Here is a 230,686-nt window from a genome sequence, read left to right on the forward strand (position 1 = left end):
GGATTTATAATGAATATATAATCGTAAGGGGGATAATGGATGATGGAAAACCAAGTACAAGAAGTTTTGAATAAATTGCGTCCATTCTTGCTGCGTGATGGCGGCGACGTCGAGCTAGTCGATGTTGATGAAGGTATCGTACGTCTGCGTCTTATGGGAGCATGCGGTAACTGCCCAAGCTCTACGATCACATTGAAAGCCGGAATCGAACGTGCTTTAATGGCAGAAGTTCCTGGTGTGCGTGAGATCGAGCAAGTATTCTAATACAATGATAGAACCACGGAAAAGTGAAAGCTTTCCCGTGGTTCTTTATTTATACGTAAGCTAGTAAAGACCCACAGAAATCATCCCGATTCTGTGGGTTTTGTCATGCTTCGACAGCTAACTCTTCTGCGAAGCTTCCTTTTGCAGCACATGAAAGCAAAAGCCATTCAAAGTCAGGATACATATTCCGATAGTGTGCATGGACAGCATCTGCTCGGGCTTCATCGATTAAAGCTATCATCGTCGGGCCAGCGCCGCTTAAATAGACACCATATGCTGCTTCCTGCAGGGAGTCGGTGATTTCCTTATAATGCGGAATCATTGACTCTCTGTAGGGCTGATGGAAAAGGTCCTTCGTCATCATCTCTCCAAGCAGCTTCCAATTTTGCTGCAGCAAGGCAGCAACGGCTACATTTGCAATACCACTCGCCTTTACAGCGTCTTTATACAGAAGTTGATCTGGAAGAACAGCTCTGGCATCTGACGTTGCAAGTTTGAATGATGGAATAACTGCTAGAAAGCGTACATCCTTAATTGGTGTCTGTATATAATGAACTTTGTCATCATAATAGCCAATCACACATCCCCCTAAAATGGATGGTGCTGCGTTATCAGGATGTCCTTCCAAACTTACAGCGATATCGAGCTTTTCTTCATCACTCAACTGAAGCGACAAAAGGCAATCCGCCAGCTCAATACCGGCAACAAGGGCTGTAGCACTGCTGCCGAGCCCTCTGGCTAGTGGAATAACACTATTCATACGAACCGTACATGCTGGCAGATTACTATATCCATAGCGATCTGCCACATAAAGGGCTGTTTCATAAATCATATTGTCTTTGCCAGCCGGAAGACCTTGCACAGCATCTGACATCGGAATGAATTCCCACTCCAGTCCAGGCTGAACTTCCAGCTCCAAATACAGATCCAAAGCGATACCAACCGAATCAAAGCCTGGTCCAATATTGGCAGTGCTTGCCGGTACGCTTATTTGCCAGCGTTTCATTTACATCCGCTCCCTGATGGCGTCTGCAATCACTTGTTCTTCGTTCGGGAGGACGACCGGCTTGATTGTACTGTATTCAATCGCTGTGTTCGGATCCTTCAATCCGTTTCCAGTTAGTACACTAACAACGGTTGCGCCTTTAGGTACTTCCCCTTGCTCCAAAGCTTTCAGCAGTCCCGCGAAAGATGCACAAGATCCTGGTTCAGCGAAAATGCCTTCTTCGCGAGCTATTTTCTGATATGCAGCGATAATCTGCTCATCTGTCACTTCGTCGATTGTTCCGCCTGATTCATCTCTTGCAGCGGTTGCTTTCTGCCAGCTTGCAGGATTCCCGATACGTATTGCAGTGCCTACAGTTTCCGGATTCTCAAACACCCGGTCATGCACGATCGGAGCTGCTCCGCTTGCTTGATAGCCCTTCATAACTGGAAGACTGTACCCTTTTTCTTGCTCATATTCCTTGAAGCCTTTCCAATATGCACTGATATTACCTGCATTACCGACAGGAATGAATAAGTAATCCGGTGCTTGTCCTAATTGTTCGCACAGCTCGAAGGCTGCAGTCTTCTGTCCTTCGAGACGATATGGGTTCACAGAATTGACGAGCGCCACCGGCTCAGTTTCGCTCAAGTTCCGTACAACACGCAGTGCATCATCGAAATTGCCTTCGATTGAAAAGATCTCCGCGCCGTACATGACTGCCTGGGCAAGCTTTCCTTGTGCAATTTTACCTTCCGGAATGACAACGAAACAGCGCATACCCGCACGGGCAGCATACGCAGCAGCTGAAGCAGAAGTATTGCCTGTCGATGCGCAAATGACTGCTTTAGCCCCTGCTTCTTTTGCCTTGGCAATGGCCATGACCATACCGCGGTCCTTGAAGCTTCCCGTTGGGTTTGCTCCTTCGATTTTTGCGTAGGCCTCGATACCATAAGCTGCTGACAGCTTTTCTAGCTTAACTAAAGGTGTGTTACCTTCTCCTAAACTTACGGCTGGTGTTTCCTCTGCAATCGGCAAATATTCTTTATATGCTTCTAAAAGTCCTTTCCATCCCATGCTTCTCAATCCTCTCCGTCTACACGATAACAGCTGATTACGCGTTTCACGACGCTCAATTGCTCCAGCTGCTGTATGCTGTTTTCGATTTGCTGCTTGCTATGTTTATGTGTCACCATGACGACTTCTGCTGTTTTCGATTTGCTATGAGGCAGCTGAAGGATTTTAGCAAACGAGACATCCTGACCTGCAAACACATTCGTGACGGCGTGGAACGCACCTGTCTGATCCTCTGCTTCGACACGAATGAAATACTTGGCATGCTTTTCAGTATTATCCTTTAAAGCAGTTTTATATTGAGGTTGCACATAAGCCTTACCGCTGACACCTAAGCGGATATTCTTGATGACCTCCATCAGATCGGAAACGACGGCTGTCGCTGTTGGCAGCCCGCCAGCACCCGGACCATAAAACATCGTCTCGCCGACTGCGTGTCCATACACATAAACAGCATTGAACTCATTTTTCACCTGTGCCAGTGGATGTGCTTCCGGCAGCAAAGTAGGCTCGACGCTCACTTCTACTTTTCCATCATCTATTGCTGCAATACCGATCAGTTTCACAATATAGCCTAGCTTTCCGGCAAACTCGATATCTTCCTGGGATACGGAAGTGATACCTGCAACTTGGACATCACTATATGCCACAGGCATCTTAAATGCCAAATTTGCCAGTAATGTCATCTTACGGGCTGCATCCAAACCTTCAACATCTGAAGTTGGATCAGCTTCAGCAAATCCAAGAGCCTGCGCTTCCTTTAGCACTGTTTCAAAAGATAGGTTTTCATCTGTCATTTTCGTGAGGATGAAATTCGTCGTTCCGTTGACGATACCCATCACTTTCTCAATCTTATCTGAAGCAAGGCCGTCACTGAGCGAACGAAGGATTGGAATTCCGCCGGCCACACTAGCTTCATAGTAAATATCCGTATCATATTCCTGGGACAGTGCAAACAGCTTGTCACCATGCTCTGCCATCAAGTCTTTATTGGCAGTCACGATATGCTTGCGATTTCGGATACTGCGTTCCATCAGCTGATACGTATCCTCCATGCCGCCCATCACTTCGACAACGATGTCAATGTCCGGGTTATCCGTAATATCAGAAGCCTCCATCGTAAGGATGGAAGCATCCTTGATATATTCGCGTTTCTTTTCCTTGTTTTTGACGAGTACTTTCGCTACTTCCACTTCACAGCCTAGTTTGTAACGAATCTGCTCTTGGTGATCCTGTAAAATCCGAACCACACCGCTTCCGACTGTACCAAGGCCGCATAAGCCGATTTGTATCTTTTGTTTCATCTCATCCAGCCTCCTGTCCACCTGAAATAAACAAATGTTTTTGTATAAAGGACATTATAACTCTATCAATCTACTATCGCAACCAACTTTACAAATAATTTTCCAACATAGGTATCTCAAGGGTGCGAGTATCAACCTGCATGTGATCGAATAATCCGGCTAGACGCTGCTCGTATTTGCTTTGCTGCATGATAAGTGTTTCATACGCTTTTCCAGTTAAACCTTTCTCGATTTGATCGAAAAGATGAAGTGGCATGATCAACCTGGCATACAGCACTCTCATTCCAAATACAGAGAGCGGGCGCTGCTGCATATAAGATTGGAGAAATTCACCCGTTTCCATCTCTTCCTCCGCACAAAAAGCAGTCCTCATATATTCTGCCAAGTCACGAGCTGGATGGTCATAAATGATGCTATGAGGCAGCACATATGTATCTGCCAGTTCAGATTGGTATTTCGTGAATACCGTGGTCGGCTGATCATAGTCTGTAAAACGGAACTCATTGCTTGTTTCATTCAAGTATTGAATGGCAAGCTCCGTCCTGCCTATTACATAGTGAAAGGTGTCCAGAAATACACGTTCTTCATGAACCAGTGGTCGTTTTTGATAGATGTTTGAATAAAGTCTTTCTGCCTGCGACAGCCGCACAGTCCATAGATCACTCCATTTCCCGTAGCTGGATAGTGTATCTGGTGCAAACGGACAGCCGGCACCTAGCTGATGGAAGGCAGCAAGCTCTGCACCATGCGCATCAAGACTTCTTGAATAAGGCGGCGGCATCTCTACCACGAGATAAGCTGTATTTTCATAAACAGTCAATATCTGACCTTCTGTTGTCAGCATCGGCTGAGCGAGACGCGGAAAACCTGCTTCCTGCATATAAACGGTGATAGCAGCCAGTTCATAATAACTGTCTTGATCCGTTCTTGCTGGTATAATGACATATAACCGTTCTGTTGTCTGATAAGCGTGATAATTCCGATAGGAAACCGGCTTCCCGGTGAACCCTGGTATATATTGCTGCATCAACTGCAACACGAGCAAACACCTCCTGATACATTTTATGAAGCATCGGTAAAAAACATGTTCCAGAGCTGACGGTTGGCGCATAGGTTAGAAGGGTATACTGCTAACAGAATGATACATAGAAAGGCGAAGTGATCTTATGACTGCTGAATTAGAGAAAAAAGCACGGGAATGGCTTATCGAACGAGGTGTACAAGTAGAAGACATCGCGGAGCTGGTACATTTTCTGCAAGAGAAATATTACCCTGGCCTAACGATGGACCGGTGCATTTATAATGTGGAACGCGTATTGTCAAAAAGAGAGGTACAAAACGCCATCCTGACAGGAATCCAGCTTGACGTACTAACCGAACAAGGAAAACTGGAACAGCCGCTGCAGGATAATCTGGCGAGAGACGAGAGCTTGTATGGAATAGACGAAGTGATTGCACTCTCCATTATTAACTTATATGGATCAATCGGATTTACGAACTATGGCTATATCGACAAACAGAAACCCGGCATTTTGGCCAAGCTGAATGATAAAAGCAGCGGGGAATGCCACACTTTCCTGGATGACATTGTAGGTGCTATCGCAGCGGCGGCAGCCAGTAGGCTTGCGCACAGTCAGAACGACGAAGAAAATATTGACGGATAAACAAAAAGAGCGGCCTTATGAAAGGCTGCTCTTATTTGAATTCCCATTCGGTTAACGTATCGATCGTATATGTTGGCTTCGGATCAAGGAAAGGGAGTTCCTCTCTTCTTGTAAAACCGGTACAAACCATCAGTGTATCCATACCCGCTCGGATACCTGCAGTTATATCGGTCAGGTAGTTATCCCCTACCATAAGAACTTGTTCCTTGTTCAAATCTAATAGCTTCCTTGCTTGCTCCATCATGATATTCTCTGGTTTGCCGATGAAGGTCGGTTCAATACCAGTGCTGACAGAAATGACAGCTGTGATCGCTCCATTGCCCGGCATCAAGCCGGCATCAGTAGGAAGTGCTCTGTCACTGTTCGTGGAGAGAAACTTTGCTCCTGCTCGAACAAGCAGACAAGCCTTTGCCAGCTTCTCATACGTAATCGATGTATCAAGACCGATCACAACATAATCACAGTTTTCTTCAGCTAAGGTAAGCTCCTCTTTCTCCAAGGCATCGAACAACCCTTCTTCACCAATAGCAAATACCCGGGAAGCTGGATTGTGCTCACGGATGAATGCTGCCGTAGCCATGCTCGTCGTAAACACATCCTCCGGTTCAGCTGCAATATCCATTTGGCGAAGCTTAGCAGCTACTTGCTCCTGTGTGCGCGTGGAATTATTCGTCACGAAAAGATGCTTTTTACCAGCATCCTTTAGTCTCTGAATGAATCCTGGTGCAGCTTCAATCCGCTCCTTACCTAGATACATCGTTCCGTCTAAATCGATCAGATACCCATCATATGCTTTCATCTTGGCTGCTCCTTGCAAAAGCGGAAGCTGTCCGCGTCTCGTCCACCAGATATGCTCTAACCCACTCTACATATTGTTTAAGCAAGCCGTGATGTTTCTCCATCGTATCTGCAAGTCTTTGGTAATCCACATGCTGATATTCTGCAGTCAGCATTTTACGCAGCCCTATCACTTCTTTAAAGGCTGGTGCAGTATCTTCCGCTATTACCTTTTCATCAGCAAGGATATCGATAATATCATCATAGCTGCCTGGATCACGCATGATAAATCCGTCAATTACACTGTTGCCAGTATCCAGTATACCTTCAATTAAAAGCTGTGCCCGCCGTTCTGCAGCAAGCTTGCCTGTTAGCCCCTCAGACTGAGGCATCTCTACTGCCAGCAGCTCTTCCATATATGTAAGGATTGCTTCTATCTTTCTTTTATCTACAAAGTACATCGTATTTGCCCCTCTCTCACGCATTCACTTTGCCGAAACTTTTTTCACGACAAAATATGCGCAGCCAAAATTGCAATACTCATACAAATAATCTTCCAATGTGCTGATTTTCGTATCGAAGGTGGATTTTGGGTTATCGTCATCAAAGAATCCTTTTAGACGAAGCTGCTCATACCCCCAGTCACCGACAATGTAATCATATTTAGTCAGGATTTCGCTATAGCGGTTTTGGAATGCCTGTTCCTGAAAGGCTTCCTTCACATCCTGCACCACTTCATAGTGCTTGCCTTGTACTGTTGTTTTCACCATCTATCGACTCCCCTATCTTGCTTCTAGTGTAGCATATTTCTTTTATATTTTCGCATTCCTTCTTCTCATCTAATGATCATTACTCATGAAATTCTGATCTCTGTACAAACTAACAGCAAACGTGTAAGGAAAGGTGAGCAGCACATGAAAAAGATACACATTGCCATGCTGCTAATTCTCCTGCTAAGCAGTTTCCCGTTCTCTGCCTCTGCAAAAGGTGAAGAAAACGTAAATAAAGCAAAGCAGGATCGCATGGCGCTTTATAAGAAAACAGCAGCTGCCGCAGGACTTCCTTGGTATTATTTAGCTGCAATTGATCAGTACGAGCATAATCTCCCGACACAATCCAAAGAAGAGAAACTGATTGCGATCGAAATCCCAGAAGAAAAATGGTTTGGGGCTGCTTCACACGGACAGCTGGCAGACGAATCCTCTATTCTATGGTTTCAAGGATTAGGGCGTGATGGGGATGGAGACAAACAGGCTGATCCAGATAATCCAGAAGATGTACTCTACACGATGGCCTCTTTTATCCAGCGAATTGGAACGACGAAAAACGATATCAAGATAGCCCTATGGCATTATTATGAGCGTGATCTTACTGTACAGACGATCATGAATACTGCCAAGCTGTATGAGAAGTTCGGTACAATAGAGCTGGATAAACGCTCTTTCCCGCTTCCGCTTCATCATAATTACAGCTATCGCAATACATGGGGAGATGCACGCGGATTTGGCGGCAGAAGGATTCATGAAGGTACGGACATCTTCGCTAACTACGGAGTACCCGTATATGCGACGACATACGGCGTTATCGAACTGAAAGGCTGGAATTTGTATGGCGGCTGGCGTATCGGTCTTCGGGATAGCAATAATATCTATCACTACTATGCCCATTTGAACGGTTTCGAAAAAGGTGTATCCGTCGGGAATGTCGTCAAACCTGGAGATGTAATAGGGTATGTAGGCGCAAGCGGCTATGGACCGCCAGGAACATCAGGTAAATTCCCGCCTCACTTGCATTACGGCATGTATAAGGACAATGGACGCTCAGAGTTTTCCTTTGATCCATATCCATACCTTCGAATTTGGGAACAAAAATCCAAACAGCAAAAAAGGGAAGGCTGAATTTATTCGCCTTCCTTTTGCATTGGAATGGAGAAAGATGGAGATGATCCGGACTCTCCTCCATTGTTATAGAATTCCGGCACTTGCCCTTGGATGACCGTACTTCCCAACAAAACATCCTGCGTTACAGTTGTCGTCTTCGTAGAAAATGGAATGATGATTCGGACATTCGCTTTAATTTCGACCATAAATACAAACATCGCATTATTTATGCCGTACTCTTCCACCTTTACATCAACACCTGACTCTACATAGCCAATCATTTCGAATTTTACCGGAATCCGCGGACCAAGATTAGCAAGCAAAGCATTATTGGTTGCTTGACCAAGTGGTATATCGACAAGTGTCGGATCCTCCTCCAACTTCTCCTGAATAACGTCAGCTGCTGCTTCTTCAGCCAGCTGTTCCTCACTGACAGCCGGCATCTCGCCATCCTCCATCAGCCGCAGATAGTTTTGTACACGGAAGGTCACTTTCCGCAGCACCTCATTTACAGTTGCTGCATCCCAGCTGGCATGTGTAACATTTCCATTCGTATCTTTCTCAACTTGCACAAATGCATTCAAGTCCAAATCCGCTTCCTTTTCTGCCTGTACAGCCTGGTTTATCGCCTGTTTAGCAAATTGCTCTGTCTTTGTTTCTGCAATTGCCATAAGTGTCGGCTCCAAGCCCCTATTCACAAGCCAAAGGCTTAAACTAGTGAATAGCATGAAAAGCAGCAGGGTCATCAGAAACACATGACGAAAGGAAGGTGATGCTTTAGAAGCTCTGCGCTGCCATGGACGCATGAAAAAACCCCCTCGAATCAAGCATATGCTTGACCAAGGGGGCTTAGAATTAGCTAGTTCATCTCAGCAGATGTCGAACAAGCTACAACCGTTATATTCAAATGCACATACAAGTCCACTTCATACGGCACAGGTTCTGTACCATCCGCTTCCTGAAGAATCCGGATAATCGGCCTTGTATTGATGTCTTCATTTTGACGTATCACGATTCCCATCCGTCCATCACTCAGGCGAACAGTAAGTCCAGTCGGGTAGATTGCAACACTTCGCTTGAAAGCCTCAACCATCTCCATATCGAACTGATCCCCTGCACCTGCAAACAGTATTTCCAAACCTTCATGCGGCAGCATCGCATCCCGGTAAACACGGTTGCTCGTCACAGCATCAAAGACATCTGCTATACCTATGATTTTCGCATACAAGTGAATATCCGACCCGCTGATACCTCGTGGATAACCGGAGCCATTTATCCGTTCATGATGCTGGTATGCACAATGCGCGACTACCAGAGGGATATTGTTCATCTTGCGCAAATAATGGAAACCCTTTGTTGTGTGTTCCTTGATTTGCTCGAATTCCGAGTCAGTTAGTTTGCCGGTCTTTTGCAATACTTCCTGCGGAACGAACATCTTGCCTACATCATGCAGGATCGCACCAAAACCGATTTCCTCTACAACAGAAACAGGAAGTTTCATTTCATTGGCGATGGCCATCGCATATAATGCCACATTTACTGAATGAGAGAAAATATAATCATCATATATGAGCATATCGGAAAGAATCGTCAATGTTTGGCGTTTTGGCCGCAAATTGCTGACCATCTCTTGGATGGAGCTCGTAATTTTATCTGTCATCTTTTCGGTCAGATATCGGCCATTATCATTCTTCTTGATTTCCTGAAAGCTCTTATGGATAACCTGCATCGCTTTTAGCCGTTTTTCATTGGAAGTGGAGAAGTAAAGCTCGATGTCCTGCAGCCTGTCATCTCTGATATAGACATAGGTATATCGCAGCTCTCTTAAGCGATCGATAATATTTACTGTCAACTCCACATCTCGCTGGATGAGAACACTGCCTTTATCATTATATACGGGTTGAGCGAGCTTACTGCCGGGCTTTACCGATTTTGTCGAAACTAGTCTCATTGACGTACCCCTTATCTTCTCCGACATTCCATTCTGATAAAATAGTACCAGAAAAACGGAAAACAATCTAGATTGAGGGGACGCACTTCGACAATTTTTTTAAGGTAGGAGAAGTAATGCTTCTTTTCCTATGATTCCAGGTTTCCAGCCATACGCAGCTGATGCTTCTGTTACCTTTTCAAGCGGTGCTGCAAGCAGTTGCTCGATTGTCTTAACTCCGACTGCCCTGCCAGATATAATATTGCGATCTGCCAGCTTTTCATTCAGCAAATCTACGTCCAGTGCTCCGCACATAATATAACCGACATCATTCGACACAACGAGCAAGGTTGTTTTCGGCAATTTTACAGTCACAGCGGTAAAAGGCTTACCTTCTAGAAATAAAGGTTCTACAGTCATCAATTTAAATACACCTCCGTTATATCCTATGTAGGAGAAACGGAGGTGTTTGCTATTTTTCTATTTCTTTAAATGCTTCCAGAAGTAAATCCCGCAGCATTTCAGGCATGAAATATTTCTTACCTTCTGCCTGCTTTATATTTGGCAGCAAGCTGCCGAAAGTGAAGGTATCCGCCATTGCCGTTAGATAAAGCTTGTTAGGATCCAACGGCATACCGTGTATCTTCAAGTTTACAGCCACGGGTTTTGCTTCTGTTCCCGTAATGTCGAACGTCAGTCCGCTGTAGATCATCTTACCGATCACCTTTCCGCGGAAACCAAAGCCCTTAAGAGGGAATGAAACGAAATCAGGCTGTAATGCAGCATTTACGATTTGCTCCAGTGCTTCTCCAGTTAACGGAACTGTAGCCGGATTTATCGGATGCGGACAAATCCGATGAATATCCATATAAGATACGGCTCCTGCAGGAAAGCTATCCAGTAGCACCCCTGCGTTTAGAAAAGCAAGATCTGCCTTCGTCCATCTGCGCAGATAATCGGTCAGGAGATCCATTACACGGGAATCTTCATAAGGAACACAAGGCATCGGATCTGGCAGAACGACGGCAGGACGATGCATTGCTTTTGCTGCATTTTCCGAATAAATAGCAACATGCTCCGCTGTGTCTGTATCATCTTCCAAATCTGCCACAGGAATTGCCCTGGCTCGCTTATCGATAATGCATCCCTGTTCTGTGTCCCAGATGATTTCCACTTCTCCGAAATGGAAGCCCTGCTTGCCAGCAGTCGTAATCAGACATTGATTCACAAATTCCCCTTCATGGAGTAAGTGATGGGTATGCCCGCCAACGATTACATCAATCTCAGGAAAAGCAGCAGCTATGTCCCTGTCTGCATAAATTCCGAGGTGGGAAAGCAAAACAACCACATCGCAAGAAGATCGAAGCGAACTAATTTCCCGCTTCAGGACTTCCATCGGATCTTGTACATTCCAGCCGATCAGATTATAGAAATCCGGAAACGGCGCTGTTAATCCGATCATGCCGACTTTTACACCGCCAGCAGTTTCGACCACCCAGGACGACTCCATCCAGCTCGGATCTTCCTCGGTCTGTGAATGAAGGTTTGCAACTGCAACACGGAATTCTGCTTCATCGTACAAATGATAAAGGTCATCATAATCAAGTGTGATGCCTTCATTATTGCCAATTGTTGCGAAATCGTAGCCAGCTTCGTTCAGCAGGCTGATATTGGCCTTGCCTCGGAATGCTTCCGCAATCGAACGTGATCGATCGACATGATCACCGATATCAACAAGCCAGCATGTCTCACCTGCATCTTTAAGCCTTTGTTTATTTTCCTTCAGATAGCCGACAATCTTTGGCCAGTTCTCGAAATAGCTATGCAAATCATTTGTGTAGTTGATAGTCAGCTTTTCCTGCATCCTTCTCTACTCCTTTATGACGACAAACCGTCCCAAATCAAACGGACAGCAACTAATACGAGCATGATACGCAATATCCAAACGACAGTATTACCTTTCAGCATCTGGTTAATCCTCGCACCGAGGAACCCGCCAATAATCGCACCTGGAATAAAGGCCCATACAACGTTCCATTCCACATGCCCCAGGGATATATGCATAACGGTACTAACGATACTGAGGAAGAATACCATAAGCATGCTTGTGGCAACAGCAACATGCGCTGGAAATCCGAATAAGAGAATCATGGCAGGCACCATAAAACTGCCTCCGCCAATTCCGAACATACCAGAAAGCAGTCCGACAAACAAGGACAGTACAAATGCTGCCATGAATCGGAAGCTATATGTATACGTGGTTCCGTTAATCTCTTTTGTAACGATGATGCCTTTTGGATTAATCACTTCACGTTCCTTACGTTTTACGAAGAACATAAAGAAAACAAGCAGCACAAGTATACCAAAGTATAACGAGAAACCATCACCCGAAATAAAACGATTCAGGAATGACCCAAGAATAGCTCCTGGCATTCCTCCAGCTAGGAAAATGAGTCCGCTTTTGTAATCAACCCGTCCGCTTTTCATATATGTCAGCGTAGAAGTCAGGCCAGTAAAAATCATAAAGATGACAGACACACCAACGATTGCTTGTGGTGTAGCCCAGCTGAATTCATCCCAGAAGTTGCTCAAAATCAGCAGCGACGGTACAAGGATGATTCCTCCTCCCAAACCTACCAGACTGCCAAGCGCTGCTGCAAGAAGTCCTATTAGTAAACTTACGGCAAATACCATGTGTATCCCTTCCATCTTTTCAACTGTAATAAAAAAAGTATGACTGCATACCGCCGTCATACCATTATAACAGAAATTATTTGTATTTGACCGACCCGCCGTTCACTGGGAATTCTGCTCCAGTGACATACGTCGCTTTATCAGAAGCTAAGAAGACAATCACATTGGCAATCTCTTCAGGTTTCCCAATCTCACCGCGCGGAATTTGACGGACTTCCTTCGCGAAGTAGCTGACCGCTTCCTCTCCTTCTTTATCGAACATATCACTAAGCATATCGACCATACCGCCTGGCTTATTCCACATCGTTGTACGAGTCGGACCTGGTGACACGACATTCACACGGATATCTCCGCCAAACTCATCTGATAAGGCTTGTGTCAGATTAAGAATAGCTGCTTTGCTGCCGCTGTAATCAATCGCAAACGAATCCGGTACGTGTCCGCTCTCAGATGCTACATTGACGATACTCGCCCCAGGCTGTTTCTTCAGTTCCGGAATAGCCGCTTTCGTTAATGCTACGACAGCAAATAAATTCGTCTCGAAAGTCTCTTTCCATATATCCAACGTTACATCCATGAAACTATCTTTATAGATGGCAATCCCCGCAACATTCGCTAGGATGTCAAGCTTTCCGAAATGAGAAACAGCCGCTTCGACCACTTTGTCAGCAACACCTTCATCAGTCAGATCCAGCTCCAGTGGCAGGAAAGAAGAATGATCTGCAATATCTTTCACATTATCCAACGTCAAGCTGACACCGACAACTTTCGCTCCCTCTTTCAAAAATGCCTTCACTGTCTCCAAGCCGATACCATCATTGGCACCAGTCACGATTGCTACTTTGCCTTCTAAATTATAACTCATGGACTTCATCTCCTTTGATTCTTCACATAAGGAAATATTCCCAGTCGAAGTTATAACCAAACATTTATCTCTCGCTTTGCTAAATGCAGTTTGCTAAATAAATTTATGTGGTTCTTCCCTTAAACTTCTTCAGCGTAGCTACAATAAGGAAGCTGACAATTACTAATAATAGCCATGAGCTCACCTTCCCTAAATGAACAAGGCTCCATGCTTCCGTTTGGTTCGGATATTCCCAAGCTCCGAAGAATGTTGCAATATTCTCAGCTACCCAGATAAAAAAGCCGATAAGTACAAAGGAAAGTACGAGCGGCATTTTATAACGAATTCCACCAACCTCGTAAGTAACCCATGCTCGCCAAAAGACGATAAGTACCAGCCCAGATAGAATCCACCGAATATCAATCCAGAAATGATGAAGGAAGAAATTCAAGTAAATAGCAGCTGCAAGTGGAACCACAACGAGATACGGGGGCCACTGAATAAGATCTACTTTAAGTCTTCTCCAAGCCTGGCAGAGATAACTCGCAACACTTGCGTACATGAAGCCGCTATACAAAGGAACGCCGAAGATTTTGAAGTGGCCTTCTTCGGGATAAGACCAGGAACCCATATGTACCTTGAACAATTCGAGCGCAAGACCAATAATGTGGAACACTGTAATCACTTTTAGTTCATCCCGTGTTTCTAGTCCGGAACGCAGCATCAGCCATTGCATCAGGAGACAGATAACTAGCAGCCAGTCATAACGCGGAAGAAAGGGCAGCGGAATAACTTGAGTCAGAGCCAAAGAAGCAAAAATCACGACCGGAAACAAACATGATAATGCCTGATCCCAGCCAAAACGAACGAGCTGCGTTAATGCTCCCAACATTCTCGAAGCTAATGTTCTCTTTTGGAATGCCGGTAATTCCTGTCCTGCATAGTAAGTCAGATTGCGATTTCTATACATAGCTTTATCCCTCCAGTACTTTCTTCCTCTTACCACATTTGCGCTACTTCATTACACTTCATCATTTTGGTATTCCAGTATATCTCCTGGCTGACAATCCAAAGCCTTACAAATAGCATCTAACGTTGATACTCGTAACGCCTTTGCTTTTCCGTTTTTTAAAATAGATAGATTGGCCATCGTGATTCCAACCTTCTCGGACAGTTCGGTTACACTCATTTTTCTTTTTGCCAGCATTACATCTATATTTATAATTATCGCCATATTTCTCACCTCAGACCGTTAAGTCATTTTCTGATTTAATATCAATGGCATTTTTCAGCAGCTTTTGCAGGACAGCAGCAAAGATTGCTACTACTAACGGTGCGAAGATAAGTGCCATTCCTACTAGAATAAGTCCCGGAGCATCATCTCTTTCTGCAACGACATAAATTAACGGGAGAAGTATTACGTAAACAATACTGATAGTTATGGAGCAGTGTTTAATATTCTTTAATGCCTTAACAGACAAATCGGAAAAAGCCACATTTTTGTCAATATAACCAAGCAGACGGAAAGACTGATATAGAGCTAGAAAATATGCCAATGCCGTTACATACAACCCAACCAAAACAGGATATTTTAAAAATTCTACTTCCGGATAATAATCTGCCGAACCAAAAGCTATATTCGGAATTGCAAAAATACATAATGCAAGAACCGGCAATGCCATTAGAAAGACAGCCAGCTTTAAAAAGAGTGTTTCACGTTTCATAAGAGCACCTCACTTGTTTTTCTTATTTATGATATTAATACATTATTTATCGTTTTACAATAAATAATTACTGCATAATAACGTTTTTTTATTGATATAGACAAATAAAAAAAGCATTCTCGGCAAGAAAGAATGCTTTATATGTTAAATTTGTAAGATGGACGTTTACGATATTTATAGTAAATGAACAGTTCGGCCTATGCACCTTATTCCTTCTTATTACTGCCTCAGATATCAATCATCATTTTCTTGTTCAATTTTTAGTATTCTGCCGTTTTTGGCTAGTATCTCTACTTCATATATCATTCCTTCTGCTGTCATAATGAATACCTCATAAACTAAAACACCATTTTCTAGGTCCATATCTACATGCATTACTCTTCCAGGTACTCTTTGAAGAGCTATTTCTTGTGCTTGTTGCATTGTGATTCTTTGTCTCTGCATTGGTAATTGGTTGCTGTTATAAGAATAATCTTGATCCATAGGAATCTTCCTCCTCACGAAAGTTGAACTCATTTATCTTTATACAACTAACAAGTTTAATGTTCCTAAACTAAAGTCTACGTAAGAAAAAGCAGTAGATTCCTATTTCCCTTGTCTTTCTTTATTTTTTCATAAAAAAAGAAGACGAACTTCAAAAGTTCGTCTTCTTGATATAAATATTACGTTTATTAACCGATAGAACCTTCCATCTCGAATTTAATCAGACGGTTCATTTCAACGGCATATTCCATTGGAAGTTCTTTCGTGAATGGCTCGATGAAGCCCATTACGATCATTTCTGTCGCTTCTTCTTGAGAGATACCACGACTCATCAAGTAGAACAATTGCTCTTCGGATACTTTGGAAACTTTCGCTTCGTGTTCCAAAGAGATGTTCTCATTGAAGATCTCGTTGTAAGGAATCGTATCGGAAGTGGATTTATTATCCAGGATCAGCGTATCACACTCGATGTTAGAGCGAGCGCCGTCTGCTTTCTTACCGAAGTGAACGATTCCGCGATAAGTTACTTTACCACCTTGTTTAGAGATGGATTTAGAAACGATCGTAGAAGAAGTGTTTGGTGCCAAATGATGCATTTTCGCACCAGCATCCTGATGCTGCCCTTTACCTGCAAGTGCGATAGACAATGTCATACCGCGTGCGCCTTCACCTTTTAAGATGATTGCAGGGTATTTCATTGTAAGTTTGGAACCGATGTTGCCATCAACCCATTCCATCGTACCATTTGCATCAACAGTCGCACGTTTTGTAACTAGGTTATAAACGTTATTTGCCCAGTTCTGGATTGTTGTATAACGGCAGTAAGCATCTTTTGCTACATAGATCTCAACAACCGCACTATGCAAGGAGTTCGTTGTATACACTGGAGCAGTACATCCCTCAACATAGTGTATAGATGCATCTTCATCAACGATAATAAGCGTACGCTCGAATTGACCCATATTCTCAGAGTTGATCCGGAAGTATGCTTGCAATGGAATATCTGTCTTTACGCCCTTCGGTACATAGATGAAGGAACCTCCGGACCAGACTGCTGAGTTTAAAGCTGAGAATTTGTTATCGGAAGGCGGAATAAGCTTACCGAAATATTCTCGGAACAAATCTTCATTTTCTTTAAGCGCAGTATCTGTATCTTTAAAGATGATACCCATATCCGCTAAGTCTTCCTTCAGGTTATGGTAGACAACTTCTGATTCGTACTGTGCGGAAACACCAGCAAGGTATTTCTGTTCAGCTTCCGGAATACCTAGTTTATCAAATGTGTTCTTGATTTCTTCCGGTACCTCGTCCCAGGAACGCTCGGAACGCTCGGATGGTTTCACGTAATATGTGATTTCATCAAAATCAAGCTCAGCAAGGTCTCCACCCCACTGCGGCATTGGTTTCTTATAGAACTGCTCCAAGGATTTAAGACGGAAGTCAAGCATCCATTGTGGTTCTTCTTTCATCTTAGAGATTTCTTCAACGATTCTAGGTGTAAGGCCTTTTTCCGTACGGAAAATGGAAACATCACGATCACTGAATCCATACTGGTAATCTCCAATTTCAGGCGCTTTTTTAGCCATAGTAAAACCTCCTTATAGGATTACATCTATTTCACACGACAGTGTTCAAGTCTTAGTTCTTTTCGACGCCTTGCTCCATCGCCTTCCAGGCGAGTGTCGCACATTTGATGCGTGCCGGGAATTTCGCAACTCCCTGCAGTGCTTCCACATCACCCATCTCCAGGTTACCAGGATCGATTTCCTTCCCTAGCATCATGTCAGAGAACAGCTGTGACATACGAAGTGCATCTTCGATGGATTTGCCTTTGATGGCTTGTGTCATCATAGAGGCAGAAGACATGCTGATAGAGCAGCCCTCTCCTTCGAATTTTGCATCCTTCACCTTGCCATCCTCCACCTGGATCTGCAGCTGGATACGGTCTCCGCACGTCGGGTTATTCATATCGACCACAAGTGCGTCTTCTTCCAGCTTACCACGATTCCGCGGATGTTTATAGTGATCCATGATCACTTGACGGTAGAGTGTATCAAGGTTATTAAAAGACATTTCCGAAAAACTCCTTCGTTTTTGCCAGTCCGCTGACAAGTTTGTCGATATCGTCTTCGGTATTGTAAACGTACATGCTTGCACGGGCAGTAGCTGTGACATCCAGCCAGCGCATAAGCGGCTGCGCACAGTGATGTCCGGCACGGACAGCGATACCTTCTGTATCGAGTGCAGTCGCTGTATCATGCGGATGGACACCATCAATATTGAAAGTGACCACTGCAGAGCGTTTATTCTTCGAAGGACCATAAATGGTCAGTCCCTCGATTTCGCTCATCCGTTCCATTGCATATGCAGTCAGCTTCTGATCATGCGCTTCTATTTTATCCAGACCGATTTCAGTCAGGAAGTCAATCGCAGCGCCAAGTCCGATTGCTCCTGCAATGATTGGAGTACCACCCTCAAACTTCCAAGGAAGCTCCTTCCATGTTGAATCATACAGATGTACGAAATCGATCATTTCACCGCCGAATTCGACCGGCTCCATGTTCTCAAGCAGTTCCTGCTTTCCATAAAGAACACCGATTCCAGTCGGTCCGCACATCTTATGACCGCTGAAGCAATAGAAATCACAATCGATGTCCTGCACATCCACTTTCACGTGCGGAGCACCTTGCGCACCATCAACGAGAACGACAGCATTCTGACGATGCGCAAGCTCAACGATTTCTTTTATAGGATTAATGGTTCCCAATACATTGGAGACATGAGTCAAAGCAACGATCTTCGTTTGAGGACCGATTGATTTTTTCACATCTTCCATGTTCAAGGTTCCATCTTCATTTAGCTCAAAATATTTAAGTGTTGCTCCGGTCGCTTTGACCGCCTGCTGCCACGGGATGATATTACTGTGGTGCTCCATTGGTGTAATGATCACTTCATCACCAGGTTCCAAGTTCGCACGGGCGTAACTGTGAGCAACCGTATTGATTGCTGTCGTTGTACCTCGTGTGAAAATTACTTCCTTGGTGCTTCTGGCATTGATGAATTGCTGCACCTTTTCTCTGGCACCTTCATATTTATCCGTAGCCCGGGTTCCTAGCGTATGCACACCACGGTGTACATTGCTGTTGTCATTCCGGTAATAGGCATCCACAGCTTCCAATACCTTTATTGGCTTATGGGAAGTTGCGGAGGAATCCAAGTAGACCAGCGGATGTCCGTTGACTTCCTGATGCAGGATCGGGAACTGTTCACGGATAGAGCGGGCATCCATTAGTTTACTTTCCCTTCAATTACCTGAGTCAGCTGATTTTTTACAGTTTCAATCGGCAGCTGATTAACAACAGGTGCAAGGAATCCATGGATGATTAGACGTTCAGCTTCATGCTTCGTGATTCCGCGGCTCATCAAGTAATAAAGCTGAAGCGGATCGACACGGCCTACAGAAGCAGCGTGTCCAGCAACTACATCATCTTCATCAATCAAAAGAATCGGGTTAGCATCTCCACGAGCACCTTGGCTAAGCATCAAGACGCGTGTTTCTTGGGTAGCATCAGATTTACTGGCGCCATGTTCGATTTTACCGATACCGTTGAATACAGAGCTCGCCTGGTCTTTCATAACACCATGGGACAAGATGCTTCCAACAGAATTCTGACCGAAGTGGACAATGTTCGTCGTGAAGTTCTGGATTTGTTTTCCGCGTCCCACAACTACACTTTTCGCTTCAGAACCGGAGTTGTCACCGATCAAGTGAGTAATATGCTCACTGATTGTGTTACCATCGTTCATTTGGCCGATAGCCCAGTCGATGCGAGCATCACGGTAAGCTACACCGCGGCGTTTTGCATAGACAGTCGTACCTGCAGCATAGTTATCAACCGCACCATAAGAAACGTTAGCATTGTCCGCCGCGATAACTTCTGTTACAACATTTGCGAATGTTGCTTGCTCTGCATTATGCGAAATGCTGTTTTCAACATATGTTACAGCGCTGTTTGCTTCGGCAACGATCAAAATATGATTAAAGGAAGCTACTTTATCATCTTCCTGCCAGAAGATAGTTTGAAGCGGCTCGTCCACTACAACATTTTTCGGAACATAGACGAACACTCCGCCGTTCATCAATGCTGCATGCAGAGCTGTCAAACGATCTTCATCAATGTTTACAGCATCCTTCATGTAGAATCGCTTCACTAAATCACCATGCTGCTGCAAGGCAGTGAAGATATCCGTGAAGATAACACCTTGCTCGCTCCATTTTTCGTTTAGGGCAAGGTATGCCGCGCTATTATTGCGCTGAATGTAAAGGTTTGGAGCATTATCCGCATCGATAAGTGCTGCCACACTTGCTGGCAGGCTGCCCAATGCACTGATTTCCTCCCCTTTTACTTCATGCACGTACGTATCAAAATCCCAGTTCTTAATCCCAGTCTTATCGGGTTTTGGCATGTCCAAAGATTCCGATTGAGAAAGAGCTTGGTGGCGAAGTTCCTTCATCCATTCAGGCTCATTGCGAGAACTGGAAAAACGGCTGATATATTCATCATTATATTGTTGCTTCGTTTCAACAGTCATAAGATCCCTCCTCCAGTTTACGCGTTAATTGTTTCGTCTTGGATGTTCAGCTCTTGTTTGATCCAATCGTAGCCTTCTGCTTCCAAACGCTTAGAAAGCTCAGATCCGCCGGATTTAACAACACGGCCTTGCATCATAACGTGTACGAAGTCAGGCTCGATGTAGTTTAACAAACGCTGGTAGTGGGTAATGATTAGGCAACCGAAGTTTTCGTCGCGCAGTTTGTTGATTCCTTTTGCAACAACTTTCAGTGCATCGATATCAAGACCAGAGTCAATCTCGTCAAGGATACCGATTTCAGCTTTCATCATTAGAAGCTGAAGGATTTCATTACGCTTTTTCTCCCCGCCGGAGAAACCTTCGTTCAAGTAACGCTGTGCCATGTTCTTATCCATTTCAAGGAAGTCCATAGCTTCATCCATCTCTTTAATAAATTTCATCAATGGAATCTCATCGCCTTCCGCGCGTCGAGCGTTGATGGAAGAGCGAAGGAAGTCAGAGTTTGTTACACCGCTGATTTCACTTGGATACTGCATTGCAAGGAACAGACCAGCACGAGCACGCTCGTCCACTTCCATTTCCAAAACATCTTCTCCGTCCAAAGTGATGCTTCCGCTTGTCACTTCGTATTTAGGATGTCCCATGATTGCGGATGCCAACGTAGATTTACCAGTACCGTTTGGTCCCATTACTGCGTGGAATTCACCGCTCTTTATCGTAAGGTTTACACCTTTTAGAATTTCCTTATCTTCAATCGAAACATGTAGGTCTTTAATTTCTAAAACTGAACCTGCCATTTATAAACCCTCCGATAGCTGCTATTTTATAAGTTTCGATAATACGTTATTTAAACACATTATCAATTTATTCTCATTACAATCTTAAAGCATTATTCGACCATTATCAACTTTTTTACTGGATAAATACACAGTTTTAACATGATCTTTTTCTATTGTATCACACATCCAATTCAAGCCAAAAATAAAGCCTCTGCTGAGAATTCCAGCAAAGGCATGAGAATAGTGATACTTATTTATCGACAGGAAGAATTGCTCCGTCGTAATTGTCTTCGATAAACTGTTTGATTTCATCAGAATGAAGGACATCCATCAATTTCTGCAATGCTTCATTGTCTTTGTCTTCGGCACGTGCCGCTACGATGTTCCCATAAGGAGAATCAGTACCTTCAAGGATCAATGCGTCCTCAGAAGGCGTAAGACCTGCTTGCAATGCATAGTTCGTATTGATGACCACTAATGCATCTTCTTCGGATTCATACGTATCCGGAAGGAAAGCTGGATCAACATCCATGCTGAATTTCAGGTTTTTCGGGTTATCTGCAATATCATCCAAAGTAGCATCTACAGGCTCGACACCATCTTTAATTTTGATAAGGCCTTCCTCTTGGAAGATGGATAGGATACGTCCTTGCTCAGAAACGTTACGACCCATAATTACTTCAGTACCATCTTTAATATCATCTACGCTTTCGATATTCTTAGAATACACACCCATTGGCTCCAAGTGAACTGCTCCAAGGCTGATCAAGTCATAGCCAGTATCTGCGTTAGAAGTTTCTAGATAAGGAATGTGCTGGAAGTAGTTAGCATCCAAGTCTCCGCTTTCTAAATCATCGTTCGGAAGTACATAATCCTGATACTCTTCAATCTCAAGATTGACTCCTTCTTTTTCAAGGATAGGCTGTGCTTCTTTAAGAATTTCAGCGTGCGGTGTGCTGGAAGCACCCACTTTGATTGTTGTTGTTTCTTCATCGCCTGAGCCGCTGTCAGATGAACCACAGGCTGCCAGGAAGATCATGAAAGCTGCTGATAAAATAACTAATAATGCCTTTTTCAAATGAATCTCTCCTTTATCGTTTATCTAATTTATTTGAAATCAAGTCTCCAATAAATTGGAAGACAAATACCACAATAACAATTAAAAGCGTACAGATGAATACAACATCAAACTGACGTCGCTGGAAGCCGTAGAAGTAAGCGAAATCGCCTAAACCGCCTGCTCCGATAACACCTGCAACTGCTGTAGAACCAATTAACGCAATTGCTGTTACTGTAAGACCAGAAACAAGTGCTGGCATGGATTCTTTCAGCAGTACTTTGAACATGATCGTACTATTCTTTGCACCCATTGCCTTAGCAGCTTCCACTACTCCGTTGTCTACTTCTTTCAATGCAATTTCAACTAACCGCGCATAGAAAGGCGCTGACCCAATGATAAGTGCGGGCAATGCTGCCTCCGGACCGCGGATTGTACCGACGATAAAATCAGTAAATGGGAATAGAAGCAGGATAAGGATGATGAACGGAATCGCCCGGAATATGTTGACGACCGCTGCTACGATTCCGTAGACAATTTTATTTTCCCAAAGCTTGCCTCTGCTAGTCAGATAAAGTAAAAGACCAAGGATGATACCAATGATGAATGTACCGATCAAGGAAAGAATCGTCATATAGAATGTCTCATAGATGGCTGTGTTCAAGTCTGCAATATCTACATTCGGAAACCACTTCTCAAACAAGTTCCTGCACCTCCGCTTTTACATTTGCTCCGCGGATGAAGTCCAGTGCCTTCTCCACTTCCGATTCATTGCCCACTAGCTGTAAGAAAAGATTGCCGACTGCGCCGGTTTGCGTCTGCAAAACATTCCCCTGCAGGATATTGATATCCACATCGAATTGTTTCGCAGTCTGGCTGACGACCGTCTGATTCACGTTTTCCCCAGAGAAAGAAAGCTTTACGATCGTGCCAGTTCCTTCTTTGACTACTGCTGCGGATAAAGAAGCATACTGTTCACTTCCATCCAATTGTCGAACGAAGCGCTTCGTAATATCCTGCTGCGGATTCTGGAATACATGCGTTGCATCTCCTTGTTCCACAACTTTTCCGGTATCCATAACAGCTACACGGTGGCAGATTTTACGGATTACATTCATTTCATGTGTAATCAATACGATAGTCAACCCGAGACGTTTATTGATGTCCACAAGCAAATCAAGGATTGAGTCTGTTGTTTCCGGATCCAGTGCGGATGTTGCTTCATCACATAGAAGCACTTTCGGATCGTTAGCCAACGCCCTTGCAATGCCGACTCGCTGCTTCTGTCCACCGCTCAGTTGAGAGGGGTAGGCGTTTTCGCGTCCTTGCAATCCTACTAGCTCAATCAGACGATCCACTTTTGCCTTTCTTTCTTTTTTCGGCACACCTGCGATTTCCAATGGAAAAGCAATGTTTTGGTGTACAGTACGAGACCATAGCAGATTGAAATGCTGGAAGATCATCCCGATTTCTTGTCTGGCAAGGCGAAGTTCATTTTTGCGCTGTTTGACGATATCCTTGCCATTGATTATTATTTCACCAGCTGTCGGTTCTTCGAGACGGTTCAGCAGGCGAACGAAAGTACTTTTCCCAGCACCGCTGTAGCCAATTACGCCGAAAATCTCACCTGACTCAATTTTCAGATTAAGCTCATCGACCGCTGTAATATTCTGTTTTTTCGTACGATATATCTTGGAGAGGTTTTTGATAGTGATCAATATCCGCTCCTCCTTCCTCGTGTTGCTTTATAAGCATAAAAAAGCGTCTTTTTGTTCAGAGAACAAAAAGACGCAGCTGCGTTCGATAATTGTTCTCTCATCTGTACAGGTTCCCCTGCAGGAATTGGCACCATACAGGATAACCTGTGGTTGCCGGGCTTCATCGGGCCAGTCCCTCCGCCACTCTTGATAAGAGTATAGTTATATGATTGCTAAAAGGAGTTTAGCATCTAGTCAATATTCTTGTCAACATATTTCACAGACTTCCTTGACCTCCCAGAAATAGAAGTGCCTCTACAAGCAGGATATGCTGATAATCGCCGTCCACTACTTGCTTGTTACGGATACTGCGAAGCTGTACCTCACCAGCAAGAAGCTCCTGCAGTGTCTGCTCATCAGTACGTATATGTAAAATACCATAAGGCTTAGAAGCTGGTGTCGTGAGGCTGCTTCTGTCTATATGTAAATCAAAATGTGCATCTCCCCATTCAATGAAGACCTTCAGCCGCTTGTCATTACATAAAGGCAGCAGATCCTCCCTTACCTCGATCTGATGCTTAAGCTTTGTCAGTTTTTCGATGATCACTGCCATTCCCTCCCTACACTGTATTTGGCTCTTCTTGTTCTGATTTCCTGCAAGAAAAAACAGCTTTCCAAATCGGAAAGCTGTTTTATTCGCTCAGCGTCTTCGCCAGCATATGCTGAACGGAATGAAACGCATATATTTTTTCCTGAACTTCCCCTTGTTTGAATGTAATAAGACAAGGTACACTTTCAATCTGATTTTCCTGCATAAAATCAGGAAAAAGAGAGGCGTTCAATTTATGGTAATGTTCCTGGCCTGTCACGGCCTCCACTGTAAGGAGCATTTTTTCTGCAAGCTGACAAGTACCGCAAAAAGGTGTGTGCACAAATATTCTTGCTTGCTCCTGGTGTGTGACTTTCTGAACCTCTGTTTTGATAACCTCGATAATTCATCCCTTCTTTCTTCAGACGAGGAAGAATGGATGCACCATGATACTTCTGCTAAGCAGGGCTGTGGCCAATTCAGGGGCCGGGGTCGCCGCTACCTCTCGATAGGTTCTGTCTACGTAAATATGCTGGGCATGCGGCAGCTCTCGGGCTAACTGTTTTCGCAGCTTATGACCGGCGCTATCCTCATCCACCATAATATATACTTGCTTGTGATCCAAGTCATAGTCATACAACAGCTGTTCCAGCCGCTCGATGCCCAATGTACCATTGGTGCAGATGATCGTCACTTCCTCATCGATGATCTTCCTTATCTGCTCTTTATCCGAGCGTCCTTCTACAATAATGACCTTTTCTTCATCACCCATACTGGCATCACCTATTCTGATCGATATTTGATTGCTTCCTTGCCCGTGCCCTGATAAAGGCTTAGCAATGAACGCTTGCCATATTATATGATAAGAGACCGCTGCCCTTGCTAACAGATATCAACAAGGATCCAAAAAATTAATCCTCTTTAATCCGTCCTTCGTAATCTTCTACAGATAGCAAGCTCTCAAACGCTGCTTCGTCGTCTGCTTCCACTACGATCATCCATGCTTTCTCGTATGGGGATTCATTTACGAATTCAGGGCTGTCGTCTAAATCTTCGTTCACAGCTACGACTTTTCCGCTGATCGGAGCATATAGCTCGGACACTGTTTTGACAGATTCAACGCTTCCGAATGGCTCGTCTGCTTTCAGTTCGTCACCGACGGATGGAAGTTCCACGAATACGATGTCTCCGAGTTCGTCCTGGGCGAAGTCGGTAATACCGATTCGGTACTGATTGCCATCTTCTTTTTTAATCCATTCATGTTCCTCTGTATAACGTAGATCTTTCGGTAAGTTGCTCATTTTTATTCCTCCACCTATTTTCTACAAGAATAGCTAACATATTTACTATAAAAGGTAATAGATAAAATTACCACTGTTTCAGCTCAATTCTAAGCAGTTACAGCCTCGTATGCTTCCGGCTTGAAACCGACTGCCGCTGACTTCTCTCCAATTAAAAGAGGACGCTTAATCAGCATACCGTTTTCGGATAGCCATGACTTGAGCTGGGCATCATCTGCCTCTTTGATTTTCTCCTTATAGCCGCCCTCTCGGTATACTTTTCCGCTCGTATTGAACAGTTTGGTAAGCGGCAACCCGCTTTTATCCGCTGCTTCCTGCAGGATCTCCGGACTCGGAGGGTTCTCGACGATATGTATCGCTTCATAAGATACTTCATTCGCATCCAGCCATTTCTTTGCATTCTTGCATGTACTGCAATTTGGGTACCAATAAAATCGGAACATACAGATCTCCTTTCTTTTCATACTGCTATTTTAGCATAATCGTTTACATCTTTCGCACAGAATAATCGACAGGATCCCGGGTACGATAGAAAGGAAAAAGGAGGGATCCCATGCCAGCAGAAAATCAACAAAATGTTATGCTCCAGCCGCCGGAGATGGTTTCAGAAAAAGACTTGCTGTACTTGAGTGATATGCTGAACTGGAACTTGAATGCAGCAAAAAAAGCACAGCATGCTGCCGGTGAAGTGCAGCTGACAGATGCCCAGGAAGCGCTGCACACTATCGGCCAGATGCATCAGCGCCATTATGATATGTTACTGGAGCATTTGAAGACAAAACCGCTCAATTAAGGAGGGAACGCTATGCCAGAGAATCAAAAGATACAAAATCCCCAGACACCCGTCCCGACAACGCAGGAAATGAATGACCGGGATCATGTAACTGATTTGCTTGCCACGGAAAAGTATATGACAGCTTCGTACAGTACGGCGCTGAATGAAATGAGCAATCAGTCGTTATATGAAACAGTAGCGCGTATATTCAAGGAAACACAGGATTCCCAGCGTAATTTATATAATCTAATGTTCCAACATGGATGGTACAGCTTGGAACAAGCGCCACAGCAAAAAGTGGAACAGGCTTATCAGCAATTCAGCAAAACACGACAAGAACTTCCATACTCATGAGACAGACGGACAATCAGCTACTGGTTGTCCTTTTTTCTGACTCAATCCAAAAAAATTATTGACGTATTGAATACAAACCCGTAATATACTTGCATGTGCAACTATTTGAGCTATCTGAAAGGAGCGGACCATGAGCAGGACACAAGACGAGTTAGGACTGCTTTTATCGCGGACCTATCTATCCTTGAAACGGGAAACGTCCCGCATGCTTCAGCAGTTTGAACTAACACCAGAACAACTCTCCCTTATTGCCGAATTGGATAAGCAGGATAACATCACCCAAAAGGAGCTTGCCGATCTAACGGAGAGAGAGCAGACAACCGTTACGAAGATTGTCGATAAGCTTGTCAAAAAGGGATTGGTCACCCGCGGACATGATCCGCATGACCGGCGGGCTATCCGCTTGCAAATTACAGCAGAAGGCCGAAATCTGGTCAAAGACATCAAACCGAAGATAGAAGAAATCGAAAATCATGCTTATCTTGGTTTCCATCAGAAGGATATAGAATTGCTGCATACTCTGATTCGAAAGCTGCATCAGAATTTGCAGTGATTTTTTTCGCTAAATACATGCATGTGCAACTAAAATAGATAGGAGTTTTTATTTTGCGTCTACAACCTTTACGGGAAATGCTTAAAATCCCAAATACGAAAGTGGGCATGGCTTTTGCCATTCTTGTCCCATTACTCTTTTCCATCATTTGGCTGACAGGCTATCATGATGCAACGAATCATCTGGACCGTTTGCAAGTTGCTGTCGTCAATGAAGATGGGGAACAAGCCAATGCATTGGCAGAACAAATGATGGATAATATGCCATTTGATGCGGATCTTGCTTCTTATGAAGAAGCAAAAGAAAAGCTTGATCAAAATGATATTACGATGCTCGTTGTCATTCCGGAGGCATTCACCGAAAATTTGGCCAAACAGAGCGACACGTCATTACAATTCTACTTGAACAGCTCCAACTCACAGGTTGCTTTATCGGCAGCCGAAAGTACAGCAAGACAAATGACTGACTCTATAGCTGGTTCCAATGTACAAGCAGAAATCATAAAAGAAAATCACATCGGCAACTTCGCAACCAGCATGGTACCGATGATTCTTGGATTCATCATTTTCATCGCTGTCATGACAATGAATATTCAAATGAACATTGTCACGCAAATTCTGAGCCGCAAATTCGGCAAATGGCAGCTCTTTTGGAATAAACAGCTGCTTTTACTAGTTATCGGACTTGTCGTAACAACGATTATCGTAACGATTCATGCACTTGCAAATGATACAGCTGCTTCCTACATGCAGCTATGGGGATTCGAGCTGCTAGTTGTCTTTGCCTGCATTAGTTTCACACAGATGAGCTTTGCTATTTTCGGCAATGCTGGTGCTTTATTCAACGTTGCCATGATTCCGTTCCAATTGATGGCTGCTGGGAATATCATTCCGACTGACCTGTTGTCTCCTGTATTCCGTGTAATAGGCGCTGCACTACCAGCTTCTAATGGGGTACAAGGCTTCAGTCAGCTGATCTATGCTGGAGAAAGTGTTTCATCAGTTATCCTCCACCTTGGCTTGATTTTGGTTATTACCTTCCTGATTACTTGTATAGTGTTGAAACTTAAGAAACAGCAACCCGTTCAATTCGTTAAAAAAGACGAAAACGCTGCTGCAGTATAAAAAGAAGACCTCCGCAAATTATTGCGGAGGTCTTTCTTATGCTACTACATCATAACCTTGTTCTTCGATTGCTTCTTTCATTTCATTCTTCGTCACAAGCGTGTCATCATACACAACATCGACTTTACCGCTGGCCAAATCCACGTCTACTCCTTGGATTCCTTCTAATTCCCCTAATGCTCCTTTAACTGCTTTCTCACAATGTCCGCAAGTCATACCATTTACTTGTAATGTCATTTCCATATCTTATCTCTCCTTTAATTGTCTTTTCAATCGTAATGCGTTTGCTACCACACTAACAGAACTGAAGGCCATTGCTGCTCCCGCAAGCCATGGCGCCAGCAGTCCAATAGCAGCAACTGGTATACCGGCACTGTTATAAGCAAGTGCCCAGAATAGATTCTGTTTGATGTTCCGAATCGTTTTAGCACTATAACCCAATGCCTTTGGTACGAGCCTTAGGTCTCCGCCAAGGATAGTGACACCTGCTGCCTCGATTGCCACATCTGTACCAGTGCCGATGGCAATTCCGATATCCGCTGCCGCCAAAGCAGGTGCATCATTGATTCCATCCCCGACCATCGCCACTGTAAAACCTTCCTGCTGCAGTGCAGCAATTCTATCTGCTTTACCAGCGGGCAGCACCCCAGCAAAAACGGTGTCGATGCCAACTTTGGCTGCTATGCTGTCAGCTGTCCGTTGATTGTCTCCGGTTAGCATGACTGTTCGGATACCTTGCGATTTCAAAAGTTTAATTGCTTCGGCAGCATCTGGTTTGAGTGCATCACTTACGGCGATGATTGCCTCTATCTTCTTGTCTGCAGCGAGATACATGACAGTCTTTCCGTCTTTTTCTAGCATATCAGCCTGCTTCTTAAAGTCTTCAAAAGGCAACTTCTGTTCCGACATGAGCAAACTATTTCCAATCAGAATAGCAGTGCCTCCCACTATCCCTTTAATACCCCTGCCAGGTATATTCTCAAACGTTTCCACTTCCTGGACTGGCAGGCTGTGCTCTTCTCCATATTGAACAAAAGATTGGGCGAGCGGATGCTCTGATTGCTTTTCAAGCGCAATTGCTTCAGACAAGTGCAGTGCCTCTCCATTAATATCTGTCACCTGTGGTCTTCCTTGGGTGATGGTGCCAGTTTTATCGAAGACGACAGCATCTACTTTATATGCAGTCTCCAGCTGTTCGCCGCCTTTGAACAAAATACCCGCTTCCGCTGCTTTTCCGGTACCGACCATGATGCTTGTCGGAGTAGCAAGTCCAAGCGCGCAAGGACAAGCGATTACCAGTACGGCGATAGCAGCCGTCAAGGCCGGAGCCACCTCCCCTGGATTCACTAGTAAAATCCATACAGCAAAAGTGATTATGCTAATCACGATAACTGCAGGGACGAAAAACGAAGAGACACGGTCAGCAAAGCGCTGGATAGGTGCTTTAGAACCTTGCGCACGCTCTACTGCTTGAATGATTTCCGCCAGAACTGACTCATCATTTGAATGCGTCACTTTCACTTGGATATTTCCATTCGCATTGACAGTAGCACCTGCTACATTATCTCCAACTGCTTTGCTAACCGATATACTTTCTCCCGTGAGCATTGATTCGTCAACATGGGTGCTTCCTTTCACGATGATACCATCTGCCGGAATCTTCTCTCCTGGTCGTACAATAATGATATCACCCTGAACCAGCTCTGCTGCTGCAATCTTCTCTTCCTGCGCTCCACGCAATACTGTCGCTTCTTTCGCCTGTAAGCCGACTAGAGAAGTAATGGCAGTAGTTGTCCGTCCTTTTGCTACTTTCTCCATATATTTACCGAGAAGAATCAAAGTTATCAAAATGGCACTCGTCTCGAAATATAGGGCGGGCATATGTCCGCTGCCTTGAAAACGGATCACTTCATATAAACTGTAGAAATATGCAGCACTTGTGCCGAGCGCAACAAGCACATCCATATTGGCTGATTTGCTGCGCAAGCTGTGATAAGCTCCCCGGTAAAACTGCCATCCGATCAAAAATTGAACGGGTGTTGCGAGCAATAGCTGCACCCATGGATTCATTAGGAAATGCGGTACTTCATATAAATCCAAGTGCCCGCCCATTGTTGCGAGCAATGGTAAAGATAACAGGGCGGATAGCAATAGTTTCAATTGCATCAGCCTGATACCTTTGTTTCTGCTTTTAGCATTTTCTTCCCTGGATTTCCGCGGGCTTGCGTCGTAGCCTAATTTCCGAATACGTTCGATAAATTCATCTGTACCTGTTAGCAGCGGATTATAGCGAATGCTAGCCGTCTCTCCAGCCAGGTTGACAACAGCCTGCTGGATGCCCTCCTGCTTGTTCAGCACCTTCTCGATTCTTGCTGAGCAAGCAGCACAAGTCATTCCTTTTATATCAAGAGAAACTTCCTCCGGTTCCACCCCATAGCCAAGCTTTTCGATCTTACCAGTTAAATCTGTTTCATCCACCTGGTACGGATCAAAAGAGATTGCTGCCTTTTCTGTTGCCAGATTGACATTGGCCTCTACCGTATCCATCTTGTTCAGAACTTTTTCAATACGGGTGGCACATGCAGCACAAGTCATACCAGTAATGGGTACTGTTACTTGCTTCTTCTCCATATGGACCGCCTCCTATTTGCCGAATTGCTGCAGTACTTTCATCAATTCATCAATGGCCTCTTCCCCATCTCCATGCTGGATTGCATGAGAAACACAATGCTTCATATGTCTTTCCGTTACTGCGGCTCCTGTTTTCTTCAGTGCCGCCTGAATGGCAGATATCTGAACGAGGATGTCCACACAATATCTGTCTTCCTCAACCATATTCTGAAGACCCCTGACCTGTCCCTCAATTCGTTTAAGCCGATTGACAAGTGCTTGCTTTTCCGTCGTTGTCCTTGGTTTGACTGGCTTTTTATCTGAATGTTCCATAGTATGCCTCCCTTTATACCCCCTGCAGGTATATATCCATATTATACCCCCACCAGGTATATGTCAACAGTTTGATTTATAAATCGAAACGATTATGATTTACAAATCGAAATGATTACGATAGAATAGTTCCTTGTGAAGAAGTACGTGATTAGAAAGGTGATAGAAAATGACATCTATCCTTCAAATAGATACTATTAATTTCTCATATGAACAGAAGGCTGCCTTGCGCGAGGTATCCCTTCAAGTAAAAAAAGGGGACTTCCTTGGTCTGATTGGTCCAAACGGCGGAGGTAAAACAACATTAATCAAGCTGGCACTCGGAATGCTGCAGCCGAATAATGGCTCCATTAGGCTTTTCGGACATACTGTTTCCTCCTTTAAGGATTGGGACAAAGTGAGCTTTGTATCCCAAAAGGCGAATGCCTTCAACAAAGGTTTTCCAGCTACCGTTTTCGAAGTAGTCGCAATGGGGCTTACCCCGAAGATTGGTTATTTCCGGAGATTCTCAGCTAAGCACAGGACTGCTGTGAAGCAAGCTGTGGCTCAAGTTGATATGAGTGATTATCTGCATGAAAATATCAGCAGTCTTTCAGGTGGTCAGCAGCAGCGTGTCTTCATCGCTAGAGCGCTTGTAAGCCAGCCAGAATTGATCATTCTTGATGAGCCGACTGTTGGGATCGACCACGCCAATGTAAAAGGCTTCTATGAATTATTGCAGCGGCTGAACGAGGAAAAAGGACTTACCTTAGTGATGATCACGCATGATCTAGCAGGGATTGCACAGTACGCGTCCAAGCTGGTTTATTTGGATCAGCAAATCAAATACGAAGGCAGCCCAGAGCAATTCAGCCTGCCTGAAACCGATTTACATGTATTGCGAGGTATTCATGCATGATTGCCGATTTTCTTCAATTTGAATTTTTACGAAATACACTATATACCGGACTGCTGATCGGCTTGATCGCCCCGCTGCTCGGCTGTTTCATCGTCGTACGCAGACTATCCTTAATTGCAGATGCACTATCGCATGTGACCTTAGCTGGTATTGCATTCGGGCTCTTGTTGGAAAAAAAGCTGGCAACACCTGTGATTTCCCCGTTTTATGCAGGTCTTGGGTTCTCTGTTCTCGCTTCCCTGCTAATTGAGAAGCTTCGGAATATGTTCCGCAATTTCCAAGAAATCGCAATTCCGATCATCCTTTCCGGCGGAGTCGGCTTGAGTGTTATCTTCATATCTTTGGCTAATGGTTTTACGACGGATCTGTTTTCTTATCTATTCGGTTCTGTATCTGCTGTCAGCAGTGAAGACCTGCGTGTTATTGTGATCATCTCGATCATTGTCCTGCTTGTCATCGGATTTTTGTACAAGCAGCTGCTCGTGCTTTCCTTCGATGAAGAGCATGCACGTGTCAGCGGCTTGCACTCTAAAGCGATTCATTTCATCTTCATGCTCCTGATTGCTCTTGTAATTGCAGCTAGCATCCGGATTGTAGGTGTGCTGCTTGTCTCTGCCCTAATGACAATACCAGTAGCAGCAGCCATTCGATTAGCAAAAGGGTTCAAACAGGCAATGATATTGGCTATTGTCTTCGGAGAGACTTCCGTTATTGTCGGCTTGTTCTCTGGTTATTATTTCGAGATACCACCAGGGGGTACTATTGTTGTCGTATCCATCCTGATTCTTCTGTTGAGTTTTATTGTTCAAAAGCTACTGCTTGCGAATAAACGAAAAACTGCATTCGAGAAAGGAGTTTCCTAATATGCAAGTGGACGAAGGCATTGCGATTCTGAAAGAAAACGGTCATAAATATACCGATAAACGAGCGGATATCCTTACTTATTTCATTCATGCCAAAGGCTATCGAAGTGCAAAAGCACTGCTTGCATATATGGAAACCAGCTATACTGGCATCAGCTTGGACACAATCTATCGTAATCTTCGTCTTTTCGAACAACTGGAGCTGTTGGAATCCCGTGAGAAAAATGGAGAGAAGCTGTTTAAAATCGCTTGTAAAAGCGGTACGCATCATCATCATTTCATCTGTGAAAGTTGCGGGCTGACCAAACCGCTGCAGAAATGTCCACTGCCAGTTTACACAGAAGAACTTGCGGATTATCATGTAAATACACACGCTTTCGAGCTTTATGGTCTTTGCCCGACGTGTCACAATCGTTAAGGAGTCGATATATATGCCAATCATTACTGTTAAAATGCTGGAAGGCCGCACGGATGAACAGAAAGAACAAATGATCAAAAAAATGACTGACGTGATGGTTGAGACAACAGGCGCTCGCGCCGAAGCAGTTTCCATCATCATCGAGGAAATGAACAAAGCAAATTATGGTGTCGCTGGAAAGCGTCTATCCTAATGAAAAAGCAGCATACCCCATGGGCATGCTGCTTTTCTTATAAAATCACTTCTTCCAGCACTTTCCGTTCCTCTTGCTCGAAAAGATTCTTACCTTCCGTGTGCTGGACCTGCTTCTGCATATAGCTTTCGATCAATTTGGCTTCATCTTTATTTCCGACGAGGTGGATGCTTTTCCATTCATTATCTTTTGCAAGTTTATCAAGATCTGGTGCAAGTGACTTGTACCAACGCTTCTGGTTAGCTTCCAAACGGTTCTCAATCGTGTCCTTCTTCGATCCTTTTCCGCCTTTTCCTTTAATAGATAACGCCCGCTGCGGACTTGCCTGCACCTTCCATTTCTCTGTATCTAAATCCATCTCATATAGCTTCGTATCATTTATTTTTCCTAAAACAGCATCGATTACTTTGACTTGATTTCTCTGTACCAGAATGACACCTGATTCTGGGAATTTTTTATACAATGCCTGAAACTGCTGAAGCTTTGGCTCATCTTCCCAGTGAAATTCAGTCGTCACTGGCATCTGGAGACATTCGGCAAACCAAATATCATCCGCAGATGCAAACACAACGCAGCTTTTCTTCATGCTTTTCCCGTTATCCTCCAAGAACAGTTTCACTTTTTCTTTCACTTTCAAGAACTGCTCCAGCTCCTCAGGGTCGTTCTTGAGATATGTTTCGAAGTTCTTCAAACCATTTTTCACGTGAATCTTCCATTCGCCACCGGTCTGATCACGGTTGGCTGGATCCGTATTCACATACATGCTAAGTACTTTCTGAGGATGGCGCTTGGCTTTTTGTGCGAGTTTCTCCATGTCCTTTGCGTAACACAAACTGCAATCACTCCTCTTACAAATTTGCTTAGTAAAGTAAAACTAGCATATAGCTCTACATACCACATATATGCTGGTTGAAACGTTAAAAAGGAATGTAATAAGGGAATGATCTTAAGATCTAACTATGTTACTTGAAGGCTGTGATAAATCATGTTAAAAAGGACCCGCACACAAATCCTGCAATTTACGTCCATTGGTGTATTAAATGCAGCAGTAGACCTAGTCGTACTTAATATATTACTACTTATCTGGCCAACGAAGAATAATCTCCTGCTGCTGCTCTTCAATACGATCAGTTATTTAGTATGTATCTGGAACAGTTATTATTGGAATACGAGATTTACGTTCCGCAAGCAGAAAAGATCTAGTAACACCGAGAAAGGTCTGTTCTTTGCCCAAGCCTTGGTTGCATTAGTAATCAGCAATCTTGTTTTCATTGCTGGTTTAGCTGTTCTGCGCGCAATTACGTTCGTATCCTTCCCGGCATACATTGATAATAATATAGCCAAAGGAGCAGCGATGTTCCTCTCTTCGGCCAGCAGTTTTCTATTTATGAAGTATCTTGTATTTAAAAGAAAAAAATAAGGCTGAGACAAAAACTTTTAGTATCACAAAACCCAAACAATACCTTAAAGCATAATTGGTATTGTTTGGGTTTTGTGTGCTTCATCAAAGTATATAGTTAGGCTGCCGCTCCGGAAATACACTCCGCTTTCCTGCGGGCGGCTGGTGAGTCTCCTCGTGCATTCGCACTGCGGGGTCTCACCTAGGCCTTCCTCCCGCGGGAGTCTCCGTGTATTTCCTACGCTATGTTGCGTTACATTCTCACCTGGCGTAGGTAGAACAAGGAAACTCCCCGAAGATACAAACCAATTTTTTTAGTGCGATGTGATTCTGTCGAAGTAACCCCTGTCCAACGGGAACAGTGCGAGATGAAGAACCTCGCAGAGGCGATCTTTCCTCAAGGAGGCTGAGGCCGTGCCCGTGGAAAGCGGAGTGTTCTGCCGAGGCGGTGACAAGAACAATATTCGGTTCTTAGCACTGACGCTTTAGTTATGTCCCAGGCTTATTTTCATGCTTGGATATAAGTTGCACGTCGATCGACGAGTGCCTGGCTTGCATGGTCGAGATTACGAACACCTACTTGAATGCCGTATTCTCGGTATTTGAGCACTATCTTGTCTAGTGCTCCTACGGCTGAATCGTCCCATAATCTTGCTTCTTGGAAGTCCAGGACGATATGCTTGGTATTTTCCTGCTTCGGATCAAAGGAAGTAAGGAAGTCGGTCACTGAAACGAAGAACAGCTGTCCTCTAACCATATAGACCTTTTGTTCTCCTTGTACCGTTTCTTTGACAACCACTTTTGATATTTTGGCTGCAAAGAACACAGCGCTCATCAATACTCCGATAATAACACCAACGGAGAGGTTATGCGTCCAAAGCACAGCTGCTACTGTCACAATCATGACAGCGGCATCTGTAAGTGGCATCCGATGCAGATTACGCACCGATGACCAGTCAAACGTTCCGATACTGACCATGAACATGACCGCAACAAGTGCGCCCATAGGAATTTGAACCAAGACATCCTGGAAGACAATTATAAGCAGCATAAGAAAAGCACCAGCAATAAAAGTGGACAAACGTGTTCGCCCGCCTGCTTTTACATTGATGACAGATTGTCCGATCATGGCACAGCCCGCCATCCCGCCGAAAAAGCCTGAGGCAATATTGGCAATACCCTGACCACGCGCTTCACGATTTTTATTGCTGCCTGTATCTGTATATTCATCCAACAGCTGAGCAGTCAGAAACGTTTCCATTAGCCCTACGATTGCTAAGGCAATAGCATACGGAAAGATGATCTGCAATGTTTCCATGTTAAACGGAACGTCCGGAATCAGGAAAGAAGGCAGTGCTTGCTTTAGCTCTCCCATATCCCCTACTGTTTTGGTTGAACTATGTGTGAGTGCCGCGATTATAGTCATAATAATAATTGCAACCAGCGGCGATGGAATAGTCTTCACAAAACGCGGCAGCACATAGATAATGACTAGTGCACCTGCCACGAAAGCATAGATTTGCCATGACTCACCTTCGAAATGGACAAGTTGAGCAATAAAAATCAAAATTGCTAAACTATTAACAAAGCCAATCATGACTGGCCGCGGAATAAAAATCATCAATCTTGATACTTTGAAGACACCAAAGAAAATTTGGATGATTCCGGTCAATATTGTCGTTGCGAAAAGATATTGCAATCCATGATCAGCAACAAGACTTCCCATCACAAGTGCCATTGCTCCAGTGGCTGCTGATATCATCGCTGGACGTCCGCCTGCAAATGCGATAACGACCGCAATACAGAAGGAGGCATATAATCCGACCATCGGATCGACACCGGCAATAATGGAAAAAGCAATTGCTTCTGGAATAAGTGCTAAAGCAACTAAGACACCTGATAAAACATCCTTCGGTACATTAGAGAACCATGCTTCTTTTATATTTGTAATCATGTACGACATAAACTCCTATCTCTTAACTTACAGCAGGTTATTATACCATATTCTTTAGAACTGTTGCAGCTGTGTATACCAGTTACCGAAACTGGACATATTGTATAAAAAAAGCAGCAGGTGAACAATGATGAAACATGTCAAAGCCATACTTTTGAAAGGAATATTCGCCTTCGCGATCCTTTATCTCTTCGCAGGTTTAATCTATCAATTATCCTTTACCAAGGTAGTTCAGCTGACAGCGGTCCTGACTGTTATCAGCTACTTGATCGACATGCTATTGCTGCCAGGTAAAACAAACAAGGCGACAGGATGGCTTGATTGTATATTCTTTACTATTGTCAGCTGGATGCTCATCGTTTTAGCGGCTGATGGAAGCGTGCATCCATTGATAGGAGCAATTCCAGCAAGCTTGATCCTCGCTTGGATGGATGGGACTTTTTTGCATGCTTACGTACGTAAATATGTGATTCGAAATGGCAAAGACCAATATTATAATGTCATCTTCCTGGATCAGTTTCGTGCGAAGATCGCTGGGGATCTGCCGATACGCGGACCACATAAGGATTCATGAAGCCAATGCATGAAGAAAGCCCGTGGAGATTACTCCACGGGCTCTTTTTTATGCTTTTGGATCCCATTTGATGATGATACCACATTCGGTTAGACCGCCGCCGAATCCGTATAGTAACATTGTATCGCCATCTTTGACTTTTTCTTCCTGTAAAGCGAAATCAAATGCCAATGGAATTGTCGCTGAAGACGTATTACCTGCGTATGCCATACTTGTCAGTGTTTTCTCGACTGGATAGTCCAGACGATCACAGATAGATTCTACCATCCGCATATTGGCACTGTGCGGGATGAACCAATCAATATCATCCAGTGTCATATTTGCTTCTTCAACTAGTTTCTTTACACCCTTTGGCACACCAGAAACAGCCCATTTATACACTTCGCGTCCGTTTTGAACCAATTTCCCTGGGTTAGTTAGCTCTTCGCCGTTTAATTTAGTGGACAATCCTGTTTGATAGAGATGACGGCCGCCCTCTCCTTTCGTTCCCATATGGAAACCAAAGAAGCCCGGATTTTCAGCATCGTACTCTACTAATGCAGCTCCTGCACCGTCACCAAATAGAATACAGCTTGTACGATCCGTATAGTCCGTGATTTTGGACAATGTTTCTCCGCCCAATACAAGCACTTTCTTATGCAAACCAGATGAAACCAACCCGTTTGCCATATGCAGACCGTAAACAAAGCCAGCACATGCACCGCCCAAATCGATAGCACCTGTGTTTTTCAATCCTAGTCTTGCTTGAATCTGACTGGATACACTAGGGAATTTGTATTCACCTGTCACCGTAGCAACAAGAATCAAGTCCACATCATCCAGTGACTTGTTGAAATTCTTCGCAAGATTTCTTGCAGCATTTTCACACAGATCTGTTACGTATTCATCTTCAGCAGCAATTCTTCTTTCTTTAATACCTGTACGCTGCACAATCCATTCATCGGAAGTATCGACCATTTTTTCAAAATCTGCATTGGTCAACACCTTTTCCGGGATATATGTTCCAATTGCTGTTATACGTGCTTTGGATTCCATATTATCTGCCTCCTTCACATCTGCCTCCATTATACCATCTAGTTTTAATACCTGGTACTAAAAAGAGAAATTTAATTATCTTTTTTCTCGGCATGAGAAGCCAGAAGCTCTAAAACTGCATCATCCATTGGGGGGTTATGCAAGCCAGCACGTACGTCGCGATAATGCTGTTCAAAGGGTTGAGTCTTGGAAAGTCCTCTGCCGCCAGCAATCCGCATTGCCAAGTCGACAACCTTAACAGCAGCTTTTGTTGCATTTACTTTTACTGCTGCAAGCTCCGGCCCCATCATATGCCGCTTCTCAGGATAGCTATCCCACAAGCTGGCAACATGATACATAAAATGTCGAGCTTGCATCAGCTCCAAGTCCATTTCACCGATTTTCTCGCGGATGTGTGGCACACTGATAATTGGTTTATCCAATGTGTTTGGCTGAAACTCTTTAGCAAATCGGACAGCTTCATCACGAGCGCTTTTGGCAATACCTAAATAACAAGCAGGTATATGCAGTAATGATCCCTTTGGACCAGGTTTCTTTCTACCTTTTTCCACGTAGCAATCTGCCGGTACTCTTACTTGCTCTAAAATTAAATCGTCACTACCGGTTGCACGCATCCCCATTGGATTCCAAGTTTTTTCGACACGTACACCATTTATTTCCCTGGCAATTAAAAAGCTTCCGACAGCATCCTCTTCTTCTACATATGCTGTAACTAGATAATAGTCCAGATCAGCTGCCATAGATGTAAAAGTCTTACGTCCAGAAAGTATATAATCATTTCCGTCCCGCATAGCTTTTGTTTCAGGCAGACCGCCTCTTGTAGGACTTCCCGTTTTCGGCTCGGAGGCTGCGCGATTGACAATTTTATGCTCTTGAATAACTTCTTTCAGGAACTTTTCAAACATACCCTCTGGCCAATTCGCACTTTCGCATAAGTCCTGCATCGTACTCAAGTGCCACCCTATGGAGAGTGCTGCAGCTCCATCACCTGCGGCAACTGCCTCCTGAGCCAATAGGAAATCATGAAGATTCGCTCCGTCTCCTCCTTGTGCTTTCGGGACAGTCAACAGTGTATAAGCTGTTGTTCGGAAAGCCTCCACTACTTGTGGCGCTAGCTGCGCCTGTTCATCACCAATCTGTTTATATTTTTTTGCCACCTCTGCTACTTGTTTTGCTTTAGTAAGTATATGTTCTTCATTAGCAATAATCACGCCGAACCTCCTCATCTATCTCCTCTATTTTAGTGAAAAGAAGAAAAGAATACAAAAAAACCCGCTCAAAGAGCGGGTTTTATGTGTTACATACTCATACCCATGTGCATGTGACCAGAAGTCATCAGCCAGTATGTGCCGACAATGATGACGATAGCGATGAAGAATCCGAAAAGTGTGTTCCCGGAAATTAAACCGCCGTCTTCTCCTTCAGTCATGTGCATGAACATCACGAGCTGCAAGGCAGCCTGAATCACAGCGAAAATCAAAATAATGATGAAAATCGTTGTTGATGACCAGTCTGTCCACAGCGCTGTTGCAAAGGCTACAAGTGTCAACGCGATTGAGATCAAGAATCCGATGATATGCTTCCAAGGGAAATGTCCTTTTTTCGTTTGTTGACTCATATTAATTCACCATCCCCATCAAGTAAACGCATGTGAAGATAAAGATCCACACAACATCTAAGAAGTGCCAATAGAGACTAGAGATAAAGACTTTTGAAGCCGTTTTTGGTGTAAGTCCTCTTCTTGCAAGTTGGATCAAAAGAAGAATGATCCAGCCTATACCGATTGATACGTGTAAACCGTGCGTACCAAGCAAGATAAAGAACATAGACCAGTGTGCACTAGTTCCTAGTGTAACACCTTCATGTACATAATGTACGAATTCATATAGCTCATATCCGATGAATCCTGCACCTAGGATGAGTGTAATGATCATCCAGCCAATAACGCCTTTTACATTGTTCGCACGCATTTCGTGAATCGCGAGTCCGCAAGTGAAGCTACTTGTAAGAAGCAGCATTGTCATAATCATGACTAGGCCAGCTTCGAACATCTCGATCGATGTTGGTCCGTCGCCTACACGTGATTGTAACGCGAAATAAGACGCGAATAGTGTCGAGAACAAAGCGATCTCTGCACCAAGGAAGGTCCAGAAACCGGTGATGTTCAATCGGCCGGCTTCTGATTGGTATTCCAATGGAGCGTTGGGGTTCACATTGTGATCATGTGCCATTTCTTCACAACCTCCTTTATTTATTCGCTTTCGCTTCTGTTTCTTTTATTTCTTCCACGCTGACATAGTAACCATCATTGTAATCGAATGAACGTACAATCATTGTGATGAAGATACCGACAGCACCTACGATTCCAACCCAGTACCATTGGAATACAAGCCCGAATGCAGCCATACCCATCAATGCAGACATGATTGCCGGTGTAGAAGAGTTGCTAGGCATGTGAATCGGTTTATAATCCGTGTTCTTCTGTTGATCAAGACCTTTTTCCTTCATATCCCAGTAAGGATCAAGACCTGTCACTTCAGGAAGGACAGCGAAGTTGTAATGCGGTGGGATAGACGATGTTGTCGCCCATTCCAAGTTACGTCCAAGACCCCATGCGTCACCAGTTTTCTCTCTTGGTGAATATCTCCAGCTATAGTAAATGTTATATACGAAGATAAGGAATGCAAGACCCATCATGAACGCACCGATTGTGGAGATCATGTTCAATCCTGTCCAACCATCTTCTGGCAAATAAGTGGAAATACGTCTTGGCATACCGTCCAACCCTAGGAAATACTGCGGGAAGAAACATACGTTGAAGCCGATAACGAAAATCCAGAATGCCCATTTACCGATTTTTTCGTTCAATTTATGTCCGAACATTTTCGGATACCAGTAAATCAAACCTGCGAAACAAGCAAATACAGTACCCGAGATCAGCACATAGTGGAAGTGAGATACTAGGAAGTACGTATTATGATACTGATAGTCAGCTGCTGCCATCGCAAGCATTACCCCTGTTACCCCACCAATTACGAAGTTCGGGATGAAAGCAAGGGACCAAAGCATCGGAGTCGTAAAGGTAATACGTCCTCGATACATCGTGAATAACCAGTTGAATATCTTAACCCCGGTCGGGATCGAGATAGCCATTGTTGTAATAGAGAAGAAACTGTTCGCTTCAGCACTATTACCCATTGTGAAGAAGTGGTGAACCCATACAAGGAAGCTCAATACAGAAATCGTCACAATGGACACAACCATCGCTTTGTAAGCGAATAGCTGTTTTCTTGCAAATGTCGAGATGATCTCAGAGAAGATCCCGAACGCAGGAAGAATAACGATATATACTTCAGGGTGACCCCATACCCAGAATAGGTTGACCCAAAGCATCGGGTTACCATCACCTTGCAAGGTGAAGAGTACGGAACCGAATAAACGGTCAAATGTCTGCATAGCAAGTGCAACTGTAAGCACTGGGAATGCAAAGATGATGATCAGCATTGTGATCAATGATGTCCATGTGAACATGGACATTTTCATTAGTGTCATACCTTTCGTACGCATCTTAAGGATGGTAACGAAGAAGTTGATACCTGTCATCAAAGTACCGATACCAGCAATCTGAATTGCTAGCAAGTAGTAGTTCTGTCCAGGACCTGGGCTGAATTCATTCGTCGCAAGCGGCGTATAACCAGTCCAACCGGCATCAGGTGAACCACCGATGATGAAGGAAATATTGAATAGAGCCATACCGACAAAGAATGTCCAGAAGCTCAAGTTGTTCAAGTACGGGAATGCAACGTCACGTGCACCGATTTGCAACGGTACAATGTAGTTGATCAAACCGATCAAGAATGGCATCGCCATGAAAAGAATCATGATAACACCGTGTGTCGAGAATACCTCGTTATAGTGCTGCGGATCCAGGAATTCCATCCCTGGCTTCGCAAGCTGCGTACGGATCATCAAACCATCGATACCGCCGCGGAAAAGCATTAATAGGGCACTAAGGATATACATGATACCCAGTTTCTTATGGTCAACGGAAGTCAGCCATTCTTTCCATAGCCAGCTCCATTTTTTAAAGTAAGTAAGGGCAGCTACAACGGCGATTCCACCGAGCAAGATGCTGATTTGTGCGCCCAGAATCAATGGATCGCCGGTAATGATAAACTCATTCCATTTTAAGTCCAAAACTCTTCCCCCTCTCTCTGTTACTCATGACCCGCATGTGCATGTTCTTCAGAGTCCATGTCTTCATCCGAGTTGTCTACAGTATTGTCTTGCTGATAGTACGGAATTTCGTCTTCACGCAAGAGATTTTGAGATTTGTCTTTCGCATGCGGATTCTTCGGCTCATAGCCTAAGCGGTCCCATGCTTCCAATGTGTAGTCCGCATTTTTTGAATGGTCGATCCATTGCAAGTGCGTACCATTGAATTCAGCTGTTCCGTCCTCATAAACACCAGGAATCAGAAGATTGTCATACTTGTATTGTGTCAGTTCTGGAGCGGAGTTTTGTACGTCTTCCACCCACTGTTGGTAATCAGCTTCTTCATCAGCGTAGACTTTGAATCGTTGTTCGTTGAAGCCTTCACCTGTGAAGTTAGCGTTTCGTCCATCGTACGTGCCAACGTGGTCTGCTTGCAGATAAAGAGTTGTCTGCATGCCCGCCATGTTATATTTCTGACCGCCTAGGCTTGGTATCCATAGAGCAGCCATGGAATCAGCAGATGTCAATTTGAATTCCACCGGACGGTGAATCGGAATGTGCAGATAGTTCACTGTTTCGATGTCTTCATCTGGATAAGTAAATACCCATTTCCAGTTGATGGATGTTGCATGTACTACTAGAGGATCTTCATTCGCTGCTTCTGCCGTTTTCGGCTGAGGCGCTTCCTCCAATGAATAGATCGTTCTGACAGTTGGAACAGCCAAAATGACTACGATGATAATCGGGATGATCGTCCAGATTGTCTCAAGCAGCATGCTGCCGTGTAGTTCAGGGCTGTACTTGTCGTGATCCTTTCTTTCTCTGTACTTGACAAGGATAATCGTCAAAAGTACGAATACAACCGCAACGATTGTAAGCATAAAGATGATTGATAGAATAATAAGGTCACTCTGCTGACTTGCCACTGGTCCTTTCGGATCAAGCACTTCCGGTGTAGAACAGCCGGCGAGCATTAGCGGCAGGGCAAGGAACAATAGAAGACTTAAGGGTTTCAATTTTTTAAGCATGCGCCTGCTTCCCTTCCTTTCTTTACCTGAATTCACGAAAACGCTTGTTATCCCTCTGCATAGGAAAACAACCATATCCGCTATAATAGGGTTTTGATAAGTATTTCACAATGAGGCTTCACATTTCCCGCAGGAGTGAAAAATCTCAGCTAGAAACACACTATCCCACTGTCTAATAGACAGTGTCTGACAACAATCCAGAAACTAGTGTAATACAAAGCAGCCAAAAAGACCAGACTTGCCTGGTAAGTAAACAGTTCATTTTTCATTCTAACACCGTCAAAAAGAGAGAATAAGAATAAGTAGTGAACAAAATTTGAACGTTTTATGTAAAACTACAATATCTTATGGTTTACCACCCATTATCTGGTCTTACTGTAATACACCGTATTACGAACGGTCTTTCCATCTACATGAAGGCTGTCAGAATAATGAATTCCTTCCAGCTTGTAGCCGAGCCGTTCGGGAACAGCCCGGCTTGCACTGTTTTCCTCGTCGCAAAGTATCTGAACCCGCCTGACACCAAGCTCAGTAAAAGCATACTCCGTCTGTGCCTCGACAGCTTCCGTCATGAATCCCTGGCCAGTATGGCGAGTATCCATCCAATATCCAATTTCGACTTTCGGAACATCCCAATCTATTGCGTGGAAACCGCTGGATCCAATGAACTCTCCAGTATCCCTACGGAAAATCAGCATGCGCAGGTTGGTCCGATTGATCCAATTCGCAACCGACTGCCGGATATTTTCTTCTGACTCTTCCGGAGTGGGCAATTCCTGTGCAAATGGCATCCAGCGCTTCAATTCTGTCATGGAAGCTTTGATTGCATCATTTACTGCTTTTCCATCGCCAATTTTGGGCTGCCTGATAATAAGGTGCTCCGTTTCGATAGTAGTCTTGAAATCTCTCAATATTGGATTCATCTCTTCCCCTCCTAGAATTTTATTCTAGTATGAAGGAAGATATTGGGGCTTGCAATACAAATCAAGCCACTTCTGGGTGCTTCTTCTCTTCTCTATAAGATATAGCAGATAATAGAATTCCAATGATGGAAATACCGGCTCCGATAACAGAAAGCCATGTATAGCCCAGATTTGCATCCAGTACAAGTCCGCCTATATAAGCACCGCCAGCATTCGCCAGATTAAACGCTGAAACACTCGCTGCTGCCGCGATTGTCGGGCCTTCTTTTGCTGCCATAACTATTTTCGACTGCAATAGTGGTGTTGTACCGAATGCACCTGCACCGAACAGTCCTATAATGAAGACAGCAGTAATAGCATATGGTGTTGCCAACGGGAACAATAAAAGAATTACAGTCAGCGTTGCAAATACATAGATGAGTGTTTTAGTCACATTGCCCGCAGCTAATCGCGGCGTTGAAAAGTTACCAATTACACTCCCCAATCCGAAGAAGAAGAGACTAATCATGATACCGACGCCTCCAAAGCCCGTAACTGAGCGCAGCAGCGGTTCAATGAAGGTGTAGGCAGTGAATACACCTGAGTAGCCAAAGATGATAATAGCTATCGTCAAAAGCACCTGCTTATGTTTGAATACACTAAGCTCCTGCTTGATACGCGGTGTTTCTGCCGGCTTTGTATTCGGTGCAAAAATAAACAGCCCAATTAGGCCTATCACTCCAAGAACTGCAATCAGCCAAAATACGAGACGCCATTCAATCAGTGAGCCTAGATAGGCTCCAAACGGAACGCCAATCATAATGGCAATTGTGAGCCCCCCATTGACGGCTGCAATTGCCTGTACCCGTTTGCGTGGTTCCACGAGATCACTTGCCATGACAAAAGCGAGCGCAAAAAAAGGACCATGCATGAACGCGGAAGCGACGCGTGAAACAAGCAGCACTGTAAAACTTGGTGCTGTCGCACTAATAATATTACTGATGATGAAGAGCAGCATAAACAGAAGCAGCATCGGCTTCCTCGGCAATTTGACAGATAATGTTGTCATAAGCGGACCGAATATCGCCACTCCAAGTGCATACATGCTGACAACAAGACCCGCGGATGCAATCGTCACACCGAGATCCGACGCGATATGAGTAAGTACGCCAGTGACGACATATTCCGTCGTTCCGATGGAAAAAGCACAGATCATCAAGACTGCAATCACTGTCGTTGGTTTAAATTGTCTGCCTGCTAGAGACATGGTAACTCCTCCTTTTATCTGACATAACATCCGCTAACGATACAACAGAAAAGCCATCTATTCAAACCATAACCAGGTCGATTAATAAAAAAAATATAGGAAGCGCATCCAAACAATTTAACAGGTTTTAATTGTGTGGAAGAGGGGTAAATCTTCAAAGTTAAATAGCATTTAATACTAGATGGATATTCAAATTTGGTATAAGAAAAAGCGACCTGCTGGCCGCTTTATATTAATTCTTGAAGTTTTGCTGAATATCCTGTGTAATGGCAGTCACTTCTTGCATACTCGCTGCATTCTGTTCCGCGACAGAAACAATGCTATTGATACTGTCCGTTACACCGCGAGTGTTATCGAGAACTTCATACATAGCTACAGCAATCGCCTCGATTTGATTACTGGTTATGGTAATCTCTGCATGCAGCTGTTCAAACGTGTTTTGTGTAGTAGAGATTTTATCTGATCCAGCAACAACTGCCTCTTGACCTGCACCAAGAGCTTCGACAGCTTCCTTTGATTCTGTCTGGATAGCTTGGAAAACACCTGTTATATCCGTTACAGCAACACGAACTTGATCAGAAAGCTTGCGTACTTCATCTGCCACCACTGCGAACCCGCGCCCCTGGTCCCCTGCCCGAGCTGCCTCGATAGCAGCATTCAGTGCAAGCAGGTTCGTCTGTTCGGCGATATCTTTAATTGTCTTCAGCAATGTACTGATTTGATCTGTCTTTCCATTTAGGCCTCTGACTTTCTCATAAGAAAATGTAATTTTGCTCGTTATCGTCTCCATATGGCTGACGGAATCATTCATATGAGAAGCACCTTCTTTGGTCAATGCATCCATTGCGACAGCAACCTGCTTCGCATCTTCTCCTTTTAGAGCAACCATCATGACATTCTCAGCGAACTTCTGCATTGTTGCAGCTAACTCAGACGACGCTTGGGATTGATTCTCTGAGCCGATAGTCACTTCCTCTAAAGCGGTTACAATTTGATTCAGCGCTTCACCTGTCTGTTCCAGCTTAATCAACGCCGACTCTCTTTCTGGTTCAACTTCAGGCTCGACAGTCACTGCTTCCTCCTGAGAAATAGGAATTTCAACTAGTTGCTCAGCCGTCGGCTCAACTGCTTCCTTCTTATATAGCAGAACATATGTAAGACTTCCCCCTACCAAAACAAGCCCAATAAAAAGATTAATCCGCCAATCCAGCAAGAAAACCCTTTCATTTTGCAGAAACAGCAAAACCGCATAAAGATATCCGGTACTCAATAAACTAAAGACCTGGCTTTTTTTCATCATTATTCTCCTTTCCCCTCTTTCCTTTTTATCGGCTACTATATGACATTCATGAACCTTTTTCTACATTTTCTTCCTTATAACGTCTTTTAACTTCACACATGCTATACTACAAGCTGACAAAAGGAGGTAGCTGCGTATGAAAGGACTATTACAAGAAGCAACAGAGTTTATTCAAGAAAGCTATCGAGAGCTCGAGAAAACAGATATAGACATACATCAGCGCCTGTCACACATCGGAAATGAGATAACTCAAACCTCTACATATATCCATACGACAGAAGAGTTGGAGCATGGCGCAAGAATGGCGTGGCGAAATTCAAACCGCTGTATCGGCCGCTTGTTCTGGAACGGTCTTCATGTTATCGATGCAAGGGAAGCCACAGAAGCAGAAGAAGTACTGGAGAAGCTGCTCAGTCATATTGAACAAGCAACAAATGCTGGAAAAATAAAGCCGATGATTACCGTCTTTTCACCGGTTAATAATATTCGTATTTGGAATCATCAATTACTTCGTTATGCTGGATATGAGACAGAGCATGGTATTATCGGAGATCCCGCTTCTGTACGTTTCACCAGTGTATGCAAATCCCTTGGATGGGAAGGCAAAGGAACGATGTATGACATTCTGCCACTTGTCGTTCAAGTGGGAGACCAGCCGCCGGTGCTTCAAGAAATACCAGCAGACATAGTGAAAGAAGTTCGTATTGAGCATGAGGAGTATCCTGCATTTACTGAATTAGGTTTACGTTGGTATGCTGTTCCAATTATCTCGGATATGAAGTTAGAAATCGGCGGTATTGTTTATAATGCTGCTCCCTTCAATGGCTGGTATATGGGAACTGAAATCGGCGCACGAAATTTAGCAGATGAAGATCGTTACGATATGCTTCCAAAAGTGGCGGAACTAATTGGGCTGGATCAAAGTAAGACATCCACTTTATGGAAAGATCGAGCATTGGTCGAATTAAATATTGCGGTGCTTCATTCTTTTCAAAAAGCAGGCATTACAATCGTTGATCATCATACCGCTGCCAAGCAGTTTGCCCATTTTGAAAAGCTGGAAGAGAAAGCAGGACGCGATGTGACAGGTATGTGGAGCTGGCTTATTCCGCCAATGTCACCAGCGACGACTCGTATTTTTCATAAGCCGTATTCAAATAAACTTTTAAAACCGAACTACTTCCATCAAAAGGATGCATACTAAAAAAGCGCAAATGCATATCGATTTGCGCTTTCTTTTCAATACGGAAAGGTTCTATATAAAGAAACTAATTAATAGTGATACCCCAAATCCAACAAATGCAATAATCGTTTCCATCACTGTCCAGGATTTTAATGTTTCTTTTTCTGTCAGTCCAAAGAATCTGTTGACCATCCAAAAACCTGAGTCATTAACGTGTGAGGCAATGGTTGCACCTGATGCTACTGTGATAACAAGCAAGGCCAGCATAGGTCCTTCAATCCCCAAAGAATCAATGATTGGAGAAATCAAGCTTGCTGTAGTGATCATGGCTACTGTCGCTGAACCCTGCGCTATACGGACTGCTGAAGAAATCAGGAATGCGAAGACTATAATTGGTACATTCAAGTTAGACATTGTATTTGCCAAAACATCTCCAACACCAGTTTCAACTAGGACCTGACCAAAAACACCGCCTGCTCCCGTGATGAGTATAATAATTCCTGCTGGTTCCAAAGACTTTGTCGCAATTGTTTGTATTTCTTCTTTTGTATAACCTCTTCGAGTACCGAGTAAATAAAATGTTAGAAGCGCTGTAATAGTTAGGGCTACACCTGGATCTCCAATAAACGATATTACAGTTCTTACAGTATTTCCTTCATCCAAGCTTGCAGAAAGAACCGTATTGAGAAGGATGAGAAAGAGCGGCAGCCCAACCAAGGCGGCAATCATGCCAAAGCTAGGCAGATCTTTTACGTCTCTAGGTTCTTCCATCTCAGAAATCATATTTTCTGGAACTTTAATATGCATTTTCTTGGATATATATGTACCAAAAATTGGACCGGCAATAATTGCGGCGGGAATGCCGGCAATCAAACCAAAGAGAATAACCCATCCAATGTTGGCACCAAGTAAGGAAGCTACAGCGATTGGGCCAGGAGTCGGCGGGACAAAGCTATGCGTGACCGCAAGACCAGCAAGCAGCGGAATACCATAAAATAATAAAGATTTTTTTGTTTTGCGGGCTAAACTATATAGCATTGGGACTAGGATAACAAATGCTACATCCAGAAAGACAGGAATCGAGATAATGAAACCCGTCAGCATTAAAGCCCAGTTGACCCTCTTCTCTCCAAATTTATTCATTAAGGTAAGGGCAAGACGCTCTGCTCCCCCTGATACCTTTAGGATCTCACCGAACATGGCGCCGATACCAATAATAACGGCAATTTCTCCAACTGTCCCCCCCATTCCAGCTTGTACTGCTTCCAATACCTCTCCAGGACTTAAGCCCGCAACTAAGCCAATGATATAACTGACCAAGATGAGCGCCAAGAACGCTTGAAGCTTTGTCCGCATTACTAAAAACAACAAAAGTGCAACTCCACCTGCCGCGATAAGTATTAAAGTACTTCCACTCATTCTAATTCACCCCTTCTAAATCACATATGAGATTAGTATTTTTATATGAGATTAATATGGTTCACATGTTACCACAGCATTGAAAGCGCTTCAATATAAAAATTTGAAAATTTACAGTAATGAAAATTAGAGGTTGACGGAGTATTTTTCCAGTGATAGTGTTTTCATATAGAATCATATTTGTAATTCAAAATCTTATATGTGAATTTTAGGTGATGACATGTCAGTAAAATCAGCAAAAAGAGTATTGGAGATATTTGAGCTTCTTACTTCTTATCCAAATGGATTGACTATCAAGGAAATCAGCGGTCTTCTGAGTTCTCCTCAAAGCAGCACATTCAATGTTGTTAAAACACTAGAAGATAATGGCTATCTAACATCTGATATTGGAAAGAAGTATACATTGGGAGCTAAGCTCATTGAAATTGGTAACAGTGCAATGGAATCAATGGATCTTTCGAAAATTGGAACTCCTCATCTGACAGAGTTAGGGCAATATGTACAAGAAACAGTTTTTATGGCGGTCCTATCTGATGAGGAATTATTTTATATTTCAAAGATTGATAACAACCGTTCCATTCGCACCACTGCCCAACCTGGATTTAGAAAACCTCTATATTGTACAGGACTTGGAAAGGCCTTTTTAGCCTTCATGCCTGCAGACTTACGTGACAGTATTCTGGAAAGAACTGAGTTAGTACCAATCACCGAGAAGACTTTGACTGACCGCCGTATGTTGGAGGCACAGCTGGAGACCTTCTATGCTCAGGGTTACAGCATTGATGATGAGGAAAACGAAGAAGGACTGTACTGTTTAGCGGCTCCTGTATTTGGAGCTGGCAATAAGCTGATGGCAGCAGTAAGTGTAGCGGGTCCCAAAGAAAGGATGACATCGAGGAAACAGGATATTATAGTGCGATTAAAGGAAACAACCAAAAGAATTTCAGCCGGCCTTGGGCATAACGATTCAAGGTGAAAGGAGAAATCAAATGGATGTCATAGCACTAGGTGAAACAATGATGCAGTTCACTCCAGAATCTGAAGGTCTAATGAGACACGCTGCTACCTATACAGCCAAAATCGCTGGAGCAGAGACAAACACACTGATTGGACTGGCACGACTTGGCCATAATACCGGCTGGATCAGTAAAGTTGGAAACGATGAGTTTGGACATAAGATTTTAATGGCCGTACGCGGAGAAGGTGTAGATACTAGTCAAACTAGAATGGACCCTTCTTTCCCTACCGGCACGTTCTTTAAAGAAATTGTCCGTGAAGGCGAAGTGAGAATCCAATACTACAGGGAGAACTCAGCTGCAAGCAAGCTGTCAACTGACGATTTAGACGAAAGCTATTTTGCAGGTGTTAAGTACCTTTTTATAACAGGTATAACTCCCGCTCTGAGCAAATCCGCAAAAGAAGCCATCTTCTACAGTATAGAGCTTGCCAAAAAGAATGACCTTATAGTTGTTTTTGATCCGAATATTAGAAAAAAGCTGTGGAGTGAATCAGAGGCCAAGAAGGCATTAATAGAAATTGCCAAGCATGCAGATATTGTTTTGCCAGGAAAAAGTGAAGGAGACTTTTTATTCGGCACCGATGATCCCAAGCAAATCGCGGATTCATTTTTGAGATTGGGAGCTTCACTTGTTGTTGTTAAACTTGGAGATAAAGGCGCCTATTATTCACAGAGAAAAACGACTGGATTTGTGCCAGGCTTTAAAGTGCCGAAGATAGTTGATCCGGTTGGTGCCGGTGATAGCTTTGCAGCGGGTCTGTTATCAGGATTGATAGACAATGAAAGTATTCCCGATGCTGTGAAAAGAGGCTGTGCAATGGGCGCCATGGCTGTAATGGTAAAAGGTGATTATGAAGGTCTTCCCGATAAGAAAAGACTTAAGCAATTCATGAGTCAGGATCCTCAAGAGGATATTCTCCGTTAAAAAACTTAAAGGAGTGCTGAATATGGATGTTCTATCTACCATCAAAGAAGATAAGCTAATTGCAATCATACGCGGGTCTGAACCCGAAGATGCATTACAAATTGCTAGAGCTCTTTATGCAGGAGGGGTTCGTGCCATAGAGATTACTTTAAATTCACCGAATGCTTTAGTTTCTATTGAAAAAGTCAGTAAAGAATTAGGCGATAAGATTGTAGTAGGAGCAGGTACAGTACTAGACCCTGAATCTGCACGATCGGCTTTAATTGCAGGAGCACAGTTCATTCTTTCCCCATCCCTGAATGCAGACACAATAAAAATGACGAAACGTTACGGAGCCATTAGTATACCTGGTGCTTTTACACCGACAGAGATACTTAGTGCTTATGAAGAAGGCGGAGACATTATTAAAGTTTTTCCTGCTACTTCACTTGGCCCTGATTTTGTTAAAGACATTCATGGTCCTCTTCCACACATACCATTGTTACCAACTGGCGGGGTTGATCTTTCTAATATTGCAGAGTATATCCAAAAAGGAGCTGCCGGAGTGGGACTTGGCAGTTCGCTGGTTAATTCTAAAGAGTCTGTCACAGAAGAATATTTGATTAGACTTACCAATACTGCACGCGAATTCAAATCAAAAGTGGAATCAGTCCATAAATAGAGGAGGATTTCGGAATGAAGATTACAGGATATGAACTATTTAAACTAGCGCCAAGATGGTTGTTTTTAAAAATTGAAACAGATGAAGGTATAACCGGATGGGGCGAGCCTGTTATTGAAGGTAGAGCAGAAACGGTTAAAGCTGCCGTACAGGAGCTGATGGAAAATTTAATAGGGAAAGATCCTGCTCATATCGAGGATCATTGGAACATGATGTACCGATCAGGTTTTTATCGCGGAGGCCCGATTCTGATGAGTGCGATTGCCGGGATTGATCAGGCACTCTGGGATATTAAAGGAAAATTCTATAACGCTCCTGTTTATCAGCTAATGGGCGGAGCGTGCCGCCAATCCATTAAAGTATATTCCTGGATTGGTGGTGACCGTCCGAAAGATGTTGGAGCAGCTGCAAAGGAAGTCGTTGATACAGGATTTACCGCCGTGAAGATGAATGGAACGGAAGAGCTTCAATATATAGATACTCATGATAAAATAGACGAAGTCCTTGCAAGAGTAGCAGCAGTCCGTGAAGCTGTCGGTCCTTATATCGGTATCGGCATCGACTTTCATGGCAGAGTTCACAAACCAATGGCTAAGACATTAGCAAAAGAATTGGAGTACTACCGCCCAATGTTCATTGAAGAGCCAGTTCTACCTGAAAACAACGAGGCTCTCAGAGAAATTGCAAATCATACCTCAACACCAATTGCAACGGGAGAAAGAATGTTTTCCCGATGGCAGTTCAAACCACTGCTTCAAGATGGTTATGTAGATATTATTCAACCAGACCTTTCACACGCAGGCGGGATCACAGAATGCAAGAAGATAATCTCTATGGCAGAAGCATATGATGTAGCTGTTGCTCCGCATTGTCCCTTAGGTCCAATAGCGTTGGCATCTTGTTTACAGGTTGACGCTACCTCACACAATGCCTTTATTCAAGAACAAAGCCTGGGAATCCATTATAATGTAGGCAGCGATTTACTGGATTATATAACAGATAAAAATATATTTAAATATGAAGATGGATACGTCAAAATCCCTGAAGGTCCAGGACTGGGAATTGAAATTAATGAAGATCACGTTCGAAAAGTGGCAGAAGCAACAAAGGAAGATTGGCATAATCCAATTTGGCGCCACAAGGATGGATCAATTGCCGAGTGGTAAAATAAGTGAAATAGACCTGAATTCAGGCATTTACGAAGTGCCTTGAATTCGGGTTTTCTTTTGATAGAAAGTTCCTGACGACTAATGAGCATTAAGATCATTCCTTAGAGATGTCAGCATCAGTACTCCCTTCTCCTTCCGTATCCTATACCTAGAATCCTGCTCACTTACTTTGCAACATAGAGCTATTGCCTGTCTATACGGTTGCATTGGATTCAAGATATTTCCTTCCATCTTCTTTTCCATCGTTTTCTTTCTATAATATACATACTATGCCGCCTCAGAAGGTGCTTGCTAAAAAAGCACAAATGCATATGCATTTGCGCTTTTTTCTTCTTTCTTATTTCAATGCATCGGAGACTTCTTTCACTTTCTCCAATTCAGACTCCAGTCCGCCACCGGATAGGTACCAGTAATCCGGCTTTAAGTAGGTGATGTGGTTTTCCTTAGCAGCATTCGTACCATTTACTAATTCGTTGTCCAATACTTTCTCAGCTGAAGATGTACCGCCACCTACAACTGCTCCGCGATCGACTACAAACAGATAATCCGGGTTCTTTTCAGAAATATATTCAAAACCGATGCTTTGGCCGTGCGTAGAGGATTCGATTGTTTCATCAACAGCAGGCACACCATAAACATCATGGATTACGCCAAAGCGGGAAGCTTTGCCGTACGCACTTACACTGCCGTCATTCACGAGTGTGATCAATGCTTTTCCATCCATGCTCTCTGCTTTTGTCTTCAGATCAGCAATAGCATCATCAATTTCACCTAGCGCTGTTTCTGCTTCTTTTTCTTTACCTACGATTTGTGCAATCGTTTCTGTGTTCTTCTTGAATGAGTTCATATAATCTGTCGTATCAACACCGATATAAATAGTCGGTGCAAGTTCACTAAGCTGTTCATAATAGTCGCTTTGACGACCTGAGATGAAAATGACATCCGGCTGCATTTCAGCGATTTTCTCTAAGTCTGGCTCTTTCAGACCGCCGACATTTTCATAATCGTCACTGCTGTATTTGGAAAGATAATCAGGAAGACTTTCTTGTGCAACACCCGCAACCTCGACACCTAGTTTGTCCAATGTGTCTAATGCGCCCATATCAAACGTAACGATCTTCTCTGGATTTTTGGATACTTCTGTTTTACCAAGCTCATGCTCAATTGTAAGCTTCTCTTGCTCTTTATCTGCACCGCTTGCACTATCGGAATTGCTTCCGCATGCTGCTAGCAGTAGAACGAATAATAGACCTGTCATCAGTAATGTTAATTTCTTCATTTTATCTTATCTCCTTTTTCTTTGTGATGTATGTACTGCTGGCCAAGAAAGGCAGTTAGCTTCATAACGGCATCACCCCTTTAACCTGTATGGGTTTTAGAAATAGACACATATTCGATTACAGCTGATATTGTGAACATCGATATCCAAATCATAGATGGATTTGAGGACATCAGATTGAATGATATCTTCGGTAGGACCTTCTGCTACAATCTTGCCATCCTTCATTGCCACGATCCGGTCTGAATAAACAGAAGCGAAATTGATATCGTGGATGACAAGCAATATCGTCTTGCCAAAATCCTCTACCAGCTTCCGAAGCAGCTTCATCATTTGAACGGCATGCTTCATATCGAGATTATTCAGCGGTTCGTCAAGCAAGATATAATCTGTATCCTGTGCCAACACCATCGCGATGAATGCCCGCTGCTTCTGACCGCCGCTCAGTTCGTTCAAATATTTATTTTCCATTTCCTCCAGATTCACATACGTAATAGCTTCACTGACCTTCTGTTCATCTTCTGCAGTGAGACGCCCGCTCGAATAAGGAAAACGGCCAAAGCTCACTAACTCACGAACTGTCAGTTTCATCTGGACGACATTTGACTGACGCAGGATAGCAATTGTCTTCGCCAAATCCTTACTCTTTTGTTTATGTACGTCTTTTCCGTCAAGGTAGACAATACCATCATCCTGTTTTAACAAGCGGCTCACCATGGAAAGCAAGGTACTCTTCCCTGCACCGTTTGGGCCGATGAAACTAGTGATCGCACCGCGTTTCACCTCGATGGAAACATCCTGAATGACTTTCTTGGATCCGAAATACTTGGAAAGCTTTTCTGCAACGATCATATCTTCTTACTCTCCCTTACTAATAAATAAATGAAGTAAATTCCACCGACAAAATTGATGATGACACTGATTGGCGTTGAGAAGGAGAAGATCCTTTCCACAACAAGCTGACCACCTAGCAATGCGATGACACTGAGCAGACTTGCAGCTATCAGCAGGTACGTATGCCGGAATGTCTGCAGGAATTCCCGCGCCAGATTGGCTGTCAGCAATCCGAGGAACGTGATAGGTCCGACTAAGGCGGTTGACACGGCAACGAGTACTGCAATCACCAAGAACATCCGTTTGACGATTTTTTCATATGGCACTCCGAGATTCACTGCATGATCGCGACCGATGGACATGACATCAAAATAGTGACGATAACGGAATATGTAAATACAAAGCACAGTGATGATTACTGCTGAAATAAGCAGTAGATCCGTGTTAACATCTGTGAAGCTTGCAAACATGCTATCCTGAATCAAAAGAAATTCATTCGGGTCGATTATCATCTGCATGAAAGAAGACAAGCTGCTGAAAAATGTACCCAGCACCAAGCCTACGAGCAGCAACAGAAACAGATTACTTTGTCCTCTGCGGAACAGCAGCTGATAAAGCCCGAAAGCGAAACCGACCATCAGCAGAATAGTAAGGAAGAAATACGCATCACTTTGCATGATTACAAATGTTCCTGAACCGAATAGGAAGACGACGATGGTTTGAATGAACATATAGACACTATCCAGTCCCATAATGCTCGGCGTCAGGATTCTATTATGCGTAATAGTTTGGAACACAACAGTCGAAACACCAATCGAAACAGCACATAAGATCATAGCTAGGATTTTTTCCAGCCGAGTGCGCAGCAGGTACTCCATCGCTTGGAAGTTCATATGAATGAAAAGGTAAAGACTGGCCAAAGACAAGGCGACAACGAGCAGTAATATAATCTTCCGTTTAAGCATAGGCGTTTCTCCTTAACAGCATATAAAGGAAGATACCTGTGCCGATGACACCCACCATCAAACCGACAGATATTTCATAAGGATAAATGATCAAGCGTCCTGCTATATCACATACAAGCAGGAATACTGCACCAAGCACACCTGTATGCCAGATACTGTTCTTTAAATTGTCGCCGCGATATATGCTGACGATATTTGGTACAATTAAACCAAGAAACGGAATCATTCCGACAGTTAAAATAACAACTGCAGTAATGATTGCGACAACAATCAATCCTACATTCACGACATACTTGTAAGGAAGACCGAGATTCGTAGCAAAGTCTTCTCCCATGCCAGCGACTGTGAACATATTGGCAAACAGAAAAGCAATGATTAGGAGCGGTATACTTATGTAAAGAAGCTCATAGCGTCCTTCCATGATCAAAGAGAAGTCTCCCTGAAGCCAAGAGGACATATTTTGGACCAGGTCAAACTTGAGTGCAAAAAATGTTGCAATCGAACTGACTACATTTCCCAGCATAATTCCGACTAGCGGTATAAAAATTGTATCCTTCTGCTTCAATCTCTGGAGAATGCCCATGAAGAGCAAGGTGCCGAATAAAGCAAAAGCAGCTGCGATGCACATCTTCCATATCGGGCTAGCATCGGTGAAGAACAACAAGGAAACAAGTATCCCTAATCTTGCCCAATCCATTGTCCCCGCAGTTGTCGGGGATACGAATTTGTTTTGGGTAAGCTGCTGCATAATAAGTCCGCATATGCTGAGACTTATGCCAGCCATGATAATGCTGAGCATCCGCGGCAGCCGGCTGATCATAACGATATTCCAGGCTTCCTCATCCATCTTCCACAGTTCAGAAAATGACACGTTTTCTACCCCGACAAACAGGGAACAAACAGCTAATAGAACGGTAATAATAATCAAGTAAATCAACTTCATAAGCGTCAAACCTCTTCAGCAGCATCAATGATACTGATATTCATTATCAATTAGATTCTGTTTTTAGTATAGTAAATGGAAAAAGGCTCGTCAATAGGAGATTTGAACTGACAAAGAATTATAACAATTACTAACTTACATAAGGAGTGTATACATGCTGCCGCTTTTAAAGAAAGAAGACATCAGAACTTCAAATCAACAACTCCCGACCTGGGCTCTTGATGCTTACCAACCTTTTGCTGAAACAGTTGCCAAAAAGGACTTCCCCTGCTACTTTGGGATTGCTGCACAGAAGAAAGGTGACTTGGGTTATGGCTTTGTTCCTCACGACCACTGGGATGGTGCACTTCAGATTATCAATGATTTCACAAAACTGATGCATACTCAGGAAAAAGCTGTACGTCGAGGTTTATTCCTTTTTTTTGAACCGGAAAATACCGAACAAGATTTGGAATACTACAGAGATTACTTCTGGCGCTTCCTTCAGCGGCTGCATGAAGTGGACGACATTCCATGGCCAGCAGAACGCCCTAGGGATCCAGATCATTTCCTCTTTGATTATCATATCGGCGGGGAGGCTTACTTCCTATTCGGTAATGCGCCAGCATATAAGCAGCGAATTACACGTGATTTAGGTCCTTCCCTTGTCATTGGACTGCAGCCACGCAGTATCTTCGACGGGCTGGAAGGAGATAAACCCGCTGGGACAAAATCACGTGATTCCGTCCGTGACCGGGTAGAAAAATGGGATGAACTGCCGAAACATCCGGATATTGGACACTTCGGTGACCATGGGCACCGTGAATGGAAGCAATATTTCATTGGTGATGATGCTAAACCAATTCAGGGAGGATGTCCTTTCCATCACAAGGAAATAAAGCATACATAACTTCTCTTTCGAGGCAGATACTACATTATATCTGTTCTGAAAAGGAGGTCCATGAATGCCGAACCCGGATAATCGCGCAGATAATGCGGAGCGTATCGAGGATACAATCCAGCATACCCTGCAGAATGTTCATCAAACAGAGGATTTTGTCAAAGCGAACAGTGAGCATTTGACAGATGACGAAATGTCATTTCTGAAAGAAAAGAACGAGCGACGTGCTGCAAGTGTAGACAGCCTTCGTCATGAGTTAAAAGAAGAAGCAAATTATCAACAGCAGAAAGACAAATAAAAAGGTCCGCCATAATGGCGGACCTTTTTATTAATGCGTTTGGTTCAACGGAACTGTATCATAACTCTGCATCATAGCTGCCTGATCGGCAGGCTGCAGCTGCGGTACCTGATAATAGTGGTGTTTGTTTTGATACAGGAAGATTTCATAGCTCATCTCAATCAGGTTCGGTACTGTATCTGCAACAACTCGACGAAGAACCGGGTTCGTGATTTCACATGCACTCATTGCACACATGGAAGACATCCCTTTCACTTGTGCCAGCATATAAGCAGATAGACCTTGCTCATTTACTTCACTAACAGAACTGTTAGGCTTTTTTGGCTGGGACGGTGTAATTCCATAAACAACATCATTACCTTGCTGCATATTGTATTGTTTCGTTGGTTGAGATGGATCCTGACCTGTTTTGAACGCCTCCACCATTGTGTTGTACGTCTGCTTCAGAAAATCGCACTGATTATGCGCAATTGTTTTCAGCTCCTGATCCTGCATATGCTGCTCAAAGATCTGATATTGGTCCATCACACTAATCATACCAGCTAGAATTTCATGTGTATCAAAAACTTCATGACCACCATGGTTCTGCTTGCCATGCAAAGTTGTCGGCTGATTCATCTGTGCAGTCTGCATCTGGTTTTCCAATGTGATAACCCCCTATATGAAATGTCGTGCCTTGTTAGTATGCTATCTGAAACAAGCACTTATGACCGGTTATTTATGCCTTTTGGCTACTCGAGCATCTGCTGCATCGGAACGAGCCTGCGCTTCTAAATCATCAACATCTGCTTCCTCTTGGGAGAATGAGATATCTTTCCCATCCCCATCTAGATCGGTATAACGCATATAATAATCTTCCAATGATTTATCCTTGTCGTTCACGGGCTTTTCCTCCTTAACGGTGCTTCAGATTTTCTTCCGCCATCCTTACGAGTTCACGGACCATATTACCGCCAATGCTGCCACCTGTTTTGCCATTCTCTCTGCTCGTTCTATTACCTAAATCACCAGCCTGCTCAGTCTGGTAAGGCTGGTTGGCATCCTGAATGATTTTATATTTCAGCTGATCAAGACCTTCCCGCGCCTCGGGCACGAGTATTTTATTACGCCTCGTCATCGGTAGTGCCCTAGTGTATGTGCGTCACCTGTCTCGCCTTCATAGTCGGCACGCACATGCTTCTTGTTTGTATCCTGTTCATCCCGCTTGGCTGTGAGCCCTTCCTCCATGCCTGGCTGATACGTATCGTCAATCCAGATACCGCCATCCACTCGATGCTTTTTCATGATGCTTCTCCTCCTTTCTGCATTAGTTTCTGTCTTTGGCGCCATAATATGAAAGGCACTTCTAGCCAAAAAAAAAGACCCCTGTACAAGACAGGGATCAGTTAATGATCAAGAAGATTACGATCACAATCGCCAGAGCAATTCGGTAAAAGGCGAAAGGTACAAGTTTATATTTGGAAATAATTTTCAAGAACATCCGGATTGCAATCAGTGCAAAAATAAATGCGCTGATGAATCCGACAATAAAGAACGGAATCACATCAGGAGTGAAAGCATGCAAGTGATTACGCAACGAGACAAGGCTCGCACCTGCCATGATAGGCACTGCCATGATGAAAGTGAAATCTGATGCTACGCGGTGGTTCAAGCCAAGAATGACACCGCCAGAGATTGTTGCTCCGGAACGGGAAAAACCTGGCCATAAAGAGATACACTGGAATAACCCAATCAGAAAAGCCTTCTTATAGGTAAGACCATCCAATGAATCGATTGTTTCTGTCTTTTTTGATGATACTCTATCTGCAAAGATCATGAATATTGCCCCAACAACCAATGCTACGATAACGTACCATACGGAAAACAGATACTCATCAATAATATCATCGAACAAAAGCCCAAGAACCCCTGCCGGCAGCAAGCCAACAATAACGATTCCAAGGTTGAACTTGTTTTGTTTTCCTGGCATCGATTCTGTTTTTCCTTGCAGTTTGCGAATACCAAGAATCTGCATGAACTTGTCCCAGAAAACGATGACAGAAGCCAAGATGCTGCCAAGCTGAATAACGATGATGAATGTGTTCGCTACTTCGTTGTTAAATAATTCGTGTATCTTCAGCCACATATCATCAACGATGATTAAGTGACCTGTAGATGAAACCGGGGCAAACTCTGTCAACCCTTCGACCAGCCCCATGATCAAGGCCGAAAAGAACTCAATGATACTCATGCCTCTACTCCTCTAGCTACTTTTTTTCTTTTTATTCCGTCTGATGAACCATATGACGAATAGCACGATAAGAATCGCCAGTACTACGATGACAACATCCTGATAATAACCAAGATATGTTTCCACTGTCGTCCAGGACTCACCGAGCCAATAACCTAGCAATACTAATACTGTATTCCAAATGAGTGTTCCTAATGTCGTGAAGATGAGGAACAGCGGAAAATTCATATTAGACATCCCGGCCGGTATGGAAATCAAGCTCCGAATAACAGGTACAAATCGGCAAAGGAATATTGTCCATACACCATACTTATCGAACCAAGCATCTGCTTTATGTATGTCTTCTTTCTTAATTCGTAAAATATGTCCCCAGCGATCCACGATTTTCTCCAGACGTTCAACATCTAAAAGAAGCCCGATACCGTAAAGGATAAGAGCCCCAAGGACTGCACCGATCGTTGCTGCAATAATAACACCGACTATAGTGACACTACCAGAAGAGGTTGTCAGGAAGCCGCCGAACAGCAGGATGATCTCAGATGGGATTGGCGGGAATACGTTTTCGCCTGCCATCAGCAATACGATCGCAAAATAACCGAATTGTTCCATAAACTGCGTTATCCAATTATCCATTTTACAACTCCAAACGTAAATTATTTACCAAATCATTATAGCATCCTGTACCCGAAAAGGTGGATTTTTTTACGTATTATTAACATTCTAACAGACAGCTCCTAAGAGGTTAATAGAAACAGAGACTTAGTTTCCACTAGGCTCAAGTCCTAGGTTCGCATTGTCGCACCTTTCACCCCATCTGTGATATAGTCTATAGGAAGAAAATGATTATTATATATAAGGGGGAATACGATGAAAATCGTGACAATCGAGCCTACCCCGAGTCCATACTCGATGAAAATCGTGGTGGATGACATGCTGCCGATGGGCAGCAGTTTCGATTACAAACGAGAGACATATTCTTCTGGCGACCCTGACTACGTCCAGGCGTTATTTCAAATTGAAGGTGTGAAAGGTATTTACCGTGTGGCAGACTTCCTTGCACTGGAACGAAGCCCAAAATCAGCTTGGGAGACCATACTGCCTGCTGTACGTGGAGCATTCGGAGAGAATAGCCAAGGTGCACCGGCAGAAGTAGGCATCCAAGAACCGCATTATGGCCAAGTGGATGTTCAGGTACAGACGATTTATGGTGTACCGATGCAAATCAAGCTTCTATTTGATGAACAAGAGAAGCGGATTGGACTTCCTGCTTTGTTTACGGAAGCAGCAATGGATGCCGCCGGGGACGACAATATTGTATTTGCCCGTAAATGGGAAGAACAGTATCCCCGTTATGGTGATCCAGATCAGGTAGGACAGGATATTTATGAAGAATTGCTCGCAAGTTATAGCTCAGAACGGCTGCGGGAACTCGTAGCACGTGCCAGGAATCCTCAAGCCCCAGCGGCGAAGCGACAGCAGCCGACAATGGATGTGTGGAATGAAGATGATTGGCGCGTACGCTATCGCGCATTGGATGCGCTGGAGCCTGGCATTGCGTATCTCCCTTTCTTGGATAAAGCTCTGCAGGACCCGAAAGCCTCCATTCGCCGGCTAGCAACTGCTTATCTAGGCATGATAGAAGATAAAGCTGTCCTACCACTGCTATACCTCGCCTTGCGGGATAAGGTCGTAACAGTTAGACGGACCGCTGGTGACTGTCTATCGGACCTCGGCTTCAAAGAAGCAACACCAGCAATGGAAGCGACACTTGCCGACCCAAGTCGGATTGTCAGATGGCGGGCTGCGATGTTTTTATATGAAATTGGAGATAGCGAAAGCTTGCCGTTGCTTGAAAAAGCAGCAAGACAGGAAACAGAATTTGAAGTGAAGCTGCAGCTTAATATGGCAATTGAACGAATTGCTGGGGGCGAAGCAGCAAAAGGTTCCGTCTGGAAACAAATGACGGAAGCAACAAAACAAAAGGAGGAATAACAAAATGAATGCATACGAAGAATATATGCGCGGCATCGTCCAACCTATGCGGGATGAGCTGACACAGGCAGGGTTCCAGGAGCTAACTGATGCTGAAAAGGTTGAAAACTATGTGGAGCAGGCAAAAGGCAGCACACTGGTAGTTGTCAATTCTGTATGCGGCTGTGCAGCAGGCCTTGCACGTCCAGCAGTCAGAGAATCCTTACAGAACGCTAAAAAACCAGAAAATCTTGTAACTGTATTTGCAGGTCAGGATAAAGAAGCTACAGAAAAGATGCGGGAATACTTTACAGATCAACCGCCATCCTCCCCTTCTGTCGCATTGATGCAGGACGGAAAATTAGTCCATTTCATCCCTCGCGAACAAATTGAAGGCTATGATGTAGAAGAAATCGTGGAAAATCTTACAACTGCTTATAATAACCATCTGTAAAGAGCTGCTATTGCAGCTCTTTTTTGTTCGTCATTCAGTTAATCCTTCTTTGTTACATATCCTTCTCTTACAATTTGCTTGCAATCTTTACAATGTGTTAAGAATCAAAGAAAATGGAGCTTTCTGTCTGGTTATGTAGTACACTATCTTAAAAAAAGTGAAGGAAAAATTCATGAAGCAGACAAACGATTTCGATACACATCATCAGTCACTCCTGTCACACAGGATTAAGCTGAGTTCCATTACACTGCTTGCTTGTTATCCACTATTCCTAATTGCGGATATATCAGTATATAGATCTATAGATAACCCAGATTATGTACTTCCACTTGCCCTTGTCCATCTGACTGGCATGCTGATGTCTGCTTGTTATCTTCTCTTTTTCAAATCAGTGCATTCCAGTTTTCTCAGTGTCTGTTACATAGGGCTGTATATCGCCCAAGGTGCGTTTTCTTCCTTCAACAGCTTTCAGCAGGAAGGTAATATGTATGCCTATCTCATTATCCTGCTTGCCTGTGCTTCCCTTTTACCGATTCGGCCGATTATTTATGCCCTTTTGGCAGGTATAGCGCATATCATGCTGCTGGGCGGTCTATTCTACTTTCATTCCGGTACTGTTTCGCTTATTATGCTTATTAATTTCACAGGTGCATTGGTAGTAAGTGCAATAATCAATCTCAGTTTCTATCACTACTTGAGAAAAGACTATAATAGCCAAATGCAGCTGGAGGAGGAAAAACGCAACTTTAAAAGCCTGTTTTTTGCCAATCCGCAGCCAGTTGTGCTTATTGATTTAGTTACTGAAAATATTATTCTGTACAATAAACAAGCTGGACATTTTTTTGGAATCAACCCACAAACAGTCAGCGGCTTTTCCCTCACCTCCTTCTTTCCTGACAAGAAAGAGCAGGAAGTATTGTTAGGACAGCTAAAAAACGAAGTAAAGATTGAGAATTATATCACCCATAATCTGGTACATCATGCAAACTGGATGATGCTGAATTTTGAGTTGCTCAGTTATAACAAAAAAGATGCGCTTTTAATCAGTGTAACAGACATAACAAGCTTCAAGCGTATCGAAAAAGAACTACAGGAGCATGCCAGCCGGGATGTACTTACGGGTGTATTCAACCGTCGTGCCGGTATCCAATTTATTGAGGATCTTCTCCAGCAAGGCAAACATCCCTTCTGCCTCTGTTTTGTAGACGTGAACAATTTAAAACGTGTAAATGACGAGCACGGGCATAATGAAGGCGACCAGCTTATTCAGCTTATCGCCTCTACAATAACCTTGACCTTGACAGAAGATGAATATCTTTTCCGCCATGGTGGTGATGAATTCATTATCTTGCTTCCACAGACAGATCGCAGCCAAGCAGAAGGATTCCTCGAGAAACTGCAGGAGAGTCTAACCCGTTTGAATGACTCAAAAATAAAAGCATATCCGATTGCAGCAAGTTTCGGCATCCATGACTATGCACCAGGCTCGATGCTGACAGTCACAGAAATGATAGAAATTGCAGATCAGGAAATGTACAAATCAAAACAAAAGCACAAAGAAGCTCAATTCCAATAATTGGGCTTCTTCTCATATTGAAAACCCTTTCATAATTTGATAGACTTAATTTATCGAAGGAGGAGGGGTGCCAATGTGGAAAACAAACTTGTTAATCAGCGGTAGCATAGTGGGGTGTGCTTTAGTCACATGGGTAGCTTCTTTATAATATTTTTTGTAAACGATATCATTTAAACGGAAGGATAAACTAGCTTTCTAGCTGGTTTATCCTTTTTTATTTATCCTTATAATAACTTTATAATTATTATAAATAAGTATTGATTTTTAATAAAAAGATGTTACTATGTTTATAGATTTACTAACACAATACTTTTTCTGAGGTGATTTTCTTGGCAGATAAAAAACTAACTACTAGCTGGGGTGCTCCAGTTGGAGATAACCAGAATTCACAAACTGCTGGCTCACGTGGACCTACACTGATCCAGGATGTGCATCTTCTTGAAAAACTAGCACACTTTAACCGTGAACGCGTTCCTGAACGTGTTGTACACGCAAAAGGTGCCGGTGCACATGGTTACTTCGAAGTCACCAATGATGTTTCCAAATATACAAAAGCAGACTTCCTTTCTGAAGTTGGTAAAAAAACAGATATGTTCATCCGTTTCTCTACAGTAGCTGGTGAGCTTGGTTCTGCTGACACAGTACGTGACCCTCGCGGTTTCGCTGTTAAATTCTATACCGAAGAAGGAAACTATGATCTAGTCGGTAATAATACACCTGTATTCTTCATCCGTGATGCAATCAAGTTCCCTGACTTCATCCATACACAAAAAAGACATCCGCAAACACATTTGAAAAACCCTGATGCGGTATGGGATTTCTGGTCTCTATCCCCTGAAAGCTTGCACCAGGTTTCTATTCTTATGTCTGACCGCGGTATTCCTGCAACATTGCGTAATATGCACGGTTTCGGTTCCCATACATTCAAATGGGTTAACGAAAAAGGTGAAGGTGTTTGGGTGAAATATCACTTCAAAACACAGCAAGGCGTTAAAAACATGGATCCTGCTGTTGCTGCAAAAATTGCCGGTGAGCATCCGGATTACCATACAGAAGATCTATTCAATGCAATCGAAAACGGCGATTTCCCTGAATGGAAGCTTTATGTTCAAATCATGCCGCTTGAAGATGCAAACACATATCGCTTCGATCCATTCGATGTAACAAAAGTATGGTCACAAAAAGATTACCCGCTAATCGAAGTTGGCCGCATGGTATTGAACCGCAACCCTGAGAACTACTTCGCGGAAGTAGAACAAGCTACGTTCTCTCCTGGAACACTTGTACCAGGTATCGACGTTTCTCCTGATAAGATGCTTCAAGGTCGTCTGTTTGCTTACCATGATGCACATCGTTATCGTGTAGGTGCTAACCACCAAGCACTTCCGATCAACCGTGCGCGCAATGAAGTGAACAATTACCAGCGTGATGGTCAAATGCGTTTCGACAACAATGGCGGAAGCGGCGTTTACTACGAGCCAAACAGCGTTGCTGGAACACCAAAAGAAGATCCAGCAAGCAAAATGGCACCATTCGAAGTATCCGGACTAGCTGATAGCGTTGGTTATGATGAAAACGATCACTACACGCAGCCGGGAGATTTGTACCGTCTTATGACAGACGATGAAAAAACTCGCCTTGTACAGAACTTCGTTGATGCAATGAAGCCTGTTACTCGTAAAGAAATTCTTGAACGCGAAGTAGGTCATATCTACAAAGCAGATAAAGAATGGGGACAGCGTGTCGCTGATGGACTTGGCGTAAGCATCCCGACAGTAACTGCATAATGCAAAAAAAGACATGCCCAGTGCATGTCTTTTTTATATTGAAGATCCAAAAGCATTGTTATTATTTCTGTTCTTCTGGGTAAATGAATTAGAATGCTTTACTCAGAAAGGAAGATGACCTATATCCCCCCTGTTATTAGCCGCAATTTTTATTTTAGCTGCCGCTCTATCTGTATATGCAGCTACCCATCTTTCCAACCACGCAGATACAATCAGCAGGAAATCCAATATGAATGGATTCCTTACTGGCACGCTTTTACTTGCAATCGCCACTTCCCTGCCCGAACTGACCGCTACAATCAGTGCTGCGTTAATTGATAATCCTGATATTGCTGTTGGTAATGGATTAGGAAGCATGCTATTTAATTTATTTGTGCTTTTTCTCTTTGACCTACATTTTCGACGTCGAAAACTGTTTCTCCAAGTAAGCAAACAGCACCTCTATTCAGGTACTATCTCATTGATACTAACGATAGTTGCCATTATTGCTTTAGGAATTAATCACAGCTACACCATTCTAAACATCAGTATCCCAAGTCTGCTGATTATAGCTATCTATGGGGTGGGCATGTATCTTACATCCAAACAAGATGTGCCAAATGAATCAGATACGAAAACAGGCAAGGATGAATCGCTATCCCAAGCAAAGCTGCGATTCCTCCTTTTTGCAAGTATCATCCTTGTAGCTGGAAGCGTACTAAGTCTTTCTGGTGACGCTTTAGCTTCTGCTACTGGCATTAGTGCAACATTCATAGGCAGCATTTTAATAGCTGCTGCCACTTCCCTTCCGGATGCTGTCAGTGTCTATGTTGCTCTAAAGCTAGGTAATCCCAACCTCGCTGTTGGTACTATCCTTGGCAGCAATCTGTTCAATATCATAGTTGTAGCAATATCGGATATTGTATACTTCAACGGAAGTGTTTGGCAGGATACTGCCAATAGTATAATGATAATCGCAATCATCGGTCTTATACTGACTGGTATTTCAATGATCATCATTGCGCGAAAGCATACACGTTCCTTAGCTACCTACTTCTTGCCAAGTCTGTTAGTTATACTTTGTTATGGAGCAACAATTGGCTATTTGGTTTTCTCCTAATCATGCAGCTGTAACGCAAAAACCCATGGTTCAATTGATCCATGGGTTTTTCTTTTTATGTTTTATTGCTCAGGAGCATCGCCGATGATACGCACTTCTCTGTGAAGACTGACACCGAACTTCTCCTGGACTGTCTCCTGTACATGCTTGATCAGATTGATATAATCCGATGCTGTTCCGTTGGCTACATTCACCATGAATCCGGCATGCTTACCTGATACCTCTACTCCGCCGATTCGTGTCAGCTGCAGCCCTGCATCCATAATCAGCTTACCAGCAAAGTGACCTGGAGGGCGCTGGAAGACACTGCCGCATGATGGGTACTCAAGCGGCTGCTTTGATTCACGAAGGTAAGTTAGTTCATCCATTTTCGCTTTAATCGCCGTTTGGTCACCATTTTCCAATATGAATGTTGCTTCTACAGCAATGTAATTATTATTCTGCAGAATGCTGGTACGGTAACTAAGTTCCAGCTCCTCACTTGTCATCACTTTTCGTTCACCAGTATCGGTAATGACAACTATCTGCTCGAGAACATCCTTCACTTCTCCACCGTACGCGCCAGCATTCATATATAATGCCCCGCCGATTGAACCAGGAATTCCGCAAGCGAATTCTAATCCAGTCAAACTAGCATCCAGTGCAATTCTGGAAACGTCGATAATCGCTGCACCTGACTGAGCTGTAATTCTGTTACCCTCCACTTTAACTTCATCGAGTTTCGTCAGGATCATGACCACTCCGCGCAGTCCGCCATCCTGAATGATGACATTCGATGCATTACCGAGTATTGTCAGTGGTACCCCATTTTCTTTTGTATAGGCAACAACCTGTTCAATTTCTGTGTAACTTCTTGGGAAAACGAGTACATCCGCTTTTCCGCCTACTTTTGTATACGTATAGTCTGCAAGCGGTGCTTCTACAAGTACATCCGCATCCTCTAAAAATTGCTTTATGTCTCTCTCCAATGTCTTTACATTCATCATATAATCCCTCATTACTGTATTAGCCGCTGTAAATGAGCGTGCCCCAACCTGTATTGTATACCACATTTCACATACGTGACAATGCTCTTATTTACCCGTTAGGCCAGACAACTGTAGTTTATGCAAAAAATAGACAAATGCGCATATATTACAGCATGGAACAATGCCCGGCAATTACTTGATATTGCTCACCGATTAGCTGCCACACTCGTGTATAAATAAAGTCACCACTGATCTTCTCGTCCCCCTCTTGTCCTTCCAGGCGGATACGGGAGATCGTCACTGCTCCATCCTTTGTCGGTTTGATTTGCAAATCTGTACTGGATACCTTTGTGTAACGTACAGCTAGTGTCCGATGTGCTTCTAAATCCATTTCCTTGGTCACATAACTGCCTTCATGATTGATGAAAACGAGGTCATCATGTAAAAATGTGTCCAATGCAAATATATCTCTTGTCTGCATTGCTTCTAAAAGCTCCTGCTCCAGAAGTTCAAACTGATTCGGAGTCACGACCTGATCTGTCTGTTCAATCTGTTTTGAACTCACGCTATTATCTGTCTGTTCTAACTGATCAGGTCTCTTGTTTTCTTCTACAGTGGATTCAATCTTCACTATATGAGCGGTTGCAATATGTACGTCCCCAATCACAACAAAAGCTTTATTCATCATACCCTGGTTGTTCGTTATATGCTCTAATAGCTGCTGTTCAGGCGCTTCTGTTCGAATTTGTTCACCTGTTGATAGCGTAATAATTGTTTCATTCATGAGTGCTCACTCCGTTCTATTTTTGTTCCGACAGGAAGTAACTATTATGATTGTATCGCGATATGAGTACGCAAGGAAGCCATATAGCCTATATTCGCTATTACAAAAACATAACCAAAGCTTCTTAAACTGTTTAGAGTAAGCCCTAAAGGGAAGGGATAGACTATATATGTAAATTTGGAGGTGTACAAGATGAGTAATGATACACGCGAATTCCGGACAGGACAAGGTGTACCGCAAACAGGTGTATATATCTGTCAGTCAGGTGAAAGAGTTGAAATAAAAGAAAACGATGTGTTTCCTGTATGTCCGACAAAGGGCGAGGAAACAACGTGGAAACACGAATAAATATAAGGTGGTGCAGAGATTTTTCTCAGCACTATCTTATTTTTTTATGTCTGTACCCATTCTCAATTCATTAAGCTTATTTACCTTACTTAATGAAAATAGATTCGGATAGATTTTAAGGATTTCACCCTTAAAGAGGCAAAATAATATGTACAGTTCCCTCTGCACAAAATATATAATCAATTTTGTAAGCGATATCATTATTCGGATATAGGGGGAAATATTGATGAAAATTCTACTTGCTTGTTCTTCTGGAATGTCTACAAGTTTATTAGTATCCAAAATGAAAGATGCTGCTCGAGAAAAAGGAATTGAAGCAGAGATTTGGGCTGTGGCACAGGATAAGGCTGAATCCGACATGGAAAAAGCTGATGTACTGTTAATTGGTCCTCAAATGAGGTTTCTCTTCAAAAAGATCTCAAAAGTTGCTGATGAGAAAGGTGTTCCAGTTGATGTGATCGATCCTATTTCTTACGGACGCATCGACGGAGAAGCAGTGCTGGATAAAGCATTGGAATTAATCCAAAAAAAGGTTTGATAAGGGGGAACCATTATGGGAAGTAAATTCACAGAGACATTAGAAAACATATTATTACCTATTGCTGATAAATTAAATAATAACCGTTATCTGGGCGCACTGCGCGATGGCTTTATGGTTGCTTTGCCTTTTATTATTTTCGGATCTCTATTTGTCGTATTAGCGAACATACCTTTCCTGGACAAAATAATCAGTGAAAATGCTTTGGAAGAATATCAAAGTATTTTAGGGCCTGCTTCTGCTTCTACATTAAGTATTATGGGTCTTTTTGTTATCTTCGGCATCGCCTATAAATTGACTCAGCAATATGGGTTAGAAGCTTTGTATGGCGGCTTCGCTGCACTGGCTTCTTTCATCATTTTGACACCGCAAGTCTTGGAAGGTATTTCTGGGGTTATCCCATCTGCAGCTTTAGGTGCCCAAGGCTTATTCTTAGGGATTTTCACAGCATTTGTATCAGTAGAAATCTATAAATTCTTCGTTAAGAGAAATTGGACTATCAAAATGCCTCAAGGTGTACCTGATGCTGTGGCAAAATCTTTCAGCTCATTAATTCCGATCACATTAACATTAACTTTCTTTTTAGCAATCCGTGCTATTTTCAGCTACACTTCATTCGAAACCTTACAGAATTTTATTTATACACTTATTCAGCAGCCATTAACTTCTTTAGGAAGCGGTCTGATTCCAACAATTATCGCTGTTCTATTAATACAAGTATTTTGGTTCTTCGGACTTCATGGACAGATTATTGTTAATTCCATTATGGATCCAATTTGGATGACTTTATCACTTGAAAATCTAGAAGCATTCAATGCTGGTCTGGAACGTCCTCATATAGTAAACAACCAGTTTGTAGATACATTCATAGTGGGCATGGGCGGAACTGGTATGACAATGGCTGTAATATTAGGTATCTTCCTATTCACAAGGAGTCGGCAATTAAAAAATCTCGGAAAGCTTGGCGGTCCTGCTGCTGTTTTCAATGTAAACGAACCTTTGATCTTCGGTTTGCCTATTGTTATGAATCCTATGGTAATTATTCCTTGGCTGCTTTCTCCAGTAATTGTTACCATTGTCACTTACTTTGCAATGGCAAGTGGATTGGTTCCCGTATCAACAGGAGTACATGTACCTTGGACAACACCGATATTTATAAGCGGTATGCTGGTTACGAATTCAATTGCCGGTGCAATCCTGCAGTTAGTAAATCTCGTGATTGTTGTACTAATCTGGCTGCCATTCTTAAGAATTCTAGATAAGCAATATTTCAGGACTGAGCAAACAACTACTAAAGATCAAAAACAAGGACGGGATGATAAAATTGTCTAACAAAGTAATCAAAGTACCAGATAACTTCATTATTGGTGCCGCTTCTTCTGCCTGGCAAACGGAAGGTTGGTCCGGTAAAAAGGATTTTCAGGACTCCTATTTAGACCTTTGGTATAAAAACAATAAGAATGTCTGGCATAATGGCTATGGCCCAGCTGTAGCAACAGATTTTTACAACCGTTACAAAGAAGATATTCAAATGATGAAACAAATTGGACTTACACATTATCGAACTTCTATAAACTGGGCCAGATTTTTAGTAGATTATGAAAATGCCGTAGTTGATGAAGAATATGCTGCTTATTATGAAAACGTAATTGATGAATTACTTAACAACGGCATTGAACCGATGATTTGCCTCGAACATTACGAACTGCCAGCTGTTCTGTTTGAAAAATACGGTGGCTGGGGTTCGAAACATGTTGTGGAATTATTTGAAAAGTATGCAGAAAAGGTTTTCAACCGATACGGCAGCCGGGTCAAACATTGGTTTACATTCAATGAACCAATAGTTGTACAGACTCGCGTTCATTTAGATGCCATTCGCTGGCCCTTTGAGCAAAATACAAAAAAATGGATGCAATGGAATTACAACAAATCTTTAGCTACAGCAAAAGTTGTGAAGCTATTTAAACAAATGCAGTTAAAGGAAAAATTCGGTGCAAAGATTGGTAATATCATTAATCCCGAAGTAACATATGCAAGATCCTCTGCAGAACATGATCAAAAAGCTGCACGCATCTATGATTTATTCTTTAATCGTGTATTCTTAGATCCTTCTATTAAGGGAGAATTCCCACCAGAATTATTTGAACTAATGGAGAAACATGACATAACATTCGATTATACGGAAGATGAATTAAGACTTATTAAAGAAAACACTGTAGACTACGTTGGTTTAAACCTTTATTTCCCCCACCGCGTGAAAGCAAGAACTGCTGCATGGAACGAGGATACCCCTTTCCATCCGGAATATTATTATGACAAGCACGAATTAACAGGGAAAAAAATGAACCCATACCGCGGCTGGGAAATTTATCCTCAAATAATGTATGATATTGCACTTCGAATGAAAGAGGAATATGGCAACATTGAATGGTTCATTGCAGAAAATGGTATGGGTGTTGAAAATGAACATCGCTTTAAAAACGAGGATAATATAATTCAAGATGATTATCGTATTGAATTTATAAGTGAACATTTACAATGGTTATTAAAAGCCGTTGATGAGGGGTCAAACTGCACAGGTTATATGCTCTGGGCATTTACAGATAATGTTTCACCAATGAATGCATTTAAAAATCGGTATGGTCTAGTAGAAATCAATTTAAATGAAAACCGTAACCGTAGTCTAAAAAAATCAGGTTATTGGTATAAAGAACTGATCAAATCAAGACAGCTTGAAGTTATAGAAGAAGAATATAAATAAGAGACAGACAGACTCCATGCAAAGAAGGAAAATAATATGAAGAACTTTTTGGCAATTGATATAGGTGGAACATTTGTTAAATACGGAGTTGTTTCAGAAAATGCCGTAATCACTCATTTAAATAAAATTAAAACACCTGAGACCCTTCAATCACTACTAGATCTTATCGAGCATTTAAGTCAAACTTCAAGTAATATTTCGGGCATCGCTGTTAGTTGTCCTGGCGCTGTTTCTGATGATGGAATTATTTACGGATCCAGCGCTGTTCCTTACATCCACGGCCCCAATATGAAACAGCTAATTGGAGAAACAACAGGCTTGCATGTATATCTCGAGAATGATGCAAATTGTGCAGGCTATGCTGAGATTTGGGATGGAAACGGCAAAGGAAAGAACGATGTTTTAGTAATGGTTATTGGTACTGGGATTGGCGGGGCTATTTTTAAGAATGGCAGCTTACATAAAGGAGCCAATTTACATGGTGGCGAATTTGGCTATATGCTGCTTAACCACAACATCTCCAATAGTGATGATGTCTGGAGCAGACTAGCTTCCACCAAAGCATTAGTAAAGAAAGTTGCTGCTTTAAAACAGATTGATTCTAACACTCTATCTGGAGAACAGGTATTTGAATTAGCCGAATCGGGCGATGTTGAGGTAGCCAAAATTGTGGAGGATTTCTACCACCTTTTAGCAGTCGGAATATACAACTTGCAATACATCTATGATCCTGAAGTGATTTTAATAGGCGGCGGGATCAGCCAAAGAGAAGATTTAATTGAAAAAATCACTCAAAAGCTCGACCTTATCATCGAGAAAATCGACTTAGCTAAAATCAAACCAAGTATTGCAAGATGTAAATTTGCTCAAGATGCAAACTTGTTAGGCGCTGTATATGGCTATCTAAAGTCTAATGAAATAAAAATGCAACGTAGATAAGTTTTATATTGGAGGTTATTAAATTGGAAACGATGGAAGAAATATCATTTCAAATCATTCTTTATGCAGGAAACGGCAAAGCAAATGCAATGGAAGCAATACAGGAAGCAAAGCAAGGAAATTTTGAACGTGCAGATGAATTGATCAAAGAAGCTGGTGAAGAATTAAGTAAAGCACACAGTGTTCAAACAAAACTGTTACAAGAAGAAGCAAACGGTAATGGAAACATTATTAGTGTATTATTGATTCATTCTCAAGACCATCTAATGACAGCAATGACCTTTCGAGACCTGGCAGTAGAGTTTATTGAACTTTATCGTTTTAAATAGCAGCTCAATTGATGGAGGTTTTATAAATGGAATTATCCTATAAATTCCCCGAAGGCTTTTGGTGGGGCAGCGCTACTTCTGCTACACAAATTGAAGGTGCTGCAAATAAAGACGGAAAAGGTAAAAACATCTGGGATCATTGGTATGAATTAGAATCAAACCGCTTTTTTAATAATGTCGGTCCTGAATCCACATCGGATTTTTACCATCATTATAAAGAAGACATCCGTTTGATGAAGCAAATTGGCCATAATTCATTCCGTATTTCCATCTCGTGGTCACGATTAATTCCATCAGGCCGCGGAGAAGTTAACCAAAGAGCCGTTAGCTTCTACAATGCTGTAATTGACAACTTGATAGATAATGGTATAGAGCCATTTGTTAATCTTTATCATTTCGATATGCCGCTTGATTTGCAAAATGAAGGCGGCTGGGAAAGCCGAGAAGTTGTTGAAGCTTATAAAGGCTATGCGAAAATATGCTTTGAATTATTCGGTGATCGAGTGAAAAAGTGGTTCACTTTTAATGAACCTATTGTTCCAGTCGAAGCAGGTTATCTCTATAATATACATTATCCAAATATAGTTGATTTCAAAAGAGCAACACAAGTGGCTTACAACACTGTTGTTGCCAGTGCAAAAGCAGTTGAAGTCTATCATTCCCTTCAATTTAAAGATGGTAAAATAGGTATCATTCTTAATTTAACTCCTTCCTATCCAAGAAGTGACCACCCTGCGGATTTGAAAGCCGCTAGAATTGCAGATTTATTCTTTAATCGCTGTTTCCTGGATCCGGCAGTACTTGGAAAATATCCACAAGAATTAATTGAGATTATCAAGGAATATAGCGAGCTCCCGCTTATACATGATGGAGATTTAGATTTAATAAAAAATAATACAGTGGATATTCTTGGCGTGAATTATTATCAACCTCGTCGTGTAAAAGCAAAAGAATATGCTGTCAATCTCGAAAGCCCACTTATGCCAGAATGGTTTTTTGATAGATACGAAATGCCTGGAAGAAAAATGAATAAATACCGCGGTTGGGAGATTTACGAAAAAGGGATATTCGATATTTTGATTAACTTAAAAGATAACTATGGAAACATTGAGTCCTTTATTTCCGAAAATGGCATGGGTGTTGAAGACGAGGAAAGATTTATGCAAAATGAGCAAATTCAGGATGATTATCGAATTGAATTTATTCGTGAACATTTAAAATGGCTGCATAAATCTATTGAAGCAGGCTGTAATGTTAAGGGATACCATCTATGGACTTTCATGGACAATTGGTCTTGGATGAATGCTTACAAAAATCGTTATGGGTTTATTTCTGTAAATATTGAAACAAAGGAACGCTCTTTAAAGAAAAGCGCTCAATGGTTTACCGAAGTTTCGCGCAATAATGGATTTTAACGAAGACAAAAGCGTACTATTGTTGTGATAAAATACTATCAAACGGTTCTGGTTCAGTTTGAGCCAGAACTTTTCCAGCATAAAATAGAAAGCGCTTTCTTAAAAATACAGGAGTGGTGATTGCAAATGTTAACAAAAAGAGGCAAATCTATACTTAAACATTTAATGTCTCTTGAAACACCAATAAGCGGAAAGTATTTGGCCAATCATAATCAAGTCAGTGTCCGAACCATACGGGAAGATGTAAAAATAGTAAACGCTTTAATCACTGATCACGGTGCCACCATTGAATCTATAATGGGTAAAGGTTATCAGCTTAATATTATTCATGAGAAGCAATTTTATAAGTATATTCGTTCCATAACTGGAGATTTAGAACTTCAATATGTACCAAGTCAGCCAGAAGACCGTGTATCCTTTATGATAAAACATCTACTCATGAGCGAACATTATGTGAAACTTGATGAGATTGCGGATTTATTATTTGTTAGTAAATCCACTGTTCAAAATGATTTAAAAATCGTTAAGGAGTCCCTTTCTAAATATAATATTCAACTCACCTCTCGACCAAATCATGGTTTAAAATTAAAAGGAAACGAATTGAAAATGCGCTTTTGTATGTCTGAGTATTTATTCAACAGAAAAGCAGAAGGCAATCATTATTTTCTGAGTGAGCAATTTATGGCCGAGGAGGACCTCAATACAGTTAAGAGAATCCTATTAGAAAAAATCAATATGCACAATATTCCTTTATCTGATATAGCCTTTAATAATCTGTTGGTTCATATTTCGATTGCCATTAATAGAATTAAATTTAATAACTACGTTAAAATATTTAAAAGCGATCTAGATGACATATTGGACAAACAGGAATATATTGTCGCAGGCGAGATAGTAAAAGACGTTGAGTATACGTTTGATGTTCAATTCCCTAAGGAGGAGATTGCCTATATTGCTATTCACTTGCTGGGAACGAAGATCGTTGCCGATTCTAATGGAAATAAGGCAGTTAAAGGGCTTATAGAAAAAGAGATAGGTCAACTAGTAGACTATGCACTCCAAAAAGTAGAACAAGAATTGAACCTGGGAATCAATGAAGATGATGAATTAAGAATGGCTTTAGCATTACACTTAAAACCGGCCATTAACCGTTTTAAATATGGAATGAATATTAGAAATCCAATGTTGGATGATATAAAAAAGAATTACCTATTATCTTACGAAGCTGCTGTAATAGCAGGTAAAGCAATTGAGGTAGCCATAGATTCTAAGATAGACGAGAATGAATTGGGGTATATTGCCTTACATATAGGAGCTGCCATAGAAAAAAACAAGTTGAAAAAAGGTCCAAGTCGGTGTTTAGTTGTCTGCGCTTCGGGGTTAGGAACAGCAAAACTTATATTTTATAAACTCAATAGCTACTTTGGTCAATCTCTTGATGTTGTTGGTACAACTGAATATTACAAGCTTAATCAATATGACTTAACTGATATTGATTTTATTATCAGTTCTATTCCCATCCAGCAAAAATTAGCTATTCCTGTAATTGAGGTTAACGCAGTTTTAGGAGAGGAAGACCTACAAAAAATAAAGAGACACTTCCTCACAAAAAAGGAAAAACATCAAATCTATTTTCCTAAAGATCTTGTATTTTTAAGAGAAAATTTCACTTCTAAAGAAGAAGTTCTTGAATTTCTAAACAGTAAATTAGTGAAAAATGGGTTAGTTGATCACACTTTTCTCGAAGCAGTTTATGAGAGAGAAAAGATCGCTCCAACTGCATATGAAAATCTAGTAGCTATACCTCACCCTATCTCACCTCAATCCAATGAAACTATTTTAGCCGTTTGTACATTGGAAAAAGCTATCATGTGGAACGATAAACCCATACAATTTATAGGACTACTTTGTGTTAAAAAGAAAAGTATGGAGGACTTGCAGTCTTTATATGATATCCTATTAAAAATAATTGAAAACAGATCCATTGTGCAAAATCTGATCAAAGCAAAAACATATAATGAATTCATTAAATTGTTGTAAGGCAATGTTATCTTATCGCATTGCCTTTCCTACAAGTATAACCTTATCGAAAATTCCTATATAGTAACCGATAACTGGAACTCTCGTTAATACCACCTCCCCCTCCGACAATCCCGAATATTAGACATTTTTAACCCTACGCAGTTTCTTCTATAACAGCTGTATCCTAAACAAAAGTGAACTTATACCACCAAATAATTCTAACTCAAAATAGAAACAACCTTTCCATATAGGTTAAAATACCTTCTCCCTTTAATGGAATAAATAAGATTTCAAATAATCCATTTTTATGATGCTGTACAGTGTTTAAGCAGTTTCAATTCATTTCGTTAATCGGAAAGCTGCTTTTATCAGCTTATCTTCCATTTACCTCTTCCATATAATCATCTCGATGTACCTGTCTTTGAATGCTTTTAGATCTGCGAAAGAACTTCGTCTACAGCATAAAAACGTATGAATAAGTCCATTCCTACATACTTTTCTATGTGAGGAGGAGAAATTATGACAATTGGGGTTGTATTGCCCGTTTATAATCAGGAAACCGCGTATATACATGAATGCTTAGGAGCAATGGAAAAACAAGTGTACCGTGATTACAAATTGATCATCGTCATAGATGGTGCAAATGAAGAAACAGCAGAAGCAGTATATAATGCTTCCAGCATCTTAACTATACCTTATCGCATCATCTATCGAAAAAAGAACATGGGTATTGCCTATTCCTTGAATGAAGGTTTTTCCTATTTAAAAGACTGTCCTTACTTAACGTGGATTTCTATTGACAATCGGCAGGATCCGCTTTTTCTGCTAACATTTTATAATCATATACAGCAAGCTCCGGAAGATACTGTCCTTCTCTACTCTTATTATTGGCTCATCGATGAAAAAGGGCAGCGCTTTGCAGATGAAACACAATGGCTGCAAACGATGGAAACACTGATGAACAGGAACAAGGAAGAAATATTATCCATCTGTTTCGTTGGAGCTTCCTTCCTCTTCCGTCAGTCCGCATTTAAAAAAGCGGGCGGCTATGATACCAGTTATGGCGTAGTGTCTGATTATGAATTCTGGATTCGTCTGATGGAACAAGGTAATATCCAATTAATACGTCATACCTTGATGGAATATCGCGTAAACAGCGCCTTATCCCTTACAACGATCACTGGTGCACAGGGGCTTTATTTACAGAGCATGAAGGCTAGTTTGGACCATCGTAAGAAACGAAAGGATATTCCAGATGTGACAGTTTTAATTACCACTCACAATCATGGAGCTTATATTGGCAAATGCCTTGATAGTGTACTAAAGCAAACACATTCCAATATCCACGTAGTAGCAATTGACATAGGTTCCACAGATGATACACTGCAGCAAATAACAAATCGAAACGATCCTCGAGTCATACCTCTCCACATAGCAAGCGGCGTAAAAGCAGAAGCATTGAATGCAGGGCTGGAATATGTATTAGGCAAATATGTACTGGAAATGGATGGAGATGCTTGGCTGGATGAGCGTGCAGTAGAGACTATGCTATATGACTTTGAACGGCTGGATAAATCATATGGCCTAGTGTATGCAAACAAGAGGATATGGTACGATAACCCGTCATCAGGTCTGCAGAAAGGCCCGGAAATCAAAGGAATCGATTATACAAATAAGTACCATGCTTTGACAGGGGGTGCATCACACAGTCCGCGTATGTTTCGAAAATCGATCCTTGAGAAGCTAGATGGTTGGCCAGCAGAATTGAACGGCGAAGCATTGCTAGCATCTGACTATATGATGTTTCTTCGAATAGCAGATGCTTATAAAATGAATTGGATTGATGTTGTTCTCTACCATGAAAGAAAATATGAAGAGGAAAATATAACAGCAGATCAAAAATTATATAATACGCAGCTTAGAGCTGTCGTACAGCATCAGCTGCAAGTGTGGGGGAATGAAATGTTTCCGGAGTTTAAAATGGACGGAGATGCCATTGTACAAATCAGCTTAGTTTAAGAAAGGAGCAGTTCATGAAGATAGCTTTTGTACTGGGCACAAGACCAGAGGGTATTAAACTAGCTCCTATCCTCAACAAATTAAAAGATAATCCTGATTTTGCCACGCTGGTTATCAATACCGGGCAGCACGCAGATCTGTTAGATGAAGTACTCCAAACATTCGCTATCGAACCAGATTATAACCTAAAGCTGATGAAACCCAATCAATCCGCAGAACTAGTAGTTCATGAAGCTATACCTGTCATTTCTGCAATCTTGAGAAAAGAAAAGCCTGATCTTGTTTTTGTGGTCGGTGACACCGCCACAACATTCACTGGTGCATTCATTGCATTTCACGAACGTATTCCTGTCGTACACGTGGAAGCAGGATTGCGAACAGACAATCCTTACTCTCCTTTTCCAGAGGAAATGTACCGACAGCTGGTCACCCGACTAGCAACTTTCCATTTAGCACCTACAGAACAAAACAAAGAAAACCTAATCAAGGAATGTATAGATGTACGTCATATTTCTGTAGTCGGTAATCCTGTAATTGATGCTCTCTTCTACATACACCATAACGTACCTCCTGCCGTCACAGAAATTTCCCAATACGTAAAATCCAATAAAAAACTCATCCTCCTGACTACACATAGAAGGGAAAATTTCCATCACTTAACGCAAATTCATGATGCCATTCTGGAAATAACAGATCATCATAAAGAGGTAGAAGTTATCTTCCCGGTACATCCGAACCCGAATGTACGTAACCAAATCAGTAAATCAATGCGGGAACATGAAAGTATCCATATCATTGACCCCTTAGATTATGCTTCCTTTACTTATCTTCTCAAACACGCCTATTTAGTAGTCACAGATTCAGGAGGCATCCAGGAAGAAGCACCAGCTTTTAATGTTCCTGTAATTATAGTAAGGGATTCGACGGAAAGGACAGAAGGTGTAGAAGCAGGAACACTTATCTTGGCAGGGACAGATAAGCAAATCATTAAAGGAACCATCGAGAATTTGCTTACAGATACATCATTTCACCAGCATACAGCTGAAGCAGTCAATCCATATGGCGACGGGCAGACAAGTGAACGTATCGTAGAATGGCTGAAACAGTATCTATCCAGACATCAATCTTAATTTTCACATTGCATAATAAAAAGCCTGGAACTTTACGTTCCAGGCTTTACTCTATTCCTAATGTAAGGATGGAGACGGTAAAAGAAAAATCCACTTGATCCCATTAAAGTGTGACAATAATCGGTCCATTTTTAGTAAGGATAATCGTATGTTCCACTTGAGCTACAAAGCTTTTTTCTGTAGCATAGGTCCAGCCGTCATTTTTTTGGAATACTTCTTCTTCTAAGGTTGAGATAAATGGTTCGAATGCGATAACCATCCCATCCTTTAATAATTCATCATCAAATGTATCCTTATAATTATAAATATGGTCAGGAGCTTCGTGAATTGTGCGTCCAATACCATGTCCTGTAAGGTTTGTGATAACAGTTAAATCATTCTGTCTTGCTGTTTGGAATACTGCTCTTCCGATTCCGCTTTTTTTGGAACCAGGTTTTGCTTTCTTAAGGCCTGCTTCAAATGCTTGTTTAGCAACGTCACATATTTTCGTTAAAATTTCTTCTCCTTCGCCTACCACAAACGAGATTCCTGTATCTGCGAAATAACCGTTCTTAGATCCAGAAACATCTACATTTACTAGATCCCCTTCAGAAATAACCCGACTCCCTGGAATACCATGCGCCACTTCATCATTGACACTAATACAAGTATGGCCAGGAAAATCATATTCACTTTTCGGCGCTGAAACCGCACCTTCTTTCGCAAACATCTCACCGGCAATATCATCAAGTTCTTTCGTCGTTATGCCAGGAACTGTTCTTTGTACCAATTCGTCTCTAATGGAGCCGACAATTTTGCCAATTTCCTTCAAGCCATTAAAGTCTTCTTCTGTTTTTGCAATCATTTTTTCTACCTCACTTTGATCATCAATTAACTATATAAGTGTTATTTTCTCGAAAAAAACAAGTAATGTATATTAATGTTGTTTAAGAGATGAAACAGTCTATCAGGACAGGGATCTAAACACTTATAGTAATGCTTTAAAAAAGCCCGGAACGATTAAACGTTCCGGGCTTTACTCCATTCCTACTATGTAAGGATGGAGACGGTGGGAGTCGAACCCACGTCCAAAGATAACGGCACTCAGGCATCTACGTGTGTATTCGTTATATTATAGTTCGCACACGCTTCGGCCTAACGACAGGCTTTCAGCGAGGCTAGCTTGATTGTCTTCTTCCGATTATCCGCAAGCCGAGAATAATGGCGTAGCCCACTTAAGTTTGAGACCCTCAAATCTGCCACATGGGCGATAGCAGCAAGGATCCTCCAGTGCTACTTACGCAGCTGCTAGAGAGTAGTTGTTGTTAGTTTTGCCAGTTATATTTAGGCGTAACGTTTTACGAGCCGTAACCTCGACACGCAGCCTGAGCTCGAACTATCCCTGTCGAATCCGTAACGTCCCCATGATATGGGGGCTACAGGAAGTAACCCGTTCTAAATCAGGATAATCAAATCCCAGACAACTTCCATTATATCATCTTTATTAGAAAATGCAAGTTTAGTAATCGCGGTCGCGCATAGCACGATCTACATCGCGTTTCATCTGCTTTTGCTTGAGGTCTTCACGCTTATCATATTTCTTTTTCCCTTTACCGACACCTAATAATATCTTCGCGAAGCCGTCTTTGATATACATCTTTATCGGTACTAAGGAATAACCTTGCTGTTGGGTCTGACCGATCAATTTATCGATCTGTTTGCGATGCAATAGCAGCTTCCTTGTCCTTGTCGGATCGTGATTAAATCGGTTCCCTTGTTCATAAGGAGATATATGCATATTGATGATACGCACCTCGCCGCGGTCAATCCTTGCAAAACTATCCTTCAAATTCACCCGGCCGGCACGAATCGATTTGATCTCGGTACCTTGCAGCACGATTCCTGCCTCCATCGTTTCCTCGATCGCATATTCGAAATTAGCCTTCTTATTCTGTGCGAGTACTCTACCTTGTCCCTTAGCCATAGACTTCTTCCTCCTAACTACGAGCTTTATTTTATCAGAAACTGTATGATAATCCTAACGATTCATATACTGAATTGGGTATAGATAGGTGAACCCGATCGATTGGAGTGTACATAGATGACAACCATCAGACAATTGACAATAAATGATTACCAGGCAGTGCTTGAAATGCAGACAGGCATCGAGGATGACTATGTCCTCCGAATTTTCCCGCAGCTGATCGAGAATCCAGCCCAAACCTTATTCGGCTTGGAAACAGAAGAGGGTATTGCTGCAGTAGCCGGGGTGGTTCGTTTGCCGAACGGAAATGGGATACTCGGCCGATTGCGGAGTGATATACGTTTTCACTCCAAAGGAAATGCTACTGGTTTGCTGCAGCATATTATTGCGTCTTGTGAAAAAGATCCAATGATGAATTGGGTCGGTGCTATTACCCTCAAGTCTAATCTCCCTGCGCAGCGGGTGCTTGATAAACTCAATATACAGCCTGAGAGCTCCTTTATCAGTCTGTTGATGGAAGCCCCTGAACGGTTTATTGTCCCTTCTGCTGCACCTTGGGAATTGATTGAAGGAACAGATACAAAGCGAGCTGTAATTGAACAAGCAGCTGTTGAAGCAAAAGCGGCTTTCTATCCATATGAGGCGTATTTCCCGATTCCTTATGCTTCAGCCATATTAGAGGATGACTATTTAGAAAATCTGGCTGTATTCCATGATCCTGATTCCGGCCGCATCATGGCGATTCAAGAAGACTATAAAGGACAGGATATAGCTCAAATCCAATATTTCTGGCCAGATGTATTTCAACAAGACGGATTATGGACTACAGTGTTCAACTATCTCAAGCAATCGGACAAGCAATTGGTACCGCAGCTGGACGTGTCCCCCGAAACTGCCTCCAGTATACCTGCAGTCTTTCGCGACAGCTTTACGGAAAATAATGATCCTTGGCTCATTTATGGAAAATATATCAGATAACAAACGCCCCGACAATAAAGTCGGGGCGTTATTTTTATGGTCTTTTTCTTGTGTTGCGTTTCTTGCTTTTCTTTCCTCTTGCCGGCGGCTTCTTTTTACCTTTGTTCTTCGGAGGACGATGATCACCTGGTTTGTTCTTCTTTTCGGCTTTAATAATTGTAGGACGGTCACGATTCTCCCGTGGCTTACGCGGCTTCATGCCGACCACTTCGAAATCAATGATACGCTCTTCAATATTCACCTTCACAACGCGAATTGTGATTTCATCTCCGATACGGAATTGATTGCCTGTCCGTTCTCCGATCATCGCATAACGCTTGTCATCGAAGTGGTAGAAATCATCTGTCAGATAACTGACATGAACAAGACCCTCAATTGTATTCGGCAGCTCGACGAATAATCCGAAGCCTGTGACAGAGCTGATGACACCATCAAATTCCTCACCGACTTTATCTTGCATAAATTCAGCTTTTTTCAGATCATCCGTTTCCCGCTCTGCATCGACAGCAGCACGTTCTCGTTCCGAGGACTGTCTTGCAATCTCAGGCATCCGTTCTTTCCAGTGATCTTGTGTCTTCTTATCCAGCTGATTGTTGACAATATACGTGCGGATCAACCGGTGCACGATCAAATCTGGATAACGTCGGATTGGCGAAGTGAAATGTGTATAGAATTTCGTCGCCAGACCAAAGTGACCCAAACCTTGCGGATCGTATTTCGCCTGCTGCATCGAACGCAACATAAGTCGGTTGATAATCATTTCTTCCTGCGTGCCTCTTACACGTTCTACGATCTTCTGCAAAGTCTGAGGATGAATATCCGAGGATGATCCTCTGACTGTATAACCCAAACTCGTAATGAACTCGAAGAAATTCTGCAGTTTATCTGGATCTGGATCAGTATGAATCCTGTGAATGGCTGGAACATCCATCCAATGAAAATGCTCTGCAACTGTTTCATTGGCAGCAAGCATGAATTCCTCAATCAGCTTCTCTGCAACAGAGCGCTCCCTCAGGATAACATCAATGGCCTTTCCTTCTTCATCAACTGCAACTCGTGCTTCTGGAAAATCGAAGTCGATTGCTCCCCTGTCCATACGCTTCTTACGCAGTACAGCGGCGAGATCCTCCATTTGCTGGAACATCGGGACAAGATCCGAATAGCGGTCTTTAAGTTCCTGATCATCCTCAAGTAATATTCGGTTCACTTCACCATATGTCATCCGTTCATTCGTTTTGATGACACTTTGGTAAATCTCATGTTCTACCACTTCTCCTTGTGGTGTAATCTGCATGTCACATGTCAAGGTAAGTCGGTCCACTTGAGGATTCAAGGAACAGATACCATTGGAAAGACGATGAGGGATCATCGGTATTACACGGTCTACAAGATAGACACTAGTTGCTCGTTCCAAAGCTTCTTCATCAATTGGAGAGCCCTCATCCACATAATAAGAGACGTCCGCAATGGAAACAACAAGACGATAGTTCCCATTTTCAAGACGGCTGACAGAAACCGCATCATCCAAATCCTTTGCGTCTGCTCCATCTATGGTAACGGTCATCATATCTCTGATATCCCGGCGGTTTTCTATCTCTGCAGGATCAATCGTATCTGGTGTATTCGCTGCCTGTTCCAGTACTTCCGGCGGGAATTCAGTGGAAATGCCATGCTTATAAATAATGGATAGTATATCAATACCCGGGTCGTTCTTATGACCAAGTATTCGGATTACTTCTCCTTCTGCACTCATGCGCCCTTCCGGATACTTTGTGATTCTGGCGATGACTTTGTGTCCATCAGTCGCTCCGCCTGCAGCACCGCGCGGTATAAAGATATCATTCGGGATACGTTTGTCATCGGCAATAAGGAAGCCGAAACGGCCATTATCTTCATATGTACCGACAACCTCCGCTATTGCTCGCTCTAGTATCCGAACAACTTGTCCTTCACGACGCTGTCCGCCCTCGGCCTGATTTTCGATGCGTACCAGCACTATATCATTATTCATGGCAGACTGAAGATCGGAATAGTGGATATAAACATCAGCCACTCCCTCTTCCTCTGGTATGAGGAAAGCAAAACCTTTTGCATGCATCTGGATCTTTCCTCGTACGAGGTTCAGTTTCTCAGGCAAACCGAAGCGATTGCTTCTTGTCCGTACGAGCTGTCCTTCTGCTTCTAGTTCATTCAGTCCTTTGACAAGGACAGTGAACTCACTTGATTCATCGAGCGTCAATTGCTCCTCTATTTCTTCTACTGTTAACGGCTTAGCCGCATTTTCTTTGAAATAAGCCAATATTTTCTGTTTGATTTCTTCCATTTTTGCTTCACCTTCTTTTCGGCTCTTTTTTCATCTAGTATGAACTATTCCCAATCAAGCGATTCGAGAAACTGATACACATCTTCATGCAGCTGTTCCTTTTCTTTCCCCATCGTAATAACGTGAGAAGAGTTTTCGTACCACTTGATTTCCTTAAAATCCGACTCTGCGTGCTCATAAATGAAATTGGCACTGTCTGTGTTGATCATTTGGTCTTCTGTTGCTTGCACAGCGAAGAGCGGTGCATAGATTTCATCTACATGCTTGCTCACATCGGTGATAAATGCTCCCAGACGCTGGAACATATCCGCAGTGGCTGGTGCCTCCATTAATTCAGCTAATTCCTGTTCTATCGCTTGATTATCTTTACCTTGCAGTTGTTTATGTTGTCTTGCATATAGCTTAAATCCTTTGTTTAACTGGGTTTCGTTATCAAAGAACATCGGCGAACACATCGTTACAACGCCTTTTACCGGATACGAATAGGCTAGCTTTAAACTAAGCACTCCACCTAGGGATAAGCCGGCAACAGCGATTTTTTCATAGCCTTTATTCTTCAAATACTGATAAGCAGCCTGGACGTCCTCCCACCACTCATCCGAATTGGAAGCGACGATATCATCAGGTGTTTTCCCATGCCCGCGATAAATTGGCGCGTGAGCAGTGTACCCTTTACCAGCAAGAAAACGGCCCATCATCCGTACATCAGCTGAATGACCAGTAAAGCCGTGCAGCAGCAGAACAGCTCGATCTCCTTTCCCCTCAAATGTGAACGGCTCTGGCTGTTTCATTGTGACCATATGTATCTCCCCTATTATTTCTATATTATATAGTAGGTTTCAGCACTAGTTTTCCCTTCATCGGGAATAAATAATCCCCCACCACAGAAGTTGTGACGAGGGATTAAATTGGCTATTCGATTATTGCAAGACGTACGCCAAAAGGAACGTCAAAATGAAAAGAATTACTCCTGTAACAATAGTTCCACGATGGAGGAACAAGTCCAGTCCACGGGCTTTCTGTTTTCCGAACAATTGCTCTGCCCCGCCAGATATCGCTCCGGACAAACCTGCACTCTTACCAGATTGTAAAATGACTAACGTGATAAGCGCGATGGCATCGATAATTAATAGAACTACTAAAGTTGTCTGCATCCCAGCACCTCCTATAACAGCAAATACCTATGTCAACTGTAGCATATGTGTCAGATAATTGGCAAGATGTTCTTGTCCAATCGATGATATGCGACAAAACTATGAACTATTTTTGCAGAAAATGAATTTATGTGGAGATTTTTGAATTATTTTGGTTGCAAGCTGAAACCGTTTCCTTTATAGTGGACTTAAGTTCAGGAGGAGGTTATGGAAATGCTTACACCTGAGCGGCAGGAAATGCTCTTACAGATGCTGCAAGAACAGCGCGTTGTAACGATTCCAGAGTTCGTGAAAGCAACAGACGCCTCCATCTCGACAATACGCCGAGATCTGATTGAACTGGAGAAGCAGAAGCTGCTGCAACGGGTTCATGGCGGAGCAACGATTGTTTCTTCATTAAGTTACGAAATGAGCTATACGGAAAAGGAAACACAAAACCAAACCGGAAAGCAGAACATAGCCGCTTATGCTGCAAGTCTTGTCGGTGAAGATGAATGCATCTTCTTGGATGCAGGTACGACGACATATCAAATGATTCCTTTCTTATCTGGCAGAAATGTAACCGTCGTCACAAATGGTTTGACACATTTGGAGGCACTGTATGATAAGGACATCACTGTGTATGTAACCGGCGGATTAGTAAAGGATAAAACGAGGACTTTGATCGGTAGAGGTGCAATGACGGCACTCTCCCAGTATCGTTTTGATAAATGTTTTCTCGGGACCAATGGCGTTCATTCAGAAAACGGCTATACAACACCTGATCCGGAGGAAGCTGCCATTAAGCGTCAGGCTTTGCTTCGATCAGATGAGACTTTCGTTTTAGCTGACCGCAGCAAGCTGGACAAGACAACCTTCGCCCATATAGCGGATCTGACAGAAGCGACACTTATCGTCGACACTGTCAGTTCAAAACAGCAGACTGCTTACAAGAAATTTACATCAATAAAGGTTGTGGACTCATGAATTACACATGTACGCTGAATCCATCCATTGACTACATCATGCATGTGGACAGTTTCAAGGCAGAAGATTTGAACCGTGCCACAGAGACAGCATATTTTGCTGGCGGAAAAGGTATTAACGTTTCCCGCTTGTTGAAACGATTGGATGTGGAAACAACAGCATTAGGATATATCGGTGGCTTCACTGGTGCCTTCATTAGGGAAACGCTTGAAAATGCTGGCATCAAACATCAGTTCATCGAAATAAATGAACCGACACGTGTCAATGTAAAACTGAAGTCGGGTGGAGAAACAGAGATAAACGGACCTGGACCATCTATCACGACAGAACAGCTTGCTTTGCTTTTTGAACAGATTAAAAGCCTCGGGAAACAGGATGCTCTGGTTGCAGCAGGCAATGCTCCGGGCTCCGTTCCGGCCGACATTTATGCAAGGATGGCTGATATCTGTGAAGAGAATGGAACTAGATTCATCGCTGATACATCAAGTGCTGCCCTTCGTGATTTAATCGGCAAGCGTATGTTCCTTGTAAAGCCAAACCATCATGAATTGGGTGAGCTTTTCGATACAACGATCTCTTCCATTGAAGACATTGTCAGCTACGCACGAAAGCTGCACGAAACAGGCATCGAAAACGTTATCGTATCAATGGGTGGTGAAGGTGCCATCTTTGTGAACAAGGATCATGCTTGGAAAGCCCAAACACCTAAGGGAACAGTAAAGAATTCCGTCGGTGCAGGCGATAGTATGGTGGCAGGATTCCTGGCCGCATATGAAAAATCAGGTGATTACAAACAAGCTTTCACCTACGCAGTAGCAGCTGGAAGTGCTACAGCATTCAGTGACGACCTCGGCGAGAGACAATATATAGAAGAATTAGTCAGCCAGGTCAAACTCACATCTATCTAAGAGGGGTGTTAATCATGCGCATTACAGAACTACTTACAAAAGATACAGTTATTTTGCAGCTTCAATCCCAATCAAAAGCAGATGTGATTGAAGAGCTTGTTTCTAAATTGGACCAAGCTGGCAAATTGAATGATAAAGCAGGATTTAAAGATGCTATTCTAGCACGTGAAGCACAATCAACGACAGGAATCGGCGAAGGGATTGCTATACCGCATGGTAAATCCGCTGCCGTTAAAACACCGGCCATCGCGTTCGGCCGTTCTAAGGAAGGTTTGGATTATGAAGCGTTGGATGGACAGCCATCCCACCTATTCTTCATGATTGCTGCTTCCGAAGGTGCCAATCAGACGCATTTGGAAACATTGTCCCGACTTTCTTCTTTCTTAATGGACAGCACGTTCCGTGCTAACATTGAAAGTGCGGAAACAGAAGAACAAATCATGTCTATCATCGATGCGAAGGAAAAAGAAGAGCTAGGTGAAGAAGAAGAACAAGAAAATCCAGCTGTAGAATTGGCACAGGATGCACCAGGCACCCAAGGTAAAGTACTTGCCATTACTGCTTGCCCTACTGGTATCGCACATACTTTCATGGCTGCCGATAAGCTGAAGCAGACAGCAGCAGAGATGAATGTGCCGATTAAAGTTCAGACGAATGGAGCTGGCGGAGTTAAAAACCGTCTGACAGATGAAGATATTAAAGATGCTACTGCTATTATCGTTGCAGCTGATGTCAATGTCGATCTTAGCCCATTCGACGGCAAACATGTTTTGCAAGTACCGGTTGGACGTGCTTTGAAAATACCAAAAGAATTGATCGAAAAAGCACTTTCTCAAGATGCACCCGTGCATCATAACAGTGGTGGCGGCTCAGAAGCAGCTGCAGAAGGCGGACAGAAGAAAGAACAGCGCTCCGGATTCTACAAGCACATCATGAATGGTGTTTCGAACATGCTGCCATTCGTTGTCGGTGGCGGTATCCTGATCGCACTAAGCATTCTTTTCGGTGAGTTGTTCCCAGACAGCCGTTTTGCAGAGATGCTTAATGAAATCGGAAGCAGCCAGGCGTTCTTCCTGATCGTTCCCGTACTTGCCGGTTTCATTTCCAGCAGTATTGCTGACAAACCTGGTTTCGCACCTGGTGCTATCGGCGGTTTGATTGCTGTCACATATGGTTACGGTGACGCGACAAGTTCCGGATTCCTTGGCGGTCTGATCGCCGGTTTCCTTGCAGGTTATGTAACACTTGGTATTAAGAAAGCACTAGCTGGACTTCCTCCTGTACTGGAAGGATTAAAAACGATTCTATTCTTCCCGGTATTGAGTATTTTCATCACAGGTATGATCATGCTATTGATCAATCCGTCTTTAACACAAGTATATGTAGCACTTTCTGACTTCCTAGAAGGTCTTGGAGGTACAAATTTAGTTCTGGTAGGAATCGTACTTGGTGCTATGATGGCAATCGACATGGGCGGTCCGATCAACAAAGCAGCGTATACCTTTGGTATTGCAATGCTTGATGCAGGAAACTTGGAATTCATGGCTGCTGTTATGGCCGGTGGTATGGTACCGCCGCTAGGACTAGCGCTGGCAACTTCCCTATTCCGTAACAAATTTACGAAACAGGAAAGAGAAACAGGTAAGACAGCATACGTACTGGGAGCATTCTTCATCTCAGAAGGTGTTATTCCTTTCGCAGCTGCCGACCCGCTTCGCGTCATTCCAGCAACAGCAATCGGTGCTGCAGTAGCAGGAGGTCTATCAGCCTTCTTCGCAATTGGTCTGAATGCACCGCATGGCGGAATCATTTCAGCAAGTTTGGTAGAAGGAAACCCATTGCTTTACTTCCTTTCCATCATTATTGGTGCATTTGTCACAGCTATTATTGTAGGACTATTGAAAAAAGACCTAAGAAAAGTATAAAATAAGATAGAATGAAAGCATTCACAAAAATAAGGATGAAAGCATTCACATAACAAACTACTTTGGAGGTATTTATCATGGCAGAAAGAACAATGACAATTACAGATGAGACTGGCGTACACGCTCGTCCGGCAACAATTTTAGTAAATAAAGCAGGCGGCTTCAAATCCGATATCCAGCTTGCATACAACGGTAAAAGCGTTAACCTTAAATCTATCATGGGTGTTATGAGCCTAGGTATTCCACAAGGTGCTGAGATCACGATCTCCGCTGAAGGCGACGATGCAGAAGAAGCAGTCAACACAATTGCGGAAACAATCAAAAGCGAAGGCCTAGGAGAATAATTCCGATGAGCATGATAAACGGAATTGCAGCTTCAAATGGTATTGCGATTGCAAAAGCATACCATTTGGCTGTACCAGACCTCTCTTTCGATAAGACAACTGTTGCGAATGCGGAAGAAGAGATCAGCCGTTTGGATGCTGCCCTCGAGATCAGCAAAAAAGAGTTGGAGAAAATCCGCGAGAATGCTCGTGTGTCACTTGGCGACGAGCATGCCGAGATTTTCTCGGCTCATTTGCTTGTCTTAGCAGATCCAGAACTGATCAACCCTGTTAAAGACAATATCCGCAATAACAACATCAATGCAGAAGCTGCTCTTGATGAGACAGCTACAATGTTCATCGACATGTTCCGCAGCATGGATAATGAATATATGAAAGAACGCGCAGCTGACATTCAGGACGTTACGAAACGCGTTATGGCACATCTTTTACAGGTATCCTTCCCGGATCCTGCACTTATAGATGAAGAAGTTATCATTATCGCAGAGGACCTGACTCCTTCTGATACAGCACAACTTAACAAACAGTTTGTGAAAGGGTTTACAACTGATATTGGAGGACGTACTTCCCACTCTGCTATCATGGCTCGTTCCCTTGAGATTCCTGCTGTTGTTGGTACGAAGTCGATTACATCATCTGCTGCAAACGACGTTATGATAATTGTTGACGGTATGGAAGGTACTGTTATCATCGATCCGACAGAAGATGAACTAGCAACATACAAAGCAAAACAAGAAGCTTTCGAACAGCAAAAGCAAGAATGGGCGAAGCTGAAAAACGAACCTACCATTACAACAGATGGTGTTCACGTAGAGCTTGTTGCTAATATCGGTACACCAGAAGACGTTACCGGCGTTCAAAACAATGGTGGTGAAGGTGTTGGCCTTTACCGCACAGAATTCCTTTACATGGGTAAGAGTGAGCTTCCTAGTGAAGACGAACAGTTCGAATCTTATAAAGCTGTTCTTGAAAACATGGGAGACAAGCCTGTCGTAGTTCGTACATTGGACATCGGCGGCGATAAAGAGCTCAGCTACTTGCAGCTTCCGAAAGAAATGAACCCGTTCTTAGGCTACCGTGCTATCCGCCTTTGCCTAGAGCGTGACGATATCTTCCGTGTTCAGCTTCGCGCCCTATTGCGCGCGAGCGTGTACGGCAACCTAAAAATCATGTTCCCGATGATCGCTACACTGGAAGAGTTCCGCCAAGCAAAAGCAATCCTTCTTGAAGAGAAAGACAAGCTTGTAGCAGATGGCGTGTCAGTCTCTGATTCTATCGAGATCGGTATCATGGTTGAAATCCCTTCTACTGCTGTTGCTGCGAAGCAATTTGCGAAGGAAGTTGATTTCTTCAGCGTTGGAACAAACGACTTGATCCAGTACACAATGGCAGCTGACCGCATGAATGAACGCGTAAGCTACTTGTACCAGCCATACCACCCAGCTATCCTGAACCTAGTGCATAATGTTATTGAAGCAGCACATGCAGAAGGCAAATGGGCTGGCATGTGTGGTGAGATGGCAGGCGATGCAATTGCAATCCCGCTTCTTCTCGGCCTTGGCCTTGATGAATTCAGTATGAGCGCAACAAGCATCCTGCCAGCAAGAACTCAAATCACGAAGCTTTCCAAAGCAGATATGCAGGAGCTAAGTCAACAAGCATTGACTCTAAGCACTGCCGATGAAGTGGAACAGCTTGTCCGTCAAAAGACAGGTCAATAAGAAACAGCTCTCCATTATGGAGAGCTATTTTTTTGGGTCTATTCACTAGTTTTTTTATCCAATATTTGGCGAAGTTCCTCCATATCTTCTTCCGATAAAGTTTCTTCTTCCATAAACTGTACCAGCATGGATTTCATCGTTCCTCCATAGATTCGATCGATAAAGGATCTAGTCTCTGCACGCTGACACTCTTCCTCGGCGTAAAGCGGATAAAATGTATATATTCTTTGTTCTTTATTCACGCCCACCACCTTCTTCTTTGTCAGTCGGTCAAGCAGTGTTCTGATCGTTTTAGGTTTCCAATCAGCTTTACCCTGAAGCGAACTAACAACTTCATTTGCTGTACGGGGGGAATTATCCCAAAGCACTTTCATTATTTCCCACTCTGATTCTGATATATTTGGCACGTTCTTGGACATAGCCATCCCTCTCTCTTATTGATATATACCTTTTTCCTTCAATATCCTCAGCGTGATGTCAGCAGCCTTGCTTCCGGTCGCATCCCCATCTCTAATATTCGTTGCAAAGAAATAGGTATCCATTTTTGTTTCCACAAAACCAATGAACCAGCCATTAGCTGCCTTTCCGTTAACAATACCTGTTCCTGTCTTGCCATAGAGGACGGCTCCATCCTTTTCTTCCAGCTTTATAGATGCTTTGACTGCCTCAATATTCTTTGGATTTGCATTAAATTTATTTTCATATAAATCATGCAGTAATTCCACCTGTTCAAAGGGAGATATTTTTAACGTGGATTCCAGCCAAAAGTCCTCCATCTTACCAGATACATCCTCATTGCCGTAATGGTATTCTGATAACATCCTTTTGATGGTCTTCTTCCCGACCTGCCTATCGACATTCTGAAAGTACCACGTTACGGAATACTGCATTGCAGATTGTAAGTCCTGGCTTTCATTCCAACTCTCATATTCGTAATTGCTTCCGTCCCATTCCATATCTGTGGATACTGGTTTCATTACTCCCGCTTCTAATGCTGTTAAGGCACTGTATATCTTATAAGTGGAATTGGGAGAAACCCTTTTAATGCTTTGCTTCTTGTTATGGATATAATACTTGTCTTGTTTCATGCTGTATAAAACAAAACTGCTGTTATCGCCTTTAAGGTATGTACTGACATTCGATTCTGCTATATTTTTCCTGCCTATTGTATACTGCTCATCCGTTACGACAGCTGCATAAGCAGGCACTTGAAAAGCAACGATAAGGCCCAGAACAGTAAATATAGCTAGGCTCTTTACATGAAGCCTCTTGGCAGTAAGACGCCCTGACATGATATGTATCAGCCGTTTCTTAAGATGCTGCTTTGTACTTCTAATGGAAGTAGTATGTTGGTCGACCATCGACCATCTCGATTTCTCAGCAAAGTGCAATAATGTCCGTCCATAATCAGTTTTCTCCTTTTCATCGGTCAAATATCGCAAAACAGCAGCATCACAGGCAATCTCCCGATCTAATCGCATTTCCTTCAGCGCGTACCGTACAAAGGGATTAAACCAGTGAATGATTCCCCCTAGCAAGAAGAGATAATTCCAGTGCACATGTCTGCTTTTATAATGATGTAGTTCATGAAGCAGGATATACTTCATTTCCTTGGACGAACTGCCGCTTTCTGTTGGAAGAACCACACAGGCACGAAACAAGCCAAAAATGAATGGGGCTGACACATCAGCTGACTGCTTTAGCTTAATTTGTCTCCGTATTTTCAGCTCCATTTTACAATTTTGAAACAACTCGATTACCTTTTCATCTTTGATAACCTCTGCCTTTTTTACTAGGTGTATTACTCTCATCTGCGTGAATAGAACTGCCAATACACTAACAGCCACTCCTGCTATCCAGAGACCGTTGGTTAGCTGGTCCAAATTTGAAACATCTATTCTTGTGACGGAATTTCCGAAATCATTAATCCATCCAGTTTCGGTTGTATCTGATGAAGCAACCCTACCCACATCGCTCTTATCAGTGTTTGTGAACGACGTAGGCTGTTTTATACTGATTCGCTCCAGCGGCAGGAATGGAAGGCTTAAGGTGCCTAGCAGAAAAAACCACAAATAATACCGCCAAGCTGGAGCCAGCTGCGAATTCAAGAACCTTCGAATAAATAATATGAACCCAACTGTTACGGAAGCTAACGTCATTGCCAGCAGCAATTGAACAAATGTCATTCTTGCTCTCCCTTCCCCTATCTTCATAATTTGTATTGTACAGTTGACAGGCTTGGATTACAAGTGTAATAATGACTACAGTTGTAATCCGCATTGGAAAGGAAGAAGAAAATTGAAACAGTTTACCTACATATTCTTTGCATTTTGTTTTCTCTATATTGCGACGGGGTGTTCGGGTGATAGCGGCGAAACCAAATCAACGGATGCCATCGTATCAAATGACAAGGCATCGTTTAGCAGCTTAGAAGAGACATACGATGCCCGCCTAGGTATCTTTGCAATTGATACTGGCTCCGGAAGGACAGTAGCATATCGAGAAAACGAACGCTTTGGTTTTGCTTCCACTCATAAGGCATTATCTGTTGGCGTTTTATTGCAGCAAAAGTCAATGGAAGACCTTAATAAAAGAATCATGTTTACGGGTGATGATCTTGTAAACTACAATCCTATTACTGAAAAACATGTGGATTCTGGTATGACTTTGAAAGAGTTGAGTGAGGCATCTATCAGTTACAGTGATAATACTGCTGCCAATTTAATATTTGAAGAAATCGGTGGTCCAGATGGGTTTGAAGACGGATTACGTAAGATTGGAGATCAAGTGACAAATTCCGAGAGGATTGAACCGGACCTAAATAATACACAACCAGGTGATACACGGGATACCAGTACTCCAAAAGCAATGGCAGAAAGCCTCCGAGAGTTTGCGCTGGAAGATCACCTATCTGCAGATAAGCGCCAGCTTCTCATAGATTGGCTCAAAGGAAACACTACTGGTGATGAACTTATACGGGCAGGTGTTCCGAAGGACTGGGAAGTCGGCGACAAAACCGGCGCTGGATCTTACGGCACAAGAAATGATATTGCAATCCTTTGGCCTCCTGAGGAAGAACCTATTGTACTGGCCATTATGTCCGATCATGATGAAGCAGACGCGAATGCAAATGACGATTTGATTGCAGAAGCGGCTGAAACTGCAGTTTTGATGCTTTCGGCAAATAAATAAAAAGAAAACAGAGCCAGCTGTATTGCTTATTGGCTCTGTCTCCTTATTTTAAAGATATTTGGTTATTACTTCTTTCGTAGTTTCCTTAGCCTTTCTAATTACATCTTCCGCTTTCATCTCATAATATTCCGGTCGAAATAGCTCTACCGTCACCGGTCCGTCAAAGCCCTTTTCCTTCAGAACAGTTAGAATTCCTTCCAAATCTATCGCTCCATGTCCAGGCCATACCCGATCCTCGTCTACAAGGCTTCCAGTCGGAAAGTCTTCTGTATCATCCATATGAAGAATGAAGACCTTTGATATATCTGCCTGTTTTAGTGCCTCTATACTGGAATTCATTGCATGGAAATGGAAGCAATCCAATACTAAACCTACGTTTGGGTTATCAACCGTCTGAACAATATCGTAAGCTTGTTCGAATGTATTGATTGTGCATTCAGGATGCCCCACAAATTCCACAGCGAGCTTGATACCATATGGTTCTGCAAGCTCTGCCAGTTCATGCAGTACTGCTACACTGCTTTCTTTAATGTCTTTCTTCGGTATCTTTTCTTTGGTCACTAAAGGTACGGCAACGATATAAGGTACTTGCAATTCTTTAGCGTATTCCAGCATTTGCTTGAATTCGTTTATCAGCTGCTGATAATCTTCCTCGCTTCGATTATTGAAGTATACGAGTGCATTCAGTGCAAACGGCTTTATATGATGCTCTTGGAAATAGGAGGAAAGCTGTTCGAGGGAATATTGCTTCAAATACTCTGGCAGCTTATCCATTGTGCGAATTTCAATATAATCATAGCCATGCTTTTCACATAATTCCAGATCTGTTGCCAGATTTGAATTTTCCAATGTTGTAGCTTGATTAAACCCTAGTTTCATTATGATCCTCCTGTTCATTACAAGAACGGCTTGTATTTTTTATCTTACAGTAGCTGAACCTTTCTTTCTGTACTATAGAAGGCAGGCATACTTTCCAATTCAATCGGTTCTCTCTGACCGGATTCTTGTGCCTTCAAACATGCATCGGATGTAACGGCAGCCACATACCCTTCCCAAGCAGAAGGACCCTGCAGCGCCTCTTGTTTGGCTACCTGGTTGATAAATACCTGTATCTCCTTGTCATAAGCATCTTGAAAACGCACTTTCCAATCTTGTAAAACGTCGGTACTTTGTTTTCCGTTATGTCGTATTTTAAGACTCTCGGTTTCCGGCAGACTTACAATTCCTTCTTCTCCAACTATCTCACATTGAATGTCATAACCATATTTAATATTAACGGATACTTCCGCTTGGATAAGTACACCAGATTCCGTTTCAAGTAAGATAACTTGCGGATCACGTAAATGCGGGAGAGCATGCTTATTCTTTCGTGGATAGAGGACTTGAACAGAGACATAGTTGTCCGCTAACAACCAGTGCAGAATATTTATTTCGTGGATCAAGGTATCTGTAATTGCCATATCCGTTGTATAGGCCGCATCTACTTCCGGAGCACGATGTGCGCATTTGATCATGAGCGGTTCCCCTATCACTTTGGAATCAATGGCTTGTTTCAGCTGCTCATATCCTTTGTCAAACTGCCTCATAAAACCAACTTGCACGATACGCTTACCATATTCCATTTCATCCTGCATGATTGTTTTGCAACCCTTTGCGGTAACGGAAAGAGGTTTTTCGCAGAAGACATATTTCCCTGCTTCTATTGCTTTACGCACTGTTGCTTCATGTGCTGGCCCGATGCTTGTAACAAATATCGCATCTACTTCCTCTGCATCTATCAATGCCTGATCATTTGGATAAAAATTCGCTTTAATTCCCAGTTCATGAAGAGCCTCTTCTGCTGCTGCTGGATTAACATCCGTAACAGCCGTAATCTTCGCTCCTGATAATCTTTGTTCTACCCTTTTCATATGCTCTTTTCCAATAGCGCCTGTTCCAATTACTCCGATTCTTACTGACATCTTGTTCTCCTCCTAAATGGCATGTTTCCCTCCGAAAAGGAGGTCAGAGCGAGCATATTTACCAGCATGCTCTGTTCTGTTTATCGATTATAGCTTCTAATTCTAAGAAAAGAATTTCTCCCTCTTGCTATACCCGTTTTCGCCTTTTAGGACACTAGAGACCCAAGATCAAATCGGACAAAGAAAAAGCGGGACATTCGATAACTCTATCGAATGTCCCGCTTTACTATTTATATCTTAAGGATTTGTTGACCACAGACCGGCAGACTTTATAAATGTGCGGCTGTTTAATTTCAGCTGTGCTACGACAAACTCTGCAATGTCCTCAGACTGCATAACTTTTTCTGGATTACCATCTGTCAGCTTGTTCTCAAATGCCAAATCGGTTGCTACTGTACTTGGCGTCAAGGCAGTAACCCGAATGTTGTGCTTGCGCACTTCCATTGCAAGTGATTCAGTCAATCCTAGCACACCGAACTTCGATGCACTGTAAGCACTAGTAGCAGGGGCACCTTTTTGACCAGCAGTAGATGAGATGTTAATGATATCTCCTGATTTTTGCTCGATCAAGTCCGGTAGTACCGCGCGTGTGACGTTGTACACACCCATCAGGTTTACATCAATGATATTTTTCCATTCTTCCGGATCAAGGTCCATAAATCCGCCAAACTTAGCGATACCGGCATTATTGATTAAGATATCAATGCCGCCAAGTTCATCTTTTACTTTATAGACTGCTGCTGTCACATCTTCCAGACTGGATACATCCGCTGCAGCATAAGCTGTTTTAACTTCACCTAGATTTGCTGTTACTGCTTTAATATGTTCTTCTGAACGGCCAATTAAGCCGACATGAGCACCTTCTGCTGCAAGTGCCTCTGCAATTGCTTTCCCAATGCCGCGTCCGCCGCCTGTGATGATAGCTCGCTTCCCTTGTAGTGATTGTGCCATTATGTATTTCCTCCTTCAAACCATTCGCTTTATATTATCAGCCGGATGCAGGCTCAACAAGATTTTTGCTCACCGATGCTTTCAAAAAAGAACAAGGAGCTTCATTTTCTGAAACTCCTTTTGCCCAAAACAAAAAAAGAGATGAGCATTAAGCTCATCCCTTTTATACTGCTTATTTATTCAAGTTGTAGAAAGATGCAAGTCCGCCGTAGATGCCGGATGCTTTCAACTCGTCTTCGATACGAAGAAGTTGGTTGTATTTCGCAACACGGTCAGTACGGGATGGTGCACCAGTTTTGATTTGGCCAGCGTTAGTCGCTACAGCGATGTCAGCGATTGTTGCATCTTCAGATTCACCAGAACGGTGAGAGATAACAGCTGTATAACCAGCACGTTTCGCCATTTCGATAGCATCGAATGTTTCTGTAAGAGTACCGATTTGGTTCACTTTAACAAGGATGGAGTTACCTACACCTTGCTCGATACCTTGTTTCAAACGTTTTGTGTTTGTAACGAATAGGTCATCACCAACAAGCTGAACTTTGTCACCGATGCGGTCAGTCAATAGCTTGTGACCATCCCAGTCGTTTTCGTCCAAACCATCTTCGATAGAGATGATTGGATATTTGTTTGTCATTTCTTCGTACCAAGCAACCATTTCTTCAGAAGAGCGAACTACGCCTTCACCTTTAAGGTTGTACTTGCCATCTTCGTAGAACTCAGAAGATGCAACGTCCATTGCTAGCTGTACTTCTTCACCTGGTTTGTAACCAGCAGCTTTGATTGCTTCTACGATTGTTTCAAGAGCTTCTTCGTTAGAAGAAAGGTTTGGTGCGAAACCACCTTCATCACCTACACCAGTGTTCAAGCCTTTAGACTGAAGAACCTTCTTCAAGCTGTGGAAGATCTCTGCACCCATGCGAAGTGCTTCTTTGAATGTAGGAGCTCCTACAGGCATGATCATGAATTCTTGGATATCAACGTTGTTATCCGCATGCTCTCCACCGTTAAGGATGTTCATCATTGGTGTTGGAAGTGTCTTAGAGTTGAATCCTCCAAGATACGTGTAAAGTGGTACTCCAAGGTGATCAGCTGCTGCGTGTGCTGCTGCCATGGAAACACCAAGAATAGCGTTAGCGCCGAGTTTACCTTTGTTTTCAGTACCATCAAGTTCGATCAATAGCTGGTCGATGATCACTTGACGTGTAACATCGATACCGATCAATTCTTGAGCGATTTTTTCGTTTACGTTAGCAACTGCTGTTTGAACACCTTTGCCAAGGTAACGATCTTTATCGCCATCACGAAGCTCAACTGCTTCGTATTCACCAGTGGACGCACCACTTGGAACGATTGCAGAACCGAAAGCTCCGGATTCTGTTAGTACTTCTACTTCAATTGTAGGGTTACCGCGGGAGTCAAGGACTTCGCGTGCATATACGTCAGTAATGTATGGCATTATTTTTTCTCTCCTCTTATTTTTGGATTAGGCTAGTGCCTGTCATTTCTTCTGGTTTCTCAACATTCAATAGATCCAGTAATGTCGGAGACAAATCAGCAAGGATACCGCCGCTACGAAGTTCTACGCCTTCTTTTGTCACGATTACAGGAACCGGATTTGTCGTATGGGCAGTCATTGGCTTATCTTCAAGCGTAACTACTTCATCCGAGTTACCATGGTCAGCCGTAATGATAGCATGACCGCCTTTTTCAATAATCTTGTCGACGATTTTACCGAGGCATTCGTCAACTGCTTCAATTGCCTTCACAGTCGGTTCCAGCATACCTGAATGTCCAACCATGTCCGGGTTAGCGAAGTTCAAGATGATCGCTTGGTGTTTATCCTGATCCAAGTCATCAAGTAACGCGTCCGTCACTTCGTATGCACTCATTTCAGGTTTCAGATCATATGTCGCCACTTTCGGGCTGTTAATCAGTATCCGATCCTCACCAGGGAACTCCTCTTCGCGACCGCCGCTCATAAAGAACGTCACATGCGGGTACTTCTCTGTTTCTGCAATACGCAGCTGTTTGATGTTGTTCTGAGAAAGCACTTCACCGATTGTGTTATCCAAGTTGACTGGCTTGTACGCAACGTCGCCGTCTACCGTTTCACTAAAGTTCGTCATGCAGACGAATTCATTAATCGTTGGTGGGTGTTCACCACGATCAAAGTCACGGAAGTCTTTGTTTGCGAAAGTCCGAGAAATCTGGATAGCTCTGTCCGGGCGGAAGTTATAGAAGATGATTGCATCATCATCCTGTATTTTCGCTACCGGTTCCCCATTTTCCTCTGTGATGACAGATGGAAGAACGAATTCATCATAAATTTCATTTTTATAGGAATCTTCGATGACGTCATAAGGGCTCTTATAGGCAGGGCCTTCTCCGTAAACCATCGCATCATACGCTTTTTTCACACGATCCCAACGTTTGTCGCGGTCCATGGAATAATAGCGTCCTGTAACTGTTGCAATCTTACCAATACCAAGTTCCTTGATTTTCGCTTCTGTCTGATCAATGAATTCTTTCGCGCTTCGCTGACCAACGTCCCGACCGTCAAGGAAACCATGGATGTAAACTTTCTCTAATCCATGCTTCTTAGCAAGTTCCAAAAGAGCAAATAAGTGCTCAATGTGACTGTGTACGCCTCCATTGGACAAAAGACCGAAGAGGTGCAGACTCTTATCGTTCTTTTTCGCATGGTCGACTGCTTTAAGAAGTACTTCATTATCATAGAAGTCGCCATCTTTGATGGATTTATTCACGCGAGTCAGGCTTTGATACACGATGCGTCCAGCACCGATATTCAAGTGACCTACCTCAGAATTACCCATCTGGCCTTCTGGCAAGCCAACAGCCTCTCCGCTAGCAGTAAGCTCGTTATGCGGATACTTGTTCCAGTAACGGTCGAAGTTCGGCTTTTTAGCATGCTTTACTGCGTTACCCTTTTCTTCATCGCGGATTCCGAATCCGTCGAGAATGATGAGGGCAGCTAATTTGTCCTGACTCATTTTGCACCAGCCTCCACAAGCGCTAGGAAGGAATCAGCTTCCAGGCTTGCACCGCCGACTAAAGCGCCGTCGATATCAGATTCAGAAAGTAGTTCATCCACGTTTGCTGGCTTCACGCTTCCCCCGTATTGGATGCGTACAGCGTCAGCTGCTTCAGCGGATACTTTCTCTTTTACAACATTACGGATGAAGGTGCAGACTTCATTCGCTTGCTGTGCTGTTGCAGTTTTACCAGTACCTATAGCCCATACTGGCTCATAAGCAAGAATTACTGTTGAAACTTGTTCAGCAGACAGACCTTCCAAAGCCTTTTCGACTTGGCCGCCAACTACTTCGTTTGTTTTGTCAGCTTCACGCTCTTCAAGCGTTTCGCCGATGCAGACGATTGGAGTAATACCATGCTGCAATGCTGCATGTGTCTTTTTGTTAACAGACTCGTCTGTTTCGTTGTAGTATTCACGACGCTCGGAGTGTCCGATTACCGCATATTCCACACCAATGCTTTTCAGCGCTGTTGGGCTGATTTCACCAGTGAAAGCACCGCTTTCTTCATAGTGCATTGTTTGAGCAGCGATCTTAAGGTCCGTACCCTCTGTAAGCTTCACTAGCTCAGTCAAATACAATGCTGGTGCACAAACAATTGCTTCCGCTTTGTCACTGGATGGAATCTTCGCTTTCGTCGCTTCGATGAATTCTTTTGCTTCAGAAATTGTTTTGTTCATTTTCCAGTTGCCTGCGATGACGTTTTTACGCATAATTCTCCATCCCTTCAGTCTTTTTATTTGTCGTTCAATGCAGCTACACCAGGCAGCTCCTTGCCTTCCATAAATTCAAGGCTGGCACCGCCGCCAGTGGAGATATGATCCATTTTTTCAGCAAGGCCGAATTTCTCTACTGCTGCAGCAGAGTCTCCGCCGCCGATGATAGAGAATCCTTCTCCTTCTGCCAATGCTTCCCCAACTGCTTTTGTTCCGCCAGCAAATGCGTTCAATTCGAACACACCCATTGGTCCGTTCCAGATGATCAATTTGGAATCTTTAACGATTTGCTTGTATGTCTCACGAGTTTTAGGTCCGATGTCCAATGCTTCCCAGTCAGCAGGAATTTCTTCAATGCTCACTTCACGCTTGTTGGCATCCTCGGAGAAATCATCAGCTACAACAACATCCTCAGGCATTACCATATTAACGCCTTTGTCTTTTGCTTTTTGCATGAATTCTTTTGCCAAATCGATCTTATCTTCTTCAAGCAAGGATTTTCCGATCTCATAGCCGCGTGCTTTAATGAATGTATAAGCCAAACCGCCGCCGATGATTAGATTATCAACTTTATCAAGTAAGTTATCGATTACACCGATCTTATCTTTTACTTTTGCACCGCCAATGATGGCTGTGAATGGTCGTTCCGGATTAGATAGTGCTTTACCAAGTACTTCTAGTTCACGCTCCAAAAGTAAACCTGCAACCGCTGGAAGATGTTTCGCTACACCTTCTGTAGATGCATGTGCACGGTGTGCAGCACCGAATGCATCATTTACATACACATCAGCTATGGAAGCAAAAGCTTTTGCTAATTCTGGATCGTTTTTCTCTTCACCAGCTTCAAAGCGTACATTTTCGATAAGAAGTACGTCACCATCAGCAAGACTTTCCACTGCTTGGTTCACTTCTTCCCCTTGTACTTGATCGACTTTCACGACTTCCTTATCAAGCAAATCGCTAAGACGCTGAGCAACAGGGTCCAAACGCAAATCTTCTTTTACTTCGCCTTTCGGGCGGCCAAGGTGGCTGGCAAGAATCACTTTTGCTCCTTGTCCGACAAGATGCTTGATTGTCGGAAGGGCAGCCTTGATCCGTGTATCATCAGTTACAGTGCCATTTTCCATTGGTACGTTGAAATCCACACGGCAGAAAACTTTCTTACCTGCTACATCAATATCGCGGATTGATTTCTTGTTCATATCTACGCCTCCTCGAATACTTGTTACCTATGTATCTGTTCCTTCTCTATCATTCGCATGGCAGGATTTGTTCCTTGACTAACTAACTATCGGCTTTAGTTAATCCCAGAACTTCCGTATAAGTAAAAAACTTCTTACTTATCCTTCTGCCGTTTGTTAGAAAAGAACAGGCATAGGTCAAAAGGGAGGGAGGTGCTCCTCCCTCCCTTTCTACCATTGCTTATTTAGAAATTAGATGCCTTTGCTTTTCAAGAATACAGCCAAGTCTACGCAACGAGTGGAGTAACCCATTTCGTTATCGTACCAAGAAACAACTTTTACCATGTTATCTTCCAAAACCATAGTAGAAAGTGCATCTACTGTAGAAGAGTTTCTGTTTCCGATGTAATCGGAAGAAACAAGTGGCTCTTCGCTGTAACCAAGAACGTGGCTAAGTTCGCCTTCAGCAGCTTCTTTCAAAGCAGCGTTAACTTGCTCAGCAGTTACGTTTTGGTCGAATTCAGCAACCAAGTCAATAAGGGAAGCATCTTTAACCGGTACACGCATTGCCATACCATTCAATTTACCTTTAAGTTCAGGCAATACTAGAGAAACTGCTTTAGCAGCACCTGTAGTTGTAGGAATGATGTTTTCTGCTGCTGCACGTGCACGACGGTAGTCTTTGTGCGGCAAGTCAAGAATTTGCTGGTCATTTGTATACGCGTGAACAGTTGTTACTAGACCGCGTTTGATTCCGAATGTATCATGAAGTACTTTTGCAACCGGAGCCAAGCAGTTAGTAGTACAAGAAGCGTTTGAAAGTACAGTATGCTCAGATGGATCATAGCTGTTTTCGTTAACGCCCATTACGACAGTAAGGTCTTCGCCTTTAGCTGGTGCAGAGATGATAACTTTTTTCGCTCCTGCTTCAACGTGTTTCTTCGCATCTTCACCATTTGTGAAAATACCAGTAGATTCAACTACTACTTCTACACCAAGATCTCCCCAGCCAAGGTTAGCAGGATCGCGCTCAGAAAGAACTTTGATCTCTTTACCGTCAACAACTAGGTTTTTGCCGTTTACGGATACTTCTGCATCAAGGACACCGTGTACAGAATCATACTTTAACAAATGGGCAAGCATATTCGCATCTGTAAGGTCGTTGATTGCAACTACCTCTGCTTCGCTGTTAGCTAGCGCTTGACGGAATACGTTACGTCCAATACGTCCAAAACCGTTAATACCAATTTTTACTGTCATGAAAAATTTCCTCCTTGTAATAACTGAATGATTAAAGGGTTTAATATCCCTTTATTAACTGGTTCGCTGCCGCCTCATCCGTCACCAGGAGATTGTTTCTTCCCAGTTTGAAGTATGAGGCGATTGCACGGGCTTTCGAGGCACCGCCTGCAATAGCTATTACATGTTCTGCTTTATCTAAGTCCTCTAACTGCAATCCAACCGTCCGTACACGGTGGACTACATTCCCCTCAGCATCGAAGTAATAACCAAATGCCTCACTTACTGCAACACCGCTCTTAATCTGCTCGACAAGCGGCGCAGGCGTCCGTCTCCGCTCCGCCATTGTCATGGCGTCACCGATACCGTGGATAACCACGTTCGAACGGTTGATGATGGACAGAACTTCCTTAACGGAAGGCTCTTCGATAATTGTCTGATAAGATTCTTCCCCGATAGGATCAGGAACATACAACAGCCGGTACTGACTCCTGGCTCGCTTCGCCATAGCAGCACAAATCGTATTCGCTTCGTTTTCCACCTGCTCACCAATACCGCCGCGGGCAGGCACGAACATGACATTTTCAGCTGTATGAATCGGCGGCATCGCTGCTGCCAGCGCGGCCATGGTGGTGCCTCCTGTCACTGCAACCGTATAGTTCGGATGCAGCATACCTTCCAGAAGCTGTGCACACCGTTTTCCCATCTCTTGTTTTACCCAATCTTGGGTATCACTATTACCGGGGACAACAATACAATTATCTATTCCTAGTGTTTCCCGGACACGCTGTTCCAAAACACTTATTTCAGAGGCTTCGAGCATAAAAGCTTCTAATTGCTCGTGAACTTCCAATCCTTCATCGGTAATCTGTACCCCTTTTGTGGTGATATAGATCATTCCTTGGTTCTGAAGGAAGTCAATTTCACCTCTGACGACCCGTTCTGCAAGATTCATGTTTTCAGCAAGTGTGCGACGTCCCAGCGGTCCCATTGTTTTGACAAACTGCAGGATTCCGTATCTTCGCTGCATAATTGCCAGAACATCCGGGAAAAGCTTCTTTTGTAGATCTATTACCGATCGCATAACATACCCCTTCTTCATAAAGCTCAATGGGTCAAAAAAGTCCCAGTATGTCATTTATTGTCCCACTTGCTATAAAAAAAATTCCTCTTGCAAATTCATCATAACAGTACGGCTTCATATATTCAACTTAAAACAACCGAAAAAACAATTAATTCACATATTTATTTAACTTAACAATTTCATAACAAAAAGGCACCGACACGTGTGTCGATGCCTTTCTTCTATTATATTAGGTTAATGCAGTTTCTGGAACCGCTGCCTGTTCTTTCTTTTCCCAAGGACGGGAACGCCATCTCCGGTAAGCGAAGAAGCCGCGGAACCATTCATCTACGCCCATCGCAATCCAGACTCCGAGTAAACCGAGACCGAAGGATACACCAAGTGTGTAGCTAAGAAGTACAGCAATCCCCCACATGCTGATGACTCCGATAATCGCTGGGAATTTTGCATCACCAGCCGATTTGAGTGAACTCATCAAAACAATATTCATAGCACGGCCAGGCTCAGTGAAGGCAACTGCCCATAAAATCGGGATACCAACTGCCAAAATAGCCGGGTCATCTGTGAACATTTGCAGAATAGGTGCTCCAGTTAATGCAAAGCCCATTGAAACGATGAAGGATGCTATCATAGCAATTTTCAGTGTACGCAAGCCACGTTTCAATGCTCGATCGTACTGCTTACCCCCGATATAGCGGGATACAAGCAGCTGCGTACCTTCTGCAATGGATAGTGTGAACAAGTAACAAAGCATGGATATATTATTAATATATACACGAGCAGCAAGTGAAGCATCACCAAAATTCGCTACGATTGCTGTGATAACAATCTGGGAATATTGATAAGATAGGTTTTCTGCTGCCGAAGGAACACCGATAACTAGGATGTCCTTGATATCTTGCATGTTCAGTTTAATCAAATGCGTACCTGTAAAACGAATTGCCAGATAACGAGAAACAAAGTAGAACAATACAACAACTGCAAAAATACGTGCAATCACAATTGTCCAGGATACACCGACAACCCCAGTGATTGGTAAGCCAAACAATCCAAAGATGGCAACCAAATAACCAAATACACTTAGCACGTTCATCAGAACTGCAACAACCATGGAGACTTTAGTCCGGCCGTTCGCCCGGAGAATCGCACTAAGAGTCAAAGATAATGATTCTAAGAATAAAGACGCACCACATATTTTCACGAAGGTGGTCGCATAAGCGAGTGTCTCACCTTTCAAATCGAAGAAACTTAAAAATACAGAACCGAACAGAACGACGACAGCAGATACGATCAAACCAAACCAGAAGTTCATACCGAAAGCTGTCCGAGCAGTCTGTCGAGCATGCGCCAAATCCTCTGCACCGAGCTTCTGGCCGATGATGATCATAGAAGCAATAGAAGTGACATTAAAAACCAAAATAAAAATGCTAATCAACTGATTCGCTACGCCGACTCCGGCAGCAGCTAAATCTGAGTAATGACTCAGCATCAGTGTAGCAACAATACCCATTCCCATATGAAGTGCTAATTCAATAAACAGCGGCCAAGAGATGCGAAACAACGTTTGCTCAGATGTAGAAGTTGGGTTACCCAACAGACATTCTCCTTTTCGTTAAAATCAAACTCACTCTATATTAATCCTTTTTTCTGGAATGTAAAGAGCTTTACCTAAAAAAGTCAAAAATATTTTTCCGTCACTATAATAACCTCACATGTGCTTATTTTCTTAATGTTTAGTAAGTATTTTATCAATTTAAAAGGAAGCGTTTTCAAAGAAACTGACAAATCCTCTAACTTCTTTCGTTGCTTTACATCATGGACCCTTGATCACTTATATTAATAATCTCAGAAATCTGACTTACAGTAATAACCCAGAAAAAACACCTTCCTTATTTGGAAGGTGTTTCTGATGCCAACTGTATCTCCAGCTCGCGCTGCTTCAATTCCCGACGCAGGATCTTACCGCTAATCTGTGTTTTCGGCAGCTCTGTCATTACTTCGATTTCCCTTGGCGCAGCATGAGCGGCCAGATTCTTACGGACAAACAATCGTAAAGATTCCAGCAGCTCCGGTGTCTCCTCATAGCCATCACGCAGCGTAATGAAAGCTTTGACAATTTCCCCGCGAACAGGGTCCGGTTTTCCGATTACACCCGCTTCTGCAACAGCAGGATGTTCAATCAGCTTGCTTTCTACTTCGAATGGACCAATTCGCTCACCGGAGGAATTAATCATATCGTCATTTCTTCCTTGGAAGAAGATATAGCCCTCTTCATCCCTCAGCGCTAAATCCCCGGAAATATACCAGCCAGGATAAACAAAGTAACTTTCATATTTCCCTCGATCGCCCCAGATATCCTGCATAAGACCCGGCCATGGTGTCTTAACGGCAAGCTGACCAATTGAATTCGCTGGCAGCTCATTCCCTTCTTCATCCAGGATACCAACCTGAATGCCTGGGAATGCGCGTCCCATTGAGCCTGGTTTAATTGGCTCGGAAGGCAGATTGACGATAATATGTCCGCCTGTTTCTGTCATCCACCACGTATCGTGGATACGAAGCTGCAAGTTATCCCATGCCCATGTGATGACTTCCGGATTAAGCGGTTCTCCGACACTAAGAATATGGCGCAAGCTGGATAAATCATAATCTCTGTACAAATCTCCTTTTGCCTTGAGAAGGCGGAAAGCAGTAGGTGCACTATATAGTGTTGTCACTTTAAGCTCTTCAATGATTTTGTACCATGATTCTGCTTGGAATCGTCCTCCTTGGATAACAATTGTTGCGCGGTTCAGCCATGGCGCGAACAAGCCATAGACACTGCCAGTCACCCAGCCAGGATGGGACGTGCACCAATACACATCATCATCTTGAACATCGAGCACCCATTTGCCGGATACAGCATGGTGGATGAAAGAACGATGAGCATGCAGAACGCCCTTTGGTTTACCAGTCGATCCGCTCGTATAATGGATCAGAAGACCGTCTTCTCTGTCGACCCATTCTACTTCTCCTGAAACATCTGCTTCCGGTTCAGCTTCATCAATTTCTTCTATTAAAAGAATCTCCTGCAAGGAAGGAATATCCTCGGCTGGAACTCGGTTAATCAAGTCCTGGTCCGTTATCAGCAGTGTACCGTCGCAATCATTGATCCGATCACGTACAGCATCTTCCATGAACGCTTCAAACAGCGGACCTGCAATCGCTCCAACACGGATGGTTGCCAGAATAGCAATGTAGCATTCCGGGTTTTTCGGAAGAAAGATAAAAACGCGGTCCCCCTTCTCTACTCCACGTGAGCGGAGGACCTTCGCATAATGCTCAATTTTCTGCTGCAGCTGTTCGAATGTCAAACTGGATTGCAGCAGCCCATCTTTCACATAATGCAATGCTATTTTTGATCCATATCCTTCCTCCACATGGCGGTCAACAGCTTCATAAGATGCGTTACATCTGCCATCTTTCCTACCGAGAAGCTCCTCTTCTAGCACTTTCCAATCATGGTTGTTCAGTGCTTCTTGATAGCTTGAAAGATTATGCTTTCTGTCCGATTTCGGTGACAAGGCTGTAGTCATATGTCTGTTCCTTCCCTTCCAGTAGATCAAGTATGTCTTCTTTCCATTTTCCTAGAGCTGCACTTCCGCGAGAGCGAGGTCTTGTTAAAGCTATTTTCAAATCTTTGGCCAAAGTAGATGGACGCCCTTGCAAGAGCAAGACACGATCACTCAAATATAAGGCTTCATCGATATCATGCGTAACGAGGATAATCGTTGTACCAAATGTTTCCCAAATCTTCAAAAGAAGCTCTTGCAGCTGCATTTTGGTAAATGCATCCAGTGCGCTGAATGGCTCATCCAGCAAGAGGATATCAGGCTCTGTCACAAGCGCACGCGCAATAGCTGCCCGCTGTGCCATACCGCCAGAGAGCTCACGTGGATAGAGCTTTTCTGCTTCTTTTAGTCCGACAAGCTCCAAATACCGCCGTGCTTTTTCCTCATTTTCTTTACGGTCTCCCTTTAAGCCGAACGTGGCATTAGCTAAGACCGTTTTCCAAGGCAAGAGTCGCGGCTCCTGGAATATAAATCCAACACGCTGATCGGAAGGGATGCTGATTTTCCCTTCATAATCCGAATCAAGACCCGCAAGAGCCCGCAGGACCGTACTCTTGCCGCAGCCGCTTGTACCGAGCAGACTTACGATTTCTCCTTTTCCGACAGAGAAATCCACTTGCTGCAATACTTGTTTTTCCCCGAAGCGTCTTCCGAGCGCTTTCACTTGTAATGTCATGCTGATTCCTCCCTCGTTATTTCGCTAATGCTGTATCCTGCCAATGAAGCGATCGCTTCTGAATGATCTTCAGCACCCAATCTGTCAATTTACCGAGCAGGGCAAACAAGAAGATACTGGCAATAATTACATCGGGAGCGTATGTGTTCTGCCCTAATATAAGCAGATAGCCAAGCCCTTGGCTGGCACCCATGATCTCTGCAGCAACAACGAACATCCATCCTAAACCGAGACCGCTTCGTAAACCGGTAAGGAAAGACGGCAGCGACGCCGGAAGAATAATTCTTCTTACTAGCGCTACCCCATCGAGGCCATACATTCTGCCTACTTCAATCAGTTTTCGATCCACTCCGCGAATACCATCAACGATATTCAAATAAACAGGGAAGAACACACCGACTGCAATTAATGTCACTTTCGATGTTTCACCAATTCCCATCCAAAGGATGAATAGCGGAACCCATGCTAGCGACGGGATGGAACGAAATGCTTGAATCAGCGGATCGAAAAACCGTTCTGCAAGTTCAGAATAGCCGACAAGTGTTCCCAATAGGATCGCTGCGATAGTTCCAATGATGAAACCAACGAACAGCCTGTAAACAGTAAGTAATACATGATCCTGCAGGGAGCCATCCTGCAAGTATGTAATAATGGTAGATAAAATAGCGCTAGGCGCAGGCAGCTGATAGGCAGGAATGACCCCTGCCCTGCTCAGAATCTCCCATGCTGCCAGTAATACGATCGGCAGCAGTGAACCGAGCAGTACAGGATGTGTCCGTAATTTCTTCCACATAAATCATCATTCCTCTCCAAGTTCTTGTGCGAATTTCGGTTCAATATAAGCATCAACCGTTTCCGCTACATCTTTGTTGCCTTTCCATAGATTCGCCTTTTCCAGAACAGCACCTGACTGATTCAGAATCTCACGCTGTGTATCGCTAGGTACAGATTCAGAGAAATCATTTCGTTCCAGCTGCTTTGCAGCAACTTCTTGGCTGATACCCGCCTCTTTAGCAACAATCTCTGCTGTCTCTTCTGGATTCTCTTCGATCCATGCTCTTGCTTTGTCATAAAGTTTCAAGACTTCTTTCACTTCTTCAGGATGATTTTCAGCGAATTTTTCCCGAACATTCAGGAAATTGTATGTGTTGAAATCTTCGTTACGATAGAAAAGCTGTGCGTCATTCTCCAATTCAAGCTTTGCCATATGCGGATCAAGTCCTGCCCATGCATCTACATCACCTGAGAGAAGAGCGCTAGCTCCGTCTGCATGCTGCAGATTGACGATTTCGACATCCTGCTCATCCAAACCAGCTTCCTGCAAAGTACGCTGCAAGAAGATATACGGATCGGTTCCGACAGTCGCGGCAACTTTCTTCCCTTTCAAGTCTGCCGGATCTTTAATGTCGCTATCCTTTGCCGCAACCAATGCTGTCCATTCTGGTTTAGACGCCAGATATATACCTTGAATCGGATTGCCGTTCGCCTTGGCAAGCAAGGCGGCACTGCCTGCTGTAGAACCGAAATCTACGCTGTTACTGTTCAAAAATTCCAGCGCTTTATTAGATCCTTGGCTGAGTGTCCAAGTCACTTCGATGTCAGAATCCTTAAATGCTTCTTCTGCCCATCCTTTATTTTTTATCACCAGACTTGCTGGGGAGTAGTAGGCATAATCCAAACGAATCTGTTTCAGTTCACCGGATGCACTGCTTGAGTTCCCGCAAGCTGCCAGAAAAACAATTACAACCAAACTAAGTAAAGCTAGTAAACTTCTTTTATCTATAAGGGGAATCTTATTCATCAATCGTTACTCCTTTGTTATCCAGTTCACAGGCATACGTGCTGATCGTACCGCGCAAGCGCTGTGCTTCTTTGTATGTGCAGCGATTGTGAACAACTTCCAATCCTGCTTCTCTCGCAATAGCTGCGGCTTCCTGCGAAACGACACCTTCTTGGAGCCAGAAGATTTCTGGACGTACTTCAGCTGCTTCCTTAGCTAGTTCTACAGCAGCTTCGGGACTGCGGAAAATCTGAGCGATATCGATTTTCTCAGGCACGCTTGTCAAATCGGGATAAGCCTTTTCTCCCAATACACTCGTTTCAGCAGGGTTAACCGGAATGATTTTGTATCCGAGTCGCTGCATCTTCCGTGCCAAACGGTTGCTTGGGCGCTGTTCCTTACTGCTCAAGCCCACTACAGCGATCGTTTTTTGACGGCCAGTTGCATCTGTCGCACTGCCTAGCGCTTCCCGAATAACGGCTTCATCATTGATGACAATTTTCCGTGATTCAGAACGGATTCCCGTCGCTTTTTCCAACGCTCTGTCCAAATCATGGATAAGATCATCCACTGACTCTATTCCAACGGACAAGCGCACCAATTCTTCTTTCACTCCTGTAGCTGCGAGCCCTTCTGCATCCAGCTGAAGATGTGTGGTCGATGCTGGATGTATAATCAATGATTTTGCATCTCCCACATTGGCAACGTGTGACCAAAGTGCAACATTATTGATCAGTGTAGCACCAGCTTTTCTGCCGCCCTTAATACCAAAATTAACAATGGAACCAGTACCGGATGGAAGTACTCTCTTTCCTATTTCATAGGATGGATGGCTGCTGAGTCCTGGATAAGCAACCCAATCAACTGCCGGATGCTGTTCAAGATAAGTCGCAAGCTTTTCTGCATTTTGTACATGGCGCTCAACGCGCAAGTGCAAAGTCTCAAGCCCCTGAATCAGCTGCCATGCATTAAACGGACTAAGCGCAGCGCCTAAATCACGAAGCAATTGCACGCGCAATTTCGTACTGAAAGCAAGTGTGCCGAAATCAAATGCATAGCGGATGCCATTGTAGCTTGGATCCGGTTCTGTGAATGTCGGAAATTTCGGTGAATTCCAATCAAACCTGCCTCCGTCTACAATCAATCCCCCTATAGAAGTACCATGACCGCCAATCCACTTCGTCGCACTGTGAACAACAATATCAGCTCCAAGTGTAATCGGTTTGCTCAAAATCGGTGTAGCAAACGTACTGTCGACGATTAGCGGAATACCGGCATCGTGCGCCACTTTTGCTACTGCTTCTACGTCTAGCACATGCAGACTCGGGTTTCCAATAATTTCAGCAAATACAGCCTTCGTTTTGTCTGTAATCGCTGCACGGAAAGCTTCCGGATCAGTTGGATCAACGAATTTTACGTTGATTCCATAGCGCGGAAGTGTCGTTTGAAATAGATTATACGTTCCGCCATACAAATTGGTCGCTGCTACGATTTCATCTCCAGCGGCTGCCAGATTGAGAATGCTGTAGCTGATTGCTGCCATACCAGAAGCAACGCCGACTGCTGCAACGCCGTCTTCGAGCAACGCAATCCGTTTTTCCAAAACATCGACTGTAGGATTGCCGATACGGGAATAAATGTTACCCGGCTCATCCAAGGCGAATAGACGCTCTGCATGATCTGTATCATGGAAAAGGTAAGAAGTCGTTTGATAAAGCGGAACTGCTCTTGAACCTGTTGTCGGATCTGGAGCTTGCCCGCCGTGTAATGCTAATGTCTCTGCTTTATATACTTGATCTGTCATTTTGTCATTCCTCCAATTTATATATATAGATGAAAAAAGCAGCTTCCGATAAGAAGCTGCTGCATAAGCATGGAACTTCTTATCTCTCAAACTCTTTGTTTGCTGGAAGTAGCACCTTCCAAGCATTGCTGCTTGCAGGTTGCCGGGCATCATAGGACCAGTCCCTCCGCCTCTCTTGATAAGCTATTATGAAATTTTCATAGGCTGCTGAAGCACCTGACGGATATGATGTCCCCATTTTTCAAATTCGAGCAGGAAGCCATCGTGTCCATAGATTGTTTTAACGTCTACATGACGGGCACCCGGAACTGCTGCTGCAAAGCGTTCAATCTCTTCAGGCGGAAACAGCAAATCTCTGGAGAAGCCGAATGTCAGTACAATTGCCTTTATACTTTGAGCAGCAGACTGCCATCCTCCTCTTCCCCTGCCGATATCATGACTGTTCATCGCCTCTAATAATGTCACATAACAATTGGCATCAAAGCGATTGACGAGCTTCTCTCCTTGGTAATTCAAATATGATTCCACTTCATATGCTGCATCGTCCCTGCGGGATGCAGCGCGGCGGAAGCGTTCATTATATTGGTGATCGGAACGGTAAGTAAGCATTCCTACCATCCTTGCAAGTCCGAGACCAGCGGCAGGTGGTTTATCTGCTGTGTAATTACCATTGTTCCAATTGTGATCGGAAGTGATAGCTGTCTTGGCTAAGTGATTATAGGCGATTGCATAATCACTTACGTAAGGAGTTGCCGCCAAAGGGATCAGTACATCCATGAAATCCGGGTACATGACACCCCATTCTAGTACTTGCATTCCACCTAATGATCCGCCGATCACAGCTCTCAAATGAGAGATTCCTAGTTTCTTCAACGCAATGCGCTGAACTGAAACCATGTCACGGATCGTAATAGCTGGAAAAGCTGCCGCATACCTATCACCTGAAACTGGATCTGCCGATAAGGCACATGTTGTGCCGTTGCAGCCGCCCAGCACATTGAATGTAATTATTTTATACCGGCTGGTGTCGATAAACCCTCCTGGCTGCAGCAATCCGCTCCACCAGCCTGGATCTGTACCAGTACCGGCCGCAAATTGATCTCCTGTCAGCGCATGGCAGATAAGCACCGTTTCTCCTGATTCAGGGCCACTTCTTTCATAAGCTACTTCCACCTGCGGGAGGATCTCACCTGATTCAAGCTCGATATCACCTATGAGAAGTTTGCCGGTTTGGTATGACTGTTCTGACTCCATGTTCCGTACGCTTCCTCCCCTCAAATAAAAAAGCCACCCTGAGAGGACAGGGTGGCAATATGTACCGACTTGTCTCTCTCATCTCTAAAGTGCATACGCACTTTCAGGAATTAGCACCTTATAAGCATTTCTGCTTGCAGGTTGCCGGGCATCGTCGGGCCAGTCCCTCCGCCTCTCTTGATAAGAGCTTGCTATTTATTTGTTAACAGGATTGTAGCATGGGTTAAATTATCAGTCAACTATAAATTCTGAAATTTCCATTTACGCCGTATGTATCCTTAGAAATTTGGACGCCCCGCATCAGCTGCTGCCAATGCGGGGCTAAAATGTAACTTTTCTATTGTAAGTAGAGGATACCTAATACATCCTCCTGCCGCGGTACTTGTTCCACATGGTAGTTTTCACTTAAACGATGCAATCCCTACCTCTATTGCATCCTCACGGCTCCTAGGCCGCTCCAGTCTGAATAAGTACTTCTAATTAAAACTATAGCAGAATGCCAATGATATTCGATAAAGTTACTCAAACATCGAATACGTTAACTATCTTATCATGCTTTACAATTATTGTCAAACTTCCGATGCAGGACATCTTCGCAGCTATCTATCTATTCCCGTTGCAAAGAAGTACAAACCACCCCAAATTTCCCATTTGCCATAAATTCCGTCCTATTTTAGGTAACGCTTCATGACAAAAGCCCTGAAAACACTTACATGAGTTGGTCAGAAATATTCACGTAAGATAACCTGACAAGTTTGTTACATTTTTTTGCGTGACGCTTATATAATGAGTAAAGATTTAAATTTTCAAACAATTAAAGATAAACACAGGGGGTAGAGAAAATGGATATGGCTAATACGGTATTCATGTTTGTCGCAACCGTCTTAGTATGGTTGATGACACCAGCACTCGCACTCTTCTACGGCGGGTTAGTAAGAAGTAAGAACGTGCTGAGCACAGCGATGCACAGCTTTACGACAATGGCAATTGTGTCGATCATCTGGATTATCATTGGCTTTTCCCTGGCGTTCTCACCAGGTAACGGAATTATTGGAGGCTTGGATTTCTTCGGGCTTACTAATGTCGGTTTCGAGCCGGCTGAAGGACACACTATTCCATTCAATTTATTCATGATGTTCCAAATGACATTCGCGATTCTGACAACTGCAATCGTGTCTGGCGCTTATGCAGAACGTATTCGTTTTCCTGCATTCATCTTATTTACAGTTCTATGGGTCCTTATCGTCTACTCCCCGCTTGCACACTGGGTATGGGGCGGCGGCTGGATTGCGGAAATGGGCGCACTCGATTTCGCAGGCGGAAACGTTGTTCACATTTCTTCCGGTCTTGCAGGTTTGGTTGTTGCCATCGTCATTGGCAAACGAAAAAACGCCGGCTCAACTGCACCGCATAACCTGATCTTCACCTTGATTGGCGGCGCTTTGCTTTGGTTCGGCTGGTTCGGATTCAACGTCGGTAGTGAGCTTGCTTTCGATGATGTAGCAATGTATGCCTTCATCAATACGAATACTGCAGCTGCTTCTGGTGTACTAGGCTGGATGATTATTGAATGGGCCATCAACAAAAAGCCGACACTATTGGGAGCGGTATCCGGTGCGATTGCCGGTCTTGTAGCAATCACTCCTGCTGCAGGTTTCGTCTCTCCAATTGCAAGCATTCCTATCGGTTTCATTGGCGGTATCGTTTGTTTCTGGGGCGTTGGCTGGCTGAAACAAAAGCTTGGTTACGATGACGCACTAGATGCCTTTGGTCTGCACGCTATCGGCGGTACGTGGGGCGGCATCGCAACTGGCTTGTTCGCTAGCGATTCCATTAATGCAATTGTTGAGCACAACGGTCTTTTCTACGGCGGCGGTATTGATTTATTATGGAGACAGGTAGTTGCCATCATCGCGACATTCGCCTTTGTCGGCGTGGTGACATTTATCCTGATTACAATCGTCAACCTCATCTTCAAAGCACGTGCTACAGATGATGAAGAAGCAAAAGGTTTGGATCTGACAATGCACGGCGAGCGCGCTTACCAGGATTAAACTATAAGGAGGAACGGTATATGAGTGACATGTTCAAGGTTGAGATTATCACTAGGAACTCAGCAGATCTTGAAGCATTCAAAATGAAAATGGCTGAAATCGGAGTATCAGGCATGACTTTCTCCCATGTACAAGGATGCGGTCTAGAGGAAGGCTACACAGAGCTATACCGCGGTGTCAAGAAAGTGCAGAATGTATTCGATCGGCTTAAGATTGAGATTGTCGTCAGTGCAGTTCCAGTCGATGATGTCATCAAAGCAGCTACTAGTGCACTCCATACTGGGAAAGCTGGTGACGGAAAGATATTCGTCTATCCTATCCAACAAACGATTGATATTAATACAGGTAAACAAGGCCCTGCAGCCTTGTAAAAAAAGCGCTCCTTTTAGGGGCGCTTTTTCGATGTAAAAAGCCAGCCTAATTTCAGGCTGGCTAGGAGAAGAACATGAGCAGACTCGTAACATTAGGGCGATTGTTCTCATATTATACAGCAGATAGCTATAGCAGCAATCCCGCCTTTGGCAGCCGCGCCTGGCGGGATGCTTTTTTATATCACTATTTTATTTGATAGATTTTAGCTGTTTCCGGATCATTATCATGATTACCATTAAGTTGTAAATCATCATACACGAGATTCTTCAAATTTTGTACGGCATTGTTAAATTCATGTTCTGATACTTGTTTTGTTGCAAGCAAGGAACAAAGCATTGCATATGCAATCGGCATAGTATCTACTTCTACTTTGACATCAACATCTGAATTTCCGCTATGTGCAACTTGGGATTGGTTATCGTTTCTGCTGCCTGAGAAAGGATTTTTATTTTCGTATTTTCTAATATAGCTCATTATTCTTCTCCTTTTTAATTAATATTCGAAATCGTCGTCCCACTTATCATCTTTGTCGCATTTATCGTCTTTCTTGTGGTCGTGTTTTTTGCATTTGTCGTGCTTGTCGTGCTTGTCATCTCCATCGTATTCATTATCAAATTCAACTTCATCATTTGCTGTTGCTTTAACTCTTACGTGCACATGGGAAATACCAGCTTTATAAACTTTTGCGATGTTGATGTTTTTTGATTTGCTTTCTGATTCTACGGATTCTTCTTCTACATTTACATCAACATCTAATCCTCCATTTCCATTTGATGGAGAATGACCGCCTTTCTTTTTACCTCTTCCGTTCCAATGTTTACCCATTAGAAATTCCTCCTTGTTGTTTGTAATCAGCTTACAGTTATAAGTTATGCATGGTATATCGTATGTGTATGGTGAATATGTCCAGGGGCAAACATGGAATTTGATGATATAGTGGAGAAAAGGAGGAGTGCACGATGACTTTTGATTATGTGGCATGTGCAAATGGCATTTCAATACGCCCACTGCGTAAAAAGGATTACACAAAATGGTTCAGCGGTTTCAGCAGACGTAAGCTGTCTCAGCATACTCATGATCCAGGGCTGCTCGACATGACGGATTGTACAGACTCATGGTTTGCTGCTTTAGTGGACAAGCATCAGCAGCTCGCTGCTGATGACAAAGCTTATATTTTTGCTGTATTCAGGGTGGCGGATGGCGCACATCTTGGCATGATTGATTTTTCTACATTAGCACGTGATCACTTTCAGTGGGGAAGGATCGGCTATACGATCCATAATCAATACTGGGGAAAAGGCTATGGCAAGGCCGCAGTCCGTTTGGCACTTGATACAGCAATCTCTCAGCTTCACTATCAGCGGATCGAGGCCCATATTAATTTGGATAATCCGCAATCAATTGCCCTTGCAAAAAGCGTTGGCATGCATTATGAATGCATTCGCAAAGGCTTTATTTTTGAAAACGGACAATGGACAGACCACCTCGTTTTTATCCATTCAACACAAAAATGACGGGCTTCTGCTGAAGCCCGTCGAATCGGTTACTTATTTTCTTCCTCATATTCCCTTGTCAGGTTCTCTGCTTCTTCCGGCATCCCATCATGACGCTCATAATTATCTTCATCTACTTCCTCATATACTGCCTGTTGCTCTTCACCAGCAGAATTATCATAACGGATTTCTACATACCCGCCATCCGCATATACATAAAAATTAGTAGTGTCACGAGTCAGATTCACATCATCCCCTATGTCAGAAAGATGCTCGTTCTCTAATTCTATTACTTGTTCAATCTCGGGATCATATTGTGACCCACATGCAGAGAGGATTAGTAACAAAATAGGAAAGGTTAAGAATAGTTTTTTCATGAGTAGACCTCCATCAACAACTTTTACTATCTATTAGCCTATTTGTTACTTCATTAAACTATTTGTCTGGCGGATGTTTTCTTGAGGAGAACGAATTATACAGACCAGCACTTGCCAGTCCAGCAAGGCCGCCTGCCCAAAGCCTTGCTGTGAGCTCAAAGTCTGTAAACGGATATGCTGCAGCTCCTAGCACTGCACCGACAACGAGGCTAAGCAATGCATGATAGGGTAGCAATCGGGGAAGACTCCGCTTCAGCAGTTCCATTAATGCAGTCACAATTGGGGCAAGGATCGTCGAAAATACCAGCACTTGATACATCGTTTCATTTTGAATCGGATCCATATGTAACACCTCCCTCTTGTACTGCATAATATGCGGACAAGAAGTGGCATGCTGACGACAGCAACCTAAATAAAAAGACGTCAGGCAGCAGCCTGTACGTCTGACATAATTACATCATTGATTTTGGCGGCGTATCATGAAAGAGAAATGGTGCCGGCTTGAGCTTTGGTGCACCTGCAAACGGTTCTGGCTCCGCTACGTAATTGAACTGACCTCTGCCGTCCATACTCGGTCCGCTTGCCCAACGACCTTTTGAGCTTGCATCGCCTCGTGAGAAGTTGAATAGTGTATATGCAACTTCGCTCTTCTCCAGTTTTCTCGGGAACGTCGTAGGTACGACAATATCCCCTTCACGCTCTTCTAGTTCTTTAATTGCAGCAATCCATTGATTCTGGTGCATTGTATCCCTCGCGATAAGGAAAGACAGCATATCTCGTACACCAGGATCATCTGTCATTCCATAAAGGCGTGTCACTTGCAGACGCCCTTGGGATTCGGCATTCAAATTTGCCCGGAAGTCAGCAAGGAGATTTCCACTAGAGATAATATATTTAGCATTCCAAGGATAACCTGCTGCATCCGCTGCCATAGCTCCAAGGCCAGCTACAATTCCATGTTGCGGGTTCGATCCCCCTATAATAGCATTCAGTGCGGGATCTGATTCATAAGCGTTCTTCTGATCCTCGAAAGGGGCGTCATCCAGAAGCCTCGCTATCATTGTAGCGAGCATCTCCACATGAGCCATCTCCTCAGTGCCTGTATCAAAGAGAAGATCTCTATATTTATCCTCCGCTCCTCTTGTGTTCATCCCCTGCATCAAATATTGCATCATAACGCTGATTTCACCGTACTGTCCGCCCAATACTTCCTGCAGCTGTCTTGCGAAAACCGGATCCGGCTTTGATGGCTTCGCGTGATATTGCAGTTCTTTGATGTGAAAAAACATACGCTTCCCACCTCTTTCGTTTTTATCCAACGCAGAATTATATGAGCGTCGGAACGAAAGTATGCATGTGCTTACCCATAAGGAACATACAACTTGGAAGAAAACTATAAACTTGCTTGTAACTATGAAAATAGGTAAATACGGATATTAGTTCTCCATTATTGATTCCTGCTGATTGTTACTTTTCCATATGAAGGTAATTGCGAGACCAATAATTAAAATCACCGCCGAAAATAGATATGGATAGTGAATGTTTATATCGAATAATATTCCACCAAGTGCAGGACCAATTATATTACCTAAACTTGTATATGTTGAATTCATTCCAGCTACAAAACCTTGCTCCTTGCCCGCAGTTCTTGATAGAAATGTTGTCAATGCCGGACGCAGCAGATCAAATGCAAGGAAGATAAAACACGTTACTGTCAGAACTAATAGGAAGCTAGAAATCACGGTCGAAACAACTGCTAAAACACCGCCGATAATCAAGCATAGCTGTATCAACTTCTTTTCTCCCATAACATCGACCATTTTTCCGAACAGCAGCACCTGTACAATTACACCAAAGATTGAACTAACAGTAATGATTAACGCTATGTCTTTTGGCGTAAATCCAAACTTGTGATCAGAAAACAGACTGAACACAGTTTCATATGCTGACAAACCGAATGCGAGGACAAACACAATAAAAAACGCAATGAAGTAGATTGGATTCAATGATTTTTTCAAGTCACCCAGGAAACTAGTCCCCTTTTTACTGGCTGCAATTTCAGCCAGCTGTTCCTTGGACAATGGCTCTTTTAGTATGAAAACAGATAATAAGCAAGCTAAAAATGCGATGACTGCCGCAACATAAAATGGCATTCGAATCCCATATTCAGCAATGTAACCACCAAGACCCGGTCCTATGATAAAACCTGTACTAATAGCGGCAGACAAATACCCCATCGCTTTCGGACGATCCTTATTTGTAGTGATATCTGCTACATATGCAGTAACACCAGGCATAATGAAGGAAGCACTAATTCCTCCAAGGATTCTTGATAGGTAAAGTAAAGATACATGTGTTGCCAAGCCGAAAATCAGCTCAGAAACGGCAAAAAGAAATAAACCTGCTGTAATGAGTTTCTTTCTGCCATAACGATCCACCCAGCGTCCTGCAAATGGAGACATGACCAATTGCGCCCCTGCGAATGCAGCGACAAGATAACCCATCGTCTTACCTGATAAGTGCATAATATCCATGAATGACGGCATGACAGGAATGATAAGCCCCATCCCTAAAAATGCGATAAATAAATTGCTTAATAAAATAATTAATACGGATTTTTGTTCTTTTATTGGCTTCTTCAAAACTCATTTCTCCTTTTGCTACAGAACTACGGGAAGCTCACTTAACCATTTATGCTTAACTAAACAAAATAGTTCATACAAAAGTTAAGTTAAGTTAATTAATCTATACTCATTATAATTGTTTACTTTGCTTTGTAAAGCAGTAAAAATAGCTTCCTAGCAAAATCGGCTATCACTTGATTATTTTGATAAGACGCAAACGACTTTCCGCAATAAAAATAGCAAGGCTGGCAACTGCCAAAACCTTGCTGATTAAATTTCTGCAGCAGTCAATATCCAGTTCTCTAACGCAATCTGTTTCCGCCGCCGTTGTAGTATATTTGAATCAGGCAACTACTTTATATAACTTCGTTTTGTTTTAGCGCTTCAATCTCTTGAGGCGAATAACCTAACCCTTTTAAAATTTCTTCATTATCTTCACCTAAATCGGGTGCAACTGAACGTATACTGCCAGGTGTCTTTTCAAATTTCGGGACAATACCAGGTACTTTGATATTCCCAAGTCTCGGATGCTTTACTTCTACAATATTTTCACGTGCCTTGTACTGTTCATTTTCAAATATATCAGCAATGCTCAATACTGGACTTATCGGCACGCCAACACCATCGAGCTTCTTTAATAAAGCTTCACGCGGATGATCGTTAATCCAATCTCCAACAATTTGGTTGATACTATCATTGTTCTCCAGCCGGCTTGCATTGGTATGATAACGCGTATCAGTCAGTAGATCACTACGATTCATGGCAGCTGCCAGCCGATTGAAGGTTGTATCCGTGCTCGTAACAAGTACAACCCAGTGGCCATCCTTCGTCCTAAAGGTTCCGGACGGTGAGGAATGTCCAGCTAAACCTGGTGAGCGCTCCCGGATTTTACCGAGCTGATCGTATTCGGCTACGAGAAATTCCATCATTCGAAAAACCGATTCATAAAGGGCAACATCTATCATCTGCCCCGAGCCCGATTCCTTTGTGTCTCGGTGATAGAGAGCGGTCACAGCCGCAAAGGCGACATAAATTCCGCATATATAATCTGTCAGCGAAAACGGCGGACTTACCGGGTGACGATCGGTGAACCCCTGCAAATACGTATAACCGCTGAACGCTGTCGCTGGCGTACCAAAGCCGGCCTTTTCCCGGTATGGACCTGTCTGACCATAACCCGAAACACGTATCATGATTAAATTCGGATTGATCTCTTTCAATACATCATAGCCTACTCCCCATTTTTCCAATGTGCCAGGGCGAAAATTCTCAACTAGAATATCATGTGTCGCTGCCAGCTTTTTCATTATTTCCACGCCAGCTGTCTTATGCAAATCCAGTGTTAACGATTTTTTGTTTCGTGACAGACCGGGCCAGCGCAGCGGTTCATCTCCTTTAAATGGTCCAACACTTCTTGATGTATCTCCTCGTCCTGGTATTTCGACTTTGGTAACTTCCGCACCAAAATCTCCTAATAATGCCGTCCCAAATGGGGCTGCGATCATCGTGGAGACATCCAGAATTTTTATACCTTCCAATGGTGTTGGCATATTTTGTTCCTCCTTTCTTAAGGAATTCTCACATGTGACTTTTCGCTATCTGGCGAATAAATATCATTAATATTCCACTTTCCATCTGTCGGTACAGGCTCATTTATCATAGCTACATCAATCACAACAGGTTCATTTGCTGCAATTGCTTCTTTTAATGCCCCTTTGAATTGCTCGGCATTTTCAATCTTGATTCCCTTTATGCCATATCCTTTCGCAATTGCGGCGAAGTCAGGCGAGTAGCTATTACCGTCAATTTGAAATCTCGTTCCGTATGTTGTGTCATAATGCGCCATTTCCAAACCGGCGATTGTACCAAAAGCACTATTATTCATAACAACCCATACGACTGGGATATTTTCTTCTTTTGCTGTTGCGAGCACAGAAGGATTTTGTCCGAATCCACCATCTCCTATCAGAGAAACGACTACCTTTTCCGGGGCAGCTATTTTCGCCCCAAGAGCAGCTGAACTACCGAAGCCCATCGTTGCAAAGCCGCCAGGTGTTAAGATGGAACCTGGTGTGTATATAGGAAATTGCTGTCCTACGCCGTTCTTATTCCAACCAACATCAGTTGTAAGATAGGCATCCCGTGGAAGAACATCACGAACCTCAGCCAATATACGTTCTGGTTTCATCGGGAAAGATGCGCTGTGTACATTTTTTGAAATGCGCTCGCGTAATGATTTGCGATAGGATACGATCTCTTCTTTTAATTGATGATTACGATTAATACCGTCCGGATATATGCGCTTAGCTACCCTATTTAGTGCGATGAAAGCTTTTTTCAGATCAGCAACCGCCCCGATTTCAACTGGGTAGTTACGACCGATTTCATTTGAATCTATATCAATATGAATCAATTTAGTTTTCGGAAAATGAAAGGTTACATCATCATACCAACTGCTTGAATCCGCTTCTGAAAAGCGAGTGCCTGCCCCGAAAATGTAATCAGCATTTTTTGTTTGTTCATTAATAAAGCTTGTGCCCCAGAAGCCTGTCATCCCAAGTGTCAGTTTATGGTCATCTGGCAGGACACCTTTTCCCATCAAAGAATGAGCTACCGGTATGTTCATATGCTCCACAAATTTCCGCAGCTCCTCAGCCGCATCGGCCAGCACCACGCCACCTCCGGCATACAGTACCGGACGCTTCGCATCAGCTAATTTCTCTACTATACGAGCTGCTGTTTCTTCATCTAAGGATGGTTTTTCCACTACCTGAGTGTGATGCTTGAGCAGCTTGAAGCCTTCTTCCTCAATCTCCTTCGAAAACATATCCATCGGTACGGATATGAGCACGGGGCCTGGGCGGCCGCTTTCTGCCAGCTGGAATGCTTTTTGAAGAATTTCCGGGAAAAGCTCAGCCTGATCAACACGCCACGCTCGCTTTACGAACGGACGATAGATTTCATATTGCGCGCCGTCAGCGTGCATATTTACTTCCTGGTGCGGATGTTTTCCGTAGTAATAACTCGGCACATCACCTGCGATAACAACCATAGGAGTAGAGTCTAAAGCTGCATTGGCAACTCCTGTTGCAGCATTCGTTAAACCTGGCCCTAAGTGACTCAGTACTACTGCCGCTCTTTTCGTTACTCGGGCATATCCATCCGCTGCATGCGACGCAATTTGCTCATGGCGTACGTTAATGAACTTGATAGTGCTTTTTTCTAATTCCGCCAACACAGCTATATTGGTGTGTCCGCACAGCCCGAATATATGTTTCACACCACGAGATTCTAGGTATTTGACTAACTGCTCCGAAACCAACTTTTTCATACTAAGGTATCCTCCTGGCTCTTCTGTTTTGGTTACAGCAAATCCTGAAGCACGACCATTTTCATTTCCGTCATTTCTTCTGCAGCAAATCGGGGACCTTCTCTGCCAATTCCGCTGTTTTTGATGCCGCCATAAGGCCAATGATCCAAACGGAAGTTAGATGAACCATTAACGACAACACCGCCGACCTCCAGTTCTTTTGCTGCCTTCCGGATCACTTCCAGTGAGTTTGAAAAAATGCCGGCTTGCAGACCGAACTCCGACTCATTCACTTCTTTGATTGCACCGTCCAAATCGTGATATGGCAGCACACTGACTACCGGTCCGAATACTTCCTGGCAGACAACTTTACTTTGCTTCTTCGGCCGCAGAAGAATTACCGGTTCTATGGAAGCGCCGTTCGCATTCCCACCGTGGATGAGCTCTGCACCTTCTGCCACAGCTTCATCGATCCAATTGCGGATCCGCTCTGCTGTTTGTCTATTTACGACACATCCGACATCTGTACGCTCCTCTTCCGGGTTCCCTACAATAAGCACTGCTGTACGTTCTTTTAGCTCTGCAACAAATGTCTTCAAGATCTGTTCATGAACATAAATACGCTGGACGGAAATACAGCTTTGCCCCGAATTACTGAAAGCTGTTTTCGCACAAATGGCTGCAGCCCGCTCGACATTGGCATCTTTATGAACAATGGTTCCCGCATTTCCGCCGAGCTCTAGTAACACTTTTTTCATGCCCGCTGTTTTGCTGATTTGCCTGCCACCAGGAACACCTCCGGTGAACGAAACAAGATTGACTCGATCATCCTGAACGAGCTGCTCGCCTATCTCTTTTTCACCTAGAATCATGTGGATTGCCTGCGTCGGCATACCAGCCTCCAGAAGCAATTCTACAAGTGCAGCCGCAATCAAAGGCGCTTGCGGTGCTGGCTTTAGAATGGTGACATTACCCGCAGCAAAACTTGGTCCGATCTTATGACATATCAAATTAAGCGGTGCGTTAAAAGGCGTGATAGCTGCAACAACTCCTACAGGAACACGAAAAGTTAACGCCATGGAGGATGCTCCTCGCTCTGAAGCTCCTCCCGGAATTGTCTCTCCAAAAAGTCGTTTCGCTTCCTCAGCTGACAGCTGCAATGTCTCTATGGAACGAGCAACTTCATCCCGTGTATTTTTCAGCGCCTTCCCTACTTCTTTCGCGATCAAGTTCGCAAATTCTTCCCTGCGTTCTTCCAGCAAAGCCGCAGCCCGATACAGCACCTTAGCACGGAATGCTTGTGAAAGTGCCGCAATTTGCTTTTTATTGCTACCGGCTGCTGCCAACGCCTGGTCGACTTCTGCTTTATTCGCTGTGACTTGAACGCCAACTTGTTCATTTTTATAAGGACCCAGCACCGGGATCGGTTCACGATCATCATCAATCCATACACCATTTACAAAAGGTCTGGCCTTTCGCATTCCTATCACTCCTTCTGCATATCTTCTGGCATATCTCCTGTATATTTGACGAGCTTTTCCTCATTAGGACACGGCCCTTTGATCAAAGTGCCTTGCATTAGTTCTTCATAGGCATGCGCAACGATTCCCATTCCCCGCGCGAGAGAAAAGATACCTTTTGCTGCTTCTGCCGGGATACCGAGCTCACACTGAATGGCTGCAGAAATGCCATCAACGTTAATCGTAAACGTGCGTTTTTTAACTGCTGACATCGTTTGTCGGTAATCCTCCAGAATCGAAAGATAATCTCCGGTGATTTCTCCGCTATCAATCACCTGCTGCGCCAAATCGTACAGCCTGCTAACTCGCGGATCCCGATCATGCAGCTGATGGCCAAAACCAGGCAGCTTCTTCCCTTCAGCAAGGAACTGCTGCAAGGTATCCGCCACAGCATTTTTATTAGAAGTCAGTTCAGCATTCGTTTTGTATAACAATTCCATTGCACCCTCGACAGCTCCGCCATGAATGTCTCCAAGCATATTAATTCCAGTTGCAACTGCCGAATTAAAACTAACACCGCAAGTAGCTGCCATTCTTGCTGCCGCTATGGAAGGTGCGCGCGGACCATGATCCGCACCAGCTACAAGCACACTTTCGAATAATTTAGCTTGCTGTTCAGTTAGTTCCTTGCCGACCAGCAGAAAGAATAACATTTGGCTGTAAGATACATTTCCAATCAGATCCTCAATTCGTTTTCCACGATGAATAATTGAATCTTTCTTTATGTCACTAATCTCTGTTTCCCACCAGGCGCCGCCATTTTTATAGTGCTCCAACGCACTTCGTCCACTCATATACTCACCTCTCAAAAAATCAATCTTGTACACTAGTATATGTTCACGTCATCCAGATTCAGACTGATATATTCCTTTGCCGATTGTAAGCATCTTCTTGCATATTCCTCGAATCCTAATTCCTTTGTTCGCTGCAAGTGAGGTATCTCTAAAGAATATGGGATCTTCGGAATCTCCCGTAATATCTCTTTGATAGGAATACCGCCTTCTCCAATATAGAGGCGTTCCTCTCTCATTATCTGGATCATTTGTTCTCTAGATGCTGGGATCTCTTTGCTTGCATCACATAAGTGAAACATATGAAACCAATTAGCAGGTATTTTTTTGAGATCGTTTACATTTTCCTTTGAACGATGAAAGTGATGACTATCAATCATCAGTCCTGCATTATCCTGAGCAGCGGCGGTCAGCATGGTGACCGCCTGCGCTAACGTCGCAATGGATGCCACAGGAACAAATTCCAATTCGATCGATAATTGATATGTTTTTGCTAATTCACATAATTGGATAAACCGATCTGTTGCAAATACCAGATCATCTGTCCAAACACTGCAAAGCACATGCCGGGCTCCCAATTCAGCTCCAACTTCAAAAGCTGGTTCGTACTGTTTCGGATCCATACCATCCACTATTTTGGCCAGCTCTATATCTAACACTTGGATACCAGTTTCACGAAGTGCTGTTTTTGTTTGTCTCAGCATTTTCTTGTTGCTAGCCAAGTTATAATCCGGTTCATTTTTCAGTCCCATACAAATCGGTCTGATACTTACAAAATCAAAGCCTGCCCTGGCTGCAATATAAGTGAGTGTTGGGGGAGGACATGCTAATGCTGTCAGATGCGCTAAAGAAAATTGATCCTTCAAAGTGATCAACCTTTCTGTTTGTTCATTTCTCTGAGCAAATCGGTCTGATTTGCTAGCTGTTGTTTACTTCCCGCCTAACAGGAGCAGTGCTATTTCCGGAATGAGGATAACTAGTATTAGAGCAACCAGCATGACTGCAATATAAGGAACGATAGCTTTTGAGATTTTCATAATCGGCAAGCTGGAAATTTCACTGGCAACGAATAAATTTACGCCGATAGGAGGTGTGATGAAACCGATGACCAGCGTCAAAATAATTATCATCCCATAATGGACTGGATCAAATCCCAGTTCGACTCCAACGGGTATCAATAGCGGTGTGAAAATAATGATTGCTGCCGTTGTATCCATAACCATTCCGATGAAAAGCAGCATGATTACAATAAGTGACATGAGAATAACAGGATTATCGGAAATGGATAGCATTCCATTGGCAATTCGGCTTGGCATTTGTTCAATGATCATGATTTTACCGAATGCTGTAGCAGCTCCAATGATCAGCATAATGGTCGCTGTCGTCAATGCAGCATTCCGAAACACTTCGTACAAGTCTTTAAGTCGCAATTCTTTATACAGGAAGACTCCCGCTATTAATCCGTACACAACTGCGACAACTGCTGCTTCTGTTGGCGTAAAGAACCCGCCATAGATTCCGCCTAATATGATCACAGGTACAAGCAGTGCCCATTTAGCATCCCAGAAAGCACGTATCACGCGCTTTAACGAGAAAGCTTCTCCGGTTCCGCTGTATCCTTTTTTCTTGGCATAAAAATAGACATAGACCATTAAGAGAGCGGCAATAAGAATACTCGGCAGCACACCTGCAATAAATAAATCGCCAACCGAAGTGCCACTTGCTACGCCGTACACAATCATCGGAATACTCGGGGGAAGGATTACTCCCAGTGTTCCTGCAGCAGCCACTATGCCAGCTGCGAATTGCTTGCTGTAGCCTATCTGGACCATGGCAGGAATCATGATTCCTCCTACCGCAGCGACTGTAGCCGGTCCTGAACCTGATATTGCAGCGAAAAAGAGACATGTGATAATCGTCGTCATCGCAAATCCGCCGGCTACATTCCCAACTACCGACTCTGCTACCTTGATCAATCGTTTTGAAAGTCCTCCCTTCCCCATGATTTCCCCGGCTAATATAAAGAACGGGACGGCCATGATCGGAAAGGAATCTACAGAAGTAATTAACCCCTGAGCCAAAAACGACAGTGACATATCTTGGGCGAAAAGCAGCGTAGCGATGGAAGACAAAGCTAGTGCAATACCAATCGGGACGCTTACTAACAGTAAGAGACCAAAGCTGCCAAACATAATGATTGCAGACATTTCTCACTCTCCCAATATCGTATTTCCAGCATTAATATACAGACGTTTGTTCTTCTTCAGGCAGCTTATCCCCGCCTCCGCCGCGGAGCATATGGATGTGCTGCAGCAGCTGCTGTATGATACGTAAGGATGTCAGCAGCATGCTGACGGGTGCAGCCATATAGACAAGCCCCATATTTACTTCCAAAGCAGGTGAACGCTGCCCCCATAGCAAGATTTGGGTACTGATCTTACCTCCATAAACTAACAGGAATAACGCGAATAACAGAAATAACAAATTCACGATGATATGGAGGACTACCTGCTGCTTTCCTTTCAGCACTTGTAAAATCGCGTCTATCTTGATATGCCGCTGCTTTTTAACCCCATAGCTTATTCCGATAAAAACAAGCCAGATAAAGCAGTAACGCGCCAACTCTTCCGACCATCCAATAGACGATCCCAAGATAAAACGCATCATAATTTGAGCTGAAATAATGACGACCATTACAGACAGCAAAAAAACCATTATGCTTTCTTCCGCGTACCGGTTCAACCATCGAATAGGCTTCATAGGAACCCCCTTAGATCTATCAATTGGTTTCTGCCTCTATCTGTTTTAACCACTCATCTCCATACTTATCTATATATCTCTCACGAACCTGACTAGTTGCTTCACGAAAACGCTCCAGCTCTTCTTCACTTAACTCTGTAACCTTCATACCCTTCTCTTTCACGATTGCGAAACTATCTTCTACTTCCTGCTGATTCATTTTCCGCTGCTCCTGCTGTACTTCATCAGAAATTCTCTGTACAGCTGCTTGTTCTTCTTTCGTCAATGACTCCCAAAAAGGTTTACTAACCATGAATGGACTCGCATTGTAAATGTGATTGGTCACAGTCAGATGATCCTGTACTTCATAGAAATGACTGTTTACCACATTTCCCACCGGATTCTCCTGGGCATCCACAGTTCCTTGCTCCAGCCCAATATATAATTCACCGTAGTTCATCGGAGTCGGATTGGCGCCCAGTTCACTCCAAAGCTCCATATGCCATTCGTTTTCCAACGTTCGAATATCCAACCCTTTGACATCGTCCACCGTCTTGATTTCACGCACATTATTGCTAAGCATTCGGAAACCATTTTCCCAATAATTCAACCCAATTACGTTTTGCTCGTTTAGTTCATCCAGTAGACGGTCTCCAACGTCCCCGTCCAATACCTCATAAGCCTCCTCCTCATTTGCAAACAAAAATGGAAGCTCAAACACGTTGAATGAATCGGCAAATTGGGCGATAGGACCTGTTGACATAGAAGCTCCCTGAATCGTATTCAGCTGCATTCCTTCAAACACTTCTCTGTCTCCGCCAATAACACTGTTTGTATACACCTCTACATCAATGGAACCATCCGTTTCTTCTTCCAGTCTTTCTTCAAATAAATACAGTGCCTTACTCAAAGAACGATCATCTGGCGTAGCGTTTGCAAGGCGCATCACTTTCACTTCATCCTTGGACGAAGAACCATTGCAAGCGCTTACAAATATCACTACAATAATCAGTGATAAGAACAGAAACAATTGTTTCATCCAACCCCCACTTTCTCCTGAATGGAACGATTGTGCTTATTTACCTTTACTCTCTCACAGTGTCACCCTTCTCTTCTCACGAATGGACAGATTGATTGCCTCTAGTACTTCCAGCGTTCTTAACCCTGCTTCTCCGGGTACTCGCGGCATAATCACCCCTTTCATTACATCCTCAAAGTGCTCTAATTCGGCTGCTATCGGATCAACAATATCAGCAGGCACAAATTGCTGTTCAATCAAAGGATGCTTCCAGCCATACTCCTCCTCACAGTATTGATAACAGCGAAAGCTTGGAAAAGCCAAACTCCCTTTTGTGCCGAAGAAGTGATAGCAATCCTCATTATAAAAGTGATAGATTGGGTTCTCCTTCACATTGAACTCATAAGACCAAGGAGACGGCACACCGTCGGTCAGAAAGTAGTGAATAACTGTCCCATCTTCTGCTTCTAATATTGCAGTCACTACATCCTCCACCTCTGCAGAACGAATCTTGTTCCGCCCAACAGCGTAAGCGCTTTCAATTTTCAAATCGGTAACATAGAGCAAATTATCCAGGTCATGAATGCCATTGATTAAAAGCGGTCCGCCTCCTGCTTTTACACGCCAGGCTTCCTTGTAGTAATCCTGGTTTTTGGCAAGGGCCCATGTCATATTTACACTGACTAAATCACCTATGACATCACTTTTCAGCAAGTGCTTCAAGTGATTGATCTTTGCAGAAAAACGTCGATGATGACCTACTAAAAGCTTTACCTGCTTCTTCTGACAATAATCGATCATCTCTTGAGCAGCATCCATTGTATCTGCAATCGGTTTTTCCACCAAACAATGCAATCCTTTATCAGCACAATATTTAACAGCTTCCTTGTGAAGGTGATTCGGCAATGTAATAATCACCCCATCCAAGAGACAATTATCAATAAGCTCCTTATAATCCTCGTATAGTGGCACATCCAGTTCCTTTGCCCGCTCTTTTGCACTTTCATTATTGCCAGCAACTGCTGCCAGTGTAAGTCCAGGCGTCTTCTTCGCCTGCTGCGCAAGTGTATACCCATGATTCAGTCCTAGTACCGCAATTTTCATACCGTTATTCTCCTTTTGGCATACTAGTATACAAGTTAGGCATCACACAAAGCTCCTCAGCTAAAAGTGAGCATCAAAGTATTCTGCATACTTTTCCATTATGTCGCCATAGTGACTGGCTGCTGTGTCCAGATGCTGATTCAGCCTTTGCGCAACTCCGTCTGCATCATTTTTTTGGATCAGCGCAATTAAATCCTCGTGATCATGTATGACACGCTGCATTTCCCTCGTCTCAAAGAATTCCAAGTAGCGGATTCTATTCACATGTCCTCTAATTTGACGTACAACAGAAGCTAAGGTCTGATTACCGCATATTTCAAGGATTTTATCGTGAAATACCTCATCATGCTGATAAAAAGCAGCGACATCCTGACTTTTAGCAGCTGCCCTTTGCTGATCCATAATATGCATTAAATCAGCCTTATACATATTCACTTGTGCATCAGCTTCATCCCATTTGACAGCAGCTTCCCGAAAAGCAACACCTTCCAGACTCTTTCTAACCTGAAAAGCTTCCTGCACCTTTTTTTTCGAAACATATTTCACCTTGATACCTTTTTGGGGAATAATCTGCAGAAACTCTTCTGAAGCCAGCATTTGAATCGCTTCCCTGACAGGCGTTCTGCTTAATCCTAGTTCTTCCGCAATCGTGCTCTCATAAATCATCTGTCCCGGCTTGTAAGCTAGCGTTATAATTTTGTTGTATAAGTATTGATACACCTCATAGGCTAATGTCTTACGCTGGACAGTAAACTTGTTCATGCTCATCATCTCTTTATCATCTGGATTGTTTGAATTGAAAATGATACTAGTATACAAATAAGTAATTACGCTCCATGCTTCCACTGTATGCTTCTGGTTGAGATATAATTCCTGATTCCAAGCATAAATATCCAAGAAAAAAACTATCCCCTAGAATAAAGGAGATTAGGCTGATATCTCTTGAATCAAATAAGAACCATCATACGTATGAACCAGTTAAACGTATAAATCTGCCTTAAATTGTGTGAAGTGAAAGGAGATTCTTATATTGATTACCGGTAAATCTGTTTTTTTAAGAGCAATTGAAGAAAAGGACTTTATAAGCATTTCAAAAAGTTTTCAAGATGAAGAGATATTATATATGACTGGTACACGCACCATACTAAATATGGAACAGATTAAGATAGCTCAAAGAAAGTTCAGCAACGATCCTACACGCTATGATTTTGCTATTTGTTTACTAGAATCAGGACAAATTTTAGGTGACTTATCAATAAGCGAAATGGATCTCGACAATAAAAAAGCAAAGTTTCGAATAGCATTGCATACTAAAGAAAATCATGGGCACGGATATGGGACTGAGGCAACTAAACTTGCTTTAAGATTTACGTTTGAGGAATTAAAACTGAATCGATTAGAATTACAGGTTTTTTCTCACAACATTCGCGGCATAAGAGCTTACGAAAAAGCAGGTTTTAAAAAGAAGGCATACTGAGACAAGCACTATTTATGAACAACACTTACTCCGATGAAATAATAATGAGTGTAATAAAAAAGATTATGATCTAAACGATAGTTAATCACAAAAAACAGCAAGAGCGGCAGACGTGGTACCGGAAACCAATTTTTAATTATAAGCAGATAACATAAGGTTTCATCAATCTGCTTTTCCTTGTTTCAGCGCACGTCATACATCGTTAACTTACATTACTTACTCTTTAAGTTGGCTCAGTATGTTAGCCTTTTGGTTTGCAATTAGGTTTGCAAATATCATTAGCCATTTTCATCAGTGTTTCCACCTCAAGAAGCTTGCAATTCGTAGCACTTTGAGCATCAAGCGCTTTCGACTGCAAGTTCATCTTGACAGCCATTACTTCCCTTATTCTTTCCAAGCACCAACTTATGCGAAATGCTTTTTTATTATTGACCCACCGAGAGGAAAAGCTGAGATTGAGAAGTCAATACATGATTCAAAGAAAATACAGAATCAAGAATTCAATTCCCGACTGTTTCGGTTTCAACAAACCGCATTAATCTCGGTTAAATCAAGCAGGCCGCGCGCTCCCAACTCCAGATGCTCCCCTCGTTAACCAGGCATCCTTCACAGTCGTGCAAAATCAAGCGAGTACGTCTTGATAAGGGAAGGCGCTTCTCCCAGAGAACTTTTTGCCTCTGAGAAAATGTTACTATTGCTGCAAATTAAAAAAGGTACCCAGTTTGGTACCTTTTTTGTCCGGTTGCTGTCAAAATATTTTTTTTCAAGTTTTCAGGGATTTATAATAATTACATTATTAAAACATCCTCAATATTCTAATCTATAAAAGCGTAACTATTCACTATTAATATGTGAAATTTAGCAAATATATGTAAATACATGTCATTATTTTTATACTATTACACTCGAAACTATTTGAGAAAAGGTAGTGTTTTATTAGTGCGATTTTATTTAAAAGTAATTCCAGTGTTTCTTAGTCTTGTACTTCTTATAAGTGCAGTTTTACCAGGTTTTGCAGATGCTTCAGCAAGTACTAATGTAATCGACAACTCCAAATACATACAAGATGAATCTTCATACCTCAACGAAGAAAGTGAGTTAGCAGAAGAGGAATTACCCGAAGAAATAATCGAACTTGAAGTAGAAATCGATAATTACCTTAGCGAGTTTAATTATTCTGAACAAGATTTTGAGAATATGAGTGAGGAAGAATTTGAACAAGCATATGAAGATATCTATAACAGCTCTGAGTTTCTGACATTAGAAGAGGAATATAATAAGGAATACGCTGAATATGAGAAAGAACAGGAAGCTGGAATGATGAAGCCTATGATAGTTCCAATCCTTGTCCCAATTGCTGCAGCAGCTGGTAGATTTGCTATACAAGCAGCCGCCAAACACGGAACTAAAGTTGCTTCAAAATATCTGAAGAACAAACTTAAAAAAGTCGGAAAAAACTATAAGTTATATTGGAACGAAAAAAACAGAAATGGGAAAATTACTTCACTACTTAAAATTCAGCATAAGCCATCAAAACAAATGATATTTAGAGTTGATAATGGAACAATCCCCTTAAAACCTGGCTCTTCAAGCTGGTATTGGCACTATCACATTGCTAGTGGTAAAAATGGAATGAGCCAACATTATTCATTAAGATCATTAGTTCCTTCAAAACATAAACCAAAATCCAATACAACACTATATTAAGAAAGAAAAAGAGGAGAGTGAAAAATCACCCCTCCTCTTTTTTTGTGTTTTTAAAGATTTCAAATACATCGTGTGGTGCATCAGGGTCATTTTTCAAATTCAGGAACATACTATGATCATTTTTTTTTCCAAATTGGGCTGTATAGGGCATTTCAAAGGATTTAAACAAGTCTTCATCATTTACCATACCAACATACAACTCATATCCCTCATCATCTGAAGAGAACAGACTTCCGCTAACGGAGGTTCCTTGAGCAAGAGCCTTATCAATCAATTTTCTAAGCTCTAATAACCCTTCTCTGTTACCAACAATTAAAGACTCTTGATGGTATGAGTGTTGAGCGTAAACATGTAAATATAACGTATCTGATGACATAAAAATCCCCTCTCGCAAATTACATATATTAACATTATACTATACTATCTTCTATTGTCACTAAGGTATTTTCTAATTCATAAGTTTGTATTCTTACAGAACTCTAGATATTCACTAGTGTTTTTTAGCATTCCATCTCCTAATTACAAATAAATATAACGTACCAATAATTTTAAAGGTTAATCTTTTCTATATAACCCCTATTGCAGTAGCAAGTCTATAGAGAGAACTTCTCTTCTTTTTATAGAACTTCCCCTTCTTCACACCCAAGTCCATATATATTAAGATCATTTATTTCCTGTGAGTTTAAGTAATTCTGATCGATGATCTGCTTCTCAATAAAATCGAGCGATCCCTCCATAGCTCGCTCCATCTGTCGTACCTTAATCTCATTCACCTGATCAGCACACCTTAAAGAAGGGAATAATCCGACGGCCCTGCCTATGGCTACTCTAGTTAATTGTCTATCTGAATGTCTAAACCCCGTCCCGCTAACTGAGCGCTCCCAACTCCAGATGCTCCCCTCGTTAACCAGGCATCCTTCACAGTCGTGCAAAATCAGGCGAGTACGTCTTGATAAGGGAAAGGCGCTTCTCCCAGAGGAATTTTTGCCTCTGAGATAATGTTATTACTTTCATCAATAAAAAAAGGTACCAATTTGGTACCCGTTTTGTCCAGAAACTTTCCCAACTTAAGGTTTCCAGAAAAAAGGTGGACTTATCATTATATGTAAGTTAGTGTTAAGCGAGCTCAGTAACTAGGAGGGATAGTATAGACTACGACTAACACAAGCCTTGACCTCTGTAGGAAAGAAACTCTTCTAGATTTTAGAGATATTATTTTAGGAGGAACTTGAATGAAAAAAACAGTAGTCAGTTCTTTTGTAGTCTTAGGTCTATCATTCAGTATTATTCTAAACCCTTATGCAGCAGATTCTATTAAAGCAGAAGAACAGCCTGTTAGTAATCAGATCGTATTAGAACAAGCATATGAGAATGCTCAATTAGGTGTGGCTGACTTTGAAGACAAAGAAGAAATCTTAAACGATATTACATGAAGGCATATAAGACACCAACAAACGCTTTCTTAGATGGGGGTTAAGGAACATCACGCGTTGAGAATAAGCCGCTTAATTCAGGGGTATCTAATTTTAATGCCTTAGCTCGTGATGTAGCAAGTAGCCGAAATACAATTGTAGGTGCAAGTGCTAAACTAGCAGGATCATTAGGGGTTGCAGTTCTTACTTGGCCAGCTGTAATCACTGCATTAGGAGCAGTGGGTTCTGCTTGGGTTGCTGCAATCACAATCTGGAATAGCAGTAGATCTGGTAAATATTATATGATCAACTAGGCAGACTCTAATATAAGGGAGAAGAAATGATGAGCAGTTTAATCCTATCTTTGTTCTGCAGTCTTATCATTGTAATCATGTTGTATCAACTAATAGAGAATAATTCAACTACCAAGAAATCAATTAAAATAGCACAATATTTTTTGATTTTCTTACTTATGAATTTGATTATCTCCCTAAACCAATGAGAAAAAGACAGCATAAACCATGCTGTCTTTTTCTTTATATCATTCCAATAGCAGTAGCGATTCTAAGTAGAGCAATTCGCTTTTTCGCATAAAACTTCCCTTTAATCCCTATTTCCATATAAATATTCAAGTCATTAACCTCAGTAGAATTTAAATATTTAAATTCAACTATCTGTCTCTCAATATAATCCAAAGATTGCTTAAACGCTTACTGCATGTTTCGTACTTATTACGTTAGAACTATTCTAGAGAAAGTTTTGAAATTATTAACAAAAGTAACTTTCAAAAGTAAGAATTGATATAATATCTAGTGAAAACGTTTTATTGAAGATGGGTGTGCACCCTAAGGTTGTGCAAGAACGACTGGGGCATGCCAGCATACAAATAACCTTAGATACCTACTCTCATTTAATTCCAGGTATGCAATCAGCAGCTGCTGATATGTTGGGTCAGCTTATCAATAAAAGAAGGGATTAAATTTATTACGGAACACGAAGGTTTGCAATATGTTTGCAAACTGCATTTGAACAAACAAATAGCAAGGGTGGCATTTCGCCTTTCGCCTTGACCCTTGCTATCTCTGTATTTATTAGCGCGCTCGGAGGGATTCGAACCCCCGGCAGACGTGGTACCGGAAACCACCGCTCTATCCGACTGAGCTACGAGCGCATATGTAATCGATAAAATCGCGTATTATCAACGTTTGTGTGCGTTGTGTCATCCGAAAGCCTTAACGGTGTTACGGAAAAGGACGAGTACCCCGCTGTCTTAGCGGACAATTTCGCACCGACGTGACAATGAGTATTATACGTTAATCTACGGGAAGGCGCAAGTAATAATTTTATTCGGTGACTGTTACGATTATGCGCGCTTTCTCTTCTTCTGCCATCTTTCGGAGCTTCTTCGCCCTCGTTTCCGATATAGTTACGTAATGGACGGCCGGCGGTTCCTTCGACCCTTGACGGTGTATTCGCTGCAGAAGAGCGTATGCTTTTAGCTTGTCGCGATTGACCGCCATTCGCTGCGTACGATCTATCTCGACGAAGTGATGCTGAATATTATCCGTATACATAGCATCGGGGATTATCCGATAGTTAACGAACTTTATCGGGCGCTCTACCTGCCAGCTCGCCGGTCTCCCCAGGTCTAGCCACGCCTGCCCCCGAAGTAAGATATGCTGTACGTATGGTTCCCTCGCGTGCCTTAGGTCGTCTATTCCGATCATGGCCGCCCCTTTCTTCGTGAGCGTGTAGACTTTCATCTCCCGCCGAAATGACCGTATGAGCTTATCGGATTCTAGTCGACCGAGGATCCGGTTAGCATTACGTTCCCCGCCGAGATTAAGCGCATCTTGCATCATTGGTCGCGTAGCATATTCGAAGCTATTCAAACACGATAATATCTGCTCCGTCCGTTTGCGGAATCTCTCTGACTGGACGTTCATATTCGATAACTCCTTTCGGCAGCTTTAATCGCTGAATCATTTCATCATCGGATATATACGGCGCCTGCGCTTCTATCCGTTCGTGTGTCCGATAGATCATGCGCCCTGGCTGCGTTAGCTTCTCCGCGCCTTGTTCATCGATAGCAACCCGCGAAGCTATTTCGGTCGGCAATCGGAAGGATATCTTTGCATCGCTATTCTGCTTTATTTGCCGAGGAAGTACGTCGGCTGTCGGGTACTGCGTGGCGTAAATGAGCCGGTATCCGAGCGCTCCTGCGACCCGTGTGACCTCCGATAAGATATCTATGCACGATTGCTTTAGCGCCTTTATTTCGGATCCATCGCTCTTATCCGGTGCGAGCTGCGCAGCTTCATCAACGATAATAAACTTCCGTTCCTTTACGGCTGTCTCTACGATATTCGTATAACCTAGTCGACGGAATTGCTTTAAATCCGCTTCAAATTGGCCCTGCAATGCGGTCAGAAGGTAATAAGCCTCGAATACATCTGACGCCACTGATTCGCAGTTATTTAATGGCGATAACTTGCCGAACTCGAGCCCGCCCTTCATGTCGATTAGATATAGCCGGGCGCTGTCTGCATACTGTTCGGTGAGATACGTTATAACGGACTTTAGGAACACCGTCTTACCCTGACGCGTGGCACCGGCGACCGTCATATGCGGTGTCTTATCGAAGTCATGCGTGACTGCGCCATCGAGCGACATTCCGATCGGTACGGAATAGCCTTCGCCTGGCTGCGCCATATCTGAATATGTTACCCTACTCGGAATCGTCGTCCGATAAAAGCGTACCACTAGCTGCCCATCTGATCGGCTGACTAGCGTAGTCTCTGCGAAAGCCTGCTCGATACTGCTGGCGAGCTTTTCTGTTACTGTCAGACCTAACGGAATTGTATAGCGATACTCTTCGAACCGATCCGTCTTTTCTTTACCGCGATATGCCGGCAGGAATACGGACTTGCCGACATGCCTTACGAAGTTGTTCCGCCGAAATATGACATTGAGTTTACGGCGACGAGCCATCGGGAGATAATACGCTGCTTGTATGGCCGAAGTTGCTAGCATTGCTGCGCCAAGCTCTGCGATCATCGTACATGTTCCTTTCGTATAGTCTCCGGATTATTCGGATGTGTCTTCCGAAGGAGAATACACAAACAGCATATTCCGAACGTTGTCATTTGTTGCTTAAATTCCGAATTCGGAACTTCTGTTTTTTCGTTACACTTATGTTATAAGTACTTCTTTATTTTTCTTTCTCTTCTCTCCCTTTTCTGTGTGCCGCTGAAAACAAGAAAAAAGAGGCGAAGCAGCCGTAGCCACCTCGCTAGTTTTCGCTTATTTATTTAATACCGGATGGATAAAATAGTCGTCCGCTATGTTTGGATAATTGTCTCGGTTGAAATTGTCCCATTTAATCTTTTCGAAAGTTTCGCGAGTCATTCCGATTGTGTTAATTACGGATTCTTCTTCGTTACCGCTCTGGTCAACTAACGGGAAGTACCAATCCAATACCACGTTAGATACTTCTTCATTTTGGAATAGCTTCTCAAACAACCGCGAGGAGTCATCCTCTATGCCAGCCTTTATATAGCTCTCCGAAAAGTTATCGTCGGCCCTAAGTGACGCTATAACAATCTTATCGTCTCCCTCTTCAGTACCCATGTTGTCGTTAATTTCCAACTCTTTAATGCGTTTACCATCCATATTTGTCTCTTCACCAGCGACTTTATTTATAGATTTAGTAATGCTTTGATCCAGGGAAGCTTTGGTTTCTTCTTTCACTTCTTGTTCTTCATTTTCTTTAGGGACTTCCTCTTCTACCACAACAGGCTCCGCTTTTCCTTCTTCTTTAGTTTCGTCAGCACTAGCAGTTGTAGTTGAATCCGGCGTTTTCACAAAACCAATAATAGCAAGTGTTATAACACCTATAGTTATTATTGTTCGAGTAACCCTAGTCCACTTCTTACTAATCCACATTAAGACAAGTCCAATTGGAAAAAATAATACTAACCATAGAATGATAAACCAGATTCTCCTGTATAAAGGCTCTTTCATTCCTAATGCCTCCTCGCTCTTTTCAATATCTACGAAAATGCAGTACATAAGATTCATCTTAATTGAAATTAATGGTATTATGTATTTATAATATTGAAAGTGAGTGATAATATGTCTGATTCTTTGTCGCCAAGTATCACGTTAAAAGATGTAGCTATATTAAGTGAAGAAATAACCTCGCTTAGAAGTAAAGTCACACAAGCTTACAATGAGAAAGAAAAACTTTTGTCGGACTTAGTAGATAATTATGATCATATTATTGAAGAATATCGAAGACTTAATCTATTTTTTACTCACCCTTCAATAGATTACCATACCGCAGTTGGACCGATTCTGGCTAACCCAGAGTACAACGTGATAGTTGTCTACAACCCTGTTAGCGGTGAAGTTCTCGAACTCAACTTTAATCGAAATACAGAAGAGCCCTATCCTCTTTCTAAACTAATTACTGAAGGCCATTTTAATACTGCTGTTGAGGGTATAAGATTCATGGACAAACAACTAAACGTCCACATTGCAGCTTTAAAAACTGAATTAGAAAAAATGAACGATATTGAGATTATGTAAGAGCCCGCCGATATGGCGAGCTTTTTTATTACGCTTAGAACATTACGTTCCATGTCGCAGGGCCAACGATACCGTCCGCAGATAACCCTTTGCGCTTCTGATACGCCTTGACAGCTGCTTCCGTTGCTGGCCCGAAATCATTGTCCGCTTTAACTCCGACAGCTCTTTGGATGCGACCGACATCTTTACCTTTCGAGCCTTTCCGAATAAGCTTGCCCGGATAAGGAACGATGGAGCTTCCGGAAGCTTTCGCTGTGCTAGCCGCCTTTTTCAGAGCAGACGCCGCCTTTGTGCTACCGGAAAGCTTAGCGATTAGCTGCGTATTCTGCGATGCCGTTCCGCTGTACCCGCTAATACCGTGCTGTGCCGCAAGCTTTTTACGGTTAGCCATCGAAGAATCTACGCCAGCTCGCTTAAGATAATCGACGATTCCTTCTCCGCTTTTAGCTGCTGGATATTTAGCCGCAGAAGACGATTTCGCAGGCTTAGCCGTAGCTGTTGCCGTTTTAGTCGGCGCTGCAGTTTCGGTCTTGGCCGAAGCCTTTACTTTAATTCCGAAATACTCCGCTACGCCATCCGCGATAGCTTCGCCTTGCTTGCGAAGTACCGCATTATCGCGCATCTTCTTGATATCGATATTCGAATCCATGTAGCCGCCTTCCGTTAGGATTGCCGGCATCTTCGTTTCGCGTACGATATGGAGGTTCGCTTTCTTCGTGCCACGATCACGTAAGCCCATCGCCGATACGATACGAGGGTGGACGGCTTTCGCTAGCTTCTCGGATTTCGGCTGGCTTCCCGTATACGTGTACGTTTCGACGCCTGTCCAATCGCCCCACTTGCCGGTATTAGCGTTATGGTGTACCGATACGTAAGCATCTGCGCCCCAGCTGTTCGCTTTATCGGTGCGAGTCTTCAAGGGTACGTCTGTCTTACCGTTAGCATCGTCCGTACGTAGAACGGTGATTCCGTAATCTTTCATCTTCGCAATAGCTGCGTTGACTACCGTATTGTTAAAGTTCCATTCGTACTCGCCCGCCGGTGTCCGCTTGCCTGGCGTAGATCCATTACCGCCGTGCCCTGCGTCAATTGCTACTTTGTACGCCATATTATAATCCGCTCCCTTTCGGTTTGTCGTACGACATTACCTGCGCGCTATCGGATACGCCCCGTGTCGTATTATCAACGACCGAGTTATACACGCTGACAGCTACGAGGAATAGTACGTACGGGTTACTGAAAGCTCCGCCGACTACTTCGAAAAGTATCGGCCAGCTCGTCAGGTCTTGCGCCGTTAGTCCGGCATAAGCGAGAATCGGAACGATAATCGATAGCGCCAGCTGAATAATAAATTGCGGGTTTTTAAATCGGACTTTCCAGTTAATCATCGTATAACCTCCGTTTAGTTTCGTTTAAAGTTCGCTAAATCGAACGTAGAAGATCGATAGTAGCGACATTAATGCGGTAATAAAATAGACGCCCGCAGACATGTTCGGAAAATCGAGCATGCTGGACGTCGCCAAGAATACGTAAAAGAACATCGATATAGCCAAGCCGCCGATACGCAACCAGCGACAGTTAAGCACGAGGCCGAGCGCAATAAGGACGGACGCCGCAAAAGCGACGAGTCCCCACGCTACAGCCGGCATAACTGCGGTCATATATTGATAAAAGTTAGCGTCTTTCTCGAAAATATCGGAAACAAGCAAGACTACCGAAATATAGGCGCTGATGAGACATACGTAAACCTCGAAGAAGGGAATCGCCTTTTGCGTCCCTTTTACCGGTCGTTGCATTTCTTGCACCTCCTTTCAGTTGCCGCCCGCTAGAACGGCATCGCTGAGCTAAATCCGTTTTGTAGGAAAAATAGAAAAAGGCCGCCGACTACCGTAATGACTGCGCCAATCAGTCCGCCGGTAATCGTCCGCCTTAACCATTTCGTATCACCTTTAATTTCGCCGAGCATCTCTTTTAATCCGAGGACGTCCGATTCGACTTGTTGCAAACGTCCAGTAAGTTCGTTTATCTTTTCGTCCTTCTTTTCGTCCCGTTGCCGCCATTCCCGCAACTCGTCGCGAATTTCTCGAATCTCACGTTCGGCATCGTAAATATCGTATTTATTTCCGTCTGGCACCGTTGCACCTCCGTTCATATTTTCCGTGGCAAATAAAAAAGCCCGCCGAGATTGGCGAGCCTGTTCGTTGGGCGTGCGGTTCTTAGTTGATTCCGTGGGAATTTCGTACAAAACAAAAAAGCAGGCCGTCCCACGGAACGAAAGAACGGGTAGCTAGTCCGCTCCGCCTGCTTTGAGAATAATATACCCGATATTACATCGGATGTAAACGTTAAATCATACTTAATTACGTTAAATCAATCGAAGCTCCGTCGAATACTAATATACACGCCGGAGAAAGGTCATCATTCAGCGTCACCCATCCGTCAGGAATTACGATTATCTGAATACCCCGCATTATGTCACATCCTTGTCTGCGATGAAGATTTCGATATACGTTCCGTTAGGAGGATTCATAGCGTCGGTGAACGTAATCGACGTTGTGTTAGTTTCGAGGTAGTCCGCAACCATTCCAGCAGGCAATGCGCCGGATGATCCGCTGATACGCGAAAGATATTCGACGCGAACGTCCAACTGATTCTTACCGGGATCGTACGAAAACGGAAGCGTAATTGTTTTGTTTCCAGCGTAGAGTAGGCGATGGACCTTTCGCCCTCGAAGTCGAGCAATCTTTAGCGCCAGTTCTGCCGAACCATCCGGATCAGATGCCGCGTTCCATTTATCCCGGTCAGCTTGCGAAACATGAATCGCGTCATCTTCGATATGATCGTCCCAGGCAAGTTTATCCTGCGGTGTTACGTGAATGTCCGAATTATTGATATGGCCCGACCAAGTTTCGGTTTCTTGCGTTAATTGCTGCTGAACTACCGTCGCAGCTTCGTTTGCTTTTTTCGCTTCCGCTTGAGCCTTCGTTACATTAACGGTTACGGTAGATATCTGTACGGATTGATTCTGGACAGCGCGCTCCGCCCGTACAACTCCTCCGACATAGCTGACGTTAAAGTTACCGAGCTCTATTACCGGAGACTTGCCGCTATTAAACGGATAATCTTCGACGCTAATAATCCGTACTTGCAAATCGAGTCCTAACGGTTCGTACTTAACCCATACGTAATCTCCGAGCTGGAAGTCGTACAGCGTGAATCCATTCCGCTTCAGTTCCTCATACGTAATCGTCAAGTTATATTCGGGCGTATCGTTAAGCGTCCGCTTTAGTTCCGCTAATAAGCTCGCATAATTAGTAAAGCGCTCATCGTATACGTATTCCGCATACAACAAGCGCTTGTTTCCATTTTCGTCCCGATATAACCCAGCATAAGGAGATTCATATTCCGCTGTTACAAGATATTCACCAGTCTCTTCATCTACCGCTCCGAACCCTTTAATGAAAGTCCGAATGTCATCAGTGTTTACATTCTCTTCAATGGAAGCCAAATTATGCCCATGCGAGAAATGGTCGTCCGTATAGCGCGCAATCTCCTTCGCAAATACGAGGTGCTTTCCAACAACGCGGTATTCCACTTCGAACCGGTCGACGATGGTTTCGAGCAACTTAATGCCTGTATTCTGTCCAAAGTTTTCGAACTCCTCCGATGGGAAATCGCCGACAACTTCGTAAGTTAGGCCGGAGCCAGCGAGCGCAATATCGAGACAGGCGTTAAGCCGCAGCGCGCCCGATCGAGTAGTTTCGATGAACGTTCGAAGCTTATTGAACATTTCATGTTGCGCTCGAACATACTTTTCGACGGTATTGCCGATAGGGTTCCGGGAAGTTTCGCCAATAATAAAAAGCTCACCGTCAATTTCGAGGTAAGCTTCGTTTACTATTGCGTCGAATATATCCGCGTTGCGCTGCGTACGAGTTACGTAAAATGAAATCTCATAAGTGCCGTCTGTGGTACGCTTTCGGGTAAAGTCGGCCATGTCCGAGATTGGCTCGGAAACAGATGGTTGTATAATTATTGATAAGTCTGCCATTTTATCACCTCAATTAAGGAATGACTTGACCCTCTTCAAATATGTCAACTGCACTTTGGTATTCCGGCAATGTTTTTACATACTCATACCCCTGCACAAAAGCATTTTTTGAATCTGAAGACAAGTTTGGTGCGAAGGAGTGTTTATTTCTGTAAACGGGCTCTTTACCATTCAATTTAGCATCCCTGTTTATATAAAAGCCTAATAATATTGTTTGATTGACGGATGTAACCTCAGTAACCTCCACACATATATATGCCTTTGTTATTGTTACACCGCTATCTGGTACCGTAAATGTCTGTTGTAATGCCATCGAATTCACTCCTTAATATAGTAGATAATCAGATAAGTTACTATCTAAGAATTTTAGTTTTCCGTCGGCTTGGTCAATAAATATAGAATTCTTTACTGCCTGTCCTTTTGATATCGGTGTAAGTTCCAAGTATGTCCTAGACGAACCCATGACTGCACCAGAAGGTAATGCATCAACAGTTCCCGCTCTGTTAAGAAAATCGATTTTCCGATTCTGATAATGAAGTTCTCGCACTAATGGGTAGAAAATGTACGCATCGTAATGATTTGTTACTTTGACATATAAATCGACATATAGGTCATTATTTACAACTCTTTTTACAGTGGCTATGTCGCTAGAGGATACACCGGTTCCTGAAATGACTTGAGACGTTACAAAGGACGATCCATCACTTTGGTACTTTGCGGTAAACTGAATTATAACTGATCTTGATTGCGCTACAGGATTATTCACATAGGAATTTGCTAAGGATATTAGAGAAGTAATGGAATCGTTATTTTCGGGCTTTTTAATATAGGCAGTAGCAATTTTAGCCCACTTCCCACCAGTTGCTCCCGTATAACTTGTGATATAGGACTGGCTCAAAGATACATACTCCGGATAAAATAAATTCCCGCTCAATGTAGAAATATAGCTATCAGTAGTGAATATGACTTCCTTTGCCCAGAGTGTCTTTATTTCCAGTAGTTTCTGGAAGTTGATAATTCCACTGTTAAAGCTATTTTTTATATACAAATCCACTACACATTTTTGTTCATCATCTTGAATTATTTTTGCGATGGCTGATCCTCTGTTATCACTGACAAGAAGAGAAAAAGCGGTAGGAGAACCACTCGCGCGATTTGTTCGCACACGTAGAAATACATTAAAGTTCTGTGGCATATCATCAAAAGTACTGACATTGGAAACCTTATATTCAGTACTAATGTATTGCGCCCCTGCTTTTGTTGTATCGACTTCCAACCTTGCAATTCGTACATATTTATTTTGTGACGTACTATCTGTCTTTGTTGAGTAATAAAAAGATGGACCTACATATTGCGGGTGAGGGTTGCCGTTTTCTCCATGATTACCTTCATGTAGTACAAGAAAATCGTGAATACTTAACTCTGTAGAATTCATACTGTATTACCTCCGTTAAATTCCTCAATGGCTGTTTCCCCTTTTCTTCCAATAAAGTTGAAGTTAGGGTCAGTCACGCTCCAAATTAGAATGCCCGCGCAGCTATCAGCATTCATATAAGTGTTTAGAAAGGACTTGTAGAAGTTGTACTGAACGTCCTCATTGTAAACGTTACTTAGAGGGCTCCAAGACGCAGGATCGAACGTTTGAGACTCATACGGAAGGATACCTACCTCCGTAATTAAATAAGGCTTGTTGTACTTCTTCGATAGCTCCAAGAATTTAAAGAAATAATGGTATTGATTATCGAAGCTTTGATACATTGACTTCGTAATTGTATTAATGCTGGCTACGGGTTCATCTGTGGATTTCGGATAAATATTTCCACCGATATAATCACATAAATCCCAAAATACACACGTATCATGCTCAACATCCCAAAAAGTCGGAGAATTAGTTACTTTTATTTCTGGATTAGAAGTCCGCACTGCATTAATTAATTGAAACCATTGGTCTCTATAGTTTTCTGTGATATTAGGACTTTCGTTAGCCAAGCACACAATTTCCACGTCGTTACCTTTAATAGTATCAACAATACACTTTTGTAATGTACTGAACATCGCTGTAGGATCGCTTGGGAAATTGTTGTTTTTGTATATGCTGTTACCGCCGGAATCATTTGGGTGAAATTTGACTATAATTTTAAAGCCGTAATCTTGAATAAACCGCACCATCTCTTTAAACTTATCAAGTGTGTAATCATACCCCCAAGAATTAAACGTAGAAGTATCACGACATTGCAGCAGAATACACAACGTTATATGCGTAAATCCAAGCTCTTTTAAACGATCCAATGTATACGTTTTATTCAGCACATTATCGTTAATAGTTAAATTGTTCCAAAAGTAAAAAGAAGCCGACATTATCTTTTTATTATCCGAACCATTCAACATCCGATTTAAACCAGTAACCTTCTGGTCTGTATTGGTCAGTTGACTTGATACTTTCGTATAATCAGAAGCTACTCTTTCGCCGGCAGTTGCATGCTCCACCCCGTCTGTATCTTTTCTTAAGTCGACTACTTCCGAAGGTTGCTCCCCGTTTGCGATTAACATATCAAGTCGTTCTTTTTGATACTCACTCCTGCCGTCTGCAGCCTGACTCTTTATATTCGCTTCTTCCGAAACTTTTACTGCTTGCGAAGACTCCGCTTTTATATCGGTGATATCATTAAGCCTTTGTCTAACCTCTGCGCCCACTTCATTTTTTATATTCCTTATAATCGGCACATTATCGTCTCCTTTCGTATGTTCTCGTCAGATATAAAGAAAACGGAAATCGAACAGTATCCTAAAATCCCCATTCGTTCCCGTTATTTCAAACTTATTCTTTCCCGGATCCAACCGCAGCCGTCCCCGATTTGTCTGTCCGTATATCGACGTTCCGTTTTTCCGTGACCTATCGCCCTCCAACGTAATAACATCGGCTGTAGCGCTAGTTCCGTTATACCGCCACATATCACCTGTCGTCCGATTCGTCATTGTAAGTCCACTCGAAGCTCCGACGTACTGAATCGTTAGAGGTTGCATATATTCGATGTAATTTCGTGAATCCACCGTTATATCCCCGAGATTCCATATCGAAAATGATCGCGTCGTATGCTCGTAACTGAAATCGTCGTACGGTATTCCCATTCCGAACTCCCATAGTCCGTCGAACGTAAAGTCGTCCGAAGGTAGTCCGATTGATTCCGCATATGGCGATGGACTCACGAATTCAACTTCGAAAAATCCATGTTTATACTGCTGTTCTACAGAGTATTTTGATGCGACCTTTACGAGCCAACGACGATCCGGTAGGTGAGATTCGGTTAGATAAAACGGCTCGGCTGAATCAAATATGCGATATATAAGATTCCGTCGTAATCGATAATCGTAAACATCGTAACCATCAAAATAAAAGACGCCGCGCATCGTCCGTCCCCCGAATGTTGTGCCAGCGTCAAGAAAACCGTTAATCCCGTCACGCTCTATTTGAGTATGAATTGGATCAGGCGATTCTATTTCGAAATTTATGACCTTTGTCCTTGTTTCGGAAAGGGCGATTCGCTCGCCCCTAATTGTATCGATGATTAAATCTAAAGTATTCGCCAAGTTTCCGCCCCCTTCCGTTAATTCTTACGGCTTTTCTCTGCACGATAAGCCCGGTCTAGCTCACGCTGTACCGCAGATACCATACGGTCGACTTCTTCTCGGGAAGATGTTCCGTGATAAGATATCGGCATGTTTATCGTCGGACCAGCCGGCTGAGCTACCGCTGCTACTTGTCTCGATGATGCCGTGTAACGACCGCGCGCTCCTCCGACATCTGACGTTGCAGCATCGAGGATACTTCCGGACACTTTCTTAGCTGACGAAATAGCTGTTCGCATGCTTCCTTCCATACCTTCCGGAATACCTAGCGTGATCCAGCGCCCGACGTCTTTGTTCATCACGCGAGATGGCGAGTTGATATCGAAGAATCCCGTAAAGCTGTCCTTGATACCACTTCCGATACTTTTTACGGAATCCCACACTGCGCCTGCCATGCTGGATATACCGTCGATTAGTCCGTTGATAATGTCCTTACCGATTTGGACTAGATCAATTCCTTCGAAGGTGGAAACGATGTTTTCCATTACGTTTGTTACGATACCTTTAACGGCTTCAAAGGCACCTTCCCAGTCTCCGACAAACATTGCCGAGAATGCCTGAATAATACCAGAAATAATATCGATTACGGACATCACGATTGTTTGAATTGTTGCGAATGCTACCTTTACCAATCCGGATACAAGAGGCATTACAACTTGGAAAATTCCTTTTATTACGCCTAAACCTGTTTTAATAATGCCCATAACCAGTTGCATAATCGACTGAATTGTTGTTGAAATAAACTGGAATGTAGCACGAACTACCGCCATTATAGTTGTTCCGTTTTCAGACCAAAATGCTTGTATCTTTGCTAGAACCGCTTGAATAAACGAAGCAACTGCGTTGATTACTGTTGATATGAAACTTTTTATCGAGTTATAGATTGACATGACGTTTGCGGTAATTGCTGCCCCGTGTGTCGCCCACAATTGCTGTGCATAAGCTAATATTTGCGCTATATATTGAGATACGAACGCAAGTACCGTTACTACAGCAGTACGAATTGCATTTAGCGCAGTTGTCCACGCCATTTGTATCCAAGCCCAAGCCGCGTTGACCATATTACGGAACCACTCGACTTTGTTGTAAGCTAGTACAAGCGCTACACCAATTAATGCGACCGCTGCAACTACTGCCGCAATAATTGCGACTATTGCAACAAGACTACTTGTTGCGATTCCGATTGCTCCCGCAACTGCCGAGAATGCGATAACCAATCCAGGAAGTTGTCCGATTAAGATTAGTAATGGCCCGCCTAATAATAGGAATGCCGCTGCAAGTGCTGCCATAATCGCTATCATGTTCTGTACCGGTGTCGGCAAAGCATTAAACCAGTTTGCTAGACCCGCCATTGCTGTCGCAATCCAGGATATCGCAGGAATTAACGCTGTACCTATCGAAATAGCGAGTGTCTCGAAGGCCCCTTGCAGGTTCTCGAGTGTACCGCCAATACCCGCTTTCATTTGCGCTGCTGTCTCCGCCGATGCTCCCGCACTGTCTTCGAGTGATTGTGTCATGGCGTTTATCTTGTCTGGTCCTGCGTCCATTAGTGCTAGGAAGCCGGAAGTTGCCTCTGTTCCAACTAACTTCGAAATTGTCGCAACCTTATCCGCCTCTGACATCCCTTCTGTAGCTGCAGTTAGATCGCCTATCATCTCTGACAAACTCTTTACATTACCGGAGCTATCCTGCACCGAGAAGCCTAATTGATCCATTATCTTTTGCTGTGCTTTGGCTGGATTATTTAACGCTAGTAATGACGCACGTAAAGCCGTTCCAGCATTCGATCCGTCAAGACCCGCATTGGTCATTAAACCTACCGCACTAGCCGTTTCTTCCATCGATATACCTAACGCTGCTGCCGGAGCGCCTGCGTACTTGAATGCGTAGGATAAGTCCTCAACACCAGCCGCCGTTTTGTTAGCCGACATCGCTAGTACATCCGCAACTGTTGTCGCATCGGAGGCTTCCAGTCCCCATATGTTAAGCGCTGACGCTACGGTATCGGAAGTTAATGCCAAATCCTCACCGGATGCTTCGGCCGCTGAGATAACGCCCGGCATTGCCGCAATTACTTCGTTAGCGTCGAAACCTTTCGCAGCTAGTTCCGTCATTGCCACGGCTACTTCAGAAGCACTTTTGGAAGTTGTCGCTCCGAGTTCTAACGCTGCTTCCCGCATATCAGCGAATTGACCCACGTTAGCGCCCGCTATAGCACCGGCTTTTCGCATAGCCGTATCGAAATCCGCCGCTGTTTTTACCGCAACGCCAAGACCCGCCGCCATACCAGCGCCTGCTGCCGTAAATCCCGCACCGATATTACCAACAGTATCGAATGCCCTCTGCGTGCGACTTTCCAGATTGGACATTGTTTTTGAGAAATCATCTATTGCGCTAATTTTGAACGAGATATTCAAAGCCATTTATTCACCGCCCTTTCTGCGCAAAAATAAAAGCCTGCCGACTAATAGCCGACAAGCTCGTTATTTCTTCTGCTTTTGTTCTTTCGCTTTAATATCGTAAAAGGCGCTCCAATACGGAAGTTCAGTAACCGCCATGCCCTCGTCGAAATGTTCAAGCTCGATGACATCATCCGGCCCTAACCCGACCAATCGCGCGAGTTGTTCGGGTAGGTTGACTCGCGTATATCGGCGCCTTGTTCCTGTTAAATCGCCAACTGTCACGTTCTTTGCGTCAGCTATTTCGTAAAGGCTGCGCAAGAAGGGGTCGGCGTTTAGTCGTTTTTTGCTTCTGTCTGTGCGTTAGCAGAAAGACCGCTGATCTCCATAATCTTTCCGGCTAGTCCTGCGATAGGTGCGAAGGATTTCTTGCCGCTTTCGAATTCCGCTACGTCAGCAAGTTCGAATACTTTTTCGCCTTCTGGCGTTTCGCAACCGTGAAATACTGCGAGAATCATCATGCGAACCTCGTCTTTTTTATTCTTCATAACTTCTTTCATCGCTGGCGCTGTAAGTGTTTTAACCGGTAGTTCAGCGTCCCATTCTTTTACGTAGAAAGAATCGTATACGATATCGTCCGTGCTTCTTACTTTGTCACGCAACGCTTTTACATCAAATTGTTTAGCCATTTATAATCAACCTCCGAGTTTAGTTGTTTTATTTGGCCGAGTAAATATTGCCCGCCAGCATATCTCGGCGTATGTTTTCGGTTAGCTTGACCTAGACGGGCAATGAATCTATTAAGCTCCCGCTTGTGCGTCTTTCAACGGGCTAGTCAATGGGCCTGATCCAGTGTAGGAAAGTGATTGCTCGATAACGTCATCGTAAGGAGACGTATATTCTCCGTTAAATGTCGCTTCGCCCTGGAATACTGGCTGTGCATCGTCTTCGTGCTTGTAGAATTTAATCGTAAGCATCTCGCCCATTTGCGAAATCCAGAACGGATCAGCGTCGATACAAGTTGCTTCGCCCTCCCATGATTTCTGCGCTGCTACGTGCGTAGCCCATTCGTCACCTGCTGCAGTTGTATCCGGTCTTTCTAAGTCAGTAGAAACCGACCATTCGCGAAGTTTCAAAACCTCTACGTCAGTTCCGCCGGCGCTATAAGTAACGCGTGCGAACTGTCCAGTTTGTGCCGCCATTTATTCGTCCACCTTTCGTTTATTGAGAAAATAAAAAACCGCCCTTGGATTGGCGGTAAACTCGAACCGAAACATCGTAATAGCCTCGATGATCGTTCGTCTTATTAGAAATTTCATCGTTTGTCATCGGAGTAAAGGTTCCTACATCGCATAAAATGTAGTCTCCGGTCGGTAATAGTGAGTCATCAAATAACGGAATGCCCTCCGCTTGCCCTAAGATTTCGTCAATTTGCGTCTCGATACGTAACCTTTCGGCGTAATCTCGAGCGTACAAGCCGACTTGCATCCGGTAAACGTAGCTATAATACCGCCTTCCGGCCGCTTCAGAATTCTTTTCGCTAAATAAATAACGGACAGTTCCGAAGGGTTTTTCGATACCTATCGGCGTTACGCCGTCCTGCTGAATCTGAACCTTTGTCAATTCAGGAGCTTCGGTTTCGAGTGCTATCCGAAGAGAATATAAAATCTGATGTATCATCTGCCTACACTCCGATCAACCGTTGCTATTAGCGCCTTTTTAAGAGGAGTTTCACCGGCCCAAATTGCACGGCGAAAATACGCGCTATGCGAACGGTGTTCATATTCCTGGCGTTGTGCATACGGCATCTCTGACCCAAATAGCCAAACCATATCTTCGACTTTATCAACGCTTCTAGGAATGGAGTCTCTTAGCGCGCCAGTTAGAACCGGGGCGTTATCGCTTGCTCCATCGGCCATGCTGCGTGTGTGTTCTTCAACCGTAATATCTATTTCTCTACGCAACTCATCCGCAGCTGATCGACCTAATGCTTTAATGAGCTTATTATCATCGGAGGAAGTCACTTTAAACTTCATTTAACTACCTCCAATAACATAAAGTTTCGTCTATGCTTGTGTCTTTTCACCTGTTTAACGACGTATATTTCATCTTCGAACTTGTATCGATTATTCTCACTGACTATATCTCTTGTAATAGCTTTCTTAACCTTTTCAGTGATAAAACCGTATTCTCGCATTTGAATTTCCGCCGATAATGGAGCCACACAAGCGTTAATTATTATTCCGGATTCTTGCCAAGAAAGATCATATTCTCCCGTGAAATTGTTCTCAACTGGAATACCAACTAATTCAATCAATTTATCATCATATCTCATAATCAAAGCATCCTTAACCGGTCGACTTGGCCGCCATTTGTCTTTGCGTATTGACTTAGATACGGTAGATAAGTTTGAAATACGTCATCTTGGTAAGTAATCGATAGGCCCTCGATGTTTTCTGATTTGTACCCTTCCGAACCTAACCGATTGTAAAGCGCTACAACGATAGATTCAGTTACAAAAGAAATGTCATCCGGTACAAGTAGAAACGGAAGTCCTTTTGCGCTAAAGAAATTAAGGATAGCTTGCTCCGTTTGATTTATTAGAACATCGACCCGATTATCCGTACCATCTAATCCGAGTAAAATATTTATGTTATCTGCAACAGCCATGATTAATCAGCCTTCTTTTTTGCTTGCTGTTTTGGAGCTTTCTTTTTTGTGTCCGGCTCCTGGACTACCTCTTGCTTTTCTTCCTTTTTTTGTTTATGTCTTCTCAAAAGCATTCCCATCATAATTGCCCCCCTTTTAAAGCAAAAAAGGCGACCTGTGATTTAGATCGCCTCGCTACTAATTCGATTAGGCTTTATTTACAATCAGTTTTACAACTTTACTGTCGTCAGCTAGAGCTACTGCATAGTGCTCGTCCGCTGCCAGGACTGTAGTTTTAGCCAGTACATCACGATCTTGCTCAACTTGTGCTTCACGTTTTAGATAGATATCCAAAGCACCAGGTTTTACAATAAAGTTTTCGTACGTTCCTGGAGTACCATCAACTGCTGGTACTTTGTTAGATGCTACAACTTGACACCCTGCAATCTCACCGATGACTCCTGTCATATACGCGTTCGGGACGGAACTTAGGAATAGTGGATCTTTGCGTAATGTCCCTTTTTGTAATGGGTGAATGAAAAGGATTTTCTCCTCGTCATCTTCTTCACCGAATTTATCGATGGCATCAACCACACTCTCGTATGAAATAGCACTATCAGCAGTGTGAGTTAGAGAAGCATCACTAAGGGCTTCAGCCGCATCGTTGTCAACTTTAGCAGCAAGAGAGGTTAAGAGCTGCTCGTTAGCTTGTCCGATTGGATCCCCGTAACCAGACAAAGCAGATTCGTCAGTGATTTCGATAGATTTACCAGCCTTTTTTACAGTTACTTGTGTGGATGTTGCTGTAAGAATTGTAGTTTCCATTGCTACGCCTTCTGCTACGTCCTCTGCATCGCCGATGTATGCGTATTTAGGTACTGTAATTGTATTTCCTGGCTGACCTTCCAGAGTAGTATCAATTCGTGCAAGTGGAGAAAACTTGATTTTGCTAGGTAGTTGAGCAGAAATCATATCTGCCATTACTTGTGGGTTGATTAGGTTAGTAAGTTTTGTTTGTGCCATTATAAATTCACCATTCCTTTTTAATTTTTGGACATAAAAAATAGCCGCTTAATTAACGGCTTGATAATTGTGCATATAGTTCTGGATTTTGGTTTTGCAACTCAACGCGATCTCTGTAAGTCATTCTTCGGAAATCATCTGCGGTAATACCTTGTTTCGTATTGGAACCTTTGGGCGTGGTGCCTTTTAATCTTTCAACAACCGCCTTCTCGATTGCTTCCTGCCACTTATCTTTAAACAACGCGATATTTTGAGTGATCGTTTCTGCCGAATCGCTAAGTACAAAAGTACTGAATTCGGTTGGAAGGTTCTCTGCCTGCAACGACTTAACCGTTTGAAGTTCTAATTTTTCTCGTTGGAACTGCTTTCTCTCTTGCTCGAAGGTTTCTTGCTGCATCTGAAATTCTCGCTGTACTCTCTCCGCTTCAGTAAGCTTGGCGAGCTCTTCCGCTTCTGATCGCTCTTTTTGAATTTTTTCTGTTACCTCTTGTTCCCATTTTTCCTTTGCAGTTTGCAAGGCTTTGGTTACACGCCTATCAGCTTCGGAACCAATCATTTGCTGGAGTTCCTCTTGTGATAACGTCAGATTTTCTACTTCTGTTCCTTGCGTCACTGTTTCTTGTTGCTCCTGCTTTACTTCAGCTTGCTCATTCATTTAAAGTCCTCCTGTTTGTCCTGCCAGTTGCATAGCCCCTGGTAGTCCAAGTTTGGTATCCGGATACAGTTTAACGTCGTGTTCCGAATTGGACAGAATACTACTGAACGAATCTGTTTTTCCAATTAGAAAATGAAATACTTCTGATAAACCTTCCGCTAAAAGTAAGATTAGAAGTAACCGGCAAAACGATGGTACGACAATTCGGGTGGAATGGAGGGTAATTGACGCCTGTAATGCGCTCTTCCAATAAATACGTCTTACCGTTTTCCCTTCGGCAAACCTGACTTGTGCGTGCATCTATCGTTGCAAGAACGCTATAACGCTCTACTCCGAATAATCGGTAGGCTAAGGCTGTTCCTTCGTTAAATATCCGGTTGGATTCTGTTCGGATAATTCGCTGCGTACTCGTCTTCCAAGCTTTTACTTTCTTTCTAAGATCAGCGATCGTATCTTTCAACTTTTCGTTACGAACGATTTTTTCCCGAATTGACCGTTTAAGACCAAGCCAAAAGCTCTCCCGATTGGCACGTACTCGATCATCGTACGTTTCGCCTGACCACGGAAAAGCTAAAGTTTCGGACACTGTTTCGGTAGCTACCGATGGAACTCGTGAGTAGGTTTCGACTCCGCCTTGAATCATAAAAGCAATCCGTAAATACGAATCCTCTAGCGAACCGCGTAAATGCCGGGTAATACCGGACGTTATCGCGAGGGTAGCAACAATAGTAATAGCGTCAATTTCACCGAATAAAGCTTCTATTCTTGTAGCTGGATTTTCCGTCGGGATTGTATCGACTTCCTCTTCGGCAATCTGCGATTCATATTCGGAAATTCTTTCGTTATAGGCATTAATCTCCGCCCGTCTAAGAGGCATTTCCGCTTCTTGTAACGATAAGCCTTCGTCAGTCTCGTATTGCGCGTAAAAGGCGCTTATTGCCCGCTCAATCTCCGATTCAGACCGATCGTACTGCTTCGCTAACTCTTCGAATAGTTGATCCCCATTCCGCGTAAATTCCGCTTCTAACTCTTCGGCTTCTTTCGCTAACTTGCCGGGTTCCAGCGTAGCTTCTGCCATCTAATCACCCGCCTATATCGTTATAATCATCGCTAATGCTTCCATCAGCAGCAATCCGATCCAGCTCCGCTTGAACGTCTTCGACAAACGGTAATTGCTGTAGTAGAGTCGACATACTTACGATTCCATACAGATTCTTAACGGAATCGATTTTTTCCGCAACGTTGACCGGCAAGTTGCGCTCAAATTGCATAATAACGTCCGCGTATTCGTAAGACGCGCCTTGTAAATTAAGCATGTTCGTAATAAGTCGGATGCGCTTCTGTAGCGCCCGCTTGAATAGTCTTTCTTTCGTTACCGATAACTGTTCGAGTGCCTGCAGCTTGTAATTAATCGCAATACCGGACAAGTCGCTTGTAAATCCTTCCGCCTGGATATCCGGAACCTGCGCGAACTTATGAATATCCCGCTCGAGTCGGACCTTATATGTTTCTAGCGTCTGGACATCGGCTGTCTTCGTTAAGAATTCGGCCTTTCCGTTGTCGCCGAGAAGCATTACACGATTCTCTTTCATTGCCGCAATATCTTCGGGCTCTGCCGTCAATCCGGACAGCACTAAATAACAATCGCTAAAATACTCGAGCATGTTCGAATGATCTGATACCGCCATATCATAGGCGTCAATCAACGGGATAAGCCGCTCCCAATCGCCACTCAATTCGGCATTGTTGTAATAGACAATAACAGGTACTTCTTTAAAGTAATGAGGTTTACGACCTGTTTCCACTAGGCCGCTTTTGCCCTCCGAGTACGTTATTATTTCATCTGCCGTATAGAGCTCGACATTTAGTGTTGTTTTGTCCGACATATAATCTTTCAGCTCGTAGTATCGAATAGCGCCGATTAGTTCGGGATCAATCGAGTCACTATAAATTAAGACGAGTTCCCTAACATCGATTAAATTGAACTTAATCTCGTTAGCTTCGTTCATATAGATAAGCTCTGCAGATAACCCTTTTACGCTTGCGCTCTTGCTGTGCTGCGCATTAATATAGCTTTCATCGTTGGTGCCTAATACGCCTTGAATGGCTTGTATATAGCTTGGATTATCCGAAGAATAGGTAACGGGTTTCCCCATAAAATAACCGTTTACCGTGTTTGTTATATACGCCGGAAACGGATGGACAATTTTATTATTAGGCTTGGCCGGATCAATCATTGGACGATTTAAGATGTCATGCTGCCCGTTGTAGTAACGATCCAGCTTATCCAGCCGAGGTATATTCGATATCTTGTAATCGTCGATAATCCGGGTTATGAATTTCGGATCATCTGCGATACTGATATCGCTAATCCTTATTGTTTCGTACATCAGTCACACTCCTTTTATATTCCGAAAAGATTAGATGGTAGCGTCGTTAATCGATTATTCGTACGGAAAGGTTCGAGCGAATACCGGAGCGCATCGATAAGATGGTTAAAGTTATCCGACGGCTGGTTCGTATACTTACCGGTCTGCTTATCTTTCTTGTACGAGTAGTTTTCTAATTCGTTAATCGTATGTTCGCAGTCCGGATGTACGATGATATCGAACTGCTGCACGTACTGAATGCCGGTCAATATCGACCCTGCGCCTTTGGCTGCCGGTTGTATCTTTCGCAATCCGTATCCGCGCAGTTCATCGATAGACTTACGCTCTGCACTGTCCGCGACAATGCGTTCCTTTGCGTATCCCATATCGATAACACGACGGGCAAGCTCGTTATTTAATAGGCCGTGTTCGTATAGCTCGTCGAATATGTAGAGCTTCCGATTAGCTACATCAACAAGCGAGCAGATAAGCGTTGAGGGATCCGATACATACCCGAAGTCCATGCCGACCGCCATTTCCATTGCGTTATTCTCTTTCATAAGCTCCGATACTTTGAATGATTCTACTGCCCAATTCTCGAAGACTTTCCGCCCCATGACGCCCCATTTTCCTAATGCGTATACGGCGTATTTAACGGGATCTCGCGTCTCCATTTCTTCTATACTCCGAATATACTCATCGTCGAGGAATCGGTTGTCCTTGTACGTTGTGTGACATATAGTGACGTCATCTAACGGATTATCGAAGAACTCTTTCTTTAACCAATGAAGCGCGCTGATCGGGTTGAACGAAAGGAAGAATTGTTTCTTCTGGCCGCCCCCACGCAGTCGCAGCTTCAATTGGCTCCATAGGTCGTAGGATATTTGAAATGCCTCTTCTACCCAACAAAGGTCAACCCCGCTAATAGAAAGGAGCTTCGTTTCATCGTCGCCGCCTTTGAATATGATCGTACTGCCATTAGGGAACTCTATATTTAGCGTCGATTTACTAATAATGAGATGATCTGTTATCTGGAACATATCGAAAACGTCCAGGAACTCCGCGTAAACACTGTCCCGAATAGATGCGAAGGTCTGCCGCACGACAAGCAGCTTGGTCTTCGGTCGCTTAAGCAAATCAAGCGTAAGCTTCATCGCCAAGAATCGTGACTTTCCGGATCCAGCACCGCCGTAAAATATGTTGTATCGCGTTCTAGTATTCAGATACGGGAGGTACGCCCGATTGAACACTGTCTTGTCTACGTTAAGATTAATAGCGGGCAATGGGCGCCCTCCTTCCGTATTAAATTTACGCAAACAAAAAAGCCAGCCTTATTCGGCTAGCTTCCGTTTTGCTCGTATTAATGTACTTTTAGATATGCCGGTCATTTCTTCGACCTGTTTGTATGAATTAGTTTCGAGAAGCTTTAGCGCGTGATCGACCTGTTTCTTGCTGTATTTATTCGGACGTCCTTCTCGGAAGTCTTCTCGCTGCTTAGCGATTGCCTTTCCTTCCTGCGTCCGCTCAACGATCATATCTCGTTCAAACTCCGCAAACCCGCTCATAATCGTAAAGATTAGGCGCCCTGTCGGAGTGTTTTCGATAAGACCCATATTAAGTATATGAACCTTTATATCACGCTCAAACAGGTTACGGACGATACTGATAGCGTCGCCTGCAGAACGTGCGAACCGGTCGAGCTTCGTAACCACGATAGTATCTCCGGACTGCACCGCATCGAGTAGCGATTGGAATTCCGGTCGGTCTGCTTTCGTTCCGGTAAACTTTTCCGAGAAGACTTTGTCGCAACCTTCTGCCGTTAATGCGCTAACCTGCGCTTCCAAATCCTGACCCACCGTTGACACTCGTGCATATCCGTATTTCATAGTGATTTCCCTCCGATATATGGCGCTAAGTTATGACACGCCTTGATATACCGATCTTATCACTCTGATGAAACGGTGTCAATACTTTTAAGTTATGATACCGTATATGATCCTGCTGCCGATTATTCTTCGTCTTCTAGTCCGTCAATGGTAACGTTTATCTGAACTTCGCTGCTTTGTTCGACTCGATCGGTGAATAGCGTATGATATCGGCCGAGCAATTCGAGCGCCTTCGTTTTATCTGCGACACGCATGCCGAACTTGTCCGCCCATTCTTCGAGTTCTTCTCCGTTCATCATCGCAAGCTTCGCTATCTCTGCGATAACGTCTTCCGCTTGGACTCCGGCCTTTTCAAGCCGCTCTTTTGCGCCCTCTTCGATCGCTTGCTGAATGTTATCATACGTTAAGAGCCGCGATGCAGTTTCTTTAGCTGAATTAGCGCTGTAACCCGCTCTCCTAGCGCTTTCTGCCCCGTTTAGTGTTGCGATATAGTGCTTAACAAATAACCGCTGTTTGGCGTTTAATTTCGTCATATCTGCGCCTCCTTTCCGTCAATTAGCGTAATTAAAAAGCCGCCCTGGCTCCCGTAGGCCCTGGCGACTAATCTTCGGATTTAACGTATATTGAGCCGATCGTCTTCCGATAACTTTCAGCTCCTCGACCGTAACCTTGTATTTGTTCCAGTCGTATTTCATTCCGCATAGTGATTCGTTAATCTTGACCATACCTTTCCGATCAGATAAAAGTTGAACTTCTCTTTTCGGGACAAATAGTATAGTCGCTGTAGTTATATCGTAGTTAGTCTCCGAAGGGTGCAGCACGGCGACAAGATAATCGTATATGCTATTCGTGCCGATACCGCTGATTGAATACTGTTTTCCTGATAGCCTAGCCATTTTACATTCAATCTTCGTCAAATCGCTTAAGATAATGTCGTGGCCCTTTTCGGAATGTTTCGTTTTCTTCCCGCCCATAATTTCCGCTAGAGCCTTTTCGGTATACTCACCAGGAAGTTCTTTAGAATGATCTATAGGACGTAATCCGTGCTTGACTAGTCCTTTAAAACAACTAAGGAATACTACATCTTCATTTGTTGATACAACATCTATATCTTTCAGATGAAATATTGAACATTCGACTTTGTCAGTGGGTAAGCCAATACTTTCAGAAATTTCCGGAACGGTCGTAACATTCTTTACTTGAATGAATGAGAATACTGCTAATTCATGTACGATCTTATTATCTAACTGACTAAGAATCTTAGATACACTCATTAACCACCATCCTCACTCTCCGTATTAAATGACTGTATTAAACCATTGCTTCGGCTTACGCCTTCAGCCATTAATTTTCTTATCTGGAGATACTTTTTACGTATTAAAGACCTCCGAAATGTGTAAAACGGCATAAAAATAGCCCGATTCCCGGCTGCAGGATGTGGGCCTAGTTATTTCTTTTATTAAGTTCTTTCCTCCGACTAATATCTATTTCATTCTACTTTTCGGAGGCACTTATAATTTCAATCTCTAATGTATTTAGATAAGTATATGACAGGTTATTTTCGAAGAAAATGTTCTGTAGAGGAAGCGTTCTTTGCTTCCGATAAGGTTCTCGCAATTATTATTCTTTTTAAATCGTTATTATTAAAATAGTTCTTTTTATATTCCCGCTTATAGGACTTGATTAAATCCTGTTAGTGGGACTTAATTAAATCCCGCTTGCAGGATTTTGGCTAGTTTCCTTGCTTTCATAAAGAGGCATATACATTTTTTTAGCATGGCCATTACGTGGTACCTTACGCGTTATCATCAAGCCTTCGGTTTCTAGTACGTCGAAAAGTCCTTTAATACGATCTTTGTGCAATCCGGTATCTTCTATTATTTTCTTTACGGTTGGGTACGCCCAATAATATTCAGCCGTATCACTCAGACCATTTACGTAAGCATGACAGTACATATACAGTGTAAGACAGTCACGAGCGGTTTGTCCATCGTATTTTTCCTTTAGTTCCGGCAATACCTCTCTATATATCCGGTGTGGTATCGGAGCATATTTTCCGTTTTCAAGAACAGCTTGTTTTTGACGTTTTGCTTCACGTTGTAACCCCGTCAATTTCGATTCATTTGCCGACATTTCGCCTCAAATCCCTTCGCCTTATTTAATTTCGCTTAGTTAGCTTTACGGATCTCTTCGTACTTGTCCATACCCGCTCTGAATTCCGGTGTACGTTCGAACATGGTGAACTTTTTCATATTGTTCGGATTAATCGCTTGTGTGATCGGTGTCAAACCGCAATCCTTAATTAAGAAACGCGCAACATTGCCGCTATAAACGAATGCAATTTTCTCTTTCATTCCGACACACTTCCTATTCGCTTTATTTGGAAACAAGCGCCAATGACTCCGACCTTGCTTACTGCCTGTCATGGCGCCTTGCTGCGTTCCGTGGGTAAGCTCGCAACCTTGTTCCCTTGTAATCCTATTAGGGGTGATGTTAGTCATTTTTTAGGCTTCTAGCCTATTTTTTACCGTTTCTATAAGATTATCATTCTGCAGCCATTCGGTAAATTGTTCGAGTGTATTTTCGCCGTACCCATGCTTGCGGTGGAAGTCAACGTGACAGTCACGACATAGCACGATACCGTTATTCGGATTCGTTCGTAGCTCCTCGTAAGCTCCGAAACTATATACGTGATGTACTTCCGGCTTTTCATCGCTCTTGCACGCCTGGCATTCGTGATTATCGCGCTTTAGTACATCTCGACGGAATTGCGCATACTTGGCGTCTCTGCGTGCCTCTGCGAGCGCCTGGCGCTCCTCGTCGGTCATGTCGGCGTTATAAAAATGCGACTTTTCACCACGGCGAGATTCCGAATTTGCAATGCGGGAACACTCTGTACATCTCCGACCGGTATCCTTGAAATTTTTCGGTATCATTGAGAACACGTGCCCATCCGGGCAGAGAAACGTTGTTTTCTTCGTATTTTTTTCGTATTCACCGATTAACTTATAGCCCGGTGCATTTTCGATTACCCATGCATTAAATCGTTCGGTATTCCATACGATTGGCTTGCCGCCTTTACGCCTCATAACGTTATCGTATGACTTATCTACGCGTGTTCCAGCTTGATTAATCACCGGTACTTTTACTCGGGAAGGAGTTACATCGTCGACAACCAAATCTTTAGATGTAAAGGTGTAAGTATATCCCAGCTCTTTTAAGCGATTAGTGAATGAAACGTAAGTATGAGCAGCCTTTTCGATTTTACTACACTTCCAGCAACCCAGTGATCGCTTTAACCTTACATTATCGGGCCTTTTTGTCAGATGTGTTCCACAATCATTACATACAACTTCCACCGGTTGGCAGTTATTAATTACCTCTCCCACTCTTGTATATTTAGAGTTTGTTTTTGTCACTAATTCCTGCTCGAATCTTTCATTGCTCCATCTCTTTAAATTAGTCATTGGTCTTGTTTCCTCCTGATTTGAGCAACAAAAAAAGGCCCGCTGAAATTAATCAGCGAAGCCTTTACTTTTGCTTTTTTATTTGATAAGATATAAATTGGATAAAATTATACTTATTTGGTTAATTACGAAAAATAAAAAAGATAGTCCATCGATTGTTATAATCAAGGACTATCGTAGTTCGTTTCTATTTCCGTGAGCGTCTAACGCGTAAATTTTACATGCATTCTCTTCTCCGGGTTCTATCGTCTGTGTAAGCGCCCCTGCTGCATCGTATACATAACACGGTTGCGTATCAGTGAATTCTTTGTACTTGCGGTTCCTTGCGGCGTTTGCAGCCTTTCTTTCCGGATTCCTCTTTATCTTAGCTTTATCACTTTCTACCGAAAGAGCATCGGTAAGGTCGGCGACTCGTTCTTCTGCTGCATATACCACTTTCGAAAGTAACTCGGAGCTAAGTTTTTTTCCGTTATCGGATAGTGCCGTAGCAAACTCGGTAGTTAATCGCGCATTGCCCGTCAGAAGGTCATACACGAAGTCTATAACGGGTTCTTTGTCGGCTAACTTCTTACCCTTTTCCTCGATAATAACGTCCTCTCTGGCTTGCGAGCGCAGCCATTCAGTCAATCTCTTATTCTGCGTATCTAGCTCATCATCATTAGCGATAGACAAAAATTCCGTCCATTTCGATTCCTCTTCGATCATATCTAAATCATGTATACCGATATTCAACTTTTCCCACGCTTTCAAGGTCCGATCACTAATGCGCCCTTTCATATGGCTAAGATTGTTTCGATCAAATCCGGCCAATTCCCGGAAGTCGTCGACCTCTACATAGTCGGTATCTTTCGCCATGTCCACCGATAAGCTGTCGATGAAGTCATTTTGGCGTCTTGTAAGGACCGTATCGCGATTTTTACGGAACCACTCGAGAAACGGGTTACGTGCATATTCGTATGATTGAGCGAAGTATGAATCTTCGACTGTATCCATCACCGTACCTACTTCGCTACCGTTACGATCGTATATCGGTCTGTCTAACGATTCGAAATCGATAGTTACGTAGCTTAAACGGCCAGTTTCCGGATCATACATGCGCTTTGTGTTTGGATTGATTATTGGAGGAAGCTCGTGTTCAAGTTTAATGCAAATGGCTTTAACGACCCTGTTAAGGTTGTGTACGTCTTGTCCATTCGCCACGTCTTCCCAAGAAGCGTTATCTTGTAATTTAAATTCAAGTAAGGCCTCCCATGCTAGCGAAGCTGCGGAAGCGACTACCTCTTGTTCAGAAAAGGAATTTTGTTTCGAAAAACCTAATACAATAGATTGTACCGTCCTTGATATTTTAGGATGCTTCGGGACAATAGAGAAGTTCACATCATTGTACTTTCTTTCGAACAACACTTCTTCAAACAGCTTTGTTTTTTCCAATATAACTGCCTCCCTAATAAATTCGCATAATTTGCAGTCGTTTTTTGACTGCCATGTTTTAAAAATGACTAAGCAACTAAGCAATAATTAAGCATGGAGCACTTTTCAAAACGCGCGGGCCATCCTTACCCATTTTCGGAGGGATCTTTTACGCCCCTTCACAAGAAGACAGGGGCTAAAAGTCCTGTAGGAAATGGGTAAGGATGGGTGTTTCTAATAAAAGAGGCGGAGCTTGCGACGACTCACCCACGTACTTTTAATCTTTTAGAAAAAAAATACGACTACCGAGGGCAGCCGTTGTTTTTGAACCGCCTATACAATGTGTTTGACGTGTTCCAAACCGAGTTTGTACGTTTTAGGCGTTAATTTTTAGCATTCCGCAGATATCCATTGGAGGGAAGGCGTCTCGTCCGTGACCTGGTATCGGTTTACTAACTCACCGGCGATGTAATCGAGCGTAGACATTTCGCCGAAACTATCGATAAGACGCTCTTTCAGCCAGTCCGGCATAGGATAAGCGTTAAGGTAAAGCTCGGCTAATACCGTTTCTGCCTTGCAGCGATCTTCTAGAGAGCGGTTAGTATCGTGAATAACCGATTGCAAGTGATTTACCGTTTGCATATCGCTCATTATTCCGCACTCCCTTCGATTCTTTGCTGCGTTAGTTTTATTCCCGCCCGGATAAAGTCCGCCAAGCTAGCGCCACTTCCGATTACCTTCGCAAGCATGTCCGCTTTTTCGTCGAGCGTAGTGAATAGTAGTGCGAATAATTCGTTACAATCCGCCTCTAACGTAACCGTACCGTCCTGGATGTTAGTCGCCGGGTAGAACGTGATTTCCTCGCCGCCTTCGACTACCATTAAGAGGGAACCTCCGTCGATTAGCGTGCCTTCTGCGAAATTAGAAACGATTTGTCCGAACTCATTGCGAAACTTTCTATTTACCTTGACTTGATTGTTTGTCATAATGAAATTAGTCCTTTCGGTTTAGGATTGAGCGACCCTGTTCCAGCAGAGTCACGGTATATTAAGCCGGTAGATTTATTTATTGTTTAAGCGTGATCTCTTTAGCGGGAGAGTTTGTAATATATTCGGCGAAGTGTTCCAGCACTATCGCCTCGGTAATTGCAGTTACCGTAAGTATTGCCGGATAGTTGCCGCTATCCAGCTGGGCCGAGTTAGAAAGCTATACGAAGTGCTACATATAAACCGAACATTACTACGCCGTACATTACCGGCATTGCGAATCGTGGGTTTGTCATTCTTTTCACCGTCCTTTATAATCGCTATTGCAGTAGCGATCAGAGTTATATGATTGCGATTGCCGTCAGGTGGGTTCGTAGTTCTGAATTCGGAATCTCGAACCTTGAATCAAGTATAGAATTACCAGCCGGTAAAGTCAACGCATATAAGGCGGTATTTAGTGATTTGAAAAATAAACAAAACGGTGAATTAATGGAGGTACGAAATGGCGGTTGTAGTGGAGATTCGATTAAAAGAACTGTTGAAAGAGCGTGGCATAACGCAAGAAGAGCTTTGGAATATGTCGAAGGAAGATTCCAACGACCCCAAAACCGCAACTCTAGCGAAGTCTTCGATCAGTGAAATGTGTAATAACGTAAGACAGTCGATAAATAAGAAGCATATCGCAGCCGTGGTCGAGCTCTTAGATATCGAAGATATAAACGAACTTATAATAATACGGAAAGAATAGGCGCCTTGCCGGGCGTCTTTTTTCATGCCTAAATCCTAAATGTCGCGACGTCGCGACATATTACAACGTTATAACCCGCGCCGCACATCCGGCATCCTCCGCCATCTTCCGAAGCATGACCCGTCAAGAAAAAAAAAGCGCCGATGCCTTAGCATTAGCGCTATTTCTTCGATATAAGTCGTTCCGGTTATTAAAGTATCTCTAACGGATAGAATTACGCTTGGACGTCCGAACAATTCCGAATGCGATAAATCGTACGCTAAAAATCAGAATCTATATTTCTTTTTCTCTTACGTGGCTTATTCAATTTTCCTATTACCTTATTTATCGCTGAGTGAGCCGATTGCTGGCGCGCTACTGACTTCTCGGACGGATGCGTATATCGCTGAACCATTCGCATATCGGAATGTCCGAGGATCATCTGCAAGTGGCGGATATCCCCGCCATCTTCGAGAAACATTGTCGCAGCTGTATGGCGCAATATATGCGGATGCACTTTCTTTGTAATGCCCGCCTTTTTCGCGTAAGCTATAAGCCGTTTACGGAAATGGTTTCGCTCCATTGGCTCTCCATAATTAGTAAGGAAAATATGATTTGTATCAAAGTCAGTTTTATTTTCTGCGTAGAGCTCCTTAATTAATTTTATGGTCCTAACTTGTAGCATTATCGTTCTTGCCCTTCTACTTTTAGCAATAGCTGCTGGAATTGTTACCGCATTACTATATAAATCAAAGTCTTGAATTTGTAGTCGTTGTGCTTCACCTATACGCATCATGCTATCAACAAGTAAGTACATGAGTACATAATCTCGAAATTCCGGAAAGGAAATTTGATTAGGCGCCATTAAAAGTCTACGTAGTTCATCTTCATTTAGGACGCTGATATTCGATTCTTCTTTCCGAAGGTTCTTCACTCCTTCCATTGGATTCTCATTTATACCCTTTTCATCGACCAGACAGCCGAAAAACACCCGTAATGTTTTAAGTCTCGTATTTACCGTCTCTATCGACAAGCCTACTGTCTGTGACGATTTTGGAAGGAATTTATGATTTTCCCAGCGGACTGCTTCTTCTCGCATATATCGAATGTAATCACGGCAAACTTTCCGATCGATTTCGGATATTGAGATATACGGATACCTCATATCTAAAAAACGCTTAAAGAATTTATAGTTATTTCTGTATTGCTCTAATGTAGATGAGGCCTTACCTTCGGCAGTTTTGATGTCATAAAATAAATCAAAATATTCATCAAGTGTCTGCGTAACATAGTTAGTCCTTATCTGTTTAGGACTTATTCCTTTTCTAGCATTACCTCTATTTCTTTTCCTCACCATTATCACCTCATTTTTACCTTCGACAAAAAACGTAAATAACCTTTAAAACCTTGATTTGACGGCGTTTAACGAAGGTTAACGACCCTTAACGGAGAAAATTAGTTTACAGTATGAGAACCAAGCGTTATGATAATATTATAAGAACAAACGTTCTGTAATGGAGGTGTAAGGAATGAACGAGCGCGGATCAATTAAGTGGACTTCGTTAATGTTGCCGGAGCATATTCAGGAGCTAAAGCAGCTTAGGCAGCGTCAGTACGATGTCAATCAACCGATATTATCGGAGGACCAACAGGAGGAAATACAGCGGAAAGTTCGTGAGGCTTACGAAAGTCAAGCACCTGTTACCGTTGAGTATTACGAGAACAAGCGCATTCATTCCGTAAGTGGTACAATAGATAAGGTAAATATTGGCATGCGACGTATTGAAATAAGTAGCAGCACCGGTTTGGATTATGTTAATTTCACCTCATTAATAAGTCTTATATAAATAAAAAGGAGCTTGCTAAATGAGTATTGTAACTTTAATCACGTCTTGGATTGCCTCAGCGCTAATTGGTGGTGGATTAGTTCTCTTTTCATTACGAAAGATAATTCAAGGAAAAGTTAAATCGCATTTTGATAAAAAATTAGTAGAAGTTAAACATGACCTTCAACTTGTCGTAAAGAATGTAGAGCATGATTACCAGCGGAGAATTCACGATTTTACATTGTTCAGTTCCAAAAAACACGAAGTTTATATGAATGTCTATAAGATGGTATGTAATTTAGAAGCGAAATTACAACTTAGCACAGAGTACATGAATAAATTTTACAACTTGGTACGTTTTTCAGACAACTTTGTAGATATAAGGGAGTATTTAATTAAAGAAGATGTCCCCGAATTAAGGGTGAGAGAATTAGAGGATATATACAAGAAAGATAAAATCTTAGGTATAAAAGAATTTGAGAAAATGATGGATTTCCACGAACTTTTAAAATCTGATGAAATTAGAGTTGAAACATACGAAGAAGTGGTAGTGTCAGAGTTATATATTAAAGAAGAAGTAAGTAAAAAGGTACACGAAATGATCGAGATTTCTCGTAAACTCATTTATTACTTTAATAAAGAAAAAGAACTTATAAATGGATTTGGTTCAGGTGATTTAATCGATAAGTATCGCAAAGAAAATAAACAAAGGAAAAAAGATTTGACTCAGAAACGGGAGGAAATAAAGAAACTTATGGAAAATGAATTAAACGTTAACTAAATCCATAAGAAAAAAAGCTCTGACATATTTCCAGAGCTTTTTCCCTTTAGGTATATGTTATCAGCCGTTACCGCCACCACCGCCAGGATCGGCCATATGCTTCATAATGGTAATCGTTCCTGATGCGGCTGCTTCCTGTTCTTTATTTCCCGTATTATTTCCCAAAATAACGACCGTAGCTACTAACGCAATAGCAAATCCTAGTCCAAGCTTTTTCATAATCAAATTTCCCCTTTTTTAGTTAATTTCAACGCAATATTACGGTAAAACTCGTCCTTCATTAGCTCCGATAATGGCAGCCCGATATAGAAGTTATCTCCTCCCTTCATTAGCTGTAATAGCGACTGCAAGTGAAGTGCGCAATCATTTTCGGCAATGCCTCTGTAATACAATCGGAAAGCTGTTTCCGGAATGCTATCCAGTATTTCGATAGCCTGCGCCTTGTCGCCACGTTTAGCGTAACGGAATGCCTTCTCTGAAGGATCCATGTCGTCAGTAATAACGTCTAGGTCGATGCCGTAGTATGTCTTTACCGTTTCTATGTCGCGCATCTCGATTTCCTGCGCCATATCCTCACGACCTGCTGCACGTAGTATCTCGCTACTTTTTCGGAGGTTGTCGAGCGTAAGCGCCTGGTCTTCGAACCAGTACGAAGTGCCGAGTATGTAGTAAGCATCGGAAGTAAGTTTCGGACTAACTTTCGCATCGATCACCTTCTGCGCGTATTCGCGAGCTTCCGGTAGGTTGCCTTCGAATAGCGCTGCATGAGCGAATAGCTTGTCTATCCGGCTAGTGTAGCTGTTCTTGAAGAACGTGTCCTTTAGTTCGCCGATTATCTCGCGTGCAGTTGCGGCAGCCGATCGCATTGTCTTAAATTCGCGATTCTGGTAAGCTATGTCGGCTTGAATAATCTTTAGCAACGCTTGTGCTTGCTTGTCCCGTGTGAAGTACATTGCACGATCCAGCTTTATCGTAAGCTCGTCGTAAGACTTGAAACGGCATTTCTGATACTCCATCGCCAATCTGTACGCCTCGTAAATGTCCTGACTACGAAGGAACTGACGGTCATTCTCGATAATAGTTACAAGGTCTTCGTGATAATCGTTGTTATAAAGGTATTCAAGCGATGCTCTGATATTTAAAGGCCCGTCCATTAATAGAGCTGCCCTTCTTACTATTTCGTGCTTTCCATCGAATAGCGCTTCCGGAAGTCGGAGAACGATATTAAAGCTCATTTCATGCAATCCCCGAGTAAATCCACTCATTGCACCCTGCGTAATTCCTAATAGCTTACATGCGGCTACGGCTGTCATATCCAATTCATCTAAACGATTGAGAATCTGCAAACTTAATGGCTTCATATTCAAATCTCCTTTTCGGAATCATTTGTTACTTAAATAGTAATACTATAATAGTAATACGTCAATAGGTTTACGCATATTTATTTAAGGGATATAATAAAGCCGAGGTGATTAGCAATGAGCCGTATAAAATCAAACCTTAACGAAACACTGGAAGAGCTAGGAGCTACACGTAATAAAGTCGCTGTAAAAGCCGGCATACGCCCGGCAACTCTCGCCGATATGGTAAATGATCGGAGTAAAGCGCTAAATTATCAGACGGCAACGGCTATACTCGACGCATTAAACGAAATAGCAGACGAACAAGGCAGCACGAAGGTATACGGAATAACCGACATAATCGAATATGTTCACGACTAGGGCGCCAATAGGCGTCTTTTTTGTGCTATCGTCCGGTAAAATTTACCGAACTGAATTCGATTTACTCCGAATAGTAATACACTTTTGCTAAAAGGGCGGGTTTTGACCGTACGTTGTCCGAATAAGGTCACACTTGCAGCAATTCTTCGTACATTTCATCGAATAGACGGCATATAACGCCGTTAAAATAGCCGGCAACGTTACGAATCCTCTTCGATTTCGTCGCTTGGAACGTCACTGCTATGCCTCTGCAGGCAACGTCGATCAACGTACGAGCCTCGTATACCTTTCGGAGTGCCTTCGATTGTCCGAGATACACGCCATATAGCCGATGCACTAGCGCCTTTTCGTCCTTGCCGATAAATTGCTCGATGAATGATTTAAAGCGACCGTATGGCGTAGCAGACGTATATGTAATACAAGCATTTGAGATTAAGAGGTTAGTAGTTTCTTTCGGAGCTGAAACGGCTCTATCGCTTGTCTCCGTAGGCTTGTCCGGTTCTTCGCAATGCGACACTTCCGATACGTCATTAAAGGGCATAACACGATAAATGTTCGCTCCTTTTCCGCCCTTTATGCGTCGGGTAGTCGATACCTTTTCGATGATATTAAGGCGCACTAAAGCACCGATAGCACGCTCGACTGTTCGACGAGACTTATCGACTCCGGCTGCGATCGTTTCCGTTTTAAGATGGCTGGCTCCGGCATACTTAGCCGAATAACGTGCGATGAATTGTAATACAGTACGCTGTGTGTCATTCATTTCGTAACGGTGACGGTCGGTATGTAATTTAACATGATGATTGAGTTCCTGGACGTCACTAAACGTCTGGTGCTCCGATAAATAGATGGTCATAGCGGGGATTCTCCTCCGGGCAACTACCGGCGGAATGAGGGTTAAAAAGGGTTTTTGTGCATGACAAATAAGACTTGCACAAGCCTAATTTTTTCGATATACTATCCTTAGCGATAAGGGGCGTATATCATCTCATCCGAGATGGTTGCGTTCTTTTTTTATGGATTTTTCGGTTATGACTCAGACGTCCAACGTGTCCAACTTATTTACTTTCTTAGACTTCTCGATTACATCATCATCGCTGTAATTCAAGTAAATTTGAGTTGTAGATAAGTCGGAATGTCCCATAATCTTCATTAGTGACCGAATATCCCCGCTATTTTTTAGATAGTTGACGGCAAAGGTATGCCGCAAATTATGTGGGCTTGTCCTGCATTCTCCCTTTAGGCCAGCATCGATTCCATACTTATACATCCTCTTTCTGATAAGGTCTTCTTTCATCTTATCGCCCGCATTATTTACAAAAACATAAGTCAGGCTATCTCCAAAGTATTCCTGGCATTCACTTATAAGCTGCTTCAATTCCCTTACTACTTTCGGATGAATAGGTATTGATCTGTTCTTCCTGTTCTTGTTCTTTGCGCCCGGGAGCATGATAACACTATTATCGAAGTCAACATCGTGTATTTCTAGTGAATTGATTTCGTTGCTCCGCAGACCACATTTAAGCATAGTCAGCATGGCACAATAATCGCGGTATCCAGCAAAGCTATTCTTATCTATCTGTGCAAATAGACGTCTTACCTGGTCGTCAGATAAGGCGCCTACCTTCGATTCATCTGTCTTTAATTTTCTTATCGGAGCTACAGCGTTTTCCTCGCCTATCAAACCTTCGGCATGCAATCGGTTAAACATCGCCCGAATCGCATTCATACGAATATTCACCGTTGTCGGCGCTAGTCCTCTTTTCCGTAACATGACGTTAATGTAGCTTCGGAAATCGTCAGTTTTTACATCGATGGCAGGACGATCCCCACCAATGATCCGTATAAACTCCGCCCAGTATTTACGATAATCATTCATCGTTCGAGCGCGATAGCCCTCCGAAGAATATATATTAAGTACGCGTTCTAACGCTTGTTCCGTGGTGATATGTTCCGAATAGGTAATGCGTTCTTCTGTTACATTTCGGCGTCTAACAACGGCTCTATTCCGTTTGACCATACAAAAAAACCTCCCGTAGTTTTCTACGCGAGATGTATCGAAACGCTGCGTTATTCATAGCCGATGGAGACGATTACCGGGAATTAAATCCTTACCGAAACTAATCGGTACGTGTCCGGTGTGTCATCGATAGCCTTCCGAAAAATACCGTAATGTCAACGTTTCTAGCCTTTTAATACCGAGGCAAGAAACTCGACGTGGTACCGGAAACCACCGCTCTATCCGACTGAGCTACGAGCGCATATGTAATTAATGTGACAACGATTATTATACGTTAATTAGCAGTTATAAGCAAGACCTTTTTAAACAGAGAAGAAGCCCCTCACCGGGGGCTTCTTCTTATTTAGGATACATATACTCAGGTGCTGGATTCAGCTCTTGTTTTTCACCGTGCGCTGTTGGCGCTTCTTCATATTTGAACGTGCCACCATCAGGAGCTGTACCGTTCGCCCAGCTGCCTTCTTTGGACTCTTCTCCTTCCGAGAAGTTGATCAGGCTGTGAGAGAAGTTGTCTGCTTCTAGTTCTTTCGGGAAGGAACCAGGTACAATAATACCGTTCTTCTCCTCCAATTCACGAGCTGCAGCAATCCACTGGTTTTGGTGCATGGAATCACGTGCAAGCAAGAAGGATAACATGTCGCGAACACCTTTGTCTTCTGTCATTTCATATAGACGAGCAACTTGTAAACGACCTTGAGATTCTGCGTTAATATTCGCACGCATGTCTGCGAGCATGTTACCGCTTGCGATGATATAACCTGCATTCCATGGCACACCATTGCTATCTGTCGGACGAGGTCCTAGGCCGGCAACAATCGCATGCTGTGGGTTCATACCGCCTAAAATGGCGCCGATAACAGGGTTTTGCGCAGCTTCTTCCTGTTCATTTACTGGTGCACCTTCGAGAAGACGAGCAATCATTGTTGCAATCATTTCAACGTGACCGATTTCCTCAGTTGCTGTATCCATGATCAAATCTTTATATTTTTCTTCACCACGAGCGCTCCAGCCTTGGAAGAGATACTGAAGGGCAACACTGATTTCGCCATACTGACCTCCAAGGATTTCCTGCATCTGTTTTGCAAATAATGCATCTGGCTTGTCTGGTTTCGCTGGATATTGAAGTACTTTCTGATGATGGAACATGTTGTTACCTCCTAGGGTTTAGTTGGTTTCAGTTGATTACATTCCACCTTGGTAAATTTTCTAAACCATTTCCTAATGATGTAATTTAAATGAAAAATAAGCCAGCTTGCAGGAGTTTGTCAGTTAAAAGTCAAAGTTAACGAGAGACTCTATTTCCAGCGTTTATATGCCTTCCAACTAGGGAAGCATGGAATAGGCGAAAGAAAGTAAGTATTTTGTTTGACCTTTATTGACCTTTTAGGTAATATAAGGTTAGTCATTACTTAGAATAATGAGCTCATATCCAAAGGAGGATCTACCATGAATCTAATCCCTACAGTTATCGAACAGACAAACAGAGGAGAACGCGCTTACGATATCTACTCCCGTTTGCTAAAAGACCGGATCATCATGCTCGGTAGCGCGATCGATGATAATGTTGCCAACAGCATTGTTTCCCAGCTGTTATTCCTAGCAGCAGAGGATCCAGAAAAAGACATTTCCCTATACATCAACTCACCAGGCGGATCTATTACAGCAGGTATGGCTATCTATGATACAATGCAGTTCATCCAGCCGAAAGTATCTACTATCTGCATCGGTATGGCTGCATCCATGGGTGCATTCCTATTGACTGCCGGTGAAAAAGGCATGCGTTATGCACTTCCTAACAGTGAAGTCATGATTCACCAGCCGCTAGGTGGTACACAAGGACAAGCAAGTGATATCGAAATCCATGCTCGTCGTATCATCGAAATGAGAAAGAAATTAAACGAAATCATGGCAGAACGCAGTGGACAGCCGCTTGAAGTAATCGAGCGCGACACAGACCGTGATAACTTCCTTACAGCTGAACAAGCAGTAAACTACGGCTTGATCGACAAAGTAATGGAGAAAAAACCTGTTTAAGACATAAGAAAAAGCCATCCAGCAATTAAAGCTGGATGGCTTTTTTTCATTCATGGATTACAAGTGTGTCAGCGAACATATCGTGCAAGCCTTGCTTCCTTGGTGTGAAAGCTACTACTGCATAAAGGAAAAACAGGAATAGCAGACGATGAATGAAACGGCCGACTACTTCCCGGATAAGTGTATCTGACCAGGACAGCCGCTCTCCATCCTTCCGAATGACTCGTAGTCCGAATATCATTTTGCCTAATGTCTGTCCGCGCCATTTGGTCATGAACAGGAAATAAGCAAAGAATATCACGCCGCCAAGTAAACCGCTGACACTCCACAACCAAAGCGTCGCTTCACGGAAGGAATCTATCATCGTGAATGGTTTAACGATCAGACCCGTCAAACTGAATACAACAATAAGGTCAACGATATATGCCCAAAATCGCATCCAAAAGCCTGCATATCGTTGTTCACCTGCTAGTGGAGATAAAGGAATCTCTGCTTCTTGTCGGTGATCCTTTATCTCCTTATCATCAGCCTGGTGTTCTTGATACGTATTATTATAGGCACCCGATGCTTTACCAGACGCTGTATGTTCGTCAGTTTCCGTTGCTTCAGGTATCTCTGTTCGGGAATAATCCTGATCGGATGACGTCAGTTCTTCTGGATGCTCACGTTTCTCTTTATCCATATTCTAACGCCTCCTATTCCGTATAAAGATACATAGCTTCAGGTGAATTCGATTTGCCCATCAGCTGCTTGATGCCGAGCAAATCAGAATCGGAAACAAACAGACCTTCGGCTGCTGTTGCCCAGAAGGAGCCCATACCAAAGCCACTTCCTGTATATTCGAATACTTCCGCGTTTTCGAGACCTTGTTCTTCTTTCATCATGCTAATCGTATCTTCAAGATCCCCTAGATCATCGACCAGGCCATTTTCCATAGCTTGTTTACCAGAATACACACGTCCGTCTCCAAGTTCACGTACTTGATCTTCCGGCATACCGCGTCCGTCTACAATGACTTGAACGAAGTCAGCATACATATCATCAATGATGGACTGCAGGATATCCCGCTCTTCATCCGTCATTTCTCTCGCTCCAGACATGATGTCCTTATGCTCAGCGCTCTTGATAACTTCCTCTTTGATACCGATTTTATCTGCAAGCTCGGCGTAATTGAGTGTAGACATGATAACACCAATTGATCCTGTCAGTGTAGCGGGGTGAGCGACAATCTTATTCGCACTTGCCGCTAGATAATAGCCGCCAGAAGCTGCTGTATTACCCATCGACACATAAACTGGCTTTCCGTATTCTTCTTGTACTTCTACTACCTTATCGTGAATTTCAGCACTTTCGACGACACCGCCGCCAGGGCTGTTCACTTCGATGATGACACCTCCGACAGTATCATCCATACCAGCCTGCTCCAATTGCTCTAAAAAGGCTGTATGATTATATGTAGCGCTTCCCAATAAAGAAGCTTCTTCTCCAGTATCCTGAATTGTACCTTCTACTTTCAGTACCGCTATCCGATTCGTCATATCTCCATCTTCAACAACTTCTTCACTCATATAAGTGCTTCCAGTTGCTGAATCAAACGCTTCTGTGAAGTTGCTATTAATCACAGCGAACAAGGTTTGGAAACCGACCGATGCGGCAAGCAATCCAGCTGCAATTCCGATTGCGATCCAACGTTTTGCGTTCAAAATGTAATCTCCTTTCTTTCTTATAAAAATCTTACAATACATAGCCTACACTAGGACAGCGTCGGTTACCACATATTAGCAAAAAAAAGCCCTGAATAATTCAGGACTTTTTTTGCGGGAAAATCAGCTGGCTGCTGATGGAGTGGTAATGAAGGCCGTAAGCTCCTCCATTGCTTCCACCTCATCCGAACCATCGATTTTCAAGGTGATCAATTCTTCTTGGGCTATAGCCAGGCTCATCAAACCCATGATGCTTTTAGCGTTTACCGATTTGTTCCCTTTTTCTACAAACACAGAGGCGTTGAAACGATTGGCTTGCTGGACGAAGCTTGCTGCGGGTCTGGCTTGCAAACCAGTATCCAGGGTGACACGCAAGGTTTTTTGGATCACATGTGATTCCTCCCATCTTCCAAGTAAGCGCTACCAAAACATTGAAAAAGAAAACACCCATTTGAGTGTCTTCTAAGTATACCACATGCTATATCAGCTTTATACCTGCTTACGCTTTTTTAACTGATGTCCCATTACGAAGTCTGTCAGCGAATTCATCTATTTTACGAAGACGGTGGTTAATACCGGATTTACTGATCTTCCCGGTGGAAACGAGTTCGCCAAGTTCCTTCAACGAAACATCTTGATGCTGGACACGAAGCTCAGCTATTTCCTGGAGTTTATCCGGTAATGCCCCGATACCAACTGTGTTTTTGATGAAATTGATATTTTCAACTTGACGGAAAGCAGCGCCAATCGTCTTGTTGAGATTCGCTGTTTCACAGTTAACGAGCCTGTTAACCGAGTTACGCATATCTCGTACAATCCGGACATCTTCAAATTTAAACAAAGCGCTGTGAGCACCTACGATATTGAGAAATTCCGTGATCTTCTCTGCTTCTTTCAAGTAAGTAATAAAGCCCTTACGACGCTCCGTACTGCGGGCATGCAAATCGAATGTATTCATCAGCTCGCAAAGTGCATCACTATGTTCTTTGTGTGTATTGAATATCTCCAAATGATAGGAAGATGTTTCCGGATTATTTACAGAACCTCCTGCTAGAAAAGCACCACGTAAATACGCTCTTCGCTTCTCAGCAGTATCCGTGAAGGATGTACTGATTGTGCGGACAAAAGTGAATTTGTCTTCTAGGATCTCTAGATTGCGTAGCAGGTCATCCACTTGTTTATTTAATCGTACTATATAGACATTATTTTTCTTCAGCTTCATCTTTTTACGGACGAGCAGTTCGATTGGATGCTGATAGATCGCCTTCAGCAACGTATAGATACGTCTTGCTATGGCCGCATTCTCTGTCTGAACATCCAGCATATATTCCTGTCTCGAATAAGAGACAGAGCCGTTCATCCGTATTAAAGCTGCTAGCTCACTTTTTACATCCGTCATTTCAATTGGAATGGTCGTCAATTCCTTCTTTATTTCTGATGCAAAGCTCACGAAGCTCTCCCCCCTTCTCGTGCCTCGCTTTTACAGCATCGCGTAAAGCAGCTTAGCAATTTTATGTGTATCATGTCGGAGCTTGCGCTGGTCATGGTCGATAATATCAGCTTCAATCACTTTAAGTCCTAAAGACTTTAGACGGCTAATATCATAAATGACCGGTTCGGCATGCTCTTCTGCATAATTTTCACGAATATCTTGCTCAATTGAACTATTATTGACGACGATTGTCGAGACAATATCAGCTCCGATGTGATCATGTATGGCTTGAATATGATCTCCTGCTGTATAGCCCGTCGTTTCGCCGTATTGTGTCATCACATTACATACGTAGACAACCTTGCCAGGTGCATCTCGCAGGGCATTCTCAATCTCTGGAACAATCAGATTCGGCATAACACTCGTGTAGAGACTTCCTGGACTGATAACGATTAAATCAGCTTGCTTGATTGCTTCGATTGCATCCGGCAATGGCTTGACCGGCAGCGGACTGACAAATACACGTTTGATCTGTTTATTCGCAAGAGGGATATTAGATTCCCCCGTTACAATCTCGCCGTCTGTCATCTCTGCATGCAGCACGACGTTCTGATTGGCAATCGGATAAATATTGCCCTTTACTTTAAGTACGCGTGATATTTCTTTGATACCATTATAAAAATCTCCGGAAATAGAGGTCATCGCTGCCAGCAGCAGATTTCCCATCGAATGGCCTGACAATCCATTGCCGTCCTTAAATCGATGCTGGAACAAGTCGATCAGCATCGGCTCTGCATCAGCCAATGCAGCAATGACATTCCGGATATCCCCTGGTGCCGGCATCGCTAGCTCGGTACGCAATTTACCTGAGCTGCCTCCATCGTCGGCTACCGTGACAATTGCAGAAAGATCGACAGGAAGCTGTTTTAGTCCTCGCAGCAGAACAGGCATGCCTGTTCCACCCCCAATTGCAACTATTTTTTTCCTTGTCATCAGTGGCTTTTCCTTTCTACATCCCGGTGCGTCACATGCGTCGCATAGCTATCGCTGTACCGTTTAGCCAAATACTCTGCGATGGCTACTGAGCGATGCTGTCCGCCCGTACAGCCGATGGCTATGATAAGCTGACTTTTACCTTCCTTCTTGTACTGAGGCAGCATGAAAGTCAGCATATCCTCGAGCTTCTGCAGAAAAGTATGCGTATCGGACCACTTGAATACATATGAGGAAACAGGTTCATCCAAGCCTGTCTGCGGTCTGAGATTCTCCACGTAGAAAGGATTCGGAAGGAAACGGACATCAAAGACGAGATCCGCATCAATTGGAAGCCCGTATTTAAAACCAAAACTTAGCATCTGCACCGTGAACTCTTCATAATTGGTATCCTTGAAGCGTTTCATGATTTTCTCGCGGAGCTGTTTTGGCTTCAAAGTCGATGTATCCACGATGAATTGTGCTCTGCCACGCATTTGATCAAGTAATGCACGTTCCTGTTGGATACCTTCAAGAGGAAGTCCTTCCGGAGCAAGCGGATGCGTCCTGCGTGTTTCTTTGTATCTGGTTACGAGCACTTCATCCTTTGAATCGAGGAATAATACTTGCGGTTCCAGCCAATTCTCCTGTGTCAGCTTGTCCAATGCTTCGAATAATGAATCGAAGAATTCCCTGCCTCGTAAATCCATGACAAGGGCTACCTTTTTAATATCATTGGCAGCATCACGCATCAAATCTAGGAATGTCGGCAATAGTGCTGGAGGCAAGTTATCCACACAATAGTAACCCAAGTCCTCGAAGCTTTGAACGGCAACCGTTTTGCCTGCTCCTGACATACCTGTAATGATGACGAGCTTGGTTTCATTCAACTGTTTCTCCATACGTATCCCCCGTTTATTCTGGTGTCGTCGGATCCAGCTTTGATTGCAGCAGCTGGCGATCCTCCGTGTAGACGAATGTGCCGAACAATGGCTCATCTGTGTTGAACATATGGGCGAAAATATCACGATCTCCCTCTGCCATTGGCAAATCCTTGATTTTCTTTTTATCTATCCATTCCAGCTTACCTTCCTGGCTTTCTTCAAGCAGATCACCAGTATATTCTTCAGCGAAGAAGGTGAACATCATCCATTCATGTACAACTTTTTCGCCTTTCTTTATAACAAAAGTAAACGTACCGCGAAGCTCAGGTTCATGTATAGTCAATCCTGTTTCTTCCCAAAACTCCCGGACGGCTGTTTCTTTGACGGACTCACCCAGCTCCATTTTCCCACCAGGTGCTGAGTACCATCCTTTACTCGGTTTCTTCAATAAGAGAACTTTGTCATCAACTGCCAAAATACAGTTTGCAACACGTTGCATGCTTCCACCTCTTTCTCTGTGTAAGTGGACATGTTGGTTCGTTATACACATCACTCTATATTATACTATTTCTGTTTATCTTCAAACAGTATTATGTTTCCTAAGTCTTTACCAAAAATCGCCGTTAATCCCTAAAAGAACAAAAAAAATGCATAGGTGCCGAGACACCTATGCCAATAACTAATTTATCTATTAAAAGGGGGTCAATTAGTTAAAACCAGTATAGCAAATGATTGTGTCGCCCATGTTACAGCAGCATTAAGAATCATTTACAAGGAATGGCCGAGCCTATTACTTACCGATTGTGTTCAGCTCTTCTTTAAGAGTTTCTACATAGCCTTGAGCAGCTTGAGCAGCAATACTGCCGTCTCCTGTTGCTGTCACGATTTGTCGAAGCTCTTTATCACGAATATCTCCAGCTGCGAAAACGCCAGGTACAGCTGTTTCCATACGTTCATTCGTATGAATATAGCCAAGATCATTTGTGATGCCAAGAGATTGGAATGGTTCGCTTAATGGTACCATTCCGACATAGATGAACACACCATCAGCAGATTTTTCATATTTTTCTCCAGTGCGCTGGTTTAGAAGCGTTACACTGGATACTTTATTATTTTCACCATTGATTTCCTCAACAGTCGTATCCCAAATAAAATCAACTTTTTCATTTGCGATAGCACGCTGCTGCAGAATTGGCTGCGCACGTAATTTGTCACGGCGGTGTACGATTGTAACTTTCTCAGCGAATCGAGTCAGGTAAACACCTTCCTCGACAGCAGAATCTCCTCCGCCAACTACGATCAATTCACGGTTTTTGAAGAATGCACCATCACAAACAGCACAATAAGAAACACCGCGTCCGCTCAATTCATCTTCGCCTGGTACACCTAGCTTTTTCCACTTCGCACCTGTTGTGATGATAAGAGAACGTGTCTTATATTCTTTGTTTCCTACAACTACTGTTTTATATTCCTTGCCGTCCTTCACTTCCTTGATATCTCCGTAAGCATATTCTGCACCGAATTTCTTCGCATGCTCGAACATTTTATTGGAAAGATCAGGTCCTAGGATGGAATCATAACCAGGATAGTTCTCCACATCTTCCGTATTCGCCATCTGACCGCCCGGAATACCTCTTTCCAGCATAAGCGTATCAAGATTCGCACGTGAAGTATAGACTGCTGCTGTCATACCAGCTGGTCCCGCACCTGCAATGATCACGTCATAAATTCTTTCTTCAGTCATTTAAATTAACCCCTTTCCTCTTTATCAGTCGTTTTATCTACTCGTTAGCATATAAGATTCTGTGCATAACGTCCATCTTTCTGCCTATAGCATTAAGAAAGCCAATAAAAATCTTCTTTTGTCAGATGGCTGAATCTGCGGCTGCCTTCCTGCCATAACTTTTCAGCATACGCTCCGTTGCCAGCCTTCTTCGCGGCTAAGCTGAACCACTTATAATAGGAAGCATGTCCTTTCACACGTCTTTTATCCAGATGAAGGAAGCGTTCGACGGCGTCTTCATAATATCCTGTCATGGAAAAAGTGCATGCGATACGTAAATGCTGCTCTTCATGGATAGGGAAGATATTGCGAAGCAAGCGCAGATGTTCGTCTCTCTGGTCAAATTGATTCATTTCATGATAGAACATAGCGAGATTCACATGTGTATAGACAGAGACTTGCTCACTCAATAAATGCTCTTCTTCCATTCGCACTGCTTCCTTTTGATTACCGGAGAAGAAAAGTGCTTTGGCAAACTCATGCTTCGCAAGCATATGCTCCGGAAACATGCTCATCATTTCTTCCAGAATCGGCAAAGCAAACTGCCATTCTTCCCGCTCTAAATAATAAAACGCCGACTCTTGGAACATGATGAGCTCATCTTCTTCTTCTGTTGTCCAAAGCTCATCGTCCTCTTCCTCAGCTTCCACGTACGTTAACAGTTCCTCAGCCTGTTCCCGGAAGTCTCCCTCTGGATCCATTTTCAAGTACAAGTTAGCGTACTTTTCTGCGTCGTGCATATATCCAAGCTTAGAATAATTATGGGAAAGCAAATAAAAGCATTCCGCGTAATCATCTCCATGCTCTTTAATGATGTCATCTAGTATATAGATCGCTTTATGGAACGATCCCATTTCCGTAAAAATAACCGACTTCTGGCAGTGATAAATCACTTCCGTCGGTTCCATTTCGATTGCTTTATTAAGCCATTTCATAGCTTTGTCCAGCTTACCGTTCCGATAGGCTTCTACACCCTTTTTATAATAGAAATCTCCTTCTGGAATGAAGGGGATGATATTTGACGGTCGTGCCTGCTGCTCTGCTGGTTCCAGCGTTTGCATGTGTTTCCTCCTACTGCTTTTAGATATCCCAAGAAGTATATCATATTTCTACATCTGCTCCTACACTTGAAGAAAAAAAGACTGCTCCCCCTAAGGGAAACAGTCTATTCTTGATGAGAAAGATTACACAGTTTGCAGGTCGTCTTCTTTAACCGGTACAACTGCTTCTTTCGCCAATACATCTAGCTCGCGAGTGTACTCTGATTTTTGCTCTGCAGAGTAGCCTAACGTTTCAGCCATGTAATCGATAACCGCATCTTTGTTTGTATGAACAAAGTTGATGTTGAATAGCAACGCACCTGTACGTCGAACGAAGAAGTCGACTGGTTTGAATGCTAGCTCTTCTTCTATTGCATAGCGCAGCTGCGCGAATACAAGCGGATCGATGTTAGCAGCTTTCGCTTCATCTTTCAGTGTTTCGAAGCGTTCGAAGACTTTATCCACATTCGCTCCGTAACGGCTTACCATCTTAAGTGCATCTTCAGCAGAAAGACCGATAGCTTTTCCTTCATCCACTTTGCGCTCTTTGAAACGTTCGAAGCCTTTGGATCCGCCAACTTCCCCGCCGGAGATTGGAAGGTGCTTCGTATCCGCTTGGGAATAAAGAATGCCTTCTTCTTTCTTGAACTGATCAGCAACAAGGTTAACTGCTTCGATTGCCATTTTACGGTAACCAGTCAGCTTACCGCCAGCCATGGAGATCAAACCGCTGTCAGAAACGAAGATTTCATCCTTACGAGAGATCTCACCAGGTTTTTTGTTTTCTTCCTGGATAAGCGGACGAAGACCTGCCCAGCTTGATTCTACATCGTCTTTTGTGATTTCCACTGTCGGGAACATGTAGTTAACGGAATCGATGATATAGTCACGGTCCTCAACAGTCATCACAGGGTGTTTGATATCACCTTTGTATGTTGTATCTGTTGTACCAACATATGTTTTACCTTCACGCGGTATTGCGAAGACCATCCGACCATCTGGAGTATCGAAGTATACTGCCTGGCGCAATGGGAAACGCTCTCCATCGAATACCAAATGAACACCTTTTGTAAGATGCAAGGTTTTACCTTTTTTAGAACCATCTTTTTCACGTAGTGTATCAACCCAAGGGCCGCCGGCATTTACAATTTTCTTCGCGAAGATACGATGCTTTTCACCAGTTGTAAGATTTTCTGCTACAACACCAGTCACTTTACCACCAGCATCATAAATGAACTCAGTTACTTTCGTGTAGTTAATCGCATGAACACCTTTTTCCACAGCTTTTTTCAGAACTTCAAGTGTCAAACGCGCATCATCTGTTTTGTATTCAACATAACGACCGCCACCAAGAAGGTTTTCTGATTTCACTAGTGGTTCTCTTTCCAATACTTCGTCACGTTTCAGCATTGTACGACGTTCTGCTTTTTTAACGCCTGCAAGATAGTCATACACACGCAAACCAATGTTTGTCATGAATGGACCCATTGTCCCGCCCTTGTGGAACGGAAGCAGCATCCATTCTGGTGTTGTTACGTGAGGGCCATTTTCATAAACGATTTCACGTTCTTTACCAACTTCTGCAACCATTTTCACTTCAAATTGCTTCAAGTAGCGCAAACCACCATGAACCAATTTTGTTGAACGGGAAGAAGTTCCCGCTGCGAAGTCCTGCATTTCAACAAGACCTACGTTCATTCCGCGCATTCTTGCATCAAGAGAGATACCGGAACCAGTGATCCCGCCACCGATTACAAGAAGATCTAGAGGTTTATCGGTTAAATTTGCATAAATTTCATTACGTTTTTTACTAGAGAAAACAGTCATGCATGAACACTCCTTTTTAGATTCAGCGCTCCCTGTATTTCTATACCCCAATAGTGTAGAAGTCATGTATAGAAAGCAAAAAGAGACCGCAAATAATCCATACAATGTATAGATATTTACGGTCTCTCCAAAGTCTCAGGCCGAATCATTAACTTGTAAATTCAGTATAACATGCCGGGCCCGATTTGAAAAGTTATATTACTTGAAAGTACGTGTCGCTTCCACAGCTTTTTTCCAGCCTGCGTAGAGCTGATCTTTTTCTTCTTTGGAGCGATTCGGTTTGAACGTGCGATCGATCTGCCACTTGTTGGCGATCTCATCGCGGCTTTCCCAGTAGCCGACAGCCAAACCAGCCAAGTAGGCAGCACCTAAGGCCGTTGTTTCCTGAATGACTGGACGTTCTACATCTACATCAAGCATATCGCTTTGGAACTGCATAAGGAAATCATTTTTCACGACACCGCCATCAACACGAAGCTGCTTCACATCGATACCGGAATCTTCGATCATTGCGTCAACAACATCCTTGGATTGGAATGCAAGAGATTCCAATGTTGCACGTGTGATGTGTGCACTTGTTGTTCCGCGTGTAATACCGAACATTGCACCGCGTGCATCACTATCCCAATAAGGTGTGCCAAGACCAACAAAGGCAGGAACTACATAAACACCGCCATTGTCGGAAACACTAGTAGCTAGACGCTCACTTTCAGGAGAAGATTCGATAATCTTCAAACCATCACGCAGCCATTGAACTGCTGAACCTGCTACGAAAATACTTCCTTCCAGTGCGTATTCAACTTTTCCATCAAGTCCCCATGCGATTGTAGTCAACAAACCATGATCGGATTTCACAGCTTCCTCACCAGTGTGCATAAGGACGAAGCAACCTGTGCCATAAGTGTTTTTCACCATACCCGGCTCATAGCAAGCTTGACCGAATAAGGCAGCGTGCTGGTCACCAGCGATACCTGCGATTGGTACCTCTTCACCGAAGAAGTGGTAATCGATTGTGTTGGCATACACTTCTGAAGAAGGTTTTACTTCAGGAAGCATTGATTTCGGTACTTCAAGGATATCTAATAATTCATCATCCCATTTAAGTTCGTGGATGTTGTACATCAATGTACGGGCAGCATTGGAATAGTCAGTAACATGCGTTTTACCACCGGAAAGCTTGTAAACAAGCCATGTATCGATTGTACCGAACAGCAAGTCACCATTCTCTGCTTTTTCACGTGCACCTTCTACATTATCCAGGATCCATTTCACTTTCGTACCGGAGAAATAAGCATCCAATAATAGACCTGTTTTCTCACGGAATAAATCGTTGTGACCTTTTTCGATCAAATCATTTACGATGTCAGATGTTTGACGGGATTGCCAAACAATCGCTTTATGAATAGGACGGCCCGTGTTCTTATCCCATACGACTGTTGTTTCGCGCTGGTTTGTAATACCGATACCCGCAACCTGTTTCGCGTCGATATCCGCTTTGCGAAGTACTTCTGCCATACATGCAGAAATAGATGTCCAAATTTCGTTCGCATCATGCTCTACCCAGCCGGATTGCGGGAAGAACTGCTCGAACTCCATTTGTGCTGTTTCCACAATGTCGCCATTGTGGTTGAACAAAATTGCGCGTGAGCTTGTTGTACCTTGGTCAAGTGCCATGATAAATTTTTCCATTATTTAATCCCCCTTGTTTTTACACCATTATTTGCAGCTGCTTCTGCATTTGCCTTAACAAGTTCCCCTCGAACTGCAGCGATAATGATTACTAATAGTACAGCAGATAAAATCCAGAAACCTACTTGCAAGTCTCCCTTGAAAAATCCGATATAGAAATATGCACCGTATGCACCACCAAGCAATGGACCTACAACTGGAACCCACGCGTATTTCCAGTTGGATGAGCCTTTACCAGGAATCGGCAGCAATGCATGCGCGATACGCGGACCTAAGTCACGTGCAGGGTTGATGGCATATCCAGTAGGACCACCAAGTGCCATACCAATAACCACGATAAGTAAACCTGTCAATAATGGATTAAATCCTTCTGCTAAAGAGTTGCCTCCAATGAATAGAATACCAAGCATTAGGATGAAAGTGCCAATGATTTCTGTCAGCATGTTTGAAATAGGACTATCAATTGCAGGATCTGTAGCAAAAACGGAAAGCTTTGCCATCGGGTCTGACGTTTTCGCCCAATGCGGTAAATATACTAAGAATACGAGTACTGCACCTAAGAATGCTCCAACCATCTCACCAGCGAGGTATGTCGGTACAACATTCCATTCAATAGCTCCGTTAATCGCTAAACCAAGTGTTACTGCTGGGTTTAAATGCGCTCCTGAAAAACCGCCTACTGCATAGGCACCCATTGCTACTGCAAGACCCCATGCAATTGTAATTACGATCCAGCCTGAGCCTTCTCCTTTGGACTTGCTCAAGTTACTTACTGCTACTACTCCTCCCCCGAAGAGTATTAGTACCATTGTGCCGATAGTTTCAGCTGCAAAGATGCTCATTGTGATTGTCCCCTTTATTGATAAATTTTTTCGGAGAGCGCTTTCATTAAGCGTCCAAAACAACTCTGCCCCATAAGCATCATAGAAAATAGCTACAATCACCCTAAAAATATTACAAGGAAGCGCTGTCTTTTGGATAAGAAAAATCCATCACCTAATATAACATAGTATGCCCCTTGGCGTGTACTAAAAAGGTAATGGATTCTCCGTATCTCCGATCATTAATATTAACTTATAGGTAGACTTTACACCTATTTGAAAGCGGTGTCAACAACTTACCACAAACTTTTTTTAGAAGTTGAAACCGCTGTCGCACCTGCTTCCAATGCGGAATCCACGTCTTCACGTGTGCGGATGAGGCCTCCAGCTATGACTGGAATGCCCACTTGCTCGGATACTTCTTTTATCATATGAGGAATTAACCCCGGTAAAACTTCGATATAATCCGGCTGTGTCTTCTTGATCAAAGAAAGATTGTGATCCAATGCATGCCCGTCAATCAAGAATAATCGCTGGACGGCAGTTATCTTATATTTTTTAGCTGCATGAATTACATTCGTTCTTGTCGATATGACACCATCCGGTTTCAGACGCTGGCAGACAAAGTCCATACCTGCATCATCCGTTTTCAATCCTTGTATTAAATCTACATGCAAAAATACCTTCTTCCCCGCCTTTTTCGCATATTTGATTTGGGAAGGGAGCTGTGCAATTCTAGTTTCGAGCAGGACCATCATCTGCATATCTTCCCGCTGAAGCAATTCATCAAAATCCCTTTCATTACGGGCTGCAGGCAAAATGCGCTGTCCTAAATCCATTCTATTCCTCCTTATAAAACAAGCAGACACACTAGGTTGTCTGCTTGTTCTTTCGTTGTTCTGCTGTATAAATCACTTGCATCGGATTTCCGCCGACCATCGCACCAGGAGGCACATCCCGATGAACAAGTGTGGCAGCGGAGACGACCGCTCCATCTCCTATTGTGACACCTGGCAGAATCATCGTATTGGCTCCTACCATCACATTATCCCCGATGATGACGTCACCTAGCCGATATTCTGTCGTTAAATACTCGTGAGCCAAGATCGTCGTATTATAGCCGATAATTGTATTCCTACCAATCGTGATCCGTTCCGGAAAGAGAAAATCAGGCACTACCATGAGAGCTAGCGCTGTTTCTTTGCCAATTTTCATCCCTAGAAATGTCTTATACAAACTATTTTTCATAGCAAGGAAGGGCGTATAGCGGCCAATTTGGATAACGATGAAGTTCTTTACTACTTTCCAAAAGGAAACTGTTTTATAAAGCTGCCAAAGCGAGTTCGATCCTTTAACGGGATGGCTTTCCGTTTTCCGCATGTGCTTCTTCCTTTACGATATCGAGTAGGTCACGGATATCCTCCAGCATATAATCCGGTCCATAAGCCAGCAAGGACTGCTTGCCCTTGATCGACCAAGCCACACCCGCAGATTTCGTGCCGGCATTCTTGCCAGACTCGATGTCATGGTAATTATCTCCGATCATAATAGCCTCTTCTGGCAAGCTTCCGAGTGCATCGAGACCTTTTAGAACTGGTTCCGGGTGAGGCTTTGGCTGCTTGATATCATCATACCCGATTACTACATCAAACAATCCGCCAAGCCCGCATACCCGAAGACCCCGCTCAGCTGTGTCGCGCATCTTCGTCGTTACGATACCCAGCTTAAAGCCTGCCTGCTTGAGCTGCTGCAGTGTTTCAGCCACATAAGGATACGCTTCAACGTAAGCATCATGATGCTTCAAGTTATGTTCCCGATATGCTGCAATCATTTCTTCCGCTCTAACAGGATCAATATTTTCGAACACATCCTTCAGAGGAGGACCAATGAACGGAAGCAGTTCTTCCCGCTCATACGTCCGCCCCATGTACTGCTCTAGTGTAGCAGTGTACGAAGCCAGAATTAGACTATTTGAATCTATCAGCGTTCCATCAAGGTCAAACAACAATGTTGTAATTGCCATTTTGCACTCGCCTCTCTATTTCTTATCTTTATAACGAGGTGTATTCGCACCAGGACGACGGCGGATAATAACTATAATTATCGCAATGACGATAGCCACGATTGAGACGATTTGCGCTGCACGCAATCCCTCAGCTACTAGACTATCTGTCCGCATTCCCTCGATAAAGTAACGTCCAAGACTATACCAAGCGAGGTAGAACAAGAACATTTCCCCGCGTTTTAGATTCACTCTGCGAAGAACGAGCAAAATAACGAACCCAAGAATATTCCACAACGATTCGTAAAGGAATGTTGGGTGATACAGAACGCCATCAATACACATCTGGTTATTGATGAAATCCGGAAGATACTGAATGTAGTTCTGATACGCTTCTGCTGAAACTGGTCCACCATGAGCTTCCTGGTTCATAAAGTTGCCCCAGCGTCCGATCGCTTGTCCAAGTATTAAACTCGGAGCCGTAATATCCGCCAGCTTCCAGAAAGGAATTTTCTTTACTCGGCAGAAAATAATTGCCGTGATGATGGAACCGATTAGGGCACCATGGATGGCGATGCCGCCTTCCCATATCGCAAACACTTTCCAAAACGGCCCATCCGCATAGCTTTCCCATTCAAACGCGACGTAATAAATACGTGCAGAAATGATGGCAGCTGGAATAGCAAACACAAGGAAATCGACGAAAGTATCTTTATGTAATCCGCGCTTTTTTGATTCGCGGATAGCCAGCCATAGTCCGAGCGCTGCACCGACTGCGATAATGACACCATACCAATAGATCGACACCGAACCGAGCTGCAGAAATACCCGGTTAAGCGGTTGTACTTCACACATTTCCATCCATCATGTCTCCCTCATCATCTTTTCCTGTCTCAATCATCTTGGTAAGACGCTGTGAAAATTCTTCTGCTGCATTCACGCCCATGCGTTTCAGACGGAAATTCATCGCAGCTACTTCGATGATGACTGCCAAGTTACGCCCTGGACGGACTGGTACTGTCATCTTCGGTACGTTTACATCCATGATTTTCATCGTGTCTTCATCAAGACCAACTCGATCATATTGTTTCGATTGATCCCATGTCTCCAAGTTGATGACGATGGAAATTTTCTTGTGGCTGCGCACGGCACCTGCGCCAAACAGCGTCATCACATTGATGATACCTAAGCCGCGTATCTCTAATAAATGTTCGATTAAAGAAGGAGAATTTCCAATTAGAGTATCATAATCCTCTTGTCGGATTTCAACACTGTCATCCGCAACAAGACGGTGTCCGCGCTTCACGAGCTCTAATGCTGTTTCACTCTTACCAACACCACTTTGACCCGTAATCAGAATACCGATACCGTAAATATCCACCAACACACCATGTACTGCGGTAAACGGAGCAAATTTTGCTTCTAAGAAATTCGTAATCCGACTGATAACTCGCGTCGTCTTATGCGGTGAACGTAATATCGGAACACCAGCAGCCTCTGCCGCTTCCTTCATCTCCGGCGGCACTTCCTGACCACGTGTAATGATCAGACCCGGCGTAACATCAGAGCATATTTTCTCGAAACGCTCTCGCTTCTGCTCGCTCGTGAGCTCTTCGAGAAAGGAAAGCTCCGTCTTCCCGAACAGCTGCAGCCGATCTTGCGGATAATATTTAAAATAACCAGTCAACTCTATACCAGGACGGGAAATATCACTCATGAAAATCTCACGCTGTACGCCTGCATCCCCTGTCAGCAATTCCAGATTGAAACGATCCAATAAATCTTGAATGACTACTTTTGCCATAAGAACCCTCCATCCTAACAATTCTTGTTTATTCTAGCATACTTCCAGAAAAGATAGATACCTAGGCACAAAAAAGCCCTGCGGCGACATGCCGCAGAGCATCTTCAGCTCGTAATCCGATCACGGATGAGCCAATTTAGGATGAGGTTCAGCAATGCAAGAATGATTGCTGCGATAATTGCTGTACCAAATCCCTCGATTATGAAATTCTCACCAATCAGACCTTGTGTGATCATCAAGGTAACTGCATTGATGACAAACAGAAACAATCCGAATGTCAAAGCAGTCAGTGGCAGCGTCAAGAAAATCAGCACTGGACGGACTAGGAGATTAAGAACCGACAATATAAAGCTCGCCAGGATGGCAGTACCAAAGCCTTCTAGATAAAAGGAATCAAATATATAGCTAACAATGATTAAGGATACGCTGTTCAGCAATAGTGTCAAAATCCATCTAAGCATAAATGATCTCCATGTTACGGAAGCACCCAAACAGAACCAGTCTTCGTGTTCGCTTCCAAGTGGAGCTTCTCTGTTGCAGCTGGATACGTCTCGAATTTGAGAGCTTTTTTAACGACTTCCTTTGATTCGTCAATGACAATATATTCATCCAAATCACAATGCAGGGAGCCGATATTCGTCGTGATTCGCCCATTCAGCGGGATTGCCGCTAATGACTTCAAACGGATACTTCCATTAGTAGCTTTGAAGAAGGCGCTGTCCGGATCTTCGTTATGCCACTCGCAATGGATGCTGCCATTGAAAGTTTGCGCATCAAGCTTACGGAAGTTTCCTTCCAGCCGGAGCGAGCCATTAACGGACTCACACAAAAGATCCTTCGCAGTCACATGTTTCAGCTTGATACTGCCATTGGAGGTTTCAGCACTGACGATAGAACCGCCGCCTCCTTGCAGATCAATGCTGCCATTCGTCGTTTTACAATATATATTCGTGCTGCTCACAGAATCCGTACGAATCGTGCCGTTGAAAGTTTTTAAGATGCATTCCTCATATACTGCTTCTGGAACGTACAACGTGATTTCAGGTTTAATCCGTTTATCCTGTAACGAAAACTGCAGTTTGCCATCTGCAATGGCGAAATAAGCTTTATCAGTGAACCGTCTCCGAGCTGCTGTCTCATCTTCTTCCTGATAGACCTTGGCTTTTGTTTCGAGCCTTGCCAAAGGCTCATTCCAGCTCTTGACCGTAATGGAGCCGTTATAGATTTTCAGCTCTAATTTCGCGAATGTCTCATCAGCCTGAAAAATGTGGTCCACTGTATAGTGATCGCCGAAGTTCAAATCCAGATCAGCATTCTTAATCTTACTGAAAGCCTGTTGGACATATTGCAGCACTTTTGGACCGACATTTTTTTTCTTGGCTGCCTTACCGCCGGTACGCTGCTTTTTAGGATCCTCGCCAGCTGTTATAAGCTCCTGGACTACGAGTTCCTTCTCTTCGTTGGTATCCTGCTCCTGCACAGCACCAAAGGCCCGCTCATCGAGAGCAGCAAGCTGCAGCTCTGCTTCTTCGGCGGTGAGCATTCCTTCTTCCAGCTGTTTCAGAATCTTCTTTCTCTCTGTTCTCATACATAGCCTCCTTTACACATATACGGATTATATGTTTTCGAAGTTCCAAGTATAGAATGTTTCCTCTTTGAAATGTTCCAATGCGATAGCTTCCATGTTCTCTTCTGTAAGTTCTTCTCCAGTGACATTTCCAAGCACGCCTTGCGCTTGAGATTTATGACATAGAATCGTCTTCACTTTCGTTTTTACAAAAGGACGGATGTCCTGTACAACATCAGGTTTTCCTAAGATCTCTTGGTATCCGCGCATAAACGCCTGCGCCCAAACTGTCGGACGAGTACTTTCCTCCATCCGTGACACAGCATCAATCGCAGCTGCACCAAGTGCATTGTGATCAGGATGAACTGCATATTCCGGATAGTGTGTGATTACGAGTGTTGGGTTGATTGTCTCAAGCAACTCTTTCAAATGATCACTAACTTTAGATAGATCCTCGAATTCCAATACCTTATCTCGGTAACCAAGCATTTTCAATTCTACATCCATCACTTTACAAGCATCCTGCAATTCCTTCTTACGAATTTCAGGTAATGACTCACGAGTCGCAAAAGTAGGATTACCCATATTGCGTCCCATTTCTCCCAATGTACCGCACAAGTATGTTACCGGCACACCTTCCTGTCTGAACTTAGCAATTGTACCAGCAGCTCCGAAAGCTTCGTCGTCCGGATGCGGGAAGATAACTACTACGTGTTTTTCCATGATTATTGCTCCTCCTTAGAACGCTGTCTCGCTTATTTCCAATGAAACCATCAATCGGCCTTCCCGATCATGACCAGCCATGAGCAGACGATTCTTATCATCCAATTCCCATGCATTCAGTCCTTCTGCGTAAACCCAGCCGTTTTCTGTTTTCAAACCAACGCGATAGGCTGCTCCAGCACCTTTTATCTTGCCATGCTCGTAAGTCACCTGTGCATTCCGGATAAAAGCACCAACATTGTACGCTTTTTCATTTACATGATTAGCATATGCACCATTTGTCGTTTCCAGATGTATAAACACTTTTTTTCCAGCAAATGCATCTATTTGTTCTTGCACTTCAATCAAATCAATCGGCTTCACCGTAAGTCGCTCCTTCCAAAGCTATATCTAAACAAATATTTTACTACAAATTCCGCTGCATTGCTCATTTTGATGTTTTTAAGGGATTAACATATGTAAAAAAATACAGCGGGCAAAAGCCTCGCTGTATCTTTTTAGCTTTCTGCAACATGCGTTGCATATTCTATTTGGCTGGTCGTACGTTCGCGATCACGCTCAAGGATTGGCTTCAAGTACTTACCAGTGTAGGAAGCAGGCACTTCCGCTACTTCCTCTGGTGTACCGGTTGCTACAATCTCTCCGCCTCGATCTCCGCCTTCGGGACCTAGATCGATAAGGTAATCAGCTGTTTTGATGACATCGAGGTTATGTTCAATAACCAGAACCGTATCCCCATTTTCCACAATGCGCTCAAGTACTTTCAGCAATCGTGAAATATCATCCACATGCAAGCCAGTTGTCGGTTCATCCAGAATATAAAATGTCTTTCCATTACTGCGTTTATGCAATTCACTGGCAAGCTTCACACGCTGCGCTTCACCGCCGGATAATGTCGTTGCAGGCTGTCCAAGTTTTACATAGCCAAGACCCACATCGGAAATCGTCTGCAGCTTACGCTTGATTTTCGGGATGTTGGCAAAGAACTCCAAGCCCTCTTCAATCGTCATATCTAGCACATCTGCAATACTTTTACCTTTATATTTAATCTCAAGTGTTTCGCGGTTATATCGTTTACCATGACAAACCTCACATGGTACATACACATCCGGAAGGAAATGCATCTCGATCTTGATGATGCCGTCTCCGCGGCAAGCTTCACAGCGCCCGCCCTTGACGTTAAAGCTGAAACGGCCTTTTTTATAACCGCGAACCTTTGCGGCATTTGTGCTCGCATACACATCACGAACATCATCGAAAGCACCAGTATACGTAGCCGGATTGGAACGAGGAGTCCGTCCGATTGGAGACTGGTCAATATCGATAACTTTGTCCAAATGCTCCAAACCTTTGATTTCTTTATGTTTACCAGGCTTCGCCTTGCTCCGGTTCAGCTTCTGCGCTAGGGTTTTGTGCAGAATCTCATTTACGAATGTACTTTTCCCAGATCCGGACACACCTGTAACCGCGGTGAAAAGACCGAGCGGAATCTGCGCAGATGCTTTTTTCAAGTTATTTTCTTCCGCTCCGATGATTTCAATGGAACGCTGCATATCCGGACTGCGGCGTTCAAATGGCAGCGGGATGAATTTCTTACCGGACAAATACTGTCCAGTAAGGGATTTCTTATCTTTCATCACTTTTGCAGGTGTTCCCTGACTCGTGATTTGTCCCCCATGCTCACCGGCACCAGGTCCGACATCGATAAGCCAATCTGCTTCCATCATCGTATCTTCATCGTGCTCAACCACGAGAAGTGTATTGCCAAGATCGCGCATCCGCTTCATCGTTTCGATCAGCCTGTCATTATCACGCTGATGCAGCCCAATGGACGGTTCATCCAACACATACAATACACCTGTCAAAGCTGATCCAATCTGTGTAGCAAGACGAATCCGCTGCGCTTCTCCACCTGATAATGTGCCAGCTGCACGGGAAAGAGTCAAATAATCCAAGCCGACGTTATTCAGGAAAGTAATCCTGTCTATAATCTCCTTGGTGATCATAAAAGCAATTTGCCTTTCCTTCTCGCTCAGTTCAAGGTCTTCCATGAAGTGTTTCACTTCAATTACTGATTTTGCGGTTACATTGCTAATGTGATGCCCATTGATAAGAACTGCGAGCGATTCCTCACGCAGGCGATGACCTTTACATTTCGGACACGGTCGGTTGTTCATATACTTTTCCATCTGTTCACGGATAAAATCGGATGTTGTTTCCCGGTACCGCCGAGCAATATTAGTCAAAACACCTTCGAACTCGATATTGCTTTCTCTGACGCGACCAAAGTCATTTTCATAGCGAAAATGAATCTTATCCTTTTTCTTTCCGTTCATCAGGATATCTAGCTGTCCCTCTGGCAGTTCGTTTACCGGTACATCCATATCGATACCAAAGTGACTGCAGGCAGCTTCTAATAGCTTCGGATAATATTGGGAGCTAGTCGGTTCCCACGCTGCAATTGCGCCATCGCGCAGTGTCAAATCCTTATTCGGGATAACTAGATCGGGATCGACTTCTAATTTTGTACCAAGTCCGTCGCAAGACGTGCACGCGCCAAATGGATTGTTGAAAGAAAACATGCGCGGCTCCAGCTCTCCAATAGAGAATCCGCAAATCGGACAAGCATGATGCTCACTGAAAAGCAGCTCCTCAACATCCATCACATCCACGATGGCACGGCCGTCTCCAAGCTTAAGAGCAGTTTCTAGGGAATCCGTTAAGCGGCCGGTAATACCTTCCTTAATAACGATACGATCGACAACAACTTCAATAGAGTGTTTCTTTGTTTTCTCCAGTTTGATATCATCATGAATTTCCATCATTTCGCCATCAACACGAAGACGGATATAACCTTCCGCTTTAAGCTTTTCGAGCACCTTCACATGCTCGCCTTTCTTACCGGAAATTACAGGTGCAAGTACCTGCAATCGGGAACGTTCTGGGAATTCCAGAATACGATCGGCCATTTGTTCTACTGTTTGAGAGCTGATTTCAATACCATGTCGCGGGCAAGTCGGACGTCCGACTCTTGCGTACAGAAGACGCAGATAATCATAGATTTCCGTAACTGTTCCAACAGTGGAACGCGGGTTCTTGCTTGTCGTTTTCTGGTCAATACTAATAGCTGGCGACAATCCTTCGATCGAATCCACATCGGGCTTATCCATCTGACCAAGGAACTGGCGGGCATATGCAGATAGGGATTCCACATAACGCCTCTGCCCTTCTGCGTAGATGGTATCAAAAGCGAGCGAGGATTTCCCTGACCCAGATAGTCCAGTCAATACGACCAGACTATCCTTTGGTATATCAATATCGATATTTTTTAAGTTATTGGCGCGGGCGCCTCTGACTGAAATATTTTTCTTCGCCACTTTCTTCACCCTTCCACTTTTAGTTCCAATACAAGATCACGAAGCTCGGCAGCGCGCTCGAAATTGAGATCGCGTGCAGCCTGTTTCATTTCTTTTTCCATCTCGGCAATGACTTTTTCTTTTTCTTTCTTCGTAAGCTTCGTCAAGTCCGGTGTATCTTTCTTATTCGTTCCAGACTCTTCGGAACTAATCGTTGCCTTGATGACGTCCCGCACTTCTTTCTGGATGGTCCGCGGTGTAATGCCATGCTCTTTATTGTAAGCGATTTGGATCTCACGGCGTCGTGCCGTCTCATCCATCGCTTTTTGCATGCTATCGGTAATTTTATCTGCATACATAATGACATGCCCGTTTTCGTTACGAGCTGCCCGACCCATTGTCTGAATCAATGAACGCTCGGATCGCAGGAAGCCTTCCTTATCCGCATCAAGAATGGCTACAAGGGATACTTCCGGAATATCCAAGCCCTCTCGCAGTAAGTTGATTCCGATGAGTACATCATACTTCCCAACACGCAAATCACGAATGACTTCAATTCGTTCAAGCGTCTTTATTTCTGAATGCAAATACGCCACTTTAATACCGATATCCTTCAAGTAATCGGTTAAATCCTCGGACATCTTTTTCGTCAGCGTCGTGATTAGTACACGCTCATTCTTTTCGGTCCGTTTATAAATTTCACTGATAATATCGTCAATCTGTCCTTCAATCGGTCGAATGTCGATTTCCGGATCTAGCAATCCCGTCGGTCGGATGATCTGTTCGATCATTTCCGGTGTGTGCTCGATTTCATAAGGACCAGGTGTCGCAGATACATAGACAAGCTGTTCTGTTTTCTTCTCAAATTCCTGGAATGTGAGCGGCCGGTTATCCATAGCTGATGGCAGACGGAAGCCATGATCTACGAGCACCTTTTTCCGTGCTTGGTCACCATTGTACATTCCCCTTATTTGCGGCAGCGTAACATGGGACTCATCCGCGACAACGATGAAATCATCAGGGAAGAAGTCCAGCAGCGTATAAGGTGTGGCTCCCCGTTCGCGGAAAGTAAGCTGAGCTGAGTAGTTTTCAATACCTGAACAAAAACCCATCTCCCGCATCATTTCCAAGTCATAATTCGTCCGCTGCTCCAACCGCTGTGCTTCCAGCAGTTTGCCTTGCTCCTTGAAGACTTTGAGCTGATCCTCGAGCTCTTTCTCAATATTGACGATTGCCTTCTTGAGATTCTCTTCGCGCGTTACGAAGTGGGAAGCAGGGAAAATAGCGACATGCTCCCGGTCCCCGATGATTTCGCCTGTTAGGGCGTCCACTTCACGAATCCGATCTATTTCATCCCCAAAGAACTCAAAGCGGATGCAATGTTCTTCCTTTGATGCCGGAATGACTTCAACTGAGTCCCCGCGAACACGGAAGGTTCCGCGCTGGAAATCAATATCATTCCGTGCGTATTGGATATCAACTAGGTTACGAAGAAGAGCATCTCGATCCTTCTCCATACCGACGCGCACAGACAGCACCTGGCTCTTATATTCCTCCGGGGAACCCAAGCCATAGATACAGGACACACTTGCCACAATCAATACATCATTGCGTTCAAATAGCGCAGATGTAGCGGAGTGGCGCAGCTTATCAATCTCATCATTGATGCTTGCGTCCTTCTCGATGAATGTATCTGTCTGTGGTACGTATGCTTCCGGCTGATAATAATCGTAATAGCTGACGAAATATTCCACTGCATTGTTCGGGAAAAATTCCTTAAACTCACTGTACAGCTGACCAGCCAATGTTTTATTGTGTGCAATGACAAGTGTCGGTTTGTTTATTTCCTTCACCATGTTCGAAATGGTGAACGTCTTACCGGTACCAGTCGCGCCGAGAAGTGTCTGATGACGCTTGTTTTGGTGGATGCCGTCGACTAGGGCGTCAATCGCTCTCGGCTGGTCACCCTGCGGCTCGTATTTGGATACTAACTCAAACGTTTCCTTTTCTTTCAATGCCAAATTCCTCCGTTCTGTATACTAATGTCATCATAGCATAAAATATATAAAAACACGAACAAACATTCGTTTAAAATTCCACATACCTGCTAGTATAGATGTTTACCTAATATACGAAACATAAACAAATAGATAGCAAAAAGCCGCCAAAATTTGACGGCTTTATTATTAGTTAGAAGCTTGGTCGTATTGGTTGACCTCAAATAGATCAATCAAATCGACTTTCGGATTTTTATCCGTGAACCAGCGAAGGGCGAAATCATTCTTGAACAATGCCAAGTACTCCCCTTCGCGATCCTGTGCGAGCAGACTGCGCTCGTCGAATAAGCGTTCATCCACTTGCTCGGCTTTTAACCAGCGAGGGATGCGTTCTCCCATCGATTCCAATACCACTTCTACATTATACTCGTTTTTCATTCGATATTCGAATACTTCGTACTGAAGCTCTCCGACTGCACCTAAGATATAGCTGTTGTCGCGTTTTCCGCGGAACAGCTGGATTGCTCCTTCTTGAACAAGCTGCTCGATACCTTTCTGAAACTGCTTGGCTTTCATAACGTTCTTGGCGGTAACTTTCTTGAACACTTCCGGCGGGAATTGCGGCAGTTCATCGAATTCAAAATTTGCTTTCCCTTCGATGAGTGTGTCCCCAATTCGGTAAATGTTTGGATCATAAATACCAATAATATCTCCAGCATACGCTTCTTCGACCGTATCACGGGAGGATGCGACGAATTGCTGTGACTGGGAAAGTTTGATCGGCTTCGCTGAGCGGGAGAGCTGGACGCTCATACCACGCTCGAATTTACCTGAGCAGACCCGCAGGAATGCAATCCGGTCACGGTGAGCCGGGTTCATGTTCGCCTGAATCTTGAAGATGAACCCGGAGAACTCTTCTTTCTCAGGCGATACGATACCTTCTGTCGTACGACGGCTGCCTGGCGCAGGTGCAAGATTAACAAACGTATCAAAGAATGTCTGTACTCCGAATGGCGCAAGTGCGCTGCCGAAGAAGACAGGCGTCTGCTTACCAGCAAGGACGCGATCCATTGAGAATTGATCGCCAGCCTCTTCTAATAACTCCAGCTCACCTTTTGTATCTTCAAATGTAGAATCACCCGTTAAATCAGCATACGCTGGATCATCCAGCTGGTCATAAGGAATGAATGTTTCTTCCTCATTTCCGTTAAAGCGGACAAATTGCTTGTTGTATCTATCGAAAATACCTAGGAAACGCTTGCCCATTCCTGCTGGCCAGTTCATTGGATATGTCTCGATATCCAATACACTTTCGATTTCCTCCAAAAGCTCCAGCGGCTCTCGCCCTTCTCGGTCAAGCTTGTTAATGAAAGTAAAGATCGGAATACCGCGCATACGACACACTTTGAATAGTTTCAATGTCTGTGCTTCGATCCCTTTTGTCGCATCGATGATCATGACAACACTATCGACAGCCGTCAGTGTGCGATACGTATCTTCACTGAAATCTTCGTGTCCTGGTGTATCCAGGATATTTACTTGATAATCTTTATAAGGGAAATTCATTACAGACGATGTAACGGAAATTCCACGCTGCTTTTCGATTTCCATCCAGTCAGATGTAGCGAATTTGCCTGATTTCTTTCCTTTTACCGTACCTGCAGTACGAATCAGATTCCCGAAAACGAGCAATTTCTCAGTCATTGTCGTCTTCCCGGCATCCGGGTGGGAGATGATAGCGAAAGTCTTACGTTTTTGTACTTCTTGTTTTATTTGCATCGGTTCATTACCTACCGTTCTATTATCATTCGTATAGCCTGATTGTCTTTGTGATTGATTTCTTATATCACACTGCGTCAAACCTCATTTCCGCTCTAAAAATCAGTCTTTCTCTACTATACCTAATGTTAGCGCTTTTAGGCAATATCCAACTGACTGGATGTTTTTCATTGACCCGCAGGGAGAAAACGCTTTAATATGATACTAATAAGATTTTCATCAAAACGATCTATTCCGAGGAGAGACATAATATGCTAAAGAAACTATTCGGTAAAAATATTACGGAAGAAAGTTTTGTAAGCCCTGTCAATGGAAGAGTAGTCCCGCTGGAGGAAGTGCCTGATCCAGTGTTTGCCGAGAAGATGATGGGTGATGGTATCGCTATCGAACCATCAGATGAGACAATCGTCAGCCCTATTGATGCAGAAGTTGTCCAGGTGTTCGAAACAAAGCATGCCATCGGCTTGAAAACGCAAATGGGATTGGAACTGCTTCTCCATATCGGTTTGGATACTGTCAATCTGAAGGGAGAAGGCTTCGAGACTTTTGTAAAAGCAGGCGATAAAGTCTCTGCTGGTGATAAACTCGTCACCTTCGAAAAAGCATTCATCGAAGCAAATGCGAAAAGCAGCATCACTCCAGTAATTATCACCAATTATGAAGCAAGCGAATATACATTGGAAGCACTCTATCCGGATCAAGCTATCGCTGGAGAAACGCAGATATTCCAAGTCAAAAAGAAATAAATTGAAATGGCAGCCATGTGCTGCCGTTTTTTATTTTGCCCTGTTAGGGAAGGCTATAGCTATATCTGTTATAATGATAGGATAATGATTTTTTTAGACTGGAGACTGGGCTTTCATGCAATCTTATTTTCTCGACAAACAAGATATCATCAAAGTGACAGGTGATCGATTCTACCGAAGAGGATTGGACTATGTCAATAAAGGGCGCGTACAAGGGCTAAGCTTCACGCCATCCATCAATCAATGGAAGGCTGTTGTTCGTGGCACAGAAAACTATCCTGTACGGATTTTTTTCTTTGAAGATGACGATCTCGATGGTGTCTGCAGCTGCCCTGCCTATCACACCCATTATACGTGCAAGCATATCGCTGCCGTCCTGATCGCAGTCAGCCGGAATCGTTTCGACAGTAACGGGTACACAGTTACGGAAGAAACAGCTGCACCGACAGCAGCTCGTCAAACCGATTTTACTGATCGTCTTGTGCAAGCTTTCGTATCTCCATCCGAACGCCTGACATCCAAGCCTCCGGAAACATTAAGGCTGGAGTACAAGGTCGAACAGCGCTTTATGCAAACGAACGGCAATACAGTATTTGAGGTCGAACTGAAGGCTGGTACTGCCCGCACCTACATCGTGCGCCTGGCTGAGGACTTTCTTCGAAGTGTGCTGCATCAAACCCGCTATCAGCTGACACCGAATTTCGCATTCGATCCTCGTGTACATATTGTTACACCCGAGGACAAAGCTATCCTGGAGCGGTTGCTGGAAGCTTGTGAAAACAGTATGATCCATGATTTCACAGCTTCTTCCCTCCAGTCGGAGAAACGTGCTATCAAGCTAACGCCTTCCTTAGCCAAGAATTTGCTGCCGCAGCTTGCAGATGCAGGAGCCTCGCTCCACTTGCTGCATACTGACCCGATGGACACATTCGAAGTAAGCAGTCAGCCAGCACGGCTGGACTTTTATTTGTCTACCGATGAAGACGAAATGCTGCAGCTAGGAGTGCAGGATATCGCGGCTTACGAATATATCAAAAACTATCATTACTTAGTCAAAGATGACACGCTGTATCCTGTACCTCCCGATCAGCGGGAATTGGTAAAAGAACTGTTCACCATTCTTCCCTATCGGCATGATACACCGCAGACCGTATCAGATAAGAACGTCGACCGTTTTGTGTCTCAGGTTGTTGGCAAGCTGGAACAAATCGGCCATGTACATGTCGCTGAAACAGTTCGCAGCAAAATTGAAATGGCTCCTCTTGTCGCAAAAGTCTTCCTGGATGAAACGGACGATGTACTGCATGCCAGCGTATCTTTCCATTATGGGGATCATGTCATCCAGCCAGGACAGCAACAGACAGACATGCCAGTTATCAAACGCCAACCAGCCAAAGAAGATAAAGTTCTTCAGCAATTGCATGCTGCTGGATTCCGCTTTTCAAAAGGCCGCTTCCATTTGCTTAATGTAGAGTATATGTATCTGTTCCTTCATGAGCATCTGCCAGCTTTACAGGAAACTGCTGAAGTATATATTTCCAATCGAGTGCAAGCCATGCAGGCAGATGATCAGCATGAGGTATCCTCTTCCGTCAGACTGCAGCAGGAAAAGGGAATGCTTGAGATCAGCTTTGATGTTTCTGGTTTATCAGAGGCGCATATTAGCAATGTGCTGCAGGCGATGGTAGAAAAGAAAAGATATTACCGTATCCCTGATGGTGCATTGCTCGATCTGGAGCAGGAATCGATGGAGGACTTCCAAGACTTTCTGGAACAGATGCAAATTAAAAAGACCCAGCTGAATAATCAGCAAATTTTCGTACCGATTGCCCAAAGCATGCAAGTAGAGGAGTCTCTGCGCGGAGCAGAAATGGAAGCTGCATTCCGCACCCTGATTGAGCGGCTTCGCCATCCGGAACAGATTGATTTTGAGCTGCCATCCGGACTGCAAGCAACCTTGCGGGATTATCAGCTGACCGGTTTCAAGTGGATGAAGACACTCGCTTATTACGGACTAGGCGGTATTCTAGCCGATGATATGGGTCTCGGGAAAACATTGCAGACGATTTCTTATCTCACGTCCGAACGAGAAGCCAATCCAGCATCACGCCCAGCGTTGATTGTCGTGCCTTCTTCCCTGCTTTACAACTGGCAGAAGGAATTCGAAAAATTCGCTCCAAACATGCGTACACTTGTTATTTCCGGCTCGGCAGCGGAACGTCAGGATCAGCTTTCTCAGCTGGAAGAGCATGATATTATCATTACGTCCTATCCTTTATTGCGGATTGATCATCATGTGTACAGCGGGCAAGTATTCGATAGTCTGATATTGGATGAAGCGCAGGCAATCAAAAACCATGCAACTCAGACCGCCAAAGCAGTCGGACTGATTCAAGCAGGTAAACGATTTGCACTGAGCGGAACCCCAATTGAAAATAGGCTGGAAGAACTATGGTCGATTTTCCATACTATATCACCTGGTCTATTCCGGAGCCGAAAGTCATTCACCGATATGGAACCGGAAAAAATCGCACGAATGACACGTCCATTCATCTTAAGACGAGTAAAAACAGAAGTGCTGCACGAACTTCCAGAAAAGATCGAGACAACGAATTATTCAGATCTTACGCAGGAGCAAAAAGAAGTTTATGTGGCATATTTAGATCGAATCCGCAGGAAGATTGATCAGACGATTGCTGAAAAAGGCTTCGATCGCGGCAAACTCGAAATACTGGCTGGGCTGACACGATTGCGCCAAATCTGCTGTCACCCATCACTATTCATCGAGAATTACAGTGGCCAATCAGGTAAATTGGAGCAGCTGCTCGAGGTTATCCGAGAGCTGAAACAAAGTAACAAACGATTCTTGATCTTCTCCCAGTTCGCGAGTATGCTCGGAATCATCCAGCAGGCACTGGATGATACGGACGTATTTTATCTAGATGGCAGTACACCTGCTAAAGAAAGAATGCGGATGGCAGAGGCATTCAATGAAGGAGAAAAAGACGGCTTCCTGATCAGCTTGAAGGCTGGAGGAACAGGACTGAATCTGACAGGCGCAGATACAGTCATCCTCTTCGATTTATGGTGGAATCCAGCCGTAGAAGAGCAAGCGGCCGGACGGGCACACCGCATCGGACAAAAAAATGTCGTCCAAGTGATACGACTGCTTTCGCGCGGAACGATCGAGGAACGAATTTTTGAATTGCAGCAGCGTAAACGGGCGCTTGTTGATCAAATCATCCAGCCTGGCGAAACGATGCTTAACACACTTTCAGAAGAAGAAATACGCAGCCTGCTGTCGATGCAGGATGAATAAGAAAGGGCTGGGAAATGTCAATTCCCAGCCCATCTTTTTATCTTTTATCTAACATGACAATTCCTTGAATATCAGTGGTAGTTCCACTATCAATTGATACCCATTTCTCCCCATCTAAAGAAAGTAAAACTGTTCCAGAGTCTCCTACTGCAACAAATCTTTGATTTAATTCGTCCCACTCTACATCATGAAGAGTTTCTTTTGTATTGGTAACTGCTTTAGTCCAATTTAGAGCATCACTAGAATAATACGTAGATCCCTTAGATCCTACTGCAACATATACGCCGTCTTTATAGTCTACAGCATTCATAGGAGAGTTATAACCAAGTGTTATTGTTTCAAATGAATTACCTTCATCCTCAGAAACAGCTACTAATCCGTATCCGCTATATGTACCACCAGAATGTTGTCCAACTGCAACCACTTTATCTCCGTTGTATATGGCATCCTTATAGAGGCCGTCAAAAGTGGATTTCTTATTAAAAGTGATACCATCTAAAGTTTCACTAATATAATTAGTAGCATAAGAGTTACCAAACATAAGAATTTTTTCATTTACAGCAACCCCGGTATAGACAATGCCTACATAACCGCTAGTAGAGTAATTACCTTTTTTTGACTTATAGCCGCCAAATTTATTAGACCAATCGCTATCTCCGTTCACTGATGTGTAAACACTAGAATTTATTCCATTAGTTAATGATTCACCACCACCAGTTGCAAGTATATTATTGTCAGATCCAACTATATCGAAAATGGGTCCTCCTCTAAAACTTCCTACCGTATTCCATTCAAATGTACTTGAATCCCATTTAAGAATTTCCGCATTGTATCCGTCGTCTGTCGTAGCGTACATCGTTTTACCATCAAAAGATTTAACATCCTTTATTTCTTTTGAAGTAGATTTGTAAGTCCACCGATTATCCTCATAACTCCTAACACTAGAGTGACCTACAAAATTATAATGACTGATATCTCCTACCTCTTTTGTAAGAGAAGCACCATCCATCGGTAAACTAGTATTCGCTAAAACTTTGTTACTGTGAAAGTCAATATCATAAATTAAACCCAACATTGAAATAATTACAAAAGCTGCCGCGATTTTTTTAAAAGATCTAATCATATTTTCCTCCTGTATAATTAACTATTCTATGACATTTTAACATATTATTTACAGTTAATAAATAACAAAAAAGGAATACTATTGTAGTTATTGATAAAATCAGGAATTTATAGAGGAATCTATAGTCTCTTCAAATTTATTACTTACAAGACTCATATTCTTGAGCTATCCTCACAGCTAAAAGTAGCGCTCCCCCTATGCTCATCTAATTTCAAATTCCCGCTATAGATATTTTTTTCCTTTTATGGTACTATCTCTCTCTAAAGACTAGAATAATTTGATAGAGTACTGTAGTCAACTTACAAAAAGAAGGTAACGCAATGGAACTTATAACCGAAAAATTACTGTTTATCGCTTTGTTTATTTTTATCATTCATTCTATAGAAACACTCGCTTATGCTGTAAGATTATCTGGTGCAAGAGTCAAAATGATCGCATCAGCTTTATCACTCTTTAACATAATGGTCATTGTATCAAGATTGTCGAATACGATGCAGCAGCCATTCTTAGGAAGTTTAATCGATAATGCACCAGAAGAAAATAAGTTAGAATTTGTAGAGACTCAATTCCGTTTCCTTATTGGAGCATCAACAGTTGGTACAGCTCTCGGCATTATTTTACTTCCTACTTTCATCGCACTATTTTCAAGAGCAATCATTCATTTATCAGAAGAAAAAGGTTCTGTTCCTTCTTTAATGAAAAGGATTTTTTCATTACATTACATAAAGCGCAGCGTAACGCATTTTAGTCTTCCGAAGTATTCTTATTTACGGGATTTGAAAGTGAAAGATATTCCAATAAGGCTCTTCCTCGTAAATATGTTTATTACCGCAATCTATACAATCGGCGTGTTAGCTGCTTTATATGCATCTTTATTAGCACCTGAGAGAGAGACTACAGCAATCATGGCATCAGGATTGATAAATGGAATGGCGACAATATTATTGGTTGTTTTTATTGATCCTAAATTGTCTGTTATAGCAGACGATATCGTAAATGGAAAAGGAAGTTATAACAAACTAAAAAGCATGTCACTAATGATGGTAACGTCCAGGCTGTTGGGAACATTACTTGCTCAAGTATTCTTTATATGGGGAGCAGAATACATAGCATGGTTCACAAAATTCATTGCGTAAGTGTTATTCCGAGCTTAAAATAATAAAAGCCCACTTAACTGGAATCAGCTAAGTGGGCTTTTATTTTTAATTAACGGGATTAACTGCTAATAGGCACAGCTTTCTTATGCTGTTCCTGAACAAAAATGATACCAAGCTCATGCGGCTCGCCTTCATACATAGCGCGCTGTTTAATCCGTATTTCACCTTGTTCATCCCGGATTTCCATTTTGCAATATTGACTGTTAGATTGTACTGCTTCATAGAATGCTCGTTCCGTCGCTACACGGACGCCATTCACTTTTTCAATTTGTTCACCCGGCAGCAGACCAAGCCTGTCAGCTGGACTTTCAGGAATGACAGCAAGAACAAACATCCCACTGCTGCTCTCCGTGTAATACATCGCACGTTTGCGCTCTTTGTTCCGGAAGGAGAGCGTGATGGCCTCTCTGCCAATAAGCGCGATAATGAAAGCTGCAATCGCGAAGTAATAGGAGTACATACTTGCCAAGCTTACTGCAAGAGTAAGCAGCGCTAGTAGTAAGACCATCTTCCCTTGTTTACGAGCCTCAATGAATGCAGGACGACCTTTTGCAAAACCATCTACACCAGTCAGCAGCGGAACTAGCAGCAGTCCATAGCTTGATCCGTTCAGATGGAAGAAAGGCCACCATGGAGCGAATGGCTCAATTGCGCCCGCTGGCACTAACAAGAAGAATGGAATGAACAGCAGCTTACGGAAACGGTGTTGACCGATCCAACGACCGCGCGGACCTTTCACCAGCTCTGGTAGCGTATCCTCTTGTTTGGTTGTGAGCAGCAGCACAGCTTCTGCCAGCATAACGATGCTCATAATAATCGCAAAGCTGATCCAATTAAGACCTGACAAGTTATCTGCCCATCCATTCGGCAAATAATCAGCAGCGTATGGCGCTGCGCCCAAAGCTAGCAGAAAACTGAATCCAAATATATAAGCTGATGACAGCCATGTGAAACGGAGCAGCAGCGTCAGCAAAATCGTAACAGCGCTGACTAAGAATACAACAGCGGGCGCAATGACGATTCCCGCTCCTACACTCACAGCAGTAAGCAAAAGTCCGAAAATGAGCGACAGAACCCATGTGCCTGTCCACTCTTTGCCGAAACCAAATACCTTCGTACCAAAGTTGTTCCGCTCTTTTCTGATTCTGCGGTTGGAAACGAACAGAGTCAGCAGCACTGCCCAATAAAGCAGCGGATTTAAAAAGAAGTTTCCGATCCCATAAAGCAGTTCGGTCAACCAATCATTCACCATTGTGTGTCTCTCCCTATAAACCAACTCTTATGTATATTGTCTATTCTAACATGATACTCCCTGTTTTCCTATGCCAATAGAAAAAGCCTCCCGTATGAAGGGAGGCTTCGTTTTAATTAGCAAAGAGCTCCTGCAGCGCTTTGTCCATTTGGTTATCATGCTTGCCGTCACGTACCTGCTCGATGATTTTCGTTTGAAGCAAATCTGCTGTTTCTTGATCAACTTCACCTGTGCCTTGCAAATCATTATCCTGCTGGAACTGCTTGACTGCTGTTTCCGTTTTCTCGTTGAAATAACCGTCTTTACGGCTCGGGTCATATCCGAGACCGTCCAGCATGATTTGCAAATTCTTGATCTTGTCATTGTTATCATTGAATGCCAGCTTCTCATTTTCATCCAATTGGATTGGAGAACTATAGAAGTACTCTGGCTGATTAACTTCAACAGTTGGCTTGATACCTTTTTCATGGATCCAATCTCCATTCGGTGTCAGCCATTTGTATAGAGTCAGTTTGAGCATGGACTCATTCTCCAATGGTACGGTTTGCTGTACAGTACCTTTTCCGAATGTCGTTTTCCCAATTAACTCGTAATCGCCTGCCTGATTCATTGCACCTGCAAGAATTTCGGAAGCGGAAGCACTTCCTTCATCAATTAGGACATTGATTGGATAATCCTTCTTCTCTTTTAATTCAGTATAAAACTTCTGCTTCTCACCGTTCTTATCTTCAATCTGTAAATATGGCTTATCACTTGGTACAAAGTTCTTCAGAATATCTTCTACAGTCGTTAGAATTCCACCTGGATTACCACGAACGTCGATGGTTAAACCCTCAATACCTTCTTGCTCCAGCTTATCCAACGCTGTCTTGAATTCATCAGCCGTGCTCTCAGAGAATGATGTGATTTCTAAGACACCAGCTTTTTTGCCGTCCACTTCTTTTGTATCCGCATAGACAGTTTCAACTGGAATTTCATCCCGGGTTACATCGATCTTCAATTCTTCGGAAACACCTGGTCTCTTGACGGATAATGTAACAGTTGTCCCTTTTTCACCGCGGATTTTATTTACTGCTTCTTGCAGATCCAGCCCCTGCAAAGAATCCCCATCCACTTCCAGCACTTGGTCGTTCGGCCGTAAACCGGCATCCTCTGCAGGTGAATCCTTAATAGGAGCCACAATTGTCACCTGTTTATCCACCATACTCACTTCTGCTCCGATACCTTCAAACGAAGATTCCAGCTGCTGATTCAGCTGCGTTGAAGACTCTTCATCCAGGAAGGAGCTGTACGGATCATCCAGTGTTTCCAGCATTCCCTGAATTGCACCGTCCTGAAGCTGCTGTGCATCTGGTTTGGCCAATGCATTATCCTTAATAAGCTGGTAAGCGTTCTCCACCTCAGTTAGACCACTCGTATCTTCTGAAGCAGATTGGATACCAGTCCCCTTCTTATCTACATATGATGTAAAGGCATAACTTCCCCCTGCCCCAACTACCAATGCCACAATGATTGCTATTATCGACGTCGCTTTTCTAATCTGCACGTTCGCCTCTCATCCTTTCTCCACTTGTCCAATCCGTTAATTCTACTATTATGCTAAACTTCCTCTATCTTATCACTAAAAGAAACAATTGATGTAAAAAAGGCATCTCCATTATTGGAGAATGCCTTTTTTAATTCTGATATTAGAAATATTTCATTGGGTCTACTGCGTTACTTTTCGCACCGTTCCATGTACCTTCATGTATTTCAAAGTGAAGGTGAGAACCTGTTGATGCTCCAGTGTTACCCATTTTCGCAATTTCCTGTCCTCTGGAGACCTTTTCTCCTACAGATACTTCACGGCTGCTCAAGTGTCCGTATAATGTTTCATACGTACGACCATTTATGGAATGCGTAACGATGATTACATTTCCGTATCCATTCATTGTACCACTGCGAGAAACCCTGCCATCTGCCGCTGCATGTATTGGAGTACCAGTTGCGTTAGCGATATCTTGTCCATAATGATTACCAGTAGATCCGCTTCCGAATGGATCATTACGTACTCCGAATCCAGAGCTTAGGCGACCTTGTGCTGGCCAAGAGAAGATACCAGCTTGTGCTGATTTAGCACTGGATGAGCTGCTAGAACTGCTTGAGTTACTTGCCTTACTTGAACTGCTGCTCTTAGAAGAACTGCTTGATTTAGAGCTGGAGGAAGAAGACTCCTGCTTGCTCTCTGCTGCTTTTTGAGCTGCAGCTGCCGCAGCTTTCGCTTCTGCTGCTGCTTTTTCCTGTGCTGCCAAATCAGCTTGTTCAGATTCTGCATCTTCCTGTGCTAGACGAAGTGCTTCAGCCTGGTTAGCTGCTAACTCCTTCTGTTCTTCAGCAGAAAGAATTTGATCTTCAAGCTTCGAATATTCATCCTCAAGCTGTTGTTTCAAGTCTTCTTGCTCGCTTGCTTGAGCTTTCAAGTCAGATTTGATATCTACCAGTTTATCTTTTTGATCCTGCAGGTTCTGCTTTTCATCTTCGCGCTGCTGCTTTTGATCTTCAAGCTTTTGTTTTGCTTGGATGTAGCCGTTCAGCAGTTCCTTATCAGAATCCATGATTGTAGTTACCGCGTTCAGACGGTTTACCATATCACCAAAGTTTTTGGAGCCCATCAATACTTGCAAGTACTGAACATCTCCGCCGTTTTGCTGAATGCTGACTAGACGGTCAGACAATTTATCTTCACGCTTGTCGATATCATCTTCTGTTTCTACGATTTCACCAGAGATCTTTTCGATCTTCTCGTTTGTTTCGGTGATTTCATCTTCTTTATCATTCAATGCATTTTCATTCTTGTCGATCTGGTTGTTCAAATCATCCAGCTTCGCCAAAAGGTTATCCTGTTCAGCCAGATTATCGGACTGTTCGGACTCTGCATTATTAATTTGACCCTCGAGTTCGCTTTGCTTATTGCTGTTTTCCTCTTGCTTCTTTTGCAGATCATCTATCTCGCTCTGTATATCAGATGAGGATTTCGCGAACGTGTGAATCGGAGTATGTAGGATTGCTCCCGCAGCTAGAACAGCTACAAGAACAGGCTTGATCATCTTCTTCATTCTTCTCTCATTCCCTTTCTTCCTTTAAAGCATATATGGTAGGTTATTTAGACTTTAAGAAATTTACGGACACTCATGACACTTCCCCAAACACCGATAATCGCGCCGATTGCCAGCAGGATAGCTGCAAGCTGGAAAGCGAATGGTGCATAAGGGAGAATCTCGACGAAACCGATACTGATGTTATCCGTCAAGTTGTTCGACAGGTAGTAGTACCCGCCAAGCACTAGTGCGACTGGAACGATTGCGCCCAATACTCCGAGTAGCAGACCTTCAATAAAGAATGGCCAGCGGATGAAGGAGTTTGTTGCACCAACCAGTTTCATGATGCCGATTTCTCTGCTTCTGGCAATGATTGTTATCTTAATTGTATTTGAAATTAGGAAGATGGCCGTGAACACTAGACCAACGATCAAGACCGCACCGATAATCCGAGCGTACTTGTTTACAGCAAAGAGATTCTCTACCGTTCCTTGTCCGTAATCCACTTTGTCTACTCCATCCAGTTTCGAAATCTCATCTGAAACAGAAGCAATATCATGCGGATCGGACGTCTTAACAATATACGTGTCACTCAATGGGTTGTCTTGTTCAAACAAATCCCATTCTGTTTGTCCCATATCTTCCATGAGCTGGTTTAACTGTTCTTCTTTTGAGGAATATGTTACAGAACCAACCTTATCGATCGATTCGAGCTGATCTTGGATCGATTGTACTTGATCCTCAGCAAGTGTAGGGTCCAAGTAAACGCTCATTTCAACATCTGATTCGATATTGGAAGCGAATTGATTTAAGTTGAATACTACTGCTAGGAAAACACCGACCAAAATCAATGTTACCGTTACCGCCCCAATCGAGGCGATGGTCATCCAGCCGTTACGGAAGATGTTCTTTGATCCTTCACGCAGATGGCGTTTCGCGGTATTAAATTTCATACCCGTAGTCACCTCCCGCTTCGTCACGGACAATGCGGCCGTTTTCGATGGCGATGACACGTTTCTTAATCGTATTTACGATTTCTTTACTGTGTGTAGCCATGATGATTGTCGTTCCTTTGTTATTGACATCCTCCAGCACCTTCATGATGCCCCAGGATGTTTCTGGATCCAAGTTACCTGTCGGCTCGTCAGCTATGACGACCTTCGGGTTATTCGCAATTGCCCGGGCAATTGCCACACGCTGCTGTTCCCCGCCGGAAAGCTCATCAGGAAACGATCTAGCTTTATCTTTTATTCCGACAAGATCGAGCACTTCCATTACACGATCTCGGATTACTTTAGGAGTCTCTTCTATTACTTCCAGAGCAAAAGCAACATTTTCATAGATTGTCAGTTTCGGAAGCAATTTGAAATCCTGGTACACAACACCGATTTTCCTTCTAACTTTTGGAATTTGGCGTTCTTTATACGTACTCAAATCTTTGTTATCTACTTTCACGATACCGGTGCTCGGTTTCTCACCACGGAAGATCATCTTCACGAAGGTCGATTTTCCGGCTCCGCTCGGTCCTACTAAATACACGAATTCCCCACTGTCGATATGCACGTCGACACCATTAAGCGCTGTGACGCCATTGGAATACGTCTTATGCACACCCTTCATATCTATCATGTTTAACTCACCTTTGTTTTTATTCTAATCTGCTAATTTATCAACTAAGTATGTCGAACATTGGCGAAAGCAATCGAAAAAGCTCTCAAACCTGAAACCATTATAACATCTAATTCCTGTTTTTTTAGACATATTAATATTACATTTGTGTTTCAATATATGACAATAGGCTTGGTTTTTGAAATATTTTGCGCAGTATCTTGTCGTAACCACTCGTTACTATGTAGAAAAAATACAACAAAATACCCATACAGCTTGTGTATGGGTATTTGTCATTTTATTATTACTGCTGTTCTTGGAGCCATTCGGCGATTTTTTCCGCCTCTTCACCTTCAGCTTGCCCGGCAGGCATGCCGCCTTTGCCGTTTTCCATGATATCCACTAGTTCTTCCTTTGTATACGTAGAACCAAGATTATCAAGCGGAGGACCGCCATTGCCGCCGCTCAAGTCCTGACCGTGGCACATGGCACAGTTGTTCTCAAACGATTCTTGCGGTGTTTCAGCCGTATTATCGCTATTACCGCAAGCGGCTAGAAAAAGTATAACCACAAGGCTCGAGCCAGTTAAAGCTAGCTTTTTCAAGAGAATCGCATCCTTTTCTTTTAGATGGAATAACGGTTCAGCTTGTTATGTTACAGGAACATTACGAAATGCCCTTAAATTGTGGAACGCAAGTACGCATTGATGAATGGATCCAGCTGTCCGTCCATTACAGCTTGTGTATTTCCGGATTCTTCATTCGTCCGATGATCTTTTACCATGGAATATGGATGGAATACATAGGAACGAATTTGGCTTCCCCAGCCAATTTCTTTTTGTTCGCCGCGAATTTCGTTCAGCTCTTGCTGCTGTTTCTCAATCTCAAGCTGGTACAACTTCGCTTTCAGCATCTTCATCGCGTGCTCGCGGTTTTTAATCTGAGAACGCTCCGATTGACATGTCACGACAGTATTAGTAGGAAGATGCGTAATCCTTACGGCAGAATCCGTCGTATTGACGTGCTGTCCGCCGGCACCGCTGGAACGGTACGTATCGATTTTCAAATCCTCTGTCCGAATGTCTACATCGATATCATCATCGAATTCTGGCATTACATCACAAGAGACAAACGATGTATGACGGCGTCCTGAACTGTCAAATGGGGAAATACGCACAAGACGGTGCACCCCTTTTTCAGCCTTCAAATAACCATATGCATTCAAACCTTTGATCAACAGCGTTACACTTTTCACACCAGCTTCCTCACCAGGAAGGTAATCTAGTGTCTCCACTTTGCAATTATGCTTCTCAGCCCAACGCGTGTACATACGAAGCAGCATACTCGCCCAGTCCTGAGATTCCGTTCCGCCGGCACCTGGGTGCAACTCTAGAATTGCATTGTTTTTATCGTATGGCTCACTTAGAAGCATGAGCAGTTCAAATTCATCAAGTGCTTCACGCATGGAGACGATTTCTTCCTCCAACTCAGCGCGAAGATCTGCGTCGTCTTCTTCTTTCACCAATTCGAAACTAACATCCAAATCTTCATGCTGGGATAATAGCTTTTCATAGCCATCCACTGATTCCTTCAAGCCATTGGATTCATTGATGACTTTCTGAGCTCCTTGCTGATCATCCCAGAATGTAGGCTCAAGCATCCGATCCTCTAACTCAGCAATACGGGCTTTCTTTTGATCTAAGTCAAAGAGACCCCCTAAAGTCAGTTAGTTGTTTTTCCATTCGATCAAGTTCATTTCTGATTTCTGCTAATTCCATTTTCTCTCACCTCATATAAGTCTGTAACAAACACTATTATACTCTATGACCGTGACAGAACCCGCGCAACAACTTGCACGGGTTTGTCAAAATCACTGACCATGACAGTTCTTGTATTTCTTACCGCTGCCGCATGGGCATGGGTCATTCCGTCCTATCGTATCGCCTTTGACGACTGGAGCTTTTTTCTTTTTCTTATCAGCTTGTGTATCATCGCCACTGACAGCTTGGACACCTTTCGCAACTTCTTCACGCTGCAGGTTATCGCGGATTTCTGCTTTCAGAACGTAACGAGTGACTTCTTCCTTAATGGAAGTGATCATCGCTTCGAACATATTGTAGCCTTCCAGCTGGTATTCACGAAGCGGATCGTTCTGACCATACGCGCGCAAGTGGATACCTTGGCGAAGCTGATCCATCTGATCGATATGATCCATCCATTTCGTATCAACCGTACGAAGCAAGATGACTTTTTCGAACTCGCGCATTTGATCCGGAGCCATTTCTTCTTCTTTCTGTTTCAAATGCTCTCCGATTTTCTTAAGCAGCAATTCTTCGATCTCTTCTTCGTCTTTGTTCTTCAGCTCATCGACTCTCAGCTTGTCCTGCGGAAGCAAGTTAGCATGTGCATATTCCACTAATGCATCCAACTCCCAAGTCTCATCTGAATCGTCGGCAGTATGCGCTTGGACAACCATATGGACTGTATCCCGGACCATTTCATCTACTATAGCTTTGAGATCCTCACTATCGATTACCTCAAAGCGCTGTTTGTAAATGATTTCCCGCTGTTCGCGAAGAACATCATCATAAGAAAGAACTGTTTTACGGGAGTCGAAGTTATTACCTTCCACTCGCTTCTGAGCCGATTCCACAGCACGTGATACCATCTTACTCTCGATCGGCGTGCTGTCATCCATACCCAGACGATCCATCATATTGCGCATGTTGTCGGAACCGAAACGGCGCATGAGTTCATCTTCCATAGACAAGTAGAACTGTGTCACACCAGGGTCACCTTGACGTCCCGCACGACCGCGAAGCTGGTTATCAATACGGCGGGATTCATGACGCTCTGTCCCGATAACAGCAAGACCGCCAAGCTCCAATACACCTTCACCTAACTTGATGTCCGTACCACGACCAGCCATGTTCGTTGCGATTGTTACTGCACCTTTTTGACCGGCATCCTCGATGATCTCCGCTTCACGATGGTGGTTCTTCGCATTCAATACATTATGCGGTACACCCGCACGTTTTAACAGCTTGCTGATCAGCTCAGAAGTCTCAACAGCTACTGTACCGACAAGCACAGGCTGACCTGTTTCGTGGCGGGCCTTGATTTCTTCCACAACCGAACGGAACTTGCCTTCCATGGATTTGAAGATGTAATCAGATTTATCCTGACGTGTGATATCTCTGTTCGTAGGAATCTGAAGCACGTCCATATTATAAATATTGCGGAACTCTTCTTCCTCTGTTTTTGCTGTACCAGTCATACCGGCAAGCTTTTTGTACATACGGAAGTAGTTCTGGAAAGTGATCGATGCCAGCGTCATGCTTTCATTCTGGATCTGAAGACCTTCCTTCGCCTCAATTGCTTGGTGAAGACCGTCGCTGTAACGACGTCCCTTCATCAAACGTCCTGTGAAGCTATCAACGATGATGACTTCTTCGTCTTCCACAACATAATCCGTATCACGCTGCATCGTTACATGGGCTTTCAATGCCTGATTGATATGATGCGTGATAGATACATTCTTCAGATCGAATAAGTTTTCCAGGCCGAAGAATTTCTCCGCCTTGTTGATGCCTTCTTCCGTCAGAAGAACAGATTTCGTTTTGACATCGTTCGTATAATCTTCTTCCATCTTTAACACACGCACAAAGGAGTTAGCTTGTGTGTACAGACTTGCTGATTTTGCAGCTGAACCGGAAATGATAAGCGGTGTCCGCGCTTCATCGATCAAAATGGAATCGACCTCATCAATGATAGCAAAATTAAGCGGACGCTGAACCATTTGATTCTTATACAGCACCATGTTATCACGCAAATAGTCAAAGCCAAGCTCGTTATTCGTGCTGTACGTGATATCTGCTGCATAAGCTTCCTGCTTCTGTTCACGTGTCATACCAGCACCGTTCTGTCCGACAGTCAGACCAAGAAATTCGAATAACGGACGGTTATTCTCTGCATCACGACCGGCAAGATAGTCATTGACTGTGACAACATGCACACCTTCGCCAGATAAAGCGTTCAAGTAAGCTGGGAGCGTACTTGCAAGTGTTTTACCTTCCCCTGTTTTCATCTCAGCGATGTTACCGCCATGAATAGCAATACCACCTAGCAACTGGACATGGAAAGGTCGCATGCCAAGTACACGCTCAGCCGCTTCCCTTACAGTTGCAAATGCTTCTGGCAGCAAGTCATCCAAAGACTCTCCATCCTGATAGCGCTTTTTAAATTCATTAGTCTTCTCTTTTAATTGTTCATCTGTATATGCTCGATATTCATCTGCTAATGTTTCTATTTGTTCGGCTGTTTTCTGGGCACGGCTGACTTGCTTTTGCGTACCGTCTCCAAACACCCGTTTAAGTAGTCCACGCATAATAACGCTCCTCTTTTAAATCAAAAAAGTATAGTCCAAAAATAATAATAACACTAGGTTTGGCGGTTTACAAGAAAGGGAAACCAGCTACTTCCAAAAACAAAAAAACAGCGGCGCCCAGTCCCAGGACGCCGCTAAACATGGAAGGATTGCCATGTCAGACATTCGCAATATTGTAATCGCTACTCCAGCCGCATGAATGCCACCATCAGTTGGAAAGCGCAGCCCCAAGGGAGGAGGCTGCGATTATCCTGGTGGAGTCTTGCGGGGAAAAGGAGACCGCCCCTCAGAAGACACGCGATCTGGAGGACAGATCCCGTTGCATTTGTTCGATGCACCAGCGTTCGAGCTGCTCTTGCTTCCATTGAAGTTCCGCCAGCCTTCGATTGGTCGCTGCGATGATCTCGAGCAGCTGTGTGATCGTATGCTCATGCTGTGTGAGTTGGGAATGGGAGACTCGGTGGACAGCATAATCTGAATCTCTGATGGTCAGTACCTCCTTTTGTTGTAGCTGACTTATTTATATCATGACGCTTTTGAAAGGAAAAACGACCGTTTTCGTAAAACACCGAAGGACTTTCTCCATAAAATACAAGAATTCGCCATCATCCGACAGCTTTCATCCCGATTTCTACGTGATTTTGAGATATCCCTTATCCGTTTTTGCAAAACGAGCTAAATTACAAAGGGCAGACGCATTTGCGTCTGCCCTGATCTATTTTTCATTAACTAGGCTCAATAAGCCCGTATCTTCCATCTTTACGCTTGTAGACGACATTTGTGTCTCCACTCGCTGAGTTTGTATAAACAAAGAAGCTGTGCCCTAGCATATCCATCTGCAGGATCGCTTCCTCGGAATCCATCGGTTTTAAGTCAAAACGCTTGTTTCGTACAATTTCGTACGGACTCAGATCTTCCTCTTCCTCCGCCGCGACGACAGCACTTGCTGCACTTTCATTCTCCATTGCAGCGAATGCATGCTTCGGTGCATCTCCGCTTTGACGGGAGCGTCGGTTCACTTTCGTCTTATGCTTCTTGACCTGACGTTCCAGCTTCGTTACAACCAGATCAATTGCAGCATATAGATCATCATGACTTTCCTCTGCCCGCAATAGCAAATTCTTCATCGGAATCGTCACTTCAATCTTCGACTCATTGTTATGCACACTCAAGTTTACGTGAACCTCGGAATCTACCGGGGAATCAAAATATCTCTCCAGTTTGCCTACCTTCTTCTCGATGTAGTCCTTGATTGCTTCTGTAGTCTCGACATTCTCGCCACGAATATTGTACTTCATAACAAGTGTCCTCCTTTCATCCTTATGAGGATACTTTCTACATTCCCTTTACAATACCTTCATAAACAAAGAAAAGAGTCAGAAAAATAAGAAGTTTAATCGAAATATGTCACGGTTTGGACAACAAAACTTTACATAATAAAAGCACCGGAACCAGAATCGGTTCAAGTGCTCCTTATTTCCGTTTATCGAGAAATCTCCCATCAAGCGTCTGCATGCTAGCGTACGGGTTTATATATTTCTTACCGGATTGCTTCTGTTTCTTGATGGTACGTATATCAATCTTTAATTGGTCGAATATTCCCTGGACATGCTTGCTGATCCGGTCATTCATCGGCAGCAGCTCTTTGCCCAAAAGATTTTCCTCCGTCGTAAAAGGAGGCTTCAGCTCTTCCATTTGACCGGAGCGGACCTCGAGAAGTGCTGTAAGAGAGTTGACGACTTCTTCCCGATTTTCTGACGTTACTGGCTGACTGACGAGTGAATCCAACTGTGCAGTCGTGTCATATAGAGCCTGTACCCGGTTCATTAAACAGATGCTCCTGTGCCGAATTGCTGCTTGCGCGTTTGTTTTACGACTTCTTTCCATGTGTCACGGAAATCAGTGATTAAATCTAATGCACTGCTGAGCGCTTGCAGATCATTATGCGTATTTGCTTGGATAAGCTGCTGATTGATGAAATCATACAAAGGCATGATTTCTTTTGTGATTGGCACTTCAGGATCAAGGGTAATCATCAGCTCACGCACGATGTTTTGTGCTTTTTGGATGTTTGTGTTCTTACTCTCTATATCTTTCTTCTCAATTGCCTGCTGAGCAAATTTGATGAATTTGATACAGCCGTTGTATAGCATGAGCGTCAGCTCACCTGGAGAAGCGGTCTGAACGGAATTTTGCTGATACGCCTGGTAATTTTGTACCGACATGTTTGTATTACTCCTTTAGCGCTTATCCGCCGAAGCTGGATGTCAGATAAGCGGATTGTTGATTCATTTGGCTGATGGCTTGTTCCATGGCTGAGAATTGACGCCAGTAGCGATCTTCAGTTTGGGTAAGATAGTCTTGGAAGTCGTCGATGCGCTTTTCAACGTCATCCAGCCTTTTACCGATAGTGAACTGATCGTTAGTGTATGTCGATTTACCGGCCTTTTTATAGATATTGTCCATCGTCGAATCTACTGTTTTCTCCAAACGCTGCAAAATTCCTTGGCTCTCTCCTTCTGCACTGTTTGAGAATAACTTGTAAACACCATCTGGATTTTCACGTAAGGCATCTTTTAATTGCTTCTCATCTATCACAAGTTTTCCGTTCTCAAGATAGTCTTTGGAAGTGGTAATCCCTATTTGTGCTAATTGAGTATATTCTCCGCCTGTTTCTACATTACTGTACCAAGCATTCCTCATTGAAAAAAGACCGTTCTGAAGAACTGAATCGCCTTTTAACATCCCACTTTTCGCTTTTTCATCCCAAAGCTTGATTTCATCTTCTGACATTTCTTTCTTCTGATCGTCAGTTAGAGGAGGATAGTCTCTGTATACCTTCTCATCCAGTCGCCCGTTTACTTCTTCTATAATCTCGTTATATTTATCAACAAATTCTTTAATTTTATCGTAAGCAGCATCAACATCGTTATCGACTGAGACTCGTACTGGGCCTTTTGTTTCTTCCACAAAGTTAAATGTTACGCCGCCCAGTGAATAGCTGTTTTTAGAAGTCTCGACATCTAACACGCCATTGTACGTTATTTTTGCATTTTGACCGCCTGACTCATTTTCATTTTTCAAGTTCAAGAAACCAGAAAAAAATGCGTTATCAGCGCCAAAATCAATTTCTGCATTCCGGCTGAGTAGTTTACCATCATTATCGTATATATCTTCGTTAAGATCTCCCGTGTACTTCTTTTCCATAACTACCTTACCAGATTGTGTATCATAGGAAGCACGGACACCTGCATTGGAATTCGTAATATCTTTTAGAATATCATTCAAGCTATCACTACTCGTAAACGTTTTATCGTATTTGATTTCCGTTCCTTCTTGATCGTAAGTTGTAAAAGAAACAGTAAATTGTTCTCCTATAGGTTCATCAGGATTAAAATCATCCCCCCCAACACTACCCGTACTCACATTTATTGCAGCTGTAGCTACCTGTGTAACTTCAATACTATAGGATCCATTGGAGGCTGAAGAATCAGCAGTTGCTGTTACAGCACTGCTTGATGAAGTTGTAGTCTTTTGATTATAAGTAGTTGAAAGCTTCATGTTGGTTAGCATATCGTCAAAGCTCTTTAGAGACGTATTCACTTCGCGATATGAGTCCTGCTGCCATGTTAATTTCGTCTGTTCTTGCTGCATCTTATATAATTTTTGTCGCTCAGCATTCATTAATTGTTCAACTAACGAATCCGTATCGATTCCGGAGGCTAGTCCTCCGACACGCATAGAGTTACTGCCTGAAATACTATCTACCATATAATCACCTACTCCTTATATTTTCTTATCAACGAGAAGTCCCATAAATTCGGCCATTTTTGCGTAACCATCCAAAAGCTTTTTAGGCGGAATTTCTTTTATGACTTCCTGTGTATCGGAATCAACCACTGTAACAAAATATCGATCCAACTCTTCATGGAGTTCGAATTTCATGTTTGTATGGGTTGGTTCCAAAAACTTATTCATTGTTTCAATCACTTTTTCAATATCTGATTTATCGTAATCATTATACGGTTTGGAACCGCTTGATGCGGACTCCTGCTTATGTATGACTCCGCTCTCTGCGAGTCGATTTTCGCCCGCCAGTGGTGTAACATGCTGTGAAGCGGAAGAAGATAATTTGTCTATCATCAAAAAGCCAACTCCTTGCACATGCGTTTCTCTTTATATCGGCAGGATGTGTAAGATGTGAATAGCGGAAGGGTAAAAAAGCACAAAAAAAAAGAGCACAGCCACCTGTACCCGTACATGTGAAGATTAATTGTATACAATACCACCATCAATTAGAATTGCCTGACCTGTCATATAGTCAGCGTCTTCAGAAGCAAGATAGGAAACGAACTTGGCAACATCTTCAGGTTCCTCGCTGCGACCAAGCGCAATATCATTCGTGAACTTCTCGAATGCCTGGCCTTTTTCTAGTCCCATGTAATCCACCATTTTGTCATCTATCCGTTCCCACATGCTAGTGCCGACAACTCCTGGGCAGTAAGCATTAACTGTAATTTTATCCTGTGCCAGTTCCTGAGCAGCAACTTGTGTCAAACCGCGAACTGCAAACTTGGTAGCTGAATATGCACCAAGTAGGCTGAAACCTTTATGACCGGCAATGGAACAGGCATTAATGATTTTCCCGCCACCCTGTTTCTTCATCTGTTCAGCGGCTGCTTGCATACCAAACACTGTACCATTCACGTTAATGCTGAATATTTTATTCAGATCATCTTCGCTCACTTCTAAAATCGGAGCAACTTGATCTACACCTGCATTATTGACGAACACATCGACAGAACCAAATGCTTCTGCTGCCTTCTCCACTAGCTGGAACATATCATCCCGTTTGCTTACATTCGCCGGAATACTAATCGCTTCAATACCGTTATCTTTCAATTCCTGTACTGTCTCTGAAGCTTTGTCTTCCTGTAAATCACTGATAACAATGTTAAAACCATCATTCCCAAGCCTAGTTGCAATTGCTTTCCCAATACCTTGTGCAGATCCTGTAATTACAGCTGTTTTTGCCATTTCTACCAGCTCCTTTTCTACTAATTCAATAGTCTTTTTCCACTAGTAGAAAAGGATGAAACGTCAAAATGTAAGCAGTTTCAACTTAATTAATAGAAATGCGTTTGCTGGTCCGAATTGCTTGGGTTAATGTCGCTGTTGTCCTAGCGTTGAAGCTGACACCTAGCTGGACAGCAGTCTGCGCGATTTCCGGACGCATTCCAGAGATCACCGTTTCTACGCCTACTAGTTTTAGTGCATCAACTAGATAGAAGATTTGCTGTGCGACCATTGTATCAATGATAATGACACCCGATAAATCAATGAATAATAAGTCAACATCCTGTTCAGTACATTCACGCAATGTATTCTCCAAAATCAGTTTTGCTCGATTCGTATCAATATCACCCACTAGCGGCAGCAGCGCAGTTGTATCGTTTAGCAGAATAACCGGCGAACTAAGCTCATTGATCATTTCCTGCTGGGCTTGCAGCTTACGATTCGAATAATGGTGCATTTCCTCTGTAAATTTAAGAATGACATCATCAAAAGCCTTAATAATTTCACGGTTCCATAGCTCAAACATATCTTGGTCAATGGTATCTTTATGTAAGGTATAGAATTCACGAATTAAATCCAGATGCTGACCGCGAGTAACCATGAACTCCCGGATAATCTGATGAGTAGGTGTATTCAAATGGTTCTCGTCACGCGCTGTGGCCACAATCCATTCCTGAAAATCCTTTTCAAAAGCTTCTTTATCTTCTATAAATATTCGGAAGAAATGAAGATGAAATTCGTAGTTTTGTAATTTGAGGTTATGTATGGTTTCTGGATCGTTGGATGCGTAAACGCCTGAACTATTGGTTTTGTCCAACTGTTCATACCACTTTTCATTTAGGTCTTTTGCTTTTTGTTCTAAAAACAAATACAAGTCTTTATTCCTATGCATTTTACTGCTCCTCCTAGGGATTCAATTAATATCATTATGTATAAATATAAGTAATTTCAGCATTTTTGTAAATTTATAAGATGTTTTTCTGAAAATTCTTTATCACTCCTGAATTAGGAGAATTTCCCCACTCTATACCCACTTTTTCCTTAGTTAAAACCTCTTTTTCAAAAATAAAAAAACCGTCATTAAAATGACGGTTTTACACAGGTTGGGTATAAACAGAAATCTTCTCCTGAATAAATTTCCAAACTCTTTCAGAAGAATTGCTGTCTTGGTAGTGATGCACTTGATCTCGTATTTGCTTACGTTCAGCGCCATACCAGGAAGGATTCTCCAAAAAGGACGACAGTGCATCTTGCAGCGCTTCCTGTGTCGTCACTTTCGGTCCTGGCGTCCAGTTGGTATACGAATCTAGTATGAACCCGCGATTTTGCTGATAAGACTGTAAATCTACCGGTGAAAAGATAATTGGCTTATCCAGTAGCAAATAATCGAAATAAATGGAGGAATAATCCGTAATCAGCATATCCGCAAGCGGCATGATTTCGTACAAATCCATTCCATAGCGCGTCAACATCTCATCCGTCAGCAAATGGACACGTGTTTGCATCTCGAAATGATTTAGAAACAATTTTTCCTCAGCTGGATGCAGTTTAACGATCAGCTCCAGATTTTCTCTCTCTAGAAAATCGTAAAATTGATCATTATCAAAGCTTTCCATACCGAAAAGATTATCCCGATTTAAATTCGTATCCGCTCGATCATTATGAGCTACCTGCCTATAAGTCGGCATAAAGAAAATCATTCGACTTTCACTTGGATCTATATCGAATTCTTCTCTGAGGAAATGTGTATCAGGTCGCTGCAGCAGCAAATCATTACGAGGTGCGCCGGTCAGCTGGATATGTTCAGGATTCAGCTTGAAACAACGAGTCATCAAATCACTGAAGAACTCTGAGTACGAACATACATAATTAATGCTCGCCCATCGATCCGCCAGTACATGTTTGTTTTGCTCGTTTTTGTCCTGGTATCCCATAGCTTTCAGCGGGAATCCATGCCATGTATCGAAGATTAACTGGTTTGGATTATAAAGCTTTTTATTGTGTTTGATATTCGCTTCCGTAATGATTAATACGTCAGCAGCTTTGACTTTTTCCTGGAATTCCTGTGTTTCCTGCTGTTGTAGAAGCTCTACATCAAAAGCCTCTCGGACGGCTTCAGGAATATATTTAGCTAATGCGTACGTATTCGAGCCGCTGCTGTTACGCGCTACCATCGCCAGCTTTTTACGTCCAGTAGTGGAAACAGATAGCTCATCTGGTCTATAGGGCGCTTCTCGGTGCAGCTGATCGATTTTCCATGTTCCCGCCTTATTTACCAGCTCTAGTCTGCAATATACTTTCTCAGAACGATTTTGCTCTTTCCAAGTTTGGATCAGAAGCAAGCGTACTGAAGCTCTTGTATAATGAAAGTCAACAGATTCTACTTTAGGATATGCAACCTGTCTCGTTACATCGGCCTCAACTGGCTTGAACTCTTCCATAATATATCGCTGGGTGAAGAAACTCGCTAAATAATCGACCTCTTCCTCCGTTTGAATGACTGACTCAGATCCATCAATTGCACAAGTTAAAATATCGTTCAATACTTTATAGTAGAGATATTGTGAATCATGAATCGCCTGCAAAGGTATTTCTGTATCACTTTCATCATTTAAGGCATTCTCTAGGTTATGCACTACAGAATCAATGTAATATGGCTGGACCATTGATTGGCATTTTTCCGCTGTAGGCAATTCATAAGTACCCTCAGCGATAGCATGCAAATTATCCAAAGTTGGCAGCTCTTCACTAGATCCTTCAAAGACTGTTACAACTCCTCTAGATAATGCTTCAACTGTTAGCAAGTGAGATTCTTCATAGTTGCCATTAACAATAATTGCTGTTGCCGAATCGACAAGCCGCCACGTGTCTTCCGTTGCATCTTTCCAATCAATTGTTACGATCCCCATTTTAAGAGCCATTTCTTGAATAGCCGCCTTATCAGAACCCTCACCGATCATCGTCAACTGCGCTTTATTCTGTATACTTCTAAAGGCAGTAAAAATCTGCTCAAAATGGTTATCGAACAAAGACAGTTCACCGACAGAAATAAAATGTGCATTATCTGCAGGTCGAGGAATTGTATCATGCTTCTCCTGCAATATCGGATCACCAATCATATGCAGCCATTGATCTTGAAACGCGTATCGCTGAATTGCTTCCTCAAGCTGTTCGTTCATTACCAAATGCCGATCAGCAAATTTTAGCGCATCTTCATAACCATACTCCTCAGGTACTCCTTGCAACCATGAATAGATTCGAGGTGCCGAGCCCTGAAGCTGCGCTACAGCTGTTCGGCATACATAATTAAGAAGCGGTGCTCGTACTGCAACAATCACATCCGGCTTGCCATGATGACGTAAGCTATTTGTATACCCTTCTATAAGTGAATCCGGATTCTCGTACTCTAGCCCACTTTTCTCTCCATAATAATGGATTTCCGGTAAAGCAGACTCCCATTCCGCATGTTCCGGGCGATACGCTTGGAACACACGTACTTGATGACCACGTTCTGTCAGCAGATTTGCTGTCTTTGTTAAAGTCTGTTCTAGCTGGCCGCTACCGTCAGCGTAGATGAGGGCGAAATCAATGATCATGAGCGAACCTCCGATACAAGTAGTTGTTGTTCTTATTCTACAAGTTTACTCACGGATTTGCACATACAAAAAAAATCGCACAAGGCGACTAACGCCTGTGCGATTTTTAGTAAAAAGCTCTTCAAGAACTTACTGAAGCAATTGAAGTACGCCTTGTGGCTGCTGGTTAGCTTGAGCCAACATAGACTGAGCTGCTTGAGAAAGAATGTTGTTCTTAGTGAATTCCATCATTTCAGAAGCCATGTCAACATCACGAATACGAGACTCAGCAGCTGTTAGGTTTTCAGAAGATGTACCTAGGTTATTGATAGTGTGATCAAGGCGATTTTGAACCGCACCTAGTTTAGAACGCTCAGCAGATACACTCTGGATTGCTTTGTCAAGAGTAGTGATTGCTGAATCAGCAGAACTTTCATCAGAGATATCAATACCTTTTGTAACAGTAGCGTCATCAGCTAGTGCTGCAGTAGCTTCACTGAATGCAACAGTACCTGTTTTAGCTTCTACGCCAGTACCAGCAGTGTCAGCTTTTAGGTCTGCAAGTTTGTAGTATCCATCATTATGGAATACAGCTACAGCATCACCATTAGCATCCTGAAGTGTTTTTGCTCCTGTAAGATCTACACCGTCTACAGTGATATCTTCAGTAGCAGCAGTAAGTTTGTTGTCTACTTTAAGTGCATTAGCACCCATATCAGCGATAGAAACGTTAATGCTTTGACCTTCGTTAGCACCAATATGGAAAGTAAGGTCAGTAGCTTCACCGTTGATTAGTTTTTTTGTATTGAATTCAGTATCTGTAGAGATACGAGTGATTTCTTCTGCAAGTTGGTCTACTTCTTTTTGAAGCTCAGCACGGTCAGCGTTAGTATTTGTGTCGTTAGAAGACTGTGTAGCCAACTCACGCATACGCTGTAGAATAGAATGAGTTTCGTTCAAAGCACCCTCAGCAGTTTGGATCAAAGAGATACCATCTTGTGCGTTTTTAGAAGCCATGTCAAGACCACGGATCTGTCCGCGCATTTTTTCGGAGATTGCTAGACCTGCAGCATCGTCTCCAGCTTTGTTGATTTTAAGACCTGAAGATAGCTTTTCTAAAGATCCTTGAGTTGCAGCAGAGTTAGCACTTAGTTTGTTGTAAGTGTTAAGAGCAGCGATATTATGATTGATTCTCATTATAAAATTCCTCCTTGAATGTAAGTACAGCCCACATCCTTGTGGTTTCACTGGTTCGCAGCGGTCGGCCGCCCGTGCTTACCTTTGCTGTACTATTTATATCGGAGGATTTCACCATATGTTTAGCTTTTTCTTTATTCTTTTTTTAAAAAATTAAGTAAATCGACAGAAGTTTCGACAGCCGCACTATTTTCCTGTTCAATTGATAGATAAACTTCCTTCCGATGTATAGCTATCTCTCTGGGAGCGTCTATACCAAGCTTGATCTGTTCACCATCAATACTCAGGACTTTTAATTCTATGTCATCACCAATCTTAACTGACTCTCCAACCTTTCTTGTGAGAACAAGCATTATTTTGCCCTCGCTTTCTCAGTTTGCAAAGGGGTACGAGAAGAAAAATCATCCGTAAGAATGACTTGCTGCCCTTTTAATGCATCTACATTAATAACAATTGGTGCCTGTAAATTAATCGTGCTCTTTTCAAAAGGTTTACGCAAAGTCAGTATTGATAAAACCTTCACTTGATCTGCTGTTGTGATTGCCAGCTCTTCTTTTGTTTGTTCACCCAAATCAAATGAATATTCCTCACAGAAATGGTAAGGGCTGGCCACTACAAATGCCACGTGGACTGTTTCAGTACTTTGCAGAATTTGAAATACAGGGTTATCCGGAAAATCAATCAATACAAACATCTTTTCCTCCTGGAAACCCGGTAAGCCTTTAACGAAACGAATCACCTTATCCTCATCAACTAACATACTTCCAAAATATTTTGTTTCAATATTCATTTCTAAACTCCTTATATATTAAGTTCGAAACCATTAACGCCATAGAATTTCAAGTTTTCAAAGTCTACTTTAAGTGACTGATATTGCATGATACCTGTATCCACTTGACCGCGTTCATAAGCGACCTGCGGCTTATTCGGGGTATTCTTTATTTCCGGAGCATTGATATTCACATCAATTTCCAAATTAGATGGCTTATAATCGATTTTTACAGAAAAACGGGAGGGAATCCAGCCAATAGCGAAATCCTTCAATTTCCTTTCATCTATCCGTTTCGCTTGTGCCACAATTGGATCTCCCCCATTTTCAATCTCCATCATTTCTTTGCCTTCCTGAACCCGGCGCGCTATGCCTTCCAAATTTGATTTCTTACCGAGGTTAGCAAAATCCTCTGTCCGCTTAAAAACAGATTTCAAGTCCATATCATTCCAAGCTTGTGTCTGATCAATAGTAAGCTTTGATGGGGTCGTATGCATTGTGATTTCCGCTTGAGGCTGACGGATAGTTTGCTCCGCTTCTGGCTGTTGAATATTTACAGTAGCATCTGTCGTATTAAGGCTTATCTTAGCTTGCTGAGACTGTAATCGTACCTGTGGCATTTGCATAAATATTGCTCCTTTCTACACAAAAAGCTCCGCCAACTGGCAGAGCTTTATCTATTTTTATCGTAGGAAGTCCATCAAGGTTGGTTGGATAATTCGTGCACCAGCAGACATTGCTGCTCGGTGTACAGCTTCCTGAGAAGTAAGATTCATAATAACTTCTTCCATCTCGGCATCTTCGTTATTGGACATCAATTCTGTAGCAGAAAGCTCCTGGTCTCCCAAGCGCGATTCTACAAGATCCATGCGGTTCATCCGAGCACCTATATCTGCTCGTTCATTGACAAGATTATTGATATTCTCATCAATCAGTCCAATGTATTGATCCAAGTCCTCATCAGAGCCATCCGAGCGAAGTGCAGCTGAGAAGTTATTCAAGTCATCGAATAATTTATTTCCGAATACTGCACCGCCATCGACATTGATTTTTACATCAACGCCTTTGGATAAAGTCAGATTAACAGCATTAGAATTGAAATCTACAGTTGTGCTTCCATCCTCATTAATTGTAACTGGAGCAGTGTTAGTAGCGGAGCCATTAAAGATATATTTCTCATTTACTTGTGTATTCGCAATTGTTGCCAGCTGTTCTTTCAGCTGATCAACTTCCTCTGCAATATTACCCCTCTGGCCTTCTTCATAAGTACCATTGCTCGCTTGGACAGCCAGTTCCCGAAGTCGCTGCAGTGCACTTGTTGCGTTGCTCAAAGCGGAATCAGAGTTATCAATCCAAGTCTGCGCCTCTGATAGGTTTCGCTTGTACTGTGCTACATCACGTACCTCTGTTCGATAGCTCATACCCTTTGTAGCAACAACTGGATCATCAGAAGGCTTTGTGATTTTTTTCCCTGATGACAACTGTTCGGAGTACTTGTTCAGGTCACTGTAGCTGTTGCTCAAATTACGCAGCATACTGTTTGACATCATACTTTGTGTTATACGCATGTTTCACTTACCTCCCTACTAATCCCATGTTGTTAATGATTGTATCAAGCATTTCGTCTGTGGCTGTCAT

240 protein-coding genes, 1 tRNA gene, 1 other RNA gene, 1 pseudogene and 3 riboswitches (1 of these 246 running past the window's edge) are annotated in these 230,686 nt (G+C 43.2%); of the genes and pseudogenes, 57 read left to right on the forward strand and 186 right to left on the reverse strand.

All coding sequences use genetic code 11. The features are described from left to right. Nucleotides 1-39 precede the first annotated feature (39 nt). Complete coding sequence (locus tag CHH48_RS06400) at nt 40-264, forward strand: NifU family protein (protein ID WP_038564952.1); 225 nt, start codon at nt 40-42, stop codon at nt 262-264. Between the two features lie 103 nt (nt 265-367). On the opposite strand, the gene thrB is transcribed toward CHH48_RS06400, so the two are convergent. From thrB to CHH48_RS06420, 4 genes are all read right to left on the reverse strand, one after another. Next, the gene (gene thrB, locus CHH48_RS06405) at nt 368-1,270 is read right to left on the reverse strand and encodes a homoserine kinase (RefSeq protein WP_095218323.1); all 903 of its coding nucleotides are present in this window, start codon (nt 1,268-1,270) and stop codon (nt 368-370) included. Then, entirely contained in the window at nt 1,271-2,326 is a 1,056-nt protein-coding gene (gene thrC, locus CHH48_RS06410) for a threonine synthase (RefSeq protein WP_095218324.1), read from the reverse strand. A 5-nt stretch (nt 2,327-2,331) separates the two neighbouring features. Further along, nucleotides 2,332-3,627 (reverse strand): homoserine dehydrogenase, encoded by a 1,296-nt coding sequence (locus CHH48_RS06415; RefSeq protein ID WP_095218325.1) that lies wholly within the window; start codon nt 3,625-3,627, stop codon nt 2,332-2,334. An 88-nt stretch (nt 3,628-3,715) separates the two neighbouring features. Continuing rightward, nucleotides 3,716-4,666, reverse strand: coding sequence for a hypothetical protein (locus tag CHH48_RS06420; RefSeq protein ID WP_095218326.1), 951 nt, complete (start codon nt 4,664-4,666; stop codon nt 3,716-3,718). 127 nt (nt 4,667-4,793) lie between these two features. Here CHH48_RS06420 and CHH48_RS06425 point away from each other — a divergent pair, with 127 nt between their 5' ends. Continuing rightward, nucleotides 4,794-5,291 (forward strand): phosphatidylglycerophosphatase A family protein, encoded by a 498-nt coding sequence (locus tag CHH48_RS06425; RefSeq protein WP_095218327.1) that lies wholly within the window; start codon nt 4,794-4,796, stop codon nt 5,289-5,291. 31 nt (nt 5,292-5,322) lie between these two features. Here the strand turns inward: CHH48_RS06425 and CHH48_RS06430 are convergent, their stop codons facing one another. From CHH48_RS06430 to CHH48_RS06440, 3 genes are read right to left on the reverse strand one after another with little or no spacing between them, the layout of a single operon-like run. After that, a complete protein-coding gene (locus tag CHH48_RS06430; RefSeq protein WP_095218328.1) occupies nt 5,323-6,090 on the reverse strand; it encodes a TIGR01457 family HAD-type hydrolase in 768 nt (255 codons plus the stop codon). Beyond that, nucleotides 6,077-6,529: a DUF86 domain-containing protein gene (locus tag CHH48_RS06435; RefSeq protein WP_095218329.1), complete on the reverse strand. Its 453-nt coding sequence runs from the start codon at nt 6,527-6,529 to the stop codon at nt 6,077-6,079. The genes CHH48_RS06430 and CHH48_RS06435 overlap by 14 nt, the downstream gene beginning before the upstream one ends. A 24-nt stretch (nt 6,530-6,553) precedes the next feature. Beyond that, nucleotides 6,554-6,838, reverse strand: coding sequence for a YutD family protein (locus CHH48_RS06440; RefSeq protein ID WP_095218330.1), 285 nt, complete (start codon nt 6,836-6,838; stop codon nt 6,554-6,556). A gap of 144 nt (nt 6,839-6,982) precedes the next feature. On the opposite strand from CHH48_RS06440, the gene CHH48_RS06445 reads away from it, so the two are divergent. Continuing rightward, a complete protein-coding gene (locus CHH48_RS06445) occupies nt 6,983-7,966 on the forward strand; it encodes a M23 family metallopeptidase (protein WP_095218331.1) in 984 nt (327 codons plus the stop codon). A gap of 2 nt (nt 7,967-7,968) precedes the next feature. Here CHH48_RS06445 and yunB read toward each other — a convergent pair whose 3' ends face one another. From yunB to CHH48_RS06560, 23 genes are all read right to left on the reverse strand, one after another. Continuing rightward, nucleotides 7,969-8,754, reverse strand: a complete 786-nt coding sequence (gene yunB / locus CHH48_RS06450) for a sporulation protein YunB (protein WP_095218332.1) — start codon at nt 8,752-8,754, stop codon at nt 7,969-7,971. Nucleotides 8,755-8,807: 53 nt separating this feature from the next. Next, nucleotides 8,808-9,899, reverse strand: a complete 1,092-nt coding sequence (locus CHH48_RS06455) for an HD-GYP domain-containing protein (RefSeq protein ID WP_095218333.1) — start codon at nt 9,897-9,899, stop codon at nt 8,808-8,810. 99 nt (nt 9,900-9,998) lie between these two features. Beyond that, the gene (locus CHH48_RS06460) at nt 9,999-10,301 is read right to left on the reverse strand and encodes a YunC family protein (RefSeq protein WP_095218334.1); all 303 of its coding nucleotides are present in this window, start codon (nt 10,299-10,301) and stop codon (nt 9,999-10,001) included. A 49-nt stretch (nt 10,302-10,350) separates the two neighbouring features. Then, entirely contained in the window at nt 10,351-11,742 is a 1,392-nt protein-coding gene (locus CHH48_RS06465) for a bifunctional metallophosphatase/5'-nucleotidase (RefSeq protein ID WP_095218335.1), read from the reverse strand. Nucleotides 11,743-11,756: 14 nt separating this feature from the next. After that, nucleotides 11,757-12,572, reverse strand: coding sequence for a sulfite exporter TauE/SafE family protein (locus CHH48_RS06470; protein ID WP_095218336.1), 816 nt, complete (start codon nt 12,570-12,572; stop codon nt 11,757-11,759). A 76-nt stretch (nt 12,573-12,648) separates the two neighbouring features. Further along, nucleotides 12,649-13,437 carry an SDR family NAD(P)-dependent oxidoreductase gene (locus CHH48_RS06475; protein WP_095218337.1) on the reverse strand — a complete coding sequence of 263 codons (789 nt, stop codon included), beginning with the start codon at nt 13,435-13,437 and terminating at the stop codon, nt 12,649-12,651. Nucleotides 13,438-13,540: 103 nt separating this feature from the next. Further along, entirely contained in the window at nt 13,541-14,305 is a 765-nt protein-coding gene (locus tag CHH48_RS06480) for a DUF817 domain-containing protein (RefSeq protein WP_175074717.1), read from the reverse strand. A 132-nt stretch (nt 14,306-14,437) separates the two neighbouring features. Next, the gene (locus CHH48_RS06485) at nt 14,438-14,650 is read right to left on the reverse strand and encodes a helix-turn-helix domain-containing protein (protein WP_095218338.1); all 213 of its coding nucleotides are present in this window, start codon (nt 14,648-14,650) and stop codon (nt 14,438-14,440) included. A gap of 10 nt (nt 14,651-14,660) precedes the next feature. Beyond that, a complete protein-coding gene (locus tag CHH48_RS06490) occupies nt 14,661-15,140 on the reverse strand; it encodes a DUF2975 domain-containing protein (protein WP_095218339.1) in 480 nt (159 codons plus the stop codon). A 234-nt stretch (nt 15,141-15,374) separates the two neighbouring features. Beyond that, the gene (locus CHH48_RS06495) at nt 15,375-15,623 is read right to left on the reverse strand and encodes a PepSY domain-containing protein (RefSeq protein ID WP_095218340.1); all 249 of its coding nucleotides are present in this window, start codon (nt 15,621-15,623) and stop codon (nt 15,375-15,377) included. Between the two features lie 188 nt (nt 15,624-15,811). After that, nucleotides 15,812-17,209, reverse strand: coding sequence for a Fe-S cluster assembly protein SufB (gene sufB / locus CHH48_RS06500; protein ID WP_095218341.1), 1,398 nt, complete (start codon nt 17,207-17,209; stop codon nt 15,812-15,814). A gap of 52 nt (nt 17,210-17,261) precedes the next feature. Then, a complete protein-coding gene (gene sufU, locus CHH48_RS06505) occupies nt 17,262-17,696 on the reverse strand; it encodes a Fe-S cluster assembly sulfur transfer protein SufU (RefSeq protein WP_095218342.1) in 435 nt (144 codons plus the stop codon). After that, nucleotides 17,686-18,912: a cysteine desulfurase gene (locus CHH48_RS06510; RefSeq protein ID WP_095218343.1), complete on the reverse strand. Its 1,227-nt coding sequence runs from the start codon at nt 18,910-18,912 to the stop codon at nt 17,686-17,688. Before CHH48_RS06510 ends, sufU begins: the two co-directional genes overlap by 11 nt. Next, on the reverse strand, nt 18,912-20,216 hold the full coding sequence (gene sufD / locus CHH48_RS06515) for a Fe-S cluster assembly protein SufD (RefSeq protein ID WP_095218344.1): 1,305 nt from the start codon (nt 20,214-20,216) through the stop codon (nt 18,912-18,914). Before sufD ends, CHH48_RS06510 begins: the two co-directional genes overlap by 1 nt. Nucleotides 20,217-20,233: 17 nt before the next feature. Continuing rightward, entirely contained in the window at nt 20,234-21,013 is a 780-nt protein-coding gene (gene sufC, locus CHH48_RS06520) for a Fe-S cluster assembly ATPase SufC (RefSeq protein WP_095218345.1), read from the reverse strand. Nucleotides 21,014-21,245: 232 nt separating this feature from the next. Then, nucleotides 21,246-22,073 carry a MetQ/NlpA family ABC transporter substrate-binding protein gene (locus CHH48_RS06525; protein WP_217903019.1) on the reverse strand — a complete coding sequence of 276 codons (828 nt, stop codon included), beginning with the start codon at nt 22,071-22,073 and terminating at the stop codon, nt 21,246-21,248. A gap of 13 nt (nt 22,074-22,086) precedes the next feature. After that, nucleotides 22,087-22,755: a methionine ABC transporter permease gene (locus CHH48_RS06530; RefSeq protein WP_175074629.1), complete on the reverse strand. Its 669-nt coding sequence runs from the start codon at nt 22,753-22,755 to the stop codon at nt 22,087-22,089. Next, nucleotides 22,748-23,770, reverse strand: a complete 1,023-nt coding sequence (locus CHH48_RS06535; protein ID WP_095218346.1) for a methionine ABC transporter ATP-binding protein — start codon at nt 23,768-23,770, stop codon at nt 22,748-22,750. Before CHH48_RS06535 ends, CHH48_RS06530 begins: the two co-directional genes overlap by 8 nt. A gap of 94 nt (nt 23,771-23,864) precedes the next feature. Then, nucleotides 23,865-23,966: riboswitch (SAM riboswitch) on the reverse strand. Nucleotides 23,967-24,026: 60 nt separating this feature from the next. Next, entirely contained in the window at nt 24,027-24,362 is a 336-nt protein-coding gene (locus CHH48_RS06540; RefSeq protein ID WP_141230056.1) for a hypothetical protein, read from the reverse strand. Nucleotides 24,363-24,441: 79 nt separating this feature from the next. Beyond that, complete coding sequence (locus CHH48_RS06545) at nt 24,442-24,744, reverse strand: thioredoxin family protein (protein WP_369679277.1); 303 nt, start codon at nt 24,742-24,744, stop codon at nt 24,442-24,444. 15 nt (nt 24,745-24,759) lie between these two features. Then, a complete protein-coding gene (locus CHH48_RS06550) occupies nt 24,760-25,110 on the reverse strand; it encodes a toprim domain-containing protein (protein WP_038564869.1) in 351 nt (116 codons plus the stop codon). Between the two features lie 139 nt (nt 25,111-25,249). Then, the gene (gene gcvH / locus CHH48_RS06555; RefSeq protein WP_095218349.1) at nt 25,250-25,639 is read right to left on the reverse strand and encodes a glycine cleavage system protein GcvH; all 390 of its coding nucleotides are present in this window, start codon (nt 25,637-25,639) and stop codon (nt 25,250-25,252) included. Nucleotides 25,640-25,728: 89 nt separating this feature from the next. Further along, complete coding sequence (locus tag CHH48_RS06560) at nt 25,729-26,082, reverse strand: arsenate reductase family protein (protein ID WP_095218350.1); 354 nt, start codon at nt 26,080-26,082, stop codon at nt 25,729-25,731. A gap of 110 nt (nt 26,083-26,192) precedes the next feature. Here CHH48_RS06560 and CHH48_RS06565 point away from each other — a divergent pair, with 110 nt between their 5' ends. The 4 genes from CHH48_RS06565 (at nt 26,193) to CHH48_RS06580 (ending at nt 28,445) form a co-directional block, all read left to right on the forward strand. Beyond that, complete coding sequence (locus CHH48_RS06565) at nt 26,193-26,432, forward strand: hypothetical protein (RefSeq protein WP_095218351.1); 240 nt, start codon at nt 26,193-26,195, stop codon at nt 26,430-26,432. A 12-nt stretch (nt 26,433-26,444) separates the two neighbouring features. Continuing rightward, nucleotides 26,445-26,768, forward strand: coding sequence for a spore coat protein (locus CHH48_RS06570; RefSeq protein ID WP_095218352.1), 324 nt, complete (start codon nt 26,445-26,447; stop codon nt 26,766-26,768). A 130-nt stretch (nt 26,769-26,898) separates the two neighbouring features. Further along, nucleotides 26,899-27,321 (forward strand): MarR family winged helix-turn-helix transcriptional regulator, encoded by a 423-nt coding sequence (locus tag CHH48_RS06575; protein WP_095218353.1) that lies wholly within the window; start codon nt 26,899-26,901, stop codon nt 27,319-27,321. Between the two features lie 53 nt (nt 27,322-27,374). Further along, nucleotides 27,375-28,445 (forward strand): YhgE/Pip domain-containing protein, encoded by a 1,071-nt coding sequence (locus CHH48_RS06580; protein ID WP_245840336.1) that lies wholly within the window; start codon nt 27,375-27,377, stop codon nt 28,443-28,445. A gap of 36 nt (nt 28,446-28,481) precedes the next feature. Here the strand turns inward: CHH48_RS06580 and copZ are convergent, their stop codons facing one another. From copZ to CHH48_RS06595, 3 genes are read right to left on the reverse strand one after another with little or no spacing between them, the layout of a single operon-like run. Continuing rightward, on the reverse strand, nt 28,482-28,688 hold the full coding sequence (gene copZ, locus CHH48_RS06585; RefSeq protein WP_095218354.1) for a copper chaperone CopZ: 207 nt from the start codon (nt 28,686-28,688) through the stop codon (nt 28,482-28,484). Between the two features lie 3 nt (nt 28,689-28,691). Next, entirely contained in the window at nt 28,692-31,076 is a 2,385-nt protein-coding gene (locus CHH48_RS06590; RefSeq protein ID WP_095218355.1) for a heavy metal translocating P-type ATPase, read from the reverse strand. A 12-nt stretch (nt 31,077-31,088) separates the two neighbouring features. Next, the gene (locus CHH48_RS06595; protein ID WP_095218356.1) at nt 31,089-31,388 is read right to left on the reverse strand and encodes a metal-sensing transcriptional repressor; all 300 of its coding nucleotides are present in this window, start codon (nt 31,386-31,388) and stop codon (nt 31,089-31,091) included. 169 nt (nt 31,389-31,557) lie between these two features. Between CHH48_RS06595 and CHH48_RS06600 the strand changes: the two genes are divergently transcribed. From CHH48_RS06600 to CHH48_RS06615, 4 genes are read left to right on the forward strand one after another with little or no spacing between them, the layout of a single operon-like run. Further along, nucleotides 31,558-32,286 (forward strand): metal ABC transporter ATP-binding protein, encoded by a 729-nt coding sequence (locus tag CHH48_RS06600; protein WP_095218357.1) that lies wholly within the window; start codon nt 31,558-31,560, stop codon nt 32,284-32,286. Next, nucleotides 32,283-33,149, forward strand: coding sequence for a metal ABC transporter permease (locus CHH48_RS06605; protein WP_095218358.1), 867 nt, complete (start codon nt 32,283-32,285; stop codon nt 33,147-33,149). The genes CHH48_RS06600 and CHH48_RS06605 overlap by 4 nt, the downstream gene beginning before the upstream one ends. Before the next feature lies 1 nt (nt 33,150). Further along, nucleotides 33,151-33,567, forward strand: coding sequence for a Fur family transcriptional regulator (locus CHH48_RS06610; RefSeq protein ID WP_095218359.1), 417 nt, complete (start codon nt 33,151-33,153; stop codon nt 33,565-33,567). 13 nt (nt 33,568-33,580) lie between these two features. Next, the gene (locus tag CHH48_RS06615) at nt 33,581-33,760 is read left to right on the forward strand and encodes a 2-hydroxymuconate tautomerase (RefSeq protein ID WP_038564843.1); all 180 of its coding nucleotides are present in this window, start codon (nt 33,581-33,583) and stop codon (nt 33,758-33,760) included. 37 nt (nt 33,761-33,797) lie between these two features. Here the strand turns inward: CHH48_RS06615 and CHH48_RS06620 are convergent, their stop codons facing one another. After that, the gene (locus CHH48_RS06620) at nt 33,798-34,592 is read right to left on the reverse strand and encodes a VLRF1 family aeRF1-type release factor (protein WP_245840335.1); all 795 of its coding nucleotides are present in this window, start codon (nt 34,590-34,592) and stop codon (nt 33,798-33,800) included. Between the two features lie 153 nt (nt 34,593-34,745). Between CHH48_RS06620 and CHH48_RS06625 the strand changes: the two genes are divergently transcribed. Beyond that, nucleotides 34,746-35,180 carry a GtrA family protein gene (locus CHH48_RS06625; RefSeq protein WP_095218361.1) on the forward strand — a complete coding sequence of 145 codons (435 nt, stop codon included), beginning with the start codon at nt 34,746-34,748 and terminating at the stop codon, nt 35,178-35,180. Nucleotides 35,181-35,667: 487 nt separating this feature from the next. On the opposite strand, the gene CHH48_RS06630 is transcribed toward CHH48_RS06625, so the two are convergent. Then, nucleotides 35,668-37,113 (reverse strand): SulP family inorganic anion transporter, encoded by a 1,446-nt coding sequence (locus tag CHH48_RS06630; protein WP_095218362.1) that lies wholly within the window; start codon nt 37,111-37,113, stop codon nt 35,668-35,670. A gap of 130 nt (nt 37,114-37,243) precedes the next feature. Between CHH48_RS06630 and CHH48_RS06635 the strand changes: the two genes are divergently transcribed. Beyond that, nucleotides 37,244-37,687: a DUF2512 family protein gene (locus tag CHH48_RS06635; protein ID WP_176466385.1), complete on the forward strand. Its 444-nt coding sequence runs from the start codon at nt 37,244-37,246 to the stop codon at nt 37,685-37,687. Nucleotides 37,688-37,735: 48 nt separating this feature from the next. On the opposite strand, the gene CHH48_RS06640 is transcribed toward CHH48_RS06635, so the two are convergent. The 9 genes from CHH48_RS06640 to CHH48_RS06680 form a co-directional block, all read right to left on the reverse strand. Continuing rightward, on the reverse strand, nt 37,736-38,722 hold the full coding sequence (locus CHH48_RS06640) for a ketoacyl-ACP synthase III (protein WP_095218364.1): 987 nt from the start codon (nt 38,720-38,722) through the stop codon (nt 37,736-37,738). A gap of 71 nt (nt 38,723-38,793) precedes the next feature. Next, entirely contained in the window at nt 38,794-39,933 is a 1,140-nt protein-coding gene (locus CHH48_RS06645) for an acyl-CoA dehydrogenase family protein (RefSeq protein ID WP_245840334.1), read from the reverse strand. Between the two features lie 86 nt (nt 39,934-40,019). Then, nucleotides 40,020-40,340: a cytochrome aa3 quinol oxidase subunit IV gene (qoxD, locus tag CHH48_RS06650; protein ID WP_038564835.1), complete on the reverse strand. Its 321-nt coding sequence runs from the start codon at nt 40,338-40,340 to the stop codon at nt 40,020-40,022. Nucleotide 40,341: 1 nt separating this feature from the next. After that, complete coding sequence (qoxC, locus tag CHH48_RS06655; protein ID WP_095218366.1) at nt 40,342-40,953, reverse strand: cytochrome aa3 quinol oxidase subunit III; 612 nt, start codon at nt 40,951-40,953, stop codon at nt 40,342-40,344. Nucleotides 40,954-40,969: 16 nt separating this feature from the next. Beyond that, nucleotides 40,970-42,919: a cytochrome aa3 quinol oxidase subunit I gene (qoxB, locus tag CHH48_RS06660; RefSeq protein WP_038564832.1), complete on the reverse strand. Its 1,950-nt coding sequence runs from the start codon at nt 42,917-42,919 to the stop codon at nt 40,970-40,972. Between the two features lie 20 nt (nt 42,920-42,939). Next, a complete protein-coding gene (gene qoxA, locus CHH48_RS06665; RefSeq protein ID WP_095218367.1) occupies nt 42,940-43,965 on the reverse strand; it encodes a cytochrome aa3 quinol oxidase subunit II in 1,026 nt (341 codons plus the stop codon). Nucleotides 43,966-44,327: 362 nt separating this feature from the next. After that, nucleotides 44,328-44,888, reverse strand: a complete 561-nt coding sequence (locus CHH48_RS06670; RefSeq protein WP_095218368.1) for a GNAT family N-acetyltransferase — start codon at nt 44,886-44,888, stop codon at nt 44,328-44,330. Nucleotides 44,889-44,949: 61 nt separating this feature from the next. Further along, nucleotides 44,950-46,134, reverse strand: a complete 1,185-nt coding sequence (locus CHH48_RS06675; protein ID WP_095218369.1) for an MFS transporter — start codon at nt 46,132-46,134, stop codon at nt 44,950-44,952. 232 nt (nt 46,135-46,366) lie between these two features. Next, a complete protein-coding gene (locus tag CHH48_RS06680; protein WP_176466384.1) occupies nt 46,367-47,431 on the reverse strand; it encodes a methyl-accepting chemotaxis protein in 1,065 nt (354 codons plus the stop codon). Nucleotides 47,432-47,570: 139 nt separating this feature from the next. On the opposite strand from CHH48_RS06680, the gene CHH48_RS06685 reads away from it, so the two are divergent. Continuing rightward, the gene (locus tag CHH48_RS06685; RefSeq protein WP_095218371.1) at nt 47,571-48,638 is read left to right on the forward strand and encodes a nitric oxide synthase oxygenase; all 1,068 of its coding nucleotides are present in this window, start codon (nt 47,571-47,573) and stop codon (nt 48,636-48,638) included. Nucleotides 48,639-48,689: 51 nt separating this feature from the next. Here CHH48_RS06685 and CHH48_RS06690 read toward each other — a convergent pair whose 3' ends face one another. Next, nucleotides 48,690-50,036, reverse strand: a complete 1,347-nt coding sequence (locus tag CHH48_RS06690; protein ID WP_095218372.1) for a GntP family permease — start codon at nt 50,034-50,036, stop codon at nt 48,690-48,692. Between the two features lie 220 nt (nt 50,037-50,256). Between CHH48_RS06690 and CHH48_RS06695 the strand changes: the two genes are divergently transcribed. Genes CHH48_RS06695 through dgoD form a run of 4 tightly spaced genes read left to right on the forward strand, consistent with a single transcriptional unit; the run spans nt 50,257 to nt 53,806 of the window. After that, entirely contained in the window at nt 50,257-51,012 is a 756-nt protein-coding gene (locus CHH48_RS06695; protein ID WP_095218373.1) for an IclR family transcriptional regulator, read from the forward strand. Between the two features lie 13 nt (nt 51,013-51,025). Continuing rightward, on the forward strand, nt 51,026-51,979 hold the full coding sequence (locus CHH48_RS06700) for a sugar kinase (protein WP_095218374.1): 954 nt from the start codon (nt 51,026-51,028) through the stop codon (nt 51,977-51,979). 22 nt (nt 51,980-52,001) lie between these two features. Beyond that, entirely contained in the window at nt 52,002-52,640 is a 639-nt protein-coding gene (locus CHH48_RS06705; RefSeq protein WP_095218375.1) for a bifunctional 4-hydroxy-2-oxoglutarate aldolase/2-dehydro-3-deoxy-phosphogluconate aldolase, read from the forward strand. A gap of 14 nt (nt 52,641-52,654) precedes the next feature. Further along, complete coding sequence (gene dgoD, locus CHH48_RS06710) at nt 52,655-53,806, forward strand: galactonate dehydratase (protein WP_095218376.1); 1,152 nt, start codon at nt 52,655-52,657, stop codon at nt 53,804-53,806. 340 nt (nt 53,807-54,146) lie between these two features. On the opposite strand, the gene CHH48_RS06715 is transcribed toward dgoD, so the two are convergent. The 4 genes from CHH48_RS06715 to CHH48_RS06730 all read right to left on the reverse strand — a co-directional run bounded on the left by CHH48_RS06715 (nt 54,147) and on the right by CHH48_RS06730 (nt 57,830). Continuing rightward, the gene (locus CHH48_RS06715; RefSeq protein WP_095218377.1) at nt 54,147-55,088 is read right to left on the reverse strand and encodes a siderophore ABC transporter substrate-binding protein; all 942 of its coding nucleotides are present in this window, start codon (nt 55,086-55,088) and stop codon (nt 54,147-54,149) included. Nucleotides 55,089-55,184: 96 nt separating this feature from the next. Then, the gene (locus tag CHH48_RS06720; RefSeq protein WP_095218378.1) at nt 55,185-55,940 is read right to left on the reverse strand and encodes an iron ABC transporter ATP-binding protein; all 756 of its coding nucleotides are present in this window, start codon (nt 55,938-55,940) and stop codon (nt 55,185-55,187) included. Beyond that, nucleotides 55,937-56,887, reverse strand: a complete 951-nt coding sequence (locus tag CHH48_RS06725; protein ID WP_095218379.1) for an iron chelate uptake ABC transporter family permease subunit — start codon at nt 56,885-56,887, stop codon at nt 55,937-55,939. Before CHH48_RS06725 ends, CHH48_RS06720 begins: the two co-directional genes overlap by 4 nt. Further along, complete coding sequence (locus CHH48_RS06730) at nt 56,880-57,830, reverse strand: ABC transporter permease (RefSeq protein WP_095218380.1); 951 nt, start codon at nt 57,828-57,830, stop codon at nt 56,880-56,882. The genes CHH48_RS06725 and CHH48_RS06730 overlap by 8 nt, the downstream gene beginning before the upstream one ends. Before the next feature lie 154 nt (nt 57,831-57,984). Between CHH48_RS06730 and CHH48_RS06735 the strand changes: the two genes are divergently transcribed. Then, nucleotides 57,985-58,719: a YqcI/YcgG family protein gene (locus CHH48_RS06735; protein WP_095218381.1), complete on the forward strand. Its 735-nt coding sequence runs from the start codon at nt 57,985-57,987 to the stop codon at nt 58,717-58,719. 55 nt (nt 58,720-58,774) lie between these two features. After that, nucleotides 58,775-59,008: a small acid-soluble spore protein Tlp gene (gene tlp, locus CHH48_RS06740; protein WP_095218382.1), complete on the forward strand. Its 234-nt coding sequence runs from the start codon at nt 58,775-58,777 to the stop codon at nt 59,006-59,008. A gap of 30 nt (nt 59,009-59,038) precedes the next feature. On the opposite strand, the gene CHH48_RS06745 is transcribed toward tlp, so the two are convergent. The 6 genes from CHH48_RS06745 to CHH48_RS06765 form a co-directional block, all read right to left on the reverse strand. Then, nucleotides 59,039-59,653: a spore coat protein gene (locus CHH48_RS06745; RefSeq protein ID WP_342747522.1), complete on the reverse strand. Its 615-nt coding sequence runs from the start codon at nt 59,651-59,653 to the stop codon at nt 59,039-59,041. A 69-nt stretch (nt 59,654-59,722) separates the two neighbouring features. Continuing rightward, a complete protein-coding gene (locus CHH48_RS06750; protein ID WP_084160843.1) occupies nt 59,723-59,854 on the reverse strand; it encodes a YfhD family protein in 132 nt (43 codons plus the stop codon). Between the two features lie 49 nt (nt 59,855-59,903). Further along, on the reverse strand, nt 59,904-60,125 hold the full coding sequence (locus tag CHH48_RS06755; protein WP_095218383.1) for an alpha/beta-type small acid-soluble spore protein: 222 nt from the start codon (nt 60,123-60,125) through the stop codon (nt 59,904-59,906). Further along, nucleotides 60,122-60,292 carry a hypothetical protein gene (locus CHH48_RS19455; RefSeq protein ID WP_175073733.1) on the reverse strand — a complete coding sequence of 57 codons (171 nt, stop codon included), beginning with the start codon at nt 60,290-60,292 and terminating at the stop codon, nt 60,122-60,124. The genes CHH48_RS06755 and CHH48_RS19455 overlap by 4 nt, the downstream gene beginning before the upstream one ends. 97 nt (nt 60,293-60,389) lie before the next feature. Then, nucleotides 60,390-61,238, reverse strand: coding sequence for an undecaprenyl-diphosphate phosphatase (locus CHH48_RS06760; RefSeq protein WP_095218384.1), 849 nt, complete (start codon nt 61,236-61,238; stop codon nt 60,390-60,392). Nucleotides 61,239-61,250: 12 nt separating this feature from the next. Beyond that, on the reverse strand, nt 61,251-61,871 hold the full coding sequence (locus CHH48_RS06765) for a DedA family protein (protein WP_095218385.1): 621 nt from the start codon (nt 61,869-61,871) through the stop codon (nt 61,251-61,253). A gap of 234 nt (nt 61,872-62,105) precedes the next feature. On the opposite strand from CHH48_RS06765, the gene CHH48_RS06770 reads away from it, so the two are divergent. From CHH48_RS06770 to CHH48_RS06790, 5 genes are all read left to right on the forward strand, one after another. After that, the gene (locus tag CHH48_RS06770; protein WP_095218386.1) at nt 62,106-63,230 is read left to right on the forward strand and encodes a conserved virulence factor C family protein; all 1,125 of its coding nucleotides are present in this window, start codon (nt 62,106-62,108) and stop codon (nt 63,228-63,230) included. A 4-nt stretch (nt 63,231-63,234) separates the two neighbouring features. Next, on the forward strand, nt 63,235-63,663 hold the full coding sequence (locus tag CHH48_RS06775; protein ID WP_095218387.1) for a BrxA/BrxB family bacilliredoxin: 429 nt from the start codon (nt 63,235-63,237) through the stop codon (nt 63,661-63,663). A 172-nt stretch (nt 63,664-63,835) separates the two neighbouring features. Then, nucleotides 63,836-65,239, forward strand: a complete 1,404-nt coding sequence (locus CHH48_RS06780; protein WP_095218388.1) for a sensor domain-containing diguanylate cyclase — start codon at nt 63,836-63,838, stop codon at nt 65,237-65,239. A 329-nt stretch (nt 65,240-65,568) separates the two neighbouring features. Next, entirely contained in the window at nt 65,569-67,026 is a 1,458-nt protein-coding gene (gene katA, locus CHH48_RS06785; RefSeq protein ID WP_095218389.1) for a catalase KatA, read from the forward strand. Between the two features lie 145 nt (nt 67,027-67,171). Beyond that, nucleotides 67,172-68,125 carry a sodium:calcium antiporter gene (locus tag CHH48_RS06790; RefSeq protein ID WP_255212165.1) on the forward strand — a complete coding sequence of 318 codons (954 nt, stop codon included), beginning with the start codon at nt 67,172-67,174 and terminating at the stop codon, nt 68,123-68,125. A 62-nt stretch (nt 68,126-68,187) separates the two neighbouring features. On the opposite strand, the gene murB is transcribed toward CHH48_RS06790, so the two are convergent. Together murB and CHH48_RS06800 are read right to left on the reverse strand one after the other, a co-directional pair. Then, entirely contained in the window at nt 68,188-69,108 is a 921-nt protein-coding gene (murB, locus tag CHH48_RS06795) for a UDP-N-acetylmuramate dehydrogenase (RefSeq protein ID WP_095218542.1), read from the reverse strand. 151 nt (nt 69,109-69,259) lie between these two features. After that, complete coding sequence (locus CHH48_RS06800; protein WP_095218391.1) at nt 69,260-69,877, reverse strand: nuclear transport factor 2 family protein; 618 nt, start codon at nt 69,875-69,877, stop codon at nt 69,260-69,262. 192 nt (nt 69,878-70,069) lie between these two features. Between CHH48_RS06800 and CHH48_RS19460 the strand changes: the two genes are divergently transcribed. The 10 genes from CHH48_RS19460 (at nt 70,070) to wecB (ending at nt 81,378) form a co-directional block, all read left to right on the forward strand. Further along, nucleotides 70,070-70,225, forward strand: coding sequence for a hypothetical protein (locus tag CHH48_RS19460; RefSeq protein WP_176466383.1), 156 nt, complete (start codon nt 70,070-70,072; stop codon nt 70,223-70,225). Between the two features lie 223 nt (nt 70,226-70,448). Next, the gene (locus CHH48_RS06805) at nt 70,449-70,763 is read left to right on the forward strand and encodes a PTS sugar transporter subunit IIB (RefSeq protein WP_095218392.1); all 315 of its coding nucleotides are present in this window, start codon (nt 70,449-70,451) and stop codon (nt 70,761-70,763) included. 15 nt (nt 70,764-70,778) lie between these two features. After that, on the forward strand, nt 70,779-72,095 hold the full coding sequence (celB, locus tag CHH48_RS06810; RefSeq protein WP_095218393.1) for a PTS cellobiose transporter subunit IIC: 1,317 nt from the start codon (nt 70,779-70,781) through the stop codon (nt 72,093-72,095). Further along, nucleotides 72,088-73,524, forward strand: coding sequence for a glycoside hydrolase family 1 protein (locus CHH48_RS06815; RefSeq protein WP_245840333.1), 1,437 nt, complete (start codon nt 72,088-72,090; stop codon nt 73,522-73,524). The genes celB and CHH48_RS06815 overlap by 8 nt, the downstream gene beginning before the upstream one ends. Before the next feature lie 36 nt (nt 73,525-73,560). Further along, nucleotides 73,561-74,463 carry an ROK family protein gene (locus CHH48_RS06820; RefSeq protein ID WP_095218395.1) on the forward strand — a complete coding sequence of 301 codons (903 nt, stop codon included), beginning with the start codon at nt 73,561-73,563 and terminating at the stop codon, nt 74,461-74,463. Nucleotides 74,464-74,495: 32 nt separating this feature from the next. Beyond that, nucleotides 74,496-74,792 carry a PTS lactose/cellobiose transporter subunit IIA gene (locus tag CHH48_RS06825; RefSeq protein WP_176466390.1) on the forward strand — a complete coding sequence of 99 codons (297 nt, stop codon included), beginning with the start codon at nt 74,496-74,498 and terminating at the stop codon, nt 74,790-74,792. Nucleotides 74,793-74,818: 26 nt separating this feature from the next. Next, nucleotides 74,819-76,207: a glycoside hydrolase family 1 protein gene (locus CHH48_RS06830; RefSeq protein WP_095218397.1), complete on the forward strand. Its 1,389-nt coding sequence runs from the start codon at nt 74,819-74,821 to the stop codon at nt 76,205-76,207. A gap of 126 nt (nt 76,208-76,333) precedes the next feature. After that, nucleotides 76,334-78,247: a BglG family transcription antiterminator gene (locus tag CHH48_RS06835; protein ID WP_095218398.1), complete on the forward strand. Its 1,914-nt coding sequence runs from the start codon at nt 76,334-76,336 to the stop codon at nt 78,245-78,247. A 501-nt stretch (nt 78,248-78,748) separates the two neighbouring features. After that, entirely contained in the window at nt 78,749-80,248 is a 1,500-nt protein-coding gene (locus CHH48_RS06840) for a glycosyltransferase family 2 protein (protein ID WP_095218399.1), read from the forward strand. Nucleotides 80,249-80,262: 14 nt separating this feature from the next. Beyond that, nucleotides 80,263-81,378, forward strand: coding sequence for a non-hydrolyzing UDP-N-acetylglucosamine 2-epimerase (gene wecB / locus CHH48_RS06845; protein ID WP_095218400.1), 1,116 nt, complete (start codon nt 80,263-80,265; stop codon nt 81,376-81,378). 103 nt (nt 81,379-81,481) lie between these two features. Here the strand turns inward: wecB and map are convergent, their stop codons facing one another. The 3 genes from map to smpB all read right to left on the reverse strand — a co-directional run bounded on the left by map (nt 81,482) and on the right by smpB (nt 83,341). After that, the gene (gene map / locus CHH48_RS06850) at nt 81,482-82,222 is read right to left on the reverse strand and encodes a type I methionyl aminopeptidase (protein WP_095218401.1); all 741 of its coding nucleotides are present in this window, start codon (nt 82,220-82,222) and stop codon (nt 81,482-81,484) included. 193 nt (nt 82,223-82,415) lie between these two features. Then, nucleotides 82,416-82,781, reverse strand: a transfer-messenger RNA (tmRNA) gene (ssrA, locus tag CHH48_RS06855). A 95-nt stretch (nt 82,782-82,876) separates the two neighbouring features. Beyond that, entirely contained in the window at nt 82,877-83,341 is a 465-nt protein-coding gene (gene smpB, locus CHH48_RS06860; protein WP_038564783.1) for an SsrA-binding protein SmpB, read from the reverse strand. Between the two features lie 117 nt (nt 83,342-83,458). On the opposite strand from smpB, the gene CHH48_RS06865 reads away from it, so the two are divergent. Further along, nucleotides 83,459-84,319 carry a hypothetical protein gene (locus CHH48_RS06865; protein WP_095218402.1) on the forward strand — a complete coding sequence of 287 codons (861 nt, stop codon included), beginning with the start codon at nt 83,459-83,461 and terminating at the stop codon, nt 84,317-84,319. A gap of 34 nt (nt 84,320-84,353) precedes the next feature. Here CHH48_RS06865 and rnr read toward each other — a convergent pair whose 3' ends face one another. The 3 genes from rnr to secG form a co-directional block, all read right to left on the reverse strand. After that, nucleotides 84,354-86,642 carry a ribonuclease R gene (rnr, locus tag CHH48_RS06870; protein WP_095218403.1) on the reverse strand — a complete coding sequence of 763 codons (2,289 nt, stop codon included), beginning with the start codon at nt 86,640-86,642 and terminating at the stop codon, nt 84,354-84,356. Between the two features lie 44 nt (nt 86,643-86,686). Next, nucleotides 86,687-87,442: an alpha/beta hydrolase gene (locus CHH48_RS06875; protein WP_095218404.1), complete on the reverse strand. Its 756-nt coding sequence runs from the start codon at nt 87,440-87,442 to the stop codon at nt 86,687-86,689. A 120-nt stretch (nt 87,443-87,562) separates the two neighbouring features. Continuing rightward, on the reverse strand, nt 87,563-87,796 hold the full coding sequence (secG, locus tag CHH48_RS06880; protein WP_095218405.1) for a preprotein translocase subunit SecG: 234 nt from the start codon (nt 87,794-87,796) through the stop codon (nt 87,563-87,565). A 207-nt stretch (nt 87,797-88,003) separates the two neighbouring features. Here secG and CHH48_RS06885 point away from each other — a divergent pair, with 207 nt between their 5' ends. The 5 genes from CHH48_RS06885 to ptsP all read left to right on the forward strand — a co-directional run bounded on the left by CHH48_RS06885 (nt 88,004) and on the right by ptsP (nt 93,660). Next, nucleotides 88,004-88,762, forward strand: coding sequence for a DeoR/GlpR family DNA-binding transcription regulator (locus CHH48_RS06885; RefSeq protein WP_245840332.1), 759 nt, complete (start codon nt 88,004-88,006; stop codon nt 88,760-88,762). Further along, complete coding sequence (gene pfkB / locus CHH48_RS06890; protein ID WP_095218406.1) at nt 88,759-89,670, forward strand: 1-phosphofructokinase; 912 nt, start codon at nt 88,759-88,761, stop codon at nt 89,668-89,670. The genes CHH48_RS06885 and pfkB overlap by 4 nt, the downstream gene beginning before the upstream one ends. Before the next feature lie 14 nt (nt 89,671-89,684). Next, nucleotides 89,685-91,595: a PTS fructose transporter subunit IIABC gene (locus CHH48_RS06895; RefSeq protein ID WP_095218407.1), complete on the forward strand. Its 1,911-nt coding sequence runs from the start codon at nt 89,685-89,687 to the stop codon at nt 91,593-91,595. 77 nt (nt 91,596-91,672) lie between these two features. Continuing rightward, nucleotides 91,673-91,939 (forward strand): phosphocarrier protein HPr, encoded by a 267-nt coding sequence (locus CHH48_RS06900; RefSeq protein WP_095218408.1) that lies wholly within the window; start codon nt 91,673-91,675, stop codon nt 91,937-91,939. A 5-nt stretch (nt 91,940-91,944) separates the two neighbouring features. Continuing rightward, nucleotides 91,945-93,660 (forward strand): phosphoenolpyruvate--protein phosphotransferase, encoded by a 1,716-nt coding sequence (gene ptsP / locus CHH48_RS06905; protein ID WP_095218409.1) that lies wholly within the window; start codon nt 91,945-91,947, stop codon nt 93,658-93,660. Between the two features lie 38 nt (nt 93,661-93,698). On the opposite strand, the gene blaI is transcribed toward ptsP, so the two are convergent. Both blaI and CHH48_RS06915 read right to left on the reverse strand, forming a co-directional pair. Continuing rightward, the gene (blaI, locus tag CHH48_RS06910) at nt 93,699-94,079 is read right to left on the reverse strand and encodes a penicillinase repressor BlaI (RefSeq protein WP_095218410.1); all 381 of its coding nucleotides are present in this window, start codon (nt 94,077-94,079) and stop codon (nt 93,699-93,701) included. A gap of 15 nt (nt 94,080-94,094) precedes the next feature. Then, nucleotides 94,095-95,846 carry a BlaR1 family beta-lactam sensor/signal transducer gene (locus tag CHH48_RS06915; protein ID WP_176466382.1) on the reverse strand — a complete coding sequence of 584 codons (1,752 nt, stop codon included), beginning with the start codon at nt 95,844-95,846 and terminating at the stop codon, nt 94,095-94,097. Between the two features lie 112 nt (nt 95,847-95,958). Between CHH48_RS06915 and bla the strand changes: the two genes are divergently transcribed. Next, on the forward strand, nt 95,959-96,852 hold the full coding sequence (gene bla, locus CHH48_RS06920) for a class A beta-lactamase (protein WP_095218412.1): 894 nt from the start codon (nt 95,959-95,961) through the stop codon (nt 96,850-96,852). Nucleotides 96,853-96,900: 48 nt separating this feature from the next. On the opposite strand, the gene CHH48_RS06925 is transcribed toward bla, so the two are convergent. The 16 genes from CHH48_RS06925 to metX all read right to left on the reverse strand — a co-directional run bounded on the left by CHH48_RS06925 (nt 96,901) and on the right by metX (nt 116,165). Beyond that, on the reverse strand, nt 96,901-97,731 hold the full coding sequence (locus CHH48_RS06925) for a sugar phosphate isomerase/epimerase family protein (protein WP_095218413.1): 831 nt from the start codon (nt 97,729-97,731) through the stop codon (nt 96,901-96,903). A 44-nt stretch (nt 97,732-97,775) separates the two neighbouring features. Continuing rightward, the gene (locus tag CHH48_RS06930; protein ID WP_095218414.1) at nt 97,776-98,813 is read right to left on the reverse strand and encodes a Gfo/Idh/MocA family protein; all 1,038 of its coding nucleotides are present in this window, start codon (nt 98,811-98,813) and stop codon (nt 97,776-97,778) included. A 237-nt stretch (nt 98,814-99,050) separates the two neighbouring features. After that, nucleotides 99,051-99,764, reverse strand: coding sequence for a 3-ketoacyl-ACP reductase (locus tag CHH48_RS06935; protein WP_095218415.1), 714 nt, complete (start codon nt 99,762-99,764; stop codon nt 99,051-99,053). Nucleotides 99,765-99,936: 172 nt separating this feature from the next. Further along, nucleotides 99,937-101,223, reverse strand: coding sequence for a phosphopyruvate hydratase (eno, locus tag CHH48_RS06940; protein ID WP_095218416.1), 1,287 nt, complete (start codon nt 101,221-101,223; stop codon nt 99,937-99,939). A 16-nt stretch (nt 101,224-101,239) separates the two neighbouring features. After that, entirely contained in the window at nt 101,240-102,778 is a 1,539-nt protein-coding gene (gene gpmI / locus CHH48_RS06945) for a 2,3-bisphosphoglycerate-independent phosphoglycerate mutase (RefSeq protein ID WP_095218417.1), read from the reverse strand. Further along, the gene (gene tpiA / locus CHH48_RS06950; RefSeq protein WP_093880367.1) at nt 102,775-103,533 is read right to left on the reverse strand and encodes a triose-phosphate isomerase; all 759 of its coding nucleotides are present in this window, start codon (nt 103,531-103,533) and stop codon (nt 102,775-102,777) included. Before tpiA ends, gpmI begins: the two co-directional genes overlap by 4 nt. 23 nt (nt 103,534-103,556) lie before the next feature. Continuing rightward, entirely contained in the window at nt 103,557-104,738 is a 1,182-nt protein-coding gene (locus tag CHH48_RS06955) for a phosphoglycerate kinase (RefSeq protein WP_095218418.1), read from the reverse strand. A gap of 231 nt (nt 104,739-104,969) precedes the next feature. Further along, nucleotides 104,970-105,977, reverse strand: a complete 1,008-nt coding sequence (gene gap / locus CHH48_RS06960; protein WP_095218419.1) for a type I glyceraldehyde-3-phosphate dehydrogenase — start codon at nt 105,975-105,977, stop codon at nt 104,970-104,972. Nucleotides 105,978-106,017: 40 nt separating this feature from the next. Beyond that, complete coding sequence (locus CHH48_RS06965) at nt 106,018-107,040, reverse strand: sugar-binding transcriptional regulator (protein WP_095218420.1); 1,023 nt, start codon at nt 107,038-107,040, stop codon at nt 106,018-106,020. Nucleotides 107,041-107,269: 229 nt separating this feature from the next. Beyond that, complete coding sequence (locus tag CHH48_RS06970) at nt 107,270-108,634, reverse strand: MATE family efflux transporter (protein ID WP_095218421.1); 1,365 nt, start codon at nt 108,632-108,634, stop codon at nt 107,270-107,272. Between the two features lie 295 nt (nt 108,635-108,929). After that, nucleotides 108,930-110,615: an acetate--CoA ligase gene (gene acsA, locus CHH48_RS06975; protein WP_095218422.1), complete on the reverse strand. Its 1,686-nt coding sequence runs from the start codon at nt 110,613-110,615 to the stop codon at nt 108,930-108,932. Further along, a complete protein-coding gene (locus CHH48_RS06980; RefSeq protein ID WP_095218423.1) occupies nt 110,575-111,327 on the reverse strand; it encodes an ABC transporter ATP-binding protein in 753 nt (250 codons plus the stop codon). Before CHH48_RS06980 ends, acsA begins: the two co-directional genes overlap by 41 nt. Nucleotides 111,328-111,343: 16 nt before the next feature. Further along, nucleotides 111,344-112,120, reverse strand: coding sequence for an ABC transporter permease (locus CHH48_RS06985; protein ID WP_095218424.1), 777 nt, complete (start codon nt 112,118-112,120; stop codon nt 111,344-111,346). A 6-nt stretch (nt 112,121-112,126) separates the two neighbouring features. Beyond that, nucleotides 112,127-113,128, reverse strand: a complete 1,002-nt coding sequence (locus CHH48_RS06990) for an aliphatic sulfonate ABC transporter substrate-binding protein (protein ID WP_095218425.1) — start codon at nt 113,126-113,128, stop codon at nt 112,127-112,129. Continuing rightward, nucleotides 113,121-114,911 (reverse strand): PLP-dependent aspartate aminotransferase family protein, encoded by a 1,791-nt coding sequence (locus CHH48_RS06995; RefSeq protein ID WP_095218544.1) that lies wholly within the window; start codon nt 114,909-114,911, stop codon nt 113,121-113,123. The genes CHH48_RS06990 and CHH48_RS06995 overlap by 8 nt, the downstream gene beginning before the upstream one ends. A gap of 76 nt (nt 114,912-114,987) precedes the next feature. Beyond that, nucleotides 114,988-115,096, reverse strand: a riboswitch (SAM riboswitch). A gap of 1 nt (nt 115,097) precedes the next feature. Beyond that, entirely contained in the window at nt 115,098-116,165 is a 1,068-nt protein-coding gene (gene metX, locus CHH48_RS07000; protein WP_095218426.1) for a homoserine O-acetyltransferase MetX, read from the reverse strand. 75 nt (nt 116,166-116,240) lie between these two features. Further along, nucleotides 116,241-116,352, reverse strand: a riboswitch (SAM riboswitch). Nucleotides 116,353-117,007: 655 nt separating this feature from the next. Here metX and CHH48_RS07005 point away from each other — a divergent pair. Both CHH48_RS07005 and CHH48_RS07010 read left to right on the forward strand, forming a co-directional pair. Next, a complete protein-coding gene (locus tag CHH48_RS07005) occupies nt 117,008-118,219 on the forward strand; it encodes an ammonium transporter (protein WP_095218427.1) in 1,212 nt (403 codons plus the stop codon). Nucleotides 118,220-118,239: 20 nt separating this feature from the next. Beyond that, complete coding sequence (locus CHH48_RS07010; RefSeq protein WP_095218428.1) at nt 118,240-118,590, forward strand: P-II family nitrogen regulator; 351 nt, start codon at nt 118,240-118,242, stop codon at nt 118,588-118,590. Nucleotides 118,591-118,774: 184 nt separating this feature from the next. Here the strand turns inward: CHH48_RS07010 and CHH48_RS07015 are convergent, their stop codons facing one another. Together CHH48_RS07015 and CHH48_RS07020 are read right to left on the reverse strand one after the other, a co-directional pair. Further along, nucleotides 118,775-119,065 (reverse strand): hypothetical protein, encoded by a 291-nt coding sequence (locus CHH48_RS07015; protein ID WP_176466381.1) that lies wholly within the window; start codon nt 119,063-119,065, stop codon nt 118,775-118,777. Nucleotides 119,066-119,083: 18 nt separating this feature from the next. Then, nucleotides 119,084-119,416, reverse strand: coding sequence for a hypothetical protein (locus CHH48_RS07020; protein ID WP_095218429.1), 333 nt, complete (start codon nt 119,414-119,416; stop codon nt 119,084-119,086). Between the two features lie 134 nt (nt 119,417-119,550). Between CHH48_RS07020 and CHH48_RS07025 the strand changes: the two genes are divergently transcribed. After that, on the forward strand, nt 119,551-120,105 hold the full coding sequence (locus CHH48_RS07025) for a GNAT family N-acetyltransferase (RefSeq protein WP_095218430.1): 555 nt from the start codon (nt 119,551-119,553) through the stop codon (nt 120,103-120,105). A 29-nt stretch (nt 120,106-120,134) separates the two neighbouring features. On the opposite strand, the gene CHH48_RS07030 is transcribed toward CHH48_RS07025, so the two are convergent. The 14 genes from CHH48_RS07030 to CHH48_RS07095 form a co-directional block, all read right to left on the reverse strand. After that, on the reverse strand, nt 120,135-120,461 hold the full coding sequence (locus CHH48_RS07030) for a hypothetical protein (protein WP_095218431.1): 327 nt from the start codon (nt 120,459-120,461) through the stop codon (nt 120,135-120,137). Between the two features lie 58 nt (nt 120,462-120,519). Next, nucleotides 120,520-120,804 carry a holin gene (locus CHH48_RS07035; protein ID WP_428848878.1) on the reverse strand — a complete coding sequence of 95 codons (285 nt, stop codon included), beginning with the start codon at nt 120,802-120,804 and terminating at the stop codon, nt 120,520-120,522. 109 nt (nt 120,805-120,913) lie between these two features. After that, complete coding sequence (locus tag CHH48_RS07040) at nt 120,914-121,750, reverse strand: manganese catalase family protein (RefSeq protein WP_095218432.1); 837 nt, start codon at nt 121,748-121,750, stop codon at nt 120,914-120,916. A 147-nt stretch (nt 121,751-121,897) separates the two neighbouring features. Further along, nucleotides 121,898-123,103, reverse strand: coding sequence for an MFS transporter (locus CHH48_RS07045; RefSeq protein WP_095218433.1), 1,206 nt, complete (start codon nt 123,101-123,103; stop codon nt 121,898-121,900). Between the two features lie 338 nt (nt 123,104-123,441). Continuing rightward, a complete protein-coding gene (locus CHH48_RS07050) occupies nt 123,442-124,635 on the reverse strand; it encodes a CaiB/BaiF CoA transferase family protein (RefSeq protein ID WP_095218434.1) in 1,194 nt (397 codons plus the stop codon). 17 nt (nt 124,636-124,652) lie between these two features. Then, nucleotides 124,653-126,416: a thiamine pyrophosphate-binding protein gene (locus tag CHH48_RS07055; protein ID WP_095218435.1), complete on the reverse strand. Its 1,764-nt coding sequence runs from the start codon at nt 126,414-126,416 to the stop codon at nt 124,653-124,655. Between the two features lie 32 nt (nt 126,417-126,448). Further along, nucleotides 126,449-127,876 carry an aldehyde dehydrogenase family protein gene (locus CHH48_RS07060; RefSeq protein WP_175073690.1) on the reverse strand — a complete coding sequence of 476 codons (1,428 nt, stop codon included), beginning with the start codon at nt 127,874-127,876 and terminating at the stop codon, nt 126,449-126,451. Between the two features lie 5 nt (nt 127,877-127,881). Continuing rightward, a complete protein-coding gene (locus tag CHH48_RS07065; RefSeq protein WP_095218436.1) occupies nt 127,882-128,709 on the reverse strand; it encodes a citryl-CoA lyase in 828 nt (275 codons plus the stop codon). A 32-nt stretch (nt 128,710-128,741) separates the two neighbouring features. Beyond that, nucleotides 128,742-129,572: a sugar phosphate isomerase/epimerase family protein gene (locus tag CHH48_RS07070; RefSeq protein ID WP_095218437.1), complete on the reverse strand. Its 831-nt coding sequence runs from the start codon at nt 129,570-129,572 to the stop codon at nt 128,742-128,744. Nucleotides 129,573-129,635: 63 nt separating this feature from the next. Continuing rightward, nucleotides 129,636-130,913, reverse strand: coding sequence for a TRAP transporter large permease (locus CHH48_RS07075; RefSeq protein WP_095218438.1), 1,278 nt, complete (start codon nt 130,911-130,913; stop codon nt 129,636-129,638). 31 nt (nt 130,914-130,944) lie between these two features. Then, nucleotides 130,945-131,466 carry a TRAP transporter small permease gene (locus CHH48_RS07080; RefSeq protein ID WP_095218439.1) on the reverse strand — a complete coding sequence of 174 codons (522 nt, stop codon included), beginning with the start codon at nt 131,464-131,466 and terminating at the stop codon, nt 130,945-130,947. Nucleotides 131,467-131,485: 19 nt separating this feature from the next. Further along, complete coding sequence (locus CHH48_RS07085; RefSeq protein WP_095218440.1) at nt 131,486-132,484, reverse strand: TRAP transporter substrate-binding protein; 999 nt, start codon at nt 132,482-132,484, stop codon at nt 131,486-131,488. Nucleotides 132,485-132,538: 54 nt separating this feature from the next. Next, nucleotides 132,539-133,567 carry a Gfo/Idh/MocA family protein gene (locus tag CHH48_RS07090; RefSeq protein ID WP_095218441.1) on the reverse strand — a complete coding sequence of 343 codons (1,029 nt, stop codon included), beginning with the start codon at nt 133,565-133,567 and terminating at the stop codon, nt 132,539-132,541. Nucleotides 133,568-133,627: 60 nt separating this feature from the next. Continuing rightward, nucleotides 133,628-134,464 carry a GntR family transcriptional regulator gene (locus CHH48_RS07095; protein WP_095218442.1) on the reverse strand — a complete coding sequence of 279 codons (837 nt, stop codon included), beginning with the start codon at nt 134,462-134,464 and terminating at the stop codon, nt 133,628-133,630. Between the two features lie 130 nt (nt 134,465-134,594). On the opposite strand from CHH48_RS07095, the pseudogene CHH48_RS07100 reads away from it, so the two are divergent. Together CHH48_RS07100 and CHH48_RS07105 are read left to right on the forward strand one after the other, a co-directional pair. After that, nucleotides 134,595-135,118, forward strand: a pseudogene (locus tag CHH48_RS07100) (GNAT family N-acetyltransferase). Between the two features lie 865 nt (nt 135,119-135,983). Continuing rightward, nucleotides 135,984-136,751 carry a hypothetical protein gene (locus CHH48_RS07105; RefSeq protein ID WP_095218443.1) on the forward strand — a complete coding sequence of 256 codons (768 nt, stop codon included), beginning with the start codon at nt 135,984-135,986 and terminating at the stop codon, nt 136,749-136,751. Nucleotides 136,752-136,776: 25 nt separating this feature from the next. Here the strand turns inward: CHH48_RS07105 and CHH48_RS07110 are convergent, their stop codons facing one another. Together CHH48_RS07110 and CHH48_RS19465 are read right to left on the reverse strand one after the other, a co-directional pair. Further along, nucleotides 136,777-137,127: a hypothetical protein gene (locus tag CHH48_RS07110; protein ID WP_176466380.1), complete on the reverse strand. Its 351-nt coding sequence runs from the start codon at nt 137,125-137,127 to the stop codon at nt 136,777-136,779. A gap of 241 nt (nt 137,128-137,368) precedes the next feature. Beyond that, a complete protein-coding gene (locus CHH48_RS19465) occupies nt 137,369-137,524 on the reverse strand; it encodes a hypothetical protein (RefSeq protein WP_176466379.1) in 156 nt (51 codons plus the stop codon). A gap of 459 nt (nt 137,525-137,983) precedes the next feature. Between CHH48_RS19465 and CHH48_RS07115 the strand changes: the two genes are divergently transcribed. Then, nucleotides 137,984-138,184, forward strand: a complete 201-nt coding sequence (locus tag CHH48_RS07115) for a hypothetical protein (protein ID WP_095218444.1) — start codon at nt 137,984-137,986, stop codon at nt 138,182-138,184. Between the two features lie 1,074 nt (nt 138,185-139,258). On the opposite strand, the gene CHH48_RS07125 is transcribed toward CHH48_RS07115, so the two are convergent. The 4 genes from CHH48_RS07125 to CHH48_RS07140 form a co-directional block, all read right to left on the reverse strand. Further along, nucleotides 139,259-139,334: transfer RNA gene (locus CHH48_RS07125), tRNA-Arg, on the reverse strand. A 172-nt stretch (nt 139,335-139,506) separates the two neighbouring features. Beyond that, the gene (locus CHH48_RS07130) at nt 139,507-140,109 is read right to left on the reverse strand and encodes a replication-relaxation family protein (protein WP_095218445.1); all 603 of its coding nucleotides are present in this window, start codon (nt 140,107-140,109) and stop codon (nt 139,507-139,509) included. Then, on the reverse strand, nt 140,048-141,220 hold the full coding sequence (locus CHH48_RS07135) for an FtsK/SpoIIIE domain-containing protein (RefSeq protein WP_095218446.1): 1,173 nt from the start codon (nt 141,218-141,220) through the stop codon (nt 140,048-140,050). Before CHH48_RS07135 ends, CHH48_RS07130 begins: the two co-directional genes overlap by 62 nt. Before the next feature lie 246 nt (nt 141,221-141,466). Then, nucleotides 141,467-142,186 carry a hypothetical protein gene (locus CHH48_RS07140; RefSeq protein WP_095218447.1) on the reverse strand — a complete coding sequence of 240 codons (720 nt, stop codon included), beginning with the start codon at nt 142,184-142,186 and terminating at the stop codon, nt 141,467-141,469. Nucleotides 142,187-142,297: 111 nt separating this feature from the next. Between CHH48_RS07140 and CHH48_RS07145 the strand changes: the two genes are divergently transcribed. Further along, nucleotides 142,298-142,753: a hypothetical protein gene (locus tag CHH48_RS07145; RefSeq protein ID WP_095218448.1), complete on the forward strand. Its 456-nt coding sequence runs from the start codon at nt 142,298-142,300 to the stop codon at nt 142,751-142,753. A gap of 34 nt (nt 142,754-142,787) precedes the next feature. Here CHH48_RS07145 and CHH48_RS19775 read toward each other — a convergent pair whose 3' ends face one another. The 30 genes from CHH48_RS19775 to CHH48_RS07300 form a co-directional block, all read right to left on the reverse strand. Beyond that, nucleotides 142,788-143,861, reverse strand: a complete 1,074-nt coding sequence (locus CHH48_RS19775) for an N-acetylmuramoyl-L-alanine amidase (RefSeq protein WP_095218449.1) — start codon at nt 143,859-143,861, stop codon at nt 142,788-142,790. A gap of 1 nt (nt 143,862) precedes the next feature. Further along, nucleotides 143,863-144,141 carry a phage holin gene (locus tag CHH48_RS07155; protein WP_095218450.1) on the reverse strand — a complete coding sequence of 93 codons (279 nt, stop codon included), beginning with the start codon at nt 144,139-144,141 and terminating at the stop codon, nt 143,863-143,865. A 24-nt stretch (nt 144,142-144,165) separates the two neighbouring features. After that, nucleotides 144,166-144,549, reverse strand: coding sequence for a hypothetical protein (locus CHH48_RS07160; protein ID WP_095218451.1), 384 nt, complete (start codon nt 144,547-144,549; stop codon nt 144,166-144,168). A gap of 29 nt (nt 144,550-144,578) precedes the next feature. Beyond that, nucleotides 144,579-144,887 (reverse strand): hemolysin XhlA family protein, encoded by a 309-nt coding sequence (locus tag CHH48_RS07165; RefSeq protein ID WP_095218452.1) that lies wholly within the window; start codon nt 144,885-144,887, stop codon nt 144,579-144,581. A 336-nt stretch (nt 144,888-145,223) separates the two neighbouring features. Beyond that, nucleotides 145,224-146,804 carry a phage tail protein gene (locus tag CHH48_RS07170; RefSeq protein ID WP_095218453.1) on the reverse strand — a complete coding sequence of 527 codons (1,581 nt, stop codon included), beginning with the start codon at nt 146,802-146,804 and terminating at the stop codon, nt 145,224-145,226. A 13-nt stretch (nt 146,805-146,817) separates the two neighbouring features. Further along, nucleotides 146,818-147,117, reverse strand: a complete 300-nt coding sequence (locus CHH48_RS19305) for a hypothetical protein (protein ID WP_141230057.1) — start codon at nt 147,115-147,117, stop codon at nt 146,818-146,820. A gap of 12 nt (nt 147,118-147,129) precedes the next feature. After that, nucleotides 147,130-148,239, reverse strand: coding sequence for a hypothetical protein (locus CHH48_RS07180; protein WP_095218454.1), 1,110 nt, complete (start codon nt 148,237-148,239; stop codon nt 147,130-147,132). Beyond that, nucleotides 148,236-149,528, reverse strand: coding sequence for a glycoside hydrolase family 113 (locus tag CHH48_RS07185; protein WP_095218455.1), 1,293 nt, complete (start codon nt 149,526-149,528; stop codon nt 148,236-148,238). The genes CHH48_RS07180 and CHH48_RS07185 overlap by 4 nt, the downstream gene beginning before the upstream one ends. A gap of 27 nt (nt 149,529-149,555) precedes the next feature. Further along, complete coding sequence (locus CHH48_RS07190; protein WP_095218456.1) at nt 149,556-150,392, reverse strand: phage tail family protein; 837 nt, start codon at nt 150,390-150,392, stop codon at nt 149,556-149,558. A gap of 17 nt (nt 150,393-150,409) precedes the next feature. After that, nucleotides 150,410-152,854 carry a phage tail tape measure protein gene (locus CHH48_RS07195; protein ID WP_095218457.1) on the reverse strand — a complete coding sequence of 815 codons (2,445 nt, stop codon included), beginning with the start codon at nt 152,852-152,854 and terminating at the stop codon, nt 150,410-150,412. 311 nt (nt 152,855-153,165) lie between these two features. Then, complete coding sequence (locus tag CHH48_RS07205) at nt 153,166-153,519, reverse strand: hypothetical protein (RefSeq protein ID WP_095218459.1); 354 nt, start codon at nt 153,517-153,519, stop codon at nt 153,166-153,168. A 111-nt stretch (nt 153,520-153,630) separates the two neighbouring features. Then, complete coding sequence (locus CHH48_RS07210) at nt 153,631-154,032, reverse strand: hypothetical protein (RefSeq protein ID WP_095218460.1); 402 nt, start codon at nt 154,030-154,032, stop codon at nt 153,631-153,633. Nucleotides 154,033-154,051: 19 nt separating this feature from the next. Next, entirely contained in the window at nt 154,052-154,510 is a 459-nt protein-coding gene (locus CHH48_RS07215) for a hypothetical protein (protein WP_095218461.1), read from the reverse strand. Then, nucleotides 154,507-154,866, reverse strand: coding sequence for an HK97 gp10 family phage protein (locus tag CHH48_RS07220; RefSeq protein WP_095218462.1), 360 nt, complete (start codon nt 154,864-154,866; stop codon nt 154,507-154,509). The genes CHH48_RS07215 and CHH48_RS07220 overlap by 4 nt, the downstream gene beginning before the upstream one ends. Then, nucleotides 154,863-155,165, reverse strand: a complete 303-nt coding sequence (locus CHH48_RS07225; RefSeq protein ID WP_095218463.1) for a hypothetical protein — start codon at nt 155,163-155,165, stop codon at nt 154,863-154,865. Before CHH48_RS07225 ends, CHH48_RS07220 begins: the two co-directional genes overlap by 4 nt. 2 nt (nt 155,166-155,167) lie before the next feature. After that, a complete protein-coding gene (locus CHH48_RS07230; protein WP_095218464.1) occupies nt 155,168-155,500 on the reverse strand; it encodes a phage head-tail connector protein in 333 nt (110 codons plus the stop codon). 186 nt (nt 155,501-155,686) lie between these two features. Then, the gene (locus CHH48_RS07235) at nt 155,687-156,502 is read right to left on the reverse strand and encodes a N4-gp56 family major capsid protein (protein WP_095218465.1); all 816 of its coding nucleotides are present in this window, start codon (nt 156,500-156,502) and stop codon (nt 155,687-155,689) included. Nucleotides 156,503-156,554: 52 nt separating this feature from the next. Beyond that, the gene (locus CHH48_RS07240) at nt 156,555-157,157 is read right to left on the reverse strand and encodes a DUF4355 domain-containing protein (protein WP_095218466.1); all 603 of its coding nucleotides are present in this window, start codon (nt 157,155-157,157) and stop codon (nt 156,555-156,557) included. Nucleotides 157,158-157,257: 100 nt separating this feature from the next. Then, nucleotides 157,258-158,235, reverse strand: coding sequence for a minor capsid protein (locus CHH48_RS07245; RefSeq protein WP_095218467.1), 978 nt, complete (start codon nt 158,233-158,235; stop codon nt 157,258-157,260). A 4-nt stretch (nt 158,236-158,239) separates the two neighbouring features. Continuing rightward, the gene (locus tag CHH48_RS07250) at nt 158,240-159,547 is read right to left on the reverse strand and encodes a phage portal protein (RefSeq protein ID WP_095218468.1); all 1,308 of its coding nucleotides are present in this window, start codon (nt 159,545-159,547) and stop codon (nt 158,240-158,242) included. Nucleotides 159,548-159,561: 14 nt separating this feature from the next. Continuing rightward, nucleotides 159,562-160,809: a PBSX family phage terminase large subunit gene (locus CHH48_RS07255; RefSeq protein ID WP_176466378.1), complete on the reverse strand. Its 1,248-nt coding sequence runs from the start codon at nt 160,807-160,809 to the stop codon at nt 159,562-159,564. A gap of 48 nt (nt 160,810-160,857) precedes the next feature. Next, entirely contained in the window at nt 160,858-161,412 is a 555-nt protein-coding gene (locus CHH48_RS07260) for a recombinase family protein (RefSeq protein WP_095218470.1), read from the reverse strand. Nucleotides 161,413-161,534: 122 nt separating this feature from the next. After that, nucleotides 161,535-161,945 (reverse strand): terminase small subunit, encoded by a 411-nt coding sequence (locus tag CHH48_RS07265; RefSeq protein WP_095218471.1) that lies wholly within the window; start codon nt 161,943-161,945, stop codon nt 161,535-161,537. Nucleotides 161,946-161,963: 18 nt separating this feature from the next. Continuing rightward, a complete protein-coding gene (locus CHH48_RS07270) occupies nt 161,964-162,686 on the reverse strand; it encodes a hypothetical protein (protein WP_095218472.1) in 723 nt (240 codons plus the stop codon). Nucleotides 162,687-163,119: 433 nt separating this feature from the next. After that, a complete protein-coding gene (locus CHH48_RS07275; protein ID WP_095218473.1) occupies nt 163,120-163,545 on the reverse strand; it encodes a hypothetical protein in 426 nt (141 codons plus the stop codon). Between the two features lie 35 nt (nt 163,546-163,580). Then, nucleotides 163,581-163,913: a hypothetical protein gene (locus CHH48_RS19310; RefSeq protein ID WP_141230058.1), complete on the reverse strand. Its 333-nt coding sequence runs from the start codon at nt 163,911-163,913 to the stop codon at nt 163,581-163,583. A gap of 3 nt (nt 163,914-163,916) precedes the next feature. After that, nucleotides 163,917-164,879, reverse strand: coding sequence for an HNH endonuclease signature motif containing protein (locus tag CHH48_RS07285; RefSeq protein ID WP_095218475.1), 963 nt, complete (start codon nt 164,877-164,879; stop codon nt 163,917-163,919). Between the two features lie 171 nt (nt 164,880-165,050). Continuing rightward, nucleotides 165,051-166,310, reverse strand: coding sequence for a hypothetical protein (locus CHH48_RS07290; RefSeq protein WP_095218476.1), 1,260 nt, complete (start codon nt 166,308-166,310; stop codon nt 165,051-165,053). Nucleotides 166,311-166,679: 369 nt separating this feature from the next. Then, nucleotides 166,680-166,940: a hypothetical protein gene (locus CHH48_RS07295; RefSeq protein WP_095218477.1), complete on the reverse strand. Its 261-nt coding sequence runs from the start codon at nt 166,938-166,940 to the stop codon at nt 166,680-166,682. Beyond that, nucleotides 166,940-167,275: a hypothetical protein gene (locus CHH48_RS07300; protein WP_095218478.1), complete on the reverse strand. Its 336-nt coding sequence runs from the start codon at nt 167,273-167,275 to the stop codon at nt 166,940-166,942. The genes CHH48_RS07295 and CHH48_RS07300 overlap by 1 nt, the downstream gene beginning before the upstream one ends. 502 nt (nt 167,276-167,777) lie before the next feature. Between CHH48_RS07300 and CHH48_RS07305 the strand changes: the two genes are divergently transcribed. Next, nucleotides 167,778-168,023: a helix-turn-helix domain-containing protein gene (locus tag CHH48_RS07305; protein WP_095218479.1), complete on the forward strand. Its 246-nt coding sequence runs from the start codon at nt 167,778-167,780 to the stop codon at nt 168,021-168,023. Between the two features lie 259 nt (nt 168,024-168,282). Here CHH48_RS07305 and CHH48_RS07310 read toward each other — a convergent pair whose 3' ends face one another. Further along, nucleotides 168,283-169,359: a tyrosine-type recombinase/integrase gene (locus CHH48_RS07310; RefSeq protein ID WP_095218480.1), complete on the reverse strand. Its 1,077-nt coding sequence runs from the start codon at nt 169,357-169,359 to the stop codon at nt 168,283-168,285. A gap of 172 nt (nt 169,360-169,531) precedes the next feature. On the opposite strand from CHH48_RS07310, the gene CHH48_RS07315 reads away from it, so the two are divergent. Continuing rightward, a complete protein-coding gene (locus tag CHH48_RS07315; protein WP_095218481.1) occupies nt 169,532-169,849 on the forward strand; it encodes a YolD-like family protein in 318 nt (105 codons plus the stop codon). Nucleotides 169,850-169,868: 19 nt separating this feature from the next. Then, nucleotides 169,869-170,609, forward strand: coding sequence for a hypothetical protein (locus CHH48_RS07320; protein ID WP_095218482.1), 741 nt, complete (start codon nt 169,869-169,871; stop codon nt 170,607-170,609). 60 nt (nt 170,610-170,669) lie between these two features. Here the strand turns inward: CHH48_RS07320 and CHH48_RS19470 are convergent, their stop codons facing one another. Together CHH48_RS19470 and CHH48_RS07325 are read right to left on the reverse strand one after the other, a co-directional pair. Next, nucleotides 170,670-170,828: a hypothetical protein gene (locus CHH48_RS19470; protein WP_176466377.1), complete on the reverse strand. Its 159-nt coding sequence runs from the start codon at nt 170,826-170,828 to the stop codon at nt 170,670-170,672. A gap of 2 nt (nt 170,829-170,830) precedes the next feature. Next, nucleotides 170,831-171,970, reverse strand: a complete 1,140-nt coding sequence (locus CHH48_RS07325) for an AimR family lysis-lysogeny pheromone receptor (protein ID WP_095218483.1) — start codon at nt 171,968-171,970, stop codon at nt 170,831-170,833. Between the two features lie 117 nt (nt 171,971-172,087). Between CHH48_RS07325 and CHH48_RS07330 the strand changes: the two genes are divergently transcribed. Then, on the forward strand, nt 172,088-172,330 hold the full coding sequence (locus CHH48_RS07330) for a helix-turn-helix domain-containing protein (protein ID WP_095218484.1): 243 nt from the start codon (nt 172,088-172,090) through the stop codon (nt 172,328-172,330). Nucleotides 172,331-172,457: 127 nt separating this feature from the next. Here the strand turns inward: CHH48_RS07330 and CHH48_RS07335 are convergent, their stop codons facing one another. The 3 genes from CHH48_RS07335 to CHH48_RS07345 form a co-directional block, all read right to left on the reverse strand. Further along, the gene (locus CHH48_RS07335; protein WP_095218485.1) at nt 172,458-173,186 is read right to left on the reverse strand and encodes a helix-turn-helix domain-containing protein; all 729 of its coding nucleotides are present in this window, start codon (nt 173,184-173,186) and stop codon (nt 172,458-172,460) included. Between the two features lie 180 nt (nt 173,187-173,366). After that, nucleotides 173,367-174,350, reverse strand: coding sequence for a tyrosine-type recombinase/integrase (locus CHH48_RS07340; RefSeq protein WP_095218486.1), 984 nt, complete (start codon nt 174,348-174,350; stop codon nt 173,367-173,369). A gap of 339 nt (nt 174,351-174,689) precedes the next feature. Then, nucleotides 174,690-175,496, reverse strand: a complete 807-nt coding sequence (locus CHH48_RS07345) for a manganese catalase family protein (protein ID WP_095218487.1) — start codon at nt 175,494-175,496, stop codon at nt 174,690-174,692. A 300-nt stretch (nt 175,497-175,796) separates the two neighbouring features. Here CHH48_RS07345 and clpP point away from each other — a divergent pair, with 300 nt between their 5' ends. Next, nucleotides 175,797-176,384: an ATP-dependent Clp endopeptidase proteolytic subunit ClpP gene (gene clpP / locus CHH48_RS07350; RefSeq protein ID WP_038564644.1), complete on the forward strand. Its 588-nt coding sequence runs from the start codon at nt 175,797-175,799 to the stop codon at nt 176,382-176,384. 46 nt (nt 176,385-176,430) lie between these two features. Here the strand turns inward: clpP and CHH48_RS19780 are convergent, their stop codons facing one another. The 24 genes from CHH48_RS19780 to CHH48_RS07470 all read right to left on the reverse strand — a co-directional run bounded on the left by CHH48_RS19780 (nt 176,431) and on the right by CHH48_RS07470 (nt 201,763). Then, complete coding sequence (locus CHH48_RS19780) at nt 176,431-177,066, reverse strand: RDD family protein (RefSeq protein WP_245840331.1); 636 nt, start codon at nt 177,064-177,066, stop codon at nt 176,431-176,433. Nucleotides 177,067-177,079: 13 nt separating this feature from the next. Beyond that, nucleotides 177,080-178,087, reverse strand: coding sequence for a signal peptide peptidase SppA (sppA, locus tag CHH48_RS07360; protein WP_095218488.1), 1,008 nt, complete (start codon nt 178,085-178,087; stop codon nt 177,080-177,082). 123 nt (nt 178,088-178,210) lie between these two features. Beyond that, nucleotides 178,211-178,477 (reverse strand): HPr family phosphocarrier protein, encoded by a 267-nt coding sequence (locus CHH48_RS07365; protein ID WP_038564640.1) that lies wholly within the window; start codon nt 178,475-178,477, stop codon nt 178,211-178,213. A gap of 109 nt (nt 178,478-178,586) precedes the next feature. After that, the gene (gene whiA, locus CHH48_RS07370; protein WP_038564637.1) at nt 178,587-179,537 is read right to left on the reverse strand and encodes a DNA-binding protein WhiA; all 951 of its coding nucleotides are present in this window, start codon (nt 179,535-179,537) and stop codon (nt 178,587-178,589) included. A 30-nt stretch (nt 179,538-179,567) separates the two neighbouring features. After that, nucleotides 179,568-180,512: a gluconeogenesis factor YvcK family protein gene (locus CHH48_RS07375; protein WP_095218489.1), complete on the reverse strand. Its 945-nt coding sequence runs from the start codon at nt 180,510-180,512 to the stop codon at nt 179,568-179,570. After that, on the reverse strand, nt 180,512-181,393 hold the full coding sequence (gene rapZ, locus CHH48_RS07380; protein ID WP_095218490.1) for an RNase adapter RapZ: 882 nt from the start codon (nt 181,391-181,393) through the stop codon (nt 180,512-180,514). Before rapZ ends, CHH48_RS07375 begins: the two co-directional genes overlap by 1 nt. Before the next feature lie 13 nt (nt 181,394-181,406). Beyond that, a complete protein-coding gene (locus tag CHH48_RS07385; protein ID WP_093880390.1) occupies nt 181,407-181,874 on the reverse strand; it encodes an NUDIX hydrolase in 468 nt (155 codons plus the stop codon). Nucleotides 181,875-182,165: 291 nt separating this feature from the next. Then, nucleotides 182,166-183,119 (reverse strand): thioredoxin-disulfide reductase, encoded by a 954-nt coding sequence (gene trxB / locus CHH48_RS07390; RefSeq protein ID WP_095218491.1) that lies wholly within the window; start codon nt 183,117-183,119, stop codon nt 182,166-182,168. 92 nt (nt 183,120-183,211) lie between these two features. After that, nucleotides 183,212-184,219, reverse strand: a complete 1,008-nt coding sequence (locus CHH48_RS07395; protein WP_095218492.1) for a tetratricopeptide repeat protein — start codon at nt 184,217-184,219, stop codon at nt 183,212-183,214. 123 nt (nt 184,220-184,342) lie between these two features. Beyond that, nucleotides 184,343-186,025, reverse strand: coding sequence for a glycerol-3-phosphate dehydrogenase/oxidase (locus CHH48_RS07400; RefSeq protein ID WP_095218493.1), 1,683 nt, complete (start codon nt 186,023-186,025; stop codon nt 184,343-184,345). Nucleotides 186,026-186,223: 198 nt separating this feature from the next. Further along, nucleotides 186,224-187,714 (reverse strand): glycerol kinase GlpK, encoded by a 1,491-nt coding sequence (gene glpK, locus CHH48_RS07405; RefSeq protein WP_245840330.1) that lies wholly within the window; start codon nt 187,712-187,714, stop codon nt 186,224-186,226. Next, entirely contained in the window at nt 187,714-188,556 is an 843-nt protein-coding gene (locus tag CHH48_RS07410) for an MIP/aquaporin family protein (RefSeq protein ID WP_095218495.1), read from the reverse strand. The genes glpK and CHH48_RS07410 overlap by 1 nt, the downstream gene beginning before the upstream one ends. Before the next feature lie 275 nt (nt 188,557-188,831). Continuing rightward, nucleotides 188,832-189,374 (reverse strand): glycerol-3-phosphate responsive antiterminator, encoded by a 543-nt coding sequence (locus CHH48_RS07415; RefSeq protein ID WP_095218496.1) that lies wholly within the window; start codon nt 189,372-189,374, stop codon nt 188,832-188,834. Between the two features lie 31 nt (nt 189,375-189,405). Continuing rightward, complete coding sequence (locus tag CHH48_RS07420) at nt 189,406-189,915, reverse strand: acyltransferase (RefSeq protein ID WP_095218497.1); 510 nt, start codon at nt 189,913-189,915, stop codon at nt 189,406-189,408. Further along, nucleotides 189,887-190,558 carry a pyrophosphatase PpaX gene (gene ppaX, locus CHH48_RS07425; protein WP_095218498.1) on the reverse strand — a complete coding sequence of 224 codons (672 nt, stop codon included), beginning with the start codon at nt 190,556-190,558 and terminating at the stop codon, nt 189,887-189,889. The genes CHH48_RS07420 and ppaX overlap by 29 nt, the downstream gene beginning before the upstream one ends. Nucleotides 190,559-190,573: 15 nt before the next feature. Then, entirely contained in the window at nt 190,574-191,398 is an 825-nt protein-coding gene (lgt, locus tag CHH48_RS07430) for a prolipoprotein diacylglyceryl transferase (RefSeq protein WP_095218499.1), read from the reverse strand. After that, nucleotides 191,385-192,341, reverse strand: coding sequence for an HPr(Ser) kinase/phosphatase (gene hprK, locus CHH48_RS07435; protein ID WP_095218500.1), 957 nt, complete (start codon nt 192,339-192,341; stop codon nt 191,385-191,387). Before hprK ends, lgt begins: the two co-directional genes overlap by 14 nt. 104 nt (nt 192,342-192,445) lie before the next feature. After that, a complete protein-coding gene (locus CHH48_RS07440) occupies nt 192,446-192,802 on the reverse strand; it encodes a phage holin family protein (RefSeq protein WP_095218501.1) in 357 nt (118 codons plus the stop codon). 14 nt (nt 192,803-192,816) lie between these two features. Further along, complete coding sequence (locus CHH48_RS07445; RefSeq protein WP_095218502.1) at nt 192,817-193,929, reverse strand: DUF4097 family beta strand repeat-containing protein; 1,113 nt, start codon at nt 193,927-193,929, stop codon at nt 192,817-192,819. Nucleotides 193,930-193,956: 27 nt separating this feature from the next. Then, complete coding sequence (bshB2, locus tag CHH48_RS07450) at nt 193,957-194,631, reverse strand: bacillithiol biosynthesis deacetylase BshB2 (protein WP_095218503.1); 675 nt, start codon at nt 194,629-194,631, stop codon at nt 193,957-193,959. Between the two features lie 15 nt (nt 194,632-194,646). Then, nucleotides 194,647-194,994 (reverse strand): YojF family protein, encoded by a 348-nt coding sequence (locus tag CHH48_RS07455; protein ID WP_095218504.1) that lies wholly within the window; start codon nt 194,992-194,994, stop codon nt 194,647-194,649. Between the two features lie 134 nt (nt 194,995-195,128). After that, complete coding sequence (gene uvrA / locus CHH48_RS07460; RefSeq protein WP_095218505.1) at nt 195,129-198,008, reverse strand: excinuclease ABC subunit UvrA; 2,880 nt, start codon at nt 198,006-198,008, stop codon at nt 195,129-195,131. Between the two features lie 5 nt (nt 198,009-198,013). Then, nucleotides 198,014-200,002, reverse strand: a complete 1,989-nt coding sequence (uvrB, locus tag CHH48_RS07465; RefSeq protein ID WP_095218506.1) for an excinuclease ABC subunit UvrB — start codon at nt 200,000-200,002, stop codon at nt 198,014-198,016. A 171-nt stretch (nt 200,003-200,173) separates the two neighbouring features. Continuing rightward, nucleotides 200,174-201,763 carry a peptide chain release factor 3 gene (locus tag CHH48_RS07470; RefSeq protein ID WP_095218507.1) on the reverse strand — a complete coding sequence of 530 codons (1,590 nt, stop codon included), beginning with the start codon at nt 201,761-201,763 and terminating at the stop codon, nt 200,174-200,176. A gap of 251 nt (nt 201,764-202,014) precedes the next feature. On the opposite strand from CHH48_RS07470, the gene CHH48_RS07475 reads away from it, so the two are divergent. Both CHH48_RS07475 and CHH48_RS07480 read left to right on the forward strand, forming a co-directional pair. Beyond that, on the forward strand, nt 202,015-202,509 hold the full coding sequence (locus CHH48_RS07475) for a PTS sugar transporter subunit IIA (RefSeq protein WP_095218508.1): 495 nt from the start codon (nt 202,015-202,017) through the stop codon (nt 202,507-202,509). 115 nt (nt 202,510-202,624) lie between these two features. After that, nucleotides 202,625-205,828 (forward strand): DEAD/DEAH box helicase, encoded by a 3,204-nt coding sequence (locus CHH48_RS07480; protein WP_095218509.1) that lies wholly within the window; start codon nt 202,625-202,627, stop codon nt 205,826-205,828. 37 nt (nt 205,829-205,865) lie between these two features. On the opposite strand, the gene CHH48_RS07485 is transcribed toward CHH48_RS07480, so the two are convergent. Next, the gene (locus CHH48_RS07485) at nt 205,866-206,951 is read right to left on the reverse strand and encodes a WD40/YVTN/BNR-like repeat-containing protein (protein ID WP_095218510.1); all 1,086 of its coding nucleotides are present in this window, start codon (nt 206,949-206,951) and stop codon (nt 205,866-205,868) included. Between the two features lie 320 nt (nt 206,952-207,271). Here CHH48_RS07485 and CHH48_RS07490 point away from each other — a divergent pair, with 320 nt between their 5' ends. Further along, nucleotides 207,272-208,087: a lipid II flippase Amj family protein gene (locus CHH48_RS07490; protein ID WP_095218511.1), complete on the forward strand. Its 816-nt coding sequence runs from the start codon at nt 207,272-207,274 to the stop codon at nt 208,085-208,087. A 79-nt stretch (nt 208,088-208,166) separates the two neighbouring features. Here the strand turns inward: CHH48_RS07490 and CHH48_RS07495 are convergent, their stop codons facing one another. From CHH48_RS07495 to flgK, 22 genes are all read right to left on the reverse strand, one after another. After that, nucleotides 208,167-209,360, reverse strand: coding sequence for a PDZ domain-containing protein (locus CHH48_RS07495; RefSeq protein ID WP_095218512.1), 1,194 nt, complete (start codon nt 209,358-209,360; stop codon nt 208,167-208,169). 112 nt (nt 209,361-209,472) lie between these two features. Beyond that, nucleotides 209,473-210,900, reverse strand: a complete 1,428-nt coding sequence (locus CHH48_RS07500) for a S41 family peptidase (protein WP_095218547.1) — start codon at nt 210,898-210,900, stop codon at nt 209,473-209,475. A 148-nt stretch (nt 210,901-211,048) separates the two neighbouring features. Then, nucleotides 211,049-212,455: a murein hydrolase activator EnvC family protein gene (locus CHH48_RS07505; protein ID WP_095218513.1), complete on the reverse strand. Its 1,407-nt coding sequence runs from the start codon at nt 212,453-212,455 to the stop codon at nt 211,049-211,051. A 47-nt stretch (nt 212,456-212,502) separates the two neighbouring features. Next, nucleotides 212,503-213,390: a permease-like cell division protein FtsX gene (ftsX, locus tag CHH48_RS07510; RefSeq protein ID WP_095218514.1), complete on the reverse strand. Its 888-nt coding sequence runs from the start codon at nt 213,388-213,390 to the stop codon at nt 212,503-212,505. Beyond that, nucleotides 213,380-214,066: a cell division ATP-binding protein FtsE gene (gene ftsE, locus CHH48_RS07515; RefSeq protein ID WP_095218515.1), complete on the reverse strand. Its 687-nt coding sequence runs from the start codon at nt 214,064-214,066 to the stop codon at nt 213,380-213,382. Before ftsE ends, ftsX begins: the two co-directional genes overlap by 11 nt. Before the next feature lie 283 nt (nt 214,067-214,349). Further along, the gene (locus tag CHH48_RS19785) at nt 214,350-214,649 is read right to left on the reverse strand and encodes a c-type cytochrome (protein ID WP_245840329.1); all 300 of its coding nucleotides are present in this window, start codon (nt 214,647-214,649) and stop codon (nt 214,350-214,352) included. A gap of 74 nt (nt 214,650-214,723) precedes the next feature. Beyond that, a protein-coding gene (gene prfB / locus CHH48_RS07525) for a peptide chain release factor 2 (protein ID WP_099046372.1) occupies nt 214,724-215,822 on the reverse strand; the annotation gives its coding sequence in 2 pieces (ribosomal slippage) (nt 214,724-215,758 and nt 215,760-215,822; 1,098 coding nt in all). Nucleotides 215,823-215,914: 92 nt separating this feature from the next. Next, a complete protein-coding gene (gene secA / locus CHH48_RS07530) occupies nt 215,915-218,431 on the reverse strand; it encodes a preprotein translocase subunit SecA (protein ID WP_095218516.1) in 2,517 nt (838 codons plus the stop codon). A gap of 725 nt (nt 218,432-219,156) precedes the next feature. Further along, the gene (hpf, locus tag CHH48_RS07540; RefSeq protein ID WP_095218517.1) at nt 219,157-219,729 is read right to left on the reverse strand and encodes a ribosome hibernation-promoting factor, HPF/YfiA family; all 573 of its coding nucleotides are present in this window, start codon (nt 219,727-219,729) and stop codon (nt 219,157-219,159) included. A 175-nt stretch (nt 219,730-219,904) separates the two neighbouring features. Next, nucleotides 219,905-220,258: a flagellar protein FliT gene (locus CHH48_RS07545; RefSeq protein ID WP_095218518.1), complete on the reverse strand. Its 354-nt coding sequence runs from the start codon at nt 220,256-220,258 to the stop codon at nt 219,905-219,907. Then, nucleotides 220,258-220,656: a flagellar export chaperone FliS gene (gene fliS, locus CHH48_RS07550; protein WP_095218519.1), complete on the reverse strand. Its 399-nt coding sequence runs from the start codon at nt 220,654-220,656 to the stop codon at nt 220,258-220,260. Before fliS ends, CHH48_RS07545 begins: the two co-directional genes overlap by 1 nt. Nucleotides 220,657-220,678: 22 nt before the next feature. Continuing rightward, complete coding sequence (locus CHH48_RS07555) at nt 220,679-222,202, reverse strand: flagellar hook-associated protein 2 (RefSeq protein WP_245840328.1); 1,524 nt, start codon at nt 222,200-222,202, stop codon at nt 220,679-220,681. A gap of 15 nt (nt 222,203-222,217) precedes the next feature. Continuing rightward, nucleotides 222,218-222,574, reverse strand: coding sequence for a flagellar protein FlaG (gene flaG, locus CHH48_RS07560; protein WP_095218520.1), 357 nt, complete (start codon nt 222,572-222,574; stop codon nt 222,218-222,220). A 126-nt stretch (nt 222,575-222,700) separates the two neighbouring features. After that, entirely contained in the window at nt 222,701-223,468 is a 768-nt protein-coding gene (locus tag CHH48_RS07565) for an acetoin reductase (protein ID WP_095218521.1), read from the reverse strand. A gap of 85 nt (nt 223,469-223,553) precedes the next feature. Then, complete coding sequence (locus CHH48_RS07570) at nt 223,554-224,399, reverse strand: STAS domain-containing protein (protein ID WP_095218522.1); 846 nt, start codon at nt 224,397-224,399, stop codon at nt 223,554-223,556. Between the two features lie 202 nt (nt 224,400-224,601). Then, entirely contained in the window at nt 224,602-227,103 is a 2,502-nt protein-coding gene (locus tag CHH48_RS07575) for a CDP-glycerol glycerophosphotransferase family protein (protein WP_095218523.1), read from the reverse strand. Nucleotides 227,104-227,232: 129 nt separating this feature from the next. Continuing rightward, on the reverse strand, nt 227,233-228,279 hold the full coding sequence (locus tag CHH48_RS07580) for a flagellin N-terminal helical domain-containing protein (protein ID WP_095218524.1): 1,047 nt from the start codon (nt 228,277-228,279) through the stop codon (nt 227,233-227,235). Between the two features lie 134 nt (nt 228,280-228,413). Next, the gene (gene csrA, locus CHH48_RS07585) at nt 228,414-228,632 is read right to left on the reverse strand and encodes a carbon storage regulator CsrA (RefSeq protein WP_095218525.1); all 219 of its coding nucleotides are present in this window, start codon (nt 228,630-228,632) and stop codon (nt 228,414-228,416) included. Beyond that, nucleotides 228,632-229,069, reverse strand: coding sequence for a flagellar assembly protein FliW (gene fliW / locus CHH48_RS07590; protein ID WP_095218526.1), 438 nt, complete (start codon nt 229,067-229,069; stop codon nt 228,632-228,634). The genes csrA and fliW overlap by 1 nt, the downstream gene beginning before the upstream one ends. An 11-nt stretch (nt 229,070-229,080) precedes the next feature. After that, on the reverse strand, nt 229,081-229,674 hold the full coding sequence (locus CHH48_RS07595) for a DUF6470 family protein (protein WP_095218527.1): 594 nt from the start codon (nt 229,672-229,674) through the stop codon (nt 229,081-229,083). Nucleotides 229,675-229,731: 57 nt separating this feature from the next. After that, on the reverse strand, nt 229,732-230,616 hold the full coding sequence (gene flgL / locus CHH48_RS07600) for a flagellar hook-associated protein FlgL (RefSeq protein WP_095218528.1): 885 nt from the start codon (nt 230,614-230,616) through the stop codon (nt 229,732-229,734). A gap of 7 nt (nt 230,617-230,623) precedes the next feature. Further along, nucleotides 230,624-230,686, reverse strand: the 3' portion of a protein-coding gene (gene flgK, locus CHH48_RS07605; RefSeq protein ID WP_095218529.1) for a flagellar hook-associated protein FlgK. The gene runs 1,455 nt beyond the window's last position; the window shows 63 of its 1,518 coding nt (coding positions 1,456-1,518); its start codon lies beyond the right edge, outside the window — the gene reads right to left on this strand; the stop codon is at nt 230,624-230,626.

The organism is Terribacillus saccharophilus (assembly GCF_002272075.1).
GTDB classification, from domain to species: Bacteria; Bacillota; Bacilli; order Bacillales; family Amphibacillaceae; genus Terribacillus; species Terribacillus saccharophilus_A.

What these genes read in the sequence shown, in the direction of transcription:
- CHH48_RS06400 (WP_038564952.1), top strand. Translation starts at nt 40, where the DNA reads ATGATGGAAAACCAAGTACAAGAAGTTTTGAATAAATTGCGTCCATTC.
- thrB (WP_095218323.1), bottom strand. Translation starts at nt 1,270, where the DNA reads ATGAAACGCTGGCAAATAAGCGTACCGGCAAGCACTGCCAATATTGGA.
- thrC (WP_095218324.1), bottom strand. Translation starts at nt 2,326, where the DNA reads ATGGGATGGAAAGGACTTTTAGAAGCATATAAAGAATATTTGCCGATT.
- CHH48_RS06415 (WP_095218325.1), bottom strand. Translation starts at nt 3,627, where the DNA reads ATGAAACAAAAGATACAAATCGGCTTATGCGGCCTTGGTACAGTCGGA.
- CHH48_RS06425 (WP_095218327.1), top strand. Translation starts at nt 4,794, where the DNA reads ATGACTGCTGAATTAGAGAAAAAAGCACGGGAATGGCTTATCGAACGA.
- CHH48_RS06430 (WP_095218328.1), bottom strand. Translation starts at nt 6,090, where the DNA reads ATGAAAGCATATGATGGGTATCTGATCGATTTAGACGGAACGATGTAT.
- CHH48_RS06435 (WP_095218329.1), bottom strand. Translation starts at nt 6,529, where the DNA reads ATGTACTTTGTAGATAAAAGAAAGATAGAAGCAATCCTTACATATATG.
- CHH48_RS06440 (WP_095218330.1), bottom strand. Translation starts at nt 6,838, where the DNA reads ATGGTGAAAACAACAGTACAAGGCAAGCACTATGAAGTGGTGCAGGAT.
- CHH48_RS06445 (WP_095218331.1), top strand. Translation starts at nt 6,983, where the DNA reads ATGAAAAAGATACACATTGCCATGCTGCTAATTCTCCTGCTAAGCAGT.
- yunB (WP_095218332.1), bottom strand. Translation starts at nt 8,754, where the DNA reads ATGCGTCCATGGCAGCGCAGAGCTTCTAAAGCATCACCTTCCTTTCGT.
- CHH48_RS06455 (WP_095218333.1), bottom strand. Translation starts at nt 9,899, where the DNA reads ATGAGACTAGTTTCGACAAAATCGGTAAAGCCCGGCAGTAAGCTCGCT.
- CHH48_RS06465 (WP_095218335.1), bottom strand. Translation starts at nt 11,742, where the DNA reads ATGCAGGAAAAGCTGACTATCAACTACACAAATGATTTGCATAGCTAT.
- CHH48_RS06470 (WP_095218336.1), bottom strand. Translation starts at nt 12,572, where the DNA reads ATGGTATTTGCCGTAAGTTTACTAATAGGACTTCTTGCAGCAGCGCTT.
- CHH48_RS06475 (WP_095218337.1), bottom strand. Translation starts at nt 13,437, where the DNA reads ATGAGTTATAATTTAGAAGGCAAAGTAGCAATCGTGACTGGTGCCAAT.
- CHH48_RS06485 (WP_095218338.1), bottom strand. Translation starts at nt 14,650, where the DNA reads ATGGCGATAATTATAAATATAGATGTAATGCTGGCAAAAAGAAAAATG.
- CHH48_RS06490 (WP_095218339.1), bottom strand. Translation starts at nt 15,140, where the DNA reads ATGAAACGTGAAACACTCTTTTTAAAGCTGGCTGTCTTTCTAATGGCA.
- CHH48_RS06495 (WP_095218340.1), bottom strand. Translation starts at nt 15,623, where the DNA reads ATGGATCAAGATTATTCTTATAACAGCAACCAATTACCAATGCAGAGA.
- sufB (WP_095218341.1), bottom strand. Translation starts at nt 17,209, where the DNA reads ATGGCTAAAAAAGCGCCTGAAATTGGAGATTACCAGTATGGATTCAGT.
- sufU (WP_095218342.1), bottom strand. Translation starts at nt 17,696, where the DNA reads ATGTCTTTTAATAACCTTGATACACTCTACCGTCAAGTGATCATGGAT.
- CHH48_RS06510 (WP_095218343.1), bottom strand. Translation starts at nt 18,912, where the DNA reads ATGGATGCCCGCTCTATCCGTGAACAGTTCCCGATCCTGCATCAGGAA.
- sufD (WP_095218344.1), bottom strand. Translation starts at nt 20,216, where the DNA reads ATGACTGTTGAAACGAAGCAACAATATAATGATGAATATATCAGCCGT.
- sufC (WP_095218345.1), bottom strand. Translation starts at nt 21,013, where the DNA reads ATGGCAGGTTCAGTTTTAGAAATTAAAGACCTACATGTTTCGATTGAA.
- CHH48_RS06540 (WP_141230056.1), bottom strand. Translation starts at nt 24,362, where the DNA reads ATGGCAGTGATCATCGAAAAACTGACAAAGCTTAAGCATCAGATCGAG.
- CHH48_RS06550 (WP_038564869.1), bottom strand. Translation starts at nt 25,110, where the DNA reads ATGGGTGATGAAGAAAAGGTCATTATTGTAGAAGGACGCTCGGATAAA.
- gcvH (WP_095218349.1), bottom strand. Translation starts at nt 25,639, where the DNA reads ATGAGCAACTTACCGAAAGATCTACGTTATACAGAGGAACATGAATGG.
- CHH48_RS06560 (WP_095218350.1), bottom strand. Translation starts at nt 26,082, where the DNA reads ATGTTCCGATTTTATTGGTACCCAAATTGCAGTACATGCAAGAATGCA.
- CHH48_RS06565 (WP_095218351.1), top strand. Translation starts at nt 26,193, where the DNA reads ATGCCAGCAGAAAATCAACAAAATGTTATGCTCCAGCCGCCGGAGATG.
- CHH48_RS06570 (WP_095218352.1), top strand. Translation starts at nt 26,445, where the DNA reads ATGCCAGAGAATCAAAAGATACAAAATCCCCAGACACCCGTCCCGACA.
- CHH48_RS06575 (WP_095218353.1), top strand. Translation starts at nt 26,899, where the DNA reads ATGAGCAGGACACAAGACGAGTTAGGACTGCTTTTATCGCGGACCTAT.
- copZ (WP_095218354.1), bottom strand. Translation starts at nt 28,688, where the DNA reads ATGGAAATGACATTACAAGTAAATGGTATGACTTGCGGACATTGTGAG.
- CHH48_RS06590 (WP_095218355.1), bottom strand. Translation starts at nt 31,076, where the DNA reads ATGGAGAAGAAGCAAGTAACAGTACCCATTACTGGTATGACTTGTGCT.
- CHH48_RS06595 (WP_095218356.1), bottom strand. Translation starts at nt 31,388, where the DNA reads ATGGAACATTCAGATAAAAAGCCAGTCAAACCAAGGACAACGACGGAA.
- CHH48_RS06600 (WP_095218357.1), top strand. Translation starts at nt 31,558, where the DNA reads ATGACATCTATCCTTCAAATAGATACTATTAATTTCTCATATGAACAG.
- CHH48_RS06605 (WP_095218358.1), top strand. Translation starts at nt 32,283, where the DNA reads ATGATTGCCGATTTTCTTCAATTTGAATTTTTACGAAATACACTATAT.
- CHH48_RS06610 (WP_095218359.1), top strand. Translation starts at nt 33,151, where the DNA reads ATGCAAGTGGACGAAGGCATTGCGATTCTGAAAGAAAACGGTCATAAA.
- CHH48_RS06615 (WP_038564843.1), top strand. Translation starts at nt 33,581, where the DNA reads ATGCCAATCATTACTGTTAAAATGCTGGAAGGCCGCACGGATGAACAG.
- CHH48_RS06625 (WP_095218361.1), top strand. Translation starts at nt 34,746, where the DNA reads ATGTTAAAAAGGACCCGCACACAAATCCTGCAATTTACGTCCATTGGT.
- CHH48_RS06630 (WP_095218362.1), bottom strand. Translation starts at nt 37,113, where the DNA reads ATGATTACAAATATAAAAGAAGCATGGTTCTCTAATGTACCGAAGGAT.
- CHH48_RS06635 (WP_176466385.1), top strand. Translation starts at nt 37,244, where the DNA reads ATGAAACATGTCAAAGCCATACTTTTGAAAGGAATATTCGCCTTCGCG.
- CHH48_RS06640 (WP_095218364.1), bottom strand. Translation starts at nt 38,722, where the DNA reads ATGGAATCCAAAGCACGTATAACAGCAATTGGAACATATATCCCGGAA.
- qoxD (WP_038564835.1), bottom strand. Translation starts at nt 40,340, where the DNA reads ATGAGTCAACAAACGAAAAAAGGACATTTCCCTTGGAAGCATATCATC.
- qoxC (WP_095218366.1), bottom strand. Translation starts at nt 40,953, where the DNA reads ATGGCACATGATCACAATGTGAACCCCAACGCTCCATTGGAATACCAA.
- qoxA (WP_095218367.1), bottom strand. Translation starts at nt 43,965, where the DNA reads ATGCTTAAAAAATTGAAACCCTTAAGTCTTCTATTGTTCCTTGCCCTG.
- CHH48_RS06670 (WP_095218368.1), bottom strand. Translation starts at nt 44,888, where the DNA reads ATGAATCCAATATTGAGAGATTTCAAGACTACTATCGAAACGGAGCAC.
- CHH48_RS06675 (WP_095218369.1), bottom strand. Translation starts at nt 46,134, where the DNA reads ATGTCTCTAGCAGGCAGACAATTTAAACCAACGACAGTGATTGCAGTC.
- CHH48_RS06680 (WP_176466384.1), bottom strand. Translation starts at nt 47,431, where the DNA reads ATGAAAAAAAGCCAGGTCTTTAGTTTATTGAGTACCGGATATCTTTAT.
- CHH48_RS06685 (WP_095218371.1), top strand. Translation starts at nt 47,571, where the DNA reads ATGAAAGGACTATTACAAGAAGCAACAGAGTTTATTCAAGAAAGCTAT.
- CHH48_RS06690 (WP_095218372.1), bottom strand. Translation starts at nt 50,036, where the DNA reads ATGAGTGGAAGTACTTTAATACTTATCGCGGCAGGTGGAGTTGCACTT.
- CHH48_RS06695 (WP_095218373.1), top strand. Translation starts at nt 50,257, where the DNA reads ATGTCAGTAAAATCAGCAAAAAGAGTATTGGAGATATTTGAGCTTCTT.
- CHH48_RS06700 (WP_095218374.1), top strand. Translation starts at nt 51,026, where the DNA reads ATGGATGTCATAGCACTAGGTGAAACAATGATGCAGTTCACTCCAGAA.
- CHH48_RS06705 (WP_095218375.1), top strand. Translation starts at nt 52,002, where the DNA reads ATGGATGTTCTATCTACCATCAAAGAAGATAAGCTAATTGCAATCATA.
- dgoD (WP_095218376.1), top strand. Translation starts at nt 52,655, where the DNA reads ATGAAGATTACAGGATATGAACTATTTAAACTAGCGCCAAGATGGTTG.
- CHH48_RS06715 (WP_095218377.1), bottom strand. Translation starts at nt 55,088, where the DNA reads ATGAAGAAATTAACATTACTGATGACAGGTCTATTATTCGTTCTACTG.
- CHH48_RS06720 (WP_095218378.1), bottom strand. Translation starts at nt 55,940, where the DNA reads ATGATCGTTGCAGAAAAGCTTTCCAAGTATTTCGGATCCAAGAAAGTC.
- CHH48_RS06725 (WP_095218379.1), bottom strand. Translation starts at nt 56,887, where the DNA reads ATGCTTAAACGGAAGATTATATTACTGCTCGTTGTCGCCTTGTCTTTG.
- CHH48_RS06730 (WP_095218380.1), bottom strand. Translation starts at nt 57,830, where the DNA reads ATGAAGTTGATTTACTTGATTATTATTACCGTTCTATTAGCTGTTTGT.
- CHH48_RS06735 (WP_095218381.1), top strand. Translation starts at nt 57,985, where the DNA reads ATGCTGCCGCTTTTAAAGAAAGAAGACATCAGAACTTCAAATCAACAA.
- tlp (WP_095218382.1), top strand. Translation starts at nt 58,775, where the DNA reads ATGCCGAACCCGGATAATCGCGCAGATAATGCGGAGCGTATCGAGGAT.
- CHH48_RS06750 (WP_084160843.1), bottom strand. Translation starts at nt 59,854, where the DNA reads ATGCGTTATACCGATCTAGATGGGGATGGGAAAGATATCTCATTCTCC.
- CHH48_RS06755 (WP_095218383.1), bottom strand. Translation starts at nt 60,125, where the DNA reads ATGACGAGGCGTAATAAAATACTCGTGCCCGAGGCGCGGGAAGGTCTT.
- CHH48_RS19455 (WP_175073733.1), bottom strand. Translation starts at nt 60,292, where the DNA reads ATGAAAAAGCATCGAGTGGATGGCGGTATCTGGATTGACGATACGTAT.
- CHH48_RS06760 (WP_095218384.1), bottom strand. Translation starts at nt 61,238, where the DNA reads ATGAGTATCATTGAGTTCTTTTCGGCCTTGATCATGGGGCTGGTCGAA.
- CHH48_RS06765 (WP_095218385.1), bottom strand. Translation starts at nt 61,871, where the DNA reads ATGGATAATTGGATAACGCAGTTTATGGAACAATTCGGTTATTTTGCG.
- CHH48_RS06770 (WP_095218386.1), top strand. Translation starts at nt 62,106, where the DNA reads ATGAAAATCGTGACAATCGAGCCTACCCCGAGTCCATACTCGATGAAA.
- CHH48_RS06775 (WP_095218387.1), top strand. Translation starts at nt 63,235, where the DNA reads ATGAATGCATACGAAGAATATATGCGCGGCATCGTCCAACCTATGCGG.
- CHH48_RS06780 (WP_095218388.1), top strand. Translation starts at nt 63,836, where the DNA reads ATGAAGCAGACAAACGATTTCGATACACATCATCAGTCACTCCTGTCA.
- murB (WP_095218542.1), bottom strand. Translation starts at nt 69,108, where the DNA reads ATGAATGTAAAGACATTGGAGAGAGACATAAAGCAATTTTTAGAGGAT.
- CHH48_RS06800 (WP_095218391.1), bottom strand. Translation starts at nt 69,877, where the DNA reads ATGAATGAAACAATTATTACGCTATCAACAGGTGAACAAATTCGAACA.
- CHH48_RS19460 (WP_176466383.1), top strand. Translation starts at nt 70,070, where the DNA reads ATGAGTAATGATACACGCGAATTCCGGACAGGACAAGGTGTACCGCAA.
- celB (WP_095218393.1), top strand. Translation starts at nt 70,779, where the DNA reads ATGGGAAGTAAATTCACAGAGACATTAGAAAACATATTATTACCTATT.
- CHH48_RS06820 (WP_095218395.1), top strand. Translation starts at nt 73,561, where the DNA reads ATGAAGAACTTTTTGGCAATTGATATAGGTGGAACATTTGTTAAATAC.
- CHH48_RS06825 (WP_176466390.1), top strand. Translation starts at nt 74,496, where the DNA reads ATGGAAGAAATATCATTTCAAATCATTCTTTATGCAGGAAACGGCAAA.
- CHH48_RS06830 (WP_095218397.1), top strand. Translation starts at nt 74,819, where the DNA reads ATGGAATTATCCTATAAATTCCCCGAAGGCTTTTGGTGGGGCAGCGCT.
- CHH48_RS06835 (WP_095218398.1), top strand. Translation starts at nt 76,334, where the DNA reads ATGTTAACAAAAAGAGGCAAATCTATACTTAAACATTTAATGTCTCTT.
- CHH48_RS06840 (WP_095218399.1), top strand. Translation starts at nt 78,749, where the DNA reads ATGACAATTGGGGTTGTATTGCCCGTTTATAATCAGGAAACCGCGTAT.
- wecB (WP_095218400.1), top strand. Translation starts at nt 80,263, where the DNA reads ATGAAGATAGCTTTTGTACTGGGCACAAGACCAGAGGGTATTAAACTA.
- map (WP_095218401.1), bottom strand. Translation starts at nt 82,222, where the DNA reads ATGATTGCAAAAACAGAAGAAGACTTTAATGGCTTGAAGGAAATTGGC.
- smpB (WP_038564783.1), bottom strand. Translation starts at nt 83,341, where the DNA reads ATGGCTAAGGGACAAGGTAGAGTACTCGCACAGAATAAGAAGGCTAAT.
- CHH48_RS06865 (WP_095218402.1), top strand. Translation starts at nt 83,459, where the DNA reads ATGACAACCATCAGACAATTGACAATAAATGATTACCAGGCAGTGCTT.
- rnr (WP_095218403.1), bottom strand. Translation starts at nt 86,642, where the DNA reads ATGGAAGAAATCAAACAGAAAATATTGGCTTATTTCAAAGAAAATGCG.
- CHH48_RS06875 (WP_095218404.1), bottom strand. Translation starts at nt 87,442, where the DNA reads ATGGTCACAATGAAACAGCCAGAGCCGTTCACATTTGAGGGGAAAGGA.
- secG (WP_095218405.1), bottom strand. Translation starts at nt 87,796, where the DNA reads ATGCAGACAACTTTAGTAGTTCTATTAATTATCGATGCCATCGCGCTT.
- CHH48_RS06885 (WP_245840332.1), top strand. Translation starts at nt 88,004, where the DNA reads ATGGAAATGCTTACACCTGAGCGGCAGGAAATGCTCTTACAGATGCTG.
- pfkB (WP_095218406.1), top strand. Translation starts at nt 88,759, where the DNA reads ATGAATTACACATGTACGCTGAATCCATCCATTGACTACATCATGCAT.
- CHH48_RS06895 (WP_095218407.1), top strand. Translation starts at nt 89,685, where the DNA reads ATGCGCATTACAGAACTACTTACAAAAGATACAGTTATTTTGCAGCTT.
- CHH48_RS06900 (WP_095218408.1), top strand. Translation starts at nt 91,673, where the DNA reads ATGGCAGAAAGAACAATGACAATTACAGATGAGACTGGCGTACACGCT.
- ptsP (WP_095218409.1), top strand. Translation starts at nt 91,945, where the DNA reads ATGAGCATGATAAACGGAATTGCAGCTTCAAATGGTATTGCGATTGCA.
- blaI (WP_095218410.1), bottom strand. Translation starts at nt 94,079, where the DNA reads ATGTCCAAGAACGTGCCAAATATATCAGAATCAGAGTGGGAAATAATG.
- CHH48_RS06915 (WP_176466382.1), bottom strand. Translation starts at nt 95,846, where the DNA reads ATGACATTTGTTCAATTGCTGCTGGCAATGACGTTAGCTTCCGTAACA.
- CHH48_RS06925 (WP_095218413.1), bottom strand. Translation starts at nt 97,731, where the DNA reads ATGAAACTAGGGTTTAATCAAGCTACAACATTGGAAAATTCAAATCTG.
- CHH48_RS06930 (WP_095218414.1), bottom strand. Translation starts at nt 98,813, where the DNA reads ATGTCAGTAAGAATCGGAGTAATTGGAACAGGCGCTATTGGAAAAGAG.
- CHH48_RS06935 (WP_095218415.1), bottom strand. Translation starts at nt 99,764, where the DNA reads ATGGCACAATCACTACAAGGGAAGCGAGCTATCATCACAGGCGGCGGA.
- eno (WP_095218416.1), bottom strand. Translation starts at nt 101,223, where the DNA reads ATGCCATACATTACTGACGTATATGCACGCGAAGTCCTTGACTCCCGC.
- gpmI (WP_095218417.1), bottom strand. Translation starts at nt 102,778, where the DNA reads ATGAGTCAGGACAAATTAGCTGCCCTCATCATTCTCGACGGATTCGGA.
- tpiA (WP_093880367.1), bottom strand. Translation starts at nt 103,533, where the DNA reads ATGCGTAAAAACGTCATCGCAGGCAACTGGAAAATGAACAAAACAATT.
- CHH48_RS06955 (WP_095218418.1), bottom strand. Translation starts at nt 104,738, where the DNA reads ATGAACAAGAAATCAATCCGCGATATTGATGTAGCAGGTAAGAAAGTT.
- gap (WP_095218419.1), bottom strand. Translation starts at nt 105,977, where the DNA reads ATGACAGTAAAAATTGGTATTAACGGTTTTGGACGTATTGGACGTAAC.
- CHH48_RS06965 (WP_095218420.1), bottom strand. Translation starts at nt 107,040, where the DNA reads ATGCGATCGGTAATAGATCTACAAAAGAAGCTTTTCCCGGATGTTCTG.
- acsA (WP_095218422.1), bottom strand. Translation starts at nt 110,615, where the DNA reads ATGACTACAGCCTTGTCACCGAAATCGGACAGAAAGCATAATCTTTCA.
- CHH48_RS06980 (WP_095218423.1), bottom strand. Translation starts at nt 111,327, where the DNA reads ATGACATTACAAGTGAAAGCGCTCGGAAGACGCTTCGGGGAAAAACAA.
- CHH48_RS06985 (WP_095218424.1), bottom strand. Translation starts at nt 112,120, where the DNA reads ATGTGGAAGAAATTACGGACACATCCTGTACTGCTCGGTTCACTGCTG.
- CHH48_RS06990 (WP_095218425.1), bottom strand. Translation starts at nt 113,128, where the DNA reads ATGAATAAGATTCCCCTTATAGATAAAAGAAGTTTACTAGCTTTACTT.
- CHH48_RS06995 (WP_095218544.1), bottom strand. Translation starts at nt 114,911, where the DNA reads ATGACAGATCAAGTATATAAAGCAGAGACATTAGCATTACACGGCGGG.
- metX (WP_095218426.1), bottom strand. Translation starts at nt 116,165, where the DNA reads ATGGAGTCAGAACAGTCATACCAAACCGGCAAACTTCTCATAGGTGAT.
- CHH48_RS07005 (WP_095218427.1), top strand. Translation starts at nt 117,008, where the DNA reads ATGGATATGGCTAATACGGTATTCATGTTTGTCGCAACCGTCTTAGTA.
- CHH48_RS07010 (WP_095218428.1), top strand. Translation starts at nt 118,240, where the DNA reads ATGAGTGACATGTTCAAGGTTGAGATTATCACTAGGAACTCAGCAGAT.
- CHH48_RS07015 (WP_176466381.1), bottom strand. Translation starts at nt 119,065, where the DNA reads ATGAGCTATATTAGAAAATACGAAAATAAAAATCCTTTCTCAGGCAGC.
- CHH48_RS07020 (WP_095218429.1), bottom strand. Translation starts at nt 119,416, where the DNA reads ATGGGTAAACATTGGAACGGAAGAGGTAAAAAGAAAGGCGGTCATTCT.
- CHH48_RS07025 (WP_095218430.1), top strand. Translation starts at nt 119,551, where the DNA reads ATGACTTTTGATTATGTGGCATGTGCAAATGGCATTTCAATACGCCCA.
- CHH48_RS07030 (WP_095218431.1), bottom strand. Translation starts at nt 120,461, where the DNA reads ATGAAAAAACTATTCTTAACCTTTCCTATTTTGTTACTAATCCTCTCT.
- CHH48_RS07035 (WP_428848878.1), bottom strand. Translation starts at nt 120,804, where the DNA reads ATGGATCCGATTCAAAATGAAACGATGTATCAAGTGCTGGTATTTTCG.
- CHH48_RS07040 (WP_095218432.1), bottom strand. Translation starts at nt 121,750, where the DNA reads ATGTTTTTTCACATCAAAGAACTGCAATATCACGCGAAGCCATCAAAG.
- CHH48_RS07050 (WP_095218434.1), bottom strand. Translation starts at nt 124,635, where the DNA reads ATGCCAACACCATTGGAAGGTATAAAAATTCTGGATGTCTCCACGATG.
- CHH48_RS07055 (WP_095218435.1), bottom strand. Translation starts at nt 126,416, where the DNA reads ATGAAAAAGTTGGTTTCGGAGCAGTTAGTCAAATACCTAGAATCTCGT.
- CHH48_RS07060 (WP_175073690.1), bottom strand. Translation starts at nt 127,876, where the DNA reads ATGCGAAAGGCCAGACCTTTTGTAAATGGTGTATGGATTGATGATGAT.
- CHH48_RS07065 (WP_095218436.1), bottom strand. Translation starts at nt 128,709, where the DNA reads ATGAGTGGACGAAGTGCGTTGGAGCACTATAAAAATGGCGGCGCCTGG.
- CHH48_RS07075 (WP_095218438.1), bottom strand. Translation starts at nt 130,913, where the DNA reads ATGTCTGCAATCATTATGTTTGGCAGCTTTGGTCTCTTACTGTTAGTA.
- CHH48_RS07080 (WP_095218439.1), bottom strand. Translation starts at nt 131,466, where the DNA reads ATGAAGCCTATTCGATGGTTGAACCGGTACGCGGAAGAAAGCATAATG.
- CHH48_RS07085 (WP_095218440.1), bottom strand. Translation starts at nt 132,484, where the DNA reads ATGAAACAATTGTTTCTGTTCTTATCACTGATTATTGTAGTGATATTT.
- CHH48_RS07090 (WP_095218441.1), bottom strand. Translation starts at nt 133,567, where the DNA reads ATGAAAATTGCGGTACTAGGACTGAATCATGGGTATACACTTGCGCAG.
- CHH48_RS07110 (WP_176466380.1), bottom strand. Translation starts at nt 137,127, where the DNA reads ATGTCATCAGATACGTTATATTTACATGTTTACGCTCAACACTCATAC.
- CHH48_RS07115 (WP_095218444.1), top strand. Translation starts at nt 137,984, where the DNA reads ATGAAAAAAACAGTAGTCAGTTCTTTTGTAGTCTTAGGTCTATCATTC.
- CHH48_RS07130 (WP_095218445.1), bottom strand. Translation starts at nt 140,109, where the DNA reads ATGAACGTCCAGTCAGAGAGATTCCGCAAACGGACGGAGCAGATATTA.
- CHH48_RS07135 (WP_095218446.1), bottom strand. Translation starts at nt 141,220, where the DNA reads ATGATCGCAGAGCTTGGCGCAGCAATGCTAGCAACTTCGGCCATACAA.
- CHH48_RS07140 (WP_095218447.1), bottom strand. Translation starts at nt 142,186, where the DNA reads ATGAAAGAGCCTTTATACAGGAGAATCTGGTTTATCATTCTATGGTTA.
- CHH48_RS07145 (WP_095218448.1), top strand. Translation starts at nt 142,298, where the DNA reads ATGTCTGATTCTTTGTCGCCAAGTATCACGTTAAAAGATGTAGCTATA.
- CHH48_RS19775 (WP_095218449.1), bottom strand. Translation starts at nt 143,861, where the DNA reads ATGGCGTACAAAGTAGCAATTGACGCAGGGCACGGCGGTAATGGATCT.
- CHH48_RS07155 (WP_095218450.1), bottom strand. Translation starts at nt 144,141, where the DNA reads ATGATTAACTGGAAAGTCCGATTTAAAAACCCGCAATTTATTATTCAG.
- CHH48_RS07160 (WP_095218451.1), bottom strand. Translation starts at nt 144,549, where the DNA reads ATGCAACGACCGGTAAAAGGGACGCAAAAGGCGATTCCCTTCTTCGAG.
- CHH48_RS07170 (WP_095218453.1), bottom strand. Translation starts at nt 146,804, where the DNA reads ATGGCAGACTTATCAATAATTATACAACCATCTGTTTCCGAGCCAATC.
- CHH48_RS19305 (WP_141230057.1), bottom strand. Translation starts at nt 147,117, where the DNA reads ATGGCATTACAACAGACATTTACGGTACCAGATAGCGGTGTAACAATA.
- CHH48_RS07180 (WP_095218454.1), bottom strand. Translation starts at nt 148,239, where the DNA reads ATGAATTCTACAGAGTTAAGTATTCACGATTTTCTTGTACTACATGAA.
- CHH48_RS07195 (WP_095218457.1), bottom strand. Translation starts at nt 152,854, where the DNA reads ATGGCTTTGAATATCTCGTTCAAAATTAGCGCAATAGATGATTTCTCA.
- CHH48_RS07205 (WP_095218459.1), bottom strand. Translation starts at nt 153,519, where the DNA reads ATGGCTAAACAATTTGATGTAAAAGCGTTGCGTGACAAAGTAAGAAGC.
- CHH48_RS07210 (WP_095218460.1), bottom strand. Translation starts at nt 154,032, where the DNA reads ATGGCGGCACAAACTGGACAGTTCGCACGCGTTACTTATAGCGCCGGC.
- CHH48_RS07215 (WP_095218461.1), bottom strand. Translation starts at nt 154,510, where the DNA reads ATGATACATCAGATTTTATATTCTCTTCGGATAGCACTCGAAACCGAA.
- CHH48_RS07220 (WP_095218462.1), bottom strand. Translation starts at nt 154,866, where the DNA reads ATGAAGTTTAAAGTGACTTCCTCCGATGATAATAAGCTCATTAAAGCA.
- CHH48_RS07225 (WP_095218463.1), bottom strand. Translation starts at nt 155,165, where the DNA reads ATGAGATATGATGATAAATTGATTGAATTAGTTGGTATTCCAGTTGAG.
- CHH48_RS07230 (WP_095218464.1), bottom strand. Translation starts at nt 155,500, where the DNA reads ATGGCTGTTGCAGATAACATAAATATTTTACTCGGATTAGATGGTACG.
- CHH48_RS07235 (WP_095218465.1), bottom strand. Translation starts at nt 156,502, where the DNA reads ATGGCACAAACAAAACTTACTAACCTAATCAACCCACAAGTAATGGCA.
- CHH48_RS07240 (WP_095218466.1), bottom strand. Translation starts at nt 157,157, where the DNA reads ATGAATGAGCAAGCTGAAGTAAAGCAGGAGCAACAAGAAACAGTGACG.
- CHH48_RS07245 (WP_095218467.1), bottom strand. Translation starts at nt 158,235, where the DNA reads ATGGCAGAAGCTACGCTGGAACCCGGCAAGTTAGCGAAAGAAGCCGAA.
- CHH48_RS07250 (WP_095218468.1), bottom strand. Translation starts at nt 159,547, where the DNA reads ATGTACGAAACAATAAGGATTAGCGATATCAGTATCGCAGATGATCCG.
- CHH48_RS07260 (WP_095218470.1), bottom strand. Translation starts at nt 161,412, where the DNA reads ATGAAATACGGATATGCACGAGTGTCAACGGTGGGTCAGGATTTGGAA.
- CHH48_RS07265 (WP_095218471.1), bottom strand. Translation starts at nt 161,945, where the DNA reads ATGACGAAATTAAACGCCAAACAGCGGTTATTTGTTAAGCACTATATC.
- CHH48_RS07270 (WP_095218472.1), bottom strand. Translation starts at nt 162,686, where the DNA reads ATGAGTGTATCTAAGATTCTTAGTCAGTTAGATAATAAGATCGTACAT.
- CHH48_RS07275 (WP_095218473.1), bottom strand. Translation starts at nt 163,545, where the DNA reads ATGTCGGCAAATGAATCGAAATTGACGGGGTTACAACGTGAAGCAAAA.
- CHH48_RS19310 (WP_141230058.1), bottom strand. Translation starts at nt 163,913, where the DNA reads ATGACTAACATCACCCCTAATAGGATTACAAGGGAACAAGGTTGCGAG.
- CHH48_RS07285 (WP_095218475.1), bottom strand. Translation starts at nt 164,879, where the DNA reads ATGACTAATTTAAAGAGATGGAGCAATGAAAGATTCGAGCAGGAATTA.
- CHH48_RS07295 (WP_095218477.1), bottom strand. Translation starts at nt 166,940, where the DNA reads ATGAGCGATATGCAAACGGTAAATCACTTGCAATCGGTTATTCACGAT.
- CHH48_RS07300 (WP_095218478.1), bottom strand. Translation starts at nt 167,275, where the DNA reads ATGACAAACAATCAAGTCAAGGTAAATAGAAAGTTTCGCAATGAGTTC.
- CHH48_RS07305 (WP_095218479.1), top strand. Translation starts at nt 167,778, where the DNA reads ATGGCGGTTGTAGTGGAGATTCGATTAAAAGAACTGTTGAAAGAGCGT.
- CHH48_RS07310 (WP_095218480.1), bottom strand. Translation starts at nt 169,359, where the DNA reads ATGGTGAGGAAAAGAAATAGAGGTAATGCTAGAAAAGGAATAAGTCCT.
- CHH48_RS07315 (WP_095218481.1), top strand. Translation starts at nt 169,532, where the DNA reads ATGAACGAGCGCGGATCAATTAAGTGGACTTCGTTAATGTTGCCGGAG.
- CHH48_RS07320 (WP_095218482.1), top strand. Translation starts at nt 169,869, where the DNA reads ATGAGTATTGTAACTTTAATCACGTCTTGGATTGCCTCAGCGCTAATT.
- CHH48_RS19470 (WP_176466377.1), bottom strand. Translation starts at nt 170,828, where the DNA reads ATGAAAAAGCTTGGACTAGGATTTGCTATTGCGTTAGTAGCTACGGTC.
- CHH48_RS07325 (WP_095218483.1), bottom strand. Translation starts at nt 171,970, where the DNA reads ATGAAGCCATTAAGTTTGCAGATTCTCAATCGTTTAGATGAATTGGAT.
- CHH48_RS07330 (WP_095218484.1), top strand. Translation starts at nt 172,088, where the DNA reads ATGAGCCGTATAAAATCAAACCTTAACGAAACACTGGAAGAGCTAGGA.
- CHH48_RS07335 (WP_095218485.1), bottom strand. Translation starts at nt 173,186, where the DNA reads ATGACCATCTATTTATCGGAGCACCAGACGTTTAGTGACGTCCAGGAA.
- CHH48_RS07340 (WP_095218486.1), bottom strand. Translation starts at nt 174,350, where the DNA reads ATGGTCAAACGGAATAGAGCCGTTGTTAGACGCCGAAATGTAACAGAA.
- CHH48_RS07345 (WP_095218487.1), bottom strand. Translation starts at nt 175,496, where the DNA reads ATGTTCCATCATCAGAAAGTACTTCAATATCCAGCGAAACCAGACAAG.
- clpP (WP_038564644.1), top strand. Translation starts at nt 175,797, where the DNA reads ATGAATCTAATCCCTACAGTTATCGAACAGACAAACAGAGGAGAACGC.
- CHH48_RS19780 (WP_245840331.1), bottom strand. Translation starts at nt 177,066, where the DNA reads ATGGATAAAGAGAAACGTGAGCATCCAGAAGAACTGACGTCATCCGAT.
- CHH48_RS07375 (WP_095218489.1), bottom strand. Translation starts at nt 180,512, where the DNA reads ATGACAAGGAAAAAAATAGTTGCAATTGGGGGTGGAACAGGCATGCCT.
- rapZ (WP_095218490.1), bottom strand. Translation starts at nt 181,393, where the DNA reads ATGGAGAAACAGTTGAATGAAACCAAGCTCGTCATCATTACAGGTATG.
- CHH48_RS07385 (WP_093880390.1), bottom strand. Translation starts at nt 181,874, where the DNA reads ATGCAACGTGTTGCAAACTGTATTTTGGCAGTTGATGACAAAGTTCTC.
- trxB (WP_095218491.1), bottom strand. Translation starts at nt 183,119, where the DNA reads ATGACTGAAGAAAGAATTTATGACGTGATCATTGCAGGTGCGGGACCA.
- CHH48_RS07395 (WP_095218492.1), bottom strand. Translation starts at nt 184,219, where the DNA reads ATGCAAACGCTGGAACCAGCAGAGCAGCAGGCACGACCGTCAAATATC.
- CHH48_RS07400 (WP_095218493.1), bottom strand. Translation starts at nt 186,025, where the DNA reads ATGACTGTTTTCTCTAGTAAAAAACGTAATGAAATTTATGCAAATTTA.
- glpK (WP_245840330.1), bottom strand. Translation starts at nt 187,714, where the DNA reads ATGGAAAAATTTATCATGGCACTTGACCAAGGTACAACAAGCTCACGC.
- CHH48_RS07410 (WP_095218495.1), bottom strand. Translation starts at nt 188,556, where the DNA reads ATGAGCATCTTTGCAGCTGAAACTATCGGCACAATGGTACTAATACTC.
- CHH48_RS07415 (WP_095218496.1), bottom strand. Translation starts at nt 189,374, where the DNA reads ATGGATTTAGGACAGCGCATTTTGCCTGCAGCCCGTAATGAAAGGGAT.
- CHH48_RS07420 (WP_095218497.1), bottom strand. Translation starts at nt 189,915, where the DNA reads ATGCGGAAAACGGAAAGCCATCCCGTTAAAGGATCGAACTCGCTTTGG.
- ppaX (WP_095218498.1), bottom strand. Translation starts at nt 190,558, where the DNA reads ATGGCAATTACAACATTGTTGTTTGACCTTGATGGAACGCTGATAGAT.
- lgt (WP_095218499.1), bottom strand. Translation starts at nt 191,398, where the DNA reads ATGGAAATGTGTGAAGTACAACCGCTTAACCGGGTATTTCTGCAGCTC.
- hprK (WP_095218500.1), bottom strand. Translation starts at nt 192,341, where the DNA reads ATGGCAAAAGTAGTCATTCAAGATTTATTGGATCGTTTCAATCTGGAA.
- CHH48_RS07440 (WP_095218501.1), bottom strand. Translation starts at nt 192,802, where the DNA reads ATGCTTAGATGGATTTTGACACTATTGCTGAACAGCGTATCCTTAATC.
- CHH48_RS07445 (WP_095218502.1), bottom strand. Translation starts at nt 193,929, where the DNA reads ATGAGAACAGAGAGAAAGAAGATTCTGAAACAGCTGGAAGAAGGAATG.
- bshB2 (WP_095218503.1), bottom strand. Translation starts at nt 194,631, where the DNA reads ATGGAAAAACACGTAGTAGTTATCTTCCCGCATCCGGACGACGAAGCT.
- CHH48_RS07470 (WP_095218507.1), bottom strand. Translation starts at nt 201,763, where the DNA reads ATGCAAATAAAACAAGAAGTACAAAAACGTAAGACTTTCGCTATCATC.
- CHH48_RS07475 (WP_095218508.1), top strand. Translation starts at nt 202,015, where the DNA reads ATGCTAAAGAAACTATTCGGTAAAAATATTACGGAAGAAAGTTTTGTA.
- CHH48_RS07480 (WP_095218509.1), top strand. Translation starts at nt 202,625, where the DNA reads ATGCAATCTTATTTTCTCGACAAACAAGATATCATCAAAGTGACAGGT.
- CHH48_RS07485 (WP_095218510.1), bottom strand. Translation starts at nt 206,951, where the DNA reads ATGATTAGATCTTTTAAAAAAATCGCGGCAGCTTTTGTAATTATTTCA.
- CHH48_RS07490 (WP_095218511.1), top strand. Translation starts at nt 207,272, where the DNA reads ATGGAACTTATAACCGAAAAATTACTGTTTATCGCTTTGTTTATTTTT.
- CHH48_RS07495 (WP_095218512.1), bottom strand. Translation starts at nt 209,360, where the DNA reads ATGGTGAATGATTGGTTGACCGAACTGCTTTATGGGATCGGAAACTTC.
- CHH48_RS07505 (WP_095218513.1), bottom strand. Translation starts at nt 212,455, where the DNA reads ATGAAGAAGATGATCAAGCCTGTTCTTGTAGCTGTTCTAGCTGCGGGA.
- ftsX (WP_095218514.1), bottom strand. Translation starts at nt 213,390, where the DNA reads ATGAAATTTAATACCGCGAAACGCCATCTGCGTGAAGGATCAAAGAAC.
- ftsE (WP_095218515.1), bottom strand. Translation starts at nt 214,066, where the DNA reads ATGATAGATATGAAGGGTGTGCATAAGACGTATTCCAATGGCGTCACA.
- secA (WP_095218516.1), bottom strand. Translation starts at nt 218,431, where the DNA reads ATGCGTGGACTACTTAAACGGGTGTTTGGAGACGGTACGCAAAAGCAA.
- hpf (WP_095218517.1), bottom strand. Translation starts at nt 219,729, where the DNA reads ATGAAGTACAATATTCGTGGCGAGAATGTCGAGACTACAGAAGCAATC.
- CHH48_RS07545 (WP_095218518.1), bottom strand. Translation starts at nt 220,258, where the DNA reads ATGAACCGGGTACAGGCTCTATATGACACGACTGCACAGTTGGATTCA.
- fliS (WP_095218519.1), bottom strand. Translation starts at nt 220,656, where the DNA reads ATGTCGGTACAAAATTACCAGGCGTATCAGCAAAATTCCGTTCAGACC.
- CHH48_RS07555 (WP_245840328.1), bottom strand. Translation starts at nt 222,202, where the DNA reads ATGGTAGATAGTATTTCAGGCAGTAACTCTATGCGTGTCGGAGGACTA.
- flaG (WP_095218520.1), bottom strand. Translation starts at nt 222,574, where the DNA reads ATGATAGACAAATTATCTTCTTCCGCTTCACAGCATGTTACACCACTG.
- CHH48_RS07565 (WP_095218521.1), bottom strand. Translation starts at nt 223,468, where the DNA reads ATGGCAAAAACAGCTGTAATTACAGGATCTGCACAAGGTATTGGGAAA.
- CHH48_RS07570 (WP_095218522.1), bottom strand. Translation starts at nt 224,399, where the DNA reads ATGCATAGGAATAAAGACTTGTATTTGTTTTTAGAACAAAAAGCAAAA.
- CHH48_RS07575 (WP_095218523.1), bottom strand. Translation starts at nt 227,103, where the DNA reads ATGATCATTGATTTCGCCCTCATCTACGCTGACGGTAGCGGCCAGCTA.
- CHH48_RS07580 (WP_095218524.1), bottom strand. Translation starts at nt 228,279, where the DNA reads ATGAGAATCAATCATAATATCGCTGCTCTTAACACTTACAACAAACTA.
- csrA (WP_095218525.1), bottom strand. Translation starts at nt 228,632, where the DNA reads ATGCTTGTTCTCACAAGAAAGGTTGGAGAGTCAGTTAAGATTGGTGAT.
- fliW (WP_095218526.1), bottom strand. Translation starts at nt 229,069, where the DNA reads ATGAATATTGAAACAAAATATTTTGGAAGTATGTTAGTTGATGAGGAT.
- CHH48_RS07595 (WP_095218527.1), bottom strand. Translation starts at nt 229,674, where the DNA reads ATGCAAATGCCACAGGTACGATTACAGTCTCAGCAAGCTAAGATAAGC.
- flgL (WP_095218528.1), bottom strand. Translation starts at nt 230,616, where the DNA reads ATGCGTATAACACAAAGTATGATGTCAAACAGTATGCTGCGTAATTTG.